General features: G+C 59.1%; 191 protein-coding genes, 2 tRNA genes and 1 pseudogene (1 of these 194 running past the window's edge). 109 read left to right on the forward strand and 85 right to left on the reverse strand.

What is annotated here, in order from left to right:
• A partial coding sequence (locus H8K11_14455; GenBank protein ID MCS6264953.1) for a 23S rRNA (adenine(2503)-C(2))-methyltransferase RlmN occupies positions 1 to 661 on the reverse strand: 661 nt, incomplete at its 3' end.
• Between the two features lie 111 nt (positions 662 to 772).
• Between H8K11_14455 and H8K11_14460 the strand changes: the two genes are divergently transcribed.
• The 9 genes from H8K11_14460 to H8K11_14500 all read left to right on the forward strand — a co-directional run bounded on the left by H8K11_14460 (position 773) and on the right by H8K11_14500 (position 10,195).
• Entirely contained in the window at positions 773 to 3,010 is a 2,238-nt protein-coding gene (locus tag H8K11_14460) for a transglycosylase SLT domain-containing protein (protein MCS6264954.1), read from the forward strand.
• Between the two features lie 94 nt (positions 3,011 to 3,104).
• A complete protein-coding gene (gene zapB, locus H8K11_14465) occupies positions 3,105 to 3,359 on the forward strand; it encodes a cell division protein ZapB (protein MCS6264955.1) in 255 nt (84 codons plus the stop codon).
• Positions 3,352 to 3,648, forward strand: coding sequence for a cell division protein ZapA (locus H8K11_14470; GenBank protein ID MCS6264956.1), 297 nt, complete (start codon positions 3,352 to 3,354; stop codon positions 3,646 to 3,648). The genes zapB and H8K11_14470 overlap by 8 nt, the downstream gene beginning before the upstream one ends.
• Before the next feature lie 568 nt (positions 3,649 to 4,216).
• Positions 4,217 to 5,785, forward strand: coding sequence for a ribonuclease Y (gene rny / locus H8K11_14475; GenBank protein MCS6264957.1), 1,569 nt, complete (start codon positions 4,217 to 4,219; stop codon positions 5,783 to 5,785).
• Positions 5,786 to 5,795: 10 nt separating this feature from the next.
• Positions 5,796 to 6,575, forward strand: coding sequence for a TIGR00282 family metallophosphoesterase (locus H8K11_14480; protein ID MCS6264958.1), 780 nt, complete (start codon positions 5,796 to 5,798; stop codon positions 6,573 to 6,575).
• Between the two features lie 37 nt (positions 6,576 to 6,612).
• A complete protein-coding gene (locus H8K11_14485; protein ID MCS6264959.1) occupies positions 6,613 to 7,971 on the forward strand; it encodes an exodeoxyribonuclease VII large subunit in 1,359 nt (452 codons plus the stop codon).
• A gap of 58 nt (positions 7,972 to 8,029) precedes the next feature.
• Positions 8,030 to 8,278 (forward strand): exodeoxyribonuclease VII small subunit, encoded by a 249-nt coding sequence (xseB, locus tag H8K11_14490; protein MCS6264960.1) that lies wholly within the window; start codon positions 8,030 to 8,032, stop codon positions 8,276 to 8,278.
• A 66-nt stretch (positions 8,279 to 8,344) separates the two neighbouring features.
• On the forward strand, positions 8,345 to 9,100 hold the full coding sequence (locus tag H8K11_14495) for a TlyA family RNA methyltransferase (protein ID MCS6264961.1): 756 nt from the start codon (positions 8,345 to 8,347) through the stop codon (positions 9,098 to 9,100).
• Positions 9,101 to 9,271: 171 nt separating this feature from the next.
• Positions 9,272 to 10,195 (forward strand): SDR family oxidoreductase, encoded by a 924-nt coding sequence (locus H8K11_14500; GenBank protein MCS6264962.1) that lies wholly within the window; start codon positions 9,272 to 9,274, stop codon positions 10,193 to 10,195.
• Between the two features lie 9 nt (positions 10,196 to 10,204).
• Here the strand turns inward: H8K11_14500 and H8K11_14505 are convergent, their stop codons facing one another.
• On the reverse strand, positions 10,205 to 10,525 hold the full coding sequence (locus H8K11_14505) for a rhodanese (GenBank protein MCS6264963.1): 321 nt from the start codon (positions 10,523 to 10,525) through the stop codon (positions 10,205 to 10,207).
• A gap of 344 nt (positions 10,526 to 10,869) precedes the next feature.
• On the opposite strand from H8K11_14505, the gene H8K11_14510 reads away from it, so the two are divergent.
• The 3 genes from H8K11_14510 (at position 10,870) to H8K11_14520 (ending at position 14,218) form a co-directional block, all read left to right on the forward strand.
• The gene (locus tag H8K11_14510; GenBank protein MCS6264964.1) at positions 10,870 to 11,199 is read left to right on the forward strand and encodes a divalent-cation tolerance protein CutA; all 330 of its coding nucleotides are present in this window, start codon (positions 10,870 to 10,872) and stop codon (positions 11,197 to 11,199) included.
• A 117-nt stretch (positions 11,200 to 11,316) separates the two neighbouring features.
• Positions 11,317 to 12,336, forward strand: coding sequence for a M23 family metallopeptidase (locus H8K11_14515; GenBank protein MCS6264965.1), 1,020 nt, complete (start codon positions 11,317 to 11,319; stop codon positions 12,334 to 12,336).
• Between the two features lie 199 nt (positions 12,337 to 12,535).
• Entirely contained in the window at positions 12,536 to 14,218 is a 1,683-nt protein-coding gene (locus tag H8K11_14520; protein ID MCS6264966.1) for a formate--tetrahydrofolate ligase, read from the forward strand.
• Positions 14,219 to 14,225: 7 nt separating this feature from the next.
• On the opposite strand, the gene hflC is transcribed toward H8K11_14520, so the two are convergent.
• Together hflC and hflK are read right to left on the reverse strand one after the other, a co-directional pair.
• Positions 14,226 to 15,086 (reverse strand): protease modulator HflC, encoded by an 861-nt coding sequence (gene hflC / locus H8K11_14525; protein MCS6264967.1) that lies wholly within the window; start codon positions 15,084 to 15,086, stop codon positions 14,226 to 14,228.
• Entirely contained in the window at positions 15,083 to 16,120 is a 1,038-nt protein-coding gene (gene hflK, locus H8K11_14530; protein MCS6264968.1) for an FtsH protease activity modulator HflK, read from the reverse strand. The genes hflC and hflK overlap by 4 nt, the downstream gene beginning before the upstream one ends.
• Before the next feature lie 126 nt (positions 16,121 to 16,246).
• On the opposite strand from hflK, the gene H8K11_14535 reads away from it, so the two are divergent.
• The 4 genes from H8K11_14535 to H8K11_14550 are packed head-to-tail and all read left to right on the forward strand — an operon-like array spanning position 16,247 to position 19,018.
• Complete coding sequence (locus H8K11_14535; GenBank protein MCS6264969.1) at positions 16,247 to 16,567, forward strand: winged helix-turn-helix transcriptional regulator; 321 nt, start codon at positions 16,247 to 16,249, stop codon at positions 16,565 to 16,567.
• A gap of 57 nt (positions 16,568 to 16,624) precedes the next feature.
• The gene (locus H8K11_14540) at positions 16,625 to 17,449 is read left to right on the forward strand and encodes an arsenite methyltransferase (GenBank protein MCS6264970.1); all 825 of its coding nucleotides are present in this window, start codon (positions 16,625 to 16,627) and stop codon (positions 17,447 to 17,449) included.
• 37 nt (positions 17,450 to 17,486) lie between these two features.
• Positions 17,487 to 18,581 (forward strand): ACR3 family arsenite efflux transporter, encoded by a 1,095-nt coding sequence (gene arsB / locus H8K11_14545; GenBank protein MCS6264971.1) that lies wholly within the window; start codon positions 17,487 to 17,489, stop codon positions 18,579 to 18,581.
• Entirely contained in the window at positions 18,578 to 19,018 is a 441-nt protein-coding gene (locus H8K11_14550) for an arsenate reductase ArsC (GenBank protein ID MCS6264972.1), read from the forward strand. Before arsB ends, H8K11_14550 begins: the two co-directional genes overlap by 4 nt.
• Here H8K11_14550 and arsS read toward each other — a convergent pair.
• Positions 19,015 to 20,052 (reverse strand): arsenosugar biosynthesis radical SAM protein ArsS, encoded by a 1,038-nt coding sequence (gene arsS, locus H8K11_14555; protein MCS6264973.1) that lies wholly within the window; start codon positions 20,050 to 20,052, stop codon positions 19,015 to 19,017. The two genes, H8K11_14550 and arsS, sit on opposite strands and share 4 nt — an antisense overlap.
• 31 nt (positions 20,053 to 20,083) lie before the next feature.
• A complete protein-coding gene (locus H8K11_14560; GenBank protein ID MCS6264974.1) occupies positions 20,084 to 21,271 on the reverse strand; it encodes a methyltransferase domain-containing protein in 1,188 nt (395 codons plus the stop codon).
• Between the two features lie 298 nt (positions 21,272 to 21,569).
• On the opposite strand from H8K11_14560, the gene H8K11_14565 reads away from it, so the two are divergent.
• The 3 genes from H8K11_14565 to H8K11_14575 are packed head-to-tail and all read left to right on the forward strand — an operon-like array spanning position 21,570 to position 22,902.
• Positions 21,570 to 22,013 (forward strand): heavy metal-responsive transcriptional regulator, encoded by a 444-nt coding sequence (locus tag H8K11_14565; GenBank protein ID MCS6264975.1) that lies wholly within the window; start codon positions 21,570 to 21,572, stop codon positions 22,011 to 22,013.
• A complete protein-coding gene (locus H8K11_14570; GenBank protein MCS6264976.1) occupies positions 22,010 to 22,405 on the forward strand; it encodes a carboxymuconolactone decarboxylase family protein in 396 nt (131 codons plus the stop codon). The genes H8K11_14565 and H8K11_14570 overlap by 4 nt, the downstream gene beginning before the upstream one ends.
• Positions 22,402 to 22,902 carry a hypothetical protein gene (locus H8K11_14575; GenBank protein ID MCS6264977.1) on the forward strand — a complete coding sequence of 167 codons (501 nt, stop codon included), beginning with the start codon at positions 22,402 to 22,404 and terminating at the stop codon, positions 22,900 to 22,902. Before H8K11_14570 ends, H8K11_14575 begins: the two co-directional genes overlap by 4 nt.
• Positions 22,903 to 23,051: 149 nt before the next feature.
• Here the strand turns inward: H8K11_14575 and H8K11_14580 are convergent, their stop codons facing one another.
• From H8K11_14580 to H8K11_14590, 3 genes are all read right to left on the reverse strand, one after another.
• On the reverse strand, positions 23,052 to 24,194 hold the full coding sequence (locus H8K11_14580; GenBank protein ID MCS6264978.1) for a transposase: 1,143 nt from the start codon (positions 24,192 to 24,194) through the stop codon (positions 23,052 to 23,054).
• Positions 24,195 to 24,333: 139 nt separating this feature from the next.
• On the reverse strand, positions 24,334 to 24,711 hold the full coding sequence (locus H8K11_14585) for a hypothetical protein (protein MCS6264979.1): 378 nt from the start codon (positions 24,709 to 24,711) through the stop codon (positions 24,334 to 24,336).
• Positions 24,712 to 24,819: 108 nt separating this feature from the next.
• On the reverse strand, positions 24,820 to 25,176 hold the full coding sequence (locus H8K11_14590; protein ID MCS6264980.1) for a DsrE family protein: 357 nt from the start codon (positions 25,174 to 25,176) through the stop codon (positions 24,820 to 24,822).
• A gap of 252 nt (positions 25,177 to 25,428) precedes the next feature.
• On the opposite strand from H8K11_14590, the gene H8K11_14595 reads away from it, so the two are divergent.
• The 8 genes from H8K11_14595 to H8K11_14630 all read left to right on the forward strand — a co-directional run bounded on the left by H8K11_14595 (position 25,429) and on the right by H8K11_14630 (position 32,115).
• Positions 25,429 to 25,641, forward strand: coding sequence for a hypothetical protein (locus tag H8K11_14595; protein MCS6264981.1), 213 nt, complete (start codon positions 25,429 to 25,431; stop codon positions 25,639 to 25,641).
• Positions 25,642 to 25,939: 298 nt separating this feature from the next.
• Positions 25,940 to 27,166 (forward strand): ISL3 family transposase, encoded by a 1,227-nt coding sequence (locus H8K11_14600; protein ID MCS6264982.1) that lies wholly within the window; start codon positions 25,940 to 25,942, stop codon positions 27,164 to 27,166.
• Between the two features lie 578 nt (positions 27,167 to 27,744).
• A complete protein-coding gene (locus H8K11_14605) occupies positions 27,745 to 28,053 on the forward strand; it encodes a DUF2282 domain-containing protein (protein ID MCS6264983.1) in 309 nt (102 codons plus the stop codon).
• 11 nt (positions 28,054 to 28,064) lie between these two features.
• Positions 28,065 to 28,910: a DUF692 domain-containing protein gene (locus tag H8K11_14610; GenBank protein ID MCS6264984.1), complete on the forward strand. Its 846-nt coding sequence runs from the start codon at positions 28,065 to 28,067 to the stop codon at positions 28,908 to 28,910.
• Positions 28,894 to 29,670, forward strand: coding sequence for a putative DNA-binding domain-containing protein (locus H8K11_14615; protein ID MCS6264985.1), 777 nt, complete (start codon positions 28,894 to 28,896; stop codon positions 29,668 to 29,670). Before H8K11_14610 ends, H8K11_14615 begins: the two co-directional genes overlap by 17 nt.
• Complete coding sequence (locus tag H8K11_14620) at positions 29,667 to 30,200, forward strand: DoxX family protein (GenBank protein ID MCS6264986.1); 534 nt, start codon at positions 29,667 to 29,669, stop codon at positions 30,198 to 30,200. The genes H8K11_14615 and H8K11_14620 overlap by 4 nt, the downstream gene beginning before the upstream one ends.
• Positions 30,201 to 30,308: 108 nt before the next feature.
• On the forward strand, positions 30,309 to 31,571 hold the full coding sequence (soxC, locus tag H8K11_14625; GenBank protein ID MCS6264987.1) for a sulfite dehydrogenase: 1,263 nt from the start codon (positions 30,309 to 30,311) through the stop codon (positions 31,569 to 31,571).
• The gene (locus tag H8K11_14630) at positions 31,558 to 32,115 is read left to right on the forward strand and encodes a c-type cytochrome (GenBank protein MCS6264988.1); all 558 of its coding nucleotides are present in this window, start codon (positions 31,558 to 31,560) and stop codon (positions 32,113 to 32,115) included. The genes soxC and H8K11_14630 overlap by 14 nt, the downstream gene beginning before the upstream one ends.
• A gap of 32 nt (positions 32,116 to 32,147) precedes the next feature.
• On the opposite strand, the gene H8K11_14635 is transcribed toward H8K11_14630, so the two are convergent.
• The 3 genes from H8K11_14635 to H8K11_14645 form a co-directional block, all read right to left on the reverse strand.
• Positions 32,148 to 32,891 carry a DUF3047 domain-containing protein gene (locus H8K11_14635; protein MCS6264989.1) on the reverse strand — a complete coding sequence of 248 codons (744 nt, stop codon included), beginning with the start codon at positions 32,889 to 32,891 and terminating at the stop codon, positions 32,148 to 32,150.
• Between the two features lie 77 nt (positions 32,892 to 32,968).
• Positions 32,969 to 34,522: a mercuric reductase gene (locus tag H8K11_14640; GenBank protein MCS6264990.1), complete on the reverse strand. Its 1,554-nt coding sequence runs from the start codon at positions 34,520 to 34,522 to the stop codon at positions 32,969 to 32,971.
• 42 nt (positions 34,523 to 34,564) lie between these two features.
• A complete protein-coding gene (locus H8K11_14645) occupies positions 34,565 to 35,383 on the reverse strand; it encodes a TVP38/TMEM64 family protein (GenBank protein ID MCS6264991.1) in 819 nt (272 codons plus the stop codon).
• Positions 35,384 to 35,828: 445 nt separating this feature from the next.
• Here H8K11_14645 and H8K11_14650 point away from each other — a divergent pair, with 445 nt between their 5' ends.
• A complete protein-coding gene (locus H8K11_14650) occupies positions 35,829 to 36,530 on the forward strand; it encodes a Crp/Fnr family transcriptional regulator (protein MCS6264992.1) in 702 nt (233 codons plus the stop codon).
• 119 nt (positions 36,531 to 36,649) lie between these two features.
• On the opposite strand, the gene H8K11_14655 is transcribed toward H8K11_14650, so the two are convergent.
• From H8K11_14655 to H8K11_14675, 5 genes are all read right to left on the reverse strand, one after another.
• Positions 36,650 to 37,501: a VacJ family lipoprotein gene (locus H8K11_14655; GenBank protein ID MCS6264993.1), complete on the reverse strand. Its 852-nt coding sequence runs from the start codon at positions 37,499 to 37,501 to the stop codon at positions 36,650 to 36,652.
• Positions 37,502 to 37,710: 209 nt separating this feature from the next.
• Positions 37,711 to 37,920: a DUF2934 domain-containing protein gene (locus tag H8K11_14660; protein MCS6264994.1), complete on the reverse strand. Its 210-nt coding sequence runs from the start codon at positions 37,918 to 37,920 to the stop codon at positions 37,711 to 37,713.
• 42 nt (positions 37,921 to 37,962) lie between these two features.
• The gene (locus H8K11_14665; protein ID MCS6264995.1) at positions 37,963 to 38,709 is read right to left on the reverse strand and encodes a TVP38/TMEM64 family protein; all 747 of its coding nucleotides are present in this window, start codon (positions 38,707 to 38,709) and stop codon (positions 37,963 to 37,965) included.
• Positions 38,710 to 38,727: 18 nt separating this feature from the next.
• Positions 38,728 to 39,441, reverse strand: a complete 714-nt coding sequence (locus H8K11_14670) for an acyloxyacyl hydrolase (protein ID MCS6264996.1) — start codon at positions 39,439 to 39,441, stop codon at positions 38,728 to 38,730.
• 696 nt (positions 39,442 to 40,137) lie between these two features.
• Entirely contained in the window at positions 40,138 to 40,614 is a 477-nt protein-coding gene (locus H8K11_14675) for a group 1 truncated hemoglobin (GenBank protein ID MCS6264997.1), read from the reverse strand.
• Positions 40,615 to 40,838: 224 nt separating this feature from the next.
• Here H8K11_14675 and H8K11_14680 point away from each other — a divergent pair, with 224 nt between their 5' ends.
• Positions 40,839 to 41,444, forward strand: coding sequence for a sigma-70 family RNA polymerase sigma factor (locus H8K11_14680; GenBank protein ID MCS6264998.1), 606 nt, complete (start codon positions 40,839 to 40,841; stop codon positions 41,442 to 41,444).
• Positions 41,441 to 42,025: a cupin domain-containing protein gene (locus tag H8K11_14685; protein ID MCS6264999.1), complete on the forward strand. Its 585-nt coding sequence runs from the start codon at positions 41,441 to 41,443 to the stop codon at positions 42,023 to 42,025. Before H8K11_14680 ends, H8K11_14685 begins: the two co-directional genes overlap by 4 nt.
• A gap of 11 nt (positions 42,026 to 42,036) precedes the next feature.
• Here H8K11_14685 and H8K11_14690 read toward each other — a convergent pair whose 3' ends face one another.
• The 7 genes from H8K11_14690 to H8K11_14720 all read right to left on the reverse strand — a co-directional run bounded on the left by H8K11_14690 (position 42,037) and on the right by H8K11_14720 (position 45,100).
• Entirely contained in the window at positions 42,037 to 42,408 is a 372-nt protein-coding gene (locus H8K11_14690; GenBank protein ID MCS6265000.1) for a DUF2784 domain-containing protein, read from the reverse strand.
• Positions 42,409 to 42,479: 71 nt separating this feature from the next.
• Positions 42,480 to 42,884: a TfoX/Sxy family protein gene (locus H8K11_14695; GenBank protein ID MCS6265001.1), complete on the reverse strand. Its 405-nt coding sequence runs from the start codon at positions 42,882 to 42,884 to the stop codon at positions 42,480 to 42,482.
• A 229-nt stretch (positions 42,885 to 43,113) separates the two neighbouring features.
• The gene (locus H8K11_14700) at positions 43,114 to 43,587 is read right to left on the reverse strand and encodes an Hsp20/alpha crystallin family protein (protein ID MCS6265002.1); all 474 of its coding nucleotides are present in this window, start codon (positions 43,585 to 43,587) and stop codon (positions 43,114 to 43,116) included.
• Between the two features lie 56 nt (positions 43,588 to 43,643).
• Positions 43,644 to 43,868, reverse strand: coding sequence for a DUF2934 domain-containing protein (locus H8K11_14705; GenBank protein MCS6265003.1), 225 nt, complete (start codon positions 43,866 to 43,868; stop codon positions 43,644 to 43,646).
• A gap of 123 nt (positions 43,869 to 43,991) precedes the next feature.
• Positions 43,992 to 44,549, reverse strand: a complete 558-nt coding sequence (locus H8K11_14710) for a BON domain-containing protein (GenBank protein MCS6265004.1) — start codon at positions 44,547 to 44,549, stop codon at positions 43,992 to 43,994.
• Between the two features lie 62 nt (positions 44,550 to 44,611).
• Positions 44,612 to 44,839, reverse strand: coding sequence for a CsbD family protein (locus tag H8K11_14715; protein ID MCS6265005.1), 228 nt, complete (start codon positions 44,837 to 44,839; stop codon positions 44,612 to 44,614).
• Between the two features lie 93 nt (positions 44,840 to 44,932).
• Positions 44,933 to 45,100: a DUF1328 domain-containing protein gene (locus tag H8K11_14720; protein MCS6265006.1), complete on the reverse strand. Its 168-nt coding sequence runs from the start codon at positions 45,098 to 45,100 to the stop codon at positions 44,933 to 44,935.
• 418 nt (positions 45,101 to 45,518) lie between these two features.
• On the opposite strand from H8K11_14720, the gene H8K11_14725 reads away from it, so the two are divergent.
• The gene (locus H8K11_14725) at positions 45,519 to 45,797 is read left to right on the forward strand and encodes a hypothetical protein (GenBank protein MCS6265007.1); all 279 of its coding nucleotides are present in this window, start codon (positions 45,519 to 45,521) and stop codon (positions 45,795 to 45,797) included.
• A gap of 75 nt (positions 45,798 to 45,872) precedes the next feature.
• Here H8K11_14725 and H8K11_14730 read toward each other — a convergent pair whose 3' ends face one another.
• Entirely contained in the window at positions 45,873 to 46,730 is an 858-nt protein-coding gene (locus tag H8K11_14730) for a methyltransferase domain-containing protein (protein MCS6265008.1), read from the reverse strand.
• Positions 46,731 to 46,767: 37 nt separating this feature from the next.
• Entirely contained in the window at positions 46,768 to 47,271 is a 504-nt protein-coding gene (locus tag H8K11_14735) for a hypothetical protein (GenBank protein MCS6265009.1), read from the reverse strand.
• Between the two features lie 408 nt (positions 47,272 to 47,679).
• On the opposite strand from H8K11_14735, the gene H8K11_14740 reads away from it, so the two are divergent.
• From H8K11_14740 to H8K11_14750, 3 genes are all read left to right on the forward strand, one after another.
• On the forward strand, positions 47,680 to 48,276 hold the full coding sequence (locus tag H8K11_14740) for a DUF4396 domain-containing protein (GenBank protein MCS6265010.1): 597 nt from the start codon (positions 47,680 to 47,682) through the stop codon (positions 48,274 to 48,276).
• Between the two features lie 398 nt (positions 48,277 to 48,674).
• On the forward strand, positions 48,675 to 49,622 hold the full coding sequence (locus H8K11_14745) for a hypothetical protein (protein ID MCS6265011.1): 948 nt from the start codon (positions 48,675 to 48,677) through the stop codon (positions 49,620 to 49,622).
• Positions 49,619 to 50,404: a transporter gene (locus H8K11_14750; protein MCS6265012.1), complete on the forward strand. Its 786-nt coding sequence runs from the start codon at positions 49,619 to 49,621 to the stop codon at positions 50,402 to 50,404. Before H8K11_14745 ends, H8K11_14750 begins: the two co-directional genes overlap by 4 nt.
• 52 nt (positions 50,405 to 50,456) lie before the next feature.
• On the opposite strand, the gene H8K11_14755 is transcribed toward H8K11_14750, so the two are convergent.
• On the reverse strand, positions 50,457 to 51,167 hold the full coding sequence (locus tag H8K11_14755) for a phosphatase PAP2 family protein (protein MCS6265013.1): 711 nt from the start codon (positions 51,165 to 51,167) through the stop codon (positions 50,457 to 50,459).
• Positions 51,168 to 51,499: 332 nt separating this feature from the next.
• On the opposite strand from H8K11_14755, the gene H8K11_14760 reads away from it, so the two are divergent.
• The 3 genes from H8K11_14760 to H8K11_14770 all read left to right on the forward strand — a co-directional run bounded on the left by H8K11_14760 (position 51,500) and on the right by H8K11_14770 (position 54,215).
• Positions 51,500 to 52,393, forward strand: a complete 894-nt coding sequence (locus tag H8K11_14760) for a tetratricopeptide repeat protein (GenBank protein MCS6265014.1) — start codon at positions 51,500 to 51,502, stop codon at positions 52,391 to 52,393.
• Between the two features lie 344 nt (positions 52,394 to 52,737).
• Entirely contained in the window at positions 52,738 to 53,703 is a 966-nt protein-coding gene (locus H8K11_14765) for a DUF4238 domain-containing protein (GenBank protein MCS6265015.1), read from the forward strand.
• Positions 53,704 to 53,918: 215 nt separating this feature from the next.
• The gene (locus H8K11_14770) at positions 53,919 to 54,215 is read left to right on the forward strand and encodes a hypothetical protein (GenBank protein MCS6265016.1); all 297 of its coding nucleotides are present in this window, start codon (positions 53,919 to 53,921) and stop codon (positions 54,213 to 54,215) included.
• A gap of 185 nt (positions 54,216 to 54,400) precedes the next feature.
• Here the strand turns inward: H8K11_14770 and H8K11_14775 are convergent, their stop codons facing one another.
• The 3 genes from H8K11_14775 to H8K11_14785 all read right to left on the reverse strand — a co-directional run bounded on the left by H8K11_14775 (position 54,401) and on the right by H8K11_14785 (position 57,186).
• A complete protein-coding gene (locus H8K11_14775; GenBank protein MCS6265017.1) occupies positions 54,401 to 55,117 on the reverse strand; it encodes a hypothetical protein in 717 nt (238 codons plus the stop codon).
• Between the two features lie 40 nt (positions 55,118 to 55,157).
• A complete protein-coding gene (locus H8K11_14780; protein ID MCS6265018.1) occupies positions 55,158 to 55,502 on the reverse strand; it encodes a hypothetical protein in 345 nt (114 codons plus the stop codon).
• A 769-nt stretch (positions 55,503 to 56,271) separates the two neighbouring features.
• Entirely contained in the window at positions 56,272 to 57,186 is a 915-nt protein-coding gene (locus tag H8K11_14785; protein MCS6265019.1) for an AEC family transporter, read from the reverse strand.
• Positions 57,187 to 57,284: 98 nt separating this feature from the next.
• On the opposite strand from H8K11_14785, the gene H8K11_14790 reads away from it, so the two are divergent.
• Positions 57,285 to 58,523 carry a TCR/Tet family MFS transporter gene (locus H8K11_14790; GenBank protein MCS6265020.1) on the forward strand — a complete coding sequence of 413 codons (1,239 nt, stop codon included), beginning with the start codon at positions 57,285 to 57,287 and terminating at the stop codon, positions 58,521 to 58,523.
• Between the two features lie 4 nt (positions 58,524 to 58,527).
• Here H8K11_14790 and H8K11_14795 read toward each other — a convergent pair whose 3' ends face one another.
• Positions 58,528 to 59,499 (reverse strand): hypothetical protein, encoded by a 972-nt coding sequence (locus H8K11_14795; protein ID MCS6265021.1) that lies wholly within the window; start codon positions 59,497 to 59,499, stop codon positions 58,528 to 58,530.
• A gap of 164 nt (positions 59,500 to 59,663) precedes the next feature.
• Here H8K11_14795 and H8K11_14800 point away from each other — a divergent pair, with 164 nt between their 5' ends.
• From H8K11_14800 to H8K11_14810, 3 genes are all read left to right on the forward strand, one after another.
• On the forward strand, positions 59,664 to 60,434 hold the full coding sequence (locus H8K11_14800; protein MCS6265022.1) for a CBS domain-containing protein: 771 nt from the start codon (positions 59,664 to 59,666) through the stop codon (positions 60,432 to 60,434).
• Between the two features lie 89 nt (positions 60,435 to 60,523).
• Positions 60,524 to 60,883, forward strand: coding sequence for a hypothetical protein (locus tag H8K11_14805; protein MCS6265023.1), 360 nt, complete (start codon positions 60,524 to 60,526; stop codon positions 60,881 to 60,883).
• A 319-nt stretch (positions 60,884 to 61,202) separates the two neighbouring features.
• Positions 61,203 to 61,778 carry an AAA family ATPase gene (locus H8K11_14810; GenBank protein ID MCS6265024.1) on the forward strand — a complete coding sequence of 192 codons (576 nt, stop codon included), beginning with the start codon at positions 61,203 to 61,205 and terminating at the stop codon, positions 61,776 to 61,778.
• Positions 61,779 to 61,866: 88 nt separating this feature from the next.
• On the opposite strand, the gene H8K11_14815 is transcribed toward H8K11_14810, so the two are convergent.
• Positions 61,867 to 62,115 carry a GIY-YIG nuclease family protein gene (locus H8K11_14815; GenBank protein ID MCS6265025.1) on the reverse strand — a complete coding sequence of 83 codons (249 nt, stop codon included), beginning with the start codon at positions 62,113 to 62,115 and terminating at the stop codon, positions 61,867 to 61,869.
• A gap of 473 nt (positions 62,116 to 62,588) precedes the next feature.
• Between H8K11_14815 and H8K11_14820 the strand changes: the two genes are divergently transcribed.
• Together H8K11_14820 and H8K11_14825 are read left to right on the forward strand one after the other, a co-directional pair.
• Positions 62,589 to 62,936 carry a hypothetical protein gene (locus H8K11_14820; GenBank protein MCS6265026.1) on the forward strand — a complete coding sequence of 116 codons (348 nt, stop codon included), beginning with the start codon at positions 62,589 to 62,591 and terminating at the stop codon, positions 62,934 to 62,936.
• Positions 62,937 to 63,002: 66 nt separating this feature from the next.
• Positions 63,003 to 63,506: a gluconokinase gene (locus tag H8K11_14825; protein MCS6265027.1), complete on the forward strand. Its 504-nt coding sequence runs from the start codon at positions 63,003 to 63,005 to the stop codon at positions 63,504 to 63,506.
• An 83-nt stretch (positions 63,507 to 63,589) separates the two neighbouring features.
• Here H8K11_14825 and H8K11_14830 read toward each other — a convergent pair whose 3' ends face one another.
• The gene (locus H8K11_14830) at positions 63,590 to 63,949 is read right to left on the reverse strand and encodes a nuclear transport factor 2 family protein (GenBank protein MCS6265028.1); all 360 of its coding nucleotides are present in this window, start codon (positions 63,947 to 63,949) and stop codon (positions 63,590 to 63,592) included.
• A gap of 132 nt (positions 63,950 to 64,081) precedes the next feature.
• On the opposite strand from H8K11_14830, the gene H8K11_14835 reads away from it, so the two are divergent.
• Positions 64,082 to 64,555, forward strand: a complete 474-nt coding sequence (locus tag H8K11_14835; GenBank protein ID MCS6265029.1) for a DUF2127 domain-containing protein — start codon at positions 64,082 to 64,084, stop codon at positions 64,553 to 64,555.
• A 112-nt stretch (positions 64,556 to 64,667) separates the two neighbouring features.
• Positions 64,668 to 65,060, forward strand: a complete 393-nt coding sequence (locus tag H8K11_14840; GenBank protein ID MCS6265030.1) for a hypothetical protein — start codon at positions 64,668 to 64,670, stop codon at positions 65,058 to 65,060.
• 229 nt (positions 65,061 to 65,289) lie between these two features.
• On the opposite strand, the gene H8K11_14845 is transcribed toward H8K11_14840, so the two are convergent.
• On the reverse strand, positions 65,290 to 66,105 hold the full coding sequence (locus H8K11_14845; GenBank protein ID MCS6265031.1) for a cytochrome c: 816 nt from the start codon (positions 66,103 to 66,105) through the stop codon (positions 65,290 to 65,292).
• Positions 66,106 to 66,504: 399 nt separating this feature from the next.
• Between H8K11_14845 and H8K11_14850 the strand changes: the two genes are divergently transcribed.
• Complete coding sequence (locus tag H8K11_14850) at positions 66,505 to 67,089, forward strand: porin family protein (protein ID MCS6265032.1); 585 nt, start codon at positions 66,505 to 66,507, stop codon at positions 67,087 to 67,089.
• A 547-nt stretch (positions 67,090 to 67,636) separates the two neighbouring features.
• Here the strand turns inward: H8K11_14850 and H8K11_14855 are convergent.
• On the reverse strand, positions 67,637 to 68,095 hold the full coding sequence (locus H8K11_14855; protein ID MCS6265033.1) for a CBS domain-containing protein: 459 nt from the start codon (positions 68,093 to 68,095) through the stop codon (positions 67,637 to 67,639).
• Between the two features lie 535 nt (positions 68,096 to 68,630).
• On the opposite strand from H8K11_14855, the gene H8K11_14860 reads away from it, so the two are divergent.
• From H8K11_14860 to H8K11_14875, 4 genes are all read left to right on the forward strand, one after another.
• Positions 68,631 to 69,278, forward strand: coding sequence for an inorganic pyrophosphatase (locus H8K11_14860; protein MCS6265034.1), 648 nt, complete (start codon positions 68,631 to 68,633; stop codon positions 69,276 to 69,278).
• Positions 69,279 to 69,307: 29 nt separating this feature from the next.
• Positions 69,308 to 71,038 (forward strand): DEAD/DEAH box helicase, encoded by a 1,731-nt coding sequence (locus H8K11_14865; GenBank protein MCS6265035.1) that lies wholly within the window; start codon positions 69,308 to 69,310, stop codon positions 71,036 to 71,038.
• 454 nt (positions 71,039 to 71,492) lie between these two features.
• Positions 71,493 to 73,049 (forward strand): DEAD/DEAH box helicase family protein, encoded by a 1,557-nt coding sequence (locus H8K11_14870; GenBank protein MCS6265036.1) that lies wholly within the window; start codon positions 71,493 to 71,495, stop codon positions 73,047 to 73,049.
• Between the two features lie 81 nt (positions 73,050 to 73,130).
• A complete protein-coding gene (locus H8K11_14875) occupies positions 73,131 to 73,676 on the forward strand; it encodes an AAA family ATPase (GenBank protein ID MCS6265037.1) in 546 nt (181 codons plus the stop codon).
• Between the two features lie 205 nt (positions 73,677 to 73,881).
• Here the strand turns inward: H8K11_14875 and H8K11_14880 are convergent, their stop codons facing one another.
• The 3 genes from H8K11_14880 to H8K11_14890 form a co-directional block, all read right to left on the reverse strand.
• The gene (locus H8K11_14880; protein ID MCS6265038.1) at positions 73,882 to 74,052 is read right to left on the reverse strand and encodes a hypothetical protein; all 171 of its coding nucleotides are present in this window, start codon (positions 74,050 to 74,052) and stop codon (positions 73,882 to 73,884) included.
• 318 nt (positions 74,053 to 74,370) lie between these two features.
• On the reverse strand, positions 74,371 to 75,999 hold the full coding sequence (locus H8K11_14885; protein MCS6265039.1) for a peptide chain release factor 3: 1,629 nt from the start codon (positions 75,997 to 75,999) through the stop codon (positions 74,371 to 74,373).
• A gap of 423 nt (positions 76,000 to 76,422) precedes the next feature.
• Complete coding sequence (locus H8K11_14890) at positions 76,423 to 76,728, reverse strand: hypothetical protein (protein ID MCS6265040.1); 306 nt, start codon at positions 76,726 to 76,728, stop codon at positions 76,423 to 76,425.
• A 273-nt stretch (positions 76,729 to 77,001) separates the two neighbouring features.
• Between H8K11_14890 and H8K11_14895 the strand changes: the two genes are divergently transcribed.
• From H8K11_14895 to H8K11_14920, 6 genes are all read left to right on the forward strand, one after another.
• Entirely contained in the window at positions 77,002 to 77,751 is a 750-nt protein-coding gene (locus H8K11_14895) for an HNH endonuclease (GenBank protein MCS6265041.1), read from the forward strand.
• Between the two features lie 184 nt (positions 77,752 to 77,935).
• Entirely contained in the window at positions 77,936 to 78,154 is a 219-nt protein-coding gene (locus tag H8K11_14900; protein ID MCS6265042.1) for a DUF2132 domain-containing protein, read from the forward strand.
• Between the two features lie 395 nt (positions 78,155 to 78,549).
• Complete coding sequence (locus H8K11_14905; GenBank protein MCS6265043.1) at positions 78,550 to 80,697, forward strand: mechanosensitive ion channel; 2,148 nt, start codon at positions 78,550 to 78,552, stop codon at positions 80,695 to 80,697.
• A 58-nt stretch (positions 80,698 to 80,755) separates the two neighbouring features.
• Complete coding sequence (locus H8K11_14910) at positions 80,756 to 81,298, forward strand: YaeQ family protein (protein ID MCS6265044.1); 543 nt, start codon at positions 80,756 to 80,758, stop codon at positions 81,296 to 81,298.
• 67 nt (positions 81,299 to 81,365) lie between these two features.
• A complete protein-coding gene (locus tag H8K11_14915) occupies positions 81,366 to 81,758 on the forward strand; it encodes a translation initiation factor (protein MCS6265045.1) in 393 nt (130 codons plus the stop codon).
• A 6-nt stretch (positions 81,759 to 81,764) separates the two neighbouring features.
• Positions 81,765 to 82,880 (forward strand): DNA alkylation repair protein, encoded by a 1,116-nt coding sequence (locus H8K11_14920; GenBank protein ID MCS6265046.1) that lies wholly within the window; start codon positions 81,765 to 81,767, stop codon positions 82,878 to 82,880.
• Between the two features lie 15 nt (positions 82,881 to 82,895).
• Here the strand turns inward: H8K11_14920 and H8K11_14925 are convergent, their stop codons facing one another.
• From H8K11_14925 to H8K11_14940, 4 genes are all read right to left on the reverse strand, one after another.
• A complete protein-coding gene (locus H8K11_14925) occupies positions 82,896 to 83,504 on the reverse strand; it encodes a short chain dehydrogenase (GenBank protein ID MCS6265047.1) in 609 nt (202 codons plus the stop codon).
• A gap of 66 nt (positions 83,505 to 83,570) precedes the next feature.
• Positions 83,571 to 83,885 (reverse strand): hypothetical protein, encoded by a 315-nt coding sequence (locus tag H8K11_14930; protein MCS6265048.1) that lies wholly within the window; start codon positions 83,883 to 83,885, stop codon positions 83,571 to 83,573.
• A 69-nt stretch (positions 83,886 to 83,954) separates the two neighbouring features.
• Positions 83,955 to 85,169, reverse strand: a complete 1,215-nt coding sequence (locus tag H8K11_14935; protein ID MCS6265049.1) for a trypsin-like peptidase domain-containing protein — start codon at positions 85,167 to 85,169, stop codon at positions 83,955 to 83,957.
• A gap of 649 nt (positions 85,170 to 85,818) precedes the next feature.
• Positions 85,819 to 85,941 (reverse strand): transposase, encoded by a 123-nt coding sequence (locus H8K11_14940; protein ID MCS6265050.1) that lies wholly within the window; start codon positions 85,939 to 85,941, stop codon positions 85,819 to 85,821.
• A gap of 357 nt (positions 85,942 to 86,298) precedes the next feature.
• On the opposite strand from H8K11_14940, the gene H8K11_14945 reads away from it, so the two are divergent.
• The 3 genes from H8K11_14945 (at position 86,299) to H8K11_14955 (ending at position 89,755) form a co-directional block, all read left to right on the forward strand.
• Positions 86,299 to 87,135 (forward strand): aldo/keto reductase, encoded by an 837-nt coding sequence (locus H8K11_14945; GenBank protein MCS6265051.1) that lies wholly within the window; start codon positions 86,299 to 86,301, stop codon positions 87,133 to 87,135.
• A 68-nt stretch (positions 87,136 to 87,203) separates the two neighbouring features.
• Positions 87,204 to 88,820 (forward strand): Na+/H+ antiporter, encoded by a 1,617-nt coding sequence (locus H8K11_14950; GenBank protein ID MCS6265052.1) that lies wholly within the window; start codon positions 87,204 to 87,206, stop codon positions 88,818 to 88,820.
• A gap of 293 nt (positions 88,821 to 89,113) precedes the next feature.
• Positions 89,114 to 89,755, forward strand: a complete 642-nt coding sequence (locus tag H8K11_14955) for a hypothetical protein (GenBank protein ID MCS6265053.1) — start codon at positions 89,114 to 89,116, stop codon at positions 89,753 to 89,755.
• 182 nt (positions 89,756 to 89,937) lie between these two features.
• Here H8K11_14955 and H8K11_14960 read toward each other — a convergent pair whose 3' ends face one another.
• Positions 89,938 to 91,230 (reverse strand): hypothetical protein, encoded by a 1,293-nt coding sequence (locus H8K11_14960; GenBank protein ID MCS6265054.1) that lies wholly within the window; start codon positions 91,228 to 91,230, stop codon positions 89,938 to 89,940.
• Positions 91,231 to 91,304: 74 nt separating this feature from the next.
• Entirely contained in the window at positions 91,305 to 91,652 is a 348-nt protein-coding gene (locus tag H8K11_14965; protein MCS6265055.1) for a hypothetical protein, read from the reverse strand.
• A gap of 157 nt (positions 91,653 to 91,809) precedes the next feature.
• Between H8K11_14965 and H8K11_14970 the strand changes: the two genes are divergently transcribed.
• From H8K11_14970 to H8K11_14985, 4 genes are read left to right on the forward strand one after another with little or no spacing between them, the layout of a single operon-like run.
• A complete protein-coding gene (locus H8K11_14970; GenBank protein ID MCS6265056.1) occupies positions 91,810 to 92,280 on the forward strand; it encodes a GNAT family N-acetyltransferase in 471 nt (156 codons plus the stop codon).
• Positions 92,277 to 92,696: a hypothetical protein gene (locus tag H8K11_14975; protein ID MCS6265057.1), complete on the forward strand. Its 420-nt coding sequence runs from the start codon at positions 92,277 to 92,279 to the stop codon at positions 92,694 to 92,696. The genes H8K11_14970 and H8K11_14975 overlap by 4 nt, the downstream gene beginning before the upstream one ends.
• 3 nt (positions 92,697 to 92,699) lie before the next feature.
• Positions 92,700 to 93,938 carry a TIGR03862 family flavoprotein gene (locus H8K11_14980; protein MCS6265058.1) on the forward strand — a complete coding sequence of 413 codons (1,239 nt, stop codon included), beginning with the start codon at positions 92,700 to 92,702 and terminating at the stop codon, positions 93,936 to 93,938.
• Complete coding sequence (locus H8K11_14985; GenBank protein MCS6265059.1) at positions 93,925 to 94,485, forward strand: serine hydrolase family protein; 561 nt, start codon at positions 93,925 to 93,927, stop codon at positions 94,483 to 94,485. Before H8K11_14980 ends, H8K11_14985 begins: the two co-directional genes overlap by 14 nt.
• A gap of 90 nt (positions 94,486 to 94,575) precedes the next feature.
• Here H8K11_14985 and H8K11_14990 read toward each other — a convergent pair whose 3' ends face one another.
• Positions 94,576 to 95,358 (reverse strand): carbon-nitrogen hydrolase family protein, encoded by a 783-nt coding sequence (locus H8K11_14990; GenBank protein ID MCS6265060.1) that lies wholly within the window; start codon positions 95,356 to 95,358, stop codon positions 94,576 to 94,578.
• A 139-nt stretch (positions 95,359 to 95,497) separates the two neighbouring features.
• On the opposite strand from H8K11_14990, the gene H8K11_14995 reads away from it, so the two are divergent.
• Entirely contained in the window at positions 95,498 to 96,814 is a 1,317-nt protein-coding gene (locus H8K11_14995) for an NAD(P)/FAD-dependent oxidoreductase (protein ID MCS6265061.1), read from the forward strand.
• Between the two features lie 23 nt (positions 96,815 to 96,837).
• Here the strand turns inward: H8K11_14995 and H8K11_15000 are convergent, their stop codons facing one another.
• The 3 genes from H8K11_15000 to H8K11_15010 form a co-directional block, all read right to left on the reverse strand.
• The gene (locus tag H8K11_15000) at positions 96,838 to 97,863 is read right to left on the reverse strand and encodes a DUF481 domain-containing protein (protein ID MCS6265062.1); all 1,026 of its coding nucleotides are present in this window, start codon (positions 97,861 to 97,863) and stop codon (positions 96,838 to 96,840) included.
• Positions 97,864 to 98,016: 153 nt separating this feature from the next.
• Positions 98,017 to 99,261 carry a hypothetical protein gene (locus tag H8K11_15005; protein ID MCS6265063.1) on the reverse strand — a complete coding sequence of 415 codons (1,245 nt, stop codon included), beginning with the start codon at positions 99,259 to 99,261 and terminating at the stop codon, positions 98,017 to 98,019.
• Positions 99,262 to 99,298: 37 nt separating this feature from the next.
• Positions 99,299 to 100,417, reverse strand: a complete 1,119-nt coding sequence (locus H8K11_15010) for a hypothetical protein (protein ID MCS6265064.1) — start codon at positions 100,415 to 100,417, stop codon at positions 99,299 to 99,301.
• 225 nt (positions 100,418 to 100,642) lie between these two features.
• Between H8K11_15010 and H8K11_15015 the strand changes: the two genes are divergently transcribed.
• The 5 genes from H8K11_15015 to H8K11_15035 all read left to right on the forward strand — a co-directional run bounded on the left by H8K11_15015 (position 100,643) and on the right by H8K11_15035 (position 106,842).
• On the forward strand, positions 100,643 to 101,326 hold the full coding sequence (locus H8K11_15015; GenBank protein ID MCS6265065.1) for an HAD family phosphatase: 684 nt from the start codon (positions 100,643 to 100,645) through the stop codon (positions 101,324 to 101,326).
• 308 nt (positions 101,327 to 101,634) lie between these two features.
• The gene (locus H8K11_15020) at positions 101,635 to 104,040 is read left to right on the forward strand and encodes a hypothetical protein (protein MCS6265066.1); all 2,406 of its coding nucleotides are present in this window, start codon (positions 101,635 to 101,637) and stop codon (positions 104,038 to 104,040) included.
• Entirely contained in the window at positions 104,037 to 105,053 is a 1,017-nt protein-coding gene (locus tag H8K11_15025; GenBank protein ID MCS6265067.1) for a phosphatidylserine decarboxylase, read from the forward strand. The genes H8K11_15020 and H8K11_15025 overlap by 4 nt, the downstream gene beginning before the upstream one ends.
• Complete coding sequence (locus tag H8K11_15030; protein MCS6265068.1) at positions 105,053 to 106,108, forward strand: prolipoprotein diacylglyceryl transferase; 1,056 nt, start codon at positions 105,053 to 105,055, stop codon at positions 106,106 to 106,108. The genes H8K11_15025 and H8K11_15030 overlap by 1 nt, the downstream gene beginning before the upstream one ends.
• Entirely contained in the window at positions 106,105 to 106,842 is a 738-nt protein-coding gene (locus tag H8K11_15035) for a tetratricopeptide repeat protein (GenBank protein ID MCS6265069.1), read from the forward strand. Before H8K11_15030 ends, H8K11_15035 begins: the two co-directional genes overlap by 4 nt.
• A gap of 76 nt (positions 106,843 to 106,918) precedes the next feature.
• On the opposite strand, the gene H8K11_15040 is transcribed toward H8K11_15035, so the two are convergent.
• Positions 106,919 to 108,526 carry an inorganic phosphate transporter gene (locus H8K11_15040; GenBank protein ID MCS6265070.1) on the reverse strand — a complete coding sequence of 536 codons (1,608 nt, stop codon included), beginning with the start codon at positions 108,524 to 108,526 and terminating at the stop codon, positions 106,919 to 106,921.
• Between the two features lie 176 nt (positions 108,527 to 108,702).
• On the opposite strand from H8K11_15040, the gene H8K11_15045 reads away from it, so the two are divergent.
• Entirely contained in the window at positions 108,703 to 109,491 is a 789-nt protein-coding gene (locus H8K11_15045) for a hypothetical protein (protein ID MCS6265071.1), read from the forward strand.
• Positions 109,492 to 109,497: 6 nt separating this feature from the next.
• Here the strand turns inward: H8K11_15045 and H8K11_15050 are convergent, their stop codons facing one another.
• Positions 109,498 to 110,421 (reverse strand): SDR family oxidoreductase, encoded by a 924-nt coding sequence (locus H8K11_15050; protein ID MCS6265072.1) that lies wholly within the window; start codon positions 110,419 to 110,421, stop codon positions 109,498 to 109,500.
• A gap of 112 nt (positions 110,422 to 110,533) precedes the next feature.
• Here H8K11_15050 and H8K11_15055 point away from each other — a divergent pair, with 112 nt between their 5' ends.
• Positions 110,534 to 111,928 carry a DUF4832 domain-containing protein gene (locus H8K11_15055; GenBank protein ID MCS6265073.1) on the forward strand — a complete coding sequence of 465 codons (1,395 nt, stop codon included), beginning with the start codon at positions 110,534 to 110,536 and terminating at the stop codon, positions 111,926 to 111,928.
• A 75-nt stretch (positions 111,929 to 112,003) separates the two neighbouring features.
• On the opposite strand, the gene H8K11_15060 is transcribed toward H8K11_15055, so the two are convergent.
• The 5 genes and pseudogenes from H8K11_15060 to H8K11_15080 all read right to left on the reverse strand — a co-directional run bounded on the left by H8K11_15060 (position 112,004) and on the right by H8K11_15080 (position 117,966).
• Complete coding sequence (locus H8K11_15060; protein ID MCS6265074.1) at positions 112,004 to 112,927, reverse strand: response regulator; 924 nt, start codon at positions 112,925 to 112,927, stop codon at positions 112,004 to 112,006.
• Positions 112,928 to 113,118: 191 nt separating this feature from the next.
• Positions 113,119 to 113,754, reverse strand: a complete 636-nt coding sequence (locus tag H8K11_15065; GenBank protein ID MCS6265075.1) for an FKBP-type peptidyl-prolyl cis-trans isomerase — start codon at positions 113,752 to 113,754, stop codon at positions 113,119 to 113,121.
• Between the two features lie 352 nt (positions 113,755 to 114,106).
• Positions 114,107 to 115,051: pseudogene (locus tag H8K11_15070) on the reverse strand (glutathione S-transferase family protein).
• A gap of 98 nt (positions 115,052 to 115,149) precedes the next feature.
• A complete protein-coding gene (locus H8K11_15075; protein MCS6265076.1) occupies positions 115,150 to 117,177 on the reverse strand; it encodes an ankyrin repeat domain-containing protein in 2,028 nt (675 codons plus the stop codon).
• Positions 117,178 to 117,471: 294 nt separating this feature from the next.
• On the reverse strand, positions 117,472 to 117,966 hold the full coding sequence (locus H8K11_15080; protein MCS6265077.1) for a hypothetical protein: 495 nt from the start codon (positions 117,964 to 117,966) through the stop codon (positions 117,472 to 117,474).
• A gap of 166 nt (positions 117,967 to 118,132) precedes the next feature.
• Between H8K11_15080 and H8K11_15085 the strand changes: the two genes are divergently transcribed.
• On the forward strand, positions 118,133 to 119,083 hold the full coding sequence (locus tag H8K11_15085; protein MCS6265078.1) for an NmrA/HSCARG family protein: 951 nt from the start codon (positions 118,133 to 118,135) through the stop codon (positions 119,081 to 119,083).
• Between the two features lie 21 nt (positions 119,084 to 119,104).
• Here the strand turns inward: H8K11_15085 and H8K11_15090 are convergent, their stop codons facing one another.
• Complete coding sequence (locus H8K11_15090) at positions 119,105 to 119,335, reverse strand: hypothetical protein (protein MCS6265079.1); 231 nt, start codon at positions 119,333 to 119,335, stop codon at positions 119,105 to 119,107.
• Positions 119,336 to 119,593: 258 nt separating this feature from the next.
• Here H8K11_15090 and H8K11_15095 point away from each other — a divergent pair, with 258 nt between their 5' ends.
• Both H8K11_15095 and H8K11_15100 read left to right on the forward strand, forming a co-directional pair.
• Positions 119,594 to 119,815, forward strand: a complete 222-nt coding sequence (locus H8K11_15095) for a hypothetical protein (protein ID MCS6265080.1) — start codon at positions 119,594 to 119,596, stop codon at positions 119,813 to 119,815.
• 186 nt (positions 119,816 to 120,001) lie between these two features.
• A complete protein-coding gene (locus H8K11_15100) occupies positions 120,002 to 121,465 on the forward strand; it encodes a sodium:solute symporter family protein (protein MCS6265081.1) in 1,464 nt (487 codons plus the stop codon).
• 176 nt (positions 121,466 to 121,641) lie between these two features.
• Here H8K11_15100 and H8K11_15105 read toward each other — a convergent pair whose 3' ends face one another.
• A complete protein-coding gene (locus tag H8K11_15105; protein MCS6265082.1) occupies positions 121,642 to 124,002 on the reverse strand; it encodes a response regulator in 2,361 nt (786 codons plus the stop codon).
• Positions 124,003 to 124,118: 116 nt separating this feature from the next.
• A complete protein-coding gene (locus tag H8K11_15110) occupies positions 124,119 to 125,441 on the reverse strand; it encodes an outer membrane protein transport protein (GenBank protein MCS6265083.1) in 1,323 nt (440 codons plus the stop codon).
• Positions 125,442 to 125,896: 455 nt separating this feature from the next.
• Between H8K11_15110 and H8K11_15115 the strand changes: the two genes are divergently transcribed.
• The 3 genes from H8K11_15115 (at position 125,897) to H8K11_15125 (ending at position 129,975) form a co-directional block, all read left to right on the forward strand.
• A complete protein-coding gene (locus H8K11_15115; GenBank protein MCS6265084.1) occupies positions 125,897 to 128,185 on the forward strand; it encodes a PBP1A family penicillin-binding protein in 2,289 nt (762 codons plus the stop codon).
• A gap of 92 nt (positions 128,186 to 128,277) precedes the next feature.
• A complete protein-coding gene (locus H8K11_15120) occupies positions 128,278 to 128,718 on the forward strand; it encodes a polymer-forming cytoskeletal protein (protein ID MCS6265085.1) in 441 nt (146 codons plus the stop codon).
• Positions 128,719 to 128,892: 174 nt separating this feature from the next.
• On the forward strand, positions 128,893 to 129,975 hold the full coding sequence (locus tag H8K11_15125) for an AI-2E family transporter (GenBank protein MCS6265086.1): 1,083 nt from the start codon (positions 128,893 to 128,895) through the stop codon (positions 129,973 to 129,975).
• 22 nt (positions 129,976 to 129,997) lie between these two features.
• Here H8K11_15125 and H8K11_15130 read toward each other — a convergent pair whose 3' ends face one another.
• The 5 genes from H8K11_15130 to H8K11_15150 all read right to left on the reverse strand — a co-directional run bounded on the left by H8K11_15130 (position 129,998) and on the right by H8K11_15150 (position 135,307).
• Complete coding sequence (locus H8K11_15130) at positions 129,998 to 130,591, reverse strand: DUF3365 domain-containing protein (GenBank protein MCS6265087.1); 594 nt, start codon at positions 130,589 to 130,591, stop codon at positions 129,998 to 130,000.
• Positions 130,576 to 133,068, reverse strand: coding sequence for a HAMP domain-containing protein (locus H8K11_15135; GenBank protein ID MCS6265088.1), 2,493 nt, complete (start codon positions 133,066 to 133,068; stop codon positions 130,576 to 130,578). The genes H8K11_15130 and H8K11_15135 overlap by 16 nt, the downstream gene beginning before the upstream one ends.
• Entirely contained in the window at positions 133,053 to 134,102 is a 1,050-nt protein-coding gene (locus tag H8K11_15140; protein MCS6265089.1) for a hypothetical protein, read from the reverse strand. Before H8K11_15140 ends, H8K11_15135 begins: the two co-directional genes overlap by 16 nt.
• Positions 134,103 to 134,233: 131 nt before the next feature.
• Positions 134,234 to 134,641 (reverse strand): response regulator, encoded by a 408-nt coding sequence (locus H8K11_15145; GenBank protein ID MCS6265090.1) that lies wholly within the window; start codon positions 134,639 to 134,641, stop codon positions 134,234 to 134,236.
• A gap of 303 nt (positions 134,642 to 134,944) precedes the next feature.
• The gene (locus H8K11_15150) at positions 134,945 to 135,307 is read right to left on the reverse strand and encodes a hypothetical protein (GenBank protein ID MCS6265091.1); all 363 of its coding nucleotides are present in this window, start codon (positions 135,305 to 135,307) and stop codon (positions 134,945 to 134,947) included.
• A 179-nt stretch (positions 135,308 to 135,486) separates the two neighbouring features.
• On the opposite strand from H8K11_15150, the gene H8K11_15155 reads away from it, so the two are divergent.
• The 3 genes from H8K11_15155 to H8K11_15165 all read left to right on the forward strand — a co-directional run bounded on the left by H8K11_15155 (position 135,487) and on the right by H8K11_15165 (position 137,667).
• Positions 135,487 to 135,732 carry a BolA family transcriptional regulator gene (locus tag H8K11_15155; GenBank protein MCS6265092.1) on the forward strand — a complete coding sequence of 82 codons (246 nt, stop codon included), beginning with the start codon at positions 135,487 to 135,489 and terminating at the stop codon, positions 135,730 to 135,732.
• A 12-nt stretch (positions 135,733 to 135,744) separates the two neighbouring features.
• Entirely contained in the window at positions 135,745 to 136,071 is a 327-nt protein-coding gene (locus tag H8K11_15160) for a glutaredoxin (GenBank protein ID MCS6265093.1), read from the forward strand.
• A 132-nt stretch (positions 136,072 to 136,203) separates the two neighbouring features.
• Positions 136,204 to 137,667 (forward strand): UbiA family prenyltransferase, encoded by a 1,464-nt coding sequence (locus H8K11_15165; GenBank protein ID MCS6265094.1) that lies wholly within the window; start codon positions 136,204 to 136,206, stop codon positions 137,665 to 137,667.
• Positions 137,668 to 137,679: 12 nt separating this feature from the next.
• Here the strand turns inward: H8K11_15165 and H8K11_15170 are convergent, their stop codons facing one another.
• From H8K11_15170 to H8K11_15205, 8 genes are all read right to left on the reverse strand, one after another.
• Positions 137,680 to 138,414, reverse strand: coding sequence for an SDR family oxidoreductase (locus tag H8K11_15170; protein MCS6265095.1), 735 nt, complete (start codon positions 138,412 to 138,414; stop codon positions 137,680 to 137,682).
• Positions 138,415 to 138,425: 11 nt separating this feature from the next.
• The gene (locus H8K11_15175; GenBank protein ID MCS6265096.1) at positions 138,426 to 139,178 is read right to left on the reverse strand and encodes a TIGR04282 family arsenosugar biosynthesis glycosyltransferase; all 753 of its coding nucleotides are present in this window, start codon (positions 139,176 to 139,178) and stop codon (positions 138,426 to 138,428) included.
• A 4-nt stretch (positions 139,179 to 139,182) separates the two neighbouring features.
• The gene (locus H8K11_15180) at positions 139,183 to 139,911 is read right to left on the reverse strand and encodes a TIGR04283 family arsenosugar biosynthesis glycosyltransferase (GenBank protein ID MCS6265097.1); all 729 of its coding nucleotides are present in this window, start codon (positions 139,909 to 139,911) and stop codon (positions 139,183 to 139,185) included.
• Positions 139,912 to 139,976: 65 nt separating this feature from the next.
• Positions 139,977 to 140,390: a hypothetical protein gene (locus tag H8K11_15185; GenBank protein ID MCS6265098.1), complete on the reverse strand. Its 414-nt coding sequence runs from the start codon at positions 140,388 to 140,390 to the stop codon at positions 139,977 to 139,979.
• Positions 140,391 to 140,392: 2 nt separating this feature from the next.
• Positions 140,393 to 141,544, reverse strand: coding sequence for a 2'-deoxycytidine 5'-triphosphate deaminase (locus tag H8K11_15190; GenBank protein MCS6265099.1), 1,152 nt, complete (start codon positions 141,542 to 141,544; stop codon positions 140,393 to 140,395).
• Complete coding sequence (locus tag H8K11_15195) at positions 141,541 to 142,674, reverse strand: KamA family radical SAM protein (GenBank protein MCS6265100.1); 1,134 nt, start codon at positions 142,672 to 142,674, stop codon at positions 141,541 to 141,543. The genes H8K11_15190 and H8K11_15195 overlap by 4 nt, the downstream gene beginning before the upstream one ends.
• A gap of 376 nt (positions 142,675 to 143,050) precedes the next feature.
• Positions 143,051 to 143,296, reverse strand: a complete 246-nt coding sequence (locus tag H8K11_15200) for a glutathione S-transferase N-terminal domain-containing protein (protein ID MCS6265101.1) — start codon at positions 143,294 to 143,296, stop codon at positions 143,051 to 143,053.
• Between the two features lie 75 nt (positions 143,297 to 143,371).
• On the reverse strand, positions 143,372 to 144,958 hold the full coding sequence (locus tag H8K11_15205; protein MCS6265102.1) for a hypothetical protein: 1,587 nt from the start codon (positions 144,956 to 144,958) through the stop codon (positions 143,372 to 143,374).
• 164 nt (positions 144,959 to 145,122) lie between these two features.
• Here H8K11_15205 and H8K11_15210 point away from each other — a divergent pair, with 164 nt between their 5' ends.
• The 5 genes from H8K11_15210 to H8K11_15230 all read left to right on the forward strand — a co-directional run bounded on the left by H8K11_15210 (position 145,123) and on the right by H8K11_15230 (position 151,588).
• Complete coding sequence (locus tag H8K11_15210) at positions 145,123 to 146,610, forward strand: DUF2156 domain-containing protein (protein MCS6265103.1); 1,488 nt, start codon at positions 145,123 to 145,125, stop codon at positions 146,608 to 146,610.
• 2 nt (positions 146,611 to 146,612) lie between these two features.
• Complete coding sequence (locus tag H8K11_15215) at positions 146,613 to 149,714, forward strand: PAS domain S-box protein (protein ID MCS6265104.1); 3,102 nt, start codon at positions 146,613 to 146,615, stop codon at positions 149,712 to 149,714.
• A gap of 118 nt (positions 149,715 to 149,832) precedes the next feature.
• Positions 149,833 to 150,672, forward strand: coding sequence for a CbbQ/NirQ/NorQ/GpvN family protein (locus tag H8K11_15220; GenBank protein MCS6265105.1), 840 nt, complete (start codon positions 149,833 to 149,835; stop codon positions 150,670 to 150,672).
• A 64-nt stretch (positions 150,673 to 150,736) separates the two neighbouring features.
• A complete protein-coding gene (locus H8K11_15225; GenBank protein ID MCS6265106.1) occupies positions 150,737 to 151,054 on the forward strand; it encodes a YggU family protein in 318 nt (105 codons plus the stop codon).
• A gap of 12 nt (positions 151,055 to 151,066) precedes the next feature.
• Positions 151,067 to 151,588 carry a hypothetical protein gene (locus H8K11_15230; protein ID MCS6265107.1) on the forward strand — a complete coding sequence of 174 codons (522 nt, stop codon included), beginning with the start codon at positions 151,067 to 151,069 and terminating at the stop codon, positions 151,586 to 151,588.
• A 40-nt stretch (positions 151,589 to 151,628) separates the two neighbouring features.
• Here H8K11_15230 and H8K11_15235 read toward each other — a convergent pair whose 3' ends face one another.
• Positions 151,629 to 152,774, reverse strand: coding sequence for a M28 family peptidase (locus H8K11_15235; protein ID MCS6265108.1), 1,146 nt, complete (start codon positions 152,772 to 152,774; stop codon positions 151,629 to 151,631).
• A gap of 98 nt (positions 152,775 to 152,872) precedes the next feature.
• Positions 152,873 to 153,319 carry a ferredoxin:thioredoxin reductase gene (locus H8K11_15240; protein MCS6265109.1) on the reverse strand — a complete coding sequence of 149 codons (447 nt, stop codon included), beginning with the start codon at positions 153,317 to 153,319 and terminating at the stop codon, positions 152,873 to 152,875.
• Positions 153,320 to 153,456: 137 nt separating this feature from the next.
• On the opposite strand from H8K11_15240, the gene H8K11_15245 reads away from it, so the two are divergent.
• From H8K11_15245 to folE, 9 genes are all read left to right on the forward strand, one after another.
• Positions 153,457 to 156,492, forward strand: a complete 3,036-nt coding sequence (locus H8K11_15245; protein ID MCS6265110.1) for a VWA domain-containing protein — start codon at positions 153,457 to 153,459, stop codon at positions 156,490 to 156,492.
• A 43-nt stretch (positions 156,493 to 156,535) separates the two neighbouring features.
• Positions 156,536 to 156,946 (forward strand): hypothetical protein, encoded by a 411-nt coding sequence (locus tag H8K11_15250; GenBank protein ID MCS6265111.1) that lies wholly within the window; start codon positions 156,536 to 156,538, stop codon positions 156,944 to 156,946.
• 71 nt (positions 156,947 to 157,017) lie between these two features.
• Positions 157,018 to 157,959 (forward strand): malate dehydrogenase, encoded by a 942-nt coding sequence (mdh, locus tag H8K11_15255; protein ID MCS6265112.1) that lies wholly within the window; start codon positions 157,018 to 157,020, stop codon positions 157,957 to 157,959.
• Positions 157,960 to 158,143: 184 nt separating this feature from the next.
• Complete coding sequence (locus H8K11_15260) at positions 158,144 to 158,650, forward strand: urate hydroxylase PuuD (protein MCS6265113.1); 507 nt, start codon at positions 158,144 to 158,146, stop codon at positions 158,648 to 158,650.
• 277 nt (positions 158,651 to 158,927) lie between these two features.
• Positions 158,928 to 160,205 (forward strand): NADH-quinone oxidoreductase subunit NuoF, encoded by a 1,278-nt coding sequence (nuoF, locus tag H8K11_15265; protein ID MCS6265114.1) that lies wholly within the window; start codon positions 158,928 to 158,930, stop codon positions 160,203 to 160,205.
• A 12-nt stretch (positions 160,206 to 160,217) separates the two neighbouring features.
• On the forward strand, positions 160,218 to 160,574 hold the full coding sequence (locus H8K11_15270) for a (2Fe-2S)-binding protein (GenBank protein MCS6265115.1): 357 nt from the start codon (positions 160,218 to 160,220) through the stop codon (positions 160,572 to 160,574).
• A 63-nt stretch (positions 160,575 to 160,637) separates the two neighbouring features.
• Positions 160,638 to 160,958: an iron-sulfur cluster insertion protein ErpA gene (erpA, locus tag H8K11_15275; protein MCS6265116.1), complete on the forward strand. Its 321-nt coding sequence runs from the start codon at positions 160,638 to 160,640 to the stop codon at positions 160,956 to 160,958.
• A gap of 148 nt (positions 160,959 to 161,106) precedes the next feature.
• On the forward strand, positions 161,107 to 161,541 hold the full coding sequence (locus H8K11_15280; GenBank protein ID MCS6265117.1) for a 6-carboxytetrahydropterin synthase: 435 nt from the start codon (positions 161,107 to 161,109) through the stop codon (positions 161,539 to 161,541).
• Positions 161,534 to 162,169: a GTP cyclohydrolase I FolE gene (gene folE / locus H8K11_15285; protein ID MCS6265118.1), complete on the forward strand. Its 636-nt coding sequence runs from the start codon at positions 161,534 to 161,536 to the stop codon at positions 162,167 to 162,169. The genes H8K11_15280 and folE overlap by 8 nt, the downstream gene beginning before the upstream one ends.
• Here the strand turns inward: folE and H8K11_15290 are convergent.
• Positions 162,166 to 162,969, reverse strand: a complete 804-nt coding sequence (locus tag H8K11_15290) for an alpha/beta fold hydrolase (GenBank protein MCS6265119.1) — start codon at positions 162,967 to 162,969, stop codon at positions 162,166 to 162,168. The genes folE and H8K11_15290 overlap by 4 nt on opposite strands.
• A 152-nt stretch (positions 162,970 to 163,121) precedes the next feature.
• Here H8K11_15290 and H8K11_15295 point away from each other — a divergent pair, with 152 nt between their 5' ends.
• The gene (locus H8K11_15295) at positions 163,122 to 164,411 is read left to right on the forward strand and encodes a replication-associated recombination protein A (protein MCS6265120.1); all 1,290 of its coding nucleotides are present in this window, start codon (positions 163,122 to 163,124) and stop codon (positions 164,409 to 164,411) included.
• Positions 164,412 to 164,473: 62 nt separating this feature from the next.
• Complete coding sequence (locus H8K11_15300) at positions 164,474 to 164,851, forward strand: PilZ domain-containing protein (GenBank protein ID MCS6265121.1); 378 nt, start codon at positions 164,474 to 164,476, stop codon at positions 164,849 to 164,851.
• On the opposite strand, the gene H8K11_15305 is transcribed toward H8K11_15300, so the two are convergent.
• Together H8K11_15305 and H8K11_15310 are read right to left on the reverse strand one after the other, a co-directional pair.
• The gene (locus tag H8K11_15305; GenBank protein ID MCS6265122.1) at positions 164,848 to 166,689 is read right to left on the reverse strand and encodes an ABC-F family ATP-binding cassette domain-containing protein; all 1,842 of its coding nucleotides are present in this window, start codon (positions 166,687 to 166,689) and stop codon (positions 164,848 to 164,850) included. The genes H8K11_15300 and H8K11_15305 overlap by 4 nt on opposite strands.
• A 158-nt stretch (positions 166,690 to 166,847) precedes the next feature.
• Positions 166,848 to 166,923 (reverse strand) — tRNA-Ala (locus H8K11_15310).
• Positions 166,924 to 167,282: 359 nt separating this feature from the next.
• On the opposite strand from H8K11_15310, the gene H8K11_15315 reads away from it, so the two are divergent.
• Together H8K11_15315 and H8K11_15320 are read left to right on the forward strand one after the other, a co-directional pair.
• Entirely contained in the window at positions 167,283 to 168,605 is a 1,323-nt protein-coding gene (locus H8K11_15315; GenBank protein MCS6265123.1) for an adenylosuccinate synthase, read from the forward strand.
• A gap of 115 nt (positions 168,606 to 168,720) precedes the next feature.
• A tRNA-Lys gene (locus tag H8K11_15320) sits at positions 168,721 to 168,796 on the forward strand.
• 15 nt (positions 168,797 to 168,811) lie between these two features.
• Here H8K11_15320 and H8K11_15325 read toward each other — a convergent pair.
• A complete protein-coding gene (locus tag H8K11_15325) occupies positions 168,812 to 169,897 on the reverse strand; it encodes a site-specific integrase (GenBank protein MCS6265124.1) in 1,086 nt (361 codons plus the stop codon).
• On the reverse strand, positions 169,878 to 170,204 hold the full coding sequence (locus H8K11_15330) for a helix-turn-helix domain-containing protein (GenBank protein ID MCS6265125.1): 327 nt from the start codon (positions 170,202 to 170,204) through the stop codon (positions 169,878 to 169,880). Before H8K11_15330 ends, H8K11_15325 begins: the two co-directional genes overlap by 20 nt.
• A 264-nt stretch (positions 170,205 to 170,468) precedes the next feature.
• On the opposite strand from H8K11_15330, the gene H8K11_15335 reads away from it, so the two are divergent.
• Positions 170,469 to 170,972 carry a JAB domain-containing protein gene (locus H8K11_15335; protein ID MCS6265126.1) on the forward strand — a complete coding sequence of 168 codons (504 nt, stop codon included), beginning with the start codon at positions 170,469 to 170,471 and terminating at the stop codon, positions 170,970 to 170,972.
• A 217-nt stretch (positions 170,973 to 171,189) separates the two neighbouring features.
• Here the strand turns inward: H8K11_15335 and H8K11_15340 are convergent, their stop codons facing one another.
• The 7 genes from H8K11_15340 to H8K11_15370 all read right to left on the reverse strand — a co-directional run bounded on the left by H8K11_15340 (position 171,190) and on the right by H8K11_15370 (position 176,058).
• Positions 171,190 to 171,402 (reverse strand): hypothetical protein, encoded by a 213-nt coding sequence (locus H8K11_15340; protein MCS6265127.1) that lies wholly within the window; start codon positions 171,400 to 171,402, stop codon positions 171,190 to 171,192.
• Between the two features lie 160 nt (positions 171,403 to 171,562).
• A complete protein-coding gene (locus tag H8K11_15345) occupies positions 171,563 to 172,567 on the reverse strand; it encodes a hypothetical protein (protein ID MCS6265128.1) in 1,005 nt (334 codons plus the stop codon).
• Between the two features lie 79 nt (positions 172,568 to 172,646).
• Positions 172,647 to 172,922 carry a DUF2523 domain-containing protein gene (locus tag H8K11_15350; GenBank protein MCS6265129.1) on the reverse strand — a complete coding sequence of 92 codons (276 nt, stop codon included), beginning with the start codon at positions 172,920 to 172,922 and terminating at the stop codon, positions 172,647 to 172,649.
• Positions 172,919 to 174,187, reverse strand: coding sequence for a hypothetical protein (locus H8K11_15355; protein MCS6265130.1), 1,269 nt, complete (start codon positions 174,185 to 174,187; stop codon positions 172,919 to 172,921). Before H8K11_15355 ends, H8K11_15350 begins: the two co-directional genes overlap by 4 nt.
• A gap of 94 nt (positions 174,188 to 174,281) precedes the next feature.
• Positions 174,282 to 174,545 (reverse strand): hypothetical protein, encoded by a 264-nt coding sequence (locus H8K11_15360; protein MCS6265131.1) that lies wholly within the window; start codon positions 174,543 to 174,545, stop codon positions 174,282 to 174,284.
• Positions 174,546 to 174,751: 206 nt separating this feature from the next.
• Positions 174,752 to 175,753, reverse strand: coding sequence for a replication initiation factor domain-containing protein (locus tag H8K11_15365; GenBank protein MCS6265132.1), 1,002 nt, complete (start codon positions 175,751 to 175,753; stop codon positions 174,752 to 174,754).
• Positions 175,750 to 176,058: a helix-turn-helix domain-containing protein gene (locus H8K11_15370; GenBank protein ID MCS6265133.1), complete on the reverse strand. Its 309-nt coding sequence runs from the start codon at positions 176,056 to 176,058 to the stop codon at positions 175,750 to 175,752. Before H8K11_15370 ends, H8K11_15365 begins: the two co-directional genes overlap by 4 nt.
• Before the next feature lie 714 nt (positions 176,059 to 176,772).
• On the opposite strand from H8K11_15370, the gene H8K11_15375 reads away from it, so the two are divergent.
• From H8K11_15375 to H8K11_15420, 10 genes are all read left to right on the forward strand, one after another.
• On the forward strand, positions 176,773 to 179,622 hold the full coding sequence (locus tag H8K11_15375) for a DEAD/DEAH box helicase (protein ID MCS6265134.1): 2,850 nt from the start codon (positions 176,773 to 176,775) through the stop codon (positions 179,620 to 179,622).
• Between the two features lie 8 nt (positions 179,623 to 179,630).
• On the forward strand, positions 179,631 to 179,837 hold the full coding sequence (locus H8K11_15380) for a hypothetical protein (protein ID MCS6265135.1): 207 nt from the start codon (positions 179,631 to 179,633) through the stop codon (positions 179,835 to 179,837).
• A 54-nt stretch (positions 179,838 to 179,891) separates the two neighbouring features.
• The gene (locus tag H8K11_15385) at positions 179,892 to 180,083 is read left to right on the forward strand and encodes a hypothetical protein (protein ID MCS6265136.1); all 192 of its coding nucleotides are present in this window, start codon (positions 179,892 to 179,894) and stop codon (positions 180,081 to 180,083) included.
• The gene (locus H8K11_15390; protein ID MCS6265137.1) at positions 180,070 to 182,433 is read left to right on the forward strand and encodes an AAA family ATPase; all 2,364 of its coding nucleotides are present in this window, start codon (positions 180,070 to 180,072) and stop codon (positions 182,431 to 182,433) included. The genes H8K11_15385 and H8K11_15390 overlap by 14 nt, the downstream gene beginning before the upstream one ends.
• Entirely contained in the window at positions 182,423 to 184,126 is a 1,704-nt protein-coding gene (locus tag H8K11_15395) for a site-specific DNA-methyltransferase (protein ID MCS6265138.1), read from the forward strand. The genes H8K11_15390 and H8K11_15395 overlap by 11 nt, the downstream gene beginning before the upstream one ends.
• A gap of 6 nt (positions 184,127 to 184,132) precedes the next feature.
• Positions 184,133 to 185,278, forward strand: coding sequence for a DUF1016 domain-containing protein (locus H8K11_15400; GenBank protein MCS6265139.1), 1,146 nt, complete (start codon positions 184,133 to 184,135; stop codon positions 185,276 to 185,278).
• Entirely contained in the window at positions 185,275 to 187,956 is a 2,682-nt protein-coding gene (locus H8K11_15405) for a DEAD/DEAH box helicase family protein (GenBank protein MCS6265140.1), read from the forward strand. The genes H8K11_15400 and H8K11_15405 overlap by 4 nt, the downstream gene beginning before the upstream one ends.
• 208 nt (positions 187,957 to 188,164) lie before the next feature.
• Complete coding sequence (locus H8K11_15410; protein ID MCS6265141.1) at positions 188,165 to 188,497, forward strand: flavodoxin family protein; 333 nt, start codon at positions 188,165 to 188,167, stop codon at positions 188,495 to 188,497.
• A gap of 456 nt (positions 188,498 to 188,953) precedes the next feature.
• Entirely contained in the window at positions 188,954 to 189,607 is a 654-nt protein-coding gene (locus tag H8K11_15415) for a TIGR02391 family protein (protein MCS6265142.1), read from the forward strand.
• Between the two features lie 785 nt (positions 189,608 to 190,392).
• Positions 190,393 to 190,907, forward strand: partial view of a hypothetical protein gene (locus tag H8K11_15420; protein ID MCS6265143.1) — the 5' portion only. It continues 49 nt past the right edge of the window; only the first 515 of its 564 coding nucleotides appear in the window; the start codon lies at positions 190,393 to 190,395; its stop codon lies beyond the right edge, outside the window.

Raw genomic sequence — 190,907 nt, forward strand, 5'->3', positions numbered from 1 at the left:
CATTAAAAAAGAGGTTCACCTTGAGGGGGGCTACATCCTTGATCCGCGAAGCCAGACCGGCGGTGGAGATCGTGATGCGGCGGCCCGAGAAGCCCAGGCCCCAGGTTTGGTTGGTGAGGCGGGCGACGGCATCGGCCACGGCATCCAGGTTGGCGAGGGGCTCGCCCATACCCATGAAGACCAGGTTGGTCAGCCGGTGGCCCTCCTGCAAATGGTCCTGGGCGAGGAGGACCTGGTCGATGATCTCATGCGCGCGCAGGTTACGTTGGAGTCCCAGCGTACCGGTCAGACAGAATCCACAATCGAGCGTGCAGCCGACCTGCGTGGACAGGCAGAGGGTGAGCCGGTCCTCGTCGGGGATGAGCACGCACTCGACTTGGTTGCCGTCGGCCAGTGTGAGCACAAATTTCTTGGTGCCATCCTGCGAGGAAAAGATCTGGACCGCTGAAGTCCGTTCGATACTGCTGCTGCCGGTCAGGTACTCGCGGTCTTTCTGCGAGAGATTGCTCATCTCGGCGAACGTGCGGGCACGTTCCTGATAGAGCCAGCGCAGGATTTGCGACGCGCGATAGGCCGGCCATCCGAGTGACGCGACGAAGGCGGCCATCCCGCTTTCGGTCAGGGCCAGCAGATTGGTGCGACTCTCGGTCTGTTGGAGCATACCGGAGCCTAGCACAGGGAAAAAACTTGTGACAAGCAAGGCGAACGTGGTCGCGTTTCTACGGCGTTCAGCTATAATAAGCCCGGTTCACCCTCTTCTCAGGATGAGAATGTGACCGCACTTCCCTGGCGGATCAGCTTGTCGGCTCTTGCCGTGTGGTCTGTGCTGTCGAGCCTGTTCTTGACGGCCACAGCCGAGTCACCGCGCCCCCTGCCCGTTGCCGCTTCACCCTGCGTCTCTGCGGAAGATTGTTTTCGTTCCGCCGTGGCGCTCAATGAACGTTCGGGCTCGCCCGTTCAACGCGATCAAACGATGATGCTGAAGATCGACCAGCTGCGGTCGGTGATGGATCTCTATCCTTCCACGATCTGGGCCAAGAGAGCCGGGGTGGTGCTGGGCGTGTTGCTGATCGAGCGCGAGCCGGTCGAAGCGGCACAACGGTTGCGGGCCGTGCAGTCCGACTTGCCGGTGCTCGACGACTATCTCCGCCTGTGGATCGGGGAATCGTTGCTGAAGCAGAACGAGCCGATCCAGGCCGCCGAATTGCTGGAGACAATCCCCAAGGTCGTGCCGGATTCAAACCTGATTGCCAAAGCTGCCTACAGAACAGGCGAAGCCTGGTATAGCGCTAACGTGTGCTTCCGGGCGGTGGACTGGCTGGGGCGCGCTGTGGTGCTTGCGGAGAAGGATCCGGCGGCTCCGTTGGCGTTGTGGCACCAGGCTGAGTGCCACATCCGGGAGAATCGACTACCGGAGGCGCGCACCGCGTTGAAGCAACTCTGGCTTCGGTATCCCCATTCGCCTGAAGCACGAGAGGCGAAAGCCCGGTTGGATACCGCCCTGGGTGGAGAATCCTGGGTGCCGACGGCCGACGATCATTGGATTCGCGCACAGGCCTTTCTCGGGCTGGCCATGCAAGTCGAGTCGGTTGAGGAACTCCGCCGCTTTCTCACGATGGCTCCCGGGCACCCCCGCCGCTTCGACGCCCGCTTGAAGTTGGGAGTGGCCTATGTCCGGCTCAAGCAATATGACCAGGCTCGTGAGACGTTTCGTTCGTTAGTGGCGGATCGGGTGCAGGAATCGTCCGAGGCCACAGTATGGTTGGCCCGGGTCTATCTGCGGCAGAGTCAGGGCGACAAACTCATCGGCTTGGCGCGATCGGTCGTGCAGGGGGCCCTGGGGGGCGACCAGCGGGCGATGGTGCATCTTTTCGCCGGGGTGTGGTTGGAGGATCAGGGGCAGTTCGATGAGGCGATCGGGATGTTCCGGCAGGTGGCGAAGTTGGGAGACTCGGCGAGCCAGCGCGCGGAAGGTCTGTGGCGTGCCGGGTGGGCGCAATACCGGACGGCCCGCTATCGGGATGCCGCTGAGACCTTTCGTTCCGTTGTGGAGTTGCATGTCAATGGCTTTGAGCCCCAGGCGATGTATTGGGCGGCACGGGCGGACGAACGTGAAAAAAACACCACGGCCGCCGATCAATACGTGCGCCTCTGTCAGCGGCACGCATACAGTTACTATTGCCAATTGGCTGCACGGCGAGTTTCGTTGCCGCCGGTCACCCCGGTTGCGACAGAAGCGGAACGCCCGGTGGGCGATGAGGCGTCACCGTTGCCGCAGAATCGGCGTCCTGAAATCGAACGGCACGTGGTCTATCAACGCGGCATCGAGCTCAAAATATTGGGGTTCGCCCAGGATGCGGCTCGCGAACTCGGCTCTCTCACAGAGCAATATAGTCGTGACCCTGAGGTGTTGCTGGCCTTCTCAACCTTGCTCAGCGAGGTGGGGGCGTACCACCCGGCCTTACGCGTCGCAAAAGTTCACTTTAAGGACAAGCTGGAACGTAGCGGTTTGCCGACGGCACCGTCCCTGTGGACCGTAGCCTACCCGACCGGCCTGCTTCCGACGATCACCGCGCAGGGCGTCACTGCGGTGGACCCCTACCTGGCTGCCGCGATCATCCGTGAGGAGAGCCAATACGATGAAAAGGCCGTCTCGGTGGTGGGAGCCGTGGGGTTGATGCAGTTGATGCCGGTCACGGCGAATGCCGTGGCGCAGCGGTACGGGTTTCCCGCAGTCGGACGGGAAGAACTGTTCGACCAGGAAACGAACATTCGGCTGGGGGTGCGGTATCTGGGGCAGTTGCTCGAGCAATACGGCGGGAATCTGGCCCATGCGGTCGCGGCCTACAACGCCGGTCCGATTGCCGTGAACAATTGGATTGCGGTGCATCGAGGACGGGAGCAGGATGAGTTCGTGGAACTCATTCCGTATCAGGAAACGCGGTTGTACGTGAAACGGGTCTTGCGCAGCTATGGAGAATATCGCCGTCTCCATAACGGCACGTCGTAGCGGGGCCGTTTTCTTGACAAGCCGGAGCGAACTTTCTATATTTCGCCCCCGTCACCCAACGTGTTCGACCACCACTTTGATATGAGGAAATACCATGACTTTAGATCGTCTCGACGCCCTTGAAATTCGGATTCGCGATTTGGTGAAGCTCGTGCAGGATCTCAAACGGAAAAACGCTTCATTGGAAGACGATCTTCGGCTGGCGCGTGAACGGGTTGCAGTGCGTGATGACGAAAACCGACGCTGGGAACAGGAGCGGATCGATATCCGTTCTCGGATCGAGAAGGTCCTGGGTGAGATCGATCTGTTGGAGTGCCTGGATGAACCCAAGGAGGTGGCTGTTGACTAAGACCATTGACGTGGAGATCTATGGCCAGCGGTACAGCATCAATGGGGAAGCAGACGAGTCGTACGTGAAGCAATTGGCCGATATGGTCGATAAGCAGATGAAGCAGGTGGCGGCCGGCATGCGGTCGGCCACCCCGGCCAAGTTGGCCGTCCTTGCCGCATTCAATCTTGCCCACGAGTTGATGGAATCAGAACGAAAATCCCGGCAGGGAGAGGCCGACGCGGATCGTCGCGTGGCCTCACTCATGGAATCGATCGATCAGCAGATGCCGTCCATCCTGTCCCGGTGAGTTTCGCCTTGCTTTCACTGTACTGCTTTGTTATCGTTTCCGTGTTGTATTGACCTGAGGGTCAACAAGAGCAGGAGAGGAAAGGAAGCTTCGAACAAGGACGGAAAATCTGACGACGGTTTTTGAGCGCTAAACATATGGAATCGCTGGTTTTTGTGCTGTTTTTCACAGTAGTCGTGATGGTGTGGATGAGAGAAGGCTCCCAGGCCGGCATGTCTGTTCGACAGGTGTGTTCGCAACGTGTGGCAAGGGGCGGAGAGCAGGTGATTGTAGATGTGGTATGGCCTGCGCTGTGCTCGCAACCTGTGACGATCCCCGACCGGGGGCTTTGGTCTGTGCGCCTTCGACGTGACAGACGTATGGATTCGGGTCGACGTCGACCACTCCTCCACGTGAATTGACGGCGGCGATTCCACGCTTCGTTTCTACTGGCTCAAGAAGTCAGATGTTTCCCCTTCACGCGTAGACATTCCTTTCTCACGCTCCATGCTCCCCCTTTAACACTGGCTGTGATTATTCGCAGGGTGACAGCGTCTACTGTCCCGCTGCCGTAAGGGAGGTGGTTCCCATTTCTCTCAGCGTTGTTGCGTACATTTTTGTCGGATTAGTGGGAGCGGTCCTGGGTGCCGGGCTGTACGAAGTCTTTCGCCGTCGGTCGGCGTTGGCTCGTCGTGCCGAGGCCGAGGATCAGTCGGCGCAGATCGTTCAATCGGCTCAGCGTGAAGCAGAGAATCTCGTCAAAGAGGCCAAGCTGGAGGCCAAAGATCTGGTCTTTCAGGCCAGGATCGAACTCGAAAAGGAACAAAAGGCGAAGCTTGCCGAAGTTTCCAATTCGGAACGGCGTGTGTCCCAACGGGAAGAGGGACTCGATCGCAAGCTCGGCTTGCTTGAGAAGCGGGATCAGGAAGCGCTCAAGCGTGAGCAGGACTTATTGAAGCGTGAAGAGACACTGGTACAGAAGGACGCGGCCTGCGCGCAGGCGCTGAAACAGCATCGCGAGGCCCTTGAGCGGGTGGCCGGCTTGACGGCTGAGGAAGCGAAGCGGCAACTGATTCAGGATCTGGATAGTCAGGCGCGGTTGGAGGCGGCCGGCCTGGCCAAGCGCCTGCTCGAAGAGGCCAAGGAAAATGCCGACCGGGAGGCGCGGGAAATCATCGCCAGTTCCATCCAGCGTGTGACGCGGGACTACGTGAATGAAGCGACCATCTCGGTGGTGCCGATTGCCAACGATGCCATGAAGGGTCGGATCATCGGTCGGGAAGGGCGGAACATCCGGGCGATCGAGGCGGCGACGGGGATCGACCTCATCATCGATGAGACACCGGAAGCGGTCATCATTTCAGGGTTCGATCCGCTTCGTCGTGAGATCGCGAAGGTCTCGCTTGAGCGGCTGATGCACGACGGCCGAATCCATCCGACGCGTATTGAAGAGATCGTCGAAAAGGTGAAGGTCGATATCGAGAAGCTGATGATCGAAGAGGCTGAAAAGGTGATCTTCGAGGTTGGCTTGTCTGATTTTCACCCCGAGTTGGTCAAGGTGTTGGGACGGCTCAAGTATCGAACCAGCTATGGGCAGAATAATCTGTACCATGCGCGGGAAGCGGCCTACATCTGCGGCATCATGGCCTCCGAGTTGAAACTCGACGTGAAGCTCGCCAAACGCGGCGCCTTGTTGCACGATATCGGCAAGGCCGTCAGTCACGAGGAAGAAGGCCCGCATGCCATGCTGGGTGCGGAGATTGCTAAGAAGTACGGCGAAAACGCCAAAGTGGTGAACGCCATTGCGGCGCATCACGAACAGGTTGAGCCTATTTGTCCGGAGACCGTGCTGGTGGCGGCGGCGGAAGCGCTGTCGGCGGCACGCCCGGGGGCCCGCCGTGAAGCGTTGGAGTCGTATGTAAAGCGGCTGGAGAAATTGGAGTCGCTGGCGACTGTCCACAAGGGTGTGCAGAAGGCCTATGCGATTCAAGCCGGTCGTGAGATCCGGGTGATTGTGAAGCAGGAAGATCTGACCGACCCGGAATGTTTTCAGTTGTCGCGGGATCTGGCGAAGAAGATCGAGCAGGAGCTGACGTACCCGGGCCAAATCAAGGTGACGGTGATCCGGGAGAGCCGGTTCGTCGATTTTGCGAAATGAGTACACGGTTATGAAAGTTCTGATGATCGGCGACATCATGGGCGAGCCAGGGCGTCGGTCCGTGGCTCGCCTCCTGCCGAAACTTATCGCCAACCATTCCATCGATGTGGTCGTAGGCAACGGCGAGAATGTGGCCGGCGGGTTCGGTATTACTCCTGACCTGGTGGACGACCTCTTTGATCTCGGGGTGTCGGTCATCACCACGGGGAATCATGCGTGGGACAAGAAGGAAATCCTCGACGTGTTTCCACGTGAGCCGCGTCTCCTGCGTCCTGCGAACTATCCCGCCGGAGTGCCAGGCCGAGGCAGTTATGTGTTTACCACGCCCGGTGGCGAGTCCTTGGGTGTCCTGCATTTGATGGGGCGGGCGTTTATGCCTACGATCGATTGCCCGTTTCAGGTCGCGAAGCGGGAGATTGAGTCTCTCAAGAAGCAGGTTTCGGCGATCGTGGTCGATATGCATGCCGAGGCGACCTCTGAAAAGATGGCGATGGGGCATTACCTGGACGGGTTGGTGACGGTTGTGGCGGGGACGCACACCCATGTGCAGACGGCTGATGAGCAAATCCTGCCGAAAGGCACGGCGTACATTACCGATATCGGTATGACCGGCCCGCTTCATTCGGTGATCGGAATTAAAAAAGAACTGGCGATCGAAAAGTTTCTCACCGGCATGCCGCGGCGCTTTGAAGTGGCCTCGGGTCCCGTCGTGTTCTGTGCGGTATTGATGGAGCTGGATGCCACGCTCGGCAAGGCTGTGTCGATCGAACGGATCCGAGTGGTGGATTGATCTGTTCGCCAAGCTATTTTCTCAGGCTCGGTAAGCTATGACCGGCCACACCCTTCCGCTCCCTCTGCTGCTTTCCGTCTCCGACGTGACGCGACTGATCCGCGATTCCCTGGAAGCCCAGTTCCGGGATATCTGGATCGAAGGCGAAATTACCAACCTTCGCGCCCCGTCTTCCGGACACCTGTATTTCACCTTGAAAGATGAGCAGAGCCAGCTTCGCGGGGTACTCTTTCGGTCCGGGGCCTCACGGCTGCGGTTCACGCTGCAAGAGGGGCTGGCGATTGTCGCGCGCGGACGCATTTCGGTGTACGAGCCGCGGGGCGAGTACCAACTGATCGTTGACTCGCTGGAACCGAAGGGCGTCGGTGCGTTTCAACTGGCGTTCGAGCAACTCAAGGAGCGGTTGGCGCGAGAGGGATTGTTCGACGAGGCGAGAAAGCGTCCTTTGCCTCCCTTCCCGCGCACGGTCGGCGTGGTGACGTCACGCACCGGGGCCGCGGTCCGCGATATTGTGGCAGTCCTCCGTCGCCGCTGTCCGGTCGCGAATATTCTCATCGCTCCCGTGCCGGTTCAGGGCGAGGGAGCTGCCGAGCACATTGCGGAAGCGATCACGACGTTAAGCGGAATGCCCCAGGTTGAGGTGATGATCGTCGGGCGTGGAGGGGGCGCCTCAGAGGACTTGTGGGCGTTCAACGAAGAAGTGGTCGTTCGCGCCATTGTGCAGTCGAAGGTTCCGATCGTGTCTGCGGTAGGGCACGAAATCGACGTGACCCTTGCAGACTTTGCCGCGGACTATCGGGCCCCGACTCCTTCGGCCGCAGCCGAGGCGGTCGTTCCCGTGCTGGAAGACATCGTCGAGCGATTAGGTGAGACCTCGAATCGTCTGGATCGAATCGTGCGCACTTTGTTGGAGATGCAGCGTCATCGATTCGAGCGTTCGGTCGGAGTGATGCGTGATATGCGCTTTCGAGTGCAGGCGCATGCTCAGCGTCTCGATGAATTGCGAGAGGGTTTGACGCGCACGCTCACCGAACGGTTGACTCTGCTCCACCGCGGGATGGTGGAACGCCAACATGCTTTGCTGGCTCAAGGACCGCACCGCCGGATTCAGACCGCGCTGGTGGTGATCCCGCAACTGTATAAACGGTTGGAGCAGGAAGCCAGACGGGGACTTATGTCCAGGCGGCAAGCGGTTGCGTCCTACATGATGGCTTTGGACGCTCTCAGTCCATTGGCGATCTTAAGCCGCGGGTATAGCGTCATCCAGGCCATTCCGTCCGGGCGGATCGTCCGGCTGGCGTCAGAGGTGGCGGTGGGGGATGTGGTGCAGGCGCGGCTGGCCGAGGGGCGGCTGTTGTGTCACGTCAATGAGGTGCTGCCGCCTTCGCTGCCTTGACCTCACCGGTGGGGCAGGCAATAATGTTTCGTTTGATGGATGAGCAAGGGAGTCTGTTGTGGCTGCCGTGAAGTTTGAATATGCAATGGCACGATTGGAAACGATTGTTGCTGAGCTTGAAAAGGGCGATCTTCCTCTCGATGACTCGCTGAAGATTTTCGAGGAGGGGATTCGGTTGTCCAAGACCTGCCTGAAGATGCTGGAGGATGCCGAGCGGAAGGTTGAAATCTTGGTGCAAGAGAAGGACGGCAAGAAGCGGATTCAAGCGTTTTCTCCCGGTGAGGATGAGCCGGAGCGCCCTCAGTAACCGCCTGATCGATGCACGGGCTATCACAGGGCCCGTGTCTGTCGCAGTTAAACTTCCACACAGCCTATGAGCCAGAAATTACGCCCAGAGCGGGAACGGCTGGATCGCGTGCTGGTCAGCCGAGGGCTGGTTGCCAGTCGCGAAGACGCGGCTCGACTCATCCTGGCCGGCCTCGTGCGTGTGGACGGGGTGGTGGTTGATAAGGCGGCGAAACCGATCTTGTCGGATGCGAAGGTGGAGCTGACCGGGCCGGGGTCGCCCTATGTCGGGCGCGGGGGAGAGAAGTTAGCCGGCGCGCTGGATCAATTTCAGGTCGATCCGAAAGGGATGATCTGCTTCGACGTCGGGTGCTCGACCGGAGGATTTACCGATTGTCTGCTGCAGCGAGGCGCCGCGTGCGTCTATGCGGTCGATGTGGGGTATGGCCAGTTTGAGTGGCGTCTACGGCAGGATCCACGCGTGGTGCTTATGGAGCGGACCAACATCCGGTATCTTGAGCCGGGTGCCATCCGGGATCCGATCGATTTGATTGTCATCGATGTGTCGTTTATCTCACTGACCCTTGTGCTGCCTTGTGTTGTGCCTTACCTCACTGAGTCTGGGTTTGTGATCACGTTGATCAAGCCGCAGTTTGAAGTGGGAAAAGGCCTTGTCGGACGGGGTGGGATCGTTCGTGATGATGGTTTGCGGGAAGGGGCGGCCGACAAAGTGGTGGCGTGCGCGCAGCAGTTGGGGCTGGAGTTGGCGGATCGAATGGAATCGCCCATCGAGGGCCGAAAGGGCAATCGGGAGATCCTGGCCTGGTTTCGGCGCAGAGCGTGAGGCGTGCGAGTATGGATATCCGTGGGTCTGTGGCGGGTTTCGTACGGGGCGTTCACGCGCAAGGGCAACACGAAAACACTTTGCGGAAGCCTGCAGAAGGTGTAGGCTGACCTTCAATTGTTCGGTCAAGGGAGCGGTACATCCGCAGACGAAGGAGAGGCGAGGAGACGTATGAAAGTCTTGGTCACGGGGGGCGCAGGGTTCATCGGGTCACATGTCGTGGATCGTTTGCTCCAGGAGGGGCATGATGTTGTGGTGGTCGATAATCTTGTCACAGGAAAGCGGAAAAACGTCCCCAAGGCGGCCCAATTCTACAAGCTGGATATAGAAAATCCCAAGCTGGAACGGATTTTTCGCAATGAACGGCCGTCGATCGTGTTCCACCTCGCCGCGCAGATGAACGTGCGGCGTTCGGTCGAAGATCCGATGTTCGATGCGCAGGTCAATGTGCTCGGGACGCTCAATGTGCTGGAGCAAGCGTCGAAACATGGCGCGCGCAAGGTCATCTTCTCCTCATCCGGCGGGGCGATCTATGGCGAGCAGCTGGCCTTTCCCGCGCCGGAAACCCACATCACCCAGCCACTGTCCCCTTACGGTATCAGCAAGTTATGCGGGGAGCATTATCTTGGCTACTACCACCGGTTGAGTGGCATTCAGGTGGTCAGTCTGCGATATGCCAATGTGTACGGCCCGCGGCAGGATCCGGAGGGTGAGGCAGGAGTTGTTGCCATTTTCATTCAAAAGATGCTGCGTGGCGAACAGGCGGTGGTCAACGGAAACGGGCGTCAGACTCGCGATTTTGTGTTTGTCGAGGACGTGGTGGAGTCGAATTTGATGGCGATGGGTCCCGAGGTGGAGGGCGTGTACAACGTGGGCACCGGAATCGAGACGTCCGTGAACGACCTCTTCAAAATCGTCGTGGATTTAACCAAGGTAGAGTTTAAGGAAGTGCATGGCCCGGCCAAGCGAGGCGAGCAAGCCAGAAGCGTCATCGACTCCACAAAGCTCCACCGTGACCTTGGGTGGGAACCGAAGGTCGATCTGCGCGAGGGACTGCGGCGGACGGTCGAATATTTCCGCGATGGGCTCAGGTAACCGTTTAAGCTAATAGCGGGGCACGGATGGGTCTACCTGAGTAGACCAGGCATCGATGCCTCCGATCAGGTTTTTCACTTTTCCGAAGCCCTGCTGCAGCAGAAACCCTGTCGCGTCCGCACTTCTCATCCCGTGGTGGCACACAGCGACAATCTCAGCGTCACGGTCAAGTTTGCCAAGAGATTGCTGCAGGGTCGCCAGCGGGACCAGGATGGATCCCTCCAACTTGGCGATGGCATATTCCCATGGCTCCCGGACGTCTACCAGCACCAGCTTGTCGCCTTTATCCAGCCTCGACTTGAGATCCTTAGGGGTAATCGTGAAACTCATTAGTGCACCTCCATCTATACGGTCGGATCATAAGGAGCTGTAAAATGGGTGTCAACTCTGGTGTGGTCGGCCACCTGTCGCACGGGGTCTGAGCTCAAGACTTAGCGGTTTCCGACCGAAGCGTAGGGATGAGAGGAAGAGGGCTGGGCCAGGCAATCGGTCGGCAGGTCACGCTTCTGGAGATGGTCGTTTTTTGTCGAATTGTGCAAATCCTGCCTAGTTTCTTGGGCGTAATCGGCATATAGATGGGGTAAAATTCTGCCCTAAGTGCTTGATAACTGAAGCGCAAATAGCATTCGCCGTTTTGTGTCGGCACGCAATTTGCTTGGACTTATGGGGGAGATGTGGGAGCGAACGGTTCTGAGGTAGTGGTGTTTGTGACCGCGGCAACGGCCGAGGAGGCAGAAAGACTCGGGCGGATTATTGTGGAGTCCAGACTTGCCGCCTGCGCGAATGTCTTAAATGGCGTTCGATCGATCTTCCGTTGGGAGAATAAGATCAACGTCGAAAATGAGTGTCTGATGCTCATCAAAACAACCCTGGAGCGATACCCGGAGCTCGAAGTAGTCATTCGCCGGCACCATAGCTATACCATCCCTGAGATCATCGCACTCCCGGTCATTGCGGGATCGGCGCCCTACCTAAAATGGGTCAGGGATGAGGCTCGTAAGTAGTTGATTCTAATAGCGTAATTTTTGAAAACAAAGGGTTGACCATCGCGCCAGAGATCAGTACACTGCAAAAGTCAGTGGCTGAATTCTTGGTTGAATCCGTGAAGGGGAGAGCGTCCTATGAGCCAACAAGCGGCCGAAACAAGTGATGCCTATACTGTGGTGGTCTTCCGGGGGTCTTCCTCCAAGCCGTTGCGGTTTAGTTTTCCACGGAAATTCGTGCGCAAGCTCCTGATCCTGGCTGCGATCCTGGTCGTGGCGGATTTGCTCGTTATCTCTCATTATGTGATTCGGACCGGAGAGGTTTGGCAATTGTCGGCGTTCCGGGCAGAAGCCATGGGCGCGCGTGAGCAGACGGCTGCATTTTCCGCCGCGATTGATGACCTCAAGAAGCGTCTTTCTGCTATGGGAGAGGTGAATCAACGGCTTCGGGTCATGCTGGGAATTGACGCCAGCAAGCCGGCTGGGGATTTGGCGAACGGACGGGGCGGCGAGGACGGTCCATTGCCGGATGGAAAAACCGGTGTGCAAGGGGGTGGATCAGCCACTTCCGGGCTGGAACCGAGACAGCAGGTCTCCGAAGTGCGTGATGTCAATCAGTCCGAAGTTGATTATGCTGCGGAGAGTATTGAGGAGGCGACACAGCAGGTCCGCGAAAGCCTTGATGCGCTCGTCCGGGAGGCCAAGCAACAGGAGGAAGCCCTTGAAAGCCTGACTCAAGTTGCCGAGCAGCGCTCAACTCAGTGGGCGTCAACTCCTTCCATCTGGCCTGTGCGCGGGTGGGTGACCTCGGCGTTTGGTCCGCGGGTTTCGCCATTCACCGAAAAGCCGGCCTGGCATGACGGTCTGGATATCGGTGCTCAAGCAAATTCCCCCGTCCAGGCTCCGGCGCTCGGGCGTGTCGTCACCGTGGCCTTTGACTCGAAAATGGGCAATATGGTCAAGCTGGACCATGGCTATGGGATTGAGACGGTCTATGGACACCTTGCCAAGTCGTTGGTGAAAGAAGGGCAGCGAGTAAAGCGTGGTGATGTGGTCGCGCTTGTTGGCAGCACCGGGCTTTCCACGGGACCGCATCTCCACTATATGGTCAAGAAGAACGGCCAAGCGTTGGATCCGACCAAGTTTATTCTCGACTAGTCTGTTCGCGTTCCTTCCGGATTTCGAATGAAGTGTGCCTGTTTCCTTCCTCTTTCTCCGTCATAATCCCCAACTACCCGGGTTAAGGTCCAGCGCTCCCCATCCCTGTCCTACCACGCCTCTGCGTCCGGTGACTTCGTCGAATGCCGTGGTATACTCCGCCCTTTCCTGAAATTCTTGCTGTCACGAGGAACATCGCATGACTGATCTGGAGATAGCCCGTTCCCTTCCTCACAAGCATATATTCGAAGTCGCACAGTCCTTGGGCATTCATTCTGATGATCTCATCCCCTTTGGGCGCTACAAGGCGAAGATCGCCCCCACGCTGGGTGAACGAATCCAGAACAGACCGCTGGGACGATACATCCTGGTTACGGCGATCAATCCAACGCCTCTTGGCGAGGGCAAGACTACGACTTCAATCGGGCTGAGCATGGGGTTGTGCCGGTTAGGCCATCGGGCCGCCGTCACGCTCAGACAGCCTTCTTTGGGACCGGTCTTCGGAATCAAGGGGGGCGGTACCGGAGGCGGGAGAGCCCAGGTCCACCCGATGGAAGATATCAACCTGCATTTCACCGGCGATGCGCATGCCGTCTCTGCGAGCCACAATCTTCTTTCCGCATTTGTCGATAATCATCTGTTTCACGGCAATACGCTCAAGGTCGATCCGAACGGGATTAGATGGCCTCGCACGCTTGGGGTGAGTGATCGCGCACTTCGCGACATTCTCCTGGGAGAGGAAGCCGGGCGGCGGCCTGGAAAGTTTGTGATTACGGAGGCATCGGAAGTCATGGCAGTGCTGGCCCTGGCAACCGACCATGCAGATCTGCGCCAACGCCTCGGGAGAATTCTGGTGGGCCTGACAGAGGGCGGACAGATGGTCCGTGCTGAGGAATTTGGCTGTGCCGGCTCCATGGCCGTCTTGCTGAAGGATGCCTTGTTGCCGAATCTCGTGCAGACCCTGGAAGGAACTCCGGCATTCGTTCATGCCGGACCGTTCGGCAATATCGCGCACGGGAACTGTTCGATTGTCTCCGATCGGTTGGCATTACGTTGCGCAGACTATGTGGTGACTGAAGCTGGATTCGGGAGTGATTTGGGCGCGGAAAAGTTCTTCAATATTAAATGCCGTGCGTCCGGTCTTCGTCCGGATGCCGGGGTCGTGGTGGCGACCTTGCGTGCGCTCAAGCTTCATGGCGGTGGAGGAATCGTGAAATCCGGTGCTCCGCTGCCTCCCGGTGTGACGGGACCGAATCAGGCGGCACTGGAGCAGGGCTTTGCCAACCTCGAACAGCATATCGCCAATGTCCTGGCGCATGGAGTGCCGGTGGTGGTCGCAGTAAACGCGTTCAAGGATGATTCAGCCGAAGAGCTGAACTGGGTGTGTGAACGGGCATTGGCGGCAGGCGCGTCAGCGGCTGCGGTGTCGACCCATTGGTCCGATGGCGGGCGGGGAGCCGAGGAACTGGCCCGGGCGGTCGTCAAGGTCGCTGCCCAAGGTACGCAATTCAATCATCTGTATGAGGTGACCTCGCCCATCAAAAAGAAGATTGAGGCCATCGCCACCACGATCTATGGGGCGGCCGGCGTGTCATTCTCGCCTCAAGCGGAGCGGGACGTAGAGCTGGCGACACGATTGGGATTCGATCGACTGCCCATTTGTATGGCGAAGACCCCGCTTTCGCTCTCGCACGACCCGGCGGTGAAGGGACGGCCCTCCGGGTTCACGGTGCCGATTCAGGAGTTGCGGATTCTGGCCGGGGCCGGGTTTCTCACCGCGGTCTGCTCAGGCATTCAGTTGATGCCGGGTCTGCCGAAGAAGCCTGCCGGGGAACGGATCGATGTCGATCCACAGTCGGGTCAAATTGTGGGCCTACAGTAGCGGCGTGTTAACGTTGTTTCAGGTACCGGAAGAATTCTGATTCGGGACTGACGAGGATGGTGGTCTTGTCCTTGAGGGTCTTGCGATAGGCTTCCATGGTACGAGTAAACTCGAAGAAATGTGGATCCTGGCGATAGGCATCGGCATAGATGCGGAACGCTTTGGCATCTCCGCCTCCGCGCAATTCCTCTGATTCTCGATAGGCCTCTGCGAGGATGATCTCCCGATCTTTCTCCGCCTCCGACTTGATCTTCTGCGCCTCTTCCGCGCCTTCTGCGCGGTACTGCTTCGCTTGTCGCTCCCGCTCGGCTTGCATACGCGAGAACACGGCCTTTTCATTCTGCTCAGGCAGGTCGGCTCGTTTAATCCGCACGTCCTGGATTTCGATGCCATAGGCAGACGCTTTTTCGTTGGCGCGTTGGGTGACCACGGCCATGAGCTGCGCACGGGCCGATGAGACGATTTCCGCCAGATCGTGCCGGCCTAATTCCACCCGCAGTTCCGAATAAATAATATCGTGCAACCGCTGGAGCGCGCCGCGCTGACTTTGGAATGCCTGATACACCTTCAGCGGGTCGGTGATCCGCCACTTCGCAAAATTATCGAGCAGCAGGGTTTTCTTGTCCTGGGTAATGACGTCCTGCGCATTGGAGTCGTAGTCCAGAAGGCGCTTGTCGAAGTAGGTGACTTCTTCGATGAACGGCATTTTGAGGTAGAGACCCCCTTCGGTGACGTTCCGGACCGGTTTCCCGAGCTGGACCACGATGGCATTCTGGGTGACATCGACGATGTAAAACGGCGATGCACCGAGGACGAGCAGCCCGAGAACAATGCCGACAAATGCCAGGATAAATCCTTGCTTGCTCATGGCGTGCGCTCCTGTGTCGAGCCGGACGGGGCCGGTTTGGAGAACCGATCGAGCGGCAGATACGGCAGCGCCCGGTCCGCCCCTTTGCCGTCCAGGACAAATTTATCGATGTGGGGGAGCACGTCTTCAAGGGTCTCGATATAGATCCGCTTGCTGATAATGTCTTTCGCCTGGTTGTATTCTTTCAGTGTCGCGAGGAATCGATTGGATTCGCCCTGGGAGCGGTTGAGCCGCGCCTGCGCATACCCTTTGGCCTGGTTCACCAACTGAGCCGCTTCACCCTTGGCTTTGGGGGTAATATCGTTGCGATAGCCCTGAGCCTGGTTGATCAGCTTTTCACGGTCTTCCTTGGCGTTGGTGACGTCCTTGAACGCGGCGGCCACGGCTTCGGGCGGGTCGACATCCTGCAACTGGACGGCGGCAACCTGCACGCCGGTCCTATAGTCGTCGAGGATGTGTTGGAGAAGTTCCTGCGTGTCGTTCTGGATTTGTGCTTTGCCCGTAGTGAGAGCTTCATCGATTTTGCTCTTGCCGATCACTTCCCGCATAGAGGCTTCAGCTGCCTTCCCGATGGTCTCGTCGATATCGGCCACATTGAAGAGGTACTCGCGCGAACTTTTGATTTTATATTGGACGATAAATTCAATTGCCAGAATGTTCATGTCGCCGGTCAGCATCAAGGCTTCTTGCGGCACCATCTGCTGGCGGCCTTGGCGATCCTTTCGAAATCCGATCTCCACCCGGTGAAGCTTCGCGACCTTCGGTTGCAAGACGCTTTCGATGATGGGAATCTTCATGTGTGGGCCCGGATCCACAACGCGCACGGGGATACCGAAGCGTTTCACCACGCCTTCTTCGTCCGGTGCCACAATAAAGGCACTTTGCCAGATGAGGAAGACCGTGAAGGCGACAAGAAGAAGATTGCGGAAACCGCCGGTAGGTAACAGATTGCGAAGTTGGCCCTGGGCCTGCTTAAAGGCCTGATCCAAATCGTCGCCCTTCTTGCTCCAAGGGTCTTTGGGGTCCCAGACCATGTAGTGGCTCAATTCAGTGAGGGTGGCAATGTCGCCAGCGGATCACCTTAGCAAAGTGAGGACCGTCGAGCAACACATAAAGGCGGCCGGTTGACTTATCAAGATTCGTTGATATATATTTTTGTCATGAAGGGAAGCACGGTGCGAAATCCAGCGCGGGCGGCGGAGTTGTTTCACGCGCTTGCGGACCCGACGCGATTGGAGATTCTGGACGAGCTGAAAGAGGGCGAGTGCTGTGTGTGCGAACTGACGGATCGCCTGCAGGCGGGGCAGTCGCGGCTCTCCTTTCATCTGAAGGTACTTAAGGACGCCGGAATGATCTTGGATCGACGAGAGGGCCGATGGATGTACTACTCCGTGAACGCCGACGCCCTTGCCGAGCTCGATGACCTCGTCGATTCGCTCAAGCAGGCGAAGCGGGCGCGCCGCGCCACCGACTGCTGTTGATTTTTTTTCTGTCTAATAGATCAATGAATCTTGATGAATAAAAGAGGAGGCGACGAAATGGACGCACAAGCGATTCGAGAGCTGGTCAAGGAGAAATACGGTGAAGCGGCCGCTAGAGCCAAGAGCGGAGGCAGTTCCTGCTGCGGGGCCTCCCCCGCGCTGATGAATGTCGATCCGATCACGTCCAACCTGTATTCAGATCAGGAGCGTCAGGGTTTGCCGGCGGATGCCGTGGCGGCCTCGCTGGGCTGCGGGAATCCAACGGCTCTGGCAGAACTTCATGCCGGTGAGACGGTGTTGGATCTGGGATCCGGCGGCGGCATCGATGTGTTGCTCTCTGCCAAGCGAGTCGGTCCGACGGGGAAAGCCTATGGCTTGGATATGACGGAGCAGATGTTGGCGTTGGCCAGAGAAAATCAGCGCGAAGCCGGCGTGGAGAACGTCGAGTTTCTGAAGGGCGAAATCGAGCACATCCCGCTGCCTGATCGTTCCGTGGATGTGATCATCAGCAATTGCGTCGTGAATTTGTCCGGCGAAAAGGAGCGCGTGCTGGCGGAAGCCTTTCGCGTCCTGCGTCCGGGAGGCCGGCTGGCGTTGTCCGACATTGTAGTGCGAGGGGCGGTTCCCTCGGAGATCCGACGGAATCTCGAATTGTGGGCCGGTTGTGTCGCGGGCGCGTTGGAAGAGACGGAGTATCGGGACATGCTGGCCCAGGCGGGGTTCGTCGAGATCGGAATCGAGCCGACGCGCATCTATCAGGCCGATGACGTGAAGGAATTGCTGGTCGGCACAGACCTCTCCAGTGATCTGCTCGTGGCCCAAGTCGAGGGCAAGTTCATGAGCGCATTCATTCGGGCCAAGAAACCGGCCGTGACGGTCTAACTCCGCCGGGCAGCGCGAGCACGAAGGAGCAGGAGCGATGGAACTCGCATTATCGGTCGGTGCGCCGCAGGTGGCTACGAAGCGGCTGTCGTTCTTTGAGCGGTATCTCACGCTCTGGGTGGCGCTCTGCATGGTGGCCGGTGTGCTGATCGGGCAGGCGGTGCCCGGTTTGGTGTCGAGCCTGCGAGGGGCTGAGATCGGACAGGGCAGCCACATCAATCTGCCGATCGCCGTGCTGATCTGGCTGATGATTGTGCCGATGATGATGAAGGTTGAGTTTGCCTCGGTTCGTGACGTGGGCAAGCGGCCGGTCGGCCTGCTGATTACCCTGTTTGTGAATTGGGTGGTGAAGCCCTTCTCCATGGCGTTCTTTGCCTGGGTGTTTTTCCGGTTCGTCTTCTCAGCCTGGATCTCACCCGCCGAGGCCGACCAATACATCGCGGGCACCATTATCCTGGCTGCGGCGCCCTGCACGGCAATGGTGTTTGTGTGGAGTTACCTGACGGACGGAGACCCCGCGTACACGCTCGTCCAGGTGGCCGTGAACGACCTGATCATGCTCGTGCTGTTTGTTCCGATTGTCGGGTTGCTGGTGAGCGGCGCGTCATCGTTGGCCGTGCCGTTCGACGTGCTGCTCTACTCGGTGGCGATCTTTATCGTCATTCCGTTGGTCATCGGCGCCGGGCTCCGGCTCTGGCTGGTGCGCCGGTATGGGCTGCGGTGGATGGAAGAACTGTTTCTGCCCCGATTCGCGCCGGTGACGATCGCGGCATTGCTCCTCACGTTGGTGTGCATCTTCGCGTTTCAGTCGCAAAACATCCTGGGGAAGACGGTACATGTCGTCCTGATCGCAGTGCCGATTCTCCTGCAGGTCTACATGAATTCCTCGTTGGCCTATGGCCTGATGCATCGCTGGCGGGTTCCCTACGCGATCGCCGCGCCGGGAGCGCTCATCGGTGCCAGCAATTTTTTCGAATTGGCTGTGGCGACCGCCATCGCCCTGTTCGGACCGGAGTCCGGTGCCGCGTTGGCGACGGTGGTCGGGGTGTTGGTGGAAGTGCCGGTCATGTTGTCCGTCTGCAGCGTGTGCAACAAGACCAGGCATTGGTTCAATCAGGAGGTCGGCACATGAAAGCACGAGTGCTATTTCTCTGTACCGGCAACTCCGCGCGCAGTCAGATGGCGGAGGGGTGGTTGCGGCATCTGGCGGGCGATCGGTTTGAGGTGTTCAGCGCGGGCACTCACCCGGTTGGCTTGAACCCTGGCTCGGTCGAAGCGATGGCCGAGGTGGGAATCGACATTGCGGGACATCGGTCAAAACATGTCTCTGAATTTCTGACGCAGCCGTTCGATTACGTCATTACGGTCTGCGACCGGGCCAAAGAGTCCTGCCCGACCTGGCCGGGGCCCACCCATCTGTTGCATTGGAGTTTTGACGATCCGGCGGCAGTCACCGACTCTGACGAAGCCCATCGACAGCTGTTTCGACGAGTTCGCGACGAGATTCTTGGCCAGATCAAGGGTTTCCTGGCTCAGGAGGAAAAGTCACTCGTCTCAGGTCCTTGCTAGGTGACGGCGCCGCCGCAGGAGGAACCGGAGCCGGCTGTGCACCCGTAGCAGTGGTTCCTCGTCACGATCTGCCGATGGTGCAGGCGTGCGGGATCGAAGTCTCGAATGTGTTGTGGGGTTCCCTGCGAGACCGGCAATTCCAGCATCTGATTGAAGTCGCAATCGTAGAGGGTCCCGTCCCATCCGACCGACAGTGTGTAGCGGCACATGACGCCAGCTGCCGCCGCCGGGTTGAAGGCCGCGGCAAGCCGTTCCATGTAGCCTTCGTAGTTGCCGCTTTCGATCAGGAACTCCAGAAATCGGCTGATGGGCATATTGGTGATGGTGTACAGGCGCGTGAAGCTGACGCCGTGACGGGAGGCCAGCTCTTTCCGGAACTTCGCCTCGATCCCTTCCTGCTTCGGCGGAAGAAAGGCGCCGACCGGGTTGTACACCAGGTTGAGCGTCAGTCCACTTCCCTCTTTACCGTAGCCCAGTCGGTTCAATAACCGAAGGGCCTCCATCGATTTGTCGAAAATACCCTCGCCGCGTTGCGCATCCGTCTGTGTCGCCTGATAGGACGGCAGCGATGCAATCACTTCCACGCGGTGCTGCGCGAGAAACTCTCCCAGGTCGGCTTGCGAAGGGATGAGCAGCACGGAAAGATTGCAGCGATCCAGCACCTGACGGCCTAACGATCGGGCCTGTTCGACGAGCCAGCGAAAGTGCGGATTGAGCTCCGGTGCGCCGCCGGTGATATCCACGGTGGGAATATCCGTACGAGCCAGGGCCTGGAGACAGAGGTCGAGGGTGTCTTTCGACATGACCTCCGTCCGGTCAGGTCCCGCGTCGACGTGACAGTGGCGACAGGTTTGGTTACACAGCTTTCCCAGGTTGAGTTGGAACGTCGTGATGCCGGTGGCGTGAAGCGGATAGAGCTCTACCGCATTGAGGGCCGTCTCGAACGGCTGACAGGCCGTCGTCTGGGCCAGGAGTCGCAGCTGCTCCGACGCGGCTGCGAGCGGATCTCGTCGAGCGAGCAGGCTTAGGCCCATCGGATCGATCCCTTCCTCATCGTCAGGCGGCTCAGCAACAACCGCCGGTCGGGCTACAGGCGACTTCCGTGCCGTCCACACCTGCCGAGGCTCGTTGGTAGATCGTGAAGTGAGGGCGATAGGCCTCCTGTGTCAGGACCTGGAGGGTCTTGGAACAAATTTCCAACGGCACGCCGCGGTAGTACTGGTGATGATCGTCGTCCTCGGCACTGATGATTGGCCCGGTGAGAATCGCATAGGCGCCTTGCCAGACACAGGGTTTCTGTTCCGGATGGATTGCGCACCAGCGTGGATCGGTGGCAGCGAGTGTGACGGGCGTAGGGCCGAGAAGGAACAGCGAACGAAGCGGCTCGCTCTGCAACAGTTGCGCGCGTTGGGCGTCGATGCTTTGGGGTACGCCGCGTTCGTACCGTTGGCCCAATTCGTCCGTGACGCTCGAGAAGGGGCCCCGGAGCGTGGCATAGGACGAGGTCTTTTCGTCGGCGATGGCTGGAAACTTGTATCCGGTGAGCGTCACCGAGAGGAAATGGATGCCGTCGATCGACTGCCAGGGCGTGGACTTGATCTGGTGGACGGCGCGAAATCCCGCATCGACCATCCCGCCGATGTAGTCCTGCACCTGCAAGGCGCCGGACAGACAGTCGCCCCACTTGGCTGCGTCATGCACCAGGTATTGCGGCACAACCTGGTCCGACACGATGTCGGAAATCGTAAACCGGCCGCCCGGCTTGATCACGCGGTACATCTCGCGGAAGACCTTTCGCTTGTCGGGCGCTAGATTGATCACACAATTGGAAATAATCAGATCGACGCTGGCGTCCTCCACCGGCATGGCATCGGCCATCCCCTTGCGGAACTCGATATTCGATGTCGCGTAGCCCAGGTTTCCGGCCACGATGGGCGCGTTGCGGCGGGCAATCTCCAGCATGGTGTCCGTCATGTCGATGCCGATGACCCGGCCGGTGGGTCCCACCCGGCGCGCCGCTTCAAAACAATCGATCCCGCCGCCGGAGCCGATATCCAGCACCGTTTCACCCGATTGAACGGTGTTCAGCCCGGCAGGAGTGCCGCAGCCGTAGGAGATGGTTAGGACTTCTTCCGGAACAAACGATTTGAGGTCGGTAAAGTCATACCCGGTCGGGCAACACATCTGTTCGCCGGTTGCAGCCGCCCGCGCATAGCGGTCGCTGACTTTCTGGGTGATATCGTCGATCGGCATGGTCTCCTCACGGTCAATGATTTTTTGCAGGCTGGTCTATGTACCAATCCTTCCGGCCTACGTCAATCCGGTTCTCGTGAATTGGCGGGTGGTAAATGGTAACTGTACACGACGGACGAGCATGCAACTGTAAGCTGGCTTACAGTGACTATGCACCCGTCTTTCTATCGTCGAGGCGGCAGATCTGAGTCGCTGGTTCGTGAGGATTCTTACAGGAACGCGAGACAGGAAAAAAGCTTGTACCCCCATTGACTCAGTACCATGGTACGGGGTGTAGAGTCTCATCGGAGGTCAGAAGATGACAATTGGGTGCACCATCGGGCAACTCGCAAAAGCGGTCGGGGTCAATGTCCAGACCGTGCGGTACTACGAACGGCGCAGGCTGCTCGGTCCGTCTGCGCGCCGACCGTCGGGATACCGGATCTATGGCGAAGAGGAGGAACGACGGCTTCGGTTTATCAAGAACGCCCAAGCGCTGGGCTTCACGCTGCAAGAAATCGCCGAACTGTTGAATCTTCGTGTGAGTGTGCGGGCGCGTTGTGGCGACGTGCAGCGGAAGGCAGAAGCTAAATTACATGGCGTGGAAGCGAAGCTGGCAGACCTTCAGACGTTGGCCCGCGCGCTGCGCGGATTGATCCGCACCTGTCAGGCTGGTCAGCCCATCGATCGTTGTCAGATTTTGCACCATATAGAAAAAGCACAACCTGCCTCACATCAATCACAGAAACGGAGGACATCGTGACACGTCCGAACGACACACGGTTCATGGAATTGCGTCGCCTTAGTCCGCAAGTGACAGGCGGGTTGCTTCGCATGCGCCAGGCAGCCTATCGCGATGGGGCGGTTCCCGCCAAACATAAGCTCCTCACCGCGATGGCTATCTCCATCGCAATCCGATGCGAACCCTGCATTCGCGCCTATGTCCGGATGGCGCACGAGAAAGGGAGCACACAAGAAGAACTGATCGAATTCCTTGAGGTGGCCATGACCATGCAAGGTTGTCCCGGCGAGGAATGGGCGCTCAAAGCCTATGCCGCGTACAAGGAATCTATTGGTCCTGAGACGACTTCGGGTGCCGCAGGTTGCTGCGATCACCAAACGCCAAGCGATACCGATGAGGAGGTGGCCCCATGAAACGGCGAATTGTTCCCGTCCTGCTCATGAGCTTCACAGCACTCGCCTGGAACATTGGATTTTGGATTCAGCCAGTATCCGCAGCCAACATCCTGATCCATATGGAAACGTCGCTTGCCGTGGACGATACACAGATCTGCGCGGTGCCGAATGTCGCGTGGGCGGCGGTCATGGCGGGCCACAAGGTCACGATTCTGGTGGATGCGAGCGCCGTCACGCCAGTGACCAAGGGATTCGGGTGGTTCAGGAAGCTGACTGGGAGTAAGACCACCGCGCTTGATCGTGCCGGTTTGCCTGAGCGAGAATGGCAGAGCCTCTCCGAACAGATGGGCGTCCCGTTGGGACAGGTCCCGCACAATTACGGCGAGTATTTCGACGTTCTCAAGAGCAAGCTGGGCGTCGAGATCTATGGGAATCAGACCATGATGTCGCTCTACAAGATCGATCCGGACCGGGTCGCCGCTGCGGTCACCCCAATTCCACTAGCAGGCTGTTGACAAACTCGCCGTTTGAAACAGTTTCATTGGCACGGCGGTACTCACTCAGGTCTCTGTGTGGCGATTGGTCTGTCTGTTCTGGAGTGTGAGCCGTCCATTTTCTGTTCTCTCCTGTCCCCCCCCGCATAGCCCCAGCCCCTGTGGCTCCCTTAGGCCGGTGCCTGGAGTACGTTCGCCAGCCGTTTCAGATTCAGCAACCAGCCCATGAGATAGGCTTCGTCTCGGACCTGCAGGAGCCCTCGCCGTTGAAAGCGCCGGAAGCCGTGCCAGCATTTCGCCTCGCCCCAGAGTTCTTCGATCTTCTTCCGTGCCCGCTGCGAGAGGCGGTAGCCCACCGTCCGGCTCAGTCGTCGCACCCGCTGATGCACAGCCTCCCGGCCGGTGGTTTTGGTCGCAATGTGCGGCCAGATCCGCCGTCGCACAAGAGCCCTCAGGAATGGCTTCGCAAAATACCCCTTGTCCGCGCCCACGGTCTGAATCCGAAGATCGTGCTTCTTATGGAAAGTATCAATCAAGACCCGCCCGCCGTCCGTCTCGGAGGCCGGCCCTCGAAACGACTCGACATTGATCCCCAGCAGTAGCCGATGCCGATTCTCCATCAGGCCGTTCACGGTGTAGCCGACCATGGCCGCGGTCCCATTGCCTTTGTTGGCCAACTTGGCATCGGGATCCGTCGTGGAGACATGCGTCTGGTTCGAGCGCCGTTCCCCACGAAACGTGACCGTGGGATTCCCCGAATCCGGGTCCGGCTCCGACCCCGCATCGAGTGATCGAATCCGTTGCTTATAGTCCTCTGGCTTCAGCCATACTTCCATCGGAACAAAGCTCTTGTGCGAGGCATTGGCCTGGACCAGCGTCCCATCGAGTGTCGTATGATGCGACACTAGCTTCTGCGTGATCGCCAAGGCGACCGTCTCATCAAACAACCGTTCGAGCAGCCCACTCTCGGTAAAGCGCCGCTTCCGATTCTGTGAGAACGTCGAGTGCTCCCACGGCATCTGATCTAAATCCAGACCCACAAACCAGCGGAGCACCAGGTTCCCGCTCAGCTCGCGCACCAAGGCCCGTTCCGAGGTCACGCCCAGCAGATACCCGTCCAGGAGAGCCAGGAACAGTTGCTCGGGCGGAATGGACGGCCGCCCGGTCTCGGCATAGAGCGGCTCACAGAGCTGCCGGATTCGCACCGTGTCGATCAACGGGCGGATCTTCCGCATCGGATGATCGGCGGTCACATACTGCGCTAGATTGATGTGATAGAACATCGACGGCTGCGGATCGGCTGTGCCCATCATAGGGAAGGTCCTCCTGATGGAGAATCCTCTTATCATATCTCTCGCGAATGAGGGAGAGGGTTTGTCAACAGCCTGCTAGCCAAGATGGTGCAGTTGTTCGAGGCAGCGGAACAGATCCTGATCTATTAGGCAGTGGGTTTTAGAGGCGCGCCCGGCTTCTGAAGTAGTTCCAAACATCAATCGTATCGAGCACCAAGGACATGCCCATGGAGACCGATAAGACCAGCAAATAGCGTTTGAACGACGCCTCAGCGGCAGGGATCTGTGTCACGACATAGGCCAGCAGTGGAATCCATGGGAAGTGGCCGAGCCCGAGAATCTTTGTGAATCCATATCGTGCATAAAGTCCCATCATCAGCATAGCGCTCGCGAGAAAATTCAAAAGGATGAGCTGCGTGACCGCTTCCTGCCAGAAGGCGAGACTCGCCATGTTGACGAGCATGAGAAACAGCACCCACAGCGAAACCCAGAGGGGTTGCTGCAGCAAGTCGATGAAAAATCGTAACGGGTTTCTCATGGCCTGGATTTCTTTCCGACGTGAGCGTCAACCTATTGACGCTCAGCGAAAGGGACGGGCATCCGACCGTGGTGGTAGCGCCGGCTGGATGCCCGAAGGTTCACGACATTAGAACGTGATGACCTGATACCCCTGGGATACGAGTGTTTTAAAGCTCGGATGACCGTCGTATTCTCCCGTCAGCTTCACGCCGCAGGCCACGACCTGATCCTTCACCCCGAACGCGCCCGCGCAAAAGTCGCAGGCTCCGCTGATTCGATCCTTCACCGCCACGTACAGCCCGTGGGCCATGTGATCGGGCTTTTCCAGTGCCGGAATCCACTTGGGCCCGGCGCCGTCGAAAATGAGTTGGACGTCGTCGTGGGCGTCCTTGAACTCTTTGACGGCTTCCATCGCGTTCACCACACGACCCAACCCTTCATGCGTGTCTGTGTCGGCTAATACCACGATTGCAACTTTGGACATACGGCACTCCTTTCAGAACGAACAGGTGAATAGTAAGAGGTTGCTCCGTCTCATCGGCGGGACGGCTGCGGCGCGATACCGCAATAATCCGGGCACTCTACTGTGCAGCACACAAAATTTCTGTGGGCTGGATTACAAGTGCACGAAGAAAGAAGGGCGAACACGTGAGGTGCCTTACAGATCGGCGGTGAGGCATCCATTAGGATCGCACGCAAGGTAATCACATGTGTCCTACCCTCAAGGAGGTGAGCTGTGACTTGTGAACGATGCAACGGACTCATGGTCCGCGAACAGATTTTCGATCTTCAGGGGCGGAGCAGGAGCCTGTGCGTAGACGGCTACCGCTGCCTGATCTGCGGTGATGTGGTCGATACACTGATTCTTGAACGCCGAGAAGGGGCCACGGCTTCGGCCGGGCCCGTTCCGGTGACCAGTCCCCGTATGTCGCGGCAGGCGGCGGTTTAAGTCGAGAGTGATCGAAACGCAGACCACGCATCCCGTTCAACAGGGAGGCTCGCCATGACAGTGCTCGACGACCCATTGATGGCTTTACGTATTCAGCTCCAACAATTTCCCTGTCCTGCCTGTGGAGCCCACGAACTGATGCCGAGACTACAGTACGATTACTATCCTGATGGTGGGAAATCGTCGCTGGCAAGCTGTATCTCAATTACGATTCGACCATCCAAAGAAAATGGGGCGCTTCCGGGTTCAGCATGGGTAGGCTGAAAGGATAGCATGGTCGGCGAAGGAGGGACCGACCATGCAAGACACCGCGCTCTATCAGTACCTGCTGGGCCTGCAGTCGCCGTGGACCGTGAGCCGCGTGAACCTGGACGTGACAGGGCAACGCGTAGACGTGTGGGCCGAGCACCCGGAGGACGGGGCGGGGGCGTGTCCGCACTGCGCGAAGACGCTGCCGCTCTACGACCACGCCGAGGAGCGGACGTGGCGGCATCTGGACAGTTGCCAGTTCCAGACGTACTTGCATGCGCGCATTCCCCGCGTGAAGTGTGCCGAGCATGGCGTGGTGCAGGTCCTGGTGCCGTGGGCGGAACCGCGGTCGCGGTTCACGCTGCTCTTCGAGCGCCTGGCCATCGATGTGCTGCGGCAATGTGACGTGAGCGGCGCCACGCGGATCTTGCGGATCAGCTGGGACGAGGCGTGGGGGCTGATGGAGCGGGCGGTCAAGCGCGGCCGCCATCGCAAGACGCGCACGGTTGTGCGGCGGATCGGCGTCGATGAGAAGGCGGCCGCCAAGGGCCATCGCTACCTGACGCTGGTCTGCGACTTGGAGGAGGGGACGGTGAAGCACATCGCCGAAGACCGCAAGCAGGAGAGCCTGGAAGGCTACTACGCAGGGCTGTCACAGGAGCAGCTCGACGGCATCCAGGCGCTGGCCATGGACATGTGGGAGCCCTACATCCAGGCGACGCGGGCGCGGGGGCCCAAAGCAGCGGAGAAGATCGTCTTCGACCGCTTCCACGTCATGGGTCATGTCGGCAAGGCGGTGGACACGGTGCGTAAGCAGGAGCACCGGGACCTGATGGCGTCAGGCGACGAGACGCTGAAGGGCAGCAAGTACCTGTGGCTCTACAGCCGGGAGAACGTGCCGGAGCGGCGGCGCGACGAGTTCGACGCGCTGATGCGCCAGGAGTTAAAAGTCGGGCGGGCGTGGGCGATCAAAGAGGCCCTACGCCGTCTGTGGCACTACGTCTACCCCGCGTCAGGCTGGAAGTTCTGGAAACGGTGGTACTTCTGGGCAACGCATAGCCGTCTTGAGCCGATCCGCAAGGCAGCCGAGACCGTCTGCCGGCACATCGATAACATCCTGACCTACTCCCAGCATCCGGTCACCAACGCGATGAGCGAGGGGCTCAACAGCCAGATCCAGAAGATCAAGAGCATGGCCTGCGGCTTCCGCAATACCGAGCACTTCAAGACGGCGATCTACTTCCACTGCGGAGGACTCGATCTGTACCCATGCTGAACCCGGAAGCGCCCATTTTTTCAACTGTAAGGCAGCTCACAGACCTTTCATGTGGCTGATGGCAAGTTATGTATGAAGAATATATTTGCAAGTCTAGATGTATGCATGCGCTTTCGATGGACGAAAACGCATCAACCCGTCTACCACTATCACAAAGGAGGGGCAACCCATGTCAATGATGTGCAGTATGCAGGGATGCACGAAGGAGCACGGAATGTGCGGACACGAAAAGATGATGCTCGCGATGGTGGTGATGTTCATGAGCGGAGCAGCGGCCTACTGGCTTCTCGGGTAACCGGTCGGCGGCTTCTCCATACCACTCGCAGCGAGGCATGGGCGGCGCCTGGATGCGGATTGCCAACTGTAAGCTGCCTCACAGCGGCCAGGCCGCATCGGTAGTAGCCTATCGAAACAATGAGTAGCTCCAGAACACATCTCTCGCCGTACTGAAAGGAGGATCGTATGTAGCCGAACTAAATCCGTCCTGAACTGCGCATGTTCGGTATCGAGTGTCATTTCCAATAGCATTGCAACTAACAAAGGAGACTCCCATGAACGCAACGACGAAGAAGCGTGCCATGATTCATTCCGCACTGTTGGTGGCCTTGAGTCTTGCAGGCGCCGAAGCCGCGAATGCCGCACCGAAGATGGCGGAAATGCCGGCCGGCTGGGAGGCTTGCGGGGGCGTGGCCAAGGCGGGCATGAACGATTGCGCGGTCAAGACCAGCCTCCATTCCTGTGTGGGCCAGTCCAAGACCGACAATGAGGCCGATTCCTATGTGTTCCTGCCGAAAGGATTGTGCGCGAAGATCGCGAAGGGCGCCGTGTTGCCCATTACGAAAGACGATCTGGCGAAGATGAAAGAAATGATGATGAAGAAGATGTAGGACGACCAGCGATGTCTGTTCAACATCCCGCCCCGATCCCGGCACAGGCCGGGATCGGACTGCGGGCACATCATTTTCGTGAAATTCTGGACGCGCCGCCGCCGGTCGCTTGGATGGAAACCTATCCGGAGAATTATTTCGGCGATGGCGGCGCGCCCCTGCGCATCCTCGAACGCATCAGAGCCCGATACCCGCTGAGCTTTCACGGCGTCGGCTTGTCGTTAGGCTCCACTGATCCGATGGACCATGCCCATATCGGCAAACTGAACGCCTTGATCGATCGCTTCGAGCCGGCATTCGTGTCGGAACATCTGTCTTGGAGTTCCGTCGGCGGTCGCTTCTTCAACGATCTCTTGCCGCTTCCCTATACCGCAGAGAGTCTCGACCATATTTGCGCCAGGATCGACGAAGCCCAGAATCTGTTGAAGCGCCCCTTGCTGATCGAGAATATCACTCGGTATCTGACCTGGCAGGATTCGCCGATTTCTGAAGGCGCCTTCCTGTCCGAGATGGCCGGGAGAACCGGCTGCGGCATTCTGCTCGATCTCAACAACGTTTACGTCAACGCCGTCAACTTCCATACTGATCCGCTGGATATGCTGATGGCGATTCCGGCTGAGGCCGTCTGGGAGATCCATCTGGCGGGATTCGATCGCTTCGGTCGCATGCTGATCGATACCCACGGTCAGCCCGTGTACCCGGAAGTCTGGGGCCTGTATGAGTGGACGATCCACCACTTCGGCCCGCGCCCGACGTTGATTGAGTGGGATACCAATCTCCCGCCGCTGTCCGTACTGGTCGAGCAAGCCACACAGGCGGATGCCATTCTGGGGGCATGCCATGTCACGACTGCGTGAACAACAGCAAGCCTTTGGCGAGGCGATCGTCGAAGGGAAGTCCCATGCGGCCACGGCAGCGATGGCGGCGGATGGGTTAGCTCTACGAAGCGTGGCGCTCTACCGCCGGCTGATTCGTAACAACTATACTCAGGTGCTGAAGATCACCTATCCAGTGCTGCATCGGTTTACCGGCGACTGCTATTTCGGTGTGCTCGCGCGCGGGTATATCAAGAAATATCCCTCGACCAGCGGCGATCTGTTTTTCTATGGACGCCACCTCCCGGCCTGGCTGCAACAGATCGACGCTCCCTTGCTCCTCATCGCGCTGGCACGGCTCGAATGGGCCTGTCACGAGGTGTATCAAGCGGCGGATTCGTCCTCGCTGTCTTCTGACCAACTGCAGGCCATGGTCTCGGCGGATCCCTCGCGCGTCAGGGTCCAGTTTCATCAGACTGCGCGGTTCCAGTCCTTTCCCGTACCAGTCCATCGAGTTTGGCTGGCACTGCAACCGGGCGCATCGCCGGACGATGTCGTCGACTTGCCGCTTCCTGAGGAACAGACCGGCGTCATCGTAACGCGAAGCGACGGGAAGGTGCAGGTGACGCCGCTGGCCTGGCTGGACTATCGGGTGGCAGAAGTCTTGTCGCAAGGCGCCGATGTGGCGTCGATCGAGCAGATGGCGTTGGAGTTCGAGCCTGAGTTCGATTTCGCCAAATTGATGACCACTCTGCTGAGCCTGCATGTGATTGCCGGATGTTCCGTAGAGGAGGATCGATGATACGCCACCAGAGCCTGTCGAGACGCGCGGTCGATTGTGCCGTGCCAGCCTATCTGCGACTGGTGCAGGGGCTGGAGGCGCTGATTCCCCTGTTCGACCTCTCCGTCCGCCTGTACCTTGCGAACATCTTTTGGAAAGGCGGGATGGTCAAGCTTTCCAGTTGGATGTCCACCGTGATGCTCTTCACCATGGTCTACGATGTGCCCGTCCTGCCGCCCGAAATGGCGGCCTACCTGTCCACGGCCGTTGAACTCGGTGGCTCGTTTCTGCTGGCGATCGGCCTGGCCGGACGATGGGCGGCCCTCTCGCTCTTCGGACTGAACATCGTCGCCGCGCTCTCCTATGGCCAGCTGTCCGAGGCCGCGTTGCAAGAGGCCTTCTATTGGGGAGTTCTGTTTCTGTACCTCGTCCTGCATGGACCGGGGTTGATCTCAGTAGATGCCTTGCTGGATCGCTTCTATCGGCGAAGGCGCGCCATGAGCATTGCCAATGAAACTGTATACAAACAGCCCGTCCCTCACAATGCGTGATGTGGCAATGCCGGCGCTTACAATATTTCGTTTTTCAGACATTTGCTTCATCACAGCCACAGAGGTCAGACTGATTGATGCGAAACCCCTGACTTAATCGGTGGACACATGAGCTCACCCGATCAAGAGAAGTCCGATCCTTCGAATCGAGAAACACCAGAAGAGGAACCCGTCGGCCGGCGGATATGGTTGACTCGCGCCGTTTCGGCAATGGGCCTCACAGCCGCTGGCTGGATCGCCCCGTCGCTGCTACCGGCCGTGGAACAGAACCACACCGATCCCACGCGGATCCCGGGCCGCATGCCCAGCCCCTATGGCTCCCGCGCATCGACAGAAACCACCCAGCGCCTGACTACCGCGACCCATTCTCTGACGCCGCACCAATCCTTGCACGGCATCATCACCCCCTCCGCACTGCACTTCGAGCGCCACCACAACGGCGTGCCGGCCATCGATTCCGATCGCCACCGGCTCCTGATTCATGGACTGGTCGAACGGCCGCTCAGCTTTTCCATAAACAATCTCATGCGGTTCCCTTCCGTGACGCGCACGATGTTCATTGAATGCTCCGGCAACTCGGGGAAAGAGTGGAAAGGTCCGACGGGGAAAACGGTCCAAGAGACGCATGGGCTCATGAGCACCAGCGAGTGGACGGGCGTGCCGCTTGCGACGGTGTTGACGGAGGCAGGCATCAAGCCGGACGCTACCTGGGTACTGGCCGAAGGCAGCGATGCCGCCGTCATGACGCGCAGCCTGCCGCTGGCGGACGTGCTGAAGGACGCACTCCTCTGCTATGGGCAAAATGGCGAGGCGCTTAGGCCTGAGCAAGGCTATCCGCTCCGGCTGGTGATCCCCGGCTGGGAAGGCAACACCTGCATCAAGTGGTTGCGACGGCTCAAACTCGGCGCCGCGCCCTTCATGACACGCGAGGAAACGTCGCGCTATACCGATCTCATGCCGGATGGCGCCGCTCGGCAATTTACCTTCGTCATGGAAGCCAAGTCGGTCATCACGAGTCCGTCGGGTGGCCAGCGGATCGAGCCGGGCTTCGTCGAGATTCGTGGGCTTGCCTGGAGCGGGCGGGGCTTGGTGAAAGCGGTTGAAGTCAGCACGGACGGAGGACAGACCTGGCAGCCGGCGCAGCTCCAAGAACCGGTGCTTTCACACTGTCACACGCGCTTCCGGTTTGGATGGCGTTGGGACGGCGAAGAAACGATCCTGCAAAGCCGCTGCACTGATGACAGCGGCTATGTCCAGCCGACCAGAGCCGCGCTCGTCGCTGCCAGGGGAGTCCATTCGTCGTATCACTACAATGCGATTCAGAGTTGGAAAGTGGGGCGAGACGGACAGGTGACGAATGTACACGTCTAATACAGCCTCGCGCCTGCTATCAGCCCTCGGATTGTTTTTGCTTCTTGGTGGAGTTGCTAGGGCTGAGGAGCCGCCGTTGTATGGATTTGGACGCATGGCCACCCCTGCAGAAATCAGCGCATGGAATATCGACATCGATCCGACCGGGGCAGGGTTGCCGCCAGGCCGGGGGACCGTTCCACAAGGAGCAGGCATCTACGCAAACAAGTGCGCCATCTGCCACGGACCAACCGGCACCGAAGGGCCCAAGGATCGACTGGTCGGCGGCCACGGTTCGCTGGCCACAGACCAGCCCATCAAAACCATCGGCAGCTACTGGCCCTATGCGACGACTCTGTACGACTATATCTATCGCGCCATGCCGTTGACGGCGCCACAATCCCTGACGCCTGACGAGAGCTATTCGGTCGTCGCCTGGCTGTTGCATCAAAACGGCATCGTCCCCGCCGACGCCGTGATCGATGCGCAGACACTTCCGCGCGTCACGATGCCCAATCGTGCGGGGTTCGTCTCGGACCCACAACCAGATGTGCCGTTTCGCTGATGGCTCAAGCGTCCACCCTATCTCTGCCCTGACTACTCCACCCTCTTCTTGAACGCGATATCCCCATAGTAGGCCTCGGCTGACTCACCGGTATTGTCCGTATCCGTCATGATCGCCACGCCGGAAATCATCGGCGGGTCTTGGCCGAACGCCCGCTTGTAGTCTTCATAGACATTGCGCTCTTCGGTAATCCAGATGTCGCGTTTGGCCGGCCCGCTTTCTACCACGATCATGTGGACTTGATCGGTATAGGGATTCGGCACCGTGGTGCCTACCGGCGCGCGGCTTTCCCAGATATAGTTGATGGCGCCCAGCGGCGGATATTGGCCATAGATCAGCCTGGCCGCTTCGTATTTTGCCTTGCCGAAGAGCCCGACTTCCTGGCTGTCGTATTGGAAGGTGACATAGAGGCGGGCGGGGTAATCGTCTCCTTCTTTCTTGGCCACGTCCCCGGCCTTCAAGATATTCGAGACTTTCCACTGCCATTGAATGATCGGATATTCCTTCGGATCGATCAGAATTTCTTTCGTCAGTCCCGAAGAGGAGGCCTGACTGGCTGCTTTGACGGCGACGCGGTCGCTGTCTTTCACGAGGCGGTACGTCGTGTGCTGGGAGATCTTCGGAAAGGTGAGTGGCTTCCAGCCGTTGGGCCAAGGCCCATCCGGCGTTGCCGCAGAAAACGTGCCGATCTCTACTCTCGCTGGGGATTCAGCTTGCAGGAAATTCGGCTCACCGAGAATCGTACCGGCGGCAACCAGAAATGCGATGCTGATCATGAAGATCGAAATACGGAATGCCATACGCTGTGTCCTCTCGTCCAATGGTGTGAAAAGTCCCTGAACCGTCCCCACTTCTATTTTCTCGTCCACGAAAACCACTTACTGAGGATGTTCTTTTGTCGTGAGGTGAAGGTGGTCTTGCGCCAGGCATTGGCCACCCTCTTCACGACTTCGCCCTGTGTGGGATAGGGATGAATCGTCGACGCCAGGGTCTTCAAGCCCAGTCCGGCGTTCATGGCAAGTGTGAACTCATTGATCAAATCGCCGGCATGGGCCGCGACAATCGTGGCCCCCAAAATGCGATCCGTTCCTGCCTCCACATGGACCTTGGCAAAGCCCTCTGCTTCACCATCGAGCACCGCCCGGTCCACCTCGTCTAAGCGATGCGTGAACGTCTCCACCTTGTGCCCCTTCTCCTTCGCCTCAGCTTCGTAGAGGCCGACGTGGGCGATCTCCGGATCGGTGTAGGTTGCCCAGGGAATGACCAGCGAACTGACCCGTGCTGTGCCGAGCCCGAAGGGATGGGGAAAGAGCGCGCTCTGAATGACGATCTGAGCCATGGCGTCCGCCGCATGCGTAAACTTGTAGCGGGAGCAAATATCCCCGGCCGCATAGATATTCGGATTGGTCGTGCGGAGATGGTCGTTGACCGTGACGCCCGTCTTGTCGTAGTCAACACCGGCAGCCTCCAAGCCAAGACCGTCCACGTTCGGCTTACGCCCTGCGCCCACGAGTATGTGGTCGACCGTAATGTCATACGCCCGGCCATGCGAACCGCCCGTCAGCCGCTTGCCGGTCTCCGTCTTCTGGATCGTCAACTCCTTGCCGCAACAGAATAAGGTCACCCCGTCGCGAACCAGGGCTTGCTCGACAAGGTCCGCCGCATCGCGATCTTCATTCGGCATGATCCCGTGTAACGCCTCAATGAGGTACACCTGACTACCGAACCGGGCAAAGGCTTGCGCCAGCTCACAGCCGATGGGCCCTGCTCCAATGATCGCCAGCCTCGCCGGCAGCTCGGTTAACGAAAAGATGGTTTCGTTGGTCAAATAGCCCGCCTCTTGTAGTCCTGGGATGGGTGGCGCGGAGGCCCGTGCGCCGGTGCAGATGACGGCCTTGGCGAAGTCTAATGTCGCGCTGCCGACCTGCACGGTCTGCGCGCTGGTGAATTGCGCCTGGCCCAGGTATACATCGACGCCCAGGCCGGTAAACCGCTGAGCCGAATCCGTCCGGCTGAGTTGGGCGCGCAGTGTCCGCATGCGCGTCATGACGGCGGGGAAATCCTCCTTCGCCGCGCCAGGGAAGTGGATGCCGAACTCCTCACCTTTTCGAACATCAGCCCAAGCACGCGAGGCCCGGATTAAGGCTTTGGAGGGCACGCATCCGACGTTCAAGCAGTCGCCGCCCATGAGGTGCCGTTCGATCAGTGCGACTTTTGCCCCTAGGCCGGCCGCAATGGCCGCCGTCACGAGTCCGGCCGTTCCACCTCCAATGACCACCAGGTTATATTGACCAGTCGGTGTCGGGTTCACCCAATTTGGTGGATGGACGTAGTTGATCAAGCGTTGATTATGTTCATCGTCGGGTAGCATCACGTTGGAAGAAACAGTCTTCTCAGGCGCGCTCATGGGAAGGGTCCTTTCGGTTGATGAGGGGGCAACGAGTCTCGTTCATGGGTGAAAGGGAGCCTCTGTACGATTCGCCGGTTCAACCGGCTTGCCGGCGAATCGTCGGTACAGCATCGGCACCAGGGCAAGCAGTCCCAGCAAGGTGAACGCCAGGATCACATTGGGCGACGCAATTTCTTTGAGCGAATTGATGGTCCCCAGCTGCCGCCCGGCGTAGGCATAGACGAAGCTGCCCGGCACAATGCCCAGAGCCGTTGCGATCACGTAGGTGCCGAGGCGGACCCGCGTCAGGCCCGACACCAAGTTGACCAAGAAAAATGGAAATAACGGAACAAGTCGAAGCGTCACGAGGTAGCTGAAGGCGTTCTTTGCAAACCCCTCTTGAATCGGACCCAGCTTCTGGCCGAACTTCTGCTCGACCCACCCGCGCAAGAGATAGCGAGCGGTCAAAAACGCGAGCGTGGCTCCGCCGGTCGCCCCGAGATTCACGAAGGCTGTGCCCCACAGGCTCCCGAAGAGAAAGCCTCCGACGAGGGTCAATATCGTGGCGCCTGGAAGCGACAAGCCGGTGACCAGACTGTAGGTGACGATAAAGCTCGCCACGGCGGCGGCGTGATGTTCGTCAGTGAAGGCCAGGAGCCGATCACGGTTCGCTTTCACCGTATCCAGCGTGAGATACGCATCCAGGTCAAACCAGAAGAATGCGCCGATGGCGAGTCCGATCGCTGCGGCGAAGATAATTTTGCCGAAGCGTGCCTCGTTCGACGATTCGGAGGGCAATGAACCTTGATGAGATGGTTGCGTCGGACGTGCTGTCTCGCACGTGCCCGAATGTTCTACGGCACAGGGTATTTCCTTCATGGTGCTCCCTTCGATCGGCAGATTAAGGCCAAGCATCTGGTCTGGCTTAGCAGCCCGGAAAAAATCCGCCAGCGGCGTTCTCGCGGCATTCAGAGGCTCACCGTACGGCGTGAGTACGATTCGCCGCTTCGCTTGCTGCGGCCTTGCGGGAAGCCTTTTTGCGCAACCTGGTAGATCGGTCTGTTCGTGAGGAATGTTCTCTCGTCATGGCGTCAGGGTAACTCAATTCCTGAAGTGAATCTGTGAGCCAATTCACAAAGCAAAGGGTAGATGGAATACGAGGAAAGGCTGCGTCTTTTATGGAGCGTTGCCGGTCGGCTGGAACTGTAAGCTACCTTACGGTTTGTTTCGGGCCAGAGCGAAGACAATCTGGGGCGAAAATTACTGCGCTTGCCTTCATGCAGGCAAGCGAGTAGGGTGATACCACCTCAGCGAGCCGATTCTTATGAGCCAACCACAAACCGCTCCCAACAAGCTCTGGTTCCTCAAGCACATACGATTGTTCGACGGGGTTTCTCCTTCCGAAATGCAAGAGATGGAGAAGATCACCCGCATGGAAGAGGTCAAGAAACGACAGCCGTTGTATCTTCCCGGCGATCCGAGCAGCAACGTGTATCTTCTTAAAAAGGGGCGTGTCAAGATTGCCAATACCGCGCCCAACGGGAAAGAAGTCACCTTCGACATCCTGGAGCCGGGAGAAGTCTTTGGTGAACTTGACGTATTAGACGACGCCCCCCGATCGACTTCGGCCGAAACGCTCGATGACGCAGTCATCTGTGTGATCCCGCGAAAAGATTTCGATCAATATTTGGCCATGCATCCCACCGTCATGTTCAAGCTGACCAAGCTTATCGGTCTGCGGCTCAAAAAAATCCAAAGCCGCGTCGAAGATCTCGTCTTTCGTGATGTGCCGGCCCGCCTGGCGCACTTGCTCCTGGAGTTGAGCAAAAGCGATGGCGTGGCTGAGAACCAGGGAATTCGTCTCAAAGTCAAGTTGACTCATCAGGAAATGGCCAACCTGATCGGCTGTAGCCGTGAGACCGTGAGTGCCAGTATGGGGCAGTTCCGGGACGATGGCCTGATAGAGATGGACGGCCGCACGATCACCCTCGTGAATGAAAAGGGGTTGACCGACCTCCTTGGCTGATCCCGATACCTCGCGCTGCAGGCCCCTGCCTTCCAAGTCCCGGCCGACGAGGGGGGAGGTGTCCTGAGAATCTTACCGAAGCGGAGCCACTTCAGGTAAAAGTCATCTGGTTCAGGCGCTCACTCTCGAACCGCCTTCGCGCGCTTCTGCAAGTACGCGTTACGGACCGCCGCATAGAGATCGAGCGTCGCTTCTTCCACGCCTTGGAATTTTTCCAGGTTGAGAGCACGGTCGTTCGTGATTTCTTCAACGCGCCTTCCAATCTGCGCAATGGACGTCGTCATCCGATTCTTATGAGCGATGACCGATGGTACTCCTTTGACCTCAATGAGCGGCAAGACCAGCCAGTTGATAGGGTCCAGGAAGACGTCCACGGTGTATCCGAACGCGTCGCGGAGACTGAACGGTGGCATAAGCGGAAGGACCAGATAGGGACCCGGTGCGACGCCATAGAAACCGAGCGTCTGGCCGGTGTCCTCTTCCGGCGTCTGCAAATCCATGTGCGTGGCGATATCCAGGAAGCCTCCGACGCCGAGCGTCGAGTTTATGAGGAATCGGCCCATCTCCACGCCGGCCCCTGTGACCTTACCTTGAAAGAGGTTGTTCATGAAGCGCGGCACGAATCGCAGGCTGAAGAAAAAGTTGCTGACGCCGATTTGCGCCACGTCGGGCATGACAATATCGTAGCCTTGGGCGACCGGTTTCAGTACGAACCGGTCTATCTTGTGGTTAAGCTCGAACATTACGACATTAAACGGCTCCCACGGGTCGTATTCCACGCCCGTCGTTCCTTCCGATGCAGCGAAGGGATCGAAAAACTCATCGTGATCGGACGTCTTGCCTACGGCCTCAGGGGATCCCTCACGGGGTGAGGTCGGCTGAGGCTCCAAGGCCACGTGTGAGGACGCCGAGATGGGCGTTGCGTCTCCGGGATGAGCGACGGCGCGGGCCATGCTGCATCCCGCGATCATCGCGGCGCTCATTGCCACAACACCGGAGAGCGCCCACACGAGGGCATTCCGTCCTGGCTCGACTTCGGAGTCCGAATTAACCCTCCTGAACCTCACACCTTCTTCTGACATCGTCCGTGTTGCCTTTCTTCTTGCATATGTGGTCGCTCCCTTCCGACACGGGATTCGGAGCATGATCAGCCATGCACAGGTCGCCAAGTACGACGGGGCTATCCCCGTCGGTTGAGTCGGCCCCGGTACTGTTCGAGAACTCTCCGTTCCGCCTTCAGCCAGTGCTCGAGATCGTGGCCGTCCTCATAGCCGCACTGGCAGTAGAACTGATGGGCGAGTTGCTGGATCTCCTCTCGTATCTGTGCTGAGAGCGGAAGCTCCGGTGTGGTGACTCGCGTGCTCTCTTTACCGGGCGTCTTGATTTTCATCACATCCTCCTATTGGTGAACGGGTTTGGGATTCAGCTCATATTACGGCAGCGGTCTTCCACATGAGGCGCAGGGGCCCTCAACCGTCGTCGCGAGGGAAGCCTGAAGCACAGGCATGTCTCCGCGTAGCAGCCGAACCCAGCGCGCCGTTGGGTATCGGACTACCAATTTCGGAAGCAGGAGCAGCAAGGCCACCATGGCGCCGCCAAGCAGGATCAACACCCATTCGCCTGAGACCACGTGGTTTCCGGCATAGGTCAACAGCACGGTGGGACCGATCATCCCCAGCAACGTAGCCACCGCGAAGGTGCGAAGGGACATCGTGGTGAGTCCCGCTCCATAACTGACGAGGTCGAAGGAAAACACCGGCAGAAGTCGGGATAAAAAGACAAAGATCGCCAAGTGCCGATCGGAGCAGCGTTCGCAGAATCTGATTTCCGTCCTGAGTATTCTCGTGAGCGCCGCCCGCCCCAAAAAACGACCGATCAGAAAGCTGAGGACGGCTCCGAATTCCGCGCCGATGACGGCATAGGTAGTGCCAAGTGGCACGCCGAACGCTGCGCCGGCCGCCAAGTCCAAGGGCAAACTGGGGATCGGGCTAATGACGACGGCCGCGGCCATGAGGAGCATGAACAGCAGAGGCCCGAAGGCGCCTGCCTCGCGAAGCCAGCCTGCAAGCCGGTCGGGATGGAGCCATTCTCCAAGATCCAGCGCCGTCGCCGTCCCATAAATTCCGAGCGCCAAAACGAGTAACACTCCAAGCTTGAACCAGGCGGTTCTGTGTCTCATTCCTCTATCCCTCCAGTGTCAGAATGGCTCTGGCAAGAACCACGATAGCCCGACATAGGGCAAGACGGCGTTGATTCCGGTGTTGCGCTCGCCGAGCCCGCCATTCGATATGTGGTGATATCGCACACCCATGGTCCACGTCAGGTGGTTTGTCAGGGCGTATTGGACTCCGGGACCTGTTTCCAGCACGAATTCAAATTGTGTGCTCTGTTCCGGAATCCGCGGAGCCAAATCGGTCCAAATCATTCCGGCACCGGCATCCCAAAAGGGTATCCAGCGTCCGAATGAAAGAAAGTTGTATTTCAGAACCACCGATCCTCCGACTGCCTCGGCGGCGAAGGGCCGTGTGAATCGGGCGTATACCGGTTCCAGCAACAGTTCGACATTGCCTCGGTACCATCCCTCTCCCTGAGGATCGGTCAGCACAATTCCAATGCGTGGCAGCACCAACAGGGCGCTCCGATTGGCCGATGGACTATCGCCGATCGCCGTCGTCGCTTGCGCGTATCCCGCGGCAATGCCGACCTCAATCGTTCCCTTTTCCATTCGCGCGTGATCCGGTCGGAAGGAATTTGCCAGGGCAGGGGCCCCGACCCCGGCTGGAAGGCATGAGAGGATCAGGATCAAGAAAAGGAGGCGTTCGGGTCGTTGTTGCGTTGCGGCGGCCCCTTCGGAACGACGCTCTCTTGCCGCCTTGAGTCGCTGATCATTCGGCGCCCATGTCTGGATCATCCCGCCTCCCCCCATCTTTGTATTCGTTGCGTGGGCCTATGGTATGCGAGGTAGGACGAGGCGTCTGTGAGGCATCTTACAAGCGGGACAGGAGATACCGTTCAAGCAGAATCGAAACGTGATCCCAGAGAAGTTCGGCCTTTGCATCGGAGTTGGACTGCGGTGCGGCGTGGAGACAGCATGGGGCGGGAGTCTTGAGAGATGCGAGACCAGCCGGGTTGGTGATTCAGGTAAGAGCCCGGGAACAGCGCGTAGGAGGAATACTCGCGGTCCGATCGAATGGTCGATTCCTGAGACTAGCGATGGCCACGCTCCCATGCGTGTAATTGTGCCAAGAGCCACTCTTTTTGTGGAACGCCGGTGACCAGCACGCGTCCCTCTAGGACCACCGCAGGAAATACGAAAATCTCTAATATTTCGGTGTCCCGTTTTTCCGCAGGACGGACATCGACTCTCCATTCGGGAAGCGCCTGCCGGAGTTCGTCAGCCAACGTTCGAGCCGATTGTTCGGACAAGCATCCTCGATGGACGAGAATTTCAAGATGGGCCATGCTCTGAGCATAGAGAGAATGTTTCCGGCAATCTGTGAGGCACCTTACAGTTCAGTACAGAGGGTTGGCAGGCGTGGACGTCGCAGGGCGGGGGCAGCCGGTTCGACTGCCCCCGCAGATCACGAGCCTAGGCATCCTGTCCTGACTACTGCATCGAGGCCATCGGCTTCTCGACGATGTCGCTCTTCATCGGGCCCAATGCGCCCAACAGCTCGTTCTTTTCCCGTTCAGGCACTTTGAATTTGTTCAACGTGGCGACGAGGTCTCCGACCAGCGCATCGAAGTCACTGCTGCTGACGCCCATGCCGGCATGGGTGCTCTTCATGTCCCGACCGGTGTAAGTGCAGGGCCCGCCTGAGGCCTGACAGATTTGATCGACCAGCATCGATTTCAGGCGCGGGATGTTGGCGTTGGCAAACTTCCCATTGATGCGATTGTCCGCTGCCACGCGGCCGACGAAGTCATCCACCACTGCGGTGATGGCGGTCTTTCCGCCCAGCCGGTCATAGAGAGATTTCTCCATCGTTGCCGGGCCGGCGGGGGCCGAGCCCAGGCTGTTACAGGCCGAGACGGTCAGCGCGAGACCGAGGACCATGGCGAATGATGCAATGCGGTGAGTCATGATGCTTCCTCCTGGTTAAGGGTCTGTGTGGCGGGCCGGGATCGTTTCGACATCAACCGGTCCTCTGTCTGTGAATACGAGGGCAATGTGAGGTTGGATCTACGGCCGGCGAAAAAAAAGCGTCGTTGCACGGCGCCAACCCCGATGCTAGAGTTCCGGCACAATCCGGCTGAGACAAACATCCAATGGAGCGGGTGTCCTCGTAGGACCTTACGAGGACGCCCATGTGTCATACCCAAACTGTGGCCAACGCACCTTCACTAGACGAGCAGGAATGGTCGGGGTTCCTCGCGCGCATTGCCGCGGGAGATCAATCTGCCCTGGCGGAGCTTTATGATGCGAGCAGTGCCAAAGTATTTGGGTTGGCGATGAAGATCCTCGGTGATCGGGACGCCGCGGAAGAGATCACGGTGGATGTCTACACCCAGGTGTGGCGAAAGATTGCGAGTTACGATGCGCAGCGGGGTACGCCGGGAAGTTGGCTCATGACGATGACGAAGAATCGGGCCATCGACGGCTTCCGCAGCAGGTATTTGGAGCGGGGGCGGCAAGTCCCTCTCGATCAAGCGGCGGAGTTGCCGGGTGATGCGGCGACTCCTGAACAATACAGTGCCGACCTGGAACGGCAGCGGCTGGTGCAGGAGGCCATGGCGAGTCTCTCCGCCGAGCAGCGCCAGGCGATTGCGTTGGCGTATTATTGGGGCTTGAGTCAGAGTGAAATCGCCGATCGGTTGAGGCTGCCGTTGGGGACCGTGAAGACGCGAATGAGACTGGGGATGATCCGATTGCGAGAAGTGTTGGCTCCGCACGGGGAAGGGTTGCGTTCATGACCGATCCACGTCACCAGGAAGACCTGTCAGAACTTGCGGCACTCTATGCCTTGGAGGCCCTGGGGGATGATGAGCAGCGGCAATTCAAACAGTCTCTTGAGACGGCTCCTGCCGAGGTCCGGCAGCAGGTCGCAGCGTTTCAGGAGGTGGTTCAGGAGTTGGCCTTCAGCGGTCCCGCCATCGCGCCTCCGGCGTCGCTTAAGGCCAGGCTCATGGCGCGCATCGCGCAAGAACCGCAGGAGCGGGAAGGCGTGGAGGACTTTACGTGTGTCCGATCGGGGCAGGTGGAGTGGCGAGACCTGGGTCCTGGTGTGTCCATGAAACTGCTGTTCAACGATTCGGCCGGAGCACGGGCCACGATGCTGCTGCGGCTGGCTCCGGGTGGAAAACTGCTGGCGCACCGTCACCGGCAGGTCGAAGAGTTCTACGTGTTGGAAGGGAACTGCATCTGCGCCGGGGAATTCCTCCAGGCGGGGGACTACCATCGCGCCGAGGCCGGGAGCGTTCATCCCATCACATCGAGCGAGCAGGGTTGCCTGGCCCTGGTGATGACCTCGACACAGAACGAACCAGCCGGGTAATCCATTCACTTCTATTGCCGTCGCCTTGACGGTTTTCCGAAGACCAGCCAATAGATCGTCACATTCACCAGCACCACCGCGGTTCCCAGCAGCATCTGCACGGGGCGTGTCAGCCCTGCCGGATACATCAGGGGCAGGAGGTAATGGCCGATGAAGTCTGAGCTGTAGGCCGACTCTCCGGTCATGGCCCGCAGAGTGTGTTCAATCGGGGTGAGGGGACAGATCCAGCCGGTGTACTCGACAATCGCTCCCCAGATCGCCGCCGGCAGATGCAGCCATGCCAGGCGAGGCCATTTCAATAGCAGCAGCGCGCCCGTCACGACGAAGAGCACAAAGGCCAGGTGGAGCAGCAGCACGAGATCCGCGCCGATTCGGTACCACATGTGCGGCAGTCTGAAGAAACGGCGCGATGAAGGCAATCAGGAGACGGCGAGCGTAGCCGGTTGCCGCGTCCCTAGATCTGAGCGGGAAGGTCGTAGCCCTGCGGCGTGGCGGTGAAGGGGAGGGGTAACTGCGCGGTCGGTAATGTCACGGCGCTGCGGGCCCAGACGATCAGGTGGTCCGGGTCTTCAAGAATGTCGGTGGGTACTTCGTAATACTGTGCGAGCGTGTGCTTGGCGTTCGGGCGGAAGGGATGCATGCCGCGCGCGCGATAGAGCGCTTGCGTCACGTCGTTGGTTTTGAAATAGAGCCGACCCTTGTGGATGATGCCGAAGAAGGTGGTCCGTTGGTAGAGGCCATAGCCGCCGAACATGGCTTTCCATGTGAGTTCAGGCATCTCACCGAGTTGATCCAGGACGAAGTCTTTGAAGCTGTCGTGGCGCATGCGTCGAGACTGATTGGGTGGACCGCTGCTCATGTCGGCCGTATCGATTCGGCGCACTCTGCACCGATGACTGAATTATTTCAACTGCCGAGCCGTGCGAGTCGTTGAACGTGTGGAAGGTGGAGGCTGAAACCAGGATGTGCGGTCTCTGTGCTGCAGCAGTCCCCGTCGCGCGTGAACCCGGTCGCCCCGTGGATGCGCTATTGCGTGATCTGAGCACATCCCACGAGGCGCAAGCGATTCAGGTCTCAGCGGCAGGAGGCTAGGACACCTTGATCTCGATCGATTTCGGTTTCGCTTTCTCGGATTTCGGGAGATGCACGTGGAGCACCCCGTCTTTGTAGTCGGCTGTGACCTTGCTCCCGTCCGCATCCTCCGGGAGCGAGAAGCTGCGGACGAAACTCCCGTAGGCGCGTTCGATCCGGTGATGCTTCTCCCTTTTCTCTTCCTGCTCGTATTTCCGTTCGCCGGAAATCGTCAGCACCCCGTTGTCCACGGTGAGTCGCACGTCTTCTCTTTTCATGGCCGGCAACTCCGCCGTGATGCGGTATTCATTCTCATCTTCCACGATGTCCACCAACGGCGACCACTCGGCAACCGTCAGGGCTTCCTTGCCCCCATTCCCGGTCGATGCCCGATGTCCCAGGAGGGTCGATAATCGGTTTTCCAGTTCGTCCCGTTCTTTCAAAGGATTCCACTGAACTCGAAACGGATCCCAACGTATGAGTGTGCTCATGGCTTCATCTCCTCTTATGGTCGAAATGGCATGATGACGACTCGATGTCGGTGCGATTAGTGGCCCGCTGCGGCAGCCAGCTGACGTTCGGCATTTAACCAGTCCTCCAGAGCCTGCCCGTCTTGCCGCCCTCGTTTCTCATAGAGTTCGTAGGCGCGTAAGGCGATCGCAGCGGTTCTTTTTACGGCCTGCCTCGCCTGCGCGGTTTTTTCATGGCTCGGGCTCGTGTGGGCTGTGCCAACTCGCTGCGGGGTGGTTCGACTCACATTCGTATCCATCATAGTGTATCTCCTTGTTGACCCGCGTGTGTCATGGCTGAAACCAACAGAGGCTCTGTCGTCCGTCGAGACCCTGCTATCAGATCTCGACGGACGACGAGCGGGTCTGTGTGATGAAGAGAAGGGTTAGGCCTTTTCCTTCACCGTGAGATCGTTTTTCACCGCCTTCACGCCGGGCACTCGCCAGGCCGACCAAGAGGCTTCGGCGCTGGTCGCCAGGTCCTGAACTTCGCCGGTGAGCGAGACGACGCCTGCGTTCGTCTGAGCATGAATGCCGGCTTTCTTTAGGTGTGCGTCCTTCTCCATATGCTCGTGGACGCGGGCAGTGATGGCGTCATCCTTGTCGTCCGTCGCCTCACGTTTAGAGGGGGCCACGACCTGCAGATCGTTCTTCACGGTTTTGACCCCGTCGATCCCTTTGGCAATCCCTTCTGCAGCCTGCTTGGCCGCATCCGAATCGACCTTGCCGCGGATCATGACTGCGCCCTGGGCGGTCTCCACGTTGATCTCGCTTCCCTTCACCCGGGAATCGGCAAACAGCGCGATCTTGGTCTTCGCCGTAATCCAGGAGTCATTGATGGGGGTCTTCTCGTCGGCCTTGCCGATGGCATGCGCCGATCCGGTGATCATCGCCCCGCCAAGAACCAATGCTGCGCAGAGGGTCAGTACATTGCGTGTGGTCATCAAGTCTCCTTAAGCGAACAGTGAAAGTGTGCGGCGAAATCTGTTTCGCCGATGGTGTCGATTCAGGGAGCCTTCGTTCCCTCGGCGTCCGGCTTCGCCTGCTCATGCCAGTGGGAAGCCCACTTCATCAGCTCGGCCTTCTTCTCGCCGTACCGTTCCTGCACTTTTCCGACAAAGGTGTCGTAATTGCCGGCGATCTGCTGCAAGTCGTCTTCGGTAAACTTGCCCCATTGTTGTTTCAGATCCCCTTTGAACTGGAGCCATTTTCCTTTGAGTTGATCTGCGTTCATACCGCCTCCTTTCGTGTGTCAGCCATAAAACCTCGGCCGGGTGTGACTGTCGGGCCTTTATATGGTGAACGGCTCAGACCGCCTGAACCGTTGTCAGGTGGTTCGCGGAGTCCGTCCCGACACCAGGTGCACCACCAGCAACACCACCCCGATCAAGAACAAGATCCAAGACATCTGGACGGCAACTGCGGAGACCCCCAAAAGATTGAGGGCGTTGGCAATCAAGCCGACTACTAAGAACATCAGCGCGTAGTAGAGCATTGGGCACTCCTTTCATGGAGTCACCGGCGTGAGTCGAACAATTCTCTTAGGCCTCGACGAATGCCGGTTGGGCTCCACGAACGGACCGGCACATCGGACAGGCGGCACCTCAGAGAGATCCTGGGACAGGAGCGGCGGAGACCGGGGAATCAGTCACGCGCACGAAGGAACGGGAAGCGCGAGGATGGGACAGTCAGCGGAGCTTCATCAAGCACATCTTCACGCTAAGCGCAATCGGCAGTGACGTCAAGCACTATAATGTGAGGCCGGAACGCGGAGGTTTAAAGCCAAGTGGAAACACGAGTCGCAAGAATTGAGGGAATCTCGTAACAGACGGCTAGGGGTTTCGCTAGTGCTGGCCGCTCGGTGATGGCGCTACAAAGGACTATAGGCAATTCACCACACGTGGAGGACGGGTATGCGCACATTCATTATTGCGGCTGTCGCGGGGTTCTGTCTGGTAACGGGGTTGTCGCTTTCCGCAGGAGCGGGGGAAACCAAAGCCAAGATCGAAAAGGGCAAGGGGGAGCTGAAGGGCGATCTCGAAGAAATGAAGGGCGAAACCAAGGCGATGAAGGAAGAGTTGAAGGGGAACGATACGAAAGCAGAGATGGAGCGGGCGAAGGGCAAAATAAAGGGCGCCGGCGAACGGGCCAAAGGGAAGATGAAGGAGTTGAAGGAAAAGGTAACGGACTAGTGCGAGTTCGTGAGCCGCCCGCCGGTCTGGCAGGACCGGCGGGCACGGTATGGTGCGAGTGCTGCCGTGCGACGGCTACTGCGGCTTGCGCGCGCTCACGATCCTCACCGCAATCGGCAACGAGACCCCCTGGGGCCCGCGATATTCATTCACGGCCTTGATGATGCCCCGCTCTGCCTCCGCCTGTTGCTCCTGCGTCAATTTGGCGAATAGGTTTTGAATCGGAGCGGCGATATCCATCAGACCGCGAAAGAATTCTTCCGCGGTGGCATAGGTCACCTCCGCTGTGAATTCTTCATCGTCGAGCGGCTTGAGGCCCGCCCGTTCGAAGATGCCGGCCAGGTCCCCCGGCTTCGCAAGCCGGAAGATGCCGGGCGCGTCCGGGTCCGGCGGCGGCAGGGGCGTGATGGTCTTGATCACGTCCATCGGAATACGAATGAACGGATTCTTATCGGGCGCGGACCAGACGGCGGCCGCGACATACCCTCCTGGTTTCAGTACGCGGGCGATCTCCGCGGCAGCCTTGGGAATTTCCGGCAGGAACATCAGGCAGAACCGGCTGATCACGGCATCGATCGAGGCGGTCTCGAACGGCAGCGAAGTGACATCCCCGGTACGAAACGCCACGTGCTCCAGACCGAGCGTTTTGGCTTTGCGTGTGGCGACCGCCAGCATGGATTCAGCGAGATCGATCCCGACCACGCTGCCATCCGACCCCACCACCTCGCCGGCCAGGAGCGCTGGATAGCCGGTGCCCGATCCAAGATCCAACACTCGAAGCCCGGGCCGCACCCGCGCATCGGCCACCAGCCGGTGGTTGATGAAGGCCATGTTGCGGTTGAAAAACTGATCCCATTTGTCCCAACCGGCGGCAACGCGATTCCAGTCCTGGCGTTGAGCCTCGATCACAGCCTCTGGTGTTTGTGACGGCATCGGAGCGACTCCTTGTCGGACAAAGTGGAGAGGAAGATTATTTCACGCGCTCAAAGGTAAACACCTTCGGCACGTCTTTTCCGGCCTTGCTCAAGGTCCAGGTTTGGGTGAAGTGATCGTGATCTTTGACGTCGATGGTCAGCTGGCGCATATGTACATCGGTCGGGTTTTTCAGATTCGTGGCATCCACAAAGGCAAAGGTAATGGCCTTGTCGCCCTCTTTGATGGCGGCGGCGCGCATGCGCGGCTGGTTATTGAGGGAGCAATAGTGCGTCAACATCAGTTGGTCGCCGTCGCTGTAGTACATGGTCGTCATCGGGGGGCTGTCGGGCGGGGTGAGCGTTTCGGTCAGACTGGTGCCTCCCGAACTGAGCGCAAAGGCGATCTTGTGGGCCTTCCCTTCCGCGTCGGCCCCCTTCCATTCTCCCACGAGGAACTTTAAGGGACTCAGGCTTGTATCCGGGATATCGGCGGCTTGGGTGAAGAGCGGGACAAGGAGTAGGACGAGACCACAGAGAGTACGAAGAATTCCACGCGGCATGCACAACCCTCCATGAAACAAGAAGATGCCGAACACAAGTCAGTCAAGCATGTCTCCAAGGTCGAGATCAAGACTTTTTCCGACGCTGTCGCAGAACGGGACAACAGGAACGTCGGAGTGACTCAGAAATACACGTATACCGAATGTGACCGAAGGGAAAGACGGGAGTCTTGGGCGGGCGGGAATTCCCGGGAGAGCGGGAACGGCCGCCATGAATTTGATAGAGCGGGCCGGTCTCGAACAGACCTGCGGGCTTTGCGCCAGGCAGGGCTGTTTGAACTGCACCTGCGACTGATTGCTCGTCCTACCGGTGGTGTGAGGAGAATGGCCGGCGCTCTGTAATAATTCCCGCCGTGCTCCGTCTGTAGGGGTGAACGACTGATTTCACCACACACAGGGAGGACTTACATGGCTCATCACCAATCAGCGACGATCACCGCACCGCGTCACCCAGCGCCGCGAAGTCACGATCACCACATCAACGGGCATGACGGTGTGCAGGCTCACGGCGATCACCTTGGCCGTCATCAGCCTCATGAGCATCGGGACGCGACCCACCGGGCCACCTCGCTCGACCGAACGGCGCTCATGGCGACCCTGCACTGCCTGAGCGGCTGCACCATCGGCGAAGTGCTCGGGATGGCGATCGGCACGGCGTTGGGCTGGAGCAATTGGCCGACGGTCGGCCTTGCGGTTGTGCTGGCATTCTTCTTCGGGTATGCCATGACCTTGTATCCGTTGCGTCGGGCAGGGATGGCTTGGGGAACGGCGCTGGGACTGGCCTTTGCGTCCGATACCCTCTCCATGGCGACCATGGAACTGGTGGACAATGCGATCATGGTGATGATTCCCGGTGCGATGGACGCCGGGTTGCCGGATCCGCTGTTTTGGGGCAGTCTGGTCTTGTCCCTGCTTCTGGCCGGAGCGGCGGCATTTCCCGTCAACCGCTGGTTGATCGCACGGGGCAAAGGGCATGCGCTGGTGCATGGACAGCACTGCCACTGAGACGGCTCGGCTGCAATCGTCGATCCGCTGTTGCGACATGCCTGGCTGCTGATGAGGGACAGCCAGCCAGGCGGGCGGGCTCGTCGTTCAGTCCTTTGACGTACTTCACAGTACGCCTCAGTCCCTCACGACTCCGCCCGCCCGTCTCGCGACGCGGCTTGACGATGTCGCAACGAACCGTCGTTAGCCCGGATTATTTATGAATGTCGTCGCGAGGCGTTCGAGACCGAAGCCCGCCGGGGCTTCTCGCAAGCGAGGCTGACGCAGGCGTACTTGCAGTCCGTGGAGGAGGCCGAACGAGAACAGCCCCGCCGGGGGAGAGAACCGAACGACGGAGCAGGTATTCATGAATAGTCCGGGCTAGGGTTTTGATCAATGTGATTGAGGAGTGATTCAGCATGGCGATTGGGAAATATATGCGCATGCTGGCGATCGTGGCCACGGCCACGGTCGCCGTCGCGCTGGCGGGGTGCAGCCGGTTCGAGCCGCGCGACAAGCGCTTCTATTACCGTGCGATGTGGAATTTTTCGTTGCGGGAAGATCTGGCCGAACTCGACAGTGAGTTCAACGGCGTGGACTTCGGCCATTCCAATCTGTACGAGAATCTGTTGCTGACCGGCGGTCAGGACGTGCCGGCCATTGAGGAGCGGGCGCGCAAGCAGACGCTCGCGTTTATCGCGACCAAACCCCGGCTGAACCCGAACGAGGAGGCGATTGCGCCGACCTACATGAAGTTGGCCTGGCGCGCGCAGAACACGTTCGACGAAGCCCATGCGCTGCACCGCGCCACGTACGACATTGCGGTGTCGGACGAGCCGGAGAAGGATCGGGCGATCCGCAATGTGTTGGCCTACTATAAGGACAGCGCCTACGCGATCACCTCGAAGCGATTGGATCACCATCGGCTGGACCGGTTTCCCTATTCCAAGGCCTTCAGGACCCGCTTCCCCCTGTTCAACGCGACGATCTGGTCGTACCACTACTTGCAGGTGGCCGTGTACGACCCGTTGCAGGCCGCGCGTGACCTGGCCGCCAAGACGCAAGCGGTCCGGCCCATTCTTGCGACCTATCGGCGGTATCTCGAACAGCCGCCGGTGCAGTGGACGTTCATGCCGCTCACGGCGGAACTGAGTCCGCAGTTTGCCGCGCGGTATCCCGAATTGGCCAACATCTTCGACAATCTCCATATGCTGCACGACAACATCAGCGATATCCTCACCAGCGAGCGGCTCCCGACCTGGGAGGCGAAGCGGGTTGAAATTTATCGCCTGCTGAATCACTACTATCTGGCGAGTGCGGATGCGACCAATCCGATGATCGTGCGAGGACAGGAGCATCACCATTGAAGCTGAGAGGTACGCGATTCCTTGCGCTCTTGTTCGGCGTAGTCCTGGCGGTCACGCCCGCGCCGATATTTGCCTTGGACCATGACAACCTCGATCCCAACCGTCCGATCGGAATGGAGGATGCCTATGCCATTCCGAAAGGGGAGATCGGCTTGGAGGGCGGCGTGCGGTTCAACGACCGCCGAGAAGGCCGCACGCAGGTGACGTTTCAACCGCAAATCATCTACGGCGCCTTCGCCAATACGCAGATCGAAATCCAGGGGGATTTGTTTACCGACCCGCGTTCCATCGTGGGGGCGAACAAGTCCGGCGATTTGCACCTGGGGGTCCTCTACAACTTCAATACGGAAACGTTGATGCTGCCGGCGTTCGCCGTCCGGGTCGAGGCGGATTTGCCCACCGGCGTGAACTCCAAAGGTGTGGACACGCAGCTCACCGGCATCCTGACCCGGTCGTTCGGACGGCTGCGAGTGCACCTCAATGCGGGCTATACCGTGATCGGGTCGCCGCAAGGGCAGGAGCGGCCCGGCGCCTATCGGGCCGTCGCCGCCGTCAGTTACCCTTTGGGCTACCCCACGAGCTTTCGCGACACGCTGATTGCCAGTATCTATACCCGCCAATCGGACCTGCGCGGGCAACAGAACCACACTGGCATTGAAGTCGGCATCCGGCACCAATTGACCTCGCGTGTCGTACTCGACGGGGGGCTCGGCACCGAATTTGTCGGGCCGGCGGATCGCGCCGCGCTGCTGGGGACGATGGGGGTCTCAGTCGGATTTTAGGGGTGGGGGGCGGAGTCCGGCGTTGCTCCGTGCACCGAAGGGACGGGGCGTCTTAGCGTGCCAGGCTCAGTTTCGCCATGTGCCAGAGACTCTCCGCCAACCAGCGGCTGTCTTTGAACAGATGGGCCAGTTCGGACGTGAGGATGAAGAAAGCGGGGTAAAACAGGTGCGGACTGGTTTTACTCCAGGCCAGGGCCGGTTCCACGAGCTTCAAAAAGACAGCACGCCATTTCCAGATCACGGCCACGGCCGTCACACCGAGGCACGCGCCGGACAGGATGTCCGTCGGAAAGTGGAGACCGACATAAATTCTCGGGAGGGACACAAGCACCGCTGCATGGAGAAAGGCGAAGGCGCCCACCAGCGGGGACACCAACCAAAGGCCGGCGGCAAGGGCAAAGAACAGAGATGCATGGTCGCTGGGAAAGGAACTCCACCCGGCCAGGAAATCGGCCGGCATGGTGTAGGGCAGGGTGAAATCCAATCCTGCGGTGTGCACCGGACGTGCGCGGTAGGGGAGGACGAGCTGAAGTGCGCGGGCGACTGCCATCGCCGCGAAGGCTGCGAGGATCGTCAGGAGGACGGTTTGTCGATGGTCCTCACGATGGGGGACGCGAAACCAGGCCCACCAGATGAGCGGCAGCGAGAGATACCCCTTCAGCGCATCGCTGTCGCTGATCGTCATGATCAGGCTGTCGATGGCCCAGGACCGTTGGGCAAACTGGTTGAAGAAACCTAAGACGGTCGTGTCGAATCCGTTCATGTGCGCGTCATCTGCAGGGTGGAGTCCTTGTCGCGTGAGTCAGAGGTCATGAGGCTCGGCTCATGCCGGGGCGCAGGTGCGCGGCAGCGGCAAGATAGCGGAGGTCAGGGCTGTTGTAAATGCTTATAAGCCAGACCGGTGAAAATCGAAAAATGTTTTCGTCATTCGAGCGCCCGACGTGAGACTCGCGTCCGTACCGGCCAGGGCCGATGTGCCCTGGTCAAAGGCCCTCCGGGAGGGACTGAATCTGCTCGTCGCAGTGGATCGATCACCACCTTATTGACGGCCATTCGGCCCTAGGCAGATAATGCGCCCGTCGCCAGGAGGCAGGCATGGGACGGGCCGGCCGGATCGCACGCGGAATCATGGTACTTGGCAGTGTCCTGCTGGTCGCCGCCTGCGGCGATTCCTTCAATGACGCGTATTGCGAAGCGAACAACCACCGCAATCAGCAAACCGTCGAACACCTCACCAACGTCCTCGAGCAAAAGCGCAATCAGCCCGGACTCTATCTCGCGCGTGCCCGCTGCCACTACTTTCTCGGCGCCTATGCACAAGCCCTACAAGACGCGTCGGAGGTCATTCGCCGTCTGCCCAATAAAGCCGATGCCTACCTCCTTCGCGCCAAGGCAGGGAAGATGCTCGGGCAGATTCCACAGGCGCTGCAAGACTACAGCGCTGCCATTAAATTCCAGCCGACCGCCGAAGCCCATTATGGCCGCGGATTGACCTATGTGCGGGAGTATCAGGGGAAGGATCGCGAAGCCCTGGAGGATTTCACCGCCGCCATTCGCCTGGATCCCAAACATGTCGGCGCCCATGCATTCCGCGCTCAGATCTACAGCCGCCACGAACAGTTTCAGCACGCACTGGCGGATTCGGAGACAGTGCTCAAGCTCGATCCCACCACCCCCAATGCCTACTGCAATGTCGGCTTTGCGCACTATGCGCTGGGGCATGACGCCGAGGGCCGCAAGTTTCTCACCACCTGCTACCAGAAAGATCCCGATCCCCAGACGCGCGGCTATTACGAAACGGAAGTGAATAAGGTGCTGTATGCGCGGAAGCCGAAGCGGAATTCCGGCGGAAATTACGTCGCTGAAGGTGGGGTGAAGACGCCCTACGATCGGGAAATGGAACGCCAGCAGAATGTGTACGAAAGCCTGCGCAATTCAGGCTTCAACGATCGGGCCGAGGCTTGTCGGACGGATGGGTCGAAATGTTGAGAGAGGGAGCAGCCGCCCCGTCCTTCTTGCTCGCAGACCGCGCACGATCAGAATGTGCTCGGCCCATGCGCGCAGTGAAGGCCGATGCGGCTACTCCCAAGGGGAATGAAGGAGGTAAGTGGCGGGAGCATTAGATTTTGACGCGCCGCCTGAGAAGGCCCTCGTTGGGCGGCGCGCAGTGGGGGCTCACTCAGGCCGCCCTGTGGCTGATAGGCTCTATAGGTTGGCGCTCTCAGTGGTATACATCTAGCCAACGGCCACTGGCGATCATTAATTTTCTTCGATGAGAATCTGGTCGGTTCTATTCTAGGAAGTGATTTAGTGAATTTACGGTGGGCCTAATCTTGAATAGCCCGATCCAGCATCATTACGTGCCACAGGTTTACCTCTCTTTTTTTGAAAGCTCGGAGAAGCCTGGCTCCGTCTATTTCTATCGGAGAGGCGCTGGGCCTCGGCTGGTAAGTACCAGAAAGGTTGCCAAAGAGAGGCATTTATATTCCTTTACTGACAAAGCAGGCAAACTGAATACATTTGTCGAGACCGCTCTTAGTAAATTGGAGAGCGATGTAAAACCCATATTGGTGAGACTAAACGCTGCAAAGGAAAGTATCTCCCTCTCCACAGATGAAACCAGTCTCTTGTTTACGTTTATTAGCGTTCAGGCTGCAAGGACACCCGCATTCAGGAAGGTGATCAAGCAAATGTCCGTGAATCTTGCACAAATGACTCTGCAACAAGCCGTACAGAATATTGATTGGCTTAGGGATAGGCTTGCCGAACAAAATCAATCGGATATTACTGCTGAAGAATTGCAAGAATTCATATTGGATGACAGCAAGTACACAATTGAAACGGATGGGGACTATTATCTCCTAGAACAATTGAGGTTGCAGATGGAGATTCATAAGGCCATCAGCATCAAGAATCCCGTCCTTCTCAAAAGTGAAGAATCGCCCTTTATCACGTCTGACTTTCCGGTAACCCTTGTTAAAGACCCGCGAGCACCATCCTACTATGGCGCTGGGTTTCTAACCTCGACGATATACCTACCCTTGGGGCAACATACCTGCCTGCTACTGGTTAATCCGCCTGTGCCTGAGTGCTCTGATCCCAGCGAAATGTGGGTTGGTTTATCGAAGATCCCTCCCAGCAAAGTCAGATGGATCAATAAGTTGATGGTACTCTCTGCGGAAAAGTATCTGTTTGCCAGCAATTATAATCAGAAGATACAAAAGATATTTGATGCGACTACGAATCCCGAACGAGTCGAATTTTCTAGTCCATTTACTCGAGCCAGGAAGAACCAGTGACCACAATTGCCTATCGCTGGGCTTTTGTCCGCGCTGAGACACCTCAAGAGCGCTGATATAACTCTACAGCTTGGGTGGCAATTAGATGTCCAACGAGCCGTCATTTTCCCGGTGAATCGAAAGGGGTGCGAGGTTTTGACATGCGCCGACTACAAATGCCTTGATTGACAGGAGCCCCTAGTAGCCCATAAATTAAGTACAAGGGAGGATCCGTGATGGCACTTCTTCTCGCGTTCTACCTCATCTTTTCCGCAGTCATTCCAGCATCAGCGTTAGAGGGTTCTCCGGCCGCCGCCGCGTTGGTCATCAAGGCCGATGTTCTGTATTGGGAAGGCGAGGAACTCATTGTGAAGGAGTTCTCCGGTCACGAAGAGCGTCTGCTGGTCACCCCGGAAACCAAAATCGAAGGCGTGGTGGGTGGGCGATTGAAAACCGGCGATAAGATCGTGGCGCAGATTACCGACGACCGTAAGGCGCTCTCGATCAAGTTGCAGGTTCCGGGCGGCATGTAGGGTCCTCTCCTCCGAATGTTCCGATGTAGGAGGTTCAAAATGGCCGCCCTCTTCGTTCGTCGTTCGTGAAACGTCGTTCGTATCTCGTTTCAGAGCGGACGGTGACATGTTCGCGAGATACGTTTCACGCTTCACGGATCGGCAAGTAACGGAGAACGCTGCTGGCGGCCATTTTCAACATCCTGCTAATCGAGGATTGAGAAGGCGCCGATAAAATACGGCCCGTTCGCCGCCTGCGCGCCTCTGACCCGCACTTCGGTCACATCGAACACCCATCCGCCGACCAACCAGGGATTGGGGGCCAGGTTCGACCAGTACCACCAGCTGCCGTTCGATTTCCTGAACCAGAATTGAATCGGCTCGGTGCCGGTCACTCTGATGATCGGCATGTCGAACACCCTGGGCTGGTGCGTGACTCGATCCTCCATCCAGATCTTGATCCAGTGATCCTTGCCATGTGTGCCGAGCGTTCTCGGTTCATGAATCCAATCGGCGGCGATGCAGTCGTCGCCGACGTTCCGTCCAAAGCCCGCGCCGGGGCCGTCGCCGGGATCGACAAAGCAGGGGGTGAGCAGACTTGGACTGTCAAAGACCAGGTGGATGTGGCCATAGGTCATGTCTTCGACATTGATGTAGTTACCGAAGCAACGATGGCGGTAGGTCCAGCAGGCCTGATGGGTGGCATTACACGGTTGCAACTCGCCTGAATTGTCGATGCCGGTGGGGTAACCGAAGTTCCCTCTTGCCTGCCCGTAGATATAGGTCAGCGCAAACGTATTATCGAAGTCGACCACGCAGTCACCCAGCCAATCGTGGGCTTCGGCCGGTGTGGATGTCGGTAAGAGTCCGCCCAGGATGACGGTTGTGAAGAGCAGCAGCGTGCCGAGTGGTATCCGCTTCATGGTCCGTTCCTTTCTCGCTCAGGTCGGGTGCCGTTCACGGTCACTTGCCGATCGCGTCTCGTAACCGGTGAAACGCCTGATCACGCTCGGCTTCCGGCAGAAGCAGGGCCGCATGGTGATACCGATCCACCAAACGCTGCTTCTGCCGAAAGTTTGTGGCTTGGGTAATCTGTGTGAGCAATCTGTTCAAATCGACAGGCCCGGCGGGATTCTGCTGGTGCAGCGACGATTCCGCCAACATGGCGCGTACTTCCTCATCGCTCGCCTGGCGAGGGCCTTGTAGGGTTTGTCCGGCTTCGCCGAGCGGCCTTCCCGGCACGAACTGGTGTGGAGGAGGCGGGACACATCCGTAGAGAAGCAGCATCAGCAGGGTGATCCGGCGCATCGTTCCCTCCTTGTCTTCTGCCGGCGATCCTTGAAGCGTGGCCAGAAAGCTCGCTCCGCAGGAGGTCTGGTCACGACTTCACCTCACGCAAACTCTGCGCCATCGAACTCAGACAGAACCTCTGCGCGTAATAACAATCGCTTGGGTACAGCGACTGAAAGTGCTGGTATTTGTGTGAGGTTGTGGCGGTATCGCATCGGATACAGATCCGTATCCCATCCGATACGACTACGTAGATGTGCGCGGGAAGGCGAGGCGGCGTTCTGTCGTGAACTGGTTATGGGTGGTGGATCAGGAACTGCTGAGGACCCAGGCCGGTCGGTGCCTCGGTTGGGTGGAGTTCTGTCCGGCGACGGTGGAAGTGCGGCGTTAGCGCCGTCTCCGCAGTCGCACGGGCTGCCGCCGCTGGATCCAATCCCGGATGAGGGTGCCGATGACCAGCACGGGAAGCGCCAACAGCCAAACATACCAACTTGCCCAGAGCATAGGGTCGTGCATGATTGTGCCTCCAGTGAATTCGGCACCTGGTAGAGCAAGCACCATACCGTCGCTCATTGTTTTGAGGGATTGTCCTACCGTCAGCGAAATCGCTTGCCATTCGCATAGATGCAAGGTTGTGGCGTCGATGTTCTCTGTGGCAACGCGCGCCAGGCAAATTTTGCCCGTCGCATAAACCTCACAATACGTGACGCCATTCCCACAGGTGCCGGATGGAGACAACCTGAGGAGGTCTACGGAGCCGATACATCGGAGCAGGGATTTGACTCGTTTATCCCGCCAGGAAGAAGACGAGTTGCGGCAGCCAGGGTAGCAACGCCACACCGACGCAGATCGAGAGGGCGACAATCGAGGTGACGAGGTCTTCGTCCAATCCCGTGTCGGTTGCGAAAATGACCGCCGTCACGGCGGACGGCATGGCGGCGACGAGGATGACGATCGCCCGTTCCATGCCCGAAAGGTCGAGCCCGTAGGCGACCGCAAACCCGAGGAGCAATCCGCCGATCATCCGCATGCCCACGCCCAGCAATGCCAGGGCCCAGGTTCGGCGCACGGCCGAGAAACTGATCGACAGGCCCAGTACCAGACTTGCCAGGGGTGTCGTGGTGAGGTGGATGGGGGTGAGTGTGTCGTGGAGCCAGCCGGGAAGATGGCGTTCAAGCAGGGTGAGCAGCAGGCTGAGACAGAGGGCCCAGAGCGGCGGAGACGACACAAACCGCCGCATGGCTGATCGGGCGGTGGCGCTCTTCGCCCCGTGCCAGACCGCCACTGCATAAATCACCGTGAGCGTGAGGGTGGTTTGCCCCAGGTCGAACAGGATCGCCTGCGCCAGTCCCTTGTCGCCGAGAGTTGCGAGGACGACGGGATAGGCGAAATAGACAGAGTTGATACAGGCGGTGCCGAGGAGAAATCCCCCTTGTGTGGCGCGGGGTAGATGCAGCAGGCGGGCGACCGGCCAGGAGCAGAACAGCATCGAGAGGGTCACCAGGCAGGCGGCCAACGGGAGCTTCCAGGCTGTGGGGGCAAAGACCACTCGATCCAGCGACACCAATATTGTGGCCGGCAGGCTGATCGAAAAAACTACGAAGGCCAGACGTTCCGCATGGATTTTCCCGAGCAGGCCGGATGACCGGAGCAGCGCACCGAGCAGGAAGATGGCGATGAAGGCTTGGAGGGTGGCGGGCATCGACGGGAGGGTAGCAGAAAACCCGTTCGAAGAGGAGGTGCGCCGTCCGACTGATCCCCGCGTCTTTTTCTATGCGCCTGAACGGCGGGCCTGCTACCATGGCCCATCCCATGACGCACCCGGAGAGCTCAACACAACCGCGGCAAGCGGCGGTCTTCTTCATCCTTGTCACGGTCGTGCTCGACATGTTGTCGTTCGGGATCATCATTCCCGTCTTGCCGAAACTGGTCGAAGAGTTTCTCGGCGGCGATACCGCGCAGGCCGCGGAAATCTACGGCCTGATGGGCACGTCCTGGGCCTTGATGCAGTTTGTCTGTTCGCCGATTCAAGGCGCGCTGTCCGATCGCTTCGGGCGGCGTCCGGTCGTGCTCTTATCTAACCTGGGTCTCGGTCTCGATTTCATCCTCATGGCGCTGGCGCCCAGTCTCACCTGGCTCTTTGCAGGCCGGGTCATCTCCGGTATCGCGTCATCGAGTTTCAGCACGGCCGGTGCCTACATCGCCGACGTGACGCCGCCGGACAAACGCGCTGCTGCATTCGGCATGATGGGGGCCTCGTTCGGCCTCGGGTTTGTGTTGGGTCCTGCGGTGGGAGGGTTGCTGGGCGCCGTCGATCCCCGCTGGCCCTTTTGGGGCGCGGCGGCGACGAGTCTGCTCAACGCCTGTTACGGGTTCTTTGTGCTCCCGGAATCGCTCCCGCTGGAGAAGCGGGCGCCGTTCCGCTGGAAACGGGCCAATCCGGCCGGCGCGTTGATTCTGTTGCGCTCACATCATGAGCTGTTCGGTCTGGCGACGGCGAACTTCCTGATGAACCTGGCCCACGGGGTGTTGCCCAGTGTAGCGGTGCTGTATCTGGGGTATCGGTATGGCTGGGGGCCGTCGGCCGTGGGGTTCACGCTCGCAGCGGTCGGGGTCTGCGCCATGATTGTGCAGGGCACGCTGGTGAGGCCGATCACGGCGCGGCTGGGAGAGCGGCGCACGTTGATCACCGGGCTGCTGTGCGGGGCCACCGGTTTCGCCATCTATGGACTCGCGCCTACACCGCTCATCTATTGCTTAGGCATTCCGGTGATGGCGTTTTGGGGACTCGCCGGTCCGTCCGCGCAAATGTTTATGACGCGCCGCGTGAGTGCGTCCGAGCAGGGACAATTACAAGGCGCCATTGCCAGCCTGACCGGCATCGCCGGCTTGATCGGCCCCATGCTCTTCACGCAGACCTTCGCCGCGTTCATCGGCCCGCAGGCCGACTGGCACCTGCCGGGGGCGCCCTATCTGTTATCGACGCTGCTGTTGCTGATCGGGGCAGGCATCGCCTGGCGTGCGACCAGAGCCGTCTGACGGGCTACCGGTTCCCGTGCACGGACAACTCGCGGTTGCGGTAGATCGCCAGCGCATGGGTGTCCGCATCCTGAGACTCCGTGGCTTGCCCCAGTTGCCCATAGAGATCGGCCAGGAGCGACCAGGCTTCCGCCTCGGCGGCGGTGTCGTGGACTGCTTGCGCAATCTGCAGGGCGCGTTTCCCTTGGGCGACGCGATCGTTCAGGGAGGCCTTGTCTCCATCCAGCCGCGCGAGCCGCAGTTGCATCATGCCTTCGAACGGCAGGTGATGTTCCGCTTCCGCCAGGTTGAGGGCGTCGAGATAGGCGCTGCGCGCGTCACTGGTGTGGCCGAGCAGCCAATGGGCATCCCCGAGCGCGACCGTGGCGGTGAACTGCTGGTCCACGTGCCGTCTCGTACGGGCCTCTTCCGCGGCCTGCTGCAACGTGGTCAGCCCCGCGCCGTTCTCTCCGTTCGCGATCTGTAACAACCCCAACTGCACCATCGTGTCGTTCCATCCCCGGGCATTTCTCACGCGCGTGAAGAGGGCGGCGGCCTGGGTGAGGGCGTCGCGCGATTCGTCGGAGAACCCCAGCTGCGCCGAGACACGACCGATGGCGAGCAGCGACTCGGCATGGGCGGAGCGATCCGACGCCTTGGCGAACAGCGCCACCGCTTCCTTGAGGGAAGTGTGGGCCCGCTGCAGATGGCCCTGGCGTTCATCGATCCGCGCGATCTTCACCAGTGTGGTGGCGATGCCTTGGGGCTGTCTTTTCTCCCGGAATTTCGACAAGGCCAGGTTGTAGTACGTCAGCGACTCCGGGAAATGTTCCTGCTGATCGTGGATCGTCCCGATGCGAAGCAGTTCATGGCCTGACAGGGTATTGGGAGACGCGGCCGGGGCGGCCGGTTCTGCGGAGAACGCCCGGTCCGCCCCTTGGCCGGATAGGCACCCGAGTAGGAGGAGCGAGCAGCCGATCACGATGCGGCGGTTCACAACGGGCACTGGGCGGTGATGTGGTGCTGACCGGTGATGCATGGCCTAAACATGCACGTGCCGGTTGCCAAGGTCAAGTCGGTGCGGTTCCATGAGGCCGGCGCTTGCCTCGCCTGTTCCGGAGGGGTAAGATCGGTCATCCCGCCATACAGAGAGGAGGTGCCATGTCTACGACACGCGCGACTCCCAAACGAGCCCGGATCTCCCTCGACCGCAGCATCGAGCGTTTACGCAAGCAGTTAGCCGATCTGGCCGCCTATCTCGGCAGGGGCCTTCCCACCCGCAGCCTGGAAGAGTTCGATCAGGACACCGAAAACCTGATTGCCGAATTGCTCGGCGACACCTCCGAGTTGCTGGAGGCGTATGAATATGCCGAGTTCGGCGAAGCAGCCGGCCTGGTGAATCTGACGGATGAAGCGCCGGAAAGCGCCGGTGTGGAGAGCCAGCGCCAGCGCCTCTTGCAACGCAGCCGGGTGCTGGAAAGTTGCATTGCCGAACTCGAAGCCCGACGCGCCGCTGAACCGAAACAATCGCAAGCCAGCCGGCAGACTCTCATCGGTCCTCAGGTCGCCGAACATATGTCGTCCGAGATCCGTAGCCTGTCCCAGGATGCCAGCCTCAAGGACGCTGGTCAGGCTATGGAGCAATGGAAACTGGGCTCGCTGTTGCTGACCGACAAGCAGGCCTATGTCGGATTCATCACCGATTCAGACCTCGCCCGCGCGGTGGTCGCCAAAGGGGTGAATCCCGCGACGCCGGTCAAAGCCTGTATGCGAAGACCGGTGGTGTCGATCGCCGGCGACCGTCCGATTATCGAGGCGGTGCGCATGATGAAAGACCAGGCGACCAGGCATCTGGCCGTGACGCAGGATGGCTCGATCATCGGTGTGGTGTCGGTGTCCAATATTTTGCGCTACTACTCGGGTGTGGTGTAGCCGCAAGAGCAGAGCGCATAGCGTATGGCCGATAGCTGATGGAAAGAACGGAATCGCGTGATTTCGTCAATAGCCGTGGGAGGTGGAAAATGGGTCCGACCAAGGCGATCGTGAAGGGACAGTCGCTCCACGAAGCCGTGAGCGGCAAGCTGATACGGGACGGATTTGCGAGCCGGCAGGCGATGGAAGATTACGTGCGGCAGCACTATATCGTCATGCCGGTGCGCGACAATGCCGGACAGCCTTGGCAGTTGGACGGGAAACCGGTCTACTGTCTGCACGGCGTGCAATACGAAACGGTCGATGACCAGAAGGTGCATCTTTCCCGATGCCCGGATTGTGGCGGCATGGGGATCAGGGCGGATGAACTCACGGTCGACTCCGACTGTATTCGCTGCACGGCTTGTGGCCATGAGTTCGATGCGCGGTTGGAGATGATGGAGACGTAGGAGAGGAGCTTACCAGCTCAGTGTCTTTTGCTCGTGCAACGCGCGGCCTTAGAAGGCCCTCGTTGGACGCGCGCAGTGAGACACCGAGCAGGCAGGCCCCGGAAAGAGATGGCTCTCAGCGATACGCTCTTATTCCCTGCGAGATTCGTTTCACGTCTTACGTCTGAGGTTTCACGCTCGACGCTTCACGATTGATCTGCCTTCCGGAGGAGCAAGAAGAAATTCAGCGACAGGAATGAGAACCGGTTATACTCAGTGCCTGCCCCTCATGAGGGGCAGGCCACGTGGTTCATACTAGAATCGGAAAGGGACGAAGGACATGGCAGGTGCAACGGTGACTCGGCAACGCAAGAACGCTCCGCAGCAGAACAAGAAGGCGCCTGCGAGAAAAACCAGGAAGGCTCGTGTGCAGGAGCCGTCCGGTGCGGTGATCGTGCTGTCCGGAGCCACGCCGCTTCGCCGGCAGAAGGCCGCGGAGGTCTTGGCCGCAGAACTGCAACTGGACCTGGCCAGCGTGGATTTGTCGGCGGTGGTGAGCAAACACGCCGGCGAAACTGAAAAAAATGTCAATCGCGTGTTCGACATGGCGAACCGCCATGGGTCGATCCTTTTTTTCGATGAGGCCGACGCACTCTTCGGCAAGCGCACTCAGGGGCATGACGCCCACGATCGGTACGCCAATGCCGAGGTGTCCCATCTCATTCAGTGCATCGAAGACCACCAGGGGCTTGTCATCCTGACGACCAACGGAAAGAGTCGCATTGAAGAAGCCTTCTCCCCCGAGAAGCCGGTGATTGTGCTGGGTGGAGCCTCAAAGAAAAAGACCACCACCAAGCCGAAGCCGACAGCCAAAACCGTATCCAAACCCAAAAAGAAGGTGGCGAAAAACAAGTAAGCAAGGGCGGAAGGTGATGACGGTCAGTGGTGCACGCGACTGCAGTGCAGACGTGGCTTGGTGAGTGTAAGCCCTGCCTCCGAAGAGATCACGACATCGATGCGATCAGGGCTACCTTGCCGGCGCGATCCAGTGACTTGATTGCGGCTTCACGTTGTAAGGCGGCTCCCTTGCTGTCGAGTGATTCGGTATACCGGACCGTGAACGGTCCGCGGCGTTTCGTGTATTTCGCCCCCTTTCCGGTCGCATGCGCCTTCATGCGCCGTTCCAAATCATTCGTGATCCCGGTGTAGAGGCTGCCGTCGATACACTCGAGGATGTAGACAATCCAAATCATGTGGTGTGACGCGGGGGTCTCCGTGCCCAGCGAAGGTCGTTCGCCAGGCTGGCTCATGATAGCGAAAAAGATCCGGCGTGGCGATTATTTGGGAAAAGCGTGGGGGAAGTCGAGCACCAGTCCTGAAAGGATGGCCGTCAAGATGAGGGCTGAGGCTAGTGCCACGATCAGGAATTTTCGGTCTTTGCGCACCGAATCGTGGAATCGATATCTGCTGGATCTGTGTAGAGACTGACTTGCCATGCGGCCGTACCCCTGGAGTCTATGAAATGGCCCGTGCACTATGCCTGGCTGATGCGTAGGCTGGAATAGGGGTTTTCCTGAAAGGCTCTGGAATTATTACTGTCTCGAATTTATTCGGTCCTGTTCACTGTTCTGCATACTCGTCCCATGGGTCTCCGGTATCGAGCTGAGTTCCTGCCGATGTGGCCCTGATTGACAGCTCAGTCGGCGGCCACGTAGCGTACCCATTCATGTCTGAGGCAACGATGATCGATCGAGAACTCGCCGCAGCTGAAGTTGCGTGGACACAAGGCAATGCAGGCAAGGCGCGGGTCTGCGCGCGCCGGGCCGTGGCGCTGGCTGCCGCAGCCTGGTGGGCGCGCTCTGGCCGCTCACTCCGGCGCGGTGATGCCCTGGAGCATTTGCGCCGGATTCAGCAGCAGGAGGCCTTCCCATCGCCTGTCCGGCAGGCGGCGGAGCGATTGACCACCGCCGTAACCAAGCGGCATGACGCGCCCTTTACGAGTGATCCGATCGGTGACGCCCGGTTGATTGTGGGCTACCTTGCCGCGGCTACGACAGACGGGCGGCTTGCTTGACGGTTGGCCCCGGCGGGTGGAACAGCGCCTATCCGTCCAGCCGCAGGTCGAACGAAGTGGAGGATTGTGGTCATTCTGGTCATGGGCGTATCGGGAGCGGGGAAGACGACGATCGGCCGTCGCTTGGCGGACGAATTGGGCTGGCAGTTTTCCGACGGCGATGACTTCCATCCGGCAGCGAATCTCGAGAAGATGCGGAATGGCCATGCGCTGACGGATGTTGATCGTCAGCCATGGCTGGAGCGGATGCATGCTGCGATCGTCGATCGGATCAGTCGGAACCAGCCGGCGGTGCTTGCCTGTTCCGTCTTGAAGGCGAGTTACCGCGCGATCGTGGAGGAGGGCTGTCGCGCACATTTGCGACTGGTCTACCTGAAAGGTAGCTTCGATTTATTCCATCAACGCCTGATCCACCGCCGGGATCATTTCATGCCCCGGGAATTGTTGGCCAGTCAGTTTGCCATCCTTGAAGAGCCGGCCGATGCCCTGGTGATCGACGCGGCTCTCCCGCCGAACGAGATCATCCGGCAGATCCGTCTCGGTATTCCGGTTGACGCGGCGAAACACTGAGGACGGATCAGGCTGCGATGTCAGAAATCATGTGTCCCGTTCCGACAGCGCCATCGTGACGTTTCCATTTCCATCCAGTCCCGTCACTCCTTGACGTAATGGACGCGCACCGTCTGAATCTGCCCCTCTTCGTTGATGAGCATCATCTCCGCAGCCAGCAATCCCTTGACGCTCCGATAATACAGCAACAGACTGTCGACGCCGATCAGGGTGTGGATCAGCTCGAAGTGCAGGTCCGGGTAGGCTTGGAGTCCTTTCCGAAAATAGGCGCTCAATGCTTCTCGGCCGCAGATGGTGCCGGACGCTTCTCCGGATAGCGTCGTCACAAACGGACTGGTAAACTCCACCTCTGCCGCGTAATGGTGCACAATGGCGTCCAGATCGTGCCGGTTCCAGGCGTCGATCCAGGCCTGGGCCAGGCGGGTGGCCTGCTGTTCGTTCATGACGGTCAGACCTTTCGTCAATGGGTGATGGGCCTAGCCTAGGCGCGGCCGGTTCGATGATCAAGAGTCTGTTGAGGCTCGCATAACGATGATGCAGAACGATCCGAGTGAGCCAGGATGGCCGGGCAAGACATGATGCCAGTCATGACGCCGCCCTCGCCCCGAGGCGGCTTGGCGTTGATCGCATTGTTCAAACTGCTCAAGGGCGTGGTGCTGTTGCTGGTCGGCGCCGCTCTGCTCCGATTGGTAGACCCTGAGATCGCCACGTTCCTGGCTCCGGCTATGGATCTCTTGCATCTCCACGGCCATTCCCGCCTGGTCCATTCCCTTCTGCTCAAGGTCTCCGCCTTGTCATCCCACAGCGTATTTTTGATGGCCTATGCCAGCCTGCTCTACTCCGTCTTTTTGCTCATCGAAGGCTGCGGCCTGTGGCTCGAAGCGTCGTGGGCCGGATACATGGCCGTCATCTCCACCAGTGTATTTCTGCCCGTCGAATTCTACGAAGTGCTGAAGCAGATCTCGCTCATGCATGTGGCGATGCTGCTCCTCAATGTCGCCATCGTGGGGTATCTGCTCGCGCAATTGGAACGACGGTCGCTGCGGTAACGCGGCAGCCTCCCCCTGAACCGATGCGAGCCTCAGTCACGGTCCAGGGGATTGCCTAGCTGCCGAGCTCCTCGGAGGGCGGTACAAGAGAATCAAACCGGGAGGAGACATCATGACTGAAGTCAATTCCATGTATCGTGCCGAGACGCGGAGTGATGGCCTCAAGGCCCAGATCGAAAAGCTCGAAGGCCTCGCCCATCATACGGCCGTGAATCCCACATTCGATCAGTTTGATGCGGAGACGGAAGACATTCTCATGAAGATATATGGCGCGAACCATAAGTACGTGGAATCGTACAAATACGCCACGGTGGGGGAGGCCGAAGCGCTGGTAAATCTGCCTGAATCGGCGCAGGAACCACAGACCCGAGATATTCCGAAAAAAGGGCTGCAGCAACGCCGGCAGGTGTTGCAGAGCATTCTGACCGATCTGCAGGGACTTGAATCGCAAGAAACTGAATTGCTTACCGGCGAAGATCGCGAAGATCCTCCCGGTCCCAGCTAGCCCCGCTGTACTCCGGAATTGTCCAGGACATGGAGGTGGTGGCCGCCGTTCCATTTATACCCAATGCGGTCGCTGCCTCCGCGAGCCCTTCCATACCCCATGTTCTCGTGGGCGCTTCTCTTCTGTCATCCCATCTTCATATCCCGCGATTCGCACGAGTTAAATTCAAAAAGGAATAGTCAGGCCCAGTCCCTTCGCCTGTACATCGGCGCAATGCCGGGAAGGGGAACTACCGGCCTGTTTCACGAAGTGTGGCCAGGTAGGCGATGAGGTCACGGACATCTTCGTCCCGGAGCAGTGTCTTAGGATACATGGCTGTGCCGGGGTGGCCGCGTTTGATCGAGCGGTAGCGGTCTTCGTCGTTCTGCGATTTCAGGGTGGCGGGATCCCGGAGGTTTGCGGGCGGCGCGGGCAGTGCGTCAAGCCGTTTGAACAAGTCGGCCGACATCGGGGGTCTTCGATTTAAATGTCCTTCGATACCATGGCAGATCGCGCATCCACCAAGTTCATGATAGAGCTGCCGTCCGCTTTTGGCATCACCCCGCAGCGAGGTGTCGGGTTCAGGGAAGACAGCGGGTGGTGACACCGTGCCGCGGATTGAAGCCAGGTAGGGGAGCAACGCAAGAATCTCTTCGTCGGAAAGGGCTTCCTTCGAGAGTGGATACATGGCGGTGCGGAGATGCCCGTGCCTGATCGACTCGAACCGTTGTTTGTCGGTGGTGAGGGTAAGCGCGGCTGCCTGTCGCAGGTCGGGCGGTGCCGGCGAGAGATGGTCGATATTGTCGCGGATGTTCTTGCTCAGTTGCGGGGGCAACCGGTTTCTGTAGCCATCGATGCCGTGGCACGTGGAGCAGAGGCCTTTGCCGTTGAAGATGGCTCGGCCTTGCTCGGCATCCACCGGTCCGTTGCCCGGCTGTATCTGTGGCGGCGATCCGGCCCAGAGCAGTGAGCCGGCCATCAACGAGGCTGCGAGACAGACGATCCCGGTGAGGGCCACTCTATGGCGGCCTCTTCGAATCGGCAACTGATAGGAGAACGTCGGCATGGTCAGTGTCCGGTTGGCGTGTCTGTCGGACCTGCTCCCCCATCATAATCGAGGAAGGGGGTACAGTGCCATCCCTGATAGAGGAGAAGCGCACTCCTGGCTGCCCCCCTTGGCGTGACTTCCTCGCGCCGGCTCGTCTTCTTCGGCCTCTTTCCTCTTCCTTCCGGCCCTCCGCCTTTGCCCGCTCAAGGCGGGAGATCGTTCCGTGACAACTGCTCAATACTACGTACTAGTGGTTTTCTCTGCGCCTCGTATTTGAGCGATCATTTCGTTTCAGATTGCGACAATAATTGGAACCATTCTGTTTCGTCGGAACCGCACGCTTTTTCTTGAAAACGGAACGGCCACTTGCCTAGAGTGCATCGCTTGAAGATTGTTTTATTATCATAGGAGGACGGTATGCGCAGGAATCGTGAGCGGTATGTGTTCGGTGGGGCCCTGGTGCTGGCTCTGGCAATGAGTTTGACCCCTGCCTTCTCTCAGGCTGCCGAGTGGGTGCATGAGGGGATGGCCGAAGAGGGGAAAGTTACGATGGGTTTTCGCGTGGGACCGAGCTTTACCACGCAAAGCGCCGGTGTCTCGACGGCCGGTCCGGCGCTGAACTTTCAAGGCATGTACGGACTGAACAAATGGTTCCGTCTCGGGATGATGTTGGAATGGGAGAATCACGGAATCGATGGGCCGCGAAACGGGTCGCTCAATACCATTACGCTGCTGCCGGTGAACCTGGAGTATCGTCCGGGGCACTTCGGCAACTTCATCCCCTATTTCACGACCGGTCTGGGCGTGAACATCAATACGAAGGATGTGAAAGATACGTTCGCCTGGCGGATCGGCGGCGGTATCGACTATGCCTTGACCAATCTGGTTCAGGGCGCGCCGAAAGGCCTGATGCTGAATATGGAAGCGGCCTGGAAGCGTAACCATCCCGACAGTGACGGGTCTACCATGGGCCTGCTCTTCGGTGTACGCCATACCTTCTAGCAGGATACGGTAAGAATTCCGCCGCCGGCGTGCTCGACACCCGTGAACCATGAAGCGTATCTCGTCGGGGTCAGCGCGTATGGTTGGTGGCGTATAGCTGAGAGTAAAGAGGCCCACTCTCACGGTCTTGCCATGCGCTATGAGCTCTATGCCGTAAGCTCTTTTCTACGGACGCGGGTACGGTCTTTTTGCGCATCCTGCGGGTGATTCTGGCACCGACACCGAGCACGAGTGAATCATCACGCAACAATCGAGGGGTTCAGCAGCCTGCTGATCCCGACTTCGAACGTTCCAACGAGTCCCCGAACGGGAATGCCGCCAAACCCGGGCAGTCAGTAGCGGTTACGCCGTTGCTGGCTGCTCCTTCAGCCCCGTGTTCGAGCGATCACCTCTGCCGGGCCTGCAGGCCGCCGATGACCCTGCTCACTCTTCGCTGAAATTGCTGCTGATCATCTTCTGAGGGGTGGGAGCATGGCCCCGGAGGATTGTGCTCTGTTCTGCGTGAGCCGAGGGCCGAGGGGTAGGCACGGCTGGAATCTGCTCGCGATCAGCTCCCGGCGGGCTTCTGCCGAAGATATTCGCGGAGGAGATCCCGCCAGGTGATGATGCCTTCGAGATGCCCGGTTGTTGTGACGACGGGGAGGCAGGACACGCGATGCTCAAGCAGCAGTCGTGCCGCTATTTCCACGGGCGTGTCGGCTGCGACCGTGATGAGTTTCCGGCTCATGATTTGATGGGCACGTTTGTTGAGCGTCGCCCGGTCGCGATCGGTTTCGGACAGTGTCCCGATATTGGGACTCACTGCCTTGAGCAGATCGCGATCTGAAATGATGCCGAGCAATTCCCGACCCTGTACGACCAGCAGGTGATGGAAATGAAATTCATTGAACAGGTCCCGCGCTCGAGCGAGGGAATCGTCCATGGTGACGGTGACGGCTCGTGTCGACATGATGGCACGTACTGTCGGCGGTGCGATGGTGTCGGAGGGGACAACCGGGAGAGGCATGTTCTCGGAATCATTGAGACCTGGTCGAGACATGGACGGCTCTCGTGGGCAGGAATTGGAATGTGTGTGTGGTTCGGCCGTTCCGCTCTGTTTCCCTTATCGGCGTGCGGGAGCGCATTCTTGAGAGTTTGGGGCGACTTGCGCACGGGCCGGAGGGCCGATCGAATGGCCGATTGCGGACGGATGTTGTGCGGGAGGGGCTCGCCCGGGCGTCCCGCTTCCTCTCCTGGTGAGGCGTTTCTGCTCGTATGGTGTATCCGCAAGGGCCGGAATTCCTACTGGTTCGGCATGATGGCGAAGTCGGTCTGTCGCCGGTGCGGGAGCCGACCGCAGCCCCCCTGCTGTTTCATTCGGCCGCAATGTGTTATAAGCTGTCTGTTTCTCTCGCCAATCAATCATGTTTCATTGCAGTGGGCCGTAGAATCAATCCAGACCTTCGCGGATCGCACGATCGTCAGACCGTCAGTTCCGAGAGGATTCACAGGGGGAAAGAATTAGGATGAGCAAGAAGGAAATCGATGCAGCGCGGCGACTGATGAGCCTGATGTTCAAGGCGCATCCTTGGCACGGAGTGTCCATGGGCGACCATGCGCCTGACCTGGTGACGGCCTATATCGAAATTGTGCCGACCGATACGGTGAAATACGAAGTGGACAAGGCCAGCGGGTTCCTCAAGGTCGACCGTCCGCAGCGGTTTTCCAACTATTGTCCGTCCTATTACGGGCTGATCCCGCAAACCTATTGCGGCGAGCGCGTGGCGAAACTGTTCGGCGCGCGGGCGGGCCGGCCGGACATGATCGGCGACGGCGATCCCCTTGATATCTGTGTGTTGACGGAGAAGACGATTCCGCACAGCGACATTCTGTTGACGGCCCGACCCATCGGCGGATTCAGCATGGCGGACGGCGGCGAGGCGGACGACAAGATCATCGCGGTCATGCGGGACGACGCCGTCTACGGGTCGTTTACCGATCTCAAAGATTGCCCGACGACGCTCCTGGATCGGCTGCACCACTATTTCCTGACGTACAAACACGCGCCGGGATCGACGCAGCACAAGGTCGAGATTACGAGCATGTATGGCCGGGACGAGGCCATGAAAGTCATTCACGCCAGTCATGACGACTACAAGCAGAAATTCCCTGAGTTGGAATTCATGTGGCCCGCCAGCATGAACAGCTAGTACTACCAAGAAAGGTTTATCCCCCCCTGATGAAACACACCACGACGCATTCGCAAACAGAGCCGGCAGCCAAAGGTTTTTCTCCCGGTTTTGCCGCGCTCGGATTAGAAGCCTCGCTGTTGACCACCCTGGAGGCCCTGGGCTACGAAGAGCCCACCCCGATTCAGCGTGAAGCCATTCCTCCGCTTCTGGAGGGGCGCGACTTGCTGGGGCAGGCCGCCACGGGAACCGGAAAAACAGCGGCGTTTGCGTTGCCGCTCCTGCAGCGGATCGCCCACGGGCCACGGCAGCGGCCCACGGCCTTGGTGTTGGTGCCGACCCGTGAACTGGCCGTGCAGGTGAGCGAGGCGGTGCAGCGGTACGGGAAAGAACTGCGGATCGGTGTGCTGGCTTTGTACGGCGGCCAAGCGATGGGGCCGCAACTGCAGGCGCTCAGACGCGGGGTGGAAGTCATTGTTGCGACGCCGGGCCGGGCCCTGGATCACCTTCGCCGCAAGACCTTGAAGCTGGCCGATCTTCAAGTGGTGGTGCTCGATGAGGCGGACGAAATGCTCGACATGGGCTTCGCCGACGACCTCGATGCCATTCTCGAACAGACTCCGGCGACCAAGCAGACTGCGTTGTTCTCGGCGACCATGCCGCCGCGGATTGCGTCCATCGCTCGCCGGCATTTGAAGAATCCGGTGGATGTGACGATTGCCCGTGAGCCGGTGAAGGCAGGCGCCGCGCCGCGCGTGCAGCAGACCGCTTATGTGGTGGCGCGACAGCATAAGGTGTCTGCGCTGGCCCGCGTGTTGGATATTGCGACGCCCAAGTCGGCGCTCGTGTTCTGCCGGACCCGGTTGGAAGTGGATGAGGTGACGGCAGCGTTGAACGGGCGCGGGTATCGGGCCGAGGCGATCCATGGCGGCATGAGCCAGGTGCAGCGGGATCGCGTGATGCAGGCGTTTCGCTCAGGACAAACCGAACTCCTCGTGGCGACCGACGTGGCCGCGCGCGGGTTGGATATTCCATCCGTTTCCCACGTGATTAATTACGACCTGCCCTCGTCCTTGGAAGTCTATGTCCATCGGATCGGGCGAACGGGCCGGGCGGGTCGCGAAGGTGCGGCCATGACCATTATCGAGCCGCGTGAACAGCGATTGTTGCGCGCGGTCGAACAGCATACCAAAGCGAAAATTACGGTCGCTGCGGTGCCATCCCTGGGTGATCTGCTGGCCAAACGGCTGGAGCGGACCAAGGCCTCCATCCAGGAAACCCTGGAGGCCGGCGAGCTCGAAGATTTTCGCCGTGTCGTGGAAGCGCTGTCGGCGTCGGCAGAGCCGGCGGATATCGCGGCGGCGGCCATCAAGCTGGTCTACCGGTCCCATGGCGGTGAACGGGCGGAAGAAGAAATCCCGGCAGTCTCGACCAGGCCGCCGGAGCCCTATCGGTCGTCGCGTCCTTCGTACGGCTCCGCTCCTCAACAGGGAGATCGCGCGCGTGCGCCTCGTGGTGGCCCTGGTCGCGGTGGTCGGGCGGCCGGAACCGTGCGGGTCTATGTCGGGGCCGGGCGGGCGGCAGGGATCAGACCCGGGGATCTTGTCGGTGCCATTGCCAATGAGGCTGGTGTGCCGTCGCGCATGATCGGGGCGATCGAAGTCGAGGAGCGATTCTCTCTGGTGGATGTGCAGGAAGAGGCGGCCCGGCAGATTATCGAGGCGCTCGGACGGACGCGCATCAAGGGCCAAAAAGTCGCCGTGAGATTGTTCAGAGATTAGGCCACGAGGCGGGCCGGCCGTTGACGGACGTCACGACCGGCTCACCGCGTGATCTTCCGGAGTCTGTCCTCTGCCGACAGGCCCCACCGTCGAGTCCGGCCGGTGGATCCCCCGCGCAGGCTGAGCCGGCACCACCGTTCCGGCCCGGCATCTTCCGTCTTGGCCCTTGTTGCCTGACCGGTTTTGCGATACCATCCCGCACAGACATGATGCGTCTCACCCATACCGTGCCGGCCGCCTCGCGATCGTGAGGGTGTGCCGGCAGAGTGTGCGTCACACCTCATTACCCGATCAGTTCCAGGCAGACAGTCTCTGTGGTGCCTCGCACCGGCGAGCCATTACGGAAAGGGACTGGCGGCGTCTGACGTGTGGTGACGATCCAGGAGGATGGCGTAGGGGTGAGACCGGGTTCCGATGAGTCAATGCGACGGAGAGGCTCTGTGTTGAGATGGCGGTGACGCTCGCATCATGGAAAGCCGTGCTGCGGGACTGGCAGACGAGGGCGGTCGCCGATGTGTTGGCGCAGCCGCGCGAGGACTACCTCGTCACCGCGACACCTGCGGCCGGAAAAACCCGCTTCGCGCTCCGGATCGCGCATCAATATCTGGCCGACCGGGCTGCGAGTCGTGTGCTGGTGATCTGCCCGACGAACCATCTTCGAACGCAGTGGGCCTCGGCCGCGGGGCAGGTCGGTATCCAACTCGATCCGGCGCTCTCGAATGAGCAGGCCTGCGAGGCACGCGACTATCACGGCGCGGTCGTGACCTATCAGCAGGTCTGTCTGGCACCGGAAGTATTCCGGCGCGCCTGCCGCAGCCGTAAGACGCTGGTCATCCTCGATGAGTTGCACCATGCCGGTGACGGCAAGGATTGGGGCAAGGCGCTGCGCGAGTCCTTCGGCGAGGCGGTTTTTCGTCTGGCCCTGTCCGGCACTCCCTTCCGCTCGGACAACAACCCGATTCCCTTTGTGCGATATGAGCAGGGCGAGAGCCAGGCGGATTTCACCTATGGGTATTCGCATTCGATTCGTGACGGGGTCTGTCGCCCGATTCTGTTTCCGAGTTACGAAGGCGAACTGACCTGGCTGTCGGACGGGCGCGAGCATCGGGCTACCTTCGAAGACGGCTTAACCTTCGAGCGCCAGCGGGAACGGCTCAAGACCGCGTTGCTCCAGGAGACATGGCTGGGCCCTGTCTTGAGCGATGCCCATGCGGAGTTACAGCGCTTGCGGAAGCAGGAGCAGGCGGATGCGGGCGGGTTGATCGTGACCATGAACCAGGACCATGCCCGGCAGGTGGCGGATCTGGTGTTGAAGCTTACGGGTACGCGCGCGCTGGTGGCGGTATCCGACGATCCATCCGCCTCGAAGACCATCGAGACCTTTGCGCATCACAAGCAGCAGCAGTGGCTGGTGGCGGTGAATATGGTGAGCGAAGGCGTCGATATTCCTCGCCTGCGGGTCGGTGTGTATGCGACCAACGTGTTGACCGAGATGTATTTCCGCCAGGTCGTCGGACGGTTCGTGCGGATGCAGGAGAAGGTGCCGAAACCGCAACGGGCCTGGCTCTATCTGCCGAAGGATGCGACGCTGGTCCATTATGCCAAACGCATCAAGGTCGAGCGCGATCACGTCCTCGAAGAGATCATGCCGTCCGTGCAGCGGACATTGTTCGGCACGGCGGCGACGTCGCTGAAGGAATACATTCCGCTCAACGGCGTGGCCAGGCTGGATGCCTTGATCGGCGCGGATGAGGGGGACCCGGCGGGTGAAGGCAAGGGGCAGCCGGAACCGGCGGTCGCGTTGCATGACCAGAAGAACGCCTTGCGGGACAAACATCGCTCTCTGGTCGGGGCGGTGGCGCGGAAATGCGGGATGGATCATCGGCAGCTCAATGCGGAGTTGATCAAGCGGACAGGCGGCCGGGTCGATCAGGCGACCATCCCGCAATTGGAGCGGCGGATCGCTCTGCTGGAAAAGTGGCGTGATTCCGGCTTCGACAAGAAGCGCTGAGCGGCTGAAGTGTGGTAATGATGGCAGGCTCCATCGGCGGATGTGCGATTCGTTGAATATTGATGTGAGAGGAAGGCACGCATGGCTGGGAAACAAGCGGCGCGCCGCACAAGTGCGGTCGCCAAGAAGATCACGAAGCAGGCGGTGAAGAAAACGGGAACGAAGAAAGCGGCGCCTGCGCGCCGCGCACAGACGCGTCGCGCCAAGCGGCCGTCCGTGGCGGTGGTGGTGCTGTCCGGCTCCACTCCGCTTCGCCGGAACAAAGCGGCGGAGTTGGTGGCGGAAGAACTGCAATTGGATCTGGCGAAGGTGAATCTCTCCTCAGTGGTCAGCCGACAGGTCGGCGAGACGGAGAAGAACATCAACCGGGTGTTCGATGAGGCGGAACGGAGCGGATCGATTCTCTTCTTCGACGGCGCGGATGCGCTGTTCGGCACGGGCCGGGCGGGCGCCAGTCACTCGACCGCTGCCGGGGCGGCCCATCTGCTACAACGCATCGAGGACCATACCGGCCTCGTCATTCTCACGACCAACGGGAAAAGCCGGATCGATCAAGCCTTGTCGCGGCAAGCGAAGGTGTCTGTGATGGTGGGCATCAAGAAGAAGCCAAAGAAGAAGACGGCCTGAGGAGTCGGCCGACCCATAGCCACCTATATGGAACGGCCAAAAGAGCCTATGGCGTATAGCTTATAGCGGAAGGCAAGAAGTCGAGAATGGGCGTAGTTGTTATCAGCCATACGCTCTTACTCTCCACGAAATACGTTTCACGTTTCACGGATCGGCGAGCGATGCGAGAACGCGGCTGACAGACTTTTTCAGCATCCTGTGAGGATTATTCCGTTTCTTCGCTGGCCTCCAGGCACTTCGTGCACTGTTCCAGGTCGGGCACGCCATGGGCGCTGCAGAAGTGCCGATGGCAGAGGCCGCAGAGCATAAAGGTCATCTTGATGCGGTCTTCCGCTTCGCAGTAGTAACAGTTTTTTGCGGTTCTTGCCTTCGGCATGGTCCTTCTCCTCGAAACGTGTGTCGGTTCAACTGCCGGCCAGTGATTGAGTGCACGAGCCGGTCTCTGTCGGCGTCAGTGCGCTTCGCCGTTCCATGCCGATGATCGGGCATGGGGGCGGCAGGACCTGAAACCATGACGGGGGCGGGCAAGGCACCTAGGCCGAGTTAGCCTGAGGCGCTAAGGGCAGCTAGAGGTGTGATCGTGCTCGCGTTCACCAGTCCACAGGGTCGGCCGGCACTCCCGTGGATCGCTGACTCGTTATAACACATTTTGCCGGCCGTGGGCTCGGTCCTGACCGGGCGGCCTGGCCCGTGTTTATTGTGCCGTGGCCTGCTCGACTTCTTCCCGCAATAGAAACTTGATCGACGGGTTCGATTTGATGCAATAGGCCAGCAGGTGTTCGGTAGTGAACAGCATCACGCCGCGGCCCTGCTGATCGACGAGCCGGATGGTGTCGGACGGCCAATAGACGGCCGAAATCGTCGCGGGATCGCCGACAATCCAGCGGGCCAGCGCATGGGGCAGGCGCTCCACGGATGTTTTCACCCCGTACTCGTTCTCCAGCCGCGACATGACGACATCGAACTGCAATTCACCCACCGCAGCCAATACCGGTTCGCGACGCACGTGGTCCGGTGAATAAAAGATCTGCATGACCCCTTCTTCTTCCAGCTGCTTGAGCCCCTTCTGAAACTGTTTGTGCTTTGAAATATCTTGTGTGCGCAAGAGGCCGAAACATTCCGGCGGAAAGTGCGGAATGGGATCGAAGGTCAGTGCCGGATCCGAGGTCAGGGTATCTCCGATGGTGAACAGCCCGGGGTTCACCAACCCGACGACATCGCCGGGGTAGGCCTCGTCGATCGTTTCGCGGTCGCGACCGAACAGGCGATGGGGGCGTGTCATCCGGATCTTTCGGCCCAGGCGCGCATGATGAACCATCATGTCCTTTTCGAAGCGCCCGGAGCAGATGCGGAGGAAGGCCATGCGGTCGCGATGCTGCGGATCCATGTTCGCCTGAATCTTGAACACGAAGCCGGAGAACGCTTCGTCGGTCGGTTGAATCAGTCCCTGCGCCGTCTGGCGTGGCCCGGGAGGCGGCGCGAGCTTGGTGAATGCATCCAGGAACGGCCCGACGCCGAAGTTGGTCAACGCGCTGCCGAAGAAGACCGGCGTCAATTCACCTGCGAGGAACCGGTCGCGATCGAATGACGTGCCCGCGCCTGTCAACAGCCCGATCTCTTCCTGGAGCGGCCCGTAGGCGTCGCCAAGGGTTTCCGCCAGTTTCGGGTTCGGAAAGGCCTCGACCGTCATCGGGGCGCGGCGTTGATTGTGCGCCGTGCGCTGGAAGAACAGCACCTGCCGGTTCTGAAAATCGTAGACCCCTTGAAAGCCGGACCCTTCGCCGATCGGCCAGTTGAAGGGCACCGCCGTCATTCCCAGGGTTCGTTCGATTTCGTCCAGCAGGTCGAACGGATGGCGGCCCGGCTGGTCCATCTTGTTGATGAAGGTCAGGATCGGGATGCCGCGCTTACGGCAGACGGCAAAGAGTTTCTTGGTCTGCGGCTCGATACCCTTGGCGCCGTCCAGCACCATGACGGCGCTGTCCACGGCCATAAGTGTGCGGTACGTGTCTTCGCTGAAGTCCTGGTGGCCTGGCGTATCCAGCAGGTTGACCCGCGCGCCCAGATAGTCGAACTGCAACATGGTGGATGTGATCGAAATACCGCGCGCCTGCTCCAATTCCATCCAGTCGGACTTGGCCTGCCGTTGAGTAGAACGCGCCTGCACCGCGCCGGCCAGGTGGACGGCTCCTGCGTACAACAACAGTTTTTCCGTCAACGTGGTTTTTCCGGCGTCCGGATGGGAAATGATCGCAAACGTGCGCCGTCGCAGCACTTCTCGCCGCAGTTCATCGGCCGCGGATTTCTCAACCGGCAGGGACATAGGGGTTCTCTTTGTGGTTAGGAAAAGCCAACGGGACAGGGGATCAGGGCATCGCCTGGCGTCGCTGGATGTGAACTCTTTCTTTTATCAGTCGGAGTGGGGTGGCGGCAAGGAGGGAGAAGATGGGAGGGCAGCCAGGTGCTCCTGGAAGACACTGCCGGCTCACCGTCTCGCCGGCGTGCGCAATCGTGATGCTCGTTATTCCTCGCATCGCGCACCTCGCGCAACGCGCGGTCGCAGACTCCCCTCGTTGGACGCGCGCAGTTTGGGGACCACCCAGGCTGCCCGCCCTGGGTGAGGGGATAAAGAGAGATTTCGGATGGCGCGCACGATCGGAATGTGCTCGTCCCATGCGCGCAGTGACTGCTTCCTGCCTCCCCCCCGTTACCTGACGAAGGTGCTAGTGGGGATCGGCGGTGCCGACTATTTGCCCAGTGGGTTGGTCAGCGTGCCTTTGGCGCTTTCCTTGACGCCTTTGACGTCTTCTTTGACCTGACCGACGCCCTGCTTGGTCTTGTCGATGTCCAGCTTCTTAGCGTCTTCCTTCGTTTGGCCCGCATCGGTTTTGAGTTTGCCGGTGGCTTCCGTCAGCGACTTGCCCGTGCCCTTCATCGCCTCTTTGCCTTCGGCTACGAGGCCCTCGGCATGGGCTGATGGCAGAAACGGCGAGAGTGAACCGGCACCGAGACCGGCGGCGACTGCGATGGCGACGATCAATGATTTCTGCATGACAACCCTCCTTGGTAAGCGGACACGATTCGCTGCATGGGGGCGTAGGAAAGTGGCTACCTGCTCGGCCTGTGCAGGCCAATGCCGTGCTCCTGGTTGGTCACTATATCAGGATAGCGGAAGTTTTGTTTCGCGACCTTTGTGCTGCGACGCAAACGCCTAGAGAAAGTCGAGCCACATGGAGGCTGGTGCTTCGCTTGGCATATAATCCCGTTGCCGTATAGTGTTCAGGAAGTAAAGTCTGCAGCCTGATGGTATTTCTATGGGGACCATATGAATGTCGATGACATCATCGGTTACGGAGAACTGGTCGGCGCTGAGAAATTGATGCTCCAGAAGGGAATGAATTTTGGAGCGGGAAAGGACTATTCCATCCTACTCATGTCTCAACGAGCGAATGCACCGTATCGAGATATCGTTGATGAAGCCACTGGAATACTGGTGTATGAAGGCCATGATCAGCCACGCACAAAGGATTGTCCGAATCCCAAGGAGGTTGATCAACCGATCACAACGCCGAAAGGGACTTGGACAGAGAATGGCCGATTTTTTAATGCAGCCATGGATTTTCAGCGCGGGCTAAGAGAAAAAGCAGAGCTGGTGAAAGTCTACGAAAAAATTGCCGTCGGTGTATGGTGCTACAAGGGATTCTTTGAGCTGTTCGACGCGCACTTTACGCTGCGGGAGGAAAAGAGGAAAATGTTTCAGTTCTTCCTCAAGCCTGTCGAAAAGAAAGCCTTTGGCCGAATCATTGAATTTCCACACAAACGGCTGATTCCGACCCATGTGAAAGTCGAAGTCTGGAAACGAGATCAGGGCAAGTGTGTCCAATGTGGTTTCCAGAAGAATCTCCATTACGATCACGACATCCCCTATTCCAAGGGTGGAAGCAGTCTTTCTGCACAGAACGTTCGAATCCTCTGCGCCAAATGCAACCTGGAAAAATCTGACAAGATCATGAGCCTATTGCCGTGGCTATGTGCAATAACAAGCTCCATTGTAGAGCTTGGGCGGCATCCTTAGACAGGTTGGATGGGGCATAGCAGGGCGCATTTGAAGCTGACGTTGGGAGTGCCCGGCAGGACAACGTGTTCGCGACGAATGACCCACTCTGTTCGGATATCGCTCGTGGTCTGATGGTTGTTACGAAACTGCAGGGTAGCCTATTCGCCCTTCTTTCATTTTTCATGCTATACAGCGTCACATCATGACGAATTCCCATCCTCGCGATCCCTTGCACGGCATCACGTTGGAGACCATCGTGACGACCCTGGTCGAACGCCACGGGTGGGCCGAGCTGGGCCGTCGTCTGCCGGTGCGTTGTTTCCTCAACAATCCAAGCGTCAAATCCAGTCTCACGTTTCTGCGCAAGACGCCCTGGGCGCGCGAGCGGGTGGAAGGCATGTATATCGCCGAATTGCCATGATGGCGTTCGCGCCGGCGGCCCATCGATCTTTCCTCGCTTGACGTCTGACTCCTCCCGTGAGCCTGATTCCTCCGCCTCAGGGAGAGCAGCGCAATGGCAGCAGCCTTCCCTTCCAAAGCCTGCCGACCCGGGAGATCTCTCCTTGGTTCGATTCGACACCGCTTGTACAATCGGGATCAGCTCTATACAACTAGATCTGACCTATGTCTCATCATAAGAGGTGTCGGCTCGTGCGCATCATGTTCGCTGTGGTCTTTGCCTGCCTTCTGAATTGCTCCCCGGCTCCGGCTTGGCTTTCGCAGGCCACAGCTGCTTCATCGGACAAGGACACTTCAGCCGGTTCCAACGGACCGGCTTCCCAGGGTCCTTCCAGTCAATCGACATCAGCCTCGCTCGTGAACGAGTTGCAAAGCAAACGAGAGGCTGCGGAACAAGAGCTCGGCGAAATCAATTCACCGCCGACTCTGCGGAAAGGGGCGCCCCCCGGGACCACGGATGCTCGATTGTTGGAGCGCCGCTCCTTGCTGCAGCAGTTGGTGCAGACGTATGAGCAGCATCTCGATGCCTTGAGGAAGTTCGATCAAATGCGCCTGCGCGTGCGAGAGATCGAACGCCAGAATAAGGAATGGGACGGGTTTTCCACACCGCCGCCCTATTCGGTGCTGATGGTCGATGAATTGCGTGATGCGGCACGGTCGATGGCGCTCACGGCGCAGGGCATTCAAACCAGGCTGACTATGACTGAGAGTATCGCCGACAGCACGCGGCGCAATTTGAAGGCCTCCCAAGAGCAGGCTCGCCAAGCTTCCGAACGTCTCGAAGGCGTTCAGGACCCGGTGAAGCGAGAGGCTCTTACCTGGGATCGTGACTTGGCTCAGTTACGCGAGCGCGTGGAGTCGGCGCGGACGGGGATGTTAGAGGCCGAAAAGGCACAGATCCAGGAAGAGCTGACGGAAGCGCAGCAGCGTATCACGCTGCTCAAGCGACAACGTGCCGTCGCGGCGCAGGACGTTGAATTCACCAAGCAGGATTACGACAAAATCAAGAAACGGCTCGACGCCGACCATCGGGCGCTGATGTCGGAGTTGGACCGGGCGCTGCTGGAACAGGCTGCGCAACGGCAGGCAGTCTCGGCCAGTGAAGCCAAGCTGGCCGCCGCAGATCGCAAGGCCCCTCCTTCCTCCAAGACCTCTTCCCGTGGTCTCAAAGAAGAGGGGGTCTCGCACTTCACCGAAGCCGTCGAGCTGGCCCGTCTTCAATTCGACAATGCCAATTTGCGCGTCGATTTCCTTCGCCAAATGGTGAATGGCCTGGAGCGTGAACGGCAGATCTGGGATATTCGCTACGCCACCGCCCAGGGGACTCTGTCCGTTGTCGAAGAGCGTGATGCGTCGCAGAAGCTGAGCGCTGCCGCCAAGCGGATTCAGGGGTGGAAGGAATACGGGTTACAGCAGCTCGGCATGGTGGGAAGCCAGATCAGCGACGTGGAAAACCGGCTCGAAGAGACGTCCTCGTCTGCCACCGGTCAATATCTCAATGACATGCTCCGTGCCTATCGTCAGCGGGAAGATCTCTATCGGCGCATGCTTCAACGAACGGATTCGCTGTTGGGATTGATCGAACATCGGCAGACCGAGTTCGTTCAGCGTGAGCAGGCCCGTTCCATCGTCACGCGCCTGGAAGATTGGGGAACATCGTCTCTGGCCGTGGTCGGGAACCTGTGGAATGTCGAGTTGTTCACCGCCGAGGATACGATCGAGGTGGACGGGAAGAGCGTGACCGGACGCCGCAGTGTCACCGTCGGAAAAGTGCTGACGGCGATCGCCCTCCTGGTCATCGGGTATTGGGGCGCGGTGATCTTGGCACGGTTTGCAGAAAAGCAGGCGATCAGGCGACTGCAGGTCGATCCGAATGTCGCCAACATCATTCGCCAGTGGGCCTTGGCCTTTCTTTTTCTGGTGCTCGTGAGCATTACGCTGACGTTCGTCAAGATTCCGATCACCGCCTTTGCCTTTCTGGGAGGCGCGCTGGCGATCGGCGTCGGATTCGGCACTCAAAATCTCCTGAAGAACGTCATCAGCGGACTGCTGCTTCTGATGGAGCGTCCGCTGCGTGTCGGCGACGTGATCGAAGTCGATGGGATCAGGGGCATGGTCACCACCATCGGGTTGCGCTCGTCGACGATCCGAGACGTCAATGGTGTGGAAACCCTCATTCCGAACAGCAATTTGCTGGAGCGGAACCTGACCAACTGGACCTATTCCAGTTTCCGCAAACGTTATTCGATCCGGATCGCGGTGGCGACCGGATCTGATGCGCGACGCGTGAAAGAGATGCTTCGAGACCTGGCCGGCCAGCACGGACAAATTCTCAAGGAACCCGAACCCTATGTCCTGTTTGAAGATTTCAGTGAGCATGCGCTGGTGTTCGCCCTGCATTACTGGATCGACATCGGTCCGAGCATCGACCCGGCGACCGTTTCCAGTGACCTCCGATTTATGATCGAGAACACGTTTGCTGAAGCCAAGATTGTCAGGAAATAACCTGCCGATCGCTCACTCGGCAATCTGAACCTGTTCTTTACGGGGAACAAGCACCCACATGGCTCCGAATGCGACGATTTTCAAGGCCGTCCTCCACATCGCCGATGTGGACCGCCACTATTACCAGGACCATACGGTCACCCTTGCGCGCCATCCGTCAGAAACCGACGAGCGGATGATGGTGCGGTTGTTGGCCTTTGCATTTCATGCGCATGAGGCGCTGCTGTTTGGCCGGGGGCTGAGCGCTGAAGATGAGCCGGCGCTCTGGCAGAAGGATTTGACCGGGCTCATTGAGTTGTGGATCGAAGTGGGCCTGCCGGATGAGAAGGCGCTTCGCCAGGCCTGCGGCCGCGCCCAACAGGTCTGCGTCTACAGCTATGGCGGTCGCGCCGCCGACCAGTGGTGGAAAGAGAATGTGGCTGCGTGTGAGCGGTTGAAGAATCTGACCGTGATGAATCTCTCGCCGGAGGGAAGCCGGGCTCTGGCCGGGCTGGCGCAACGCAACATGGACTTGCATTGCACCATTCAAGACGGGCAGCTATTGATCGGCGACGGGACAAATGCCGTGCAGATTGAGATGACGACCCTGAAGGAATCGTGACGCGTGAAAGGTGAAACGTAAAACGTGAAGCGTATCTCGCGAACGACGAGTTGTGGAGCATGACGGCATGACGGAGAAGAAACGTATTCCCACCGACGGTGGGCCGGTTCAGTGGAATAGTCCGTTTGCGGCCTTGAAGAATCTTGAACTGCCGCCGACTCCATCGCGAGGCAAGGCCGAAGGCCCCGCCACAGTCTCGCCAGGGCCGGCGAAGAACCGTGGGCGGGTGGATATCATCCGGCAAACTGCGCACCGCGGCGGCAAGACGGTGACGGTCGTGACGGGATTCACCGGTATCGGTCAGGATGAAAAAGAGCGACTGGCGAAGGAGATGCAGAAGGCCTGCGGCGTCGGGGGTACGGTGAAAGAAGGGCGGATCGAAATTCAAGGCGATAAGCGCGATGACGTGGCGCGCATTCTGACGAAAGCGGGATTTCGGCCGGTGTTTGCCGGCGGGTGAGGTCTCATGGCTGAGCCGCTCAAGAATAGTTTCGGGGCCGATGTTCCACGGACCGTCGCGAGGATGATTGCCGCCGTCTTCCCGCGATTCGACGAGCAGGGGTTCGTCAGGTCTTCGTTGGACGGGTATGACGCGTTGGAGCTGATGCCTCGAGGCTGGAAAATCGCCCATCAGCTTCGCCGGTCCTTGCCGGAGGACTATGAGAAGGCCATCGAGATTCTTCTGGCGTCGCTGGACCGGAAACCGGAGCGAACCGTGGCCCAGGGGATGAGCGGCTTTTTGTTTCTTCCGCACGTGTTCTTCGTGGCCGAATATGGACTTGAACATTTCGAAATCTCCATGCGGGCGCAATATGTCCTGACGCAGCGATTTACGGCTGAGTTCAGCATTCGCCGGTATCTCGAGCGGCATCAAGCGGCGACCTTGGCCCGTCTCAAGGAATGGTCGGCTGACTCCAGCGAAGATGTGCGTCGTCTGGTGTCGGAAGGCACGCGCCCCCGGCTGCCCTGGGCTTCCCGGTTACGCGCCTTTCAGGCCGATCCGCGCCCCGTGCTCGCGTTGCTGGAGCGACTGAAAGATGACCCGTCGCTCTATGTGCGTCGAAGTGTGGCGAATAACCTGAACGACATCGGCAAGGACCATCCCGCCCTGCTGGTGGAGACGGCTACGCGATGGATGGAGAACGCGACGGAGGAGCGCCGGTGGATCATCCGGCATGCGTTGAGGTCGGCGGTCAAGCGGGGTGAATCAGCCGCGCTTGGACTGTTGGGATTCGGGGAGGCCGCACGTATCTCAGTGGAGAAGGTACAGATTTCCCCGCAGCGGCCCGCAATCGGCTCGTCTGTGGCCATCGCCTGCGAGATTGCCAGCCGGGCTTCGGTGGTTCAACGGCTGTTGGTGGATTTGCGGGTGCACTACGTCAAGGCCAGTGGTGTGCAACGGCCGAAGGTGTTTAAGTTGAAACAGGTCGAACTGGCTCCGCGAGAAACGGCTCCGGTGCGCAAAACATTGGCTCTCGATCAATTGACGACAAGAACGCACTATCCCGGGCGACACGCGGTTGAGGTGTTGATCAATGGCAGGCCGTATCCGCTGGGCACGTTCGAGCTCACGGATCGATAACAAACGCAGTCGTGTTTACCTGCCCGCCTGTTTCCTCGGATCGATCACCTGACCCGTCATCGTGCCTTCCACACTGGCGAGATAACCTTGCGCGACCGTCTCAGCCGGCAGGCCGATCGACGGGTCCATGCCTCTGGCGATGAGTGTTTCCGTCACCCAGGGCGGGCTGACGACATTCACACGCAGGCTTCGCGGCAGGTCGATGGCGGCGGCACGGACGAACCCTTCCAATCCGGCATTGGCCATGCTGATCGCGCAGCTGCCTTTCATGGGTTCCTGGCTGAGCACGCCGCTGGTGAGCGTGAACGATCCATGGTTGGTCACGAACGGTCTGCCGATCCGCACGAGATTTGCCTGGCCCATCAATTTGTTTTTCAGTCCGATGAAATAGTCGTCGTAGGTCAGGTCGTCCAGACTCGCGAACTTGGCGATCCCGGCGGTGCTCACGACTGCGTCGCAGGTGCCGATGGTCTTGAAGAGGCTGGTGATGGAGTCCGGCGAGGCCAGGTCAACCTGGTATGTTCCCTTCTTGTGCCCCACCGTCACCACATCGTGCCTCGTCGAGAGCAGCTTCACGACGGCGGATCCGATGGTACCCGTGCCTCCGATCACAATCACCCGCATGCCGAACCTCCCTTGTTCATGAATGACCGAGTGTAGTCATGGGGCTCTGTGCGGCGCAAGAGTCGTTTACTCAGGACTGTCGATGACGTATTGCGCTCTGGCCGAGGGTGCTGTGGTCGGCTGAATGTGGCGGCAAGGGGGAATGTCCGCCTGTAGCCGTCGCAAGAGCACGGTGATTTTCATGTTGGCCGGCACCTCGCAGAGCCACACGTGCATGCCCGATTCGAGGTCGTCGAAGTGTCGCTGCACGGAAAATCCAGGTTTCTCCATGAAATAGGCAGAGAGAAATCCGTTGATGGCCTGCACGGTCCAGGGATGGTCTTTGATGTATCGATAGGTGAGTCGAAGTTCCACGACCTGATTGACTGGCTCTGCATCCATGTCTGCTCCGCTCCTCACGTGGTGACTGCGCACTCTAGCAGGTTGTTGAGAACGGTCGCCAGCGGCCTCCTACCTAGACACCTTAATGAGCACAACGTTACTCGCATAGGCATCCTGCATATCTCTGGCCGTAGCGGGTTGTTTCACTTGGTTGGACTCTGTGCAAGGGCTAGAGGATGTCATGGAGATCATACTTTTCAAATAAGAGCTTTTGACCGCGAAGTTAACGTTTTGCGGAAAAACTCCCGTCGTTCTTAGCATTTTCTTGTTGTTCAAGGTCGAGGTCACAACGCCGATGACGCGTCCCGATTGGTTTAATAGTGGGCTTCCACTATTTCCTGCCTGAATCGGGATGCTGATTTGAAAGACTCGGGGATCATTATCGATGCCCAGCACGTTGCTCACGAGCCCTTGGCCAATGCTGGGAGAAGTAGCTAAGAGCCCAGAGAGTGGATAGCCAATTGCGAATACCGCATCACCGGATTTGACTTCGTCTGAATTGCCGATCGAGAAACAGGGCGCATCCTCAACAGTAGAGGCCACGCCATGAAGTTTTGAAGGATCAATTCGAAGCAAAGCCAGATCATTTTGCGCGTCTTTCAAAAGGAGATCCGCTTTCAGTTCCGTTGATCCACCTATCACCGAAATTCTTCTCGCCTCCTTAACAACGTGCCAATTGGTTGCGATCAAGTCTGACGCTACAAAAAATCCCGTTCCCGTACTGTCCTCTTGTTGTCTCAGAGAACCCGTGTTAGCGGTTTTGGGATAATTTCTAACGAACGTTGTCCGTTGTTGCCTGCCAAATCGATCAGAGAGAGTGAACTCCAAGAGGGTAGGGGATGGCAGAAGAAACATGGTCCCGATCTCATTATGTTCGTAATCGAAATAGGACCCGCTATAAGCTTCTGGAGAAGCAGTTTCTTTTAAAAGGAGCTTAATATCCCCTCTACTCCATGTGTCAACCCGCGAGTCTGCGATGACGCCTAAATAGTCATATTCTTTATATTGTTCCATCGTGTTACGGATGATCGCCACTTCATAATTGTTCGAACTTCCTATCCACACGCCTTCGATAGGGGTTAATTCGCGGTTAGCCAAATATTCCTCGATGAGTTGGGCGCGGCTTCTTATCCTTACCCCCGGAGTCGCTTTGTCATACAAGCCAGCAGCCGCGAAGCCCGGCGTTCCGACCACTCGGTTACCTTGCGCATCAATGCTGCAACCGGTTAATCCGCATGCGCAAATAAGGACCAGTCCTACGGACCACAGCAGCTTAGATTTCATAGCGATTCCATTTCCGTCGGCATAATGCCACGTGCTTTAGTGAACTACTATACTCACGCGGCTGAAGTATAACCCTCACCTTTTGTCATCTCAATCAGCTCCTAGTATAGGGTTGCTCAGGGCAAATAATGACTTTCAAGTCGAGAATAGGGGTCGAAGAGCACAAGGGAGTTTTTGTTTTATGATCCTTTCGGCCTCCTTCGTGGGCGGAGTGTCGATTCCATCCCGAATCGTTTCGCCATTCTCCGAATCCAGGGTTCGTCGCCGAACAGGCGACCTCGGTGCACACTCACTCGGAGCGACTCCAATTCCGGTGCAGGGTTAGGGTGATTCACGCGCGTCAGACAATCTCGTGGCCAATCGACGGGCCAGTCGCTGCCCTGGGCGTCAATTTCTGGTCCTCCTGATGCTTCGCCAGAGGCTCACCCATTGCCAGTTTTCTTCCCGCAAGACCAACATCGCGCGTTGCATTGCGTTCCACATGGCGCACGATCGTCAGAAGGTGTGCATAGGTTTGAACCGGAAACGATTTGAAGCGACCTTGATAGATCGGTCTGGTTTCCGTCCTGTGGTGGTGGGCATGCCAGCGTTGCGTAGGCGTTACGGTGATCCACCGCAGCGTCTCAGACAGTTCTCCATTCTGACGATGTCAGATCAGGAGGTGCCAGTGCTTGGGCATCAGGCAGTATGCGGCGATGCGAATGCGAGTCTGAGCCTGAACCTCGGCCAAAATCGTTTCGAGCGCGGCATAGTCGGAGGGTGTGCCGAACAACGACTATCGGCCCATGCGATGATTCAGGACGTCATAGGCAAGGTCTTCGACTGCGAGTCGTGGGCGGCGCGACATGGGCGATCTTGTGCCGATACGGTGCGATCATGCCAATAATGACTCCGGTCTCCTTCTCATATGCCACCTCTTTGTCAGCCTGTCTATCGCCGTGTGTGTTATGCCCGTCGTCCTCTCCTACAGTCCTGGCGGATCGCCCATCACGCAACCGTCTTCACCCGCGACCAACAGGCTCAGGGCTTCTAGTATGATCTCGACGGTCTAAGCACGATCTTTGATCAGTGGAAACGTTGAGACCGTCGCCAAGATCTGTGTATGGTACGGCATGGAGGGGTTCACGCCATGTTGACTGCCTATAATCAGGTTCCACTTCCGTCGTTCATGTACGGGACCGCATGGAAAAAAGAGGCGACAGCGCCGTTGGTGCAACAGGCCGTGGCCGCAGGGTTCACGGCAATCGATACGGCCAATCAGTTGATCCATTACGAGGAAGCATTGGTCGGAGAAGCGCTGGTGGCGCTGGCGAAGCAGGGCACACCGCGGGACCGGCTCTTTCTGCAAACCAAGTTCACGCCGGTGAACGGTCAGGACCATCGCACGCCCTACGATGCGCAGGCCGATCTCACGACGCAGGTAACACAATCTCTTGCCAGTTCCCTCGCCCATCTCCACACCGACTATCTCGATTCCTATGTCTTGCATGGCCCCTATGGGCGGCGTGGTTTGAGCGATGCAGATTGGGAGGTCTGGGCGGCCATCGAAGCGCTCTACATTGCGGGTAAGACGAAAATGATCGGCATCAGCAACGTGACGGCGGATCAACTCACCCTGCTTTGTGCGCGGGCGGCACATCGGCCCATGGTGGTGCAGAATCGCTGTTATGCGGCGCTGGGCTGGGATCAGGACGTGCGGGCCATCTGCCGGACTCACGGCATCATCTACCAAGGCTTCTCGTTGTTGACGGCCAACCGGGAGCTGTTCGCCGATCCCGAGGTGCGGGCCATGGCCGCCAGGTACGGCATGGGGCTGGCGCAACTGGTGTTCCGATTCGCCATGCAGATCGGCATGTTGCCGCTGACCGGCACGACCAACCCGAAACATATGCAGGAAGACCTGCGCTCCGACCAATTCACGATCGCCCCCGACGATCTCCAGCGACTGGAAATCATCGGGATGTAACCGGTTGCCTGTCGCAGCGACGCTCGGCCCGACCCGCGCGATCGTCCCGGAAACGGTTTTGTGCATCGATGAAAAGCCTGCATCAACTCGAAGTGATCATCATGTTGCTTGCGGTGGTACTCGCGCTGACGACCGTCGCGCAGAAGATCCGTATCCCGTATCCGATCTTTCTCGTGTTGGGTGGTCTGGCGCTGGGTCTGGTGCCCGGTTCACCCGCAGTGATACTCCATCCTGACCTCGTGTTCCTGGTCTTCCTGCCGCCGATCTTATGGGCGGCCGCCTATTTCACGTCTCTGCGCGAGTTTCGGCAGAACCTCCGGCCGATTTCGCTGCTGGCGGTCGGGTTGGTCCTGGCGACCTCCGCCGGGGTGGCGTTCGTGGCCCATGCGCTCTTGCCCGGTATCGGGTGGGCGGAGGCCATCGCGCTGGGTGCGATCGTCTCGCCGCCCGACGCCGTGTCTGCGACGGCCATCGGGAAACGGCTGAGAATCCCGCGCCGGATCGTCACGATCCTGGAGGGTGAAAGTCTGGTCAACGACGCCACGGCGCTGGTGTTGTATCGGGCGGCTGTGGGCGCCGCAATGAGCGGGTCGTTTGCACTCGGCCATACGCTGTTCGAGTTTGTATTCGCCGCGCTGGCGGGAGTGGTCATCGGCATTGGTGTGGCCTGGCTCACGCGGTGGGCGCTCTGCGCGACGGACGACGGGTTTACGCAGATCGGCGTGACGTTGCTGGCGCCGTACATCGCCTGGGTGTGCGGGGAGTCGGTGCATGCCTCTGCCGTGCTGGCTTGTGTGGCTGGTGGACTGTACCTTCGTCAGTCGTTCAGCGGCGCGGTATCTCCGGCCACCAGATTGCAGGCTCGCGCGGTGTGGGATCTGCTGATCTTTATCTTGAATGGAGTCATTTTTATCCTCATCGGACTGCAACTGGGCGCGTTACGCGATTCGGTGCCGCCGGGCCAGTTCGCACCGGTGCTCATCGCCGGAGCCTGGGTGAGCGCGACCGCTATCGTAGTGCGGCTTCTCTGGGTGCCGTTGGCCGCTCTCATTCCCAGATGGGTGAGCGCGACATTGCGTGCACGTGATCCGATGCCACCATGGTCCGCCCTGTTTCTCATTTCCTGGACCGGCATGCGCGGGATCGTGACTCTGGCTGCCGCATTGGCGCTGCCGGTGACAACCGGCACCGGTGTGCCGTTTCCATTTCGCTCTGAAATTATTCTGATCAGCTTCACCGTGATTCTTGCGACCCTGGTCCTGCAGGGCCTCTCCTTGCCGCCGATCATCAGGCTGATGCATCTCAAAGAAGACGATGGGCTGGAGCAGGAAGAAACATCGGCGCGGGAACATGCGGCGACGGCGGCCTTGAATCGGCTGGATCAAGTCGTCACAGAAAACTGGGTGTCGCTGGAGCAGGTCGAGCGGGTGCGGCTGCGGTACCTCCAACGGCTGGAGCGCCTCACCCGGGCTAGTCTGGCGGAGGGACAGATGTCCGTCTCGACCACTGAATCGGTCCAGCGTCTGCAGCATGAAGTGCTCACGGCCGAGCGGGTCGCCTTGATCGGGCTTCGGGATAACGGCACGATCAGCGACGAAGTCCTTCATCGTTTAGAACAGGAACTCGATGTCACTGCGCTCCACCTGGGCGTCGGCGAGCGACGTCTCGGCAGAACCCACGCGTAAGCAAGGTCTGTTCGGCTGACTTTCTCGTGATCAGGAACGTCGCGGGCGTAAGGGCGTGACAACCGGCTGCAACTCCTCTCGCCTCGCCGACTTCGCTATCCTGTTCTCTCGTTCATAGACCGGTTGTTGCGCGACTGCCACGGTTGTTCCCTCCTTCGCGGTAACACTTCAGAGGACTTTCCTCCCTTCCGGCGACTAATGGATAGTGCGCCCTCGGCAATAGGCAGGGGGCACCGAATACATGTGCTCGTGTCCGGTTGATGAGCCGGGCAGGGCGAGCAAGGAGTGGGAGAATGGCTGGCGCAAGGCGTTCGAAGGTCGCAATTGGTGTGGTCCTGGTGGGACTGTTGTGTGGCATGGGGTGGGGACCCGCCCAGGCTGAGGAAGGCGGCGCGGATCCTGACGTGAAAACGGAAGAGCCGCATTGGGTGATTTCGATTCGAGGCGGTGTGGCTCAGGCGACGCAGGACCATGTCTCCAATGCGGTTGCCTCGTTGGGGGGCGCGGGCAGCCTCCAATTCCTCTATCAATTTTCTCCCTATTTTCGTTTTGGTCTGACCGTCGATGGTCAGCAGCAAGCAGTGGATGTGAAGAACGGGGCGGGCACCTTCGGTGATCTGTTGACCGTCGCGGTCATGCCGACGATTGAAATGCGTCCGTTTCAAACCACCACCGCGATTCCATACCTCTCAGTCGGCCTTGGCATGAATTTCAACATGTTCTCGACGGCCACGCGGGTGCTTCCGCTGGATTACGGCAATACGTTTGCGGCGCGAATCGCAGGTGGACTCGATATCCCGTTGACGCCTCACTGGAGTCTCAATACGGAAGTGGCTTGGCGGCTCAATAAGGGAGAGTGGACCCAATCGGGCGCGACCGGTCGGTTCGATGCCACGTCTGTCCTTGGCTTAGTCGGTATTCGATATCTGTTCTGACGCTTGCTCCGGCGATCGTTCCGCAGGAGCGCCGTATGTGCTTGTCCCGCCTTGTTCTGCTGTCCTTCATCCGATGCTCTTTCGGTGACCTCCGCTGTCGGTGAGTCCACCGTACCGACAGCGGAAGCCACCTTGCTTGACGCGCGAATCTGCTGCGGGTAGGTTCGTGCCCTGTAGAATTGTTAGAAGTATTGTGTGATGCCGATTTGAAGAAGCGAATTGGGGCTTGGGGCTAGCAGTTGTGCGAAATCCACACGCAGCAATGTGTTGGCGAGAAACGTGGGCACCACCCTGATGCCTGCCCCGACATTGACCGTGCCGATCCAATCCCTCTGACTGCCCTCTTCGGTAAAAGGTTGAAAGGCGCCGAAATCTGAAAAGAGCACTCCTTGCAGTGCCCAGCGTGGTGCGACTTGAATCGCATGCCGCAACTCCAGGTTCATATAGGTCTGCGCCCGATTGCGATAGAGATTGTCGGAGAGCCCTCTGACTCCTGCGATACTCCCCATCAACACACTGTGATTTGGATTGCGGCTGTTGTTCACCGCCTCGGCGACCGTATTGATCATCAGGACCGTCATGGGAGTCAGGGGGATTCCCTGGAGGTATCGAAGGCGCGCCTCGTGACGCGGCTGGTTCGCGCCGAGGAAGTACCCCGGTCGGAGCTCCAGCGCGATGCGATACCCGGATGGCACCAGATCGTGCCAATGGTATCGGTCCCAGGTCAGTTCGGGAATGAGACCCACATAGTAGCCATCCGGTGGCCGCCCCCCTGTCCCTGTTTGGTCCTGGACGAGTTCACGGTAGATTTTGGCGACCACCTCATAGCGCAAGGGAGATCCATAGGCAAAGGGTCCTTTGAGTTCGAATTCGCCGCCGATGCGGTTGCGCGTCCAGGTGGCGCTCGAATCGGCAAAGCGGATGCCGTTACTACTGTAGGAGCCCTTCACTTCTTTCGCCCAGTGGTCCGGTCGGTATGCGTGTTCCGAGATCCACACATCCACGTTCGGTCCTCGCTGGCTGTAATTGAACTGACCCCCGATCTGTGTGCCGGTACCACCCAGGTTATATTCCACGAAACCGGCGGTGGCATTCAGATCTTTGACGCTGGTGCCGCTCGTAAAACTCAAGATGGGAGAGAGGGAAAACTTCTCCTGCACATCCACGGCCAGGTTTCCATCATGTGCCGCCACCTGGACCCGATCGAAAAGGCTGAGGTTTCGGATGCGTCTCTCAAACTCCTCGACCTCTGTGCGAGTGAATTCTGAGGGGATCGGCCGCGGAAGCAATCGCCGGATCGTGTCTTCTGTGGTATGCAGCAGGCCGCTGATTTCTACCTTGTGAATCGCAATGGTTCCGTCCTCTGCATGAGCGGAATGTGCAGGTGCAGCATGGAAAATGATGACCATCGCACAGGAGAGGATGATCGGAAGGAACAATACGCGCGCGCGTCGCTCGCAATGAGTAGAGTGCATCGCAGGCTCCCATGATAAAAGCAGGTCCCACCGTGATGAACAACGGAACCGTCAGTGGAGAGGCTGGATGTGGTTTAGATTCGAAGGGGAAGGAGGAGCGGAATAGGGCTGCTGCGCGGCGGCCGCTCATGAGTGGGGGCCGCTCGTGTGCTTGAAATGGTCGGCAGGCAGGCGGACATGAGGAGAGCCGCGAAGGCGACCCATGCCCAGGCCGGCCAGACGATACCAACCGGGCCATCGGTTTTCTGTGACGCCATCAGGATATGTTCGGCGGGATTGTCGGGCTCTTCCGGAGGGGGAGTTCCTTCGGCGGATGTGCTGAGATCCGGCCCCTCGAACGCAAGGTCCATGATGAGATCTCCGGTAATCGCGAGCGAGACGACCAGCGTCAGCCAGGCGATCACACGGGTGTGTCGGGCCATTCTTCTCATGCGCAGCATGAGGCCAACTATAGGGTCGAGACTCTGGTCTGTCAATTGATGGCGCCCAAGCGAGATCAAGATGGCTGCAGCGAATCTTCTCGTTCCGAGTGACGTGTCGGTGCTTGACGCGCGAGCCTGCTGCGGGTAGGTTCGCGCCATGTCGATTCGTCTCACTCACGCCCAACCTTCCGATGCGCCGCTCGTGGCCGATTTGGTCGGTGAGCTGTTGCAGGAGATTATGACAGCCATCGGCGTGAAGGCGTTCGAATTCTCCAGGGTCGAGACCGAAGGGCGGGCGCGGGTCTGGTTGGCTGACGGGACCTATACGGTGTTGTTGGCGTATGACGACGAGAAGGTTGCCGGTTTTCTGACCCTGTCGGAAAGTCGCTCTCTCTATGCGGAAGGCACGTTCGGCACCATTCCGGAACTGTATGTGCGTCCGGCATTCAGGTCCTGCAACGTGGGCACAGCACTCGTGGCGGAGGCGGCAAGGGTGTCCCGCGCGCGAGGATGGACCAGGCTGGAGGTGACGACACCTCCGCTTCCGCAGTTCGACCGGACTCTGGCGTTTTATGAACGACAGGGATTCAGCATTTCCGGCGGGCGGAAAATGAAACTGCCTCTGTGATCCGGCTCGTTGTTCAAGAAGAGCGAACCGGCTGTGGCATCGCGGCAGCGGCCGCGTTGGCAGGTGTGTCCTATGCTCGCGCGAAGGCCGTTGCCGCGTCGTTGGGCATCTCTGCTCAAGATCCGAAGCTGTGGTCCGAAACGGCATCGGTGCGGCGGCTGCTGACACAATTCGGTCTGCGTCCCTCGCGGGCGACCAAACCGTTTCGCTCCTGGACCGATTTGCCGGATTGCGCGTTGCTGGCCATCAAGTGGCATCTGGAGCAGGGACGACCGTTCTGGCATTGGGTGGTGTTCGTGCGAGAGAACGGCCGGTCGTACGTGGTAGATTCCAACCCGATATTGAAGGCTCCCCTTCGGACCGACTTCGGGCGTATGAGGCCGGTGTGGTTTCTGACTGTGACGAGGAAGAGGTAACAGGTGAAGATCGCGATTATCGGTGGTGGGCCGGCCGGGCTCATGGCCGCTGAGGCGGCATTGGCCGGCGGGGCGCACGTCGCGCTGTACGATTCGATGGCGTCGGTGGGACGCAAGTTTCTGTTGGCCGGAAAAGGCGGGCTGAACCTGACTCACTCCGATCAGCCCGACCTGTTCCTCAGCCGATATGGCGAGCGCCGCGCGCAGGTTGCGCCCTGGTTGGCCGAGTTCGGGGCCGACGCGGTTCGTACGTGGGCGCGGGGGCTTGGTGTCGAGACGTATGTCGGCTCCTCCGGTCGTGTGTTTCCGACGGATATGAAGGCGGCACCGCTGTTGCGCGCCTGGTTGCGGCGATTGCGTCAGGCGGGATTGACGATTCATGTGCGGCATCGTTGGCAGGGCTGGGATGAACAGAAGGCCCTCCGTTTCGAGACGCCGCAAGGCGCGAGTTCCGTACGGGCGGATGCGGTCATCCTGGCGTTGGGTGGAGGCAGTTGGCCCAAGCTCGGCTCTGATGGTGCCTGGGTGCCACTGCTCGCGGGGCGTTCCATTTCGATCGCTCCGTTGCGCCCGGCGAACTGCGGGTTTGATGTCGGGTGGACCGAACACTTCCGAACCAAGTTCGCGGGGCATCCGGTGAAAACGGTGGGTGTGGTGGCGAAATCACCGACCGGCGTCGTGATGCGTCGCATGGGGGAGTTCGTGATCACTGAGACCGGTGTCGAAGGCGGCGTGATCTATGCCGTGGCCTCTTGCCTCCGCGATGAAATTGAAGCCACCGGCCGTGGCACGCTGCGGTTGGATCTGGCGCCGGACCGTGAACTGCCGCGTTTGATCAAAGATCTCTCTCAGCCGCGCGGAAAAAAGACGATGGCCACGCATTTGCAGCGGCGCGCCCATATCGACGGGGTGAAGGCCGGGCTGCTTCGTGAGATTGTTTCCAAGGAAGATTTTGCAGATCCGACCCGTCTGGCTGCCGCGATCAAAGCCTTGCCGCTCACCCTGACGGCGCCTCGTCCCTTAGAGGAGGCGATCAGCACGGCCGGCGGTGTGACCTGTGAGGCGCTCGACAAGCGGTTGATGCTCAAAGCGTTGCCGGGGGTCTTCTGCGCAGGAGAAATGGTGGATTGGGAGGCGCCGACGGGCGGGTATCTGCTCACGGCCTGTTTTGCCAGTGGCCGGACCGCCGGTGCGGGGGCCGTCGCCTGGCTCGCGGAGCGCGCAGGACGTGCCAAGTCATAAGAGGACCAGCGACGGGGTGGTGGCTCTGGTGGTTCCGGGCATCGGTAATTCGGGGCCCGGTCATTGGCAAACCTTGTGGGAAGCGCGGCATCCCGGGTGGCAGCGCGTGCAGCAGAGGGACTGGGATCGTCCGGTCTGTGCGGAATGGCTGCGCGGGCTTGATGCCGCCATGGCTCGTCTTTCTGCTCCGCCTGTGCTGATCGCGCATAGCATGGGCTGCCTGCTGGTCGCCCACTGGGCGAAACGTTCCTCGCTTCCTGTTCGTGCGGCGTTTCTGGTCGCAGTCCCGGATCCTGCCGGCCCCATGTTTCCGCCTGCTGCACAAGGTTTTCAGCTGGTCCCTTCGGAGAAACTTCGGTTTCCCAGTCTGGTGGTGGCGAGCAGCAACGATCCGTTCGGTTCCGTCGCCTATGCGCGGGGTTGTGCTGCTGATTGGGGCAGTGACTTTGTGGAGGTTGGTGCAGTCGGCCATATCAATGCAGACAGCGGTATCGGTGACTGGCAGGCCGGGCTTGCGTTATTCGATAGCTTCTTGAAGTCGTTGTGACCCGCTCGCCGTCCGCGTTCGTATCTCGTCAGGACGAGATACGAACGATGGGATACGGTATGCGCTCGATGCGTTTCACCGCGTATGTCGCTAGAGCAGGATCTGTCGATATTCCGGCGAGGCGAGTGTTCCTGCTTTCAGGTTCCAGTCGATGAGGAAAATGGTAGACCGTTCCGAGGACATCGAGAGGAGCCGCTGTCCGTTTTGAGCCACCACACTGTCGGCCTTCCTGAAATCGAGTGTGCGGTCGGCGCCGGTGCGGTTGCACACGAAGAGGGGCAGCCCGGTGTCTTTCGTGCATCGTTCCCATTCGCCGTTCGGGCCATGCAGCCCAGGAGCCCAGGCCGCCGATGAGACCAGGACCTGCGCGCCTTTCGCCTTCAAGCTGTTGGCAATGCCTGGTGAGTAGGCGTCGGCGCAGATGAGCATCCCGACGTTCCCGAGCGGCTCCATCGGAAACACCGTCGTTTCCGTGCCCGGAGTCGACCAGGCTTCGGACCCGACGCGCAGCGCATTGATCTTACGATGTGATCCTGCCAGGCGTCCGTCGGGGGCGATGGCGAAGACGGTGTTGTAAAGTCGGCCGGATTGCGGGTCCCGCTCGGGATGTGACAGGAAGATGGTGACGCGCTTCCTGGCGGCGAACAGCCGAACCTTCTCCATCCAAGGATCGGGCTGCGGGGTGATCCAGTCCGTGCCGAGTGTGTCGGCGAAGGTGTAGCCGCTGACCGCGAGTTCCGGCGTGATGATCCACCCGGCCCCGAGGCAGGCGGCTCTCGTGATCGCGTGAGCGATCAGGTGACGATTCTTCGCCAGGGCGCCGGGTATCGGAGCCAGATGCAAAAGTGCGATGCGCAGGGTCGATCCGGCCATAGGTCAGGATTGTGAGATGAAGGTCGGAAACTTGTCGCAGGACTGTATCATATGCCGCGCCGTCGATCGACCCGCAGGACTGCCATGCCCATGCTCGTACGTATCAGCCAGCGGTTTGCCAAAAAGATGAGACGAATGAATGATCCCTCCAACGGTTGATCTCTGTGTGATCGGGGCTGGAGCGGCGGGATTGGCGGCCGGTATTTTTGCCGCCGAGCGAAATCCTTACCTGACAATCGACTTGCTGGACGGGGCAAAGACCATCGGGGCCAAGATCCTGGTGTCAGGCGGAGGCCGGTGCAATGTCACCCATGATGTGGTGACGCCGGATGATTTTTTCGGTACCCGCCACCTGGTGCGCAATGTGCTCGCGGCCTTCCCTGTTCGGGACACGATCCAGTGGTTTGCTTCCCTCGGTGTCGATCTGAAGTGTGAAGAAACCGGCAAACTGTTTCCGGTGACCGACAAGGCGCGGACCGTATTGGAGGCGCTCCTTGCTCGCAGCCGGGCGCTCGGGATAGTCCTTCGTCCCGGTCATCGAGTCACCGATATCGCCCGCCTTGACGACACACAAGGCGCGGACAAGCCGGAGCCTGCCCAGTTCGTGATCCGGCACCAAGAAGGCGAGACCGTCGCGCGGCGTGTCATCCTGGCCACCGGCGGGCGGTCGTTGCCACGGACGGGGAGTGACGGTTCGGGTTATGGCCTCGCGCGACGTCTGGGCCATCGGGTGACGCCGACTGTCCCGGCGTTGGTGGCCCTGGTCCTCGACGATCGGTGCTTTCATAGCGGGCTGTCCGGGCTTTCACAGGAGGTCGAGATCCAGACGGTGGTGCAGGGGAGGCCGGTCGATCGGCGGACCGGCAGCTTACTCTGGACGCATTTCGGGATCAGCGGACCGGTGGTGATGGATGCGAGCCGATTCTGGTGCCTTGCCAGAGAACGTGGTGAGGCGGCGGAGGTGTATGGAAATTTCCTGCCCGGACGCACGACGGAGCAGGCGCGGGAGTGGTTTCTGCATCAGGCGGCGAAGAATCCGCGGCGGTCGCTGCTGAAGTTATTGACGGAAGTCTTGCCCGAGCGATGCGCCGAGACCCTCTGTCGTCATGTGGAGGGCGACCCGCAGCAGGCCTGCGCCCAGGTGTCACGAAACACTCGTGATCGTCTCCTGTCGGCGCTCACCCGGTTTCAGTTTCCTGTCGTGCGCGATCGAGGGTGGAACTTTGCAGAAGTGACGGCCGGGGGAATTCCGCTCGAAGAGGTCAACTTCCGCACGATGGAGTCAAAGGTGGTCCCCGGCCTATATCTGGTCGGGGAGGTGCTCGATTGCGACGGGCGGATCGGCGGATTCAATTTTCAATGGGCCTGGGCGACCGGACGGCTGGCCGGACGAGCGGCAGCCGTGACTCCCGGCTCCGGGAACGGCGAACAGGGTGAGCGGGCGGCGGGCAAATAGGAACGCCGCTAGGCACTCGGCTGTCACTTGAATTCGTAGCCCACACCAAAAATGAGGGATTCGTCGATTTTCTCCCGTCCCGGCGCGGGTTGCGTATTCAATCGAAGGTCGTATTCCACATTGAAGAAGAGATTCTTATAGACCGTGATCCGGACTCCCTGGTCCGCATTGACGCGGAACGCATTGCCGGCATTGACGTCGTAGAAGCCTTCATGGCGGTGGAAGACTTTGACGCGGTCCGGCCATACGGCATGTTCCCAGCGCAGACTCCATCGGCCTGATGGGGTTTGTGTGTTCGGACTGTTGGTAAAGTGCTCGCTCACATGAGCAAGGCCGAGGGAGAGCGAGAGGGTGGTTCGGGCACTCTCGTAAAACTGATATCCCAAACCGCTACCGATCGTGGATCGGAGCTGGAGGTTTTGCAGGGTGTCTTTTTCAAGCATGCCGAAGGATTCGATGAAGATTTGCTTGCTGAGGAAGTAGTTGTGCTTCACGCTGGCCAGTGAATTTCTAGCCGTCACGAGCTCGCCGGCCTGCCCGTAGTTGTATTTTCCTTCGAGTAACAGTCGCTGGCGGTACGCTTGAATCGTCAAGCGGGCGGCGCTGTTGAAAGCTTTCGTGCTGCTGTTGCCGGAGGTGCTGTTGCCGCCGACTGTGACCGTCCCGGTCAGTCGGAGCGGCTCGAGATTGATGGCGGTGACGTCGGCCAGGGGCACGGGACTCTCGGGCCCCAGTTCTCTGGTTTCCCGCAGGGCCTGTGCGCCGTACAGAAAATCTCGAAGTACATCGTGCGATTCGCCCGGCACCAGAATCTTCAGTGTGCCGTCGGACTTCAGACTCTCGACTTTCCCCCAATCGATTTTCACCTCACCCCCGTAGTCGGTCTGCAGGGTGAGGACGCGCTCCTCCATTTTGAGAATCGTCCCGGTCAGTCGATCTCCATTCAGCAGGTGTACTTCGTCGGCCCGGGAGGGCAGAGCGAGACACAGACTGATGAGGAATGCTAGCCACTGCCACGGCAGGGCGCGACTGATGACATTGCGGTACATGGGTGTGAATCAGGGGCGGACGGGTACGTCACTCGTGGCGAGAGCCGGGCGGCCCGCTTTCTGTCGATGGCCCAACCCTACTGGAGAGCCCGGTGGAGTTGCAAGAGACAGGAAGACAAAAGTGCAGCCACGGCCCGGCCTAGGGGCCTGGTACTATTTTGCGATGGTGATGCTGGGCACACCGCTGCGCGAGACTTCAGTGACGGTCATTTGGAAGAGCTGGTAGAGCAACTTGAACGCTTCACGGTTCCAGCGGGCGAGCGGACCCGTGACATTCACGGCGTAATACTTGCCGTGGGACTGCACCGTCAAGTCCGATCCGGACGGCGAGGAACCCTCGACGAGGAGATCCAGCGTCTTCGACGGATTGTCCAGGAACGGCGGTGTCCGGACATCCTTGTCGACGTGGTATTCGGGTTCTTCCTCGATGGATTGAGCGAGAAAATTGAGCATGGTGTTGAAGCTTCGCAGCCGGAACTCGCCTTTTAACGGCCATTCGCCACCATAGTGCCCCGGGCGAATATCGAACGCCACATCGTTCATCGGGCGTTGGTCCACTTCTTCGTGCAGCCTGACGCGTTCCTCGCGCGGGAGCGTATCCGGGTCGTAGTTCGTGATGAGAATTCTCCCGGAGACCGGTTTGCGGAGGGTGTAGGTTTTTTGCAGTGGGTTATACGTGACGAGGTACTCCTGCTCCAGGGCTTTGAAACCCTCTGCCGTCACGGATTCCCCCGGAATGGTCCAGGTGCGTTCAAAGAGCAGCGATTCGGCGTAGAGCTTATTGGCATCCTGAATGGCGGAGAGATGCAGGACGACCTTCCGAAACATCTCGTATCCGCTTTTGTCGGCGGGGCTGTTCCGATAGGGCACATCCTCGCCGTTGCTTTTCAGCCGAAGCTCTTTTGCCATGAGACGAAGCAGCAGGTCGATGTCACCGCCCTGCCGGAGGAGAAGCGTGAATTTGCCTTCTTGAAACGGGGTCAGGAGACGCCGCGTGAAGTCTTCCCCTTCGATCGGTGCAATGCTGATGGTCGGATTCTCCGCGACACTCCCGCCGAAGAGCGGCAGCAAGGTTTTGCCGGCGTCGCCGGTTAATGCCGGCGTCGCTCCGGCACTGATGCGGAAATCGAATGTGGCGGCGATGTTCGAGACGCCGGTGAAGTGAACCGGCTGATGATGATGAGCCCTGGCGATGTTGATGAGCAGCTGTTTGGAAATGGCATCCGTGATGGACTCATCGTAGGCGAGGACGGCGCGATTCAGGGTCGGAGGAGAAAGGCAGCCTGCGAGGCTGAGAACGGCCAGGAGGCCGACCAGGCCGCGGAGCCGTCCGGCGTGAATCCTGTCGTGCGCTGGGTCGGATCGACGTTGATGGTTCATCGGCAGGGGTTCTACCATATCTCTTCAACGGAGCCTAGGGCCTAAGCCCCTGTGTTTAGTGGCCGGTGAACGGGAGGAAGGAGACGGCGATCGAAATCGCGATGAGCACGATGATGATCCATTCGAGCACTTCCATCCGTCGAGTCGTGGCGCGGTCGGTCATTTTTCCGTAAATGCTTTCCAGGGTCTGGAGTTTTCTGATGATGCTGGCGTCCCAGGCTTCCAGGTGAAAGCGTTGAGAGGCCAATCGATACACGCGGGCCAGGTATTGATCGCCGAGCAGCTTCAGCGTGTTGGCTACGCGTTCGAAGAGCACGGCGCTGTCGACCTGCAATTGCCCGATGTGCGTCAAAGCGACTTCGTGCGAACCGGGCAGCCATGATGTCAGGCCGGTCTTTCGTGTCAGCGCGTCATACCCCTGGTCGAGCGCCGTATCGAGTTGCTCATCCAGGGCGCGCATTTCAAGCAGTTCGACGTTCACAAACTCCAGCACCGCCCGCACGTCATCCATGTCCTGTCCGAAGACGAGGGCGGCATTCCAGTCGATCAGGGCGGTGTCATCGCGGCTGAATGCAATCCGGCAGGACGTCGCTTCATGGATTTCCTGGTCGGAAAGTCGCGTGCGTTCGCTACGGAGCACGTGGGCGAACAAGGGATCGTAGGGAGCGCCGAAGGTTTGGATGGCCGAGGGGGTGCAGCGCTCAATGGAAAAAATGAGATAGTCTTCGACCTCCTTCGACGTGGAGGGCCGCTCGATGGCCGGATAGATGTCGCGCACAAGCTGATCCAGGCGGTGGCGCGATTCCGCCAGCAGCGTCTCGTTCTCGTACAGCGACTCACTTAAGCTCAGCAGGCCTTCAAAGGGACCGTTGATCGGAATGCGGTAGATGACGGTGACCGCGCCGAAGTCGTACAGCATCACCTCCACGGCTTCGCTCGACTGGTAGTCGCCGAAAGCCAGAGCGACGGTCTCCTGTGTCAGTCGAAGCGGCGCCGGACGGTATTCGAAATAGTGCGGGGCTCGCGCTTTGTGGCGGATGCGCCCGCGTTCTTTGATTGCGGTGACGTGCCGTTCCGCCTCATCGAGATTGATCGCCAGTCCGATGTCATAGGCGAAGAGGGCATAACAGGTCCCCTGTTCGATCGAGAGCGGAGGCGCATCGAGGGGTGTCATGGGGATTCTCCCGGAGGATTCCTATGATGATGGGCGATATGTACGCAGACTGCAAGCGGGCTGCGAGGCCGGCCACGCGGCGGCTGTCGGGAGCAGGGTGGCGGTATCAGTCGGACCATCGTATCGGCACAGGATTACAACGAGGTCAGGAGAGGATTAAGTTTGCATGAACCAGGCGCAGGCCGCTTGTGTTGATCAGCCGGAAGCAGGTAAGAGTGGGAACACATGGCTACGATCAAAGCAGTCATTTTCGATTTCGACGGGGTGTTGTTCGACACCGAGCCGCTGCATTTCGAAATGTTTCGACAGGTGCTTCGAATGGAGGGGGTGACGCTTGCTCCGGACCGATACCATGCGCGCTATGTCGGGTTGACGGATCAGGCCTGCTTCCGCGCGGTCTTGACCGACTCCGGTTGGACTGCCATAACGGGCGAGACTCTCGACCGACTCGTGCAACGCAAAACCGGTCTCATGCAGGACGCGCTACGCAAGACGTTACCTGTTCTGTCCGGCGTCAGGGAATGTGTCGCAGCCGTGACGGAGGCCTGCCGTACGGCCATTGCATCCGGCGCGTTGCGCCAGGAAATTGCCTTGTGTTTGGAACTGGCCGGGATGACGTCGATGTTCGAGCATATCTCAGCGGCGCAGGATGTTCGTCAGGGCAAACCTGATCCGGCCCTGTATCTGCATGCGCTGGGCGCGCTGAATCGGCGGTTGCCGCTAGGAGCCCACGAATGTGTGGCGTTCGAGGATACGCCGCACGGGATCGAAGCGGCCCGCAAGGCCGGGATGCGTTGCGTCGGGGTGGCGACAACCTTGCCCGAGAGTCGTCTGGTGCAGGCCGATCTTGTCGTCCCGTCGCTTCACGCAGCGTCCTTCAGCCAGGTACTCGCTCATCTCTCTGCCTGAATCTAACCCGGACTAGTCATGAATGCCTGCTGCGTCGTCCGATCCTCTCGCTCGGCGGGACTGTTCTCGTTCGCCCTCCTCGACGGACAGCAAGTACGCCTGCGTCGGCCTCGCGTGCGAGTGGCCCCGGCGGGCTTCGGTCTCGTACGCCTCGCGACGGCCTTCATGAATAGTCCTGGCTAACCGCCTCACCGCCGCTGCATTGTTACACAACATTTCTATGGGGATGAGGCGCTCGTAACAGACTGGCGGTAGGCTCGATCCGTATCAGCCGTAGATTTCTCCGGGTGATCACCGGGAGGTTGAGCATGAGCCGAACGACGACCATCTCCTCGAATTCCCCTCTGCGCCCCGCCGAACCCCGTGATGTGCTCGAAAAAGAGGCGGCGCAATTCCTTGCCGGTCTCCCTGTTCTGCCGTTCTCCCATGATGACATCACGGCTGGTTCCGAGAGCGAGTTACAGGCGGCGGTGTGCGGCCTCTCCGAAGATGTCGATCTTCCGCGCACGATTCAGCGCTCCAATTATCTGCACAATATCCGTGAACGGACGGCGGCCGGCGAGAGTCCGAGAATCGTGATCAGGCAGTTGCAGGAATTCCTCGCCTCGCCGGATGCGACCGTTTGGGAAAATTCGTGGGTGCGGTTTCCCCGGCGGCTCCTGAATCGAACCGCCGATCAACTCTTCGAGGGCGATCTCGCAGCCGACAAGTGCCATGCCAAGGGGCCGCTTCGGGCCGATGCCCATCGGTATCTGCTGACGGAGCAGGGCGAGGAGTGGGTCCGCCTTCCGATCAGTTACCTGCTGAAGCTCACGCTGGCCCAGGTGATCGAAGAAATCGAGCGGGATGCGCCGCTGCTCGCGAGTGAGGGCCGACGGCTGCTGAATCACTTCCTGAACGACAACAGCTCACCCGAAACCTTCTCCTTCTACGTGTCTCCGATGGATCGGGCGCAGGGGATGGGAACAGGCATTGCGCGGGAAACGGCAGTCCGGTTTCTGTTCACGCATCTGCTGGCGTTGTATGCCAATCGGCAATTCGGTTTGCAGGAGAGCGGACAACAGGTGTTGGTCTATGCGTCACCCCATCCGCCGTTGCGGCAGCGCCGTCTCAACGGACTGGTGTCCGATGCCTTCTACCGCGAATTGTTTATGAACCCGTGCTTGTCGGGGTGGGAGCGAGGCGAGGAGAAGTCTCAGTACATGGGGCTCTGTCATGAGGTGCTGTCGCGCAGCCAACTGAACGCCGTCGTCCGGTTGAAGGATGCGGGCATCATCACGCGCAACCTCGTCGTGTTGCCGTCCACCTCGAATATCAGCCTGGCCAACAACGGCACGCACCTCAGTTTAGGGAGTCGCATTCTGACGCAGGCGCTGCAATCCGGCGGGAAGGGATTCTCGGCTGCGCATGAAAAGGTTGTTGGCGACTTGGTGATCAAGATCGTGGAGCATTTTCTGCCGCTGTTTGCCGGCATCTATAGCGCGGCGCCCTACCGCATGAACTTTCGTGATTTCCATCCGGAAACGGCCTTAGGTTTCCTGCCGCACGAATTGGACTTTACCCATTTGCGCATGTTGTGGCGCCGGTGGAAAAAGAAGGCCGGTCTTTCGGTGTTCGGGCGCTCCATTACACCGGTCGGTCCCTTGTGGGTGGATCGTGCCCTCAGCGCGCTCTTTCATTTGCGCGGCGACTTCCTGCCCGACTTCAGATTGATCGACTACCTCGTGTCCCTGTTGTCGACCGATCAGAGTCCGGCCCTTGACGGGATCCAGGGGAATGATCTCCGGCTGAAACGCGATCTAGGGCAACTCGGGGTCTTCGACGAACGTATGTCGCTCTACCTGTTCTACAAGTTGCGCGCGGAATCAGTGATGGGATTCTCCGGCTTCGAGGGGCGGCAGCACAGCCTGTTTTCCAATCATCTGGACGACTTTGCCGACGCGGCCGCCCTGCAGGCGCTGGTGACGGCGCTGGCCTTTCGCTATATCGCAACCGGAGCCGTGGCCCATGACGATATCCCCGACGATCCGTTCACCGAAAGCGAACGACGACAATGCATCTTCGCCTCGGCCATCGGCGTCGGGACGGTGAATGTGCGCGACGGGGGATCGAACCGGTTCCTGGCGCGCATCCTGAGCAGGACGCAGAAGACCAGAGTCAGCCGCCGGTATGCAGGGTATCTGCGGGTCCGCGTCGATGACTATCGCCTGGCGCTTCTGGCGACGCTTGAAGAAGATGGGGCCGAATTGATCGAGGCATTTCAGCTTTCGGAGCATCTGGGGCGCCTGCGTCAGCGACTGCTCGAATCGGAGAGCCACAGCACCGCCGGCAAGTTGACCAGGGGCATTTTGGATTCTATCGGTGCGGGAAATCCCATGCAGTTGTCCGGCGAGGAGTTCGCGCAGGCGTCGGAGGCCTATTATCGCCGTCAACTACGCACCCAGTATGTTCGAGAGGCACTCGGATGTGTTCGGGAGGATTTGCAGGCGATCGACGGGGGCGGATCCGGGTGCGACAGGCGGTATCGCGGGATTGCGACGGCGGTGATCGGTCCCCGGTCAGCTGCGGATGCCCTTGCGGAAGCCGAAAAGGACTTGTTGTCTGAGACGGCGGAGGTCCCCACCCTGCGCCGCTGTCTGGCCCTCTGCCTACTCACGATTGCCAGGACCGGCGCGGCATCCCTGAGCCGGGAGGGAAGGTCGCTGGCCTCATGATCGCGCCGCATCAATACATCGAGCGTGAGACCAGCCTGATCAAGACCGAGCGGTTCTGCGGCGATCGGTGGCTCAATTGGGCGTATCGCGCCCTCTGGGAGGATGCGGGCTGGTTGATGAAGGCCTTAACCTCTCAACGTACGACACAGGTGTTGGGGTTCTTCAACTATGACCGGCCGTTTACCGCCACCCAGACGGCGGTATCCAGGTGCGCCCGGGCCATGGAGATCGATCTCTCGGAATGCCTCGAGTCTCGCGATCGCCTGAATACTCTGCGACGTCTCTTCCAGCGGCGGTTGCGCTACTGGCAGGTACGCCCGATGGACGAGGATCCGCGGGCCATCGTGTCTCCGGCCGATGCCCGATTGCTCCTCGGGTCGTTCGCCGACGACTCCTCGCTCTTTCTCAAAGGAAAATTCTTCGACTATGACGAACTGCTCGGCATCGACCGGTCCCGATGGCTGAGCCTGTTTCGGCAGGGGGACTGGGCGATCTTCCGGCTGACCCCGGATAAGTATCATTACAACCACAGTCCGGTATCGGGGCGGGTGCTGGACTGCTATGACATTTCAGGCCGTTATCATTCCTGCAATCCCGGCCCGGTGGTGGTGGCGGCCACACCGTACTCGAAGAATAAACGTGTGGTGACGATCATCGATACGGAGGTGCCGGGCGGGTCGCGCGTGGGGCTGGTGGCCATGATCGAAATCGTGGCGTTGATGATCGGCCACATCGATCAATGCTACTCCGCCGTCGCCTATGACGATCCCAGGCCCGTCCAGATCGGGATGATGCTCGAACGAGGGCGTCCGAAAAGTCTCTATCGTCCGGGAAGCTCCACCGACGTGCTGTTATTTGAGCCGGGCCGGGTGGCGTTCTGCGAAGATCTTGTCCGGAATCGGTTTCGTCCCGGGGTGCAGAGTCGGTTTTCTCAAGGGTTTGGCCGGGCGCTCGTCGAGACGGATGTACGGGTGCGCTCCACGATCGGTTGGAAGCGCGAAGGAGCACCCTGATGGCCGTTCAGGATGTGGCTGCCGCCCTGCTCATCGTGCTGTATGCGGCCTTATTCCTGTGGGCCTTTCGTGTCTTGCCGCGCGAAGGGTGGCAGGTACTTGCGACGGTGCCGCAGGCGCGACGTCCGGACGGACGGTGGACGGGACTCAATCTGACCTATTACGGAGCGTTCACCGCCAGTGCCGTCGTGGTGGCCGTGGCGCTGGCGATCGTGCTCCTGGGGAGTGTGGCGGTGCCGCTCGACGCCATTCTGTGGCTGTCGGTGACGCTGTTGGGCGCTTGCGTGCCGGCGGCCAAAATTCTGGCCCGGCTTATCGAAGGAAAGACCAATACCTTCACCATCGGCGGCGCGTCCATGTTCGGATTATTTCTTGCGCCGTGGATTGTGGCGGCGCTGAATGCCGGATTCCCGGCGAGGGCGGACAACGTATTACCGGTGGCCGCCGTGCTGGCGACCGTCGCCATCGCATATGCGTTCGGGGAAGGGACGGGACGTCTGGCTTGCCTGAGCTTCGGCTGTTGTTATGGCGCTCCGCTGACCCGGAGTCATCCGTGGATTGCCGGATTGTTTGCGCATCACCACACGGTATTTACGGGTGAAACCAGGAAGGCCGCCTATGAAAGCGGCTTGGAGTCGGTCCCGCTGGTTCCCATTCAAGCGATGACGGCGGCTGTTTCGGTCGCGACGGGTATGGCCGGTCTCTGGCTGTTCTTTCATGGCCGGATGGCGGCGGCATTTTTGTTCACCGTCGTGGTCACGCAGATGTGGCGGGTCGGATCGGAATGTTTGCGCGCCGACTATCGGGGCGGGATGAGGGTGTCGTGGTACCAGGTTCTGTCGCTCGCCGGTATAGCCTACGCTGCGTTCCTGACTTTCTGGCTGGCGGACGTGCCGTCCGTGCCGCCGGACGCGCTACGCGGGATCCGACTCCTGTGGCAACCCGGCGTGATTTTGTGCCTGCAAGGTCTGTGGCTCGGTATGTTTTTTTTCACCGGCCGAAGTCGGGTCACGACGGCAACACTGTCGATGCATGTTGCGAAGGATCGGATTTGATTGCCCGGCGACCGTCAGGATCCCGTCTGGTTGCCGTCCTCAGTCTCGCCTGTCTGTCGTTGATTGCTCCCGCGCGAGCGGAGCACGAACCCCTGCCGCCGGACTATCCCGACTCGCTGGAGCGTCGGCTGGCCGTCCTGCAAGCGAAGATCGCCACACAGGGCGTCAGGCTCGACCGGCTGATCGCAGGGGCCGAGCTGTACCTGGACATTGCCGATGACCTGTTCGAGGACGACGCGCAGAAGCGTCTGGCCTATGAGGCGGCAGCGGAGATGGCGAGGCGCGCCTTACAGATGGAGGAACGGAACGCACAGGCCCATTTTCTGTACGCGGCGGCCCGTGGAAGCGCCGAGCGATTGAAAGGCATCGCCAATGCCGGGCTGGTGTTGGGGGAAATCAAGGAGCATGTCCGCCGGGCGATCGAGCTCGATCCAGGCCATGCGCAGGCGCTGCAAATGATGGGAGGCCTCTATGCGGAGTTGCCCTGGCTGTTGGGCGGTAGCGAGAAAGAGGCTGAATCGTATCTGCGGCGCGCGATTGCGGCGGACGGACGTTATACCAATGCCCATCTCATCCTGGCCCGACTCCTCATCAAACAGGGCCGATCCGGTGAAGCGCGCGCACATCTCGAGGCCGTACTCCATATTGAGCATCCGCACTATCCCTATGCCTGGAAACGCAGATTCCGGCCGGAAGCGGAACGATTGCTTAAGTCGCTTCCCTCTCCCGATTGACCGCCGGGCGGTCGGTTCGCATGATGGCCTTGTCGTCGAGTGAGGGGGCGCAGTGCCTCACGAACGGCAGCGCTGGTTATGAGAGATGTCGAAACATCCAATACAGAGATCCGGCCAGTACGATGGACGCCGGGAGGGTCAGAACCCATGCCAGTGCGAGATGCCGGACTGTCTGCCACTGCAAGCCCGACCGATTGGCCGCCATGGTTCCCGCCACGCCGGAGGACAGCACTTGTGTCGTGCTGACCGGAAGCCCGAATAGGTCCGCTGCGCCGATCGTCGTCATCGCGACCAATTCCGCGCTGGCGCCCTGACCGTAGGAAAGGTGCGTTTTTCCGATTTTCTCCCCGACCGTCACCACAATACGTTTCCAGCCGATCATGGTGCCCAGCCCCAGCGCGATGGCCACAGCAGCTTTGACCCACACCGGGATGTATTTGGTGGCGTTGTCCAACATGGATCTATAGTGGAGCAGGACGTCTCGATCCGATCTTGAAAAGGCCGGTTCGTGAGTGTTGTTCATCCAACGCAGGGATTCCCCCAGCAGGTACATGTCGTTCCGCACGTTGGAGGTGTGTTCCGTCGGTATCTGGGCGACGGTCGCGTAGGAGGCAATCTGTGTGCGAACCATGCCGCTCAGCGCGCGAAGGGCCGGCAAGGTGTCCGGGCGAACCTCGTGGGTGCGGAGGTACTCTGCCACCGTGCGCCGCGGGTCCACCGGGGTGAGAGCCGTCTTGCCGTACCGTTGGAAAATAGCTTCCGATTTGGTCGACGCTTCCACGAAGGCAGGTGTGTACGAAATGTCCACGGTGCGATTGAGCGCATAGACCGTCGGCACGGTACCGATGAGGATCAGCATGATCAGGCCCATGCCCTTTTGCCCGTCGTTGGACCCATGGGCAAAGCTGACACCCGTACAGGTGAGAATGAGCAGACCCCGTATCCACAGGGGCGGTGGTGTCTTGCCGCGCGGCGGTTTGTACAACTTCTCGACGGGGACGGCCTTCATGGCGATCAACAGCAGAAACGCAGCGGCGGAGAAACCGATCAGCGGAGAAAGCAAGAGGGACTTGCCGACGCTGAGGGCCTGTGTCCAATCGACGCCGCTGGTATTCGTGCCGCCGGCTGCCATCAGCTGGTTGGTGAAGCCGACGCCGATCACGGAGCCGATCAGCGCATGCGAACTGGAAGAAGGCAGACCCAGATACCAGGTCCCCAGGTTCCAGAGAATGGCGGCGATCAGCAGCGCAAACACCATGGCGAATCCGGCTCCGGCGCTCACTTGGAGAATCAACTCGACCGGCAGCAGGGCGACGATTCCGAACGCAACGGCTCCGGATGCAAGCATGACGCCGATAAAGTTCCACAGACCGGACCAGGCCACGGCGAGATGCGGCGGCATGGAATGCGTATAGATGACGGTCGCGACGGCGTTCGCCGTGTCATGAAACCCGTTGACGAATTCGAAGCCGAGTGCGATCAGCAGGGCAAATCCGAGCAGGATAAACGGCCAGACTGAAGAGGCGCGAACATCGGAGAGGTCCGAGGTCAACTCACCGGCGACGTAAATTCCGCCGAGCGTGAGCAGGATCAGAATGAGGAAGAGGCCGATTTGTGAAGTCCCTCCTTCGAGAGTGATCTCGAAGGAATCGACAGCGGCGGTTTCGATGGGAGGCGGTGTCATTCAGGGTTCCTTTCTGCGGAGAGCCGATGCCGAACCGTTAACGGCCTGAGAGTCTGGCAGGATGTCGTTACACGTCGCTGTGAGCCGGATTAAGATCGGGTTAACTGTGGAAGACGGACGCTCGCCTCCGGGCAGGGGTTTGTTCTATCATCCGACGGGAGAAAGCCGGAGGGACGATGGACGCGAAGCACATGAGGCTGGGTGTTCTGATCGGTGCGATCATGCTGGTTGGCTGGGCGACCGGCTGTGGCAGTTCGGCGAAACTCATGTCCGGGCTCAGTATCGAGGAGTTGAAGCCGGTGCCGGGCATCCTGCCCAGCGCGAGGTTGATCAAGGGCACCATCAGCAGTTTCTCCGGCGATCGGGTGGAGGTCGAGACCGGGGAACGGGCTCCGCGCTACCTGTCACTCGAAGCCGGCGGGGACGAGGGGCGTGGACTGCAGCCGGGTGGGGCTGTGGAGATCATGGTCAACGATCGCGACGAGATTGTGGCCTATCAGCGACCTGCCGACCAGCCGCCGACGAAAGTCTTCCGCGGCTCGCTGGGGAGATCGTTCAACCCTCAGAAGGAACGAGTGACGATTCGCCTCGATACGGGGCGGGATGTGGGGTTCTATGCGCGCACGGTCGCCATGGAGAAACTCGCGGCGCTTGAGGTCGGCGAGACGGCGGACTTTGCCGTGGATCGAGCGTATCTTCTCGTCGATGTGTTTTCGTTGGGCAAGCCCCGCGAACTGGCGTTTGAGTCTTCGTCACGCGCGCCGCACCATCGCCTGGAGGGCGCATTCGTGACGATCGGTGACGGACGGATGCGTCTCAGGATGAAGATCGATGACATTCAATCCTTTCCCGTGCGGCCGTTGCTGCAGCCGGCGATTGAACAGCTCGCTCCCAACGAGTTGGTATCGGTCTATCTCGACGCGCAGGGGCAGGTGATCGATATGGTCAGAGCGCCCCGGCGTTGAACAACGTCAGCGGCGGGAAGGAAGCTTCACGATCCGGGTGATCAGCCAGTCATTCAGGCGATCCGGCAGGAGCAGGGCCAGGTAGGCACGGATGGCGGCGTCCGAGCCGACGAGATAGCGTGTTTTCGGCCACCTCGAACGCAAGGCATGCGCCACGGCTTCGGCCACGACGCTCGCCGGTTGTGCCTGTTCGCCGGCCGCAGTGGCCGCGTCTTTGATGCGAGTGAAGCCTTCCTGGTACATGCCCTTGAGGTCCTGTCCCCAGGCTGCGTCCCAGGCATCGACTTCTCTTCTGGTCTTTTTCCAAATAGGCGTGGCGATGGCGCCGGGGGCGATGAGTGCGACGCGGATGCCCCAGGGTTGGAGTTCCAGGCGCAAGGCATCGGTGATCGCTTCCAGCGCATGTTTCGATGCGGCGTAGGGGGCCATGAACGGCATGGAGGCCCGTCCCGCGATGGAGCCCATATTGATGATGCGTCCTCGCCCGGTGCGGATCAATGGGAGGAACGTTTGCGTGACTGCGATGAGTCCGAACACGTTGACTTCAAATTGCCGCCGCCAGTCGGCGAGGGGCAGGAGTTCGATCGGCCCCGCGACGCCGATCCCGGCATTGTTTACCAGACCGGCGAGGCCGCGTTCCCCCACCATGGCTGCGACGGTGTGACTGGCTGCCGAGATCGAGGCGGCATCGGTGACATCGAGGCGGATCGGCATGAGGCGCGGTCCGGCCTGTTGCTGGAGCCGTTCACCGTCGGCTGGATTTCGAACGCCCGCGAAGACGCGATAGCCCAGCTTGTCGAGCGCCAACGCGCACGCGGCCCCGATGCCGGTCGAGGCACCGGTGATGACGACGGAGTCGGATTGCGGCGATTGTGAAAACCAATTCAGCATATCGAGGCGGTTCTTCCCGCCGGTCGCGTACCCTATCATAATTTACGGCGCGACCCTACTCTCGGTTTCATCCGGCGGGGATGACGAACAAGCATGGCCGCAGGGCGGAGGTCGCCTGAGTGGCGGTCGGGGTTTCGTCCAAGGAGGACATATGCGAGGACCAATGTGGAGAGCCGCAACGTTGGTGGTGCTCGTGCTGGGTACGGCCGGCTGTGCCGATTCACTGAGCGGCATGTCGGGGGACGTGAAGGGGACCGGGCGGACCGTTACCGTTCAGCCTCGTGAAATTGATGAGGTGCTGTACAACCCCGGAATGGGATTTGCCGATTTTCATTTCGGGTTCGGACAGCCGCCGGCACCGGAAGAGTATCCCCATACGACCGTCGCCTATTTTCGGTGGCCCTGGGCAGAGCTTGAACCGAAGGAAGGTCAGTATAACTTTGCCCTCGTGGATGGTGTGATCGCGCAGGCCAAGGCGAAGGGAGAGACGCTCGCCATCCGCATCGTGTCCGAATACAAAACCGGTTCGCCGCAATGGTTGTTGGACAAGGGGGTCGGGAGTGTGAAGGAGTCCGACGGAATTTTCCCCGACTACAACCATCCCGTTTTTCTTGACTACCATGAGCGGCTGATCCGCGCGTTTGGTGAGCGGTACGGCCGCTCCGTCGATATCGACCATGTCGACATCGGGTCCATCGGATGTTGGGGCGAGTGGAATACGGTGTGTTGCGAAGGTGTGGAAGCCCAGTGCAAGGCGTTCTTTCCGACCGAAGACAATCAGATCGCCATCACGGACTGGTACTTGAAATATTTCGCAGGCACTCCGCTGGTGATGCTCCACGGCGGACAACTGAAGTATGCGGCCTCGCAGGGCGCCGGTTGGCGAGGGGATTGTTTCGGCGACTACGGCTATTTCAGTCCTGACTGGAATCATATGGAGCATGCCTATCCTCCGGTACTCGAAGAGGCGGTCATTGCGAATGCCTGGAAGCGTGGGCCGGTTCAGATGGAAGTCTGCGGCTACATACACGAGTGGTACGAACGGGGATTCGATCTCGACCGTATTCTGAATCAGGGCTTGGAGTGGCATGTCTCGGTGCTGAACGCGAAATCGAAGCCGGTGCCTGCCGCCTGGCGAGCGCGGTTCAATGAATTTTTGAAAAGGATCGGGTATCGCTTCGTCTTGCGCGAACTGACACATTCAGCGGAGAGTCGTTCCGGCGGGCCGCTCGTCCTTCAGTCGCGTTGGGAAAATAAGGGGGTGGCGCCGATGTACCACGCCTGGCCGCTGGCCTATCGGCTGCGATCGAGCTCGGATCAGGTCGTGGCGCAGTGGACCAGTCCTGCCGATCTGAAGCAATGGCTGCCGGGACCTGCGCCCCGGATAGAGGATACGGTGGTGGTGCCGGAGACCGTGCCCGCCGGTTCCTACGTTCTGGATGTGGCGATTCTCTCTGAAGATGCGCGGGCCGCCCATGTCGAGTTGGCGATCGAGGGGAAACGAGCGGACAAGTGGTATGCGCTGTCGCGCGTGGAGATTCGTTGACTGTTCGGTGTGGTGCAGGTCTCCTGGGCCGGTGTCGGCGCCATGAGAGGCGGATCGTTGCGGCGAGAGGGGGCGTTACGCGACCAGTTCCTGCGCGACGGTCCCCAGTTGAAGCACCGTGAACACCTGGTTGCCGTTCCCGCGATACTCGATCTGATCGAAGCTGACCTTGTTGGCCATGGCGATCCCGCGGCCATGGGTGTCGAAGGCTCGCTCGGGGTCGAAGGTCAAATACTTCCGCCATTCGAATCCCTTGCCTTGATCGGTGATGTGCAGGGAGAGTTTGTCCGGGTGGCGGACAAACTGTGCCGTGGCCTCGCGGGACGAGTAGACGGGATCGCTCAGTCGTCGCTCGATTTCACTATCCAGCTGCTCCTCTTCGATGAGGCGGGATTTTTCCTTGTAGCCGATATTCAAGTTGCCGTGTTCGATCGCGTTCAAGGTGAGTTCGAGGATGCCGGTGACCACCCGGTTCGCATCGGGATAGGCATGCGCGAGGAGCATCGCCAGGTTTTTCGCCTCTTCAGGCGTTTTGAACCGGAACGTCCCTGAGTCGAGCTGGCGCATGGTGGTGGTGGTCCGGCGCAGGTCCTGTCGTACTTCCAGGTAGCTGATGTGATCGCGGACTGCCGCATCGACGATGGCTTGCAGGGTCGCTTTTTCGAACGGCTTTGCCAGGTAATAGTAGGCCCCTGCCTGGAGTCCTTCCAGGGTCTGCTGATGTGTGGAGGCGGCCGTTTGCATGATGACGGGGATCTGGCTCAGTACAGGATGTTGCTTCATCTTGCGGAGGACTTCCATGCCGTCCATTTCCGGCATGATGCGATCGAGCAGCACGGCATGGAACCGATCCGGTTGTGCTTCGAGCATTTCCCAGGCCTGGAGGCCGCCTTGCGCCGTGGTGCAACGATAGTCAGGCTGGGGAAGGAACTCGAGCAGGATCTTGAGGTTCAGGGGCGAATCATCGACGAGCAATAACTGTGTTTGCGGGAACAGCATGATATGTGGCACCTCCGGTTGCCGGCCAGGCCGTCGGGGTATCGGGCATAGACTCTAGGCCTCGCATCGGAATGCAAGGCACTGATACCCCTATCGGAAGTGGATGAAGAATACTTAAGTGATGGCTGAAAGAAGGGGAAATAGAAGGACTCGCCGGGGGCTGAGCCCCGGCAGAGTCCTTTCGAAAGGGGCTACTGCTTGACGATGTCCAGCAATTCCACTTCGAAAATCAGGGTGGCGCCGGGCTTGATGACCGGGGGTGATCCACGATCCCCGTAGGCGATGCCTGATGGGCAGACCAGTTTACTCTTGCCGCCGACCTTGATCAGCTGTACCGCTTCGGTCCAACACTTGATGACCTGGTTCAGCGGGAAGGTGGCCGGTTCGCCGCGTTTGACCGAGCTGTCGAACACCGTTCCGTCGATCAGCGTCCCGTGGTAATGAACTTTGACCGTATCGGTGGCCTTCGGGGTCGCGCCCTTGCCTTCCTTGATCGTCGTGACGATCGCACCCGATTCCGTTTTCTTCGCGCCCGACTCCGCTGCAGCCTTGGCCAGGAATCCTGCCCCGGCTTTCTTCTCGACCTCGGCCAGCGCCGTGGCGCGTACCTGCTGCATCTGTTGAATCTTCGGGCCGTACACTTGCAAATCGACCTTTTGGGGATGTTTCAACACACCATCGACCAAACCGGCTTTCACGAATTCCAGTTCGGATTCGTTCAAGGTAAACGGGCCGAGCGATTGGCTGATGGCCGCTCCGAGAGCATAGAGCGTTTTTTGCTCATCGTTGGCCGGTTCAGGGGCGGCCGCCCAGCTGAGCGAGGACATGAGGAGCACCACTGCGGAGACGGCACCGGTCACATGACGCATAGACGATCCTTTCTGATGAACACCATGGCTCTGCTCACCATATGCCAGGGAGCCCCTGCGGCTCAAGATAATTCTTGGGCAGGCTGGTGAAAACGGCCTCCCGCGTCGTTCTCGGCTCGTCAAAATCATCGACGTACCCCTACGGGTACGCCTCCGGTGTTGATTCGCCTGCGGCCTAGCGGGACGGCGTGTTGAGCAGGCTGCGAAGATTACGCAGACTTGTCTGTAGCCTTGCCGAATGGAAAGCCTGTCTGGCGTCCAGGATGGGTAAGTATGTCGTCTGTTTCAGCAGTCTTGCCGTGAGGTGCGGTCAGGAGAGCGCGTCTCGTCCATGCGGGCTCTCCAGATCCAGTTGCGGTCCGATGGGGACGATGCGGGTCGGGTTGATGTCGTCATGGGTGACATAGTAGTGCCGCTTGATGTGATCGAAATCCACGGTCTCCGCGATACCCGTCACCTGGTAGAGGTCCTGAAGGTAGCCGTACAGATGGGGGTAATCGACGATGCGCCGGAGATTGCATTTGAAATGCCCGTGGTACACGGCATCGAACCGGAGCAGCGTGACGAACAACCGCCAATCCGACTCCACGAACTGGGCGCCGAAGAGGTAGCGTCGGTCGCGAAGTCTCGTATCGAGTTGATCCAGCGCAATGAAGACCGAACGCGCGGCTCGTTCATAGACGTGCTGGGAGGTCGCAAAACCGGCGCGGTAGACACCATCGTTCACCCGCTCGTAGAGAAAGTCGTTCATCTCGTCGATCTGCGGACGGAGGGCTGCCGGATAGAGGTCCAGCGGGCTGGTGGTGAAGCGGTTGAACTCGCCGTTGAAGATCCGCATGAGGTCATCGTCGGAATTGGTCACGATTCGTTTTGTCACCGTGTCCCACAACACCGGAACGGTCACGCGCCCTCGGTAACCGGGGTCGGTGGCACGATAGGCCTCGCTCAGGAAGTGAAACCCATTGGTCGTATCCAGGGAGTGGCCGGAACCGTTGCGAAAGGCCCAGCCCTGCTCGTCCCGGATCGGGTCGACCACGGTCATGCCGATGACCCCGGTGAGCCCTTTGAGTGTGCGGACGATGATGGTGCGATGCGCCCAGGGGCAGGCGAGGGAGACGTAGAGATGATACCGGCCGGCTGCGGCCGGATATCCGGAACGGCCGTCCTCGGTGACCCAGTGGCGAAATGCGTCGGACTACCGTTTGAATTCGCCGCTGTCGGTCTGTTCGTTCGGAAACTGGGGTTGTGTCCTCATTGCACGATTCTCCTTGGGAGTTCTACCTTAGTCAGAATCAAGGGGACTCGTCAATTGTCGATGAGGCCGTGCGGTGTTGCGTTGCCTCGAACGTAAGATCATGGTCGTTCGGTCTGTGCCGGGTGGTGGGGCGCAGCGAGGTCCCATCCGACGGAAAAGAGTAGGAGGAGCCCGGCGGCGGTGGTCTGCTTCGTGCGGGCCGTGGTTTCCCGAGGCGGCAGCGGTTCGTTTGCGATGAGTCCGTCGCCCAGGACTCGAGCATCGAGATCGAGCGTGCCGCCGATTCCGACGTTGAAACTGTATTGATCTTGTCGATGCGGCCGGTATCCCATCATCAGGCCGAATCCCACGGCGTCGATGATCCGCGACCCCGGCGCGACCGTGAGAAACGGTCCCCAACTCCAACGTTGCTCGTCCCACCGGTCGATCCAGAAGTGCATTTCCGGCATGACGCGCACCAGATCGTTGCGTTCATTGTCGATGCGGACGATACGGTTGACGACTGTGACGGAATCCACCCGTCTCGGGCCAAGATTATGTGTCCATCCGAGGCCGAGCCCGAAGCCGAGACGCTGAAGCATCCAGGGCCGTTCAGATTCCCGGTCCGGTGGATCCTCCTTCTTGTCGGTGGTGGAGGCCGGGGGCGACGGCGGTGGGTGGTCAGTGGAGGGACCTGTCGCGCCTACCAGCGGAGCACTCGCTGTCGCGGGGGAGGAGTCGGCTGAAGCGACAAGCGGAGCGGATCGGAGGTGCGCCGAATCGATGGAGGGAGTGATCTGGTGTGGTTGCCGCGGCTTTCGAATGTCCTCAGCGGACTCGATTATGGTTGCGATGCTCCGATGCTGGGGATTCGTTGGCGGTGAAGCCGCAGGTTTGGTCTCCACCTGGGTATCGATGGCGGCGATCAGCGGCGTTGGCGCTGGCTGCGGCGTAGTTTGCAGGGGGACCGGTTCAAGTGGTGTGAACGACTTGGCCGGCGGCATGCCGGATACCTGCGGGGGGAACGGTGTCACCCTGTCAGCGGGTGGTTGAGATTCAGCAACCAGAGGTTGTGAAGCGATTGCCGGGGTGGCTTCGTGATCTCTTGTGGGAGCGGTCTCGATCGGCGTCGCCGGTATCGGGCTTGTGTGCGGCCTGAGAGTGGTATCAGCGGGCGAAGTGGCCGCAGAAGCTCCCTCAGGTGCGGGAGGGAGGGATTTTGCCACAATGGGACCGCTGGAAGATTCGGTCACTGCGGTGGATGGGATGGGGATGACTGAGAGTCCCGGTTGCCTGTCGTCCTGCGCTGCCATGTCTGTGGAAGGTTTGGGCGACGGTACGGCCGGAAGCGGGGCCGCGCTTCGAGCGGGTGCAGGAGGGGCACTTTGGACGGTGTGTGAGTCTGTCTCCGGATCCGAAGCCACGATTCCGGGATCCGCCTCTGAACTGTCTGCCGTCGCGGCGGGCGATTGGGGCCTCGTCGGTATCTCGGCGGCTGGTATGGCCCGCACGGGTGCTCTGTCAAATGCGTGCCTGAGTGAACCATTGCTACTTTCAGTTGCCAGAGTGATCGGAGTTCTGCCGCCGGCCTCTCTGAGGTCAGGATCGGCCCCGTGGCGAAGGAGTGCGTCGATCACATCGGCTTGACGGGTCAGCCGCTCCGCCCGGGATTCACCGGAGAGTTCCCAAAATCGCCTGACGGCCTGATGGAGCGGGGTAAATGCGAGGGCGTTCCGCGCCGAGGGCTGTGCCCCTGTGGCCAGGAGTGCCTCGACGCAGCGTACCTGCCCATAAAAACTCGCCTGATGTAACGCGGTGTTGCCGGCTCGATCCGTTGCTTCAACCTCCGCATGCCGGCTGAGGAAGAGAGTGACCAGCGCCAGATTGCCCTTGCCTGCCGCTGTGATCAGCGGCGTCGCACCCTGACTGTCTCGGGCTTCGATATTCGCGCCCTGGTCAAGCAGCCGTAAGGCTTGGGCTGCGGTCCCGTCGGTGAGAGCCCTGTGGATCGAGCGTTCGGAATGGATGAGCGATGCGTTCGGTTTGGGTTGCGGCTTATCGGGACGCGCGTGACTGACGGACGGGAGTCCGAACATGAGAAGCAGAAGGGCGCAGGTAACGCCGGTGCTGTGGTGCAAGCGAAACACGGGTCCCCAACAAGGCCATCCGAGAGGCTCTCTGACGGCGTATGGTTTACCATACAGTTTGCATTGGCGTCACCTGAGTGTGTCACCCGTGTGACACGATGCGATGACCCAAACAGCCGGTCGGTTGTACGTGAGCCGTTGGTGGGCCATGAATCGATGGTCGGGTCGGTCTTCAGGACAGGGTGAGGCGGCAGAGAAGGGATACTGCGGTGAGACCTTGCCGGGGGTGGAATCCCCGGTTGTAACGCTCTGCGAGAATCACGTTTCAGCGGCTCTGGCGGTTATGGTCCAGGACTACCAACGCCTATGCCAGCGTCCATAGTAGGGCCGATAGTACCGTGGACCCCAGGCGTAGGGCCGGCCGTAAAATGGTGAGCCATAGAGCCATGGACGCCCGAGGTACAGGCCAAAACCCACAGACGGATATCCATAGAGCAATCCGGGCGCAACATAATTGTAGGTCGATACGGAAGAGGACTGCTCGGCCATCTGACGTTGAAGGTCGGCGGTCATGGCACTTTGCCGATCAGCCTGCTCTTTCAACTGGCCGACGGCGTTTTGCTGGACATGGACCTCTGCTTCCAGCTTCGAAATTTTGTCGCGCTGGATTTCGATAAACGCTTGCAGGCATCGCGTGTGCGCATCACCCGTGTAGCTTGAACATTCCCAGGGGCCGGAAGAGTCGGCGGCGTGGAGGGGAAGCGTGAAGAGGACGATGCAGAAACCGACGGTGAGAAACGTGACCCAATGCCGAGGAGAGTTCATTCGATCAGTCGTGAGACGTACCATGACGTTCCTCCCTGGCTAGCTGGCTACAGCCTACCATTCCCCTGGCGATGAAGACCAGGTCTGGGGCTAACCTTCTGAAACGAACCACGCACTGATCGGTTGACAACCGGCTGCAGGGAAAGGATGCTTGGCGGCGGCAACCGGTTGTGGAAAGGAGAGGGAAAAAATGGGACAGAAGCAGGTCATTGCGGTGGTCGGGGCGACGGGCATGCAGGGGGGCGGGTTGGTGCGGGCGATTCTGGCCGATCCAAACAGCGGCATGACGGTGCGCGCGTTGACCAGGGACGTGAATTCGGACAAGGCCAGGGAGCTGGCGCGACTTGGCGCCGAGGTGGTCGCGGCCGACGTGCACGATGGCGAGAGTTTGAAGCGTGCATTTGCGGGGGCTGCCGGGGCGTTTTGCGTGACCTTTTTCTGGGCGCATTTTTCTCCCGAAAAGGAATTTGCCGAAGCCGAGGCGATGGCCAAGGCTGCCAAGTCGGCGGGGGTTCCGCATGTGATTTGGTCGACCCTCGAAGACACGCGTCGATGGGTTCCGCTCTCGGACGACCGGATGCCCACACTATTGGGCAAGTACAAGGTGCCGCATTTCGACGCCAAGGGCGAAGCCGATCAGGTGTTCAGGCAACTCGGAGTGCCGACAACCTTCCTGCTGACGTCGTTCTATTGGGATAACCTCATTCATTTCGGCATGGGCCCGAAGAAGGGACCGGACGGGACACTGGCGTTCACGCTTCCCATGGGCGAGGCGCGATTACCCGGTATTGCGGCAGACGATATCGGGAAGTGCGCCTTGGGATTGCTGGAGAAGCGGGATGCCTATGTGGGAAAGACCGTCGGAATCGCGGGGGAGCATCTCACCGGATCACAAATGGCCGCGGCGTTGACGAAGGCGCTGGGTCGGGAGGTGCGCTATAACGCGGTGCCGCCGGAGGTCTACCGGACGTTCGGGTTCCCCGGAGCGGATGATCTGGGTAACATGTTTCAGTTCAAGCGTGACTTCAATGCGATGTTTTGCGGCGCGCGCGAGCCGGCGATCGCCCGGGCGCTGAATCCCGGGCTGCAGACCTTTGCGCAGTGGTTGGAGGCGAACAAGGGGCGAATTCCCCTGTCGTAGACGGAGCCAGGTTCCTAACTGCTAAGCCGGCACTTTGTGTGACGGCTTGTGCTTGGAAAGCTGGCACGAAGGTGTGAAGGGATTGCAGCGCAGGCGGTGGAGCTTGATCGTCCGGAGCTTCTCTGTCCCTGTCGCAATCCGCGGCTCGGCAGGCCGCTCGCCGCTCCCGAGTAACGGAAACGAGGCGAGCGTCGTCAGGACGCAGATCGAAAGAACGGCCACCACCCATGCGAAGTACAATGAGTAACGCATGGCCTATTCGTACCATAGCGACATGAGATGTCAACGAAACGATTGTTTTTTGCCGTCTGTTCCTGTCGCTGAGGACGGAGGGATCTGTTCCGGAAGATTCCGTAGTCGGTTTCAGGAATTGCTACGGCGTTGTCATTGGCAGACACTGCTGTGGTGGGCGTCGGATTCCGCTGTCGCTCACCAGTCTCACAAGGAGGACTCCCCATGAACAGGATGTCGATTTCCGCCGCGACCATCGTATTGGCTTTGTTCGGCCTCATGTCGGTCGGCTGGGCCGGTGAGATGAAGGCCAAGATGGAAGAGATGAAGGGCGACACAAAGGCGAAGGTCGAAGAGATGAAGGGCGAGGCCAAAGCCGCCGTCGAAGACGCCAAGGGCAATAAGGTTCAGGCGGAAGTGGAGCGCGCCAAGGGCAAGGGGAACGCGGCCATGGAGAAGGCTAAGGGTAAGGTCAAGGAATTGAAAGCGAAGACGGAATAGGCTCGTTCTGCCGACGCGGCTCGACCGGCCTGTGCATGGGGATGACGCACGCGCAGGCCGCCCGTAGCCGACTGCGTGAGCCCCTGCGCGCCCTGCCTGCCATTGCGCAGGGGCTTCGCTGCCGGTACAATCCCCTCGCTCGTCACCCGCCGACGGGTGTGATCGCACCGACGCGCGAACGATTCCATGCTCCTATCCTTCGTGATTCTCTATCTTGCCTGCTCGGTCGGGATCGGGCTCTACGCGGCGACCCGCGTGCACAATGCCAAAGACTTCGCCGTCGCGGGGCGCTGTCTGCCGCTGCCGGTGGTGACTGCCACAGTGTTTGCGACCTGGTTCGGCGCCGAGACTGTGCTCGGCATCTCCGCCACCTTTGTCAAGGACGGCCTGCGAGCGGTGGTGGCCGATCCCTTCGGATCGAGCCTCTGTTTGATTCTCGCCGGATTATTGTTTGCCCGCCGCCTGTACCGATTGAATCTCCTCACGATCGGGGACTTTTACCGCCTACGGTACAATCGCACGGTTGAGGTCCTCTGTACCCTCTGCATCGTCGCTTCATACCTCGGTTGGGTTTCAGCCCAGATCAAGGCCCTCGGGCTGGTCTTCAACGTGGTCACGGACGGAGCGATGAGCCAGTCGGTGGGCATGGTGCTGGGAGCCGTCATCGTCCTGACATACACCACGTTCGGAGGCATGTTCTCGGTGGCGATTCTGGATTTTGTGCAGATCACCATCATCATGGGCGGCATGCTCTACATCGGCTCGGTCATCAGCGGATTAGCCGGCGGGGTGGAGCGGGTGGTGACGCATGCGGCCATGGCGGGGAAACTGGATTTTTTCCCGCCGGCGCGGATGGAGGCGTGGATTCCGTTTCTCGGCGCCTGGGTCACGATGATGTTCGGATCGATTCCGCAGCAGGATGTGTTTCAGCGCATCACATCGGCGCGGGACGAACGGACGGCAGTGCGGGGATCGGTGCTGGGGGGGACGCTGTATTTCTTCTTCGCGTTTGTGCCGATGTTCCTCGCCTATTCCGCTACGCTCGTCGATCCGGCGCAGGTGGCGCAGTTATTGGAACGGGATTCCCAACTCATCCTTCCCAACCTGATCGTGCAGCACACCCCGATCGTGGCGCAGATCATCTTTTTCGGCGCGCTGCTGTCCGCCATCATGAGCTGCTCGTCCGCCACGTTACTCGCGCCGTCGGTGGCGTTCAGTGAAAATATCGTGAAGGGGTGGGTGCCCACGATCAGCGATCAAGGGTTGTTGCGGGTGATGCGAATCGTCCTCGTCGGGTTTGCGGCCACGGTCCTGCTGTTTGCGCTCAATTCAGAGGCCAGTATTTTTAAGATGGTCGAGAGTGCGTACAAGGTCACGCTGGTGGCGGCCTTCGTGCCGCTGCTGGCCGGATTGTACTGGCCCAGGGCCACGACACAAGGGGCGGTGCTGGCGATCACTGTGGGGCTCGGAACCTGGGGTGGATCGGAGCTGACCGTCACGCTCGATCAGGTCTGGCCGCCGCAGCTCCTGGGCCTGCTGGCCGCCGCCGTGGGGATGGTGGCCGGGTCCTTGCTACCGCAATGGATCGAGCATCCGGCTGGAGTGAGCGCGTCCGGGAACCGGCCGTCCCTTTCCTCGCCCGTCGAGTGAATTAGTAGGCTGCGGAGGAACTCGATTGTCGCGCAATGCGCGACGATCAACTCATGCGCGGTGTCGGCATTACATTGACCTGTAAGATGTTCAAAAGGCCGTTCAGCAAGGCCGCAGCTAGCGGGAGGCGGCAGTGTCTTGCGGGAACGCCGCTGGCGGACTTTTTCCGCATCCTGCTAGGCGGGCGAGACTGAGTGAAGGATCTCGCGCACCATGCGGATCAAGTCTTCGGGCGAGAAGGGCTTTTGCAGAAAGGTCGTGTGGCCCTGGGTTTCATCTCCTGTGACGGGCGGGTTATCGCTGTATCCTGACATGTAGAGCACTTTCATCTCCGCGAAGTGACTGCGGAGGCGCATGGCCAACTCTTTGCCGTTCATGCCGGGCATCACGAGATCCGTCAGCAGCAGGTCGATGTGGAGCGCGTTTCGTCGGATCAGATCCAGTGCCTGGAAACCGTCCTCCGCTTCGTGCACGGTGTAGCCATGTGTGCGCAGAATATGCTGCGTCAGTAGGCGGACCGCCGGCTCGTCTTCCACCAGCAGGATGATTTCTGTCCCCGAGGTGTGGGCCGGCTCCGATTGAACCGGCGGGAGGGCCGTGTACGGGGGGACGACTTCCGGCAGAAACACGGTCATGGTGGTACCCTGACCCACCGCGCTTTCGACCGTAATGGTCCCGCCGCTTTGGTGCACGATGCCATACACCGTCGAGAGGCCGAGACCGGTTCCGCGACCCGGCGGTTTGGTCGTGAAAAATGGCTCGAAGATCTTGGCCTTCGTGGCCGGGTCGATGCCGGTCCCCGTATCGTGCACCCGCAGACGCACATAGGTGCGGGCGGTGCGCGTGTCATGATCCGTCCCCCAGACCTCTTCCCGGGAAACCTGGCGGGTATCGATGGTCAGGGTGCCTCCATGCGGCATGGCATCGCGGGCATTGACGGCCAGGTTGAGCAGGACCTGTTCGAGTTGGACGGCGTCGGCTTTGACCCAGAGCGGAAGAGGGTCGAGTTGCAGAACGATCGAGATGTGTTCACCGATCAGGCTCTTCAGCAGCGCCATGAGGTCACGAATCACCCGGTGAAGGTCCAACGAGACCGGGTGGAGCATTTGCTTCCTGCTGAAGGCCAGTAACTGGCCGGTCAGCGCCGCGCAACGTTCCCCCGCGCGTTGAATTTCCTGCACGAAGTAGCGGGCTGAAGAATTCTGGCTCAGTTCCTGGAGCAGGACCGCGCTATAGCCGAGGATGACGGTCATCACATTGTTGAAGTCGTGCGCCACGCCTCCCGCCAATCGCCCGACGGCCTCCATTTTTTGGGCCTGCCGCAACTGGTCTTCCAGTTCGCGGGCCTCCGTAATGTCTTCAGTGATCCCGCTCAGACTATCGACTTCACCCGTCGCGGTATGGTGGATGACCATCCGGTCGTGAATCCATCGGACCTGCCCGTCGGGCCGTATGATCCGATACAGCAGGTGCAGGTCGCGTCCGGTCGGATTCGCAATCTCCGCATCGTAGACCTCGCTGACGACCTGTCGATGGTCCGGGTGGATAAAATCCCGCCAGAGCTTTGGATTTTCATAGAATCGCGCGGCAGGCAAGCCCCAGATCCGCTCGAAGGCCGGATTGACGTACAGGACCTGCGGCGGATTCGCCTGCGCAAACCACACGCCCTGGTTGAGATTGTCGGTGAGATAGTTGAATCGCTTTTCGCTCGAGAGCCGCGCGCCTTCCGTCCGCCTGTGTTCCAGGACTTCATTCTGCAGCCGCGCGTTGGCCTGGGCCAGGTCGGCCGTGCGTTCGGTGATGCGCTGTTCCAGATCGGTTTGCGCGGTGCGCAGTTGCTCCTCGATGACGCGGCGATCGTGGATCTCTTTGGTGATGTCCTGATTCAGTCGTTCGACCGCTTCCGTGCGGGTCGTCAACGACCGTGCCAGGGCCACCTTCTCCAGTTGCAGGCGCATCGAGGAGAGCAGCACGCGGTTGAAGTTCCAGGCCGAGTGGATGGTGGCCAGGAGAAACAGGACGCCCATGCCTCCCATGATCAGATGGAACTCGTGTCCGCTGAGAAAGAGGTGTCCGAGGATTGGAAGTGTCAACGGAACCGCGTACCACAAAAACAAGGGAAAGGAGACAGAGAGGACGGACACCGCGCCGGCCGTCATGCCGCCGAGCACGAACAGTTGGACCAATTCATAGGGGAGGGGAATATCCAGCGTGAGAAAATACACGCTGCTGCCCCATCCGAACCCTGCCATGCTGGTCGTCACCAGCATCCAGCGGTGCCAGTCTGCGCTGCTCCAGGAGGTCGGCCACGCTCGCCGATAACTCAGGATCAGGATTGCCCGCATGGCGGCGACCATCCACAGGCCGGCGATCCAGAGCAGCAGGGGCGTATGCGGAACGACGGACCATTCCACCGCCGCGAGAACGGCGGCATTGATGGCGCTCGCCACCACGCCGGTCGGCATGTTGCGGTACAACACCTGAACTTGCAGGGTATGCAGATCCGGAGCCGGATCGGTGTGGGATGGGCGATCCATACGAAGGCCTTGCTCTGAAGCAGGTTCACCGCGCACAGGGTACCGATGGCAGCATCACGATGTGCGCGTGTCTCGTAAGTACGCCTACTCTACCATGATCGTTGGAAGGCCGGGCATCAAAAATTCACACGGAGATTGATGGAGCCGACATGCAAGGTCGTGCGATACGTTCCGTTGACGGTGGGATTGACGTTCCCCGCGACGGTTCTGCCCTCGTACAGAATGGCCTGGTAGGCCAGATCGATTCCGAGGCCTTTGGGGCTGAGGGTCTTGTCGGATCCTCCGCAGGGGATGACCCCGAAGAATTTGCCGTGCCCCCGGCACATGAATCCGAAGCCGGTGGAGACGGCATGATTGTCGCCGTCGGGAATGGCAGGGTTGAAGGTCTGATCGGGAATCGCCTTCTGAGAATGCCAATAGCCGGCGCGTAAGGCGACATCCCAATCGGGCAGCGGTGCGGGGTTCAGCCACTTGTATTCCGTGCCGACCATGACGGTGTAGCCGCTGGTCCAGTTGGCCGGGGTGGCGATGGCGAGCCCGTTCGACAGGGTCGTATCCAGATTGCGGACCGATTTCCAGCCGGTGTAATCCACGTCCAATTCCAGTTTCCACTCCCGCTCGTTATCCCGGACGGGCCAGAGTGCGATGCCGCCGGTGAGAACCTGCGGGACCACAAACGTCGTGCGGGCGTCTGCCACACGCGTGCCGCCGGCGAGCAATTGCCCGTCGAGATGCAGCGTCGCCTGGCTGCGGTAGATGAGGCCGATGTTGACGAGCGGACGTCCGTCCCCGTTACGCAGCGGCGTATAGAGCAGGCTGGCATTGAAGCCCGCGGCCGTGTCGCGCCCGTTCAATTCCATGCCGGTGCCGGCCGGGATGCCGAGCCCGCCGGGCCAGCGAAATTGTCGCTCAACCTGTCCTTCTCCGAAGGCTCCGGAAAACGTATAGATGTCCGCTCCCAACCCGATCGCCAGATCCGGCAATGGCCGGAAGGCGATGGAAGGGCGAATGTCGATCAGCTCGAACGCGGCTTTCGTGGTCGCCGTGGAGAACGGACTGCTGTCCGGCCAGCGCGTCAAGGTGCCGAACGGGCTGAAGACGGCCAGGCCGATGGCGGTGCGGTCGGAGGAGCCGATGCCGAGGTCCTTGAGATTGGCCGTCATGTAGATGTTCGACGGAGGTGGAACCGCCACACTCCCGCGAAGATCGCCGTTCGCCTGGGTGCCCGCGCCGTTCTGAAACGAGAATCCACCGGCGATGAGAGTGGTGCCGGCTGAGAACTGAACCCCGCGGAGTTGTGTCATGCCGGCCGGATTATAGTACCCGGCGGAAGCATCGTCGGCTTGCGCCGTGAATGCCGACGCCTGGCCGGTTGCCGAGGCACTGTGATCGTAGATGCGAAAACTTCCCGCCCGGGCTGTCGATGGGGTGGAGGTGATTGCGGTGATCAGGGCGCAACAGGCAATGAGTATGCGGGCGAAGGGGGCACCGTTTCGCTTCCACCGGCGCCGCGATGGGGTTTTCCCGTGGTGCGACGGCCGTGCCGCGGGCACGTAGGGTCTCGGTGAATCACCGGCATTAAGAAGGCGTAGAGTCCTCACGGTCATGTTCCTCGTATGGATGAGTCTGTCAGTAACGCAATCAGCCTGCCGGGGCGCGTGGTGTGTGCAGTTAACGTTGTACGGGTGTGATGCGCAGAGCCGACGCGTATTCCGGACGTCCTGATTGGTGCAAGAGCGTAAAAACTCGGCAATGTGGCGCTCATCTAAGAGAAGGCACGGGACTTTGTCAAGCTCGGGTGCCGGGGGATCTTCCTGAATTGCGCTGTGCACGCATGTGATTTCGTTCGCTGGATCGCGTATGCTCGGCGGATGGGGACGTGGTGGTGCTATTCGTGAGACGCTGGATCGTGCGAGGGCTTCTGGTCATGGCCGGCGTCGTGGTCCTTGCCGCAGGAAGTGGGGTGACCTACGGGCTCTACCTCTCGGCCAGTCTGGCATTGCCGGCCGGCGACGAGCATCCCCCCCGCCTGATCTACGGCGCCCCGTTTCTGTTGAAGCCCGATCTGGATATTGCCTCCGCTCATCTGATCGAGCGCCTCAACCGGCTCGGGTATCGCGCGGTCGAGACGGCCGTGCGCACCCCCGGCGAGTATCGTGTCACTCCCGCAGAGATCGATATTTACTTGCACGAGTTTGCCGATTTTCACCTGCGACCGGTTCCGGCCCGCTTGGTGCTCGACCAGGGGCGAGTGACGAAGGTGCTGTCGATTCAAGGGGGCGATGAGTTATTCCCCGCCTATCTGGAGCCGCAATTGATCAGCGGGTTGCGCGGCGCTTCGCGGCAGGTTCGGGAATGGGTCTCGTATGACGATCTGTCGGCACGATTTCTCGATGTGTTGCTGGCGATCGAAGACCGGCGATTCTTCAGCCATCCCGGCATCGATCCCATTGCCGTGGGCCGTGCGGTCTGGACGAATGTGACCCGTGGCACGGTCATCCAGGGCGGCAGTACGATCACGCAGCAGTTGGCGAAGAACCTGTTTTATTCTCCGCAACGCACGTTCGGGCGGAAGCTGAAGGAGTCGATGGCGGCATTGGTCCTGGAGGCGAAATACCGCAAACAGGCGATCCTCGAAAGTTATGCGAACGAGATTTATCTCGGGCAGGTCGGGTCTGTGTCGATTTATGGAGTCGGGGAGGCCGCGCACCGGTATTTCGGCAAACGCGTGGATGCATTGAGCTTGGAGGAGACCGCGCTGCTGGTCGGGATGATCAAGGGGCCGAATACCTATTCACCATTGAGAAACCCGGCGTTGGCCAAGCAGCGTCGCGATGTGGTGCTGGGCCGGTTGCACGAACAGGGGCTCGTGAGCGAGGACGCGTGGAAGCAGGCGGTGATGACGCCCGTCCGGGTCATGCCGCCGCAGGACACCTTGGCCGATGCGCCGTTTTTTGTCGACCATCTATTGAGACAGGTGGAAGAGACGACCGGAGCGCCCTTGCCGGACGGCGTCAGGGCCTACACGACACTCGACCCCGTGTTGCAACGACTGGCCACTCAGACGCTGGAGAGTGAACTGAGTAAACTGGAAGCGGCCTATCCGGCGCTGACCGGCCACAGCAGTCCGGTTCAAGCTGCGCTGGTGGCGCTCGATCCCGCAACGGGCGGCATTCTTGCGATGGTGGGCAGTCGTGACTATCGCACCAGCCAGTTCAACCGGGCCGTGCAGTCGAAACGCCAGCCCGGCTCGTTGTTTAAGCCGTTGGTGTATCTCGCGGCGTTCGAGGCTCGCCGCGAATTGAGCGGTGGGCAACCGATTACGGCGGCCACCTCGATCGTCGACGAACCGGTGACGTTTGAGTCGGGGGCCGGGGTGTGGGCACCGCAGAATTACGACCATCGGTTTCACGGCACGGTGTCCGTGCGGACGGCGATCGAACAATCGCTGAATATCCCCGCCGTGAAGATCGCACAGGCCGTGGGGACGAAGCGAATTCTCCAGATGGCAGAGAAGCTGGGGATTCGCAGCCCGCTGGCCGACAATTTGTCCATTGCGTTGGGAACGTCCGGCGTCTCGCTGTTGGAGATCACCTCGGCCTACGGAGCCCTGGCACAAGGGGGGCTCTATGTGGCTCCCTCGGCGTTGCAGGCCGTGATGACTCCGGAAGGGGATCCCGCCTGGCATCGTACGCCAGTGCGGCATCAAGCGGTGTCCCCGCAAGCGGCCTATGTCATGACCTCGTTGCTCAGGGGTGTCGTCGAGCGCGGCACGGCGGCCAAGGCGAAGGCGATGGGCCTGCGCGGGACTGTGGCGGGAAAAACCGGGACGACGGATGGGTATCGCGACGCCTGGTTTGTCGGGTACACGCCGGATGTGGTGGTCGGTGTGTGGGTGGGATTCGACGACGAGGAGGCGCTGCATCTGACCGGAGCACAGGCGGCGCTACCGATGTGGGTGGAGTTCGTGCGCCGGATCTCGCCGGCTGCGACGCGCGAGTTTGCGTTGCCGCCTGCCGTGGTCACGCGCGACATCGATCCCCAGTCGGCCCAGTTGGCGACTTCGAAGTGTCCGCAGCGGTCGGCGGAGTTGTTTATCGAAGGTACGGAGCCTTCGATCTACTGTGAAGTACACGGCAGCGGCTTCTGGGAACGGGTCAAGCGCAGTTTTGGTTTTTCCTAGGTACGATGCACAAGCTGGTGTAGGCTCGGCTCATGTTGGGATGGTCCTCCAGTTCAAGTTCATCGGACATTGCCTGGGAGAAGGAGCGCGTGATGATGAAGAAGTCCGGCTTTGTGGAAAACGACAATATCACCCTGTTGGCCAAAGGGGTCTTGCTCAGAGGCGAGATTCGCGTTGAAGGCACGGTCCGTATCGACGGGCGGTTGGAAGGCGATCTTCACACCACGGGGACCGTCGTGATCGGCGAAGACGGCATCGTGCAGGGAACCATCACAGCCGGGATCATCATCAGCAGCGGAAAAATCAAGGCGACGGTGCGGGCGACGGAACGGCTCCAATTGCTCAAGACCGGTCTGCTCGTCGGCGAAGTCCACGCGCCCGCCTTCTCCATGGAAGACGGGGCGAAGTTTCAAGGGATGTCGGATATGGGCGTTGCCTCCTGGGGCGACGAAGCCCAGAAACTTCCCGGCAATGTTCGGGATATTGCCTCGCAGCGTCCCAAGGCCGTCGCCATGCTCGGCGAAAACGCCTGACGGCTCGCTTTCCCGCCCTCACGCTGCGCACCCCGTGCGCCCTATGGCATCATAGGGTCTCCTCCCAGCCTGGCGGCAGTCCTCTGTTCAGGCACAGCGGTCGTCAGACCGACGCGTGACATCCTGGACAGGTTCTGCTATCAACGGCTGCAATCGCAGGTACTCTTCACGACTATGAATCGACAACAGATTTTTGCGCTCTGCTTTTTCGGCGTGCTGCTGGCGCTGCTGTATCAGATGGGGCTGATGTTTCGCCCTTTCGTGTTTCCGGTCCTCTGGGCGGTGATTCTTGCGCATCTGTGTTTCCCCCTGCACATCCGGCTCACCGCCTGGTTGGGAGGACGGGAGTCGCATTCGGCTGTGCTCCTGACATTGGCTGCGCTGGCCCTGGTCGTGGTGCCGCTGGTGGTGCTGAGTGTGATGCTGGTGAAGGAAGCCGGATCCGCTGACCGCGCGGTGCGGGAATGGATTGCCTCAGGAGGCGTTCAGCAGTTGCCCGATCGGTTGTCCGGACTACCGGGAGGCCCTGTGGTGAGGGAGTGGCTGGAGCGGTTCACCGGCAGGGAAAGTGATCTCGAACAATTCGTGCTCTCAAGCGCGAAGACCTTCAGTAAATTCATCGTGGGCGAGTTGAGCGATCTTGTGCGGGACGTCTTTATGTTGGTCGCCGACTTTCTCGTCATGATGTTTACCCTGTTTTTCTTCTTCAAAGATGGCCGCCACTGGCTGGCGTCGCTGTATGCGTTGATCCCCCTGGAAGCCTCGCACAAGGACAAGATCCTGGCTCGCCTGGATCAGACCATTCGCGCCGTGGTGAAAGGCATCGTGCTGACGGCGATTGCACAGGGGCTGCTCGCCGGAGCGGCCTATGCGGTGCTGGGTGTGCCGTTTCCCATGGTGTTGATGGCTTTGACGATTCTTCTGGCTCCGCTCCCGTTCGGCGGGACGGCGCTCATCTGGGGGCCTGTGGCCTTGTACCTCCTCTGGGCCGGTACGGTGGGCAAGGGGCTGGTCATGCTGGCCTGGGGGATCGGGGTCGTCTCCACAATCGATCAGATCCTCAAACCGCTGTTCATCGGGCAGGGCGCGGAGATTCCCGTGTTGCTCCTCACCTTCAGCGTGCTTGGGGGCTTGGCGGTCTACGGGATCCTCGGATTGTTTCTAGGGCCGATTCTTGTCGGACTGTTCCTGACCGCTCTGCAGATCTACCGGGACGACTACCAGCAACACCTTCCGGCCCCGCCGGCCGCATCGTAACCAGCCGTTTACCTGCCGGTTGTCAGTCGAGGGGAATGGTAATCGTCATGCCCCCCATCACGTCATTCAACGCGAAGTCACGTTTGGGGCTCAACGGGTGGCTGTTGTGACACTTCACGCAGGCGGCTGAGATGGCCCGATCGGAATAGATGGCCTGAAAGTATTGTTTGCGGCCGCTGGTCACGATGCCTGTAAAGGGGCGGTCGGGGGTCTGCGAAAAACTCTCCAGCGCCCGGCGTTCCAGGTCGGTGGCCGGGGCATTCCGCTGGTAGATGGGCCAGAGGCTGATGAGGCGGTAGCGAATGCCTCTCCCGGACTCGGCCACGAGTTTGCCCGAATGTTGAAGGAACTGGGCGGGCAAGGGCAGGGCATTTTCGTGTTCCCAATGTTCCGCGGCGGAGACGATGCCTTTGGCCTGCATCCGGTTGACGACCTGGTTCGTATAGATGGTTCGATCGGCATCCAGAACCGCGTGCACGAAGTCCGCTACTTTTTCCGGAGGAATGCCCGGAGGCGGCGCGACATCCTTGGCCTGCAATGAGTAGGTCGAGGCGCAGGCCAGCGCCAGTGCGAGCCACAGCGGCCGTGCCCGAATGACCGTCAGGATGAGACGCATGGCTGCTCCTTTCGTACCCCGGCCTTGTCCGCCGGCAGGGTGATGACGCAGGTCGTGCCCTGGCCTTCCGGACTCTCCAGGCGAATCTCGCCGCCGAATTTCTTGATCAATCGCTGGGCCACGGTGAGACCGAGTCCCGATCCTTCCCCTTGTCCCTTCGTGGTGTAGAACGGATCGAAGACTTTGCCGAGATGGTGTTTGGGAATGCCGGGGCCGTTGTCCCGTATCGTGATCGTAATCAGATCGTCCTGTTCTTCTGTCGTCAGCCAGAGGTCGCCTCGCCCGCTCATGGCCTGAATGGCATTGGTGAGGATGTTGATAAACGCCAGGCGAAGCTGGTCGGGCAACGCCGTCACCGGCGACACCGCCACATAGTGTTTCTGGACATTCAGGCCGAGGCAGTCGTGCGAAGTCTGCACAATGGCCAGGGCCTGCTCCAGTTGGGCGGTCACATCCACCGGCACACGCTGGCTTTTCGATTCTCGAGCCGCTACTCCGGTGAAGTCCCTGATGATGGCCGCCATCTTCCGGCCGTGTCCGACGATGTCTTGCGCGTAACCCTTGGCACGAGCCAGGTCCGCTTCCTCCTGGATCGCCTCCCCGAGACCCAGAATGCCAAACAGCGGGTTGTTGAGTTCGTGGCCGATGCCGGCGGTCAGCACATCGAGGCTGCCTGATTTTTCAGCTTGGATCAGCTGATCCTGCAATCGGCTTTCATCGGTGGTATCACGCAGCACGAGGCCGAAGCGTTTGCCTGCCCCGCTACGACTTTCCAGCGGAAACCATTCGTAGTGGTACAGGTGCGAGCCGATCCGTAATTCCCGCCGGGCCGAGGGGGACGCCTGGCTGAGGGTTTGATTGAGCGGGTCGCGCGCCTCTTTCAGGGCGGGTTCCTGGTTCGGGCTGGGGGGCGCGGTCGATTTGCTCTCTTCAACGAGTCGTAGGTCTCGCCGCAAAGCCTGACGGTGATCGTCGTCCAGAGGGAGAAGATCAAAGAGCAGACGGCCCGACCAGCTTTGCTCCTGTGGCTGGATGGCATCCCGGGACGCGCGGTTCATATACTGGACCAGGCCTTGCTGGTCGATCATGATGATCGGGGTCGGGACGGCGTCGAGCACCTGATCCGTCGATTTTTGGAGGTACTGCACCTCCTGGGTTTTTTCTTCCACCTGGGTGCTCAATCCGGCAAAGGCGGCCTCGAGTTGTGTATTCATGCGGTTGAATTCGACCGCCAGCTCTTCCAGTTCATCTCCCGTGTGAATCTGGATTGGCTCCTGCAATTCTCCTCGCCCGATGAGGCGCGCGGCCTCCTGCAGTCGTCTGACCGGCGTCACAATCCGGCTGGCGGCGAAATACCCCAGTGTGGCGAGCAAGCCGAGCGCGATCCCGGCGAGGATCATCATCCACATCATGAGATGCCGGATCGGGGCGAACAGCTCGTCGGAGGATTGCCAGACAAAGGTGTGCCAGGCGCCATTTTCAAGGGAGCCGTTCGTGGCGCGACTGGTTTCGGGGAGGGGAGCGAATCCGATGATGGCGGTGCCCTGGCCGCCGTGCCCGTCACTGTCGGCCGTGACCCAGCCCGGTTGACGCACCGTCACCTGGGGAATCAGCGATGCGCCTGAGAGCTGAACGCCGGTCGGCAGGATCGGGCAGCTGAGGACCATGCCTCGGCTATCGATGAGCATCACATGGCCGGTCTTGCCGAACCGGATGGGGTGGGTCGAGGGAGAGAAGAACTCCTTGGCATCGATGACCCGGTGGAGCACGCCCACCACTTCATACCGAAGGCTGTCCATGACCGGCAGGGAAATGCTGAAGACATAGGCATTGGCCTGTTCGTCGAAGTGAAGATCTTCGATGTAGAGCTGGCCGACTCCTCTGTTGAACGAGCCTTTCCACCAGGGACTGTCGGCATGGGAGAAGCCGGGTTTGGTCGTCAGGGCGGCAAAGAGGTTTCCCTGCACATCCGTGATGAACAGCTTCTTGGTGGCGGCGCGCACGACCTGCGGCAGGAGTTGGTCCGGTTCGCTCTGTGAGCCGGCGTAAAAACCTTGCAAGAGAAGGGCGGTGGAATTTCCCGTGATCGCCTTGATCGAAGCCGGGTCTCTTGCCGCCCAGCGGGCCCGTTGTTGCACGAGAGCAGGCAACGTAGCGTTCGGATCGGAGGCATGAAGCGCGTCGCGACGCTGTTCCAGCGCGCGCACGATATCCGGGTGGACCGCGATGCGGGAGGTCCTGGCCACCTCTTCCGCCACGAGGAGGTCCAACTTGCGGGCTGCCTCCGTGGCTAGCGCCTGGAAGCTTTCCCCGCTGACGACCTGGATTTCCTTCGAGCCTTGCAGGAAGGCCAGGCTGAGGCCGAGCAGGAGGGGAACTACGCCGACCATCAGCATGGACACGATGAGCTTACGTTTCAGGCCCCATCCGAGGGCGTTCGAGAAGGAGCTCGAAGGATTCGTCATAGTGGCGCGCATGATATGGTCCGCTGCACCTGTGGAAATTCGATACGAAAGGTCGTGCCCACCCCCACGTCGCTTTCGACGCAAATATGACCGTCCATTTTCGAGATCACCGACATCACATTGTACAACCCCAACCCTGTGCCTTTCCCGGGAGGTTTGGTGGTATAGAGCGGTTCAAAGATTTTTGAGAAAGCTTCCTTGGGAATGCCGCACCCGGTATCGCTGACTGAGGCACTGACCTGTCCGTCCGGCCCGACGGTGGTTTGGAGCGTCAATGTGCCGTGATCCTTGATGGCCTGGACCGCGTTCGTGATCAGATTGACGAAGACATGCAGGAGTTCGTCGGGATTGCCCATTACGCTGGCTTCGTCCGCATAGCGTTTGACAACGGTGACGTCTTGCAGCGTCACGGCATAACGGGCGATTCTCAGCGCTTCGTCCAGTTTGGTGTTGAGGTTGACCATGACCTCCTCACCGGCTCCGTTGCGTCTGGCGTAGCGGGTCAGGTCGCGACAGATGGCGCTGGTGCGCTTGACGGCCTGCGTGATGTCGCGAGCCTGCTCGTGGACGACCGCGAGGTCCTGTTCGTCTTCCAGATTTTCGGCCAGTCCGAGAATCAACTGCAGCGGATTGTTGATGTCGTGCGCGATGCCGGCCGCGAAAGAACCCAACCCGGCAAGTTTGTCGGCCTGGAACAATTCAGCTTCCAATTTCGACTGATGTTGGACGAGTTTCCAGAGCAGCCTGGTGGCGGCCCCGCTCAGGACCTCGGCGCCGGGACGCTTCAGGGTGTGGATGAGCGGTTCCATGGATGGGTCACCGGTCACATCCATGATCAGGTTCACGCCATGATTCTGGATGAGATCCTGTACCCGCTCCGCAACCAGCACATTCAGGTCTCGCGCCCGCTTGAGTCCCGGAGCCGTCGGATCCCTGTCCGCAATGCCGACGATCTCCACATCCGGAATCTGATGGAGGAGATCCAGGAGGGCGGTTCCACCTTTCCCGGCACCGATGATGGCGATTCTCGTCGAGCAGAGTTTCATGGCCGCATTCCGTGGTGTGTTGCGAGAACCGATCTGCAGGGAGCCTGACTGACTCGCACCTTTTTGTCGGGGAGGCCCGGGAGACCTCCCCGACGTGGAGGGTGTGGCGCTGCCGGTCGGTATGGGTGACGTTACAGTTGGGCAAGTTCCCGCTGTTCCATCGCCCTGGCCACGGCCGTGCGGAGCTTTTCCCCTTCGACCGGTTTGACCAGATAGTCGACCACGCCGCTTCGCAAAAAGGAGGTGGCCATGTCGGTGTCGGGGAAGCCGGTCAGCACAATGATCGGGACACGCGGCCACTCCTGTTGGAAGTAGGCAATGGCCTCAACTCCGTTGATCTTCGGCATGCGGATGTCACAGATGAGGACGTCCAGTAGCAGCCGGTTTTCTCCGGTGTTGATGGCTTCGATGGCTTTTTCGCCGTTCTCTGCCTCGATGACCTCGTACCCGGCCTTCTGCAGTGTCATGCGAACGACTTTGCGAATGTCCGGTTCATCGTCGACCACAAGCACCCGGCCGTTGCAGGCGGACTCACTCATGAAGAAGCCCGATTTAAATTCTCCCATGATCCCCTCCTTGATGGTTGTGTCGATGGTTGATGTCATCTGCCGTCCTTGCTGGTGAGTAACAGCAACAGACATGCCAATGAAGGAAGTCTGAAGAAGGACGTGATTTCAGTATGTTAGGAAAAGTAAGTGAGGAGGAGTTCCGGCCTGGTGGTTGGGATCCACCAGGCCGGGTGAAATGCACCACCGGCTTGTCGATCAGATTTGGAACTGGAACGATTCAGCAGGCCGTGGCTGTGGAGCGGACCGGTCGAGACCGGTTCCGATAAAGAGGCGCTATTTAGCCGGGGTGTTGCCGAAGAAATGTAAGTCTTTCTCGCCCCGGAGATGTGCCGGGGTGACGACGTATTCTCCGCCCAGGGCCGGGCTCCAGATTTTTTCAGCCGTCACTTTGTCCCCGCCGGTGAAGATAAACCCCATTCCTCCGGCGACCGCGCCGAGCACGGCGACGGCCATTTTGATGCCGCCATAGGGCAGTGTCAGGAAGTAACTTCCCAATCCTTGAATGGCTTCCGACCCGGAACCTGCGGCTGCGGCTGTTCGCACGGACAGGGTCGACTGGCATCCGAGGACAAGCAGTACGGCGCACAGAGTGATCCGTGTCAGGCGGCGGGGGCGACGTGAATGTGGCTGGGCCATGAGTCTTCTCCTTTCATCCTGGATGAGTGCGAGGTCCGGATATGTTTGCGCAATAGCGCAGTGTAGCGGGCTGTCCATCAAATATCCATGCGTTCGACACCCGGTTGTCCTGCTCAGCATTGAAATCGTCTGTGGTTCAGATTGCCTTCGGCTTCCCGTATGCGTTATTCTCCAGAAAGATGATTACCGCAGAGGCTGTGACCGCATTCATTCGTCAGGTGTTTCCTGATGCTGCCGTGACCGTGATCGATAAGACCGGTACGCAGGACCATTTGATCGTGCGAGTGACCTCGGGCGGATTTCTCGGCAAGAATCTTCTGGACCGACATCGGATGGTCTACCAGGCCCTGGCCGCTCCGATGAAAGACGGACGTATCCATGCCCTGGAGATTACAGCCAAGACCCCGGAAGAAGTGAACACATAAGAGGAGGGACAGATGGCTGACCCGATCGAAGAAGAAATTCAACAAGAAATCAAAGCGAACAAGATTCTGATCTACGGCAAGGGCACGAAAGCCATGCCGATGTGCGGGTTTACGAGGGAAACCATGCACTTTTTCGAAAAATACGGCTATCCCTACGAACTGATCGACGTCTTGTCCCAGCCGGCCAAACGCGAAGCGTTGACCAGATTGACGAACTGGCCGACGCTGCCCAAGGTGTTCATCGACGGGCAGTTTTACGGCGACACGGATATTCTAGACCCCATGGAAGCCAAGGGTGAAGTGATGCCCTTGCTCAAGAAGGCGTTCGAAGCTGAATAAGCACGCTGAGCCCGCGTCCGTTTTTGACTCCGATCTGTAACCGGCCTTCGCGGGCAGTCGGTTGGATCCCCGTCTACGCACGAGTTCGTGAGTCCCTCCAGGTTCGTCGTATCTGCTTGCCCGGATTCACCCGTGCCGATAGAATCCCTCCTGCGTGTCATGAGTGAGGATTTCCAACCCAAGAGTCCACTGTGTGTCGATCTTGATGGCACGCTCATCAAGACCGATCTGCTGTGGGAATCGCTGCTGGCGCTGCTGAAGCAGAGTCCGCTCTCGGTCTTTCAGCTTCCCTTCTGGTTGCTGAAGGGCAAAGCTTCTTTCAAGCATGAAATTGCCCGCCGGGTGACGCTCGATGCCAGCACGCTCCCGTATGACCAGGCTCTGCTCGAGTTTCTCTCCAACGAACGCCGGTCGGGCCGTGAGCTGGTGCTGGCCACAGCCAGTCACGTGACGTTTGCCCGCGCTGTGGAGGCTCATCTCGGGCTGTTCGATGAGCGGGTGTTCGGGAGCGATGCCTCGACCAACCTCAAAGGTGCACGCAAGGTTGCCCTCCTGGTAGAGCGATACGGGGTTCGCCGCTTTGCCTATGCGGGAAATTCGACCGCCGATTTGCCGGTGTGGGCCGAGGCTAACGAAGCGATCGTCGTGAATGCCTCTGCCGGATTGGTGAGTCGCGCGCAAACGCTGACCCCGGTGAGTCGTGTGTTCAGCGAGCCGGTGACCTGGTTGAGGCAGGTGGCCAAGGCCTTGCGCGTGCATCAGTGGGCGAAGAATGTGCTGGTGTTTATCCCGGTGGTCGCCTCGCATCAAATCACCAACCGAGCCCTGATGCTGCAGGCCACCCTGGCATTCCTGTCATTCAGTTTCTCCGCCTCTGCCGTCTATATCGTCAATGACTGCCTCGACCTCGCGTCCGACCGCCGGCACCCCCGGAAAAAATACCGTCCCTTTGCGTCCGGTACCCTCTCGATTCCGTTCGGGCTCCTCTTGGCTGCAGGGTGTCTGGTGGGAGGGCTTATACTGGCGATGGCGCTGCCCTCGCCATTTCTACCGGTGCTGGCCGGCTACCTGGTTCTGACGACGGGGTATTCGTTCTATTTGAAACAGTTCGTGCTGCTGGATGTGATTGTATTGGCTCAACTCTACACCGTGCGGGTATACGGAGGCGGGGCTGCGACGGGGGTGGCTCCCTCCCATTGGCTGCTGACGTTCTCGTTGTTTCTCTTCCTGAGTCTGGCTTTGGTGAAGCGGTTTACCGAATTGCGGCTCACCGGTGAGGCCGAAGGGAAGGAACTACACGGGCGAGGGTACTGGGTGACGGATCTCGAACATATCTCGAGTATCGGCACGGCGAGTGGGTTGCTGGCGGTGCTGGTTCTGGCGCTCTACATCAGCAGTAAAGAAGTGCTGCTGCTGTACACCCATGCGGAGGTTTTGTGGCTGGTCTGTCCGGTAATGCTGTATTGGATCAGTCGAGTCTGGATGCTGGCCTACCGGAATCGAATGGATGATGATCCGGTAGTATTCGCGGTCAAGGATTCAAAAAGTTATCTCATGGCGGCGATCATCGGAGCCATTCTCTTCTTGGCCACGTGAGTGTGCGCCTCATTAAATGCCCCATCCGCCGCTGAGGTGCAGATTGGCGCCGTTGACGTAGCGCGCCTCCTCGCTGAGCAAGTATCGCACGGCTGCGACCGTATCTCCCACGCTCCCGATGTATCCGGCTGGAATTCGTTTGACCACACCGGCCAATTCCTCAGGAGGCGCGCTGCCTGAATCGATGAAACCCGGAGAGATGGCGTTGACGGTAATGCCGTAGGGGGCGAGCAGTTTTGCCAACGTCCTGGTGAGAATCAACACGCCGGCTTTGGCGATATAGTGCCCCGTCACCTCCGGCTGGGCCACCATTTGGTCCGCATTGGCCATGCTGAAGTTGATGATGCGTCCCTGCTTCCGTGCCTTCATCCCGGGTGCGACTGCCTGCCCAAGATAGAAAATCGGGTGCAAGTTGCCCTCGAACATTTCACGCCAGCCCGCCGGCGTCTCGTCGAAGAGATTGACGCGGTGATAGGGGCCGGCGCCGTTGATCAGGGCGTCGATTCTTCCCCACCGGCTTTCGACCTGGGAGACCAAGTCGCCGGCGGCCTGCGGGTCGGACACGTCGCATTGCACCGCCAAGGCTTGCCCCCCGCGTGCCTTGATGGCCGCGCTGGTTTCATCTGCGGCCGCGTTGCTGGTGCGGTAGCAGATCGCCACGGACCACTGTTGGGCGGCGAGATCCAACGCGATGGCGCGGCCGATTCCTTTTGCGCCGCCGGTGATGAGGGCAACTTTATTCGTCATAGGGGACTCCGTTAAGTATGGCGCGTGCGCAGGCGTTTCGCGAGCAACTCCAGTGTACCGGCCGTTCGTTGCGAATACACTCGTTCCTGCTTGGGGCGCTTTTTATCCGCTGCGCAGTCGTCGATCAAGGCGTGAAGATCGTCGAGGGTGTCCACGTCGCTCCAGGCCGGCAGGAGGGCGGTCTTCAATCCTGCGGCCGCAGCTTTCTGCTGCGTGAGTCCCATGACCTGGTCCGTCGACCACGGAATATCCGCGAATAGCTCGGGGTGAGGGGCCGTCATGCCGATCAGATAGTAGCCGCCGTCTTTCGCCGGACCGAGGACCAGGTCGTGCCGGGTGAGCGACTGCACCGCATCGCGGTAATGGGTCAGGGGGAGAGAGGGGACGTCGGTTCCCACGAGGAAAACGTGCCGGTACCCTCGGGCGAAGAGCGTCCTGAACGCCTGCGCCATCCTGTCCCCCAGGTGGTCGCCTTGTTGATCGAGGAGCGTGACTCCATGGCGCGCTTCCATGATTCTGAAAAAGACATGGGTGCTCGAGGGTGCACAGGCCAGAAAGCGATCGACGGGAAGTTTGAACTTATGCGCCGCCGCTTTGGTGCGCTCGAGGGTGTCGAGGACGAAGCTGCCGTGAAGGGTGGCGGCCTCGTCTTCGGTCAGACCCGGGCAGAGGCGTGTTTTGACCTGTCCAGGGATCGGAGCCTTGGCGAAGATCACCAGGGCTGCCGAAGCGGGCTGTTTGCGGTCCGAGGGGGGAGCACTCATGGATTTATCTCACAATGCGGTAAAAATGTTGAAGTCGATCGGGGCTGACTCCGATCCAGTACAGGAAGCGGAGGGTCCACATCAACAGAATTGTGCGGACCGGGCCGTTCCGTTCCCATCGCCGGAAGGCGGTGACCACCTGATGATGCAGCGGGGCGAGACGTCCTGCGCGTTTGAGGCGGCGGGAGAACTCGATGTCTTCCATCAACGGGATCTCTGCAAAGCGTCCGATCCGCTCGAAGACTTCTCGTCGGACGAAGAGGGCCTGGTCACCTGTGGCAATGCCGCTCCAGCGGGAACGCAGATTCATCATGTGCCCGACGAGTCGGGCTATCGGACGAGGGGAGTCGAAGCGGACGTCGAAGCGTCCGCCCACACAAGCCTGGTCGGACAGCGTGGTGGCGATGGCCTGGCGGGCATTCGACGGGAGTTGGGTATCGGCGTGAAGGAACAGGAACACCTCGCACCGGCTGGCGGCTGCACCGGCGTTGAGCTGCCGCGCCCGGCCCGCCGGAGCCTTCAGAAGGCGGATTGTCGGCGATGTCGGTGCGGGGCCTGAGCAGGGCCTGTTCTGGAGGTGGACGGTCTGCGACTCCACGACGGCGCACGTCTGATCCGAACTGCCGCCGTCCACAATAACGAGTTCGTCGAATCCGAGCGTGGCCGTGCGTGAAAGGGTGTGACCGATACCGCGGGCTTCGTTGAGAACCGGGATGATGACGGCAATGGTCATCGACGGGAGAGGAAAAGCGATGAATTCACCGGCCTGCTCTTAGGATGGATACGGCACGCGGCTTTTCAGGTCGCCTGTTTCGGCTCGTTGAACATGAAATACATCACGACGACGACGGTGGACCAGAACACCACCTGCTTGTGCCAGAACAGCACCTCGCCATAATGGAAAAATGCCAGACTGATCAGGACGGATCCGGCCATCAGAGAGTAACGAATCGTCGGATTTTCGACCACGGCATTGGCCCAGACGGCGATGCCGCTGAAGTAGATCAACAGGGGCACGACGTTGATTTCGAACCCTCCGCTGATGGAGAGGAACACGTCGAGAAAGCCGATGAACATCAAGGCTGTGCCGACCATCATCCCGGCGACATGCGCCTGGCGGTCCGAGCCGCTTTCCTCTTCTGGGCCTTCCTGGTTCGAGGAGGGCCTGGACGGACGGGTCGAGGGATCTGGAAGGTCGCTGGGTGGTGCCATGTTTAGGCCTTAAAGTGCTTGCTGAGGGTGAGGGCTTGCCGTTGGTATGACGAGCCGAGTGCCGTCCCATATACCTGTGTCGGCACCGTGAGCATCCGATCATACACTACTTTGAAGAAGGTTTGCCCGTCATGAATGAGGAACGGGACATCGTGCGGGCGGACTTCCAGGACGACCTGAGTGCCCCGCATCTTACCGTCTCCATACCCGAACCCCGGGTCGAAGAAGCCGGCATAATGGGTGCGCAGTTCGCCGCAGGCTGCTTCGTAGGCGACCATCTCCGCGGCATAACCCGGGGGCACCCGAATACGCTCTTTCGACGCCAGGATATAAAACTCCTCCGGTTCCAGGAGGAGACTGTCCTGCCGGTGCCGTTTTAGGGGCTCCCAGAAGTCCAGTGCCGCATAATGTCCGATTTTCGCGAGATCGATGACATGGCTGTTCTTCTTGGCCCGGTAGCCGATGACCGCATCTTCCCGCGCACTTCCGGTGAGGTCTATCCGCAGGAAGAGACCGCGCTCGGTGCGGAATTCCTTCTGGGGGAGCGCCTTCGGGGGCGAGGCATTATGAAAGAGCAGCGGATCGGTTCCGTGGAGCTTTTGCAGGGCGGCGTCGGAGACCGTGGCATCGCCGCGCACGAAACGAATCTGATTCAGGGAGTCACCGGTGCGCACCTTGATGGCGAAAGAGCGCGGCACCACTTCCAGGTAGAGCGGGCCCCGGTAGCCGGCCCGGATTTCATCGAACCCCGCATTTAAGTCGGTCACGACGCGGGTGAAGACGTCCAGCCGTCCGGTGGTGCTTTTGGGATTGGCGCGCGCGCGGAGCGTGGCCGGCAGGTCCAGTTGTTCGAGGAGCGGCACCAGATACACATGGCCCTTCTCGAGGATGGCGCCCTGCGTGAGGTCCATCTCGTACATCACGAGGTCGGACTGATAAAAATCGAGCACATTGAGGCGGCTGCTGATCGCCGACAACTCCGGCAGGAAGCTGCTGATCAGCCGGTACGCTTTCTTTCCAAGGCGTAAGTCCAGGCTGGCCGGTTGAATTTGCCGGTCCTCGATCGGATGCTCCGATGTGATGGATCCACGGGCAATCAGCTGGGTGATGTGCTGGTAGGGCAGAATCCCTTTTGAAGAAGCGGCACGGGTCACAGGTGTTCACCCCCTCCGTCGCAGCCGTTTCCTGCGGAGGCCCAGGAGGGATGGGCGCCGACCATCGGCAGTTCCCGTCCTGAAGCGGAACCGGGCTGGGGGTAGTGGAAGGTCCTGTTTTCGTAATTTCTCAACACGGCGCTGTCTTCATCCAGGTTGACCAGATAGTCCGCGGGCAGCAGTGGAATTTTGCCCCCGCCGCCGGGAGCATCGATCACGAAATGGGGAACGCCCATGCCGCTGGTGTGGCCCTGCAGCGACTTGATGATCTTGAGGCCGGTTTCCACCGACGTCCGGAAATGATTCGTCCCCTTCGTCAGGTCGGCTTGATACAGATAATAGGGCTTTACGCGTGCCAGCAACAATTGATGCATCAGACGTTTCATGATCTCGGGGTCGTCGTTGACCCCCTTCAGTAACACAGTCTGTGCACCGAGGGGAACCCCGGCATCGGCCAGCATCCCGCAGGCGCGTTTCACTTCCGGGGTCAGCTCGTCCGGATGGTTGAAGTGCAGGTTCATATAAAACGGATGATATTTCTTGATGATGTCGCAGAGCTTCGGGGTGATGCGCTCCGGCAGGCTGCCCGGCACGCGTGTGCCGATCCGGATCAGTTCCAAATGGGGAATGGTCCGGAGGGATTTGAGGATTCGTTCCAGCAGGTGATCGGGGAGCAGGAGCGGGTCGCCCCCGGACAAAATCACATCCCGCACTTCCTGATGTTCGCGCAGGTACGCGATGGCCCGGTCCAGTTCCCCTTTCTTGAGGAAGCCCGGTTTGCCCACCAGCCGTTTGCGTGTGCAAAACCGGCAATAAATCGGACACTGATTCGTGACCATCAAGAGGACGCGGTCGGGGTACCGGTGAACCAGGTGGGGGACAGGGCTCATCAGATCTTCTTCGAGCGGATCGTCTTCCGCATCCGCATCGGCCATCTCGGCACGATCGGGCACGACCTGTTTCCAGATCGCATCGCCCTTTTCCTTGATGGTGGCCAGCACGGTCGGCGTAATCCGCATGGGGTAGTCCCCCACGATGTCCTCAATCTCCTTCGGGTCGACGCCGAGCCGATCCGCCAAATCCTTGGGCTTGACCACGCTCTGAGCCAGAATACGTCTCCAATCCTCCACGTCTCTATCCTTTCTAACGGGCTGTTGAAAAAGTCCGCCAGTGGTGTTCTCGCAAGACACTGCCGCCTCACCGTCTCGGCGGCGTTCACAAACGTGACGCGCTGTACTCAGCGCGCCGTGAACCTCAGCGGTTCATCGTACGACACGAGTACGATGAGCCCTTTCGCTCGCTATGCCCTTGCTGGGCGGCCTTTTTGAACAGCCTGCAGGTGATGCATAGGGAAATACGTGATCGCAGCCGACGCTGAACAGCACACGGGCGACGACTTGTTTGTCAAGAACGTGCTAAGTAGTCGAGCCTTGCGGGCCGGCGCCTGCCCGCGGGATCGGGGCCGGTCCGGGAGCGGCGCTCGCGCTGCAGATCCGGGCAAAGTCCTCACGGGCGTGCCTTGTCATACTGGGTGTCCAGGTGAGCAAGAATGTCGTGTGTTTCTGTCAGCACCGTGTCTCCGTCCTTCAAGACCGGGACATAGTATTGACCCGACACCTCGAAGACTTGTGTGCGCATCGGACGAAAGTCCGGAACCACCACGTCTTCGTAGGAGAGTTTCAGTTCGTCCAGACGATCCCGAACGACCGCGCAATCCGGGCACCATTGGACATGATAGAGCGTGAGAGCCATGCGTACCTATGGGGCAAAAGGTTGAGTAGGCATCTGCCAACGAACCGGTTCTGCTGCAGCGATCATCAGGTTACCTTATGACGCGAGGTTTTGCGCGATGGCACAGGGCGCCATGATCGCGTCGACCATACCGTGGATGATTTTCTTATTGGCAGGGCAGAGGGTCGCGAGAATCCCGCCGAGTTCGGCTTTATCGCCGACGACGAAATAGTAGGGAGACAAGCGGACTCTCCCGGACATCGGGACCACCGTGTCGCTCCGTTCGTCGAAATAGGACAATTCGAACAGGCGGCCCTTGTGGAATTCCTGAAGGACATAGGGCGTCGCCGGGAATGCCTGGAGTGCCTGCTCTAATGCCGCGGCCCACTCGATCTGCGGCAGATCGTGTCCGATGGACACGCCGCGGCTGCCCCAGGCCAGTTCAGAAAATCCTGATGGTTTGAGCACCAACTGGCGTTCCTTTTGGGTCGTCTGGGCCAAGCGCCGGAAGTCCGAGACCGCACGACCGCTGATCGTGAGGTTCGGGATGACCGCGGATGGAGGGACCGGTTGTGGGTCGAGGACCCAGGTTCTCGGCAGCAATCGTCGTAAGTTGACGGCGGTTTCTGGAGGTAATGCCTGTTCCCAAAACGGAGTGAGTTCCGGATGGTGAAACAGTCCGAACGCCAGCTTTTCTTCAAGCGCAGGTTTGTAAGGCGGCGTGACCGTCACCTGACCCTTTTTGGCGGCATACATCACGAGTTCAGCCTTGGGAATGTTTTTCAAGTCGAACAGTTCGAAAAAACGGTAGAGTAAGCCGATCGGCCGTGGTCCGGTGTCTTCCTGCAGAAACAGGCCCTCTTCGGAGAAATGCACCGCCCGTGGTTCAACACAGTAAGCCTGGTGCCCGATCTCACGCAATCGTTGGGCCATCCATTCCATCTCCGCCCGGTATTCCTTGGCCTCATCGGAGACGACAATCGCCAGACACCCTTCCTGGGCTCCTTGCTGAGCGTGCAGCATGGCGGCGAAGCCTTGCAACATCCCGTCACGCCCTGCGATGAGGGGAGAGCGTTCAGGCGCCGGGCCGGGGGGCTGGTGTTCCATGGTGGGCTGATCATCATAGGCTCGAGTCAGGCAACCGGTCAGGCCGATCCCACCCGGTACCGAATCGAGCTCTGTGATCACCATGCCGTCGGCGGTTGGAATCACGTCGGGTCGGATGATGCCCGGAATGAGGGTGCGGAAACGGTTCATCCGGCTAAAGGTGATCAGCGATTCCGGTTTGCCCTGGTCGAGATAGGCCGCTACCCAGGCGGGTTGCGTTCCGCGGGTGCTGTCCTGATACAGACGGTTCAGAGCCCGGTAGAAGGAGAGGAGGTCCTGTCCCAGTTGCTGAAAAAACGTGACGTCCGAGGAAGAGAGCGGAAAGGGCGTCGGCGACAGGCGGAACCGTGGCGTCTGAATTGAGGAGCCGGTCGTTGCCGCGCCGTCGCCGGTCTGGCCATAGATCCCGGCGCAAACGAGAGCATCACGAATTGCGAGACAACGTCGGCGGGCTTCGTCGGAGTTCAATGGCTCACGTGAATGTTGTGCCAGTGCCAATGCAATATCCTCGAGACTCGCAGCGCAGTCGCATGCCTCGCACTCGCGTTTGGATTCGAGGTGAGCAAATCGTACCATGGCCTCTGATACCGGTACAAGTCAGCGGAGCGCCGGAGCGGTTCGAGGAGCGATTCGTTACCGCCCCGTGAGAGCTCGGCCACGCGGGGGTGAAACGTTCCGATTAGTAGGCCGCTCAGTCTGTTAGTGCTACAATGCGCTCACAGCTCATGACGAGTTCATTCGTGCCAATTGTCCCCACACATCCTTCACGTCCCGGGGGTGATCCTCTCCTGCAGATCGTGCCGAGTTCTGCCTGCCTCAGTTGCGATGTCTGTTGCCGGTTTCCGGAGCGAGACAGTTTCCTGCGGCCCTTCTTTACCGCCGATGAAATCGGGACTGCAACTGCGGCCGGGCTTTCCCCTGCGCTGTTTCCAAACCCCGATGGTTCACAAATCGACCTGACTCCGAATCCGGATGGGGACGGGTACGTCTGTCCGGCCTTCGATTGCGCAACCTCGCAGTGCCGCATCTATGACGTCCGTCCCCTCGATTGCCGGCTCTACCCGTTTGCCTTGATGTGGGATGCCATGCATGAGCAGGTGCTGTTGGGATGGGATACGAAGTGTCCGTACATGAGGGACCAGCCTTCACCGCTCGTGGCGCAGGCTGCCGACGAAGTTGCCGGATGGATTGAGCAGGATGCCAGGGTGGAGACGCTTGTGCGGTATCCCAGGCTCATCGGGCGATTTCAAGAAGACGTGATCGTGTTGCGGCCGCTCGAACGCGTGACCGAACGGTTGCGGCAGGGGCGCACGCAGGCGAGGACGCAGGCCCTCACGCTCGGGGATCGAGGACGCATGGACGCGGCGCTCGCCGTCAGCGCCGGTGTTCAGGGAACGCCGCTCGCCGCCGCGTCCTTCGCCTACCACTATATCTGGCGACATCGCGTGACCTATTCCTGGGCTGTTCTCCACGACCATCTCTGTTTGTTCGCCGACTGCCCCGATGGCCTGTTCATGGCCCTGCCCCCGCTTGGGGCGGGTCCTCTTGCTCAGCCGTTGACCGGGGCCTTTCGGTTCATGCGTGAACGGAACGGCGATTCCCGGGTCACGCGGGTCGAAAATGTGCCGGAGGCCTGTATCGATGAGATTCGCGCACTGGGCTACCGTGTGACTGCGAAAGAGCCAGACTATCTCTACGAGGCATCAGCTCTGTCCGACTTGTCCGGCGAGTCATTTAAATCCCCGCGGGCCGCGTGCAATCGTTTTATCCGGGAACGGGGCGGGATGCTTGAGCCCTATGAGTCTCGGGACCAACGAGCCTGTGTCAGCTTGTTTCATGAATGGCGGGAACAGAAGCAGCGGGCCGGTTCCGATGATTGGGCCTCTGCGCTGTTGGCGGATGCCGCGGGCGCGCATGAGACGGCATTGTCTAACGCGGCCGAACTCGGGCTGACCGGCGCCGTGGTCCGGGTTGGGGGCCGTATCCGGGCCTATACGATGGGCCTATGGCTCAACCCGTCGGTGTTTTGTGTGTTGCTGGAAGTTGCCGATCGGGATATTGTGGGACTGGGGCCGTTTGTGTTTCGTGAATTCTGTCGCCAAGCTCGCGCGAAAGGGGCATGTTGGATCAACACGATGGATGATTCTGGCCTGCCGAGTCTGGCTCGTTCCAAGCAGTGGTATCATCCTGCCCGATTGTTACCAAACTACATTGTGACGGAGTCCTGAGTATGGCCGCCTCGCTTCCAGCCGGTTCACCGCGTCGGTCCTATCCCTGGTTGCCTGTCCTGATCGTCGGCGTGACCATTGTGGCGCTTGTGATCGGTGTGGTGATGCTCCGTTCCATTGAAGTGCGAATGGTCGAGGCGACCGGAGAAAATCTCACGCTGGCCTCCGCGGAAATTGCGGACAAACTCGATCGGTTGTTGTTCGAACGCCATGCGGATGTGCGCATGATGGCTCGAGCCTTTTCTGATCGCGCCCTCGATAAAAAGTACATCAACGAATATCTGCAGTGGATGAAGGAAACCTATGCGCCGGTCTATCTCTGGCTGGGCGTGACGGACGCTCATGGGCGTATGGTGGCGGCGACGGACTCCTCCGTGATCGGCCAGGACTACAGTCGGAGCGGCTGGTTCGACCGGGTTCGGCAGACCGGAACCGTGCAGGTGGACGAAGTCGAGATCCATGAATCGAATCATAAAATCGAGTCCGTGGCCTTTACGGCCCCCATTCTGAGTGTCGGCGGCCAGTTTCTCGGTGCCGTGACGACCCGCATCGGGCTGCCGATGCTGGAGGATGTCCTCATTGAAACGGTCCGTGAAATTCAGCAAACCGATGGCTCCGCGGGCCCTTTCGAATATCAATTCCTGACGAAAGCCGGTGTCGTGTTTGTGGATTCAGCGTTCTCCGGCATCGATCGGGTGAATCTCACGGAACTCGGGTTGCCCTCGGTGCTGTTGAGCCGGTCCGGTAAGGCGGGATATGTCGAAGAAATGCATGTTCGCCGTCACGTCCCGGTCGTCACGGGTTATTCTCAAACCAAGGGGTATGGCGACTATTCCGGATTGCAATGGACGATCCTGCTACGGATGGATCGGGACCTCATTCTCCTGCCGATTCGAGCCATGATGTGGAAACTGGGCATGGCCGGTGTCGTCGTCTGGCTCCCGATGGTCGGCCTGTTGCTCTGGGCCACCGGTCGATTGCGTGAACAGCATCGCCAGGCGCAGCAGGAAAGTGAATGGGCGCGTGCGGCGGAGGCCGCGTTGCTGCAGAGTCAGGAACGCAACCGGGTTATCGTCGATACGGCACTGGACGCCGTGATTTCCATGGATGCGGGCGGCATCATTACGGATTGGAATGCGCAGGCGGTCAATATTTTCGGCTGGGAGCGTGAGGAAGCGCTCGGCCGTCGCGTGTCCGAAACGGTGATTCCTGTGCGCGATCGGGAGGCGCATGAGCGCGGGTTGCGCCATTTCCTGGACACCGGGCAGGGTGCACTCCTCAATCGACGGATTGAGATGATGGGATCCCACCGCGACGGTCATGAGTTTCCCGTCGAAATCACCATTTCTCCCGCCCGGCTGGGCGATGCCTATATTTTCAGCGCGTTCATCCGGGATATTACGGCTCGGAAACGTACCGAGCGCCAACTCGCGTCGCAGTATGCGGTCACGCGCGTCTTGGCGGAATCGCGGACGCTGGAAGAAGCGGGACCGAAGATCCTGCAGGCCATCTGCGAAAGTCTCGAATGGGAGTTGGGAATATTCTGGCGGCTCGATCGGCAGGGCAGTGTGCTGCGTTGTCTGGATGTCTGGCAGTCGCCCGCATTAAACGCCGAAGAGTTTGTGTTGGACACCTGGCAACATACCTTTACGATCGGCAAGGGACTCCCCGGACGGATCTGGCAGGCCGGGGAACCGACGTGGATTAAAGACGTGGTGCAGGAGGCCAATTTCCCTCGCGGTGGCGCCGCTGCCAGAGTGGGATTACACGGGGCCTTCGGATTTCCTGTTCGGGTCGGCACCGAAGTGGAGGGGGTGATCGAGTTGTTCCGGCGCGAGATCAAGCAGCCGGACGAGCAGCTGTTGAAGATGGTGGCCGACGTCGGACTGAAAATCGGCCAGTTCGGCGAACGCGCGCGGGCCGAGGATGCGCTGCGGCGCACGGAAGCCCAACTCCAGCAGTCGCAAAAGATGGAAGCCGTCGGACGACTGGCCGGCGGCGTGGCGCACGACTTCAACAACATGCTGACGGTGATTCGTGGATACAGCGAACTGGTGTTGAGCCGCCTGGCGCCTACAGATGGATTCCGGAAGGAACTGGAGGAAGTGAAGAAGGCGGCGGATCGCGCCTCCGGTCTCACCGGACAACTGCTGGCGTTCAGTCGCCGACAATTCATTGCGCCGAAAGTGCTGGATCTGAATTCGGTGATCCATAATATGGAAGGCATGTTGCGACGGTTGCTGGGCGAGGACATCGTCGAGCTCTGCACGGTGCTGGACCCGGCGCTGGGGCAGTTGAAGGCGGATCCCGGTCAGGTGGAGCAGGTCATCATGAATCTTGCGGTGAATGCCCGTGATGCCATGCCGAACGGCGGCCGCCTCACGGTGGAGACCAGCAATGTGCAGTTCGGCCAACGCAGGAACCGTCCGCCGATGGGCGCCGAACCCGGTTCCTATGTGGCGTTGATCGTGCGCGATACCGGCCACGGCATGGACGAGGATACGCAGTCGCACGTCTTTGAGCCGTTTTTCACCACCAAAGAGAAGGGCAAGGGCACGGGGCTCGGTCTTTCGACGGTCTATGGCATCGTCAAGCAAAGTGGCGGCTGTATCGAGGTCGAGAGCAAGCCGGGACGCGGGGCGACCTTTAAGATTTACTTTCCTCGGGTGGAATCGGCCGCAACGGAGACCGAATCCGTCGCGGTCGGAGGGGACTCGGTCAGAGGGCGCGAGACGGTATTGTTGGTGGAGGACGAGCCGGGTGTCCGACGGTTGGTCAATGAAACCCTGCGCTTGCATGGATATACGGTGCTCGAGGCCCGGCACGGGATTGAAGCGTTGCTCACCGGCGCCAAACATGCCGGCCCGATCCATTTGCTGCTCACGGACGTGGTCATGCCGCAGATGAGCGGACCGGAAGTCGCCGAAAAACTCGCGACGGTTCGTCCGGAGGTCAAAGTGCTGTACATGTCCGGCTATCCGGATCACCCGGCCTTTTCCAAGGGAGGGATCGATACAGAGCATTCCTTCCTGCAGAAGCCCTTTACGCCTACGACGCTGGCGCAAAAGGTTCGAGAAGTGCTCGATGGGTCGAAAGTCGCCTGACCGTATCGCACAAGGGCGCGTCTACCTCTGTACTCAGCCGGCCGCTTGAACTTCCCGCTCGTTTCCGTTTATCGTGGCGCACCATGCAGGTTATTCAATTCAATGTAGGAGTGTCGGAATGAGCGAAGGGCGAACGGTATCGGCGCCGAAAGGGCAGGAACAGGAGATCGATCGGTATCGGATCGCGCGCGAGCCGTTTTATGCCGAAGTGCGGGGCGAGGTCGGGTTGTTCACGATTGCGGCCCAGAGTCGCATGCCGGTGATGCTGAAGGGCCCGACGGGATGCGGGAAGACGCGCTTCGTCCAGCACATGGCCTATCGCCTGGGGCGCCCACTCATCACCGTGGCCTGCCATGAAGATCTCACGGCCTCCGATCTCGTCGGCCGGTATCTGTTGAAGGGGCAGGAAACGGTCTGGATGGACGGCCCGCTGACCCTCGGCGTCAAGCAGGGGGCCATCGTCTACCTGGACGAGATCGTCGAAGCCAGGAAAGACACCACCGTTATTATCCATCCTTTGAGCGACGATCGGCGCCTGTTGCCGATCGAGAAGAAGGGGCAGGTCATTGAAGCGGTCGATGACTTCATGCTGGTGATTTCCTACAACCCCGGCTACCAAAGTATTCTGAAAGATCTCAAACAGAGCACCAAGCAACGGTTCATGGCGATCGAGTTCGACTACCCCTTGCCCGATGTCGAGAGCCGGGTGGTGGCGCATGAAGCCGGCGTGAGCCTCGAGGTTGCGCAGCGTCTCGTCAAGATTGCGGAGAAAGTTCGCAACCTCAAGAATCACGGACTGGAAGAGGGCGTGAGCACCAGACTGCTGATCTATGCGGCCACATTGATCCGGCAAGGCGTACCGGCCGATCAAGCCTGTGAGGTCGCTATTGCCCGTCCTATCACCGACGATCCGGACATGTTGCGCAGCATCATCGAAGTCGTGAAGGCGATATTCTGACGCATCCACTCGCTGCGACGCAGTGAGGCGGTATTGGCAGGAGCTCGGCGACCAACCACACCCCATGCGAGAGCGCCAGGCCACTGAACCCGAACAGGCCGTTCGTGCCACCTCCGAGGGCGTGACCATTTCAGTTCATGTGCAGCCGAAAGCCTCCCGCAGTGAATGTGCGGGTCTGCACGGGCACGCGGTGAAGATTCGCATCGCCGCGCAGCCGGCCGACGGCGCCGCCAATGACGAGTTGCGCCGGTTTCTCGCCCGTCGCTGCGAGGTGCCGTTAAGCGCAGTCCAGATCCTGAGCGGCGCGGGAAGTCGTCAGAAGCGCGTGTTGGTCAAGGGGCGATCGGTGGAACAGGTGCGTCTACAGCTTCACCTGGAATGACATGAGCGTCGGATGGATCGCGAGCCTCTGCCGTCGGGAGGCATCGCCGAGGGGAAACGCATGCGAGGTGATCGGATGACTATGACGGGGCAGACCGGCTTAGTTCGGCGAAGACAAACCTGGTGTTCGATACTTCTGGTCGTGATCGGGTTGACGGCCTGTGCCGGGCCGGAGCCCATCCTGAAATCCAACACTCGGCTACAACTGTATGGCAAAGACCAGGCGGCACGTGAGGCGGCTGTGTGCGGAGAAAAGGCGGAACGCGCCGGGTTGCAGCACGGGACCAATCGGAGCGGGAACGCCGGCGCCGGCGCGACGTTGGGGATCATCGGCGGGGCGGCGGTGGGAGCGTCCGCCGGGTTGATCGGCGGGCCGACCGGTATCGCCATCGGGGCGGCTGCAGGTGGCGCGGTCGGCGGGGTACTGGGCCTGCTTGCGGGAACCTACAAACCGCTGCAACCGCAGCCGGACTACGCGGCTTTTGTAGAACGCTGCCTCAAAGAAAAAGGGTACGAGACAACCGGCTGGCAATAACGACGCATCCGATATTCTGCGCGTGCACAGCCTGGATCAATCAAAATGTGAAACAGCCGGAGTAGTCGGCCATCAGGCATTGCACACGAATCGAGATCCGCTCCAGCCGATCACGGTTTTGCGGCGTCGGCACTAAACGATCGGCGTCCCGCAGCCATTCCGCATCCTGCCTCAATTTCCGCAACGACCATCGCGACGTGCCGGGAATCCGCGTCTCGTCTTGTAGCGCGTGGTTGACGATTTCTCGGAACGACGCCACTTCATCGGCCCACTCCACACGATCAGCCTGAAATCCGTAGGGCGCCTCATCCTGATCGATCAGGGCGATCACGTTTCGCAGCCATTCGACGGTGGCGGCCATGCGGTCGTAATGTAGGGTACTGGTGACGTCTCCGGCAGTGTGGTACCGCGGGGTGCGTCCTGCGGAGAGAAACAAATACGGTAGCCCATGGTTGCGGAAGACGTCGTAGTCGCTGAAGGCCTTGTGGCCGATCTCGGGAATTTCCTCGACCAGGTGCATGCCCACAGGGAAGACGGTCAACGATGGCGCCGAGGCTTGTTTGACGCGCTGGTACAGCGTCGGACTTGTTTCCGCGCCGGCGGCAAAAATCGCATCCTTGATAGGGGGCCACTGTACGCCGCCCATGAGGTCCATGATGACCACGGCCTGGAGGTTCTCGGTATGGCCGATTTCCGGCGGCAGGTGGTGAAACAAAAACTGTGACCCCATCTCGGTTTTGCCGAAATAAGGAGATTCCTCGCTGTTGAAAGCCACAAACAGAATGCCGTGGCGAGAGAGGCTCGTCATGCGTCGCGCCGTTTCAATGAGAATGGCGACGGAGGAGGCATTGTCGTCCGCGCCGAGGAAGGGATAGCCCAAATGATCGTAGTGGGCACCGATGACAATCCATCGCGCGGGGGCTGGGCCGGGGGGCGGCGGGAGGAAGCCGAGGATGTTGTCGCCGATCGTTGGCGAGATGGCCTGTCGGTAGCCGCCGAGCGACGGCAGTGGGTGGAGTCCGACGGCTCGAAACTGTTCCTCAATATAGTGGGCAGCCTGGCGATTTCCGGGTGAGCCCGGCAGCCGACCAGCGAGTTCAGGGCTTGCTAGAAACGACACATGCTGTTGCAGCCGTTGGCCTGAGGCTGAGGTAATCGGCAGAGTTCGTGGGTCGATTGCCTCCATCGTGTGCAGGCATCCGGTAGAGGCTAGCCCGAGCAGGAGAGACAGGGCTGAGAGTCTGAGGGCAACGGCAGGATTCCGGCCGGAAGGCATCAGCTTGATCACGGCTGCGGGGCGGACTCCGGTGTGGTCGGTGGAGTGCCTTCTTTCGGCGCCATCGGCAGTGCTTTGTGCCGGAGCGCCCGTCCCTTTTCCGGCGTTGGATCGGTGATGAGTCCGTAACACTGGCGACCTTCGTGGTCCTCCGGCAGATATTCGGTGATCGGCATGCCGTCTTCACGGACGAAAAGCAGGCAGTGGCAGTATTTGTAGATTTGCATCTCGTCGCAGGCGCACATCCAGCGTCGCAGCTTGGCTTCGGCCTGTTTGTCGGGGTAGAAGTTGCAGGGGCACAACGGCTTCCCCAACTCATCGACGTGGGCGGCGAGGCCGAGTACCACCGCGTTGGTCACGGCTTCATTCGGGTGCATGGCGGTCCCGCTCTTCTCGGCGAAGCCCTTTACATACTTCCACATCTTGTCGAGGCTTTCTTTGCTCGGTTCAGCCATCCTGTCCCCCGCGTTACCACTGCCCGGTGAATCGTTGTCCGTGCGCCATCGGTCCCTGCCCCTCGCGAGGACACAGTTTACAAGCGAAATTGTGTCCTTTACAATCCACAACTTCCCCCAAAACGGATTCTGGCACTATGGCGTCTGGGCGCTCCTCTGAACAACTGTGTGATCTGCTGGCCGAACAACTCGGGCCTGACGCGGCTGCTGCCGTGGTGACCGCTATCGCCGATTCGGCTGCCAGGCCCGATGCCGTTGACGGTGTTCTGGTGTTGTTGGACGAACTCACGGAAGAAGCGCCGAAAGCGGCCAGGGCTGCGATCGATGCGTTAGCCGACATGCAGCGTCGCGGCCTGCTGGCGGATGTGCTGCCATGGGTCGATCTCGGGGTGGCCATCGCGGCCGATTCCGGTGCGCTGGCCTTGAGATTTTTTAAGGAGAGTCCGTTGCTGCTCGGTCTCATCGAGCCATCCGGCAGAGCCATCGTGCTGGCCGCCGCATTGGAACTTGCGGACCGCCAGGCTAATGTGGCGGTGGAATTCATCCGGATTGCTCCGGAAGCGGTCGCTGTCTTATCTCCGGCAGATTGGTCCGTGTGGATGGATCTGGCCTGTGAACTCACGGAAACGGATTTTGCCCTGGCGGTGGAATATATCCGCCAGATTCCCTCGATTGCTCGTGTCTTGTCGCTCGATGCCGTTCGTGCCTGGGTGCGGTTCGGCATGAAGCTCATCGTCGAGAATAGTCTCGGCAAACCGGACTACTTGGGAGTCTTGGAATTCTTCAGAACGAGTCCGGCCATTCTGGAAGATATTCCCGGGCCGTCACACCGCAACCAGGTGATTGGTATCGGTGCGCAGATGGCCGAGCGGGCCCCGGCAGCAGGTATTGCGGTATTGGCGGAGGCGCCTGCGATCCTCCGCCGTCTTCCTTCGGAGAAATGGCGGACTCAGGTGCTCCGCTACGGGTTGCTGGTCGCCGAGCGTGACGCGGAGACGGCACTGACCTATCTTCGACGCTGTCCTGAATTGATCGCCTTGGTCGGGTCCGGTGAGGGAGCGGAGGAGAAGTTCCAATCCTGGTTTGCTTCCGGCATGGAAGTGTTGGAGTACAGCCAGGAGGCGGGGCAAGCCTACTTCGCGATGGAAACGGAGAAGGCCTTGGGCGCCGTGTCTCAGGCCATGAGCGGGGTACCGTTGCGGCAGATCGCCCGGCGCGTCAAATTGTTCGCGCAGGCGCTCTGCGGTCGCGATCTGCGCATTCACGATCTTCCCGACTCTCTCGAATCGACCCAGCCGATGGCTCGTGCCAGGGTGAGTGAAGACGGGCAGAGCATCGGCCTGCCGTCCCTCGTCAGGCGGTATCCGACCTACGATGAAAACGTGCGGCTCTATATGGTGATGGCGGCGCATGAGGCCGGACATCTGGAGTTCGGCACATTCGAGTTGCCTATTGTCAGGTTACAGGACCTGGTTGAGGATCTTGCGCAGCGTTATGGGCGTCCCGCCTCAACGGAAACACGGACCTTGGGTGATGTATTTGCGCGGTATCCGCAGCCTGGCCTGATTCGCGATCTCTGGGCCCTTGTGGAGGATGCCAGGGTCGAATATCTGTTGCGCGCCGAATATCCCGGCTTGAGCCGTGACCTGGCATCCGTTGCCAAAGACGCGGTGAACGTTCGAAGTCTTGCGCATGGCATGACGGTGCGCGAATTAGTGGTCGATCAGCTCCTGCTGTTCACCACGACGGATGGCGGATCGGTCATCGTTCCGGACGCAGTCAAAAGCGAAGTCGATCAGCTCTGGTCGCTTTGCCGGACGATCTACCATCCTCGGGCCACCGCCGAGGATGCGGTGCGCCTGGCGGACCGCCTCTATGCGCGGATGGACGAGTTATTAGCCATTCGTCGCGAGGCCATTCCCAGCCAGGACGAAGCGGAGGTTCCGGAACAATCCATCCCCGCGCCCAAGTCGTCGGAAGACCTGTCCGATACGTACCGGCCGATGGACAATTGGGACTATCGCGGCGCGATGGATCCCAATCTGGTGCGCGACCGAACGGAATCGTCTCCCGAACAGAGTGCGGCGTCCGGCCAGGGTGATAGCGAAGGCGGCGCGGGTTTGGCCGGTGATGCCGGAGGTTCGTCAGGCGCGGGCACCGCGCGCTCGCAGCAGATGTCGCAAGACGTGCTTGTCCCCGGCCGCCGACAGCCCTCGCTCGTGGAGGAGGTGCTGGCGGTCGAAGGCGAGGGGGCTCGGCCGGAGAATGACAAAGCCGGCGAGACCAAGACGGTTCGTTACCGGGAATGGGATGCGGCCATTCAGGACTACCGCATGAATTGGTGCCGGGTGGTTGAGCGCGAGGCGGTTGAGGGGACATCGGACTTTGTGGAAGAGACCCTCGCCGCCCAACGGGGAACGGTCACGCTGTTGCGTCGCTATTTCGAAAGTCTGCGCCCGCCCGGGCTCCGGCGCGTTTCCGGTCAGTTGGACGGAGAAGACCTGGACATGGATGCCGTGATCGGTCGAGTGGCTGATCTGTCGGCGGGCATCGAGCCATCGGAGCGGATCTATGTGCGGCGCGAAAAACGGGAACGTGAGGTCGCCGCCGCATTTCTGGTGGATCTCAGTGGATCGACGAGTCGTCAGGTCGAGCAGGGACGGCGGATTATCGATATCGAAAAGCAGGGGCTCGTGCTCCTCTGTGAAGCGTTGACGGCGATCGGCGATCAATTCGCCGTGTACGGCTATTCGGGGCAGGGGCGGAACCAGGTGGATTTTGTGGTCGTGAAAGGCTTCGACGAACTCGTAACCGGGCGTGCCGGGGCCAAGTTGGGGGGGGTTGTGCCTCTGCAGCAGAATCGCGACGGCGCGGCCATTCGGCATGCGACCAGCAAGCTTCTCGCCCGCCAGGCCAAGACGCGGATTCTAGTCGTCATCAGCGACGGCCGCCCATTGGACGACGGCTACAAGGACGACTACTCGCTGGAAGATACGCGCATGGCGCTGCGGGAGGCCCGTGTCAGCGGCATCGAACCGGTCTGCATCACGATCGACAAGCAGGCGGATCCCTATGTGCGTCGAATGTACGGAGATGTGCGGTATGTGGTGATTGATCGGGTGGAGGGGTTGCCGGAGAAGCTCCCGAGGATTTACCATCGGCTCACCGCCTGAATGGTCGTGCGCGAGGCCTTTGCAGTACTGGAGTATACCAACGATGATTGAGCAGCCGACACGACCGACTGTGCCACCGTGGCTCTATAAGTTATTTACGGGCCATCAATATCCCTATGTGCGACGGCAGGCCAAATTTGCGAATCGCGATACCAAGCCCGGAGAGGAACGGCCGGAACCGACGCGGGAGGAGATCGACGCCAAGTTTTGGGAGATTTATCCGCGCTGCACGGCCAAGATTCTCGAGGAAGTCAAAGCCGGCATGATCGTGGTATTCCACGAACTGGGCGAGTATCCCGCCGGCGGGTACCAGGGATTGGTTGATGCGCCCGAAGAGTTTCTCGCGGCACACTACGGGAAGAAGAAAATCAAAGTGAATTTTTACGACGGGGATAATTTTGTCTGCACGATCAATTTCAAGGTCGGCGGCTGGACGGGTCACGAACACGCGTGAAGGGTAAACGGTGAGTGTAAGGGACCTCTTGCACTTGACGCTTCACGTTTCACGCTTCACGAGGTGGGATGATGGGACGACCAAAGATTACGGTAGTGGGCGCGGGGAATGTCGGCGGAACGGTCGCGCAGCGGCTGGCGGAGAAAAATGCGTACGATGTCGTACTGGTCGACATTGTGCCGGGCATCCCGCAGGGCAAGGCCTTGGATATCACACAGGCCGGGCCGGTGTGCGGGTACAGCACCCGCGTCGTCGGGACGAATGGGTATGACGAGACCGCCGGGTCCTCCATTGCCGTCATCACGTCGGGAATTCCCAGGAAACCGGGCATGAGCCGGGACGAACTCCTGGCGACGAACGCTAAAATTGTCAAAACGGTGGTGCGCGAGCTGGTATCGCGTTCGCCGAACATCATCCTTATTCTGGTGACGAATCCGTTGGACGCCATGGTGCATGTAGCGCGACAGGTCAGCGGACTGCCGAAATCACGAGTCCTCGGGATGGCGGGTGTCCTGGATACGGCGCGCTTGCGGTCGTTCGTAGCCGAAGAATTGGATGTGCCGGGCACGGAGGTGCAGGCGATGGTGTTGGGGGGGCACGGGGATACGATGGTGCCGCTGGTTCGGCAAACGACGGTGACCGGGAAGCCGATCACGGATCGATTGGCTCCGGATCGGCTCGCTGCCTTGATTAAGCGGACACAGGACGGCGGGGCCGAAATCGTGGGGCTGCTCAAGACCGGCAGCGCGTTTTATGCGCCCTCCGCCTCCGCGGTGGATATGGTCGAAGCGATCATGAACGACCAGAAGCGGGTGGTGCCCTGTGCCATGCTCTGTGAGGGGGAATACGGGCTGAAGGATGTCATCGTTGGTGTGCCCGTGACGTTGGGACGGAACGGGGGTGAAGCCATCGTTGAATATGATCTGACGGCTGAGGAGCGCACTGCATTGCAGGCGTCCGCGGATGCGGTGCGGGACTTATGTGCAGTCGTTGATCGCCTGCTGACTGCGTGACCGGCCGACTTCGGGTGGGCATGGGACGCAGGTTGCTTGACAAGGCTCAATGGCCTGCAGTAGAGAACGTGGTTGGCAGTAAACCGTTACAGTTGGGGGGCGTATGAAATTCTTGGAGGATCCATATCAGACATTGGGCGCAGGATTTGCGCTCGCTGTCGGATTGATAGTCGTCTATCTGGGTATGGCGGGGGTGGGGGCGGGCGAAGCCGATTGGTTCGGTCTGATCGTTCGCTGGGTTCATTTCCTGGCCGGCATCACTTGGATCGGACTGTTGTACTTCTTTAACCTTATCAATGCTGGCTTTCTCAAGAGCCTGGATGGACCGACGAAGAACATCGTCATTCCCAAGCTCATGCCTGCTGCGCTGAATTGGTTCCGCCATGGCGCCACGGTCACCGTCCTCGCGGGGATCGTCCTCTACGGCTACCTCTATTCAAAGGGTGGAACGGGGGCGCTTGCACTGGGGATCGGCGGTCTCCTGGGTATCATTATGATGGGGAACGTGCACGGGATTATTTGGCCCAATCAGAAGAAAGTCATTGCAGCGGTGGCTGCGGCTGCCCAGGGCACGCCCGCTCCGCCGGAGATGGCTCAGTGGGGAAAAACGGCCTTGATCGCATCACGCATCAACTTTTTGCTGTCTATTCCCATGTTGTTCTTCATGGGAGCAGGGAGCCATTTGAAGTAAACCGTTGAGTGCGCAGGATCACGGGGATTGGTCGTCCAACTCGGGTGGCCAGTCCCCTTTTTCTTGGGCCAATCGGTGCCGGGTACCGTAATCGAAGGCCGGCGAGTCTTTGGACTGATTCGCTGTAGGCCTATCAGGCCTAACTGATTGAGATTCAGGCCTAATCAGGCGAACTTGGCTTGACGGCCCCCGGAGGGCAGCCGTATAGTACGTTCCTGCTAACCTGGGGGTGCTACCCCCGAAAGGGAATAACGTGACCCTACCTCAACCAAGGGTATTGCAGAAGCTTGAAGGGGCTCCTTGGGAAATCGACCCCTACCTCAAGACCGGCGGGTATGAAGCCTGGCGGAAGTGTCTGAAAGAAATGACCCCAAACGACATCGTCGGCGAAATTAAGAAAGCCGGGTTGCGCGGTCGTGGCGGCGCCGGTTTTCCGACCGGTACGAAGTGGGACAAGGTCCTCAATCATCGAGTGCAGGAACGTTACTTTGTCTGCAACGCCGGTGAGCATGAGCCGGGCACCTTCAAAGACCGTCATCTCCTGAAGCATATCCCGCACCAACTGATCGAGGGCTGTCTCATTGCCTCTCGAACCGTGAACGCCAAAGCCTCCTACATTTACGTCAACCATGAGTACGCGGAAGAAGAGGCCAATCTCAGAAAAGCCATCGCCCAAGCCAGGGAACGTGGCCTCTTGGGGAAGAATATCCTCGGAACGGGCGTGGACCTCGACCTTGAAGTCTACTCCGGCCATGGCAGTTATGTAGCTGGTGAAGAGACGGCCATGTTGGAGTCCATGCAGGGACGTCCGGCCATGCCGCGTCAGAAGCCGCCGTTCTATCCCACCGATTTCGGACTGTACGGGAAGCCGACCTTGGTGAACAACGTTGAGACGTTGTGCAATATTCCCCAGATTCTTAAAAACGGCGCCGCGTGGTTTACTCAGGTGGGGACGGAGAAGTGTCCCGGGACCATGCTCTTCTCTCTTAGCGGATCGGTGAATCGGCCCGGAGTGTATGAAATGCCGATGGGCGTGACGATCAGGGACCTCATTGAGACGTGCGGCGGAGGTGTCCCTAACGGGCGCAAGATCAAGGCCGTATTCCCAGGGGGGCCTGCGTTCTCAATGGTCACGGCGGATCAACTGGATCTGCCGATGGATTTCGATTCACTGAAGAAGGCCGGGACCGGACTCGGCTCCGCCGGGACGATTGTGATTGACGACGCCACCTGCATGGTTGCTGCTACCCTCAAGTACTCAAATTTCTTCAAGGGTGAAAGCTGCGGCCAATGCCCTCCGTGCCGGATGGGTACGATCAATCTGGCGACATTGATGGACAAGATCGAGCGCGGAGAGGGGAGCCAGAAGGACCTCGACTCATTGCTGCAATTGTGTGGATTTGTAAAGGGCACCGGGTACTGCACCCTGATCACGGGTGCCGCAGTCCTGGTGCAGAGCAGCCTGCGATTGTTCCAGCATGAATTTGAAGAGCATATTCGTTTGCAACGCTGTCCCTTTCAGCCGGCCCGCACTGGGGGCGGTGCGAACGCCTAGAGGAATGGTCGGATGCCGCGTGTGAGTTTTCTTCATCCCCAGGGGCGGAGCGGTGAGGTCGAGTCAAATCTCACGCTGCTGGAAGCTGCCAAGATGCTGGGGTTTGAACTGAATCACGATTGCGGCGGCAATGCGTCCTGTACCACGTGTCGCGTTGAAGTGCAGACGGGTGGGGACAATCTGTCGGAGATCGATTTCGACGAACAGGACTTGTTGGATCGTGAAGCCTTGTCGGAGCCGTGGCATCGGCTAGGGTGTCAGGCAAGGGTATTAGGAGATGTGGTGGTGCGTGTGCCGGAAACCAAATGGGTGCAGCCCACATCCGCCTCATCAGGCGAAGTCGGAAAAAGAGGGACAGGACTTCCGTAAGTTCCAGTGAGATGGTAGAGTAACGAAACGTGCCGAACACGTAGACCAGAAGGAGGACCAACGATGGTAACGATTACGCAATTGGCCGAGCAGAAAATAAAAGAACTCATGACCGAGGAAAAAGACGTGGTCGGTCTGCGGATCTATGTTCGCGGCGGAGGATGCCACGGGTATCAGTACGGCATGGCCTTCGAATCCAAAATGGCCGACGATGATACGGTCATTGAAAAAGGCGACGTGAAGGTCATCATGGATTCGCAAAGCGCACCGCTGCTTCAGGGCGCCGAAGTGGATTATGTCGACAGCTTGCAGGGGTCCGGATTCTCGATCAAGAATCCGCAAGCCAAGACGACCTGCGGGTGCGGCAGTTCTTTCAGTGCGTAAGAGCCTTCCGGTTGTCCCCCAACCGGATTGCGAATGGTTCATTGAGTAGCAGCAAGCCGGGAGTGGCTCCCTCTCTATCGTGGGGGCCCTCCCGGCTTGTTCGTTCTGTCGATCTTTCTGGAGAGTTGTCTCGATGTCTGAGGCCACCATCACCCGGCGCTATCGCTTCTGCGCTGCCCATCGGCTGCATACCGATCAGCTGTCGGCTGAGGAGAATTGGGCCACTTTCGGGAAGTGCAATAATCCCAACGGACACGGCCACAACTATGTGGTGTTCGTGTCCGTCAGAGGTGACATCGATCCGGTCACGCATCAGGTGCTCGATGTGTCACGGCTTGATGCCGTGGTCGAACGGATCGTGGTGCAACGTTTCGATCATCAGGATTTGAATCTGGATCCTGAGTTCGCGACCCAGACCACGACCGGAGAGAATCTGGTGCTGCTCATTTGGGACTTGCTGGTGGATCAGCTTCCTGCGGGACGGTTAGTAAAGGTCGGAGTAATTGAAACGCGGGATAACTACTTCGAGTATTCCGGCTCCGTGGAGAGCATGCGGAGAGAAGAGGGAGTGAGGCATGGCTAAAGTGGTTTCTGGGTCCCGAGCCAGACGGTCGCGTGTCTCTGCGGCGCCGACCGACCAGGATCCGATCGAAGGGCTGATGACGAATCTCTTGCTGGAATTGGGAGAGGACCCTGACCGTAACGGCCTCCTCAATACGCCGAAGCGGGTTGCGAAGGCCATGCGCTTTATGACTCAAGGGTATCGGCAGGATATCGATCATCTGCTCAACGGGGCTCTGTTCCCGATCGAGTACGACGAAATGGTGATCGTGAAGGACATCGATTTCTTTAGCATGTGCGAACACCACCTGCTGCCGTTTTTTGGAAAGTGCCATGTTGGGTACTTGCCGAACAAGAAAGTCGTGGGGCTCAGCAAGATTCCCCGGGTGGTGGACGCGTTCAGCCGACGACTGCAGGTTCAGGAACGGCTGACGCTCCAGATCGCCGAAACACTGAAGAAAAAGCTGAATGCGCATGGTGTGGCGGTGGTGATGGAAGCGCGGCATCTCTGCATGATGATGCGGGGCGTCGAAAAACAGAACACCGTGGCCGTGAGCAGTTCCATGCTGGGCGTGTTTCGCACACAACAACAGACCCGCGAAGAGTTCTTGAAGTTGATTCGAGGCAGCAGCGTCAGAGACGGAAACTAATCGCCTTCCGCCCGTAGTTCCTCGACGAAGTTTCTCACCAGATCGTTAAAGACCTCAGGTTGTTCAAGATTACTCAAGTGCCCGGCGGCAGGGATCACCGCCAGCCGGGCACCGGGTATTCCTGTCGCCATCACTTGCGCATCGGCGAGGGGTGTGGTGTGGTCTTCCTGGCCGACTACCACCAGAGTTGGGGAGGCGAGCGTGCGGAGATGGGCGACGGAATCGGGGCGATCCGCCATGGCCATCAGATCGACGAGAATGCCGCTCACCGGCGTGTGCCGGATTGTGCGCCGGACGTAATCAACCAATTCAGGTTTCTGTTGCAGCGATGTTGCGCCCAGTAGTTTCGGGAGCATGATGTCCGCCACGGCGTCGGCCCCTTTCCCATAGGCAGTCTGAGCCAGATTGAAACGTCCCGTGCGTCCCTCCGGGCTATCCGCCTGCGCTCGAGTATCAGCCAGCACCAGTCCTTTCAGGCGGCTCCCGTATTTTCGGGAGAAGGCAAAGCTGATATATCCTCCCATCGACAGCCCGACCAGGACCGCTTGTGGAACGGCAAGGTGGTCGAGCAGTGCGCAGACATCGTCGGCGTACTGGTCGAGTGAAAAATTCCACAGCGGGGCATCCGACTCACCATGTCCGCGCAGATCCACGGCGATGGTCCTGAATTGTCGGGACAGCGCGGTCGTCTGCGGTGTCCACATCGAGCGATTCAGCGGGAACGCATGGAGGAAGACGAGAGGAAGTCCTGTGCCCCGGTCATCGTAGGCCAACCGAATGCCCTTCGTGTCGCAAAACATGAGTTCATCCTTTGTGAAAAGCTGATGGGTGGGTGGTAGCATTGCCGCGCGCGGGAATCAAGGGGAGGGTCGACAGGTGGTGACGAGAGTCGTTTGCGATGATTCCCTTGCGACAGCTAGAATGGAAAAAGCTTTTCAGGCAAAGTACGACGATGTCTTCCCATGATTCCACAGGAGATCTCTTCGCGCCGGCACAGACGGCCACCCGTTCGGGAAAAGTCCCGCTGGCCGAACGGATGCGTCCTCGAAGCTTCGATGACCTCGTCGGGCAGGATGAGGTGGTGGGGCCGGGGCGTCCGCTCAGAAATGCCATCGAACGGGATCAACTCTCCTCCGTTATTTTCTGGGGACCGCCGGGTTGCGGGAAAACCACGTTAGCCGGGCTGGTCGCACGGCACACCGAATCCCAGTTCGTGCCGTTTTCAGCCGTCACCGGCGGCATTCCCGAGTTGCGGGAGATTATTAAGGCTGCGGAGCATCGTCGGGCGATAGGCCGGGCGACCACGCTGTTCGTCGACGAAATTCACCGGTTCAATAAAGCCCAGCAGGACGCCTTTTTGCCGCATGTCGAACGGGGGACGGTGGTGCTCATCGGCGCGACGACAGAAAATCCGTCCTTCGAACTGATCGCGCCCTTACTCTCTCGCTCCATCGTGGTGTTGTTGAAGCCGCTGTCAGAAGAGTCGCTCGGGTCCATTCTGGACCGTGCAGTGTCCGATAGAGAGCGGGGACTCGGGTTGCTCCGGATCACGTTGCACCCCGCTGCCCGCGAGCGGCTGGTTGCCTTCGGCAACGGGGATGCCAGAAGCTTGTTGACGACGTTGGAGTTTGTAGCCGGCCAGGCGCCTGTCGGGCCGGATGGATCGCGGACGATCGATGAACAGGTGCTGGAGGCTGCGTTACTCAAAAAGGCGCTTCGTTACGACAAGTCGGGCGAGGAGCACTACAACCTGGTGTCGGCGTACATCAAGAGCCTGCGCGACTCGGACCCGGACGGCGCCCTCTATTGGCTGGCCCGTATGTTGGAAGGCGGGGAGAATCCTCGATTCATTGCCCGACGGATGGTGATTTTTGCGTCAGAAGATATCGGCAATGCCGATCCGATGGCCCTGGTGATGGCCAACGCGGTGGCCCAGGCAGTGGAGTTCGTCGGGCTGCCGGAGGCTCAAATCAATCTGGCGCACGGGACGACGTATCTGGCCTCGCGGCCCAAGGATAATGCCTCCTATGTGGGCCTGCAGGAGGCGGTGCGGGATGCGCGCCAACATGGCAATCTCGGTGTGCCGCTGCACCTGCGCAATGCCGTGACATCCCTTATGAAAGACATCGGATACGGGAAGGGGTATCGGTATGTGCACGACGATCCAGCCGCCAAAACCGACCAGAATCACCTCCCGGAGCCGCTCCGTGGCACACGGTATTACCGCCCCAGACCCTCGTAATTTGGTGAAGAAAGGGGCTGGACAAACCTGGGCAGACGGTTATACTTAGGGCCGAGGTCAGCATGGCGCGTCAATCCAGTTCAGCGGAGAGTGTGAGCGAACGCCGGAAGTATGTCCGGGCGACGCTCGTCGGGTCGGCCCTGGTGTCGCCGCAAAGCGGTGCCAAGGGTTTTACGGCCGTGCTGAACAACGTCAACAAGATCGGCGCCGGCCTTCATTCCAAAGAGACCCTGCCCATCGGCGCAAAGATTACCGTGTCGCTGGCCTTCCTGGACCCGGATCGCGTGGAACAACAGGAGAAGCTGAACGCCACCGTGGCGTGGGCCAAACCGTGGGAGAAGGGAATATTGCTGGGGGTGGTGTGGGATGATCTGGTGACGAAAGAGAAGAACCGCTGGTTGTACTACTATCTTGAAGAGACGCTGAAGTCGACCGATTAACCGATTGCCGTCAGTTTGTCCCGCACGTCCTGCAATTCATCGGACAACGATTCCCATCGCGCAGTGAGTCGCTCCAGTTCCTTTTTCCAACCTTCCTGCTCACGCTGCAATTCGCTCCATCGTCCATGTTCCTGGTAGAGGGCCGGGTCGGCCAGTTCCAGGTCACGCGCTTTCACTTTGGTTTCCATTGAGGCGATCTCGGACTCCGCGCGCGACACCTGCTTTTCAAGGCGCGCCTGCGTTTTGCTCAGATCCCGACGCTCTCCGCCCTGAGATTTCTGTTGCACCTGCGAAGCCATGGCCTTGGTGGGGCCGTCTGATTTGCCCGCTTGGGCGGCGGCGAGTTCCGCGCTGCTCTCCTTGATCGATTCGAACTCCTGCGCCTTCTTCCACAAAAAGTACTCATAGTCGCCGAGATAATTTTTCGCCTGGCCTTCATCCACTTCAACAATCAGCGTGGCAACGCGCGTCAGAAACGTCGGATCGTGGGAGATGAAGATGATCGTTCCCGGAAAGTCCGTCAGGGCGTCGGTCAGCATGTCCACTGAGGCCGGGTCCAGGTGGTTGGTCGGTTCGTCGAGCAGCAATGTGTTTGCCGGCTCTACCAGCATGCGGGCTAAGGCCACGCGATTGCGCTCGCCGCCACTGAGGGCCTTGATCGGCTTTTTCTGGTCATCACCGGAGAATAGGAAGGCGCCGGCAATACCGCGAAGAAAGTTCGTTTCGGCCTGTGCGGAAACCTCGGCGAGGGACTCCAGAATTGTGTCGTCCGGGTCCAATGATTCCGCTTGATGTTGGGCAAAATAGTGAAGCGTGACTCCGTGCCCGACCTGCCGCGTGCCCTTTTCGAACGGCAGCACGCCGGCCAAGATTTTCAATAGCGTGCTTTTCCCGGCGCCATTCTCACCCACCAGCGCGATTCGTTGGCCCCGTTCCACGGTGAAGTCCAGCGACCGGTAAATCACCTTTTCGCCGTAGCTCTTCGCGACGCCTTTGAGTTCCAGCACGTGCCGGCCACTGGCCGAGGGCAGGGGAAACTTGAAGCGCACGCGTTTGGTATCGCGTTGCCGCTCGATCAACTTCACCTTGTCCAACTGCTTGATACGCGACTGCACCTGCTTGGCTTTATTGGCCTGATAGCGAAAACGATCGATGAAGTTCTGGACGCGGGCCACTTCTTTGCTCTGCCGGTTGGCGGCGGATTCGATCTGAGCGTCTCGAGCCGCCCGGAGCTCCTGGAACTTCGTATAGTTGCCGCGGTATTCCTGAATGGTCCGATCGCGGAGTTCCCAGATGTGCGTAGCGATGCTGTCCAGAAATTTGGTGTCGTGCGAGATGACGAGGAGCGTGAGATTCGAGTCGAGGAGAAACCGCTCGAACCAGCGCTGGGTCGGTTTGTCCAAGTGGTTCGTGGGCTCGTCCAGCATGAGCACGTCGGGGTTCGAGAGCAGCAGGTGCGCGAGGGCGACGCGCATGCGGTATCCGCCGGACAGGTTCTCGATCGGTCGTGAAAAATCGGTCTCCGAAAAGCCCAGGCCGGCAAGGATTCGTTCGGCTTCATGCTCCGGATACAAATCGCGGTGGGTGGCATCCAACACGGTTTTTCCGACGATGGTTTCGAGTTCCTGCGGGAGGTAGCCGACACGGAGGCGCGGGCGTTTGCGGATACTTCCCTTATCGGGAGATTCCTCGCCCAGAATCATCCGGAAGAGCGTCGTTTTTCCAGCGCCGTTCGGGCCCACGAGGCCGACACGGGCACCGGGACGCAGGTGTGCCGTGGCACCTTCGAGCAGCACTTTGGTAGCAAATTGTTTATGGACAGATTCAAGCTGCAGCATGGATCAGTAAGACTCGGTGTAAGGGGTGAAACGTTCGGTGAGGTACCCGCTGGGGAGTGTCAGCGCCTCTGTGCGCACCGGCGGCCGGCCAAGCGTATGACTCGTAGAGTTCGGATATCCCCGCACACATTCGAAGCGTTGGTCGGACAAGCTTTATTTGGTGGAGCTGGCCGGGATTGAACCGGCGACCTCGTGAATGCCATTCACGCGCGCTCCCAACTGCGCCACAGCCCCACGCAAGCTTGTCTATACAGGTGCACAGGCACGGGAAAAAGAAACAACGTGCAGACGTAACTCTGCAATCTAGCATGGGCGGTTTTTGTCAGTCAAGAAAAGCATTGGAGTGCGGCGCCGCTGGGTCCTCATTTTTTTGCTCCTGCAGAGAGAGGCAGCAAAAAATCTCCGTGGGATGGGCCGGGAAGAGGAGGGCGAGCATCTCGTGTCTGCCGACGGATAGAGGGTCATCGCTGAAAAGCTTGCTTGACAAACCGCGAAGCGAATCCTACCATGATGCCCTTCCGGCTCTGATCAGTACGAGGTCAGGGCTTTTTTTTCGAGTGCAGCAAGGGCAGAAGGAGCGTAGGCAGCGAACAATGGCGAATCTCGTCATCATCGGCTCCCAATGGGGCGACGAAGGCAAAGGGAAAATTGTCGATATCCTCGCGAAGGATGCCGATATGGTCGTGCGGTATCAGGGCGGGTCCAATGCCGGCCATACCGTCATCAATAAGCGGGATACGTTCATTTTCCATCTTATCCCCTCCGGCATCCTGTATCGCGGCACCCGCTGCCTGATCGGCAACGGCGTCGTGGTTGATCCCGGGGCGTTGATTGAGGAAATGGATCATCTGCAGGGGCAGGGCGTGAAGATCGGGAAGAATTTTGCGGTCAGCGACCGTGCGCATTTGATCCTGCCCTATCACAAGGCGATCGATAAGGCGTCTGAACAGTCGAAGGGCGTTCGTCGCATCGGTACCACCGGGCGCGGGATCGGGCCCTCGTATGGCGACAAGATGGCGCGCATCGGCATTCGGATGGGCGATTTGCTGAATCCCGCCCTGTTCAAGCAGAAGCTGGAAGAAAACCTGGTCGACATCAATTGGCTGCTCGAGCAACTGCACAAAGTCGACTGTTTCGAATTGGAAAAGGTCTACCAGCAGTACATGGGGTATGCCGATCGTTTGAAGAGCTACATTATCGATACGGCCCTCGTCGTGAATAAAGCCGTCGATGCGGGCAAGACCGTGCTGTTTGAGGGCGCGCAGGGCACGCACCTGGACGTCGATTTCGGCACCTATCCCTATGTGACCTCGTCGAGCTCATCGGCAGGCGGCGCCTGTACCGGCACCGGAGTGGGGCCGACGAAAATCGACGCTGTGATGGGCATCACCAAAGCCTATACCACGCGTGTCGGTAGTGGACCGTTCCCGACCGAACTGACCGATGAGGTGGGGAGTTGGCTGCAGGAGCGCGGGAAAGAATTCGGCGCTACCACCGGGCGGGCTCGCCGCTGCGGGTGGTTCGATAGCGTGATCGTCCGTCATGCCACGCGAGTGAACGGGCTCTCGTCGTTGGCCGTGACGAAGTTAGATGTGTTGGATGGCTGCAAGGAACTGAAAGTCTGTACGGGGTATCGGGTGAACGGCAAAATCCACCGTGAGATGCCGTCGGATCTGCTGGCGTTGACCAATTGTGAGCCGGTGTATGAGCGGGTGCGTGGCTGGAGTGCTCCCACCACTGGGGTCACGACCTACAAGGATTTACCCGCGGAAGCAAAGCGGTACCTCACGAGGATCGAAGAGCTCGCTGAATGCCGGATCGATATGATTTCCACCGGCTCGCGGCGCGATGAGACGATCATCCTCAATAATCCGCTCAAGGCGGGCCGCCGTGTGCGTCCGCAACGGTCACGGTAGGGCCCGAATTGTTCGTCGAACGCATCACTCGCCGTAGCGAACCATCACGTGTCAGTGGTATGATCCCCCTCCGTCCCGCGCCACGCGTGACGATGTGCCGTTGTTATGTTTTGGAGAGTCGGTAGCTCAGCTGGTAGAGCATCGCCCTTTTAAGGCGAGGGTCCTGGGTTCGAATCCCAGCCGACTCACCATATAAAGTCAACGACTTACGAGACATTAACATCTCGAAAATCTTCAAAAACTGCTCCGTGTGCTAAATTTGTGCTAAACCGCTTCGGTTGGCACTCATCCAGCACCTTCACACCCTCTCTCAGGCTTTCCGGCGAATGATGCGCATAGCGTTGCGTCATCAAATTCGTCTTATGCCCGAGCAGCCGTTGGACCTTGTAGAGATCCACCCCGCGCTGAACCAACCGCGTGGCGAAGGTATGTCGCATGTCGTGAAACCGAAAATCTGGAATTCCGGCCCGGTTGCGCGCCTCACAAAACTCCCGCACCAGAAAACGTACTTGCAGGAGATTGCCGAGCGGAGTCTTGAATACTGGCCCACGTGACAGGCCGGTTGCAGCCTGTTTCGAAGCCAGGAGTTCATAGACTTTGGTATTGAGAGGAATGGTCCGTCGTGTGCCGTTCTTGCTTTGCATCACGATCAAGGTGCCCCGAGAAAAATCCACGTCCTGCCATTGCAGGTTCAGGATCTCGCCTTGGCGCATGCCGGTATTCAGGGCAAAGACCATGATCTCTCGCAGCCACGGTGACGACGCGGCCATCAGCCGGTCTTCCTCCTCCGGCGTCAGCCAACGGTCCACTTCGTTCCTCACCTGTTCCATGGAGACCCGATGCATCGGGTTTTCCCTGCACCATTCCCATTCCCGCATGGCCAGGTTAAAGGCATGCCGGACGAGCTGAAGTTCCTTATTGATGGTCGCTGGAGCGGCTCGTTCTATCCGCCGCTGGGCCTTGTACTGAGCCATCACCTTCGGCGTGATATGGGCTAGGATTCTATCTCCCAATACAGGGAGGAGATGTCCCAACGCGGCATGATCGCGCAAACGGCTTTTGGCCGCTTTCAGGGTGGCTCGTTCCGCGACGTACCGCTCCATCATCTCCTTGAACGTGTGTTCCTGTTCCTCACGCCGCTCGAAAAACTGACCCTCGGCAATTTGGACCTTCACCTTGGCATAAATGGCTTCGGCCAATTGCTTCTTGCTTGTTCCCGTGCTTCGCCGGACTTGCCGGCCCTGATACATAAAACTCATCCACCATACGTCTTTACGCTTCGTGAGCCCCATCCTGCTCCTCCTTCCCGATGAGGCCTGATTTCGGTCTGGTTTCCCCGTGGCAGGGAGTATAGACCTCGCGTTTGGCGGCTTCAATGATCGCATCGACCGTTTGGAATTGGGGGCACCGGCCAAACGTCACTGGCTGATGGTGGCGGGGTGGTCCATCCAACCAAGCCCGGATGGCAGGGGTTTCGAACCGGATTAATCCGTTTAATCGACGGTAGGGAATCCTGTTCTGAGATACCCACAGATACAGCGTGGACTGCTTGACGTTAAGCCATCCGCATACCTCTTTGACGGTTAACAACGTTTGCATGGCTGGTTCCAATCGTGAAGAGTTCTTAAAATCCCGCGCACTCATCGGTCTGGTGTTTCATCGAACATTGATTCGGAACACGTTTCTAATTGGGTGCGACCCGTGGCCGGAGAGCAGCGGAGCAGGCCTTCCCGGTCCTCTCCGTGCCGGACTCCGTCCCTCCAGGCCTGCCCACTGCGAGAGCCCCGTGCCGCCTCCTTCGTTACGCCCCACCCTTGGTTGGTGAAGGGTGGGGCTAGAACATACTTTCAGAAGGAGGCGGACATGTCCGTTGACAGTTCTCTCGGTTCCTCGAACGGTGAACGGCCACTGAACCCGGTTCGGAAATACGGCATCCCTCGGTACCGTGTCACGCTCGTGCGTGAGGGCCGTGCCATTCCGGCGGCGGAATCGGTCCATACATCGGAAGGTGCTGCCGCGATCCTCCGGCCGTTGTTTGCCGGTCTGGACCGGGAACAATTCCTCATCTGTGGCCTGGACGCCAAACACAAGCTCATCGGCATCAATGTCGTCTCGACTGGCTCTCTCAACTTGACGATTGTGCATCCTCGCGAAGTCTTTAAGCCGTTGATCCTCATGAATGCCGGTGCCTGGCTCTGTTCGCATAATCACCCGTCTGGCGATATCACGCCCAGTCCCGAAGATCGAGTCCTGACCAAGCGGCTGCGTGAGGCCGGAGAACTGTTCGGCATTACGCTTCTCGATCATCTCATCCTCGCCGAAGAACGCTATTACAGCTTCGCCGACCAAGGCTGGCCCGGCGCTTAGCGCAGCAACCGCAACACCCAGGCAGCGCCGGCCGCCACGAGCGCCAGCCCGATTGCTGCGGTTCCCCAGGCGACCAGGTCGACAGCCAGCGCATTGCCGATGGTTTGAATCTGTGACGCCGTCATGCTCCCTCTCCCTTGTCATCACTTTCAGCATGTTCTCTTAGTTTGAAGGAAAGGAGGCAGGCTGCTGCCAGCCTGCCTCGATGGGCTACCGCTCAGCCCACAATCGCGCGCACGCGCTTAAAGGCGTAGATCGCCAACGCCACCCCAATCAAGGCTGTGGCCCACAAGAGCAGATCGGCCCGCACCGTGGCCACATCTGCCGACACGGGAAACAACTGCGCCTGCGACAGCGCCGGGACACCCAAGGCGAACACGAACGCCATGAGCAGGCCCCCAAGCCCTTTGACCCAACCCCATCCCTTCATACGGCACCTCCTTGTGCTGATGGTGGTTCCGTCCACCCACGCCGCCGGATTGTTCGCCGACGGTCGAACGCCTCAATGGCTTTGAGGCAGAATCAATTTGATAATCAGGCCGACGGCAAAGCCGCCGAGCCAAAAGATCGCCGTGAAATAGGTCATCGCCTCAATCGCCGGCAGGTCCATAGAACACTCCTTCACCAATGAGCCGCATCGAGCCCTCTTCATAGACTTCTGAGACCGACAGGCCATAGCGTCCGGTAATCTGTGCCGCCGTGAGAATTTCGCCGCTATCCAATAAGTAGCGCCAGCCTTGCCGGTCTTTAGTCATCCCGGCACCACCGAGGATTCGTACTGGTCGCTTCGGTGGAGTGGGAGTAGCAGGAGGTGACGGTGCCAGGCCCAAAGGATTGAGCAGACTGGCTGAGCTCGAAGGAACTGAACCAGCCGACACACTAGGCACAGGCGTTGGTCCGGCGGTAGCCGGCTTCGTGGAACCAAGGGACGACCAAGGCCTCCAGACCATGAGACCGATCGCGAACAGTCCTGCGGCAATGCCGATTGCCACCCGCGCCGATTTGAAGACCGTGTGGCTGCGTTTCTCTTCTCGAATCGCCGCCGAGGCGTAGCTCGAATAGTAGGCGTACACCGCCGGCGAGTACGTTCCGACGAAGGCCCGAATGACCTCGTTGTCTTCGGGGTTGCCGCGCACCTTGCCCTGATACTTCTTCGAGAGTCCGACAAAGCTCAGCTTGCGGAACTTGACCGTCGCTTCGATGAGCCGAGTGACACCTTGCGACATCTGTCGGAAGTCCTGGCTCATGAGCAGAATATCCACGCCGTAGTGACGATGCGTTTCGAGCCAGCGGAGCAGACCCGGTTCGACTTTTTGCAGCGACCGAAACACGGTTTGGGCTTCGTCGATGATCACGGCTGAACCGGGCTCGACATGGGGAAAGGCTTGCAGGACTTCGACGGAGTCCTTCCAGATGGTGATCTGTTGTTCGAGGGTAGACAGTTCAATACCGGTGAACAGGGAAAGACGATCTAAATAGATCCCATCGACAGCGATATAGAGCCGCCGGCCTTGCTTCACCCAGGGCAGAAATTTCTCACAGATCGCGTGATAGGACTTCCCTGAGCCTGGTACCCCTTCATACAGTTCGATCATCGCAGACTCCTGAGATACACCCAGATCCACAGCGCGAGGATAACCGTCCAGGCATAGGCCCACCCCATCACGAGTTGGTTCATGAGCCCCACCGCACAAAGGGAATGGTTTGTAAAATGAATCTCGTCCCCATGGCGCTCGCCACGATGGCCAGCGCCTGACTCATGCCCGTCGCGCCCAGCACCCACGCATAGTGATCGGGAATCACCGGCAGGGTGAGCCCAGCCGTGCCGATGGTGGCGAGCGTGCTGTCCGCCACGGAGAGGAGGGAATCCCATATGCCGAGTCCCCAATCGGTGAGCGAGAAGAAGAACTCCTGCAGCCAGCAATAGATGAGCGTGAGAATCGCCGTCATGTCGTCTGGCCTCCTCCCACAAAGATGATGCGGTAGGCGGCAATGGAGGCGGTCGCAATGACGAGAGTCCTCAACACGGTGAAGAACCAGGCCCATTGATTGAAATCGACCTGCTGACTCCCGAAGAAGGCCGACGGCAAGGCGATCACCGGCAAGGTGGAGGGCCAGGTGAGTGACTTCAAGAGATTCAGCGTGCTCAATAAGCCGTTCGTGGCCCAGATGGTTTGATGTGCCTGCAAGACCGTGCCGAAGGTCCGGCTCTCATGTGAACCGACCGCGCAGGAGGTCGTGGCTTCTGTCTCTTCCTGCTGTGTCGTCGAGCCGTCCGGATTCTGGGTCGTCGTGGTAGTGGTGGTCGTTGTCTGCTGCTGAGTATTCTGCTGTGGGGTGCTGGCCGGAGGCGGCACGTTGTCTGCCACCACGATATCCCCGGCAGGTACGGGCTTCGGTTTGACCGTTGTCGGCATTTCAGTCGGGCTGACGGGCTGGGAGACGGTATTGTCTGCCGGCTGCGTCGTGCCCGTCGTGCCGACGGGATTCGTATGAGATTCGACAGATTTGGGATCACTCGCCGGGAGGCTTGTGACATAGTTCGCCACGTGTTGTTGGGTGGGATCGATCAGGCCGTCTTGCAATGGAGGAGGCGATCCCGGGATGCCTACGCGATGGCAGACATACAGATTTTGCCCACCGACCGCCGGCCCAAAGACGAAGAAGTTCCCGGGAAAATACACGGCAGTGCTGACGCTCTGAAAAGGCCCCACCACCCAATCATGTTGATATTCCGCATCAATACTGCACAGCGGCACATCGGTCGCGCTGAATTGAATGGTGGCATAGGGATAGGCAGGGTTCGCGGGCGTATTGGTGCCGAGGCCGGGAAAGGTCTGGGTGCCGGCATTGGTCGTGGTGACTTGCCAGCCGCCTGGCGTGGACGCCGCGCTTTTGATCGCCGACAGATCGGCCTGAGAGTAATACATCTGAGCGAGGACCAACCCGGCGCCGACTCCCAACGCCGCCCATCCCACCGGACCGGCGACCATGCGCACCGCCAGCGAGGTGGCGGAGGGCGCCAAGGCAGCGGTCGCGACTTGTGAAGCGAGGGCGGACCGTTGCGAGGCCAGGTAGGCAATGCGTTCAGCTTGGGCGACCACCCGCGCATACTGCGTCGTGGTCTGGGCTAAGGATTCGCCCGGCGTAAGGCAGAGTGAGACGAAGAGGGCCCAGACAAACCCGAGATACGTCATGAGAGAAAGCAGTTTCATAACCGTCCGACTCCGAGGCCGGTGAGGAAGGCCAGTAACAGGACCGCCACGAGTAGAATGGTGAGATCCATTGGCCTTCCTCTCCCTCTAGCCGTTACTTCACGACGTCTAAGCCGGTGAGGTCGAAAAATGTACGTCCGGTCTGTTCGAATTTCCGCACTTCGATCGACGCCTTGGCCTGCTTGCCTTCTGCCTGCTTACAGATCTCGATCAGCGACATCTGATCGTCCGGAATGCCCAACCGCAGCACACCCGGGTCTTTGCCCTTCACATAGAAATCCACCGATCTGTACACCTTGCCCTCCCGGCTCCTCCGCTCGACATACCCCTGCACGGCTCCCTCTGCTTTGACTTGCATCGTTCACCCCTCCTTGTTGTGAAAAGACTCTCGGATCAGCTCTGCGCCTGACCCACACGCCCCGGCCCGCAAGCCGGACTTTTGGCAGCAATTCATATTCGAAGCCACACGCCTCGCACATCACAAACAACTTTCCTTTTCGAAACTCTCCACAGGCTCCGGCGGCGTGGCAATTTGGACCTGGACAGGTCCGGAGGTACACGACGTTAGGTCCGAGGTTTGAGATGAAGCACATAGGGCGTTCCCTTCCTCCGTTGCTTCAGCAGGGCATAGTGCTTCTGTGTCCATCGCTTGGTGCCCGCATAGATCATCTCCATCAGGAACTGATCACCCCGGCAGGCCACCACCACCGCCAACATCGGACTGATGGCGTTGGCGAGCCACGCCGCTACGTCATCCAACCGCTGCTGAATGCGTTCGACAACCAGTCGGCATCGCATAAAGCCTTCAGTGAGGGCTTTCCACCAGTCCACTAACGGCGCTCGGTACTTCTCATAGGATTCCGCCTCTCTGGTGGTTTCACGGAAATCCACATAGGAGCGGAGGACGCCGACTAAGAAGGCCCGCCAATCTTCGGGATCGAGCGTGAGCAGCGCTTTCGCACAGGCCTGGGCTCGATCCTGTTTGAACTCCAGTTCCCATCGCACTCCGTATAAGGCCGCGTCTTCTCGGCCTCTGGCCTGAAGTTCGAGCCGCTTGTCATAGACCCGCAGCATGGTCTGGCTTTCCCGGCTGCCGAAGTAGAGGGTCTCGCCCGTGCGCACACCTTCACGATGATTCGAGGCTTGGATGACTTTGAATTGTTTCGAACGACTCACCACCTGTCCGGCCTCCACGGCTAGCCGGACGGTCTCCACTGCGACAGACGCCTCCCGGTCGTCCAGGGCGACATCGATGCGGGTGACATGGCCCTTCTGCGCAAAGATCCAGGCGAGGACCGTTTTAAGCTTGGTCTCATCCCACTGGGAAACGATTCCGGCCGAGAGATCCACATGCACTTCTTTCGGATTGCGAGGAGCACCCGTCCCCAGTTTCCCGACGCCCGTCTTGCCCTGTGTCATGAGCTGAGCGAGGGGGTACCCGCGAAAACCGGTTTCACTCTGGAACCAATCACCGCCAATCAGCGAGATCACCTCGGCGACCTCAGCTTTGGGAAGCGTGAAGGCGAGCCAATCGATGGTCTGCGTGAATCCTCCGGAACCCGTCATTTCTTCCTCCTTGGAGCCTGTGCGATAGACGCCCCCGTCTTACCAAGTCGGGGGCGGGGCCGCTGCGCGCGCCGCCGGCTGGCGCCGCCGGTCGCGCTGCGCTGTCCCAGTTCCCGTGAGGCGAAAGGAGACTGTCCTTGCCCGTTCCCCTGCATGGCGGCCTTCACCCGGTCGAGATCGAACCGGACAAACCGACAGATGCGCTCCACCGGAATCTGGCCCTTGCGGTAGGCACGGCGGATGGACTTGACACTGACTTGCAGTTCCAGGGCGAGTTCCTCGATCGTTAACCACGTTTTTTTCATCGCGTCTCCTCTTCGGTTCAGCACACGACGTACGAGCGGACCATACGCAACGGCGCGTGAGTGGTGAAAGAGCCCGTTCGGGGACACTGGGGGACAATAGGGGACAGTAAGGGACAGGAGTTCCAGGCGAGCACGTACTGAAAATCGAAGGAGCTCATGACGTATCAGGCCCTGATCTAGTCATCAGTTGCCCGACAGCTCGCAGCTTGATACTCACGTGAGCCGCTCCAGCATTATGAATTCTGATGTTCGGACTTCTCCGCGTAGAGATTTGAGCACGGAAACATGCGGATGAAACAATCGACATGAAATACGTAGATGAGCGATTCGGCGATGCGTTTTCGTCTGAAAACATGGATAGGGCCAAAAAATAGGCACTAGGATCAAACGGCCCTATTTTGAGGACAGATTTCCTGCCTGCCATCTCTCCCGACCCCGAGAGCTGGCCGGTTGTCCTACTGCAAACCGAATGCGAGCGGGATCGCATCCCTAACGTCGCAAAATGATTCGTATTAAGGCCTAAGAGAATATAGGGGGCCTGAAAAAAGGCAAAAAACCGTAAGTAGAAGCAAAAAATTGGCTTGGAGGCCTGAGGGCAGTGGGAAACCGATATTGCAAAGAAAATGAAGGGGGGTTTCGTAGAAATATTTTTCTGACCGTATCTATCACAGATGGGTGATTTCGTTGATGAAAGCGGGTATCCTTCCGCCTGAAATGCTCACTCCCTATCATGCCAAGTACTTCGCCCACGAACTCACCAAACGCTGTCCGTCGGACAGTATCGAGAAGCTCGCAAGCGCGTTAGTGGATGCCCAGGTAGATCTGAATCCTCATCAAATCGAAGCGGCCCTCTTTGCCTTCCGGTCGCCCCTCTCAAAAGGTGCGCTCCTTGCCGACGAAGTGGGACTCGGGAAGACCATTGAAGCCGGTCTCGTGCTCTCTCAGAACTGGGCTGAGCGAAAGCGGCGGGTCCTTGTCATTACGCCGTCCAATCTTCGCAAGCAATGGCACCAGGAACTCCAAGAGAAGTTTTTTCTGCCCTGTCGCATTCTAGAGACCAAGTCCTACAATGCTTCTGTCCGCCAAGGAAACGTCCGTCCATTCGAATGCAGCGACCTCGTCATTTGCTCCTACCAGTTCGCAAGGTCAAAAGCGGCAGAGATCAGTCTCATGCGCTGGGACCTCGTGGTGATCGACGAGGCCCACCGACTTCGGAACGTGTACAAGCCGACCAATGTCATTGCCAATACTCTGAAACAGGCCCTCAAAGATGCACCGAAGCTTCTCCTTACGGCTACACCTCTCCAGAATTCGTTGCTCGAATTGTATGGCCTCGTCAGTGTAGTGGACGACCGCATTTTCGGTGATCTCAAGAGTTTCAAGGAACAGTTTGCGAATCTCCACAACCAATCGACCTTTGATACCCTGAAGGCACGTCTGGAGCCGATGTGCAAACGCACGCTTCGTAGGCAGGTGTTGCCGTATGTACGCTATACCAAGCGTCTGCCGATGGTGCAGCCATTCACGCCGTCAGAGAGCGAAGATCGGCTCTACCATCTGGTGTCCGACTATCTCCGGCGTGACAATCTTCAAGCCTTGCCGGCCAGTCAACGGTCCCTGATGACCCTCGTCCTCCGTAAGCTCTTGGCTTCATCTTCCTTCGCCATCGCCGGGGCTTTGAACTCGATGAGCCAGCGTTTGCGGGACCGACTTCGACAGGCTGAGGGACCGAACCCACTAGAGCAAGCGTTGGAGGATGACTTCGAAGCCCTCGACGAGATTGCCGAAGAATGGGAGGAGGACGGGGAGCACCCTGAACCTCTCACCGAAGCAGATCGTAAGGCTATTCAGCAAGAGATCGAGGATCTTGAAGGATTCAGTAAGCTCGCCGTTTCTATTACCCACAACGCCAAGGGGCAGGCCCTTCTGACAGCGTTACGGACGGCTTTTGGTAAAGCCTCAGAACTTGGAGCGGCACAGAAGGCCATCATCTTTACAGAATCCAGGCGGACGCAAGAGTATCTCCTCCGAGTGCTTGCCGACAGTCCGTGGAAAGACTACATCGTTCTGTTTAACGGCTCCAACAACGATGAGAAGTCGAAGCAGATCTACCAAGATTGGCTCCAGCGCCATCAGGATACCGATCGGGTGACCGGGTCTCGGTCTGCCGACATGCGTTCCGCCATTGTGGACTACTTCAAAGAGCAGGGCCAGATCATGATCGCAACGGAAGCGGGAGCCGAAGGCATCAATCTTCAATTTTGCTCCCTCGTGGTCAACTACGACCTCCCCTGGAACCCTCAACGGATCGAGCAGCGTATCGGTAGATGCCATCGCTATGGCCAGAAACATGATGTGGTTGTGGTGAACTTCCTGAATCAGAACAACGAAGCAGACCAGCACGTCTTTCGTCTCCTCTCTGAGAAATTCCAATTATTCGAAGGTGTCTTTGGAGCCAGCGACGAAGTGCTAGGCGCCATCGAATCCGGGGTGGATTTCGAGAAGCGCATTGCCGCTATCTACCAGCGGTGCCGTACCACGCAGGAGATCAAAGCCTCGTTCGACCAGCTGCAGAGTGAGCTCGGCAGCCAGATCGACGAAGCTATGACTCGCGCCCGCCAGCTCCTGCTTGAACACTTCGATGATGAAGTCCGCGAGAAGCTGCGCGTGAGCGACGAGAGCTCACGGCTCTATCTGAATCGATACGAGCGTATCCTCATGCAGCTGACACGCTTTGAGCTGCGCGACCATGCAGACTTTCTCACGGATTCGTCCTTCAGGCTAAAATCCTGCCCCTTTGAAGGAAACATCCCGCTGGGGCTGTACGAACTCCCTCGTCGCAGCGGCGAAGCGCATCTGTACCGACTCGCCCATCCGCTGGCCGAGAAGCTATTGGCACATGCAAAGGATCGGGCGCTGCAATCAGCTGGGTTGACGTTTGAGTATGGCAAGCATGACGGCAAAGTCACGGTCGTTGAACCGTTCATTGGCAAGTCCGGATTCTTAAATGTCTCACTCTTCACGGTCGAGGCATTGGACCAGGCGGAGGATTATCTTATCTGTACTGGGGTGGCGGATTCTGGTGAGGTCTTGGATGAGGAAGTCGTGCAGCGTCTGTTCTCACTGCCTGGAACAGTCACACAACCTGATCCATCAGCGATTGACGATGCGACGTTTCGCACACAGAAAGAAGCACGCCAGGAAGCCATTCGCCGCCAGATATCAAAGCGCAATGCGGATTTTTTCGAGATCGAGGTAGACAAGCTGGATTCTTGGGCCGACGATCTGAAAGTGGGATTAGAGCGAGAGATTAAGGAGTTCGACCGGCAGATCAAGGAGGCGAGGAAGGCAGCCGTAGCAGCCCTCACGTTGGAAGAGAAGCTAGCCGGCCAAAAACAGATCAAGGCAATCGAAACCGAACGGGGCAAGCGCCGCCGGGCCCTATTCGATGCACAGGACGAGATTGATCGACGGCGTGAACAACTGATCAACGAGATTGAGGGGAAGCTGCAACAAAAGGTAAGCTCCCAGCAGCTCTTTACGATCCATTGGCAGGTACGGTAAGGACGGCTATGAGCGAACCAGCTATCATCTGTCCCTCCTGTAGGACCGAAATCAAGCTGACTGAGTCTCTCGCTTCGCCGCTGACCGAATCCACGCGCCGTGAATACCAGAAGCAACCAACTCAAAAAGACGCCGACGTTGCAAAGCGCGATGCTGCGTTGCGGAGCGAGAAGAAGTTCTTTGGAAAGCACAGCAAACAATCGATGACCATTTGAATGCTCAAAAGGCGGGACAAGGAGAGTAGTCGTGTTTGATTGGGATCGCGGCAAATGAGCAAGCCAGATGAACAAGTAGCAGATCGAATCATTGAAGAACTTCGCAAGCAGAAGCTCTTGTCAGACTCTGCACTGGAGAAGCTTAAACCACAACTGATTGCTGGAAGGCTGTCGGCAGAGGACTGGAAACTTGCGATTGAGTTAGATTGCAGGGAAGAAGCAAAGGCAACCGATGAAGATCACTAAAATTTCAATGGCCGGCTTTAGAGGGGCCACGGTTCCGGTCGAAATAAGATTCGATACAAGTAAGGCTGTTGCCCTGGTTTTTGGGGAAAATGGCACAGGCAAGTCGACCATTGCCGATGCTTTCGACTTCCTTTGCAATGGTACTTACGGTTCGCTTGAAAACTACCATTTTGGTGAGTCGCCAAAGAAATACGTGGCTTCATTCAAAATGCCTGCCTCTGCGGTCACAGTAACGCTGACTTCTGATTCTTTATCATGGGTTGCTGTTCTTGGGAAGGAAGGCCCTTTAGTAACGCCAAGCACTGGCTATCCGGACGCTCGGATTCTTCGGCGTAAGGCAATACTAAAACTGATTGATGCGCGACCGAAGGATCGCTTCGAAGAACTGAAGACATTCATCGCCATACCTAATATCGAGAAATCGGAAGAAGGGTTACGCGAAGCTTATAAATTAGCACAAAAGTCATTCGACGAAAGTGTCCGAGCATACTCTCAGGCCAAAGATGGTTTAGAGACTCTTTGGGCTAAAGAAGGTAAACCAAGCACAGATCCCATAGCGTGGGCGGAGAAAGAGTTATCCAGTGACATGACGAGGCTGCAGGAACAGGTCAAGGAGGTTGAAACTTTAGAGTCAGCGTTTCGGCTTGGAGAAACTGGCCTCAATTCGCTCGACTCTGCCCGTAAGGCACACAAGGAGGCAGAACAATCGCTTAAAGAGGCTGAAGACAAACTGAAGAAGACCGAATCTGAACAGGCACAACAAAATGCTGAATTAGTTACATTGCTCGAAGGGGCAAGAGCTTACATAGAGGGTAGGCAAGACTTAACCCAATGTCCCGTATGCGAACAGCAAATTACGCCTGTTGATCTTGCCCGTCGGTTGAAAGATCGAATAAGGGAGATGCAAGAGATTAAAGTTCTTGTTGAGAAAGTCTCAACCGCAAAGGCGGCGCTTCAAGTTAAAACATCCCTTGTAGGACAGGGTCAGAACGAGACTTGTGCAAAACTAAAGGCTATCGGCTTGAGCCTGAAGGGCTGCACGTTAGGGGAAGTAGCAAGGTTGAAAATGAAGTGGGAGGACTACGCTGAGCTTCTATCTGGCGCTGGTCCTTCCGACTCGACAGAGAAACAAGCTCGGCAATTGTGGCAGATTGCCCTGCCGTGTAGAAATCATCTTCAGGCTCGGAAGGATGCAGATCAAAAATCTATTAGTCAGCACAATGCTATTAAGACTTATTTCGAAACAATGAAAGGGAAGCAAGCTCAGGCTGCTTCCTTAGAGGGACTTCTGAAGACGTTGAAGGCCGTTCTTGACGTCGTATCGAGAGAACGAAAAGACTACGTCGAAGAAATTCTAAAGAGCATATCCGGAGAAGTAGAACGTCTTTATGCGACACTCCATCCCGGAGAGGACATAGGAAAAGTCAGCTTCTATCTCAAACCCAATACCATAGGCTCTTTAGAGTTTGATGCGCAGTTCTATGACGCGCCAGATCTTCCGCCTCAGGCTTACTACAGTGAATCGCACCTTGATACGTTAGGCATATGTGTGTTTTTAGCTCTCGCTAAATTCTTTAAGACGGACAAAACGATAATCATTCTTGACGACGTGTTAACCTCGATCGATAGTCCCCATCTCTCTAGATTTATGAACATCCTCCACGAGGAGGCTTCCCTCTACAACCAGTTCTTTATAACTACCCACTATCGACCTTGGCGAGACGTTTATCGGTGGGCGAGAGGGCCAACCGCAAATACTCAGTTGATTGAACTAGGTCCTTGGACTTTGGTGCGAGGTCTTAATGTTGGTGAATTCAAAAGCGCTATTTTAGAGTTGCGGGATATCTTGAATAAGGGGCCATACGATCGTCAGACCGCTGCATCGAAGGCGGGAATCATCTTAGAATCTTTGCTCGACTTTCTCACTGTGAAATACAGATGCCGTGTGCCAAGGAATACTCGCAATGAGTACACTCTGGGCGAGTTGGCCCAAGGAATTGACTCAAAATTGGGAAAGGAACTTCGCTCACGAATGCCGCCCTCCAAGGGAGCCGCAAAGCTAGATATAGCGCTGGGGCCACTAATTGAAAATGCATCGGCAAGAATTTGGGTTAGAAACACAGTAGGCTGCCACTTCGCAACCCTCGGGAGCGAGGTCAGTGACGCAGATGTTAGAGCGTTCTGCATGGAGGTGCTTGCCATCGCGGACAATCTAATTTGCCAGAACTGTCAAAGGCACGCAACGCGAAGACCTTCAGGAAGTTATTGGCAATGTGCGTGTGGGGACCTTGAACTGTACCCTCTAATCTACCCAGGAGCGGATCTAGGAACTGTAGACGATGAAGGGTAATGCAAAACTCGAACTCACATGGATTGGGAAGGAGAACAGGTCGAAGCTGGAGCCGCGTATCCTGCTGGAGGACTGTGAGAAGTCCTATCATGCTTCGCATCGAGTCACTGACCACGACATCTTCGACAACCGCCTCATCTTTGGGGACAACCTGCTGGCCCTCAAGGCGCTCGAACAGGAATTTACCGGCAAGATCAAATGCATATACATCGATCCTCCATATAACACGGGAAGTGCCTTTGAGCATTTCGATGACGGGCTTGAGCATTCCTTGTGGCTAAGCATGATGAGGGAGAGGGTCGAACTTCTGTGGCGGCTGTTAAGCTCTGCCAACGGCACCCTTCTCGTGAGCATTAATGACGATGAAGGACATTATCTCAAGGTATTGTGCGACGAAATCTGTGGCCGATCATGTTTTGTAGCATCGCTCGTATGGAACTATGAAGGCAATACGGATAACCAAGCCAGAATTATCAATTATCATGAGTACATCCTTGTTTACTCTAAGACCGGAGAAGTTGACGAACCAGGGGTCATTGATCCTTCCATCGGTCAGCACAGCAAACTCTATAGAGAAGAGATAAGAAACACGATTATTAAAAATGGCCCAAAGAATCCCCCTCGGAAAGTGGTCCTACCGACTGGATTTCCAGTGGCCTTTTCTGAAGGTATTGTTGCTGCATCCTCGGTCAGATTTCCAAAGTATTCCCGAGATATTGTCGTTAAGAATCATCAGATACGAAATGACGTTGAAGCAGAAACCGGCTGGAGTTCGCGAGAACTGCTCGAATCGTTTATCGGGAACCAATTCAAGCCAGTGCTCGATTCGAAGGGGCAGGAAACAAGATTTGAACTCACAAGCAGCGGTGCGATCGAGGCTGTTAAGAGACGTGAACAGCGAAAAGGGCACTTCTTATCGGTGTTGCGAGGTTTTGGGACTACAAATCAGATGCGCCTAATGCTCGAGAAACTTGGCATTACCTTCACTTATCCCAAACCAGTTGATTTGATCGCCTATCTGATTGAAGCATTCACTGGTGCTGATGATTGGGTGTTGGATTCGTTCGCGGGTAGTGGGACTACTGGACACGCAGTTTTTAAATTAAACAAGGAAAAAGGTGGTCGCAGGAGGTTTATCCTTGTTGAGCTGAATCAAGACACTGTTGAACAGGTGATCATACCTAGGCTGAAGGCAGTCATAGACGGTCATGCCAATGCGGATCTCGATAAACACGGAGGTGGCTTCCGCTACTACCACCTTGCCCCCTCACTGTTAGAGAAAGACAAGTGGGGCAACTGGGTCATCAATAAGGCCTACAACCCTGCGATGTTGGCTCAGGCGGTCTGCAAGCTGGAAGGGTTTACCTACGCGCCGAGTGACACGGTCTATTGGCAGCAGGGCCATTCATCAGAGCGGGACTTCATCTATGTCACCACGCAGAACTTGAGCCATGACCAGTTGCAAGCGCTGAGTGATGAAGTCGGCGAAGGCCGCTCGTTGTTGGTGCTTTGCTCCGCGTTCCGTGGAAAAGCCGATCGGTATTCCAACCTGACGCTCAAGAAGATTCCAAAAACGGTCCTCTCCCGCTGCGAGTGGGCCCATGATGATTACAGTCTCAAGATCGAGAATTTACCCCAGGCGCCCCCGCCGCCGGGGCAGCAAACGCTCGTTTTGGATCAGAGCGATTCGTAGGCCAGAATGACGCAACCCACCCGCCACACTCTTTATCACCGGATTCGAGAGATCCTAGATTCTACTCTGGCCGGGGTGGCTCGGTCGGTCAATACAGCGCAGGTCTGCGCCAATTGGCTCATTGGGCGCGAGATCGTGGAGGAAGAGCAGAAGGGAAAGAAACGGGCGCGTTATGGTGAGGCGCTGCTTAAAGACTTGTCCCGGCGTCTGTCCACGGATGTGGGCAAGGGCTGGTCGGTGCGGAATCTCGAATACTGCCGGGCGTTTTATCTGGAATACCCGTTGTTGTTAGGAGGCCGGAATTCGAACGCGGTGCGTTCGATTTTATCGCTTCTCTCGCCAGCCGATGATCGACAGATTTCGAACGCGCTGCGTGCGGAATCATGGCAGCCCGGCCGGCTTCACTCCAATCTGTCGTGGACACACTACCGAACGCTGCTTCGCGTGGACAAGACGGACGCCCGCGCCTTCTACGAGATCGAGGCCATCAAGCATGCCTGGTCGGCTCGCGAACTGGAGCGACAATTCACGAGTTTGCTGTACGAACGATTGGCCCTGAGCAAGGACAAGAAGGGGCTGATGAAGTTGGCAACAAAAGGCCACGTCGTTCAGCATCCTACCGACATCTTTAAGGACCCGGTCGTTATGGAATTCCTCGGTCTGCCGGAATCTCCGCGCCTGGTCGAATCCCAGTTGGAAGAAGGGCTCATCAATAACCTTCAGGCCTTTCTGCTGGAACTAGGCAAAGGGTTCGCCTTTGTCGCCCGCCAGGAGCGGTTGACGTTGGACGGCGACCATTTTTACATCGACCTGGTCTTCTACCACACGGTCCTTAAGTGTTATGTGCTCATCGACTTGAAGACCGGCAAGCTGATGCATCAGGACCTTGGTCAACTGCAACTGTACGTGAACTACTTTGACCACGAACGACGTACAGCGGGCGACAGCCCGACACTGGGATTGATTCTCTGCGCGGACAAGAACGACGCCGTCGTCCGCTATACCCTGGGGCCGGAACAGGAGCAGAAGATCTTTGCGAGCCGGTACAAGCTGCATCTGCCCACGGAGGCGGAGTTGAAGGCAGAGCTGCGCCGGGAAGTCCGGCAGTTGAGCGGCACGACCGCCAGTTCATCGGGAAAGAAGGCTCCATGAATCGCCACGTCAATGCCATAGCCGGTCGCCTGAGCCTCAGGCCTCCTCAAAGGCAGTCCTTGGAAATCCTGGACCGTGTCACAGAGATTGTCCCGCCCAAGAAGAACACGGATCTGAGTACGGCACTCATGGCGATCAAGAGCGAATTTCCCACCGTCACTGACTTTGAGCGAGATTTCCCGTCCCTCTGCTTCGCGCTCGCGACCGGCGTCGGCAAAACTCGGCTCATGGGCGCCTTTATCAGCTATCTGCATCTGGCCTATGGTATCAACCACTTCTTCGTGCTGGCTCCGAACCTGACCATCTATAACAAACTCATCGCGGACTTTACGCCCAATACAGCAAAGTATGTCTTCACGGGGATTGCAGAATTTGCAACGGAACCGCCAACGATCATCACGGGAGACAACTATGAGTCCGGAGTCGCTGCTCGTGTGACTTCATTGCCGGGATTTGGTCAAGAGGTCCACATCAACATTTTCAATATCTCGAAGATCAACTCGGAAGTACGAGGCGGGAAAGCCCCACGGATCAAACGCCTGTCTGAATATATCGGCCAGAGCTATTTTGAATACCTCGCCGGCCTCGACGATCTGGTTCTGATCATGGACGAGTCGCATCGTTATCGAGCATCGGCCGGTGTGCGAGCGATCAATGAATTGAAGCCCGTCCTTGGGCTTGAACTGACTGCCACGCCGTTCGTGGAGTCGGCAAGAGGTCCTATCCCATTTAAGAACGTGATCTACGACTATCCATTGGCCAAGGCGATGGCGGATGGCTTTGTGAAGGAACCGGCCGTGGTGACGCAGAAGAATTTTAATCCAGCCCAGTTCGGCGCTGCCGAGCTTGAAAAGATCAAGCTTGAAGACGGCGTGCGTGTCCATGAGAACACCAAAGTCGAATTGGAGACCTACGCTCGCCAGACAGAGCAGCGCACCGTGAAGCCGTTCATGCTGATCATCGCCCGTGATACGACCCATGCCGGCCAATTGATGCAGCTCATCCAATCTACTCAGTTCTTCGAGGGACGATACAGAGACAAAGTTATTCAGGTGGATTCCAGCAAGACCGGTGCCGAAGAGGATCAAATGGTTCAGCGGTTGCTCGCAGTGGAAAACCCGGAGGAGCCGACCGAGATCGTCATTCACGTCAACATGTTGAAGGAAGGGTGGGACGTGACGAACCTCTACACGATCGTGCCGCTGCGAGCCGCTAATGCGCGTACCCTCATTGAGCAGTCCATCGGCCGTGGCCTCCGACTTCCTTACGGAAGACGAACCGGCGTGAGTACGGTAGACCGGCTGAATATCATTGCGCATGACCGCTTCCAGGAAATCGTCGATGAGGCGAATAAGCCCGATTCGGCGATTCGGTTGACTCAGGTCATTCTGGACCCGGCCACTGATCTTCAGAAGACCCGCACGGTCGTTGCCAAATCAAGAGTTGAGGAACAGCTGCACGGCGCCTTTCTCACCGGGCCACTCGGAGGATCTGCCGCGGCTACTTCGATATTTTCCGGAGAAGTCGAACGCGGCATTGCGCAGGCGGCATACAAAGAAATCCAGAAATACGAGAACCTTCCTTCTTCTCAGTATCTGCTCAAGCCGGAGATTCAGGCCAAGATCGTCGAGGAGGTCAAGAGAGCAGCGCTGCCGAGTCAGCAAGGGTTACCGGGCATGACGACCACTCCAGACATTGCCGCTGTGGTTCAAAAGACGACGCAGCTTGTGGTGCAGCAGACCATCGATATTCCGCGCATTCTTGTGGTGCCGAAAGGTGAAGTAACCACGGGGTTCGATCGTTTTACACTCGATTGTTCAAACATCCATTACCAACCGGTCGAGCGGGATTTGCTCATTCAGCATCTTCGGACGCATGAACAGGAGACGATGAGTTATGGCGGGCAGATGCAGCCGGAACAACGTTTGGAAGATTATGTGATCCGGGGTCTCGTCGATTTCGACGACATCTCCTACGATGAACATGCGGACCTACTGTATGCCCTGGCGGGTCAGCTCGTAGAGCATCTGCGCTCCTATCTCACGACAGAAGAGGAGATTAGGAACGTCCTGATTTACTATCAAAAGCAGCTCGCCGCCTTTGTTCACGCACAAATGCAAGAACATCAATGGGAGAAAGCCGCTGGCTACGATGTGGTAGTGAGCAAGGGGTTCACTGAGTTAAAACAGAGTGCATACACCGCCAAGGATGGGGAGGCGGTGCAGGACTTTCGCCAGACTGTCGAGGATCGAGGACGAATCGCACAAGTGGTCTTTGCCGGGTTCCAACGATGCCTCTATTCCGTCCAGAAATTCGATTCAGACACAGAACGACGCCTGGCCATTATTCTCGACCGAGACTCACAGAAGTGGTTTCGGCCCGTATCTGGGCAATTCCAGATTTCCTATAAGCTCGGCGTCTCGGCCCGTGATTACCAACCGGATTTCGTGGCGGAAACGGCTGACTGCATCTACATGCTTGAGCCCAAGGCCAAGAATGAAATGACTTCGTCCGAGGTAGTGGCCAAGAAAGATGCCGCTGTTATCTGGTGCAACCGTGCCACGACCCACGCCCTCAGCAACGGCGGAAAACCATGGAAATACATCCTCATTCCCCACGACGTGATTGCGGAAAACATGACGCTGGCTGGGCTGGTAAGTCAATTTGTCGCGGTTTGAGGTGGTCTGAGGATCTAGGATTTTTTCTTGCGGTGCCTGCCAAGGGGTGGACTCAGCAATGCGCTCTGTGTGGGGCGCAGATTAAGGATGGAGACGGGGAAATCGAAGTGGAGGCCCAATGGCAGGATATCGACGGAAGTTCATGGCTCTTTCGCCGAGTCTGGCACAAGCCCTGCCATTTACAGCATTTGGATGAGGGCGAAGAAACTTGAGAAGAAGAACCGCAGAAGAAGCCAATTTCAAGAATCCCGCGATTACTGTTTGCGGAATAAACGGTTCCCCGCAAAAAACAGGTCTGTGCTCGCGCCTTCTCAAACGCGTCTTAGATGGTAGTCGGGAGTATGGTGCGCGGTCTCGACGGATCCATCTAATTGATCACGAAGACACATTATTCCGTCTCAGTCACATAAAAACACCACCAAAAACAATTCGTACTTTGCTGGACCAAATTCGTGCCGAGGCCGATTGCTTAGTCCTGGCTACCCTAGTTCATTGGTTCGGGATGAGCACTCTTATGAAATGCTTTATCGATCATCTCTGATACCTGAAATATGACAAGCCCGGGTCCAACCGTTTTGAGTTGGAGGGGAAAGTCGTCTCGTTTGTGGCAACTGCGGATGAAGATGGAGGATTGAAAACAGTACTCGACATGGTGGGGCCTCTGAACCATATGGGCGCTATTATCCCGCCATATGCGACCTACTTTCATAACCGACAAATGGCCAAGAAGTCGGTGGACGAGTGGATGAACGATCCAGAATTCGTTGGCCGTGTAACTGTTCAAGTAGCCGAATCTATAAAAGACATTTCTGACTGGGGCCGAAGCAGAACTCGTCCACGGCGATAGTCACTGCGGCATGTTTCATCTTGACGGTTGAAGTCCTGTTACCTCATTTAATGGCCCCTTTCTAATATGAGTTGTTCGGCTATCCATAGTGCACTGCCAGACTCGAACACACTTCTCGCTCTAGAACCAGAGGAGCTAGCAGGTGTTCTGTTGCGAATTCTCAAGGATCAAGTGGGAGATCCTGGGAATCCGAGAAACAATGTATTGCAGAGAGGAGCCGTTATTCATTTCGAGAGGGTGCAAGGTTATCCAAGGGAAGTTCGAGAGCAGATACTGGATGCGCTACATGAGTCCTGGAATTGGCTTGAAAGCAGTGGCTTAATTGCTCAACGTGAAGGTAGTCCGCACGAGACATTTTTTATTACCCGTCGTGGTTCTCAAATAAGGACGACGCAGGATTTTGAAACGTTCAGAAAAGGTAGATTGTTAGCGAGAGACTTATTGCATTTATCGATAGCCGAACCGGTGTGGCTTCTGTTCATTCGAGGAGAATATGAGACCGCTGTTTTTCAGGCTTACAAGGAAGTGGAGGTGGCTGTCCGAACAGCTGCAGATTTCACTGCGGCCGATCTTGGAGTGCCCCTGATGAGGAAAGCATTCCACGTGCTGACTGGCCCTTTGCGAGATCCGGATGCGTTGGAAGCAGAACGGCAAGCCCTATCCGATATGTTTGCGGGAGCCATAGGCTCTTACAAGAATCCAAGCAGTCACCGTCGCGTGCCCATAGGTGCAGAAGAAGCCGTGGAAATGATTATGCTGGCAAGCCATCTTCTCAGAATCGTCGATTCACGGAGAAGAAGTTAATGGCGCGTAGGTGAGGACCTACCTGTCCCGGAAGGTGCCGTTTCCAATTGGTCCGTTATTGCCCTTGGCAATGGCATGCCTATTCGGGCCCTGTTCAACAACGCTCTGTCTCAATATCGTTTAAACATGCCGTACAAGAGCCTTAAAATTGTTGGGGTCCTCAATTCTTTGATCAGCAGTCGATAATTTTCCGCAATGCTACTACTCTCTGGAATATCTAGAGCACTACTAATCTGTTGAACTTCCTCCATGTTGCTGTTGCCAATAAACCTCTGAACTTGCCGTGTCCGCCGGCGCCCTTGTTTATTTTTACACCCATGTTTTCGAAGGCTTCCACGCTGACGTTGTAGCTGCGTAATAGGCAAGACTTGTAGCGGTTCTAAACTTAGCTGTTTACGGAAGCTCAAATGGTAGTGCTTCACAACGTGAATTTCGGAGGAGACGCCAGAGCCGTCATGCCTGCCACTCAGGCGGCTCGATGCCGAGTGGATCAAGAATAAATACGTGTAATGTTATTTTAATTTTTCGGCTTGACGACATTGCTGTCTTCAGTTAGCCTTCACGCGCGTTCGATCTTACGACGGACGATTCCGCTCTGGTTTGCTGCGGGTGGTCACCATGCAGTCGCCAACGCCAGACTTTCTGCATCTTCGGGTTTTTCAGAGCCCATCACGTCCCAAGCCGCATAAGCATCTAACAGCAGTTATGGGTAGGGAAGGACTAGCTGTCTTGTGATTCCGTTCATTCCTTGAACGTACCTTTTTGCACTCTTGGCAGGTGAAGTGATGAAATCCAAGGCCAACATCATGCATGAGGCAGCACTTCGGATCATTGAGAGCTATCACCAAAATGGCGATCCTTTCACGCTCTTTTTAAGTAGTTGGCCGTTTGATATGGCCCGCAAACTACTGTTCTCTCTCATGGGCCGTAATGGAGACGTTCAAGTCCGTATTGGATTAGAACGGCAGGTACGTATAATGTTAAAGCAGGATGGTTTGGAAACTGTTGCAGTCTACAGAGAGGGAGATGATCAGCGAATTGCTATTCCGCAAGAATGGCCCGCGCTAACGATGCCAGAAAAAGAATGGAAACGGCAAATCGAGCAGCTTGCGGGCCTAGCAGATCTCATAGTCGTCTTTTGGGGAGTGACAAGTGATAGCTTAGCGGAGGAACTCGATATATGCTCGGCCGACGCTAACAGGCTAAAGACTGTAGCCATTGTGCCGGCCGAGCCAAGGGACATATTCCTGAGCCAAATGCACCAGGTTATTCCTCGTATTGTTCCATTAAATGAAATCCC

The sequence above is a fragment of the Nitrospira sp. genome, assembly GCA_024998565.1.
GTDB lineage: Bacteria > Nitrospirota > Nitrospiria > Nitrospirales > Nitrospiraceae > Nitrospira_A.

Excerpts from the sequence above, each read along its gene's own strand:
- H8K11_14635 (MCS6264989.1), bottom strand. The coding sequence starts at position 32,891 with ATGATCAGCATCGCATTTCTGGTTGCCGCCGGTACGATTCTCGGTGAG.
- H8K11_14685 (MCS6264999.1), top strand. The coding sequence starts at position 41,441 with ATGACCGATCCACGTCACCAGGAAGACCTGTCAGAACTTGCGGCACTC.
- H8K11_14780 (MCS6265018.1), bottom strand. The coding sequence starts at position 55,502 with ATGCGCCGGATCACCCTGCTGATGCTGCTTCTCTACGGATGTGTCCCG.
- H8K11_14810 (MCS6265024.1), top strand. The coding sequence starts at position 61,203 with ATGGCAGGTGCAACGGTGACTCGGCAACGCAAGAACGCTCCGCAGCAG.
- H8K11_15125 (MCS6265086.1), top strand. The coding sequence starts at position 128,893 with ATGAATCGACAACAGATTTTTGCGCTCTGCTTTTTCGGCGTGCTGCTG.
- H8K11_15370 (MCS6265133.1), bottom strand. The coding sequence starts at position 176,058 with ATGAAAAAAACGTGGTTAACGATCGAGGAACTCGCCCTGGAACTGCAA.
- H8K11_15090 (MCS6265079.1), bottom strand. The coding sequence starts at position 119,335 with ATGCGTTACTCATTGTACTTCGCATGGGTGGTGGCCGTTCTTTCGATC.
- H8K11_14855 (MCS6265033.1), bottom strand. The coding sequence starts at position 68,095 with ATGCCTCTCCCGGTTGTCCCCTCCGACACCATCGCACCGCCGACAGTA.
- H8K11_14740 (MCS6265010.1), top strand. The coding sequence starts at position 47,680 with ATGGCTCATCACCAATCAGCGACGATCACCGCACCGCGTCACCCAGCG.
- H8K11_14830 (MCS6265028.1), bottom strand. The coding sequence starts at position 63,949 with ATGAACGAACAGCAGGCCACCCGCCTGGCCCAGGCCTGGATCGACGCC.
- H8K11_14575 (MCS6264977.1), top strand. The coding sequence starts at position 22,402 with ATGAAACGGCGAATTGTTCCCGTCCTGCTCATGAGCTTCACAGCACTC.
- H8K11_15405 (MCS6265140.1), top strand. The coding sequence starts at position 185,275 with ATGAATCGCCACGTCAATGCCATAGCCGGTCGCCTGAGCCTCAGGCCT.
- H8K11_14845 (MCS6265031.1), bottom strand. The coding sequence starts at position 66,105 with ATGCCGACGTTCTCCTATCAGTTGCCGATTCGAAGAGGCCGCCATAGA.
- H8K11_14800 (MCS6265022.1), top strand. The coding sequence starts at position 59,664 with ATGTCTACGACACGCGCGACTCCCAAACGAGCCCGGATCTCCCTCGAC.
- H8K11_14775 (MCS6265017.1), bottom strand. The coding sequence starts at position 55,117 with ATGAAGCGGATACCACTCGGCACGCTGCTGCTCTTCACAACCGTCATC.
- H8K11_14970 (MCS6265056.1), top strand. The coding sequence starts at position 91,810 with ATGTCGATTCGTCTCACTCACGCCCAACCTTCCGATGCGCCGCTCGTG.
- H8K11_14680 (MCS6264998.1), top strand. The coding sequence starts at position 40,839 with ATGTGTCATACCCAAACTGTGGCCAACGCACCTTCACTAGACGAGCAG.
- H8K11_15360 (MCS6265131.1), bottom strand. The coding sequence starts at position 174,545 with ATGCAAGTCAAAGCAGAGGGAGCCGTGCAGGGGTATGTCGAGCGGAGG.
- H8K11_15335 (MCS6265126.1), top strand. The coding sequence starts at position 170,469 with ATGTCCGTTGACAGTTCTCTCGGTTCCTCGAACGGTGAACGGCCACTG.
- H8K11_14955 (MCS6265053.1), top strand. The coding sequence starts at position 89,114 with ATGGCTGGCGCAAGGCGTTCGAAGGTCGCAATTGGTGTGGTCCTGGTG.
- H8K11_14580 (MCS6264978.1), bottom strand. The coding sequence starts at position 24,194 with ATGATGGGCACAGCCGATCCGCAGCCGTCGATGTTCTATCACATCAAT.
- H8K11_14700 (MCS6265002.1), bottom strand. The coding sequence starts at position 43,587 with ATGAGCACACTCATACGTTGGGATCCGTTTCGAGTTCAGTGGAATCCT.
- H8K11_14850 (MCS6265032.1), top strand. The coding sequence starts at position 66,505 with ATGCGCAGGAATCGTGAGCGGTATGTGTTCGGTGGGGCCCTGGTGCTG.
- H8K11_14950 (MCS6265052.1), top strand. The coding sequence starts at position 87,204 with ATGAAAAGCCTGCATCAACTCGAAGTGATCATCATGTTGCTTGCGGTG.
- H8K11_14715 (MCS6265005.1), bottom strand. The coding sequence starts at position 44,839 with ATGAACGCAGATCAACTCAAAGGAAAATGGCTCCAGTTCAAAGGGGAT.
- H8K11_15400 (MCS6265139.1), top strand. The coding sequence starts at position 184,133 with ATGACGCAACCCACCCGCCACACTCTTTATCACCGGATTCGAGAGATC.
- H8K11_15030 (MCS6265068.1), top strand. The coding sequence starts at position 105,053 with ATGGCCGTTCAGGATGTGGCTGCCGCCCTGCTCATCGTGCTGTATGCG.
- H8K11_14885 (MCS6265039.1), bottom strand. The coding sequence starts at position 75,999 with ATGTCCCTGCCGGTTGAGAAATCCGCGGCCGATGAACTGCGGCGAGAA.
- H8K11_14925 (MCS6265047.1), bottom strand. The coding sequence starts at position 83,504 with ATGCGGGTGATTGTGATCGGAGGCACGGGTACCATCGGATCCGCCGTC.
- hflK (MCS6264968.1), bottom strand. The coding sequence starts at position 16,120 with ATGGTCTGGGACCCCAAAGACCCTTGGAGCAAGAAGGGCGACGATTTG.
- H8K11_15160 (MCS6265093.1), top strand. The coding sequence starts at position 135,745 with ATGGCTGACCCGATCGAAGAAGAAATTCAACAAGAAATCAAAGCGAAC.
- folE (MCS6265118.1), top strand. The coding sequence starts at position 161,534 with ATGGCTAAAGTGGTTTCTGGGTCCCGAGCCAGACGGTCGCGTGTCTCT.
- H8K11_14695 (MCS6265001.1), bottom strand. The coding sequence starts at position 42,884 with ATGAGCAGCGGTCCACCCAATCAGTCTCGACGCATGCGCCACGACAGC.
- H8K11_14995 (MCS6265061.1), top strand. The coding sequence starts at position 95,498 with ATGATCCCTCCAACGGTTGATCTCTGTGTGATCGGGGCTGGAGCGGCG.
- H8K11_14815 (MCS6265025.1), bottom strand. The coding sequence starts at position 62,115 with ATGATTTGGATTGTCTACATCCTCGAGTGTATCGACGGCAGCCTCTAC.
- H8K11_15050 (MCS6265072.1), bottom strand. The coding sequence starts at position 110,421 with ATGATAGGGTACGCGACCGGCGGGAAGAACCGCCTCGATATGCTGAAT.
- H8K11_15200 (MCS6265101.1), bottom strand. The coding sequence starts at position 143,296 with ATGGCTCTCACGCTCTATCATGTCCAATGGTGCCCGGATTGCGCGGTC.
- H8K11_15230 (MCS6265107.1), top strand. The coding sequence starts at position 151,067 with ATGGATCGCGAGCCTCTGCCGTCGGGAGGCATCGCCGAGGGGAAACGC.
- soxC (MCS6264987.1), top strand. The coding sequence starts at position 30,309 with ATGAGCTCACCCGATCAAGAGAAGTCCGATCCTTCGAATCGAGAAACA.
- H8K11_14755 (MCS6265013.1), bottom strand. The coding sequence starts at position 51,167 with ATGAACGGATTCGACACGACCGTCTTAGGTTTCTTCAACCAGTTTGCC.
- H8K11_15240 (MCS6265109.1), bottom strand. The coding sequence starts at position 153,319 with ATGGCTGAACCGAGCAAAGAAAGCCTCGACAAGATGTGGAAGTATGTA.
- H8K11_14540 (MCS6264970.1), top strand. The coding sequence starts at position 16,625 with ATGGACGCACAAGCGATTCGAGAGCTGGTCAAGGAGAAATACGGTGAA.
- H8K11_14840 (MCS6265030.1), top strand. The coding sequence starts at position 64,668 with ATGACTGAAGTCAATTCCATGTATCGTGCCGAGACGCGGAGTGATGGC.
- H8K11_15270 (MCS6265115.1), top strand. The coding sequence starts at position 160,218 with ATGCCGCGTGTGAGTTTTCTTCATCCCCAGGGGCGGAGCGGTGAGGTC.
- H8K11_15225 (MCS6265106.1), top strand. The coding sequence starts at position 150,737 with ATGCGAGAGCGCCAGGCCACTGAACCCGAACAGGCCGTTCGTGCCACC.
- H8K11_14705 (MCS6265003.1), bottom strand. The coding sequence starts at position 43,868 with ATGATGGATACGAATGTGAGTCGAACCACCCCGCAGCGAGTTGGCACA.
- H8K11_14535 (MCS6264969.1), top strand. The coding sequence starts at position 16,247 with ATGAAGGGAAGCACGGTGCGAAATCCAGCGCGGGCGGCGGAGTTGTTT.
- H8K11_15215 (MCS6265104.1), top strand. The coding sequence starts at position 146,613 with ATGGCCGCCTCGCTTCCAGCCGGTTCACCGCGTCGGTCCTATCCCTGG.
- H8K11_15055 (MCS6265073.1), top strand. The coding sequence starts at position 110,534 with ATGCGAGGACCAATGTGGAGAGCCGCAACGTTGGTGGTGCTCGTGCTG.
- H8K11_14895 (MCS6265041.1), top strand. The coding sequence starts at position 77,002 with ATGAATGTCGATGACATCATCGGTTACGGAGAACTGGTCGGCGCTGAG.
- H8K11_15315 (MCS6265123.1), top strand. The coding sequence starts at position 167,283 with ATGGCGAATCTCGTCATCATCGGCTCCCAATGGGGCGACGAAGGCAAA.
- H8K11_14620 (MCS6264986.1), top strand. The coding sequence starts at position 29,667 with ATGATACGCCACCAGAGCCTGTCGAGACGCGCGGTCGATTGTGCCGTG.
- H8K11_15045 (MCS6265071.1), top strand. The coding sequence starts at position 108,703 with ATGGACGCGAAGCACATGAGGCTGGGTGTTCTGATCGGTGCGATCATG.
- hflC (MCS6264967.1), bottom strand. The coding sequence starts at position 15,086 with ATGAGCAAGCAAGGATTTATCCTGGCATTTGTCGGCATTGTTCTCGGG.
- H8K11_15095 (MCS6265080.1), top strand. The coding sequence starts at position 119,594 with ATGTCGGTCGGCTGGGCCGGTGAGATGAAGGCCAAGATGGAAGAGATG.
- H8K11_15170 (MCS6265095.1), bottom strand. The coding sequence starts at position 138,414 with ATGACGAATAAAGTTGCCCTCATCACCGGCGGCGCAAAAGGAATCGGC.
- H8K11_15025 (MCS6265067.1), top strand. The coding sequence starts at position 104,037 with ATGATCGCGCCGCATCAATACATCGAGCGTGAGACCAGCCTGATCAAG.
- H8K11_14860 (MCS6265034.1), top strand. The coding sequence starts at position 68,631 with ATGAGCCTGATGTTCAAGGCGCATCCTTGGCACGGAGTGTCCATGGGC.
- H8K11_15295 (MCS6265120.1), top strand. The coding sequence starts at position 163,122 with ATGTCTTCCCATGATTCCACAGGAGATCTCTTCGCGCCGGCACAGACG.
- H8K11_14835 (MCS6265029.1), top strand. The coding sequence starts at position 64,082 with ATGATGCCAGTCATGACGCCGCCCTCGCCCCGAGGCGGCTTGGCGTTG.
- H8K11_14915 (MCS6265045.1), top strand. The coding sequence starts at position 81,366 with ATGACGGAGAAGAAACGTATTCCCACCGACGGTGGGCCGGTTCAGTGG.
- H8K11_14660 (MCS6264994.1), bottom strand. The coding sequence starts at position 37,920 with ATGAAAATCAAGACGCCCGGTAAAGAGAGCACGCGAGTCACCACACCG.
- H8K11_14560 (MCS6264974.1), bottom strand. The coding sequence starts at position 21,271 with ATGCCGATCGACGATATCACCCAGAAAGTCAGCGACCGCTATGCGCGG.
- H8K11_14960 (MCS6265054.1), bottom strand. The coding sequence starts at position 91,230 with ATGCACTCTACTCATTGCGAGCGACGCGCGCGCGTATTGTTCCTTCCG.
- H8K11_15220 (MCS6265105.1), top strand. The coding sequence starts at position 149,833 with ATGAGCGAAGGGCGAACGGTATCGGCGCCGAAAGGGCAGGAACAGGAG.
- H8K11_14725 (MCS6265007.1), top strand. The coding sequence starts at position 45,519 with ATGCGCACATTCATTATTGCGGCTGTCGCGGGGTTCTGTCTGGTAACG.
- H8K11_15105 (MCS6265082.1), bottom strand. The coding sequence starts at position 124,002 with ATGGATCGCCCATCCCACACCGATCCGGCTCCGGATCTGCATACCCTG.
- H8K11_14785 (MCS6265019.1), bottom strand. The coding sequence starts at position 57,186 with ATGCCCGCCACCCTCCAAGCCTTCATCGCCATCTTCCTGCTCGGTGCG.
- H8K11_15235 (MCS6265108.1), bottom strand. The coding sequence starts at position 152,774 with ATGGAGGCAATCGACCCACGAACTCTGCCGATTACCTCAGCCTCAGGC.
- H8K11_15365 (MCS6265132.1), bottom strand. The coding sequence starts at position 175,753 with ATGACGGGTTCCGGAGGATTCACGCAGACCATCGATTGGCTCGCCTTC.
- H8K11_15325 (MCS6265124.1), bottom strand. The coding sequence starts at position 169,897 with ATGGGGCTCACGAAGCGTAAAGACGTATGGTGGATGAGTTTTATGTAT.
- H8K11_14865 (MCS6265035.1), top strand. The coding sequence starts at position 69,308 with ATGAAACACACCACGACGCATTCGCAAACAGAGCCGGCAGCCAAAGGT.
- H8K11_15305 (MCS6265122.1), bottom strand. The coding sequence starts at position 166,689 with ATGCTGCAGCTTGAATCTGTCCATAAACAATTTGCTACCAAAGTGCTG.
- H8K11_15300 (MCS6265121.1), top strand. The coding sequence starts at position 164,474 with ATGGCGCGTCAATCCAGTTCAGCGGAGAGTGTGAGCGAACGCCGGAAG.
- H8K11_14910 (MCS6265044.1), top strand. The coding sequence starts at position 80,756 with ATGGCTCCGAATGCGACGATTTTCAAGGCCGTCCTCCACATCGCCGAT.
- mdh (MCS6265112.1), top strand. The coding sequence starts at position 157,018 with ATGGGACGACCAAAGATTACGGTAGTGGGCGCGGGGAATGTCGGCGGA.
- H8K11_15155 (MCS6265092.1), top strand. The coding sequence starts at position 135,487 with ATGATTACCGCAGAGGCTGTGACCGCATTCATTCGTCAGGTGTTTCCT.
- H8K11_14880 (MCS6265038.1), bottom strand. The coding sequence starts at position 74,052 with ATGCCGAAGGCAAGAACCGCAAAAAACTGTTACTACTGCGAAGCGGAA.
- H8K11_14735 (MCS6265009.1), bottom strand. The coding sequence starts at position 47,271 with ATGCCGCGTGGAATTCTTCGTACTCTCTGTGGTCTCGTCCTACTCCTT.
- H8K11_14935 (MCS6265049.1), bottom strand. The coding sequence starts at position 85,169 with ATGAAATCTAAGCTGCTGTGGTCCGTAGGACTGGTCCTTATTTGCGCA.
- H8K11_15005 (MCS6265063.1), bottom strand. The coding sequence starts at position 99,261 with ATGGTAGAACCCCTGCCGATGAACCATCAACGTCGATCCGACCCAGCG.
- H8K11_14615 (MCS6264985.1), top strand. The coding sequence starts at position 28,894 with ATGTCACGACTGCGTGAACAACAGCAAGCCTTTGGCGAGGCGATCGTC.
- H8K11_15010 (MCS6265064.1), bottom strand. The coding sequence starts at position 100,417 with ATGACACCCCTCGATGCGCCTCCGCTCTCGATCGAACAGGGGACCTGT.
- H8K11_14500 (MCS6264962.1), top strand. The coding sequence starts at position 9,272 with ATGAAAGTCTTGGTCACGGGGGGCGCAGGGTTCATCGGGTCACATGTC.
- H8K11_15180 (MCS6265097.1), bottom strand. The coding sequence starts at position 139,911 with ATGACCATTGCCGTCATCATCCCGGTTCTCAACGAAGCCCGCGGTATC.
- H8K11_15350 (MCS6265129.1), bottom strand. The coding sequence starts at position 172,922 with ATGACGGCGATTCTCACGCTCATCTATTGCTGGCTGCAGGAGTTCTTC.
- H8K11_14965 (MCS6265055.1), bottom strand. The coding sequence starts at position 91,652 with ATGGCCCGACACACCCGTGTGATCGCCTGGCTGACGCTGGTCGTCTCG.
- H8K11_14485 (MCS6264959.1), top strand. The coding sequence starts at position 6,613 with ATGACCGGCCACACCCTTCCGCTCCCTCTGCTGCTTTCCGTCTCCGAC.
- H8K11_15390 (MCS6265137.1), top strand. The coding sequence starts at position 180,070 with ATGAAGATCACTAAAATTTCAATGGCCGGCTTTAGAGGGGCCACGGTT.
- H8K11_14720 (MCS6265006.1), bottom strand. The coding sequence starts at position 45,100 with ATGCTCTACTACGCGCTGATGTTCTTAGTAGTCGGCTTGATTGCCAAC.
- H8K11_14920 (MCS6265046.1), top strand. The coding sequence starts at position 81,765 with ATGGCTGAGCCGCTCAAGAATAGTTTCGGGGCCGATGTTCCACGGACC.
- H8K11_14610 (MCS6264984.1), top strand. The coding sequence starts at position 28,065 with ATGTCTGTTCAACATCCCGCCCCGATCCCGGCACAGGCCGGGATCGGA.
- H8K11_14820 (MCS6265026.1), top strand. The coding sequence starts at position 62,589 with ATGTCTGAGGCAACGATGATCGATCGAGAACTCGCCGCAGCTGAAGTT.
- H8K11_15135 (MCS6265088.1), bottom strand. The coding sequence starts at position 133,068 with ATGCGCGCCACTATGACGAATCCTTCGAGCTCCTTCTCGAACGCCCTC.
- H8K11_15185 (MCS6265098.1), bottom strand. The coding sequence starts at position 140,390 with ATGGCACCACCCAGCGACCTTCCAGATCCCTCGACCCGTCCGTCCAGG.
- H8K11_14585 (MCS6264979.1), bottom strand. The coding sequence starts at position 24,711 with ATGAGAAACCCGTTACGATTTTTCATCGACTTGCTGCAGCAACCCCTC.
- H8K11_15120 (MCS6265085.1), top strand. The coding sequence starts at position 128,278 with ATGATGAAGAAGTCCGGCTTTGTGGAAAACGACAATATCACCCTGTTG.
- H8K11_15015 (MCS6265065.1), top strand. The coding sequence starts at position 100,643 with ATGGCTACGATCAAAGCAGTCATTTTCGATTTCGACGGGGTGTTGTTC.
- H8K11_14600 (MCS6264982.1), top strand. The coding sequence starts at position 25,940 with ATGCAAGACACCGCGCTCTATCAGTACCTGCTGGGCCTGCAGTCGCCG.
- H8K11_15245 (MCS6265110.1), top strand. The coding sequence starts at position 153,457 with ATGGCGTCTGGGCGCTCCTCTGAACAACTGTGTGATCTGCTGGCCGAA.
- arsS (MCS6264973.1), bottom strand. The coding sequence starts at position 20,052 with ATGGGCCTAAGCCTGCTCGCTCGACGAGATCCGCTCGCAGCCGCGTCG.
- H8K11_14590 (MCS6264980.1), bottom strand. The coding sequence starts at position 25,176 with ATGTCCAAAGTTGCAATCGTGGTATTAGCCGACACAGACACGCATGAA.
- H8K11_14670 (MCS6264996.1), bottom strand. The coding sequence starts at position 39,441 with ATGATCCAGACATGGGCGCCGAATGATCAGCGACTCAAGGCGGCAAGA.
- H8K11_14480 (MCS6264958.1), top strand. The coding sequence starts at position 5,796 with ATGAAAGTTCTGATGATCGGCGACATCATGGGCGAGCCAGGGCGTCGG.
- H8K11_14605 (MCS6264983.1), top strand. The coding sequence starts at position 27,745 with ATGATTCATTCCGCACTGTTGGTGGCCTTGAGTCTTGCAGGCGCCGAA.
- H8K11_14515 (MCS6264965.1), top strand. The coding sequence starts at position 11,317 with ATGAGCCAACAAGCGGCCGAAACAAGTGATGCCTATACTGTGGTGGTC.
- H8K11_14675 (MCS6264997.1), bottom strand. The coding sequence starts at position 40,614 with ATGACTCACCGCATTGCATCATTCGCCATGGTCCTCGGTCTCGCGCTG.
- H8K11_14790 (MCS6265020.1), top strand. The coding sequence starts at position 57,285 with ATGGCCCATCCCATGACGCACCCGGAGAGCTCAACACAACCGCGGCAA.
- H8K11_14900 (MCS6265042.1), top strand. The coding sequence starts at position 77,936 with ATGACGAATTCCCATCCTCGCGATCCCTTGCACGGCATCACGTTGGAG.
- H8K11_15375 (MCS6265134.1), top strand. The coding sequence starts at position 176,773 with ATGCTCACTCCCTATCATGCCAAGTACTTCGCCCACGAACTCACCAAA.
- H8K11_15020 (MCS6265066.1), top strand. The coding sequence starts at position 101,635 with ATGAGCCGAACGACGACCATCTCCTCGAATTCCCCTCTGCGCCCCGCC.
- H8K11_14730 (MCS6265008.1), bottom strand. The coding sequence starts at position 46,730 with ATGCCGTCACAAACACCAGAGGCTGTGATCGAGGCTCAACGCCAGGAC.
- H8K11_15385 (MCS6265136.1), top strand. The coding sequence starts at position 179,892 with ATGAGCAAGCCAGATGAACAAGTAGCAGATCGAATCATTGAAGAACTT.
- H8K11_15065 (MCS6265075.1), bottom strand. The coding sequence starts at position 113,754 with ATGTCCTCGCTCAGCTGGGCGGCCGCCCCTGAACCGGCCAACGATGAG.
- H8K11_14945 (MCS6265051.1), top strand. The coding sequence starts at position 86,299 with ATGTTGACTGCCTATAATCAGGTTCCACTTCCGTCGTTCATGTACGGG.
- H8K11_14745 (MCS6265011.1), top strand. The coding sequence starts at position 48,675 with ATGGCGATTGGGAAATATATGCGCATGCTGGCGATCGTGGCCACGGCC.
- zapB (MCS6264955.1), top strand. The coding sequence starts at position 3,105 with ATGACTTTAGATCGTCTCGACGCCCTTGAAATTCGGATTCGCGATTTG.
- H8K11_14520 (MCS6264966.1), top strand. The coding sequence starts at position 12,536 with ATGACTGATCTGGAGATAGCCCGTTCCCTTCCTCACAAGCATATATTC.
- H8K11_14550 (MCS6264972.1), top strand. The coding sequence starts at position 18,578 with ATGAAAGCACGAGTGCTATTTCTCTGTACCGGCAACTCCGCGCGCAGT.
- H8K11_15340 (MCS6265127.1), bottom strand. The coding sequence starts at position 171,402 with ATGAAGGGATGGGGTTGGGTCAAAGGGCTTGGGGGCCTGCTCATGGCG.
- H8K11_15140 (MCS6265089.1), bottom strand. The coding sequence starts at position 134,102 with ATGAAACTCTGCTCGACGAGAATCGCCATCATCGGTGCCGGGAAAGGT.
- H8K11_15290 (MCS6265119.1), bottom strand. The coding sequence starts at position 162,969 with ATGTTTTGCGACACGAAGGGCATTCGGTTGGCCTACGATGACCGGGGC.
- H8K11_14505 (MCS6264963.1), bottom strand. The coding sequence starts at position 10,525 with ATGAGTTTCACGATTACCCCTAAGGATCTCAAGTCGAGGCTGGATAAA.
- H8K11_14630 (MCS6264988.1), top strand. The coding sequence starts at position 31,558 with ATGTACACGTCTAATACAGCCTCGCGCCTGCTATCAGCCCTCGGATTG.
- H8K11_15345 (MCS6265128.1), bottom strand. The coding sequence starts at position 172,567 with ATGATCGAACTGTATGAAGGGGTACCAGGCTCAGGGAAGTCCTATCAC.
- H8K11_14890 (MCS6265040.1), bottom strand. The coding sequence starts at position 76,728 with ATGCAGAAATCATTGATCGTCGCCATCGCAGTCGCCGCCGGTCTCGGT.
- H8K11_15175 (MCS6265096.1), bottom strand. The coding sequence starts at position 139,178 with ATGAGTGCTCCCCCCTCGGACCGCAAACAGCCCGCTTCGGCAGCCCTG.
- H8K11_15250 (MCS6265111.1), top strand. The coding sequence starts at position 156,536 with ATGATTGAGCAGCCGACACGACCGACTGTGCCACCGTGGCTCTATAAG.
- H8K11_15145 (MCS6265090.1), bottom strand. The coding sequence starts at position 134,641 with ATGAGTGAGTCCGCCTGCAACGGCCGGGTGCTTGTGGTCGACGATGAA.
- arsB (MCS6264971.1), top strand. The coding sequence starts at position 17,487 with ATGGAACTCGCATTATCGGTCGGTGCGCCGCAGGTGGCTACGAAGCGG.
- H8K11_15355 (MCS6265130.1), bottom strand. The coding sequence starts at position 174,187 with ATGAAACTGCTTTCTCTCATGACGTATCTCGGGTTTGTCTGGGCCCTC.
- H8K11_14875 (MCS6265037.1), top strand. The coding sequence starts at position 73,131 with ATGGCTGGGAAACAAGCGGCGCGCCGCACAAGTGCGGTCGCCAAGAAG.
- H8K11_14665 (MCS6264995.1), bottom strand. The coding sequence starts at position 38,709 with ATGAGACACAGAACCGCCTGGTTCAAGCTTGGAGTGTTACTCGTTTTG.
- H8K11_15150 (MCS6265091.1), bottom strand. The coding sequence starts at position 135,307 with ATGGCCCAGCCACATTCACGTCGCCCCCGCCGCCTGACACGGATCACT.
- H8K11_15260 (MCS6265113.1), top strand. The coding sequence starts at position 158,144 with ATGGCGGGGGTGGGGGCGGGCGAAGCCGATTGGTTCGGTCTGATCGTT.
- H8K11_14990 (MCS6265060.1), bottom strand. The coding sequence starts at position 95,358 with ATGGCCGGATCGACCCTGCGCATCGCACTTTTGCATCTGGCTCCGATA.
- H8K11_14565 (MCS6264975.1), top strand. The coding sequence starts at position 21,570 with ATGACAATTGGGTGCACCATCGGGCAACTCGCAAAAGCGGTCGGGGTC.
- erpA (MCS6265116.1), top strand. The coding sequence starts at position 160,638 with ATGGTAACGATTACGCAATTGGCCGAGCAGAAAATAAAAGAACTCATG.
- H8K11_15000 (MCS6265062.1), bottom strand. The coding sequence starts at position 97,863 with ATGTACCGCAATGTCATCAGTCGCGCCCTGCCGTGGCAGTGGCTAGCA.
- H8K11_14650 (MCS6264992.1), top strand. The coding sequence starts at position 35,829 with ATGAGCCAACCACAAACCGCTCCCAACAAGCTCTGGTTCCTCAAGCAC.
- H8K11_14710 (MCS6265004.1), bottom strand. The coding sequence starts at position 44,549 with ATGACCACACGCAATGTACTGACCCTCTGCGCAGCATTGGTTCTTGGC.
- H8K11_14655 (MCS6264993.1), bottom strand. The coding sequence starts at position 37,501 with ATGATCGCGGGATGCAGCATGGCCCGCGCCGTCGCTCATCCCGGAGAC.
- H8K11_15040 (MCS6265070.1), bottom strand. The coding sequence starts at position 108,526 with ATGACACCGCCTCCCATCGAAACCGCCGCTGTCGATTCCTTCGAGATC.
- H8K11_15380 (MCS6265135.1), top strand. The coding sequence starts at position 179,631 with ATGAGCGAACCAGCTATCATCTGTCCCTCCTGTAGGACCGAAATCAAG.
- H8K11_15085 (MCS6265078.1), top strand. The coding sequence starts at position 118,133 with ATGGGACAGAAGCAGGTCATTGCGGTGGTCGGGGCGACGGGCATGCAG.
- H8K11_14640 (MCS6264990.1), bottom strand. The coding sequence starts at position 34,522 with ATGAGCGCGCCTGAGAAGACTGTTTCTTCCAACGTGATGCTACCCGAC.
- H8K11_15330 (MCS6265125.1), bottom strand. The coding sequence starts at position 170,204 with ATGCAAACGTTGTTAACCGTCAAAGAGGTATGCGGATGGCTTAACGTC.
- H8K11_14645 (MCS6264991.1), bottom strand. The coding sequence starts at position 35,383 with ATGAAGGAAATACCCTGTGCCGTAGAACATTCGGGCACGTGCGAGACA.
- H8K11_14760 (MCS6265014.1), top strand. The coding sequence starts at position 51,500 with ATGGGACGGGCCGGCCGGATCGCACGCGGAATCATGGTACTTGGCAGT.
- H8K11_15080 (MCS6265077.1), bottom strand. The coding sequence starts at position 117,966 with ATGGTACGTCTCACGACTGATCGAATGAACTCTCCTCGGCATTGGGTC.
- H8K11_15130 (MCS6265087.1), bottom strand. The coding sequence starts at position 130,591 with ATGCGTCTCATCCTGACGGTCATTCGGGCACGGCCGCTGTGGCTCGCA.
- H8K11_14690 (MCS6265000.1), bottom strand. The coding sequence starts at position 42,408 with ATGTGGTACCGAATCGGCGCGGATCTCGTGCTGCTGCTCCACCTGGCC.
- H8K11_14495 (MCS6264961.1), top strand. The coding sequence starts at position 8,345 with ATGAGCCAGAAATTACGCCCAGAGCGGGAACGGCTGGATCGCGTGCTG.
- H8K11_14930 (MCS6265048.1), bottom strand. The coding sequence starts at position 83,885 with ATGGATGCAGAGCCAGTCAATCAGGTCGTGGAACTTCGACTCACCTAT.
- H8K11_15395 (MCS6265138.1), top strand. The coding sequence starts at position 182,423 with ATGAAGGGTAATGCAAAACTCGAACTCACATGGATTGGGAAGGAGAAC.
- H8K11_15060 (MCS6265074.1), bottom strand. The coding sequence starts at position 112,927 with ATGCTGTTCCCGCAAACACAGTTATTGCTCGTCGATGATTCGCCCCTG.
- H8K11_14805 (MCS6265023.1), top strand. The coding sequence starts at position 60,524 with ATGGGTCCGACCAAGGCGATCGTGAAGGGACAGTCGCTCCACGAAGCC.
- H8K11_15100 (MCS6265081.1), top strand. The coding sequence starts at position 120,002 with ATGCTCCTATCCTTCGTGATTCTCTATCTTGCCTGCTCGGTCGGGATC.
- H8K11_15205 (MCS6265102.1), bottom strand. The coding sequence starts at position 144,958 with ATGGTACGATTTGCTCACCTCGAATCCAAACGCGAGTGCGAGGCATGC.
- H8K11_14770 (MCS6265016.1), top strand. The coding sequence starts at position 53,919 with ATGGCACTTCTTCTCGCGTTCTACCTCATCTTTTCCGCAGTCATTCCA.